The sequence below is a fragment of the Agrobacterium sp. GW821-FHT14E08 genome (assembly GCF_058803865.1).
Genome location: NZ_JBXAPJ010000001.1, coordinates 704,637 through 931,401 on the forward strand (window position 1 = coordinate 704,637; position 226,765 = coordinate 931,401).

The window sequence follows — 226,765 nt, forward strand, 5'->3', positions numbered from 1 at the left end:
CGGGTGTAGCTCAGTCGGTTAGAGTGCCGGCCTGTCACGCCGGAGGTCGCGGGTTCGAGCCCCGTCACTCGCGCCATCCTGTTCCTCGGAAAACACAGATGAATGTCTGTGGTGCGCGGGTGTAGCTCAGTCGGTTAGAGTGCCGGCCTGTCACGCCGGAGGTCGCGGGTTCGAGCCCCGTCACTCGCGCCATTTCTTCTTCCTGAAATGTCTCCTCAAAAATAGATCGACGCGCCGTCTGCGCGACTCCGTTTTTTTGACGATTCCGGCACCTGATTCCGGTCTTTTCAGATGCGATTTTTCCTGCTTTTTTTACTCAAGTTTCGGTCTCCCGATATCGTCACTTCGCCGCCATTTCGACGTAAAATTCGTGTGACTTTTTTGCGGTTGCGTCCTTCAATCGATTATTATTGTATTTGAGGGGCTTAGGTCGGAATTGTGGCCCAAATTTGCGTCAATTCCGGCAATATTGTTGCCAATCAATGCGGCAGGTGTCTTGAAATGGTGCCTAAACTCTTGCAGAGAGAGCGCGGCTGCGCTAACCACTTTGGCGTTGCAACATATTTGTGCGCCTTGAGACTTATCAGTCGCAAAGGCAGGTCCGGCACCCGGCCGGGCAGGGAAGAGACCATGACTGAACTCCTCAGTTCCTACATTCCGATCGCAATCTTCATCGGTATCGCTCTCGTCATTGGCCTGGCGCTTCTCATTGCGCCTTTCGCGGTTGCCTACAAGGCTCCGGACCCGGAAAAGCTTTCCGCTTTCGAGTGCGGTTTCAACGCCTTCGACGATGCCCGCATGAAGTTCGATATCCGTTTTTATCTGGTGTCGATCCTGTTCATCATCTTCGATCTGGAAGTCGCCTTCCTCTTCCCCTGGGCGGTGTCTTTTGGTGAGATGGGCTGGTTCGGTTTCTGGTCGATGATGGTATTCCTCCTCGTCCTCACCATCGGCTTTATCTATGAGTGGAAGAAGGGAGCGCTGGAATGGGCATGAGCCAGAACAACAGCACGCTCGTTGCGCCGCAGCCGAAGGGGATCATCGATCCCTCGACCGGCAAGCCGGTTGGCAGCAACGATGCCTACTTCACGGAAATCAACGACGAGCTGGCCGACAAGGGCTTTCTCGTCACCTCGACCGACGAGCTGATCACCTGGGCGCGCACCGGCTCCCTGATGTGGATGCAGTTTGGTCTCGCCTGCTGCGCCGTCGAAGGCCTGATGCAGGCGTCCGGTCCGCGTTATGACATGGAACGCTTCGGTGTCGCCCCTCGCGCTTCACCGCGCCAGTCGGACGTGATGATCGTCGCTGGCACGCTCACCAACAAGATGGCGCCCGCTCTGCGCAAGGTCTATGACCAGATGCCTGAGCCGCGTTACGTTATCTCCATGGGCTCCTGTGCCAATGGCGGCGGTTATTATCACTATTCCTACGCTGTCGTGCGCGGCTGCGACCGCGTCGTGCCGGTGGATATCTACGTTCCGGGCTGTCCCCCCACGGCGGAGGCGCTGCTTTATGGCGTGCTTCTGCTGCAGAAGAAGATTCGTCGTACCGGTACGATCGAGCGCTAAGGGCAAAGGACGGATTAAGAATGAGCGAAGCTCTCAACGATCTTGCTGCTTACGTTAAGGAAGCGCGCGGTTCCCTCGTGGTGTCGGCTGATATCGCCTATGGCGAACTGACGCTGAACACGACGCCTGAAAGTGTGATCGCGCTTTTGACCTTCCTGCGTGACGACGTGCAGTGCGGTTTTGTCAATATCATCGACATTTGCGGCGTTGACTGGCCGCAGCGCGAAAAGCGTTTCGATGTCGTCTATCACCTGCTGTCGCCGCGCCAGAACCTGCGCGTCCGCATCAAGCTGCAGGTAGCGGAAGATGAGGGCGTACCGTCTTCGACCTCCGTTTACATGGGTGCCGAATGGTTCGAGCGCGAAGCCTGGGACATGTATGGCATTCCGTTCGAGGGCCATAAGGACCTTCGCCGCATCCTCACGGATTACGGTTTCGAAGGCCATCCCCTGCGCAAGGATTTTCCGGTTACCGGCTTTGTGGAAGTACGTTACGATGACGTGCTGAAACGGGTTCTTTATGAACCGGTCGAACTGAAGCAGGAATTCCGCAACTTCGATTTCCTCTCCCCATGGGAAGGAACCGAATATGTTCTCCCGGGTGACGAAAAGGCCAAGCAATGAGCCAAGCCCCCGCGACAGAGCATGCGCAATGTCTTTGCGGCGCCGTCGGCTTCAACGCCGTCATCGGTGCCCGTGAATTTGGCGTTTGCCATTGCTCCATGTGCCGCCGCTGGTCCGGCGGTGCGTTTCTGGCTGTCGAATGCGCTGATATCTCCGTCGAAAACGAAGAGAACCTCGGCGTCTATTCCTCGTCGGAATGGGGTGAGCGCTGCTTCTGCAAGAACTGCGGCAGCACGCTGATGTGGCGTTCCAAGGACGGCAAGCATTTTGCCGTTTCGCTGCAGGCTTTCGATAACCCCTCCAGTTTCAAGTTCGCGTCGCAGATTTTCACGGATGAGAAGCCTTCGAGCTATTCTTTCGCTGAAACCACGCAGAACATGACCGGCCCCGAATTCATCGCCATGATCACCTCGGCGGAGCACTAGAATGACTGAGCATAACGTCCGCAATTTCACGATCAACTTCGGTCCGGAACACCCCTCCGCGCACGGCGTGCTGCGTCTGGTTCTGGAACTCGACGGCGAAATCGTCGAGCGCGTCGATCCGCATATCGGTCTTCTGCACCGCGGCACCGAAAAGCTGATCGAGACCAAGACCTATCTGCAGGCCGTTCCTTACTTCGACCGCCTCGACTACGTCGCGCCGATGAACCAGGAACATGCTTTCGCGCTCGCTGTCGAAAAGCTGCTCGGCCTCGAAATCCCGATGCGTGGCCAGCTGATCCGCGTGCTTTATTCGGAAATCGGCCGTATCCTGTCGCACATCATGAACGTCACGACGCAGGCCATGGACGTCGGCGCAATGACGCCGCCGGTCTGGGGTTTCGAAGAACGCGAAAAGCTGATGGTGTTCTATGAGCGCGCCTGCGGCGCCCGCATGCACTCGGCCTACGTTCGTCCGGGCGGCGTGCATCAGGACCTGCCCCCGGAACTGGTCGATGATATCGGCAAATGGTGCGATCCATTCCTCACCGTTCTCGACAATATCGAGGGCCTGCTGACCGATAACCGCATCTACAAGCAGCGTAACGTCGATATCGGCGTCGTCTCGCTTGAAGACGCCTTTGCCTGGGGTTTCACGGGCGTGATGGTGCGCGGTTCGGGCGCTGCCTGGGATTTGCGTCGCGCGCAGCCCTATGAGTGCTATTCCGATCTCGAATTCGACATTCCCGTTGGCAAGAATGGCGACTGCTATGATCGTTACCTGATCCGCATGCAGGAAATGCGCGAATCCGTAAAGATCATGAAGCAGTGCGTCGATCTTCTCTCCGGCAAGCATCGCATCGGCCCTGTGTCCTCGCTTGACGGCAAGGTGGTTCCGCCGAAGCGTGGCGAGATGAAGCGTTCGATGGAAGCGCTGATCCACCACTTCAAGCTCTACACCGAAGGTTACCACGTTCCGGCCGGCGAAGTTTACGCCGCCGTCGAAGCGCCGAAGGGCGAGTTCGGCGTTTACGTGGTCGCCGATGGTTCGAACAAGCCCTACCGTTGCAAGATCCGCGCGCCGGGTTACGCACACCTGCAGGCTATGGATTTCCTGTGCAAGGGCCATCAGCTTGCCGACGTTACAGCCGTTCTCGGCTCCCTCGACATCGTGTTCGGGGAGGTCGACCGCTGATGCGTCTGCCGCTCGCCATTCCGGCTTTTCTTGCTGCGATGTCGACCCCCGTTCTCGCCCAGACGGCGACGGACGAGGGCGGCGTATCGCTGTCGAGCGGCGGCGGTTCCACCATCAAGCAGCTTCTGTCTTCGGGCTTCGAGATCAAGGCCTCGGTTCCCAACGGCAGCAAGTTCATCGTGTTCATGCAGAAAGACAAGGCGGCTTACGCCTGCGAATTCGTCACGGTGGCGAGATCGCGTTGTGAGACGTTAAACTGAAAAGGCGTGAGGAAGTATGTCCGTTCGTCGACTAGCCGAAGATCAGTTCCAGCCCGTGGCATTTGCCTTCAACCAGGAAAACACTGCCTGGGCTGAGAAGACGATCAAGAAATATCCCGAGGGACGCCAGCAATCGGCGGTCATCCCGCTGCTCATGCGTGCGCAGGAGCAGGACGGCTGGGTTACCCGCGCCGCCATCGAAAAGATCGCCGACATGCTGGATATGGCCTATATCCGCGTCATGGAAGTGGCGACCTTCTACACCCAGTTCCAGCTGAAGCCGGTCGGCACGCGCGCCCACGTTCAGGTCTGCGGCACCACGCCCTGCATGCTGCGCGGCTCGGAAGCGCTGATGGATGTCTGCCGCAAGAAGATTCACCACGATCCGCTGCACACCAATGAGAGCGGCACGCTCTCCTGGGAAGAAGTGGAATGTCAGGGCGCCTGCGTCAACGCGCCGATGGTCATCATCTTCAAGGATGCCTATGAGGACCTGACGCCAGAGCGTCTGGAAGAGATCATCGACACGTTCGAAGCGGGCAAGGGCGACACCGTCAAGACCGGTCCGCAGATCGACCGTCACGAATCCGTGCCGGTCGGTGGACTGACGACGCTGACGGAAGAGATCAAGCCGGATCGTTCCAATCTCGACAAGCCGGCCGAAGTGCCTGCGGATGCCGCACCGGTTCCGCCGTCCAACGCCGCCAAGCCGAAGACCGATGCGCCGGAGACCGATCCGAAGCTGAAGACGCCGGCAAACGAGCCGAAGGCTGCGGAAGCCAACGTCAAGGCCGCCGAAAAGGAAGCTTCGGGATCTGCGAAGCCGTCGCTCGATTCCAAGGATCGTCCGGCCGGCATCGAGAAGCCTGCCACGCCCGACGACCTGAAGCTCATTTCCGGCGTCGGTCCGAAGATCGAAGGCACGCTGCATGAGCTCGGCATCTTCACCTTCGCGCAGGTCGCGGGCTGGAAGAAGGCCGAATGCGACTGGGTTGACGGTTATCTGAATTTCAAGGGCCGCATCGAACGCGACGAGTGGATCAAGCAGGCCGAGGCGCTCGCCAAGGGTGGCGAAGCCGAGTATATCAAGGTCTTCGGCAAGAAGCCGCGGTAAGAGGTGAAGCATGTTAAAAGATCAGGATCGCATCTTTACCAATCTCTACGGCCTCAAGGACAAGTCCCTGAAGGGCGTGAGAGCGCGCGGCCATTGGGACGGCACCAAGCAGATCATCGAAAAGGGCCGTGACTGGATCATCAACGAGATGAAGGCATCAGGCCTTCGCGGTCGCGGCGGCGCTGGCTTCCCGACGGGTCTCAAGTGGTCCTTCATGCCGAAGGAAAATGACGGCCGCCCGCATTATCTCGTCGTCAACGCCGACGAATCCGAGCCCGGCACCTGCAAGGACCGCGAAATCCTGCGCAACGATCCGCATACGCTGATCGAAGGCTGCGTTATCGCCGGTTTCGCCATGGGCGCGCATACCGCCTATATCTACGTTCGCGGCGAATATATGCGCGAGCGTGAGGCGCTGCAGGCGGCCATCGACGAATGCTACGATGCCGGCCTGCTCGGCAAGAACAACAAGAACGGCTGGGATTTCGACATCTACGTCCATCACGGCGCGGGTGCCTATATCTGCGGCGAAGAGACAGCTCTGCTCGAAAGCCTGGAAGGCAAGAAGGGCCAGCCGCGCCTGAAGCCGCCGTTCCCGGCCAATATGGGTCTTTACGGCTGCCCGACGACCGTTAACAACGTTGAATCGATCGCCGTTGCGCCGACCATCCTGCGCCGAGGTGCTGCATGGTTCTCGTCCATCGGCCGTCCGAACAATGTCGGCACCAAGCTGTTCATGGTCTCCGGCCATGTCGAGCGCCCGTGCACCTTCGAAGATGCGCTGGGCCTGTCCTTCCGTGAGCTGATCGAGCGCCATTGCGGTGGCATTCGCGGCGGCTGGGACAATCTGCTCGGCGTCATCCCCGGCGGCGCATCCTGCCCCATCGTTCGCGGTGAGGACATGAAGGACGCCATCATGGACTTTGACGGCATGCGCGAAGTGAAGTCTTCCTTCGGCACCGGCGGCATGATCGTCATGGACAAGTCCACCGACGTCATCAAGGCGATTGCCCGCATCGCGGCCTTCTTCAAGCATGAGAGCTGCGGCCAGTGCACGCCGTGCCGCGAAGGCACCGGCTGGATGTGGCGCGTGCTGGAGCGCATGGTCAAGGGTAACGCGCAGAAGCGCGAAATCGACATGCTGTTCGAAGTGACGAAGCAGATCGAAGGCCACACCATCTGTGCGCTCGGCGACGCCGCCGCATGGCCGGTACAGGCGCTGATCCGCAATTTCCGTCCGGAAATCGAAAAGCGCATCGACCAATATACCTACAGGGCCATGGATGATGGCGCTGTTCTGGAAGCCGCTGAATAAGCATTGAGGCTTCAGGCGGAGCCGGAATTTTCCGGCCTCGCGACACCATGAAGCGTCTGGCAGACGATACGAGTGCCGGGCGTGATTAAGGATTTGTTGCGGACCGTGTGAGACATGGGACGAACAGGCAACAGGACGTAAGTAGGACCATGGCAAAGCTCAAGGTTGACGGTAAAGAGATCGAGGTTCCGGATCATTTCACGCTGTTGCAGGCGTGCGAGGAGGCTGGTGCCGAAGTTCCGCGCTTTTGTTTTCATGAGCGCTTGTCGGTCGCGGGTAACTGCCGCATGTGTCTCATCGAGGTGAAGGGCGGACCGCCCAAGCCCGCCGCATCCTGCGCCATGGGCGTTCGCGACGTTCGCGGCGGCCCGAACGGCGAATTGCCTGAGGTTTTCACCAACACGCCGATGGTCAAGAAGGCCCGCGAAGGCGTGATGGAATTCCTGCTCATCAACCACCCGCTTGATTGCCCGATCTGCGACCAGGGCGGCGAATGCGACCTGCAGGACCAGGCCATGGCCTTCGGTATCGCCGGTTCGCGTTACGCGGAAAACAAGCGCGCGGTTGAAGACAAATATATCGGACCGCTGGTCAAGACGGTCATGAACCGCTGCATTCACTGCACGCGCTGCGTCCGTTTCACCACGGAAGTGGCCGGCATTGCCGAACTTGGCCTTATCGGCCGCGGCGAAGATGCCGAAATCACCACCTATCTCGAGCAGGCCATGACCTCGGAGCTGCAGGGCAACGTTGTTGACCTTTGCCCGGTCGGCGCGCTCACCTCCAAGCCTTTCGCCTTCACCGCCCGCCCGTGGGAGCTGAACAAGACCGAAACCATCGACGTGATGGACGCGCTCGGTTCGGCCATCCGCGTCGATACCCGTGGCCGCGAAGTCATGCGCGTCATGCCGCGTGTCAACGAGGCGATCAATGAAGAGTGGATTTCCGACAAGAGCCGTTTCATCTGGGACGGCCTGAAGACGCAGCGCCTTGACCGCCCTTACGTCCGCAAGGATGGCCGCCTGCAGCCTGCAAGCTGGGGTGAAGCCTTCGGTGCGATCAAGCAGGCGGTTGCCGCAACGTCCGGCAACAAGATTGGTGCGATCGCCGGCGATCTGTCGTCCGTGGAAGAAATGTTCGCGCTGAAGTCGCTTCTGGCGTCGCTCGGCTCGGCCAATGTCGATTGCCGTCAGGATGGCGCTGCACTTGATCCTTCGCTCGGCCGCGCCAGCTACCTGTTCAACTCCACCATCGAAGGTATCGAGCAGGCCGACGCCCTGCTGATCGTTGGTTCCAACCCGCGTTACGAAGCGGCCGTGCTCAACGCCCGCATCCGCAAGCGCTGGCGTCGCGGCGGTTTCCCGATCGGCGTGATCGGTGAAGCCGGTGAGCTTCGCTACAATTACGAATATCTCGGTTCCGGCGCTGAAACGCTGTCCGACTTGGCCAATGGTTCGCACAGCTTCGCTGGCAAGCTGAAGTCCGCCAAGAACCCGCTGATCATCATCGGCCAGGGTGCTCTGGCGCGCGCCGATGGTGCAGCCGTACTGGCTGCCGCCGCCAAGCTCGCTACCTCGGTAGGTGCTGTCACCGAAGAGTGGAACGGCTTCTCGGTTCTGCACACCGCCGCTGCCCGCGTCGGTGGTCTCGATATTGGCTTCGTGCCGGGCGAGGGCGGTGTTGCCGCCGCTGAAATGGTCGCGTCCATGGACGTTCTCTTCCTGCTCGGCGCCGATGAACTCGACCTCTCCAACAAGGGCGCCAAGTTCACCGTCTATATCGGTAGCCATGGCGACCAGGGCGCGATGAACGCCGACGTCATCCTTCCGGGTGCGGCCTATACCGAAAAATCCGGTATCTGGGTCAACACCGAAGGTCGCGTGCAGCTCGGCAACCGCGCCGGTTTCGCACCGGGCGAAGCCCGCGAAGACTGGGCGATCCTGCGTGCGCTTTCCGATGTTCTCGGCAAGAAGCTGCCGTTCGATTCGCTGTCTGCCCTGCGCGGCCAGCTCTATGTCGCGCATCCGCATCTTGCGGAAACCGACGAGATCGTCGCCGGCAAGGCCACGGATATCGAAGCGCTGGCTGCCAAGACCGGCTCACTCAACAAGTCGGCGTTTGCCTCGCCGGTTAAAGACTTTTATTTGACGAACCCGATTGCGCGCGCATCCGCCGTCATGGCCGAGTGCTCCGCATTGGCCCGCAACAATTTCCAGGCTGCGGCAGAGTAAGGGTAGGGGATTTATGGAACAGTTTTTCTGGAGCTACGTCTGGCCCGCGCTGATCATGGTCGGCCAGTCCCTGCTGCTTCTCGTTTGCCTTCTGGTGGCCATCGCCTTCCTGCTGCTCGCCGACCGCAAGGTCTGGGCAGCCGTGCAGCTGCGCCGTGGTCCGAACGTCGTTGGTCCCTTCGGTCTCTTCCAGTCCTTCGCCGACCTTTTGAAGTTCATCTTGAAGGAACCGGTCATTCCGGCCGGCGCCAACAAGGCCGTCTTCCTTCTGGCGCCGCTGGTTGCGGTGACGCTGGCGCTCGCCACCTATGCCGTCATTCCCTTCAACGAAGGCTGGGTCGTCGCCAATATCAATGTCGGCATTCTCTATATCTTCGCGATTTCTTCGCTTGAAGTATACGGCATCATCATGGGCGGCTGGGCTTCGAACTCGAAGTATCCGTTCCTTGGCGCGCTGCGTTCGGCAGCACAGATGGTGTCCTACGAAGTGTCGATCGGCCTTGTCATCGTCACCGTTCTGCTTTGCGTCGGTTCGCTGAACCTGACGGACATCGTTCTGGCCCAGAAGACTGGCCTCGGCACCATGCTTGGCCTGCCGGCCTCGTTCCTTGACTGGCACTGGCTGTCGCTGTTCCCGATGTTCATCGTGTTCTTCATTTCGGGCCTTGCCGAAACCAACCGTCCGCCCTTCGACCTTCCGGAAGCGGAATCGGAACTGGTCGCCGGTCACATGGTCGAATATGGCTCCACGCCTTACATGATGTTCATGCTCGGCGAATATGCTGCGATCGTCCTGATCTGCTGCCTGACGACGATCCTGTTCATGGGCGGCTGGCTGCCGATCGTGGATGTGTGGTTCCTCAACTGGGTTCCGGGTATTGTCTGGTTCGCGTTGAAGGGCTGCATGGTCTTCTTCATGATCGCTCTGACCAAGGCTTTCGTTCCGCGTTACCGTTATGACCAGCTCATGCGTCTCGGCTGGAAGGTGTTCCTGCCCCTGTCGCTCGCCATGGTCGTTATTGTTGCATTCGTATTGAAGCTGACGGGGTGGGCCGGTTGATGTCCGTACTCCTTGCTCAGAAATCTGGAGACTGAGATGGCAAGCCTCTCCCAAGCCGTCAATTCACTGTTCCTCAAGGAGTTCGTGGGCGCGATCCTGCTCACGATGCGCCACTTCTTCAAACAGAAGGCAACTGTGAACTATCCTTTCGAAAAGGGCCCGGTCTCTCCGCGTTTCCGCGGCGAACATGCGCTGCGCCGTTATCCGAACGGTGAAGAACGCTGCATCGCCTGCAAGCTGTGTGAAGCGATCTGTCCCGCTCAGGCGATCACCATCGAAGCCGGCCCGCGCCGCAATGACGGCACCCGCCGCACGGTGCGTTACGATATCGACATGGTGAAGTGCATCTATTGCGGTTTCTGCCAGGAAGCATGCCCGGTGGACGCCATCGTCGAAGGCCCGAACTTCGAATTCGCGACGGAAACCCGCGAGGAGCTTTATTTCGACAAGCAGAAGCTTCTCGACAATGGCGACCGCTGGGAGCGTGAAATCGCACGCAACCTCGCACTGGATGCGCCTTACCGTTAAGGCGCAACCGTCTTTCCGGGGGAAACCCCGGAAAACGATGAAAAGTAAAATGCCTGCGCGGTTTTCGCCGGCGGGGACGAAACGGGTGAGGGGCCTTCGAGCCATCTTTGCCCGATGAGGACAAGAAGGCACCAACATGGGTCTGCACGCTGTATTCTTTTATATATTCGCTTTCGTCGCCGTGGCGTCTGCGTTCATGGTCATCGCATCGAAGAACCCTGTTCATTCGGTGCTGTTTCTGATTTTGACCTTCTTCAACGCAGCCGCGCTGTTCCTGCTGACGGGCGCCGAGTTCCTCGGCATGATCCTGCTGGTGGTTTATGTCGGCGCCGTGGCGGTGCTCTTCCTCTTCGTCGTCATGATGCTGGATGTGGATTTCGCGGAGCTGCGCTCCGGCGTGCTGCAATATGCCCCGGTTGGCGCGCTGATCGGTGTGATCCTTGCGGCGGAACTGATTGTCGTTGTCGGCGGCAGCGTCTTGAACCCGCAGGCGGCGAAATCGATCACCATGCCGATCCCGCCGGTCACCGAGCGCACCAACACCGCAGCCCTCGGCGACGTGCTGTATACCAATTACATCTACTTCTTCCAGCTCGCCGGTCTCGTGCTGCTGGTGGCCATGATCGGCGCCATCGTGCTGACGCTGCGTCATCGCACCGACATCAAGCGGCAGGATATCTCCACCCAGGTCGGCCGTGACCCGAAGACTGCCGTTACCACGGTCAAGGTCAAGCCGGGCCAGGGCATCTGAGGCGCGAACGGATCCAAGGAAACAGAATATGGAAATCGGTCTTTCCCACTACCTGACGGTCAGCGCGATCCTCTTCACGATCGGCATCTTCGGCATCTTCCTCAACCGGAAGAACGTCATCGTCATCCTCATGTCGATCGAGCTTATCCTGCTGGCGGTCAACATCAACATGGTGGCCTTCTCGGCTTTCCTGAACGACATTGTCGGCCAGGTCTTCGCCTTGTTCATTCTGACCGTCGCAGCCGCCGAAGCGGCCATCGGTCTTGCAATACTCGTTGTCTTCTACCGCAACCGCGGATCGATCGCCGTCGAAGACGTCAATATGATGAAGGGCTGATAAGGCTATGATCTACAAGGCTATCGTCTTTCTTCCCCTGATCGGCTTCCTGATCGCCGGCCTGTTCGGCCGCTCGATCGGCGCCAAGGCTTCGGAATATGTCACCACCGGTCTGATGATCGTGGTCGCCATCCTGTCGTGGATCGTCTTCTTCACCGTCGCGCTCGCCCATGGTGAGCCGGGCGAGGTGATCAAGGTCACCGTGCTGCGCTGGATCCAGTCCGGCGGCATCGATGTCGAATGGGCCTTCCGCATCGACACGCTGACGGCTGTCATGTTCGTCGTGGTCAACACGGTCTCGACGCTCGTGCATCTCTATTCGATCGGATACATGCACCACGATCCGCATCGTCCGCGCTTCTTCGCCTATCTGTCGCTCTTCACCTTCGCCATGCTGATGCTGGTGACCTCCGACAACCTGCTGCAGATGTTCTTCGGCTGGGAAGGCGTGGGTCTGGCGTCCTATCTGCTGATCGGCTTCTGGTTCAAGAAGCCGTCCGCTTCGGCCGCAGCCATGAAGGCCTTCATCGTCAACCGCGTCGGTGACTTCGGCTTCATTCTCGGCATTGGCGGCGTGTTCGTGCTGTTCGGCTCGATCAATTTCGAAACGATCTTCGCTGCCGCTGCGACCTATCTGCCGGCTGAAGGTGCCGCCTCCACCGACACCGTCATCAACCTGTTCGGCATGCAGCTGGACAAGGCCAATGCGATGACGGGCGTCTGCCTGCTGCTCTTCATGGGCGCCATGGGTAAATCGGCGCAGTTCCTGCTGCACACCTGGCTGCCGGACGCGATGGAGGGCCCGACCCCGGTGTCTGCCCTCATTCACGCCGCAACCATGGTTACCGCCGGCGTCTTTCTCGTCGCCCGCATGTCGCCGCTTTTCGAACTGTCGCATGATGCGCTCACCGTCGTGACGCTGATCGGCGCGATCACCGCCTTCTTCGCGGCAACCGTCGGCCTCGTGCAGAACGACATCAAGCGCGTCATCGCCTATTCGACCTGCTCGCAGCTCGGTTACATGTTCGTGGCGCTTGGCGTCGGCGCTTATGGCGCTGCCGTGTTCCACCTCTTCACGCACGCCTTCTTCAAGGCCCTGCTGTTCTTGTGCGCCGGTTCGGTCATCCATGCCGTCGATGGCGAGCAGGACATGCGTTACATGGGCGGCCTGCGCAAGCATATCCCCATCACCTTCTGGACCATGACCGTTGGCACCCTGGCGCTGACCGGCGTTGGTATTCCGGGCACGATGATCGGTTTTGCCGGCTTTTTCTCGAAGGACGTCATCATCGAATCCGCTTACGCGTCCCATTCGGTTCTCTCGGGTGTCGCCTTCACGCTGCTGGTCATCGCGGCCCTGTTCACCAGCTTCTACTCCTGGCGTCTGGCTTTCATGACCTTCTTCGGCAAGCCGCGCGCTTCGGCCGATGTGATGCACCACGTGCATGAATCGCCGATGGTCATGCTGATCCCGCTTTTCATCCTCACCGTCGGTGCGATCTTCGCCGGTGTGGCCTTCGAAGGTTATTTCTTCGGTCACGAATATGCCGAATTCTGGAAGGGGGCTCTGTTTACGCTTCCGGAAAACGAGATCCTCGAAGAGTTCCACCACGTTCCGCTGTGGGTGAAGTGGAGCCCGTTCTTCGCCATGGCGCTTGGTTTCGTGACCGCCTGGTACATGTACATCAAGTCGCCCGAGACACCGAAGCGTCTGGCCGAGACCCATCGTGGCCTCTACCAGTTCCTTCTCAACAAGTGGTACTTCGACGAACTCTACGACTTCCTCTTCGTACGTTCCGCAAAAGCGCTCGGTCGCTTCCTGTGGAAGAAGGGCGACGTCGCCGTCATCGACCACTATGGACCGAACGGCATTGCAGCGCGTGTGGTTGACGTGACCAACCGCATGGTCCGCCTGCAATCCGGTTACCTCTATCATTATGCCTTTGCGATGCTGATCGGCATCGCGGCGCTTGTCACATGGATGATGCTCGGGAGTGCCCTCTGATGACCGATTGGCCCATTCTTTCAACGGTCACCTTTCTGCCGCTCGTCGGCGTGGTGCTCCTGCTTCTGACGAATGAGAACGGCCCTTATGGTCGCCGCAACATTCTCAATGTCTCGCTGCTGACGACCGTTTTCACCTTCCTGGTGTCGCTCTTCATCTGGATCGGTTTCGATAATTCGAATCCCGGTTTCCAGATGGTGGAAAAACACGCCTGGTTCGGCAACATCGCCGCCTACCATCTGGGTGTCGACGGCATCTCCATGCTGTTCGTCATCCTCACCACTTTCCTCATGCCCTTCTGCGTGCTGGCAAGCTGGGATTCGATCGAGAAGCGCGTCAAGGAATACATGATCGCCTTCCTGCTGCTGGAAGTCGTCATGATCGGCGTCTTCGTGGCGCTGGATACGGTTCTTTTCTACGTCTTCTTCGAAGCGACGCTGATCCCGATGTTCATCATCATCGGCGTCTGGGGCGGCAAGGATCGCGTTTACGCCTCCTACAAGTTCTTCCTCTACACGCTGCTCGGCTCGGTTCTGACCATGCTCGCCATCATGGCCATGTACTGGCAGGCCGGCACGACCGACATGACGGAACTCTTGAAATACGGCTTCCCGGCCGGCATGCAGACCTGGCTGTGGCTTGCCTGCTTCGCGGCCTTCTCGGTCAAGATGCCGATGTGGCCGGTGCATACCTGGCTGCCGGATGCCCACGTTCAGGCCCCGACCGCAGGCTCCGTCATTCTTGCCGGCGTCATGCTGAAGCTCGGCGGTTACGGTTTCATCCGCTTTTCGCTGTCGATGTTCCCGCTGGCCTCTGATTATTTCGCACCCTTCGTCTTCACGCTGTCGGTTCTCGCCATCATCTACACCTCACTGGTCGCGATGATGCAGGACGACATCAAGAAGCTGATCGCCTATTCTTCCGTTGCCCATATGGGTTACGTGACCATGGGCATCTTCGCCGCCAACGTTCAGGGCGTGCAGGGCGCGATCTTCCAGATGCTGTCGCACGGTATCGTCTCTGGCGCACTCTTCCTCTGCGTCGGCGTTGTCTATGACCGGCTGCATACCCGCGAGATTTCCGCCTATGGCGGCCTCGTCAACAACATGCCGAAATATGCGGTCGCCTTCATGGTCTTCACCATGGCCAATGTCGGTCTGCCCGGCACGTCTGGCTTTGTCGGTGAATTCCTGACGTTGATCGGCGTATTCCGCGCCAACACGCTGGTCGCGCTGTTTGCGGCAACCGGCGTCATCCTCTCGGCCGCTTATGCGCTGTGGCTTTACCGCCGCGTGATTTTCGGTGCGCTTGAGAAGGAAAGCCTGAAGGCGATGCTCGATCTGTCGACCCGCGAAAAGGTCATCCTTTATCCGCTTGTCGTCCTGACGATCTTCTTCGGCGTCTATCCGGCGCCGGTGTTCGATGCCACCGCCGCATCGGTCGATCTTCTGGTAAACAACTATACGGCTGCATTGCAGGCGGCGCAAAATGTTGCGCTCACTATGAATTGACGACAGGACCCGTTGGACATGACCGCTGAAATCCTTTTTGCCAGTCTGCACATCGCGACGCCCGAGCTGATCCTTGCGGTCGGCGCGCTGGCGCTGCTCATGATTGGCGTCTTCTCGGGCGACAAGTCGACAACGACGGTCACGGGCCTCTCCGTGGCCCTGCTGCTCGTCGTCGGTCTCTGGATCGTCTTTGCGCCCGCTTCGGGTGTGGCCTTCGGCGGCGTTTACGTCGCCGATGCCTTCGGTAACTTCATGAAGGTGCTGGCGCTGATCGGCTCGATCACCGCCATGATCCTTTCTGTTGGCCAGGGCCGTTTCGAGCCGGTCGGCCGGTTCGAATATCCCGTGCTGCTGGTTCTGGCGACCCTCGGCATCCTGCTGATGATCTCGGCCAACAACCTGATCTCGCTCTATATGGCGCTTGAATTGCAGTCGCTTGCACTTTACGTCGTCTGCGCCATCAACCGGGAAAGCCTGCGCTCCACGGAAGCGGGCCTGAAATATTTCGTGCTTGGCGCGCTGTCTTCCGGCATGCTGCTTTATGGCATGTCGCTGGTTTACGGCTTCACCGGCAATACCGGCTTTGCCGAAATCGCCCAGGTGCTGACGGCCGAGACCCGTTCGCTCGGCCTCGTTTTCGGCCTGGTCTTCGTTCTCGCCGGTCTGGCATTCAAGATTTCCGCCGTGCCGTTCCACATGTGGACGCCTGATGTCTATGAAGGCGCGCCGACCCCGGTCACCGCCTTCCTGTCCGCGGCTCCCAAGATTGGCGCCATGGCGATCTTCGTTCGCATCGTCATTGATGCGTTCCAGCCGGTTTTTGCCGACTGGCAGCAGATCGTCGTCTTCATCTCCATCGCTTCCATGCTGCTCGGCTCGTTTGCCGCTATCGGCCAGAAGAACATCAAGCGACTGATGGCCTATTCTTCCATCGGTCACATGGGTTACGCGCTTGTCGGTCTGGCGGCGGGTACAGAGGCTGGTGTTTCGGGCGTCATTCTCTACATGACCATCTACATGGTCATGACGCTTGGCACCTTCGCCTGCATTCTCTCCATGCGCCGTAAGGAAATCGGCAATGTCGAGACTGTCGAGGATCTGGCCGGGCTTTCCTCCACCAACCCCTTCATGGCGGTTGTGCTGACGATCCTGATGTTCTCGCTTGCCGGCATTCCGCCGCTCGCCGGCTTCTTCGGCAAGTATTACGTTTTCCTCGCAGCCATCGAAGCCAAGCTTTATCCGCTCGCCATCATCGGCGTGATCGGTTCGGTCGTCGGCGCTTATTATTATATCCGCGTCGTCAAGGTCATGTGGTTCGATGAAGCCAAGGGTAGCTTCGAACGTCCGGCCGGTGAACTGAAGGTCGTTTATGCGCTCTCCGGACTGTTCGTTGTCGCCTTCATCGTCTTTGGCGGTGCGCTCGGCAATGCGGTCACGGTCGCGGCAAAGACGTTCTTTTGACCAATACGCCCAAGCATACGGGCCGGGTGTCCATCGATGACTTCCGGCACGAGGCGATGGTGGAAACACCATCGACCAATATAGAATGTTTTGCCCGGGCGCGGGCGGGCGATGGCGGCAATCTGTGGATCACCGCCATCCGCCAGACCGGCGGGCGCGGTCGTCGCGGTCGGCCATGGGTTTCCGAACCCGGCAATCTCTACGCCTCGCTTCTTCTGATCGATCCCGCTCCGATGGATCGCATAGGCTCTCTGCCGTTGGCCTTCGCGCTCGCCGTCTATCGCGCCATCCGTGCGGTCCTGCCGACAGGCGGTGCCCCGCTTGAAATCAAATGGCCGAATGACGTGCTGATTGGTCGTCAGAAAACCTGCGGCATTTTGATGGAAGCGGAGCTTCTGCCGGACGGACGGCGCGCCATCGTCATCGGCATCGGCATCAATATCGCCCACAAGCCGGAAAACCCGCTTTATCCCGTTACCATGTTGTCCGAACACGGTGCTTCCTGTTCACCCGACGAACTCTTCGCCCATCTTTTCCGCGAAACGGCGGATGTGCTGACGGGCTGGGATGAGGGCAGGGGCGTGGCCGGTGTCATGGCCGGCTGGCGGGCGGCCGCCTGCGGTATCGGCGAACATATCACCGTCAACTTCCCCGATCGCTCGATCGGCGGGCGTTTCGTCGGAATTGATGATAATGGTTATCTGCTGCTGGACGAGGATGAGGGTACAAGACGCTCCATCGCCGCCGGCGACGTCTTTTTCGGATGAGGTGCGCGGTGTGGGCTGAAGGCCTGCGCCGAACCGGATCCCACAGGTTGGAGCTTTCCTGCAGCTCTTGAAAAGCAGGGTGGCAGACCGGCTCCGCATCGGCCCGGTCGATCAGATGATTTAACAGGTCCGATGCTGGTAACCGGCGCGGGGCACGGCAGATCGCCGTCGCTCGCGCGCTCTCGTGAATGGATAAGAAGAACAATGGCTAAACAGGACGAACTGGTATTTTTGCCGCTTGGCGGCGTCGGTGAAATCGGCATGAATCTGGCGCTTTACGGATACGGTCCGGCAAGCAAGCGCGAATGGATCATGGTGGATTGCGGCGTGACCTTTGCCGGTCTTGATCTGCCGGGTGTCGATCTGGTGTTGCCTGACATCACCTATATCGCCGAGCAGAAGAAAAACCTCAAAGGCATCATCATCACCCATGCCCACGAGGACCATTACGGCGCGCTGAACGATCTGTGGCCCGGCCTCAACGTGCCGGTTTATGCCTCGGGTTTCACGGCGGGCATGCTGGAGGCGAAACGCGCCTATGAGGGTACCCGCGCCGAAATTCCGGTGACGCCGTTCAAGGCGGGCGACCGCATCAATGTCGGCCCCTTTGAGATCGAGGCTGTCGGCGTCAACCACTCCATTCCCGAGCCAATGTCGCTGGTCATCCGCACGCCGCTCGGTAACGTCATTCACACCGGCGACTGGAAAATCGACGAGGCGCCGTCGCTCGGTCCGTTGACGGATGAAGCCCGCTTCCGCGCCATCGGCGAAGAGGGCGTGCTGGCGCTGATGTGCGACAGCACCAACTCGGTTCGTGACGGTGTCTCGCCTTCCGAACACGAGGTTTCCGAAGGCCTGCGGCAGATCATCGAAAATGCTGAAGGCCGAGTGGCCGTCACCACCTTCTCCTCCAATGTCGGGCGCATCCGCTCGATTGCGCAGGCTGCGGAGGCGGCAGGCCGTGAAGTTCTGCTGCTTGGTTCCTCGCTGAAACGCGTCGTCAACGTCTCGCAGGATCTCGGTATCATGGAGGGCATCAAGCCATTCCTCGCCGAAGACGAATATGGCTACATTCCACGCAACAAGGTGGTGCTGATCCTCACCGGTTCGCAGGGAGAACCGCGCGCAGCACTGGCCAAGCTTTCGCGTGACGAGATGCGCAATGTGGCGCTGGCTGCGGGAGACACCGTCGTGTTTTCCTCGCGCGCCATCCCCGGCAATGAGAAGGCGATCATCGATATCAAGAACGGCCTGATCGAGCAGGGTGTCCATATCATCACCGACAATGAGGCTCTGGTTCACGTTTCCGGCCATCCGCGCCGCAACGAACTTTTGAGAATGTATGAATGGACGAAGCCGCAGATCGTCGTGCCTGTTCATGGCGAGGCTGCGCATCTGGTGGCTCAGAAGGAACTGGCTGAGCAGGCCGGCATTTCGCAGGTGCCGAAGGTGCGTAACGGCAATATTCTGCGCCTGGCGCCCGGCCCGGCGGAAGTCATCGACGATGCACCGCATGGCCGCGTTTTCAAGGATGGCAACCTCATCGGCGACATGGATGAGATGGGCATCAGCAATCGCCGCAAGCTTTCCTTCGCCGGCCATGTCTCCGTTAATGTCGTGCTGGACAGCCGTTACGACTTCCTCGGCGATCCCGATGTCGTGCCTTTCGGCCTGCCGGAATTCGATGATGAGGGCGAGGACATGGAGGATACGCTTTATGACGCCGTTCTCGGCGCCGTGGAGAGCATCCCTCGCGCCCGTCGCAAGGATCTGGAACTGCTGCGCGAAGCGGTGCGCCGCGCCGTGCGCGCCGCAGCCAACCAGACCTGGGGCAAGAAGCCGATCGTGACGGTTTTCGTCACGAAGGTCTAAGCAGCCGGAAAGCCTGATGGCGGTCAGTTGCTGAGCAACGATCACCTTATTCGAGACAGGGCTTGCGCTGTAAAGCGCGGCCCTGTTTCCATTCATGGCTTTTTACGCTTGTGGCAGGGAAGTGATTCCGGTTTACGGATGAATGCGTTACAAAGGACGCATTATGCAGGGAGGATGTTATGCCGCTTCTTTCGGTCTTCGCCGTTTATTTCATCGTCTGGTGGACGGTTCTTTTCATCGTGCTGCCGATCGGACTTCGTACCCAGGCGGAAGAGGGCGATGTGGCGCTGGGCACGGTCGCAAGCGCACCGTCGCGGTTCAGAGGCGGTCGCATCGTCCTGTGGACGACGCTGATATCGGCGTTGATCTGCGGCATCTGGTATGGCGGCGGTTGGTGGTTCGGCATCAGCCTTGACGATCTGCCGAGAATTATTCCCGTTTACGACTGAAGTATCGTCCTTCTAGGCTCGGGCCGGAATTCACGCCGCCAAATGCCTGTCTTGGAAACAGTTTGCATCCTGCGAGACGCTGGGCGAAATGAATCTAGGATCAAGGCCGCAATGACGGGGGTATGGCGACACTCTGGCGGTGCTGTCCGCTTCTACACAGGGCGCAGGAGATTGTCATATGGATGTCATCTCCGTCGTGCACACAGCATGAGCGTGTCTGGCACCCGATTCACCGCCACAATTTTACCGGAATGGCGAGCCGGGTTGTAGTCGCGTCGATGAATCAAAAAAAAACAAGGCTTTTCAGCCTTGTTTTTCAGGTTTCGCGTGATCTGTAACCGTTGCCGGGGCTGCGAACGAGCGCGCCTAAGATCTGATCCTCCCAAGACTGACCGCGAAAACGGCAAGAATTTAGACTTCCTGCCTCTTTTGTAAGCTAAAGCTAGCTTAATCACCCATGCTTGTCATCTCATTTTTTGCATATTTGTTACAGTCGGCAAAAAATTCCCTGTGGTGCAATTTGTCGCACCGGAACAAGAATAATATTCCCATCAAAGCGTTTTGACGCGAATTAGCTATCGCGAAAATGCCATGAAATCGCCTTGCGGGCTCTTTTCATGGCGGGTTTTCTTCTTGGCGGGAAACGGCTATATCCGGCGCCAATATCCCTTTATTCGGGGCGATTCCCGCGCCTTTGCGCGCTCTCGTCCACATCAATGGAAGCCGTCATGCGTCTCAGCCGTTATTTCATGCCCATCCTGAAGGAAAACCCCAAGGAAGCGGAGATCGTCTCCCACCGCCTGATGCTGCGCGCGGGCATGATCCGGCAGCAGTCGGCTGGCATTTATTCCTGGCTGCCGCTCGGCAAGCGTGTGCTGGACAAGGTCAACAGGATCATCCGGCAGGAGCAGGATCGCTCGGGCGCCATCGAGCTTCTGATGCCGACGCTGCAATCGGCCGAGCTCTGGCAGGAAAGCGGTCGTTATGATGACTACGGCAAGGAAATGCTGCGCATCAAGGACCGTCAGGACCGCCAGATGCTTTATGGCCCCACAAACGAGGAGATGATCACCGACATCTTCCGTTCCTATGTGAAGTCCTACAAGAACCTGCCGCTGAACCTCTATCATATCCAGCTGAAGTTCCGCGACGAGGTTCGTCCGCGTTTCGGCACCATGCGCTCGCGTGAGTTCCTGATGAAGGACGCCTATTCCTTCGATCTGACCAAGGAAGACGCGATCCATTCCTATAACAAGATGTTCGTGGCTTACCTGCGCACCTTCGAGCGCCTTGGCCTGCGCGCCATTCCGATGCGTGCCGATACCGGCCCGATCGGCGGCAATCACAGCCATGAATTCATCATTCTGGCCGATACCGGCGAATCCGAAGTCTTCTGCCACAAGAGCTTCCTCGACCGCGCCATTCCCGCTGAAAATACCGATTTCGACGATGTCGCGGCGCTTCAAGGCGTTTTCGACGAATGGACGGCCGATTACGCCGCCACTTCCGAAATGCACGACGAAGCCGCCTATGACTCCATTCCCGATGGCGAGCGCCTTTCCGCACGCGGTATCGAAGTCGGCCATATCTTCTATTTCGGCACCAAATATTCCGAGCCGATGGGCGCGAAAGTGCAGGGCAAGGACGGCAAGGAACACCCTGTCCACATGGGTTCCTATGGCATTGGGCCGACACGCCTTGTTCCCGCCATCATTGAAGCATCGCATGACGAGAACGGAATCATCTGGCCTGCTTCGGTTGCTCCTTTCGATGTTGTCATCATCAACATGAAGGCTGGCGACGAGGCCTGCGATGCGGCTTGCGAAAAGCTGTATTACTCGCTGTCGAACGCCGGCAAGGATGTTCTTTACGACGACACAGACGATCGTGCCGGCCAGAAATTTGCCACCGCCGACCTCATCGGCGTGCCGTTGCAGATCATCGTCGGACCGCGTTCGGTCGCGAATGGCGAAGTCGAAGTGAAGGACCGCAAGACCGGCGAACGTGAAACCGTCACGATCGAGGCGGCAATGAACAGGGTGCTTGCCTAAGCACGAATGGAAAGATGGGAGCGGCCTTCACCCGAAGACCGCTCCAGTTTTAGAGCGGATGCCGCAGAGATTGGGACCGGTCTTTGAAAAGACCGATCTTGCAAGGTGAGATCAGGGAGACGAAATGGCAAAGGCCGAGGCTGACAAGGGTGCGGCTCCTTCCGTCCGGGAAAAGACCGCCCGGCCGTTTTCCGCTTTCGAGCGCATGGTGGCCTGGCGTTATCTGCGGTCACGGCGCAAGGAAGCGTTCATTTCCGTCATCGCCGGCTTCTCCTTTGTCGGCATCATGCTGGGTGTTGCGACGCTGATCATCGTCATGGCTGTGATGAACGGTTTCCGCACGGAGCTGATTTCGCGCATTCTTGGCATTAACGGCCACATGATCGTTCAGCCGATCGACCAGCCCTTCAATAATTATGATGAGCTGGCGAAGAAGTTCGCTGCCGTTCCGGGTGTCACCATGGCCTTGCCGCTGGTGGAAGGCCAGACCCTGGCCTCCGGTCGCGGCGGTGCAGGCTCCGGCGCGCTGGTGCGCGGTGTGCGTCAGGACGATATCGACAAGATCAAGGAAGTCTCCACCAACATCAAGACCGGCGACCTCGTTGGCTTCATGGCGGGAGACGGGGTTCTGGTGGGCTCGCGGCTCGCCGCCCAGCTTGGCGTGACGGCGGGCGACGACATCACCCTCATTTCGCCGGAAGGCGATGTGACGCCGATGGGTGTCAATCCACGCGTCAAATCCTACAAAATATCAGGTGTCTTCGAGATCGGCATGTCGGAATATGACGCCTCGATGATCTATATGCCCTTGTCGGAAGCCCAGCTTTATTTCAATGCCGACGGTATCGTGCAGTCCATCGAGCTTTATGTCAGCCGTCCCGACGATGTCGACGGAATCCGGCCTCTCGTGGAACAGGCCGCCGAACGGCAGATCTATATCACCGACTGGAGACAGCGAAACCAGACCTTCTTCTCCGCCCTGCAGGTGGAAAGAAACGTCATGTTCATGATCCTCACCCTCATCGTTCTGGTGGCGGCGCTCAACATCATTTCCGGCCTCATCATGCTGGTGAAGGACAAGGGTAGCGATATCGCCATTCTCCGCACCATGGGCGCCAGTTCCGGCGCCGTCATGCGCATCTTCTTCATGACCGGGGCGGCCATCGGCACGGTCGGCACCTTCGCCGGCGTGGCGCTCGGCGTCATCGTCTGCCTCAACGTGGAATCCATCCGGCAATTCTTCTCCTGGATATCAGGCACGGTATTGTTCGATCCGCAGCTCTATTTCCTGAGCCAGCTGCCGGCTGAAATGGATTTGAGCGAGACCATCACCGTCGTCATCATGGCGCTGACGCTTTCTTTCCTGGCAACGATCTTTCCGGCATGGCGGGCTTCCAAGCTCGATCCGGTGCAGGCCCTGCGTTACGAATAAGGACCGCTTCGCAATATGGCAAAAAAAACAGTGCTGCGGCTTACCGGCGTGGAACGGACTTACGGTCAGGGTGAAACGTCGCTTTCCATCCTGCGCAAGGCCGATTTTGAATTGAAGAGCGGTGAGATGGTGGCGCTCGTCGCCCCTTCGGGCACGGGTAAGTCTACGCTGCTGCATCTGGCAGGGCTTCTGGAACATCCCGATGCCGGCGAGGTCTTCATCAACGGTGCGCCCTGCAATGGGCTGGGCGACGAAACCCGCACGGCGATCCGTCGCAGCGATATCGGTTTCGTCTACCAGTTCCATCACCTGCTGCCGGAATTTTCAGCGGTGGAGAATGTGATGATGCCACAGCTCATCGCCGGTCTGACGCAGGCTGAGGCCCGCAAACGTGCCAGCGCGTTGCTCGACTATATGCGCGTCGGTCATCGCGGCGAACACCGCCCGGCCGAACTGTCCGGCGGTGAACAGCAGCGCGTGGCCATTGCGCGCGCAGTTGCCAATGCGCCGCTCCTGCTGCTCGCCGACGAGCCGACCGGCAACCTCGACCCGGAAACCGCGCATTATGTGTTCGATGCGCTGGAGGCGCTGGTGCGCCAGTCCGGTCTTGCAGCACTGATCGCCACCCATAATCACGAGCTCGCCAACCGCATGGATCGCCGTGTGACACTCGCCGACGGAAAGATCGTCGATTTCTGATCGTGACTGCACAGGGCGACCATTGTGACGCCCTGTCCGAACCGGTGAGTCTCCTCACCTGCGTCTCCCAGACGGCCGCTCGCCCTTCCACAACTGAATTTTTCCGAACCCGGATGCGTTTTTTGCCTCCGGGTTTTTTGCTTTGGAGTCAGGGGCTTGCCGACAACGCCGACGGAACCCCGGCTGATTCTGTTGCGTTAGCAAGGGGAACATCAGCAGAACCCTGTTGACAATCGAACAAAATGAGAACAAAGTTGGAACATAACGAGTAAGGAGAGACCAATGACTGATTTCATCCGTGACGTTGCCGCTTTCGCTTCCATCGCTGTCTTTGTTGCCAGCTTTTCGGTGATCCTCACCGCGCTGTGAAGGACGCACCGGCGCAGAAGCCTGTATAGAGGCCGCAAGGCTGTGGACTTTGAGCGCCGGAAATCGGAAAATCGCCCCCTCGATTCAGAATGACAGGACGACGATATGGGCGATACGGTTGTGCGTGGAGAAACCTCTGGCGGAACGCTGAAAACCCCTGGTTTTGTCCATTTGCGGGTACATTCCGCCTACTCCCTGCTTGAGGGGGCCTTGCCCCTCAAGAAAATCATGTCCAAGGCCGTTGCTGACGGTCAGCCGGCCATCGCCATTACCGACACCAACAATCTTTTCGTTGCGCTGGAGTTTTCCGAAAAGGCGCGCGATGAGGGCCTGCAGCCGATCATCGGCTGTCAGGTGTCGATTGACATGCAGGATGCGGCGGATGATCGCCGCAACCATAATAGCCACCTCACGAAGCTTCCCGCCATCGTGCTTCTGGCTGCCAATGCCGAAGGATACGAGCGGCTGGTGGATCTGATCAGCCGCGCCTATCTGGACGGTGAGGGCAGCGGTGGCCATTCAGTGCATATTACCCGTGCGTGGCTGGAGGAAGCCTCCAATGCCGGGCTGATCGCGTTGACGGGTGCCTCCAGCGGTCCCGTTGATATGGCCCTGAAGGAAGGGCATGCATCCCAGGCAAAAGAACGCCTGCTGACGCTGAAGTCGCTCTTCGGTGACAGTCTCTACATCGAATTGCAGCGCCAGTCCGGTTACGACCGCGCCCATGAGCGGCGGCTGATCGGACTTGCCTATGAACATGATATTCCGCTGGTTGCCACCAATGAGGCGTTTTTCCCTTCAAAGGCCGATTACGAGGCCCATGATGCGTTGATGGCGGTGGCGCACAATGCCATCGTTTCCGATGACAGCCGGTTTCGCCTGACCCCCGACCATTATCTGAAAAACCGCGACGAGATGACGGCGTTGTTTGCCGACCTTCCCGAGGCGCTGGAAAACACCATCGAGATCGCCCTGCGTTGCTCCTATGTGCTGAAGAAGCGCGGACCGATCCTGCCGCGCTTTACCGGCGCCAGCGACGATCCCGAGGCGGCGGAACGGGCCGAATCCGATGAGCTGCGCCGGCAGGCGGTGGAAGGGCTGGATCAGCGCCTTGCAGCGCTCGGCATGGCTGAGGGCTATACCGAGCAGGATTATCGCGAAAGGCTCGATTTCGAGCTCGGCGTTATCGAGCGCATGCGGTTTCCCGGCTACTTCCTCATCGTTGCCGACTTCATCAAATGGGCCAAGCAGCAGGATATTCCGGTGGGTCCCGGCCGCGGTTCAGGTGCCGGATCACTTGTCGCCTATGCGCTGACCATCACCGATGTCGACCCCCTTCGCTTCTCGCTGCTGTTCGAACGCTTCCTGAACCCTGAACGCGTGTCGATGCCCGACTTCGATATCGACTTCTGCCAGGATCGCCGTGAAGAGGTGATCCGCTACGTGCAGCGCAAATATGGCCGCGAGCAGGTGGCGCAGATCATCACCTTCGGTTCGCTGCAGGCGCGCGCGGCCTTGCGCGACGTCGGCCGCGTGCTGGAAATGCCCTATGGGCAGGTGGACAAGATCTGCAAGCTGGTGCCCAACAACCCGGCCAATCCGACGCCGCTGTCGAAAGCGATCGAGGAGGAGCCGCGCCTGCAGGAGGAGGCCGACAAGGAGCCGGTCGTCGCCCGTCTGCTGGATATAGCCCAGAAGATCGAGGGGCTTTACCGCCACGCTTCCACCCATGCCGCCGGTATCGTCATCGGCGACCGGCCGCTGTCGAAGCTGGTGCCGATGTATCGCGATCCGCGCTCGGACATGCCGGTCACCCAGTTCAACATGAAATGGGTCGAAAGCGCCGGCCTCGTCAAATTCGACTTCCTCGGTCTGAAGACGCTGACGGTGCTGAAGGTGGCCGTCGATTTCGTTGCCAAGCGTGGCATCAAGGTCGATCTTGCCGCCATTCCGCTGGATGACGCCAAAACCTACGAGATGCTCTCGCGCGGCGAAACCATCGGCGTGTTCCAGGTGGAAAGTGCCGGCATGCGCAAGGCGCTGATCGGCATGCGCCCGGACTGCATCGAGGATATCATCGCGCTGGTGGCGCTTTATCGTCCGGGACCGATGGAAAACATCCCGGTCTATAATGCCCGCAAACATGGCGAGGAGGAACTGGAGTCCATCCACCCCACCATCGACCATCTGCTCAAGGAAACGCAGGGCGTTATCGTCTACCAGGAACAGGTGATGCAGATCGCCCAGGTTCTCTCCGGTTACTCGCTTGGCGAGGCCGATCTTCTGCGCCGCGCCATGGGCAAGAAGATCAAGGAGGAGATGGACAAGCAGCGCGAGCGTTTCGTCGATGGCGCCATCAAGAACGGCGTGTCGAAACCGCAGGCCGATACCATCTTCGACCTCCTGGCGAAGTTCGCCAATTACGGCTTCAACAAGAGCCATGCCGCAGCCTACGCCATCGTGTCCTACCAGACCGCCTATATGAAGGCGCATTATCCGGTGGAGTTCCTGGCGGCCTCCATGACGCTCGATATGGCGAACACGGAAAAGCTCAACGATTTCCGCCAGGATGCCGGCCGCCTTGGTATCGAGGTCGTCGCACCTTCGGTGCAGACCTCCTTCCGGCAATTCGAGACGGGAGAAAACCGCATCTATTATTCGCTGGCCGCCATCAAGGGCGTGGGCGAGGGGGCGGTGGAGCACATCGTCTCCGTACGCGATGGCAAGCCCTTTACGAGCCTTGAGGATTTCTGCCTGCGCATCGACCCCAAGCAGATCAACCGGCGTGTGCTGGAAAGCCTTATCAATGCCGGCGGTTTTGATTGTTTCGGCCGCGACCGCGCTGAAATGATCGGCGGGCTGGACCGGATCATCGGTTATTCGCAGCGCGCTCAGGAAAGCCGTGTCACCGGCCAGTCTGACATGTTCGGCTCCGGCGGCGCGAATGGGCCGGAAAAGCTCGTGCTGCCTGCCTTCCAGCCCTGGCTTGCCTCGGAAAAACTGCTGCGCGAATATCAGGTGCTCGGTTTTTACCTGACCGCCCACCCTCTCGATACCTATCGCCCTGTGCTGGAGAAATTGCGGGTGCAGAATTTCGCCGATTTTTCAGCAGCGGTGAAACAGGGGGCGACCGCCGGGCGTCTGGCCGGGACGGTGACCGGCAAGCAGGAGCGCAAGACGCGCACCGGCAACAAGATGGGCATCGTCACTTTTTCGGATGCCTCAGGCCAATATGAGGCGGTGCTGTTTTCGGAAGGGCTCGGCCAGTTCCGCGATCTGCTCGAGGTCGGCAAATCGCTGGTCATCACTGTGCAGGCGGAAGAGCGTCCGGAAGGTATCGGCCTTCGCATCCAGACGGCGCAATCCTTGGAAGAGAAATCTGTGCAGATGCAGAAGGCATTGCGCGTTTACGTGCGCGATTCCGGCCCGTTGAAAACCGTGGCACGCCACCTCAACACCAAGGGTGACGGCTCGGTCTATTTCATCGTCATCAAGGATGAGGGCAGCCGCGAGATCGAGGTGGAACTGACGGAAAAATACCGTATCTCGCCGGAGATCGCCGCTGCGCTGCGGTCTGCACCAGGTGTCGTCGATGTGGAGCTGGTGTGAGGCTCAAGCCTCACTCATCACTCATACCGGCCCTTCTCTCGTCACGGTGATGAAGTCCGTGCCGGCGCCTGTCTCCATCTGGTGGCTGAGATCGGAAACCGTGATCGAACTGCCGCTTGTAAGCTCCTGCTCGATCCGACTGCGTATCTCCGTGGGAATTTCGAGTCGGCTAAGCACGGCGCTCAACTGATCGAAACCGCCCGGCGCTTCGGTAACGGAGATGCCGAGCCGCCTGCGGGCCGCCGCCGGTAGGTGGTTTTCCAGCGTCACGCCGTTCCATTCGGCGGTGCCTTTTGCGCGGTCCACCGAAACAGCCTCGAAGAAATGGGTTCCGAGCGCCACTTCAGGATCCTTGATGTCGATGGCGGCCTCGAACAGCGGCTTGAAATCCTGCCGCACCATGATCTGGCCGCTTGGGGGATGGTCTTCCCCGGCGGAAGCGTAGAGCGCTGTCACAAAAGCGTCGGTCAGAAGCGGGCCCGTGGTTTTCAGCCCTTTCCAGCGTTTGAAACCGTTGATGGCGCTGATCGTCATCTCTCCGGCATAACCGTCCGCAGAACCGGCATCGAAGCCGAGGCGGGTCAGCACGGTCTGAATATCCATCACCTTTTCCCGTTCGCCGCGCCGCGTAATGAGAATGCGCAGGGGGGAGGATTCCCTAGCCTTTGCGGTGGGTTTAAGGGAATTCGTCTTTTCATTGACGGCAACCTCGACCGTGCCCAATGCAGCATCGAAGGTCGCCGGGCGCAGCTCGACGTCGGATAGAAGCAGCTTGCCGTCATCGCCATCGTCGCGCGGCTCAAACAGCGCCGGATGCTGCACGAAGCGCAGCGAGACCGGCCGGTCGGTGATGATGACATGCACGCCGCGCTGGGTGTCTCCGAAGAGTGACTTTGCGAATTTGGAGGGCAGGCGCACGCAACCATGCGAGGCCGGATAATTCGGCACCTTGCCTTCGTGGAGTGCTATTCCGGACCATGTCAGCCGCTGCATGAACGGCATCGGCGCGGCGGAGTAAATATTCGATTCGTGGTATTTGCGCTTTTCTAGGATAGAAAATATGCCGCTCGGTGTCTCGTGACCGGCCTTGCCGGTTGAGACTTTCGATGTGGCGATGATCTCGCCATTTTCATATAGCGCCAGCGACTGATCGTTTTTCGAAACGAGGATTTGCAGCGACCTGCTGTCGGCGGCAAGTGCTGGAAAGGCAAGAATGCTGGCCGACAGCATGCCGGTCAGAAGACTGAGGCGAAGGGACATGACGCAATACACCACATGTACAAAACTTCCCTCACTCAACCATGTGAAGTTTAATGAAGTTTAAGGGTGGGGCAGCTGCAACATCACTAATTTGTGTAAAATCTAAAATAAGTAGGCCCGGCGATGGACGGCGCTTGCGCAGCTCCCGCATATCGGACCCCAGGCTGTTATTTGCGTGTGCCGAATGTATAGCCGGTCTCGACACTGCCCTTGCCGAATTTGTCGCGCAGCTTGTCCATGGCCGCTTCCGCCGCTGCTCGCCGCCCGGCCTGCCTGTCGACGAGATCGGGAGGATCGGCAAGGCCCGCATCGCGCAGATCGCTGACGCCGATGCCGAGCAATCGGAATTTGGTGCCGTCGGTCTCCTTTTCCAGCATTGAGAGGCCGGTGCGGAATATCCGGTCGGCAAGCTGGGTGGGGTCATCAAGCTTGCGGTTGCGGGTGCGGATCTTGAAGTCGGATGTCTTCATTTTCAACACCACCGTCTGGCCGGCAATGCCGTTCTTCTTCAGTCGCCAGGCCACTTTTTCGGAAAGCGAGCGCAGGATCGGGACGAGATCGTCGTGGCGGGAAATGTCGTTGAAGAAGGTGGTTTCGGAAGACACGCTTTTGACCGGGTCGTTGTCGTGCACATGCCGCTCGTCGATGCCGCGCGAAAGCCGGAAGAGCCTTTGTCCCATCACGCCGTAACGGCGCATCAGATCGCCTTCCTCCATCTCCTGCAACTGACCCACCAGCCGGATGCCATCCGCCTCCAGCGTTGCTGCAAATGCCTTGCCGACACCCCAGATTGTCGTCACCGGCCGAGTTGCGAGAAAGGAAAGCGCCTCCGCTTCCCCGATCACCGAAAAACCACGGGGTTTTTTGAGGTCGGATGCGACCTTGGCCAGAAACTTGCAGTAGGACAGCCCGGCCGACACGGTCACGCCGACCTCTTTTTCCACCCGCTTTGCGAATTTTGCCAGCACGCGGGCCGGTGGATCGTGGTGAAGCCTCTCGGTTCCGGAAAGGTCGAGAAACGCTTCGTCTATGGAAAGCGGCTGCACAAGCGGCGTCAATTCCTGCATCATGGCTCTGATTTCGCGCCCGACGCGGCTGTATTTTTCCATATCGGGCTTGATGACCACCGCATCCGGACAGGCTTCCAGCGCCTTGAACATCGGCATGGCGGAACGTACACCCTGAATACGGGCAATGTAACAGGCGGTGGAAACCACACCGCGCTTTCCACCGCCAACGATGACCGGCTTGTCGGCAAGCTCGGGATTGTCGCGTTTCTCGACGGAGGCGTAAAAGGCGTCGCAATCGATATGGGCGATGCTGAGATCATAGAGTTCGTCATGGTAGACGAGGCGCGGACTGCCGCAGCTACGGCAACGCCTCAGCCCGGCTGGCTGGCCGGCCAGACAGTCTCGGCAAAAACCGGGATCATAGTGGTGCGACGTAAGCATGAACCGAAAACAAAACCAGAACGTCGCCGACCATACTCCGGTGGTGTCCTTGGCTCAAGTGGCTGGCCTGTCAATACACGCCTGAATCCAGCCCCGGCCCGGAAAAATGGTGCCAGGCGGCGGTCACGGTTTCGGGGGATGTATCCGTCGCGGCGCAGAAGGCCATGAGATCGGGCTCGTGGCTCATCAGAAAATCGGTGAGGCCTGCCAGAAAGCCGGGATCGTTGACGGCCTGGCGCAGCATGTTGGCCTGCAATCCGCTCAGCGCCAGAAAACGCGCCAGCATGTCCGGCTCGTTTGCCAGCCAGCCAAGTATGGCGGCCGCCGTTTCTTGCGGATCTTTGTCGCCATTGCCTTTGTTTTTCGTATCGCGCAGCATTTCTTCCCCGAAGTTACCTATTTTGAAACCAAATCCCTCTAGCCTTGCGCAACAAATGGACGATGGAATCGGTTCTCTGACAACTTATATGTCTGGGTGAAGGTTTCAAAGTGAAACGGGGACTGCTCACCATGCCCAAGCAGGTCATGATAGTCGAAGACAACGAGCTGAACATGAAGCTCTTTCGCGACCTGATCGAGGCGTCTGGCTATACGACGATCCAGACCCGCAACGGCATGGAAGCGCTGGACCTTGCCCGCAAGCACCGCCCGGACCTCATTCTCATGGATATTCAGCTGCCGGAAGTGTCGGGGCTGGAAGTGACGAAGTGGCTGAAGGAGGATGACGAGCTGCATGTCATTCCGGTCATCGCCGTCACGGCATTTGCCATGAAGGGCGATGAGGAGCGCATTCGTCAGGGCGGATGTGAGGCCTATGTGTCGAAACCGATCTCCGTTCCGAAATTCATCGAAATCATCAAGACCTATCTTGGCGATGCATAAGGCGACTGGGGAACTGTTATGACGGCGAGAGTTCTGGTTGTTGACGACATACCCGCAAACGTCAAGCTTCTCGAGGCGCGGCTGCTGGCGGAGTATTTCGACGTTGTGACTGCCGAGGATGGCTTCAAGGCGCTGGCGATCTGCGATGAGGAACAGGTCGATATCATCCTGCTCGACATCATGATGCCGGGCATGGATGGGTTCGAAGTTTGCGAGCGCCTGAAGGCCAACCCCAAAACGGCGCATATTCCCGTTGTCATGGTCACCGCGCTGGATCAACCGTCCGACCGCGTGCGCGGCCTGAAGGCCGGCGCCGACGATTTTCTGACCAAGCCGGTCAACGACCTCCAGCTGATTGCCCGTGTTAAAAGCCTGGTGCGTCTGAAAGCCGTCAGTGACGAGTTGCGGGCGCGCGCCGAAACGGCAAGGCAGATCGGCATCGAAGAGATGCTGCGCAGCGACGGCCTCATGCAGACGCCCGGTCGCGTTCTTGTGGCGGATGGCCGCGCCAGCTCGCAGGAGCGCATCATACGGGCGTTGAAGCCGGTCGCCGAGGTCGATGCCGTCACCGAGCCGCAGGCGGCGCTGCTGAAGGCGGCGAGCAACCCCTTCGAGCTTGTCATCGTCAACTCCAATTTCGAAGATTACGATCCGCTGCGACTGTGCTCACAGCTCCGCTCGCTGGAGCGCACCCGTTTCCTGCCGCTGCTCCTGGTGGCGGAGCAGGGGGCGGACGATGTGGTAGCGCGGGCGCTCGATCTCGGCGTGAATGACTATATTCTCCGCCCGATCGATCCGAACGAGCTTGTCGCCCGCTCGCTCACGCAGATCAGGCGCAAGCGCTATAACGAGCATCTGCGGCTCAATCTCCAGCAAACGATGGAACTTGCCATTGTCGACGGGCTGACCGGCCTCAACAATCGCCGTTATCTCGACAATCATCTCAAGATACTTTTCGACCGTGCCGCCGTCCGTGGTCGACCGATTTCCATTTGCATGACCGACATAGACCGTTTCAAGCTGGTCAATGATACCTATGGCCACGATGTCGGTGACGAAGTCCTGCGGGAATTTGCGACGCGTATTCGCAGCACGGTGCGCGGTGCCGATCTTGCCTGCCGTTATGGCGGGGAAGAATTTGTGGTTGTCATGCCGGATACGCCAATCGAGCTTGCAGCAAGCGTTGCCGAGCGCCTGCGGGCAATCGTTGAGGACAAGCCCTTTTATGTGCGCTCCATCGACCGCGAACTGAGCATTACGGCGTCGCTCGGCATTGCCACCAGCAATGCTGCCTTCGGCACGCCGGACGAGCTTCTGAAACATGCCGACAGGGCTCTCTACGAGGCGAAACACGCCGGGCGCAACCGGGTCGTCGCGGCCGCCGCCTGAACATTCCGGACATGTGAGACGGAAAGTCTTGTCGTCTCTTTTGTGAGATCGCAGCCAACGAATTCAACAGGCTGCTCCGGACACCCAAATCCCTGATCTTGCCCGTATTTTATCTTCTTGCAATGAAGGGGTGAAATTCAGCGGGATTAATAGAGTTCAAGTTGAAAAATACATTGAATTCAATCTGCCGGGAAACTATAGTGTGCCAGCGTTGTATATTTAACCATGTTTTCCAGGTGATGTATCGCTGGCTTAAGAATTTCTTGATTTTTATTTTACTTCTGCGCAAACTCCCTGATGAGAGTAACAGTTCTTCCGGCGGTTTTTCCGTCTTGTGATGATGGGATAATGGCGGCCGACACCGCCGTGGTTTCGCTCGTCAGGGGCTGGTATTGCGTAGTTCGAATGCCCCATGATGCTCAGGTCCGCCGCATCTCCTGAATCGTGGGGTCGGTCGGCTGACGATGTCCGAATCGGTTCCTCGTGCCGTAATCACATCGTTGGCCGACCGCCTTACTCCCGAAATCCGGCTATGCGCTATTCCTGCCCAGAAATTTTCGCCGAAGAGCATCGGTAATGCATGGCAACAACGCCGTTGCTGAGTGGCTTCGCCGAAACCAGCTCGAGCTTTCGCGCGCTCCGTAAGCCGCTCTCATACAGGGTGGGGCCGTGGCCGACGATCCTGGGGTGAACGAGAAACTTGTATTCGTCGATCAAATCCAGCCGATCCAGCTCGGCTGCGAGCTTGCCGCTGCCCAGAAGCACGCCTGCCGGGGTCGCATCCTTGAGGTTCTTCACGCCTGTCCGCAGATCATCGGTGAGGTGGTGGCTATTATTCCATGGGAAGTCGTTTCGCGTTGAGGACACCACGTATTTCGGCTTGGCATCCAGCTTAACCGCCCAGTCACGCATCGGCGGCGGTACGTCCGCTTCGCCGCGAGCGACCGCTGGCCAGTAGCTCTCCATCATCTCGTAGGTGACGCGGCCCCACAGCATCGCTCCGCTATCGTCCATGAGACGAGTGAAGAAGGCGTGTGTCTCGTCGTCGGCGATACCTTCCTGATGGTCGATACAGCCGTCCAAGGTCACGTTGATGCTGAAGGTCAGTCGTCCCATGCAACAAGCATACAATCTTGCGATACCGTCGTCACGTGGTTCAGCTGTGGGTGTTGCGGGCAGCGGAACAACCACTCTGGTGTCAGTCACGGCGATACGTTTCAGATCGTTCCTGCGGCGTGATTGAGTGCTTGTGTTTGTCCGCACACCACGCCTCGCAAGGCGGTGCGAGCGATTGGATTCTTGTCTGCGGTTAAAGTTACTTCGGCTCTGAGTCGCGCCAGGTCGGTGCCATCCGAAAATCGGCAGAGATGCCCGATCCCCGCACAAACAAAAAACGCGCCCGTTGGGCGCGCTTTTGTCGGAGAACCCGATCAAGAATTACTTGATCTTGGTTTCCTTGAATTCGACGTGCTTGCGTACAACCGGGTCGTACTTCGTCTTCGTCATCTTGTCCGTGAACGTACGGCTGTTCTTGGTGGTGACGTAGAAGGTACCGGTGTCGGCTGTCGACAGCAGCTTGATCTTGATTGTTGTAGCTTTCGCCATGGTCGTCCTGCCTTTAAACAAAAGAGAAGCCGCAGGCGCTTCTCACCTCGGCTAAATCTGGCGCGAAACTACGTATCGCGCCTGAAAAGTCAAGTCTGTTTTGCCCGGAAAACAAAACGGAAGCCATAAAGCACCACGTAAAGCCCGAAAAATACGGCAAGCGCCCAGGCGAAACCATCGGTGCCTGCGACATCCATGGAAATGCCGACGGCTTGGGGGCCTGCGATCGTACCCATGGCGTAACAGAAGATGAAGGCGGCGTTGGCGGCAACCAGATCAGCGCCCTTGAGGCGCGATCCCAGGTGCGTAAGGCCGACGGTATACATGCCGGAGACAAGGCCGCCCCAGAACAGCAGCAGGGCTGCCACGAGGATCCAGCTGTCCACCAGCACGGGCAGCGCCAGCGTGCCGCAAACGCCCGCAAAGGCCATCAGCGCGAGCATGGTGCGCCGATCCTTCATCCGGTCCGATAGCAGGCCGATCGGTATCTGGAAGACCATGTTGCCAATGCCCATCACGGTCAGCAGAAGCGCTGCCTGCGATTCGTTGAAGCCCTCACGCGTCGCATAGATGGGGAACAGCGACAGACCGCCCGCCTGCACCGAACCGAACACGAAAGCCGCAGCCGAAGCCATCGGCACCAGCCAGACGTAGCGAACGAAATGGTGGTTGGGCCGCTCATCCAGTTCCGGGCTCTCGCCGCGGGCCATGAAGATGGGAATCGCCGCCAGGAGAATGATTGCCGCCCCGACGATAAAGGGCAGGATACCCTCGCTGCCGACAACGGAGAACAGCAATGGACCGACAGCGAAACCAACCGCAAGCCCTGTGGCATAGATGCCAAGAACCATGCCGCGTTTTTTGGGCGGTGCGGTCATGTTGATCCAGTATTCGGACAGGATGAACAGCGTTGTGGTTGCGCCATGGAAGACGATTCGCAGCGGAAACCACATCCAGAAGGCATCTGCGAAATAAAAACAGAGCGCGCTCAGCGCTGAAACGACGACGGCAAACAGCATGGTTCGGGCCACGCCGAAATCATGGGCGATCTTGGTCGTCACCGGCGCAGCCATCATCGCCGCGACGCCGGCCATGGCCGAATTGACGCCGATCATGGTGGAGGAGATGCCACGCTTCTCAAGGATGATCGACAGGAGCGGCAGGCCAAGACCGATGGCGACACCGACCGCACTGATGGCGGAAATCGCGGCGATCAGTGAGGGCCAGTGAATGGCATCCGCTTCGCATTTCATCTGTGACATAACGGCCTTTATACAAACTCTTGAATGAATCGGCCGTGGCGCGTGAAATAGAGCCGCGCGGGGCTGTCAAAGGGCAGTGAGGGATCACCTATCATGAGTTTTGTGACATCTTCGAGAACCGTGCGCGTGATTTTCGGCATGTTCAGACCGGAAAGGTCATTCATGTCAAGCCATTGCACATTGTGCAGCTCGTCGGAGTCCCGGGTTAGCCGGGTATCCAGCCGCAATTCGTCGGCATAGCAGCAAAAAAATCGGGTGTCGTAACGCCTGATATTGCCGGGCGGGGTAATGGCGCGTGCGACATACCGGAAACAGGAAAGGTCCGGGCCTTCTGCGGCAAGCCCGATATCCACGCCGGTTTCCTCGACAAGTTCACGTGCGGCTGCGAGCGCCAGCGCTCTCGCCCCGGCGATGCTCAGGCGGCGCGCGGCGGAAGCTGTGAGGCTGTCGAGGACGGCGGGATGAAGGTCGCCGGAGAAGGGCAGGGCGTGGTCACGCGGATCGCGTTTGCCGCCGGGAAACACGTAAGCACCTGGCATGAAGACGTGGGCACTGCTGCGCTGGCCCATCAGTACCCGCATCGCAGGCCCGGACCGGTCGAACAGGATGATGGAAGCGGCATCGCGCGGACGCATCGGCGTGCTCGCCGCTCCGGTGCTCATGGGACGCTGGGGCACGTGCAAGTTTCCGCCGGTCGTCAGTGGGAGGAACCGTCTATCTGAGCCTCTGGCTGCTTTCCGTCAAAGCCGTGCATCTTGAGCGCCCATTGCAGCCCGATGACGCCGCCCTTGATCGGTTGCAGCGTCAAAAGTGCGGCCAGAATAGTGATTGGCACCCAGATGGCGAAATGCACCCACATGGGAACGGAAAACACCATATCCGTCATCATGAAACCGCCGACGGCGATGTGGCCGATGATGACGATGGAGATGTAGGGCGGCAAATCATCGGAACGATGGTGATGCATTTCGGCGCCGCAGGCGGCGCAATTGTCCACCGGCTTCAGAAAGGCACGAAACAGGCGGCCGCCGCCGCAGGCGGGGCAGCGGTTCGCCATACCCCGCATGATGGAACGTCCAAGCGGCCGCTCCGCGCTGTTGTCGCCGAAGGTGACCGTTTCCGAGCTCTGATGTGCACTCATCCTGAAGTCCTTCTCCCGTTTCCTTAACCGCCTGTCGCGGTCTTGTTATTGCCGCCGTCCTAACGTCGCCTTCTGGGCGGCCGTGTTCCGGGCTTTGCGGCAGGACGCGATGTCCGCCGGCCCGTCTTGTGGAACGACCGCGTACCGACCGGCATCTTGCGCCCCGGGCTCAGCATATCGAAACGCAGCGCACCCGCCAGTGGCACCGCTTCCGCAAGCCGCACCTGAACCGTGTCACCAAGCTGATAACCGAGACCCGTCTTTTCCCCTGTCAGGGCCTGATGGGCCTCATCGTAGAGGAAATAGTCGGTTCCGAGTGTAGATATAGGAACAAAGCCATCAGCGCCAAACTGCGGAAGCGCGACAAAAAGTCCCGCCTTGGTGACACCGCCGACGCGGCCCTCGAATTCTTCACCCACCCGTTCGGAAAGATGATGTGCGATCAGCCGATTGACGGTGTCGCGCTCGGCCGCCATGGCGCGGCGCTCGAATGTCGAGATTTCGGCGGCGATGTCGTCCAGCGTCGCCTCTTCCTGCGGTGTGATACCGCCTTCGCCGAGGCCCAGAGAACCCACCAGCGCGCGATGCACGATGAGGTCGGCATAACGACGGATCGGTGAGGTGAAATGCGCATATTTCATCAGGTTGAGGCCGAAATGGCCGATATTTTCCGGGCTGTAGATCGCCTGGCTCTGGCTGCGCAGCACCATCTCGTTGACCATGATCTGGTGCGGCGTATCAATGGCGCGCGCCAGAATGCCGTTGAAGGAATTGGCGCGCATGGCCGCACCCTTGGCCATGGATATGCCGATGGTGCCGAGGAATTCGCGCAGCACCTCCTGCTTGGAAAGCGTGGGTGCATCGTGGACGCGATAGACCAGCGGCTGCTTCTTCTTTTCCAGCGTCTCGGCAGCGGCGACGTTGGCCTGGATCATCATTTCCTCGATCAGCTTATGCGCATCGAGACGTTCGGGAATGACGACCTTGTCCACCGTGCCATCGGGCCTGAGCTGAATCTTGCGCTCCGGCATGTCGAGTTCCAGCGGCTGGCGACGGTCGCGGCCGCGCTTCATCACGGCATAGGCATGCCACAGCGGCTTCAGGATCGGTTCCAGCAATGGACCGGTCTTGTCGTCGGGCCGCCCATCAATCGCGGCCTGCGCCTGCTGGTAAGAGAGCTTGGCTGCGCTCTTCATCATGATGCGATGGAAGGTGTGGCCCGCCTTGCGGCCTTCCTTCGAGAAGGTCATACGCACGGCGAGGGCAGGGCGGTCGACGCCTTCCTTCAGCGAGCAGAGATCGTTGGAGATACGCTCTGGCAGCATCGGCACGACACGGTCAGGGAAATAGACCGAGTTGCCGCGCTTCAGCGCCTCGCGGTCGAGCGGTGCGCCTGATCGCACATACCAGGACACATCGGCAATGGCGACCGTGACGATGACGCCATCAGGATTGTCGGGCGAGGTATCCGGTTCGGCATAGACCGCGTCGTCATGATCCTTGGCGTCAGCCGGATCGATGGTGATGAGCGGCAGGTCGCGCCAGTCCTCGCGGTGCGACATGGTTGCGGGCTTGGCAGCATCCGCTTCGGCCAGAACGTTAGACGGGAAGATGTGCGGGATGCCGTGGGCATGGATTGCGATCATCGAGATCGCCTTTTCCGAGGCGACCGAGCCGATGACCGACAAAACCTTTGCCCGCGTCAGCCCATAACGGCCGCTATTGCGCGAGGTTTCCACCTCGATCAGATCGCCGTCCTTGGCGTCGCCGACACCGTCGGGGTCGATCACCATCTCCTCGCCACGCCGGTCGATCGGCATCAGCCGTCCGCCGCCGCCTTCCGTCTGCTTGAACACCCCGAGCAGCGCGTTCTGGCGACGGTCGATCAGCTTTACGACGCGCGCCGTATAGGCCGGGCCGACGCTTTCCTTGGAGGGGAAGATCTTTGCCAGAATACGGTCGCCGAGACCGGCTGCCGGGGCTTTCTTGCCGCGATCCTGCGAAGACTGGCGGATGAGCACGGCAGGTGCCGCGCCCATATCTTCCGGCCATTCCGCCGGCCGGCCGATCAATTCGCCGTCCTTGTCGCGGGTGGTGATGTCGAGAACCGTAACCGGTGGCAGACCGCCCGGCCGTGTCAGCGACTTGCGGCTCTTGTGCACCATGCCATCGACTTCGAGTTCCTTCAGCAGCGCTTTCAGAACGATGCGGTTTTCACCTTTCAGCCCGAAAGCCTTGGCGATTTCGCGCTTGGAAGCCTGCTGCGGATGCTCGGCGATGAATTTCAGCAGCACTTCGCGGGAAGGCACCTCGCCATGGATGATGCCTTCACCTTCGCTCACACGCTTGCCGCGTCCGGTGCGTCCAAAGCCGTCGCTGGCGGAACCCTGTCTCTGACGCGGCGTCTTGCTCACTCTGCTGCCTTCTTGGGTTTGGCTGCTGCCTTCGGCTTGGCGGCCGTCTTGCTCTTGGTTGCTGCCTTGGCTTTCGTCGCCTTCGGTTTTGCGGCGGCATCACCATCAGCCTTCTTGGCGGCAGGCTTCTTGGCCTTGGCAGGCTTGCCGCCGGTGCCGGTCTTGGCAATGCGCTCGGCAATCAGCACCAGCGATTCCTCAAGTGTCACCGAAGCCGGGTCCTGCCCCTTGGGAATGGTGGCGTTGACCTTGCCCCAGTTGACGTAAGCGCCATAACGCCCGTCACGCACGGTGATCGGGCCGCCATCAGGGTGGTCGCCCAACTCCTTCAGCGCTGCCGGCGTGCCGCTGCGGCCGCGTCCCGGTCCCTTGCTCTGCTTTTCGGCAATGACGGTCACGGCGCGGTTGAGACCGATCGAGAACACGTCCTCGATGCTTTCAAGGTTCGCATAGGAACCGTCATGCAGAAGGAACGGCCCATAGCGGCCAAGCCCGGCCGATATCATCTTGCCGGTTTCCGGATGTTTGCCGATATCGCGCGGCAGGTTGATGAGCGCCAAAGCCTTCTCGTGGTCGATATCCTCAGGCTTCCAGCCCTTGGGCAGCGAAGAGCGCTTGGCTTCCTTGCCGTCGCCGCGCTGGATATAGGGTCCGAAACGGCCGGAGCGCAGCGTCAACTCTTCACCGGTCATCGGATCGGCGCCGAGCGCCTTCGGCTCGTTCGAGGCCGCAGCTTCGGCTTCCGAACCATCGGAGGTGAGCTGGCGGGTGTAGTTGCATTCCGGATAGTTGGAGCAACCGACGAAAGCGCCGTATTTGCCGAGCTTCAGCGAGAGATTGCCGGTGCCGCAAACCTGACAGATGCGCGGATCCGAACCATCCTCGCGCTTGGGGAACACCAGCGGAGCCAGAACCTCGTTCAGTGCATCCAGCACGTTGGTGACGCGCAATTCCTTGGTATCTTCGATCTGCGCGAAGAAATCCTTCCAGAAATCGCGCAGCACCTGCTTCCAGTCCAACTCACCAGCGGAAATACGGTCGAGCTTTTCTTCGAGAGCGGCGGTGAAGTCGTATTCGACATATTTCGAGAAGAAGCTTTCAAGGAAAGCCGTCACCAGTCGTCCGCGCGAATGCGGGATGAGCTTGCGCTTGTCGACGATAATATATTCGCGGTCGCTCAGCGTCTTCAACGTTGCCGCATAGGTGGAAGGGCGGCCGATGCCGAGTTCTTCCATCTTCTTGATGAGCGAGGCTTCCGAATAACGCGGCGGCGGTTCGGTGAAGTGCTGGCTGGCATTGATCTTCTGCTTGGCGAGGTTCTCGCGCGCATTGATCTGCGGCAGACGGCCTTCGTCGTCACCGTCGTCGCTCTGCTCGCCATCTTCCTTCTGGTCGGTATAGGCGGCGATGAAACCGTCGAAACGGATTACTGAACCAACGGCACGGAGACCGGCCTTCTCACCGTTCTTGTCCGCAAGGATTTCCACCGTGGTGCGCTCGATTTCGGCCGACGCCATCTGGCTGGCGATACCGCGCTTCCAGATCAGGTCGTAAAGACGCAACTGATCGGCATCGAGATAACGCTTCAGCTGATCCGGCGTACGGTTGAAATCGGTCGGGCGGATCGCCTCATGCGCTTCCTGGGCGTTCTTGGCCTTGGTGGAATAGAAACGCGCCTTTTCCGGCACATAGCGATCGCCGAACTGCTCGCCAATGGCCTGGCGGGCAGCATCGATGGCTTCCGGTGCCATCTGCACGCCGTCAGTACGCATATAGGTGATAAGGCCGACGGTTTCTCCGCCGATGTCGATACCTTCATAAAGCTTCTGTGCTACCTGCATCGTCCGCGAGGCACCAAAGCCCATGCGCGAAGACGCCGCCTGCTGCAAAGTCGAGGTGGTGAAGGGCGGGCCGGGATTGCGCTTGACGGGTTTTGCCTCGACGGAATCGACCACATAGGTCGCGCCTTCCAGCAACACCTTCAGCCGGTTCGCTTCCTCACCGGTCTTGATCCCGCGGCTCTGCAGCCGCTTGCCGTCGGCGGATACCAGCTTGGCCTCGAACTCGTCACCGCGCGGTGTCTTCAGAAGCGCGCTGATGTTCCAGTATTCCTCGGAGACGAAACGCTCGATCTCGGATTCGCGGTCGCAGACGAGGCGCAGCGCAACCGACTGCACGCGGCCGGCGGAACGCGCGCCGGGCAGCTTGCGCCACAGCACCGGCGAGAGGTTGAAGCCGACGAGATAATCCAGCGCGCGGCGGGCGAGATAGGCGTCGACCAGCGGCACGTCTATGTCGCGCGGGTTCGCCATGGCGTCCAGCACCGCCTTTTTGGTGATGGCGTTGAAGACCACGCGCTTCACCGGCTTGTCGCCGAGAACGCGCTTCTTCTTCAAAAGATCGAGAACGTGCCAGGAAATGGCTTCACCTTCGCGATCCGGGTCGGTTGCCAGAATGAGGCCGTCGGAGGCTTTTACCGCATCGGCAATATCCTTCATGCGCTTGGCGGATGCGCTGTCGACCTCCCAGGACATTTCGAAATCCTGGTCGGGCAGCACCGATCCGTCCTTGGCAGGAAGGTCTCTGACATGGCCAAAGGATGCAAGAACCTTATAGCCCGAGCCAAGATACTTGTTGATCGTCTTGGCTTTGGCAGGAGATTCTACGACGACGACATTCATATTGTTTTTCTCTGGAACTGGTCCGTTAACGTGGCCCGATTGCAGCGCAACGCCGCAATTCGCCTTCTTTATAATTCGACATGGACAGGTAATGCCCCCGGGTCAAGAGGCAAGCCCGATTTTATCGCTCCAAGATGATTGCAACCTATGGATAATCTATTGTTGTATTGCAATCTTTGGTAAATTGGTTATGATACCCAACATCATTTGAATCTACTTAATGCTTTTCGTTTCAGGCGGAATTTCCAGGATAAATATATGGTCCCGAACGCGACAGACAATAATGCCGATAATGATGGGACCCGGGAGAACTTGGCTTACATTCGCCAGATGCTGGCAGAACTGCGTCAGGTCGCCAGCCGCGAGGGAGCCGACATGCTGTGTTACCTGATCGAGATGGCCTATGTCGAAGTCGGCGACATCCAGAGCGGACGACGCAAGCTCTCAATCCGCGAGGAGCGAAACCCGACCCCCGGCATGCCGGTTTAACCGCCCGGCTATATCAAGCTCCAGCAGCACCAGATGAACGGTGGCAGCGGAAAAACCCGTGTGGCGGATGATATCGTCCGTATCCACGGGCGAGGGACCGAGAGCGGCGGCGATGATGTTACGCTCGTCGTCCCCTGGTGGTGACATCTCCATGTCGGATCTCGGTTCCTCGATCTTGCGCTCATAGGGCAATTGCGGTTCCATCAGCGGCCGCAGCGCCTCGAGAATATCTGAAGCGCCCGTCGTCAGCATCGCACCTTCCTTGATCAGCCGGTTGGTGCCTTCGCAGCGCGCATCGAGCGGCGAACCGGGCACGGCGAAAACGAGCCGGCCCGCTTCGCCGGCAAGCCGCGCCGTAATCAGCGAACCCGAACGTTCGGCCGCTTCCACGATGACAACGCCGAGGGAGACGCCGGCGATCAGCCGGTTGCGGCGGGGGAAATCCCGGGCGCGCGGTTCCCAGCCAAACGGCATTTCGCTGATCGTCGCGCCGCCCTGATCGTATATCTCCTGCAAAAGCCCGAAATTTTCCTGCGGATAGGGACGGTCAAGGCCGCCCGCCAGCATGGCCACGGTACCGGTTGCAAGGCTTGCCCGGTGTGCGGCCGCGTCTATGCCGCGCGCCAGGCCGGAAGCGATCGTATAACCGGCTCTGCCGCAGTCGCGCGCGAGCATCGCGGCGAATTTCGCGCCGTTGATGGAGGCGTTGCGCGAGCCGACAATACCGATGCATGGTCTTGTTGCGGTGGATGCCGATCCTTTCATGGCGATCAGCGGCGGCGCGCCGTCCAGATGCCGCAGGGCGGAGGGGTAATCCGGCTCGCCGATGCCGACGAAACGCGCCCCGAATTTTTCCGCGGTCTCGATTTCGCCTTCCGCTTCCGCCTGAGTGGCAATGCGGGGGCTGCGCAATGAACCGCCGCGCCTTGAAAGTTCCGGCAGGGCGTCGAGCGCCTTTTCGGCGCTGCCAAAATGATTGATGAGTTCGCGGAAGGTGACTGGGCCGATATTGTCGCTGCGGATCAGCCGCAGCCACGCGACCCGCTGCCGGGAAGAAAGCTCTATGCCCTGCCGTGTCGTTTCCTCATGCGGCATGACATATCCTTAAGACTGGCCTCAGCCCTTTTGTCCGATCCGGCTTTCGGTGCCGGCCAGAAGCCGTGCGATATTTTCGCGGTGCTTCCACCAGGAAATCACGCTCAGCAGCGTTACCAGCAGTGCCGTCTTCTCAGGTCCGAGCACCCAGAGGGCCACGGGAATGATCAGCATGGCCAAAAGCGCCGAGAGTGACGAGTAACGGGTGATGAAGGCGGTTGCGAGCCAGATGAGCGCAAAGGCCAGCATCATCAGGGGGGCGGCCCCCAAAAGCACGCCAATATAGGTGGCTACACCCTTGCCGCCCTTGAAGCCGAGCCACACCGGAAACAGGTGGCCGAGGAAGGCGAAGAAACCGGCGACCAGAGAAGCCTCATAACCCCAGAGCGCATTGGCGACCAGAACCGCCGCCGTGCCCTTCAGCGCGTCGAGCAGCAAAGTCGCTGCGGCGAGCTTCTTGTTGCCGGTGCGCAGCACATTGGTGGCACCAATATTGCCGGAGCCGATCTTGCGCACGTCGCCCAGTCCCGCCATGCGGGTGAGGATGAGGCCGAAGGGTATCGAACCGAACAGGTAACCGATAAGCGCCGCCAGCGCGAGAAGGGCAGGCGCCGTCTGCCAGTCAGTCAAAGCACTCATTCAAACGTCCCCTCTGTCGCGCTGGCCGCGTGATCTCTGTTGGTGATCTTATGCCAAGGAATGAACGGCTTTGCCAGCCACATAAGTGGCGACGGCACGGCCGCTGAAACGGGCATCCTCGAACGGCGTGTTCTTGGATTTGGACACCAGCTGTTCCCTGGTCACAAGCCATGGCTCGTCGAGATCGATGAGCGTGATATCGGCTTTCGCGCCCGCCTTCAGCGTTCCCGCATCCAGTCCGAAAATCTTTGCCGGACGGGTGGAAAGCGCATCGATCAGCCGCATCAGCGGAACCTCGCCGCTGTGGTGGAGGCGCAGCGCTGCCGCCAGCATGGTTTCCAGCCCTACCGCGCCGCTTGCGGCATCCGAAAAGGGCAGGCGCTTGGTGTCGACATCCTGCGGGTCGTGGGAGGAGACAATGATGTCGATGGTGCCGTCCTTCAGCGCCTCCACCATGGCCTTGCGGTCGTCTTCGGCGCGCAGCGGCGGGGAAAGCTTGAAGAAGGTGCGGTATTCGCCGATATCGTTCTCGTTGAGCGTCAGATGGTTGATCGAGATGCCGCAGGTGGCTTTGACGCCCCGCTGCCGCGCAACGCGGATCGCCTCTGCCGATTCCGGTACGGAAATCTTGGCGGCGTGGTAGATCGCCTGAGTCAGCCCGGCAATGCGCAGATCGCGTTCCAGCGGGATGATCTCGGCTTCCTTCGGAACGCCTGACAGCCCGAGCCAGCTTGCGAACAACCCCTCGTTCATGTCGCCGCCGCCGATATATTTGTCGCGGGTTTCGAGCGCGATGACAGCGCCCAGTTCGCGCGCATAGGTCATGGCGCGGCGCAGCACCAGCGTGTCGGAAAGCGCCTTGCGGCCATTGGTGAAGGCAACCGCACCGGCTTCCTTCAGCATGCCGAATTCGGTCATTTCCTCGCCATTGAGGCCCTTGGTCAGGGCCGCTGCCGGATGGACATTGACGATTGCCTTGTCGCGCGCTGTCTTCTTCACATATTCGACGAGTGCGATGTCATCGATAACGGGGTCGGTATCGGGCATCACGATGATGCTGGTGACACCGCCGGCCGCTGCCGCGCGCGCGGCGGATTCGATGGTTTCGCGGTGTTCGGCACCAGGTTCGCCGACGAAGACACGGGCATCCACCAGACCGGGAACGGCCACAAGCCCCTTGCAGTCACGCACGGTCGCGCCTTCCGGTGCGCCCTGATTATGCGCATCCTTGCCCGCGGCCAGAATGGTGCCGTCTGCGCCGATGATCACGCTGCCGGTCTCGTCGAGGTTACGGGACGGATCGACGATGCGGAGGTTCTTGAGAACGGTAACGGCACTCATACGCGCTCACCCTGATTTTGCGAGACAAGCAGGGTTTCCATGACCGCCATGCGCACGGCAACCCCCATTTCCACCTGGCTTTCGATCACGCTCTGCGGACCATCCGCCACGTCGGAGGCGATTTCCACGCCGCGGTTCATCGGGCCGGGATGCATGACCAGCGCATCCTCCTTCGCCGCTTTGAGCTTTTCGGCATCGAGACCGTAATAATGGAAATATTCGCGCACCGAAGGTACGAAGGAGCCGGACATGCGCTCGCGCTGCAGGCGCAGCATCATCACCACATCGGCGTTCTTCAGCCCTTCCTTCATGTCATGGAAAACCTCGACGCTCATGTCGCGGATACCGGAGGGCAAAAGCGTGGCGGGGGCGACGACGCGAACGCGCGCGCCCATCTGGTTGAGCAGGATGATGTTGGAGCGGGCAACGCGCGAATGCAGCACGTCGCCGCAGATCGCCACCGTGATGCCGGACAGTTCGCCCTTGGCGCGGCGGATGGTCAGTGCGTCGAGCAGCGCCTGGGTCGGGTGCTCATGCTGGCCGTCGCCGGCATTGACGACGGAGCAGGCGACCTTCTGCGCGAGGAGGGCTGCGGCGCCGGCGGAGGAGTGGCGAACCACCAGCACATCCGGGCGCATGGCGTTCAGCGTCATCGCCGTATCGATCAGCGTCTCGCCCTTCTTCACCGATGAATTGCCGACCGACATGTTCATCACGTCTGCGCCAAGGCGTTTTCCGGCCAGCTCGAAGGAGGACTGCGTGCGCGTCGAGGCTTCGAAGAACAGGTTGATCTGCGTCAGGCCCCGAAGCGTCGAGGTCTTTTTCTCGCGCTGGCGGCTGATTTTCACCGCCTCGTCGGCCTTGTCGAGAAGCAGGGTAATATCCTGATGGGAAAGCCCCTTGATGCCGAGGAGATGGCGATGGGGGAAGAAGACCATGCGGTTTGCCTCCTGACGGGCGCCGCATTTTCCCGTGAAAATGCCCGGAACGCCCGAATGCTGATCCGTGCGCTCCCATTCGCTGTGAACACGCCTCAGGAGTGCCGCGGAATTCGGTCCTGCGCTCTATAGAGATTGCTTGCCGCAGGGGCAAGCGCCTGCAACGCCTGAAATGAAAACACGGCCATGTTTCCCCAGTCCGCGAGAAGGAGGTGGGTTAGCCGAGGTTACAATCATTCCAGAAGACGCAAGGGTCCGGCAGAATTTCGGCGGGCAACGATGAAGCGAGTGAGCGTCAGATGATGCCATGCTTTTTCAAAAGCGTCTGCTCATCGCCTGAGGCCCAGCCGAAAACTTTCGGCTTCCCATCCAGCGCCTGGACGAAATAGTGAACATCGAAATCGATGGCGAGATCCGATTGGTCCTTGCCGGCAAAGGTTGCCGTCCAGGCGACGTGGGCGACGCAATGATGTTCATCGATGGGCGAAAGGTGGATATCGCGTATCCGCATCCTTTTCGTTCCTATGGCCCTATAGCGCTGATAACCCTTCGTCATGACCTGCTTCAGCTGCTCGTCGTTCTTCCCGGTCATCACCCCGGCAGGCGATGCGGCGATGAAGTCGGAGGCATAAAGGGATGAGACCTCTTCCATATCCATGTCGCCGTTGAGAGACTTGTTGAAAAAGCGCTCATATCGTTCAAAGAGTTTTCTGACGCTTGCCTCCATGGGGCCTTCTCCAAATCTAGCTTTGTTCCTTAAGGTCATGAGCCGAGAGGAGCACTTGAAGGCGCAGAATGCCCAGTGAAGATACCCCACGTGAAATCAACGCCTGCAATGCGCGTCTGTTCCGTCAGGCCGCCGCCGGCTCTCTCATTCGGCACGGGATGCAATCCGTGGCCGCGGCTTGTTTGCATCGCCGTATCTGGCCTGCGGTTGATGCAGTCCGAAAAATGCTCAATGCCCGGTTTTAATCGTCTCAATCGCTTCCTGTGGGCAGGATTTTGCAATATCACCCCACTATGCAATTCGAGTAAAAAGCAGCTAGAAGCAGTTGATGACCCAGAACTCCCGGACAGAAGAAACGCTCGCCGAACTGAACCAGCCAAGCCTCTGGTCCGGTATCAATGCCTATCGTTCCGATCCGCTGATCGTCGACCTCACCTCCGGCCTGTCACGCAATCTGAGAGAAGAGTTCGACCAGCTCGGGCGCTACGTCACCTCGCACGAGGCGCAGGAACTGGCGCGCATGGCCAATCAGGGCGTGCCGCAGCTGCACACCCACGGCCCGCGCGGGGAACGTCTCGATCAGGTGGAATTCCACCCTGCGTGGCACGCGCTGATGCGCCGCTCCATGTCATCGGGCCTTCATTCCAGCGTCTGGGAAAATCTGGCCGAAACACGCGGCAACGAACACAAGGCCCGCGCCACCAAATTCTATCTGACCTCGCAGCTCGAGGCCGGGCATCTCTGCCCGCTGACCATGACCAGCGCCTCCGTCGCCGCCATCATGGCCTCGCCGCGTGTGCAGAAGGAATGGGCGCCGAAGATTTTGTCGCGCAAATATGATTCCTCGCAAAAGCCGGCCCTGCAGAAAACCGCCGTCACCATCGGCATGGGCATGACGGAAAAGCAGGGCGGCACGGATGTGCGCGCCAACCGCACCACGGCCGAGCGCGTGGGTGAGGGCATCTATCGTCTCTCCGGTCACAAATGGTTCCTGTCCGCGCCGATGAGCGACGGTTTCGTCATGCTGGCCCAGATGGGCGACGGCATGGGCTGTTTCCTGGTGCCGCGTTATCTGGAGGATGGTTCAAAGAACGGCCTGCACTTCCAGCGCCTTAAGGACAAGCTCGGCAACCGCTCCAACGCGTCGGCCGAAGTCGAATTCACCGATGCTTTCGGTTATCTTCTCGGTGATCCCGGCAGCGGCATCCGCACCATCCTCGACATGGTGACGCTGACCCGGCTCGATTGCGCGCTGGCGTCGGCCGGCATGATGCGCGCCTCGCTTGCCGAAGCGGTACATTACGCCCGCGGGCGTTCGGTTTTCGGCAAGATGCTGGTCAGCCAGCCGATCATGACGCGCGTTCTCGCCGACATGGCGCTTGATGTGGCTGCCGCAACGGCGCTCTCCTTCCGGCTGGCATCGGCCTTCGACGCCGCGCGTAACAACCCGGCGGAAGCCGCCTATGCGCGGGTCATGACGCCGATCGTGAAATACTGGTGCTGCAAGATCGCGCCGGCGCTCATCTACGAAGCGATGGAATGCCTTGGCGGCAACGGTTACGTGGAAGAGCGGCCGATTGCCCGCCACTACCGTGAAGCACCCGTCAACGCCATCTGGGAAGGCTCCGGTAACGTCATGGCGCTGGATGTGCTGCGTGTTCTTCAGCGTGGCAAGGATCTGTTCGATCTCGTCTTCCAGACGCTGGAGCGGGATCTGGGCGCTGCCGGCAAAAAGACTACCGATGTTCTGCGCGCCGCAATTGCCCTTGCCGAGCGCGATGAAGGGGCGGCCCGCCTGCTGGTGGAGCAATTCGCGCTTGCGGCCGCTGCCGCCGAGCTTTGCCGTCTCGGTGCCGGCAAGATCGCCGATGCTTTCCTGGAAACCCGTCTTGCGGGCGGCTGGCGCCATACTTACGGCATGCTCGATTCCCGCTTCGATCCCAATTATATTATCGATCTTCTCTATCCGCCCGCGTCCTGAGTGACGAAGGGCTGATGGTTGTTGCATTCCCGGCGGGAGGGGGCTCGGATTTGAAAAAAAGCGGTGGCGTGGAGCGTGCATTTATCTGTCGTGGCGCGGTAATGGAAGGCGGCTGCAGATGCTGACCTTTCGTTCCGCCCGTCTGGAAGATGAGGACGCACTTTACGCCATAAGTCTTGCAACCGGTGACGCCGGCGAAGACGCGACGCCGCTTTATCGTGACGGCCGCATGGTGGGCCATATCTATTCCGTGCCTTACCTGCATATTTGGCCCGATGCCGTTTTTGTGGCGGAGGACGAGGAGGGTGTCTGCGGTTACATCGCCGGAGCGCTCGATACGGCCTTGCATGACGAGCGGCTGGAGCAGGAATGGTGGCCGCATCTGCGCGCCCTTTATCCCGACCCCGGCGGCGACCCGCAGACATGGGACGCCGACCAGCGCCGGGCCTATTTCATCCACCACCCACGTCGCTCGCCGACCTGGCTCACGGATCCGTTTCCGGCCCATATCCACATGAACCTTCTGCCGCGCACGCAGGGCAAGGGCGGCGGCACGCGGCTTTTGTCGCGCTGGCTGGATATGGCAAGGCAAAACAACGTCTACGGCATTCACCTCGGTGCCAGCGAACGCAACAATGCGGGTATGCGCTTTTGGGAAACACGCGGCTTCAAACGTCTTGAAAGCCACGAAACACCCGGCACCGTTTGGTTCGGCATGGCGCTGGAGTGATATCTCTGCCGTGAATTTCGGAGACAACAGCCTTCGATTTCCACTCATCCACAGGAACCTTCTCCCCAACTGCGCCGCCGCATTGTCCTTGTCTTCATGCTTTGTTAACCCCTTGAGTCAGGCCTTTTTAAAAGACGGGTAGGGAAGCATGCTGGCGACCGCAGAGGCAATTTCAGCCGACAGACCGGAAAAGCGCGTCAAGGATCGCGCCGCAACCGAGAAGGTGATTTTTAATGCGGCGCGATCGCTGCTGGCGGAAGAGGGTTTTCAGGGTTTCGGCATTAACGCGGTCGCCCGTCGCGCCGGCTGTGACAAGCAACTCATCTATCGTTATTTCGGCGGTCTGGACGGCCTGATCGAGGCGATCGGCGAGGACCTCGGCTCCTGGGTGAAGGACCGTATTCCCGAAGACACCGGCGGCATGTTTCTTCTCACCTATGGCGATCTCATGGAAAAGCTGGCGCTTTATTTCATGGATGCGCTGCGCAGCGATCCTCTCGTCTGCAAGATCATCGCCTGGGAAGTGTCGGATGGTTCGCCGCAGGTGAGGCAGCTTGCCGAAGCCCGCGCCAAATCGCTTGGCAAATGGCTGGAGCGCATGCGCGGTTCGCTGGCGGCGCCGAAGGGTGTGGACACTGCCGCCGTCAACGCCGTGTTGTTCGCCGCCATCCAGCACCTCGTCATTTCCGCAGCAACCAGCGGCCAGTTTGCCGGCGTGCCGCTTAAATCCGACCGCGACTGGGACAAGATCGTCACCGCCGTCAAAAGGCTGGTGCGCGGCGTTTACGGCTAAGCCGCTTCAGGAGGGCGGGAATATGTCCTGCACTTGAAGGCTGGCGTGGGACCAGGGGAAAATCAGCCGTGTTTTCACCGGCGGGCAACCGTTCGGCGGCGCTGTCCTTTGACTTGGCCGCACGCTTGTCCACAGACCATCCGTCCGTGTTAACCATAATCACAGCTTTTATTTGCGTCGTCACAGCAGCCGGTCCAGTGTGAATTAACGAAGTGTTAACCATGCGCAATGATTGCGCATAAGGGAGCCGCAAGTGAGCCGCTGGACAGCTTTGGGCGTCATGATGACGTTTTTTGTGATGCTGCCGTTGGATATCGACGCGCCGGCGTTGAACCTTTGCCTGATGGCTCTGGTGCGCTGGGCGGTGCTTGCCGGCGTCCCCGACACGATGTTTGCGCGGGGGCAGACGGCATGAAGTGGTTTCTGATCCTCTGGGCAGGCCCCGTCGCATTGCTGGGCAGCTGGTACTGGCTTTCCTACTACGACATGAGCTTCGGTTTTTATATGCTGACGCGCGAGACCCATGATCTGGTATTCCAGATCTACGGCAATATTCTCGGCCTGCCGCCGGAAAGCCTGCCGCCGCTCGTTGCGCGCGCCATAGCGGTCGATAGCCTCATCGTTTTTGCGATTGTCGCATTCCGCAGGAGAAAGCAGATCGCCAATTGGTGGCGGGGCCGTCAGTCGGCCGCGCGGGCAAGTGCCGAAAGCCTGTCGAGCGCGCCCTGAAGAATGAAACTCGCTGCCGCCGAATCGATGCGTTCGGCCCGTTTGGCGCGTGAGACATCCATTTCCAGGAGTGCACGCTCGGCCGCGACCGTAGAAAGCCGTTCATCCCAGAAAATGAAGGGCAGTGCAGTCTTCTCACCCATGGTGCGCACGAAAGCGCGTGTTGCCTGCACACGTGGCCCGGCTGAGCCGTCCATGTTCATTGGCAGGCCGATGATGAAGGCGGCGACCTTCTCCTTTTCGGCAAAGGCCAGCAGCACTTCGGCGTCCTGCGTGAATTTCACCCGCTTGATAACGGGACGCGGCGTTGCAAAGCGCCGCGACAGGTCCGACATGGCAAGCCCGATGGTTTTCGTGCCAAGGTCGAGACCGGCAATAGCCTGCGCGGGCTGAAGCGTTTCCGCAAGTTCCTCGATGGTGAGTATCGCCATGGCGCGCTGCCCTATCGTTTGCGGACGAATTCGGTGCGCAGCACCAGACCCTTGACGGCCTCATGCCTGCAATCGATCTCTTCCGGATTGTCGGTCAGACGGATGGATTTGATCACGGTGCCCTGCTTGATGACCGTGCTGGTGCCCTTGACCTTCAGATCCTTGATCAATGTCACGGAATCGCCATCTGCAAGGAGATTACCTGCGGCATCGCGGACTTCATTTGCGCGCGATGCTTCGGCGGCCAGTTCGGAAGCGGGCCGCCATTCGCCGGTCGCTTCGTCATACACGTATTCGTCATCATTCGCGGCCATTGTCGCCTCTCTGAAATACCGGTAGTGCGGTTGTAAGGCCGTCCTATGTCACACTATGTCGGCAACACGAAGGAGAAAGTTCATGAAAATCACCTGGCTCGGCCATTCCGCCTTCCGCCTCGAAAATGGTGGCGCGAAGATCCTCATCGATCCGTTTTTCACCGGCAATCCCGGTTTTGCCGGGCAGGACGGGAAGGCGGCTGCCGAAGGTATCACCCATATTCTCCTCACTCACGGCCATGGCGACCATGTGGGCGATACCGTCCAGCTTGCCCGCGAGACGGGCGCGACGGTTCTTGCCAATGCCGATCTCGCCGCCTGGCTTTCGACCAAGGGTGTGGCAAAGGTCGATATGGGCAATACTGGCGGCACAGTGCATTTCGACGGCTTTTCCGCCACCTTCACCAATGCGCTGCATTCCTCGGCGCAGATCACCGAGGATGGCGTCTCGCATTCGCTTGGCAACGCCAATGGCCTGATGCTGCATTTTGAAGATGGCCCGACCGTCTACCACATGGGCGATACGGACATCTTTTCCGACATGAAACTCATCAACGAATTGCATCAGCCGGATATCGGCCTGGTGCCGATCGGCGACCGTTTCACGATGGGTGGCGCCGTGGCGGCGCTGGCGTGTCAGCGTTTCTTCAAGTTCGAAAATGTAATCCCCTGCCACTATGGCACCTTCCCGATCATCGACCAGACCCCGGATAAGTTCGTGGCAGGCATGGAAGGATCGGAAGCGCGCGTCCACACGCCCAAGCCGGGCGATGCGCTGTCCTTCTGACCTTTCGCTTTTACGCATGTCGTGACGGCAAAACCGTTACACAGTTTGATGCGACATGCTTTCTACCGTTGCGAATGGCGGACATGGTGATTATAGCGGGTAGGAAAATTCTGACCGGAGTAGAACCATGTCCGTCGATCTCGCCACCGTAAAGCGCGTTGCGCGCCTTGCCCGTATCGCAGTCAGCGAAGAAGAAGCACAGAATATGCTCGGCCAGCTGAACGGCATTCTCGGTTTCGTCGAGCAGCTTTCGGAAGTGAATGTCGACGGCGTCGAGCCGATGACCTCGGTGACCCCGGTGGAGATGAAAAAGCGTGCCGACGTGGTGACTGACGGCAACAAGGCGGAAGACATTGTCGCCAATGCGCCTGCGACCGACCGGGACTTCTTCATGGTCCCGAAAGTGGTCGAATAAGCGACCGCCTCCGCCGCCCGATTTTTCCAAGATTTCGAAAGCCGTTGCCGACCATGACCGACCTGACGAGCCTGACCATTGCCGAAGCCCGCGAAAAGCTGAAGGCCAAAGAATTTTCCGCCCTCGAGCTGACCGACGCCTATCTCTCCGCCATCGATGCGGCGAACGGCGCGCTGAACGCCTATGTCGCCTTGACGCCTGAAAAGGCGCGCGACATGGCGAAAGCCTCCGACGACCGCATCGCCGCCGGCAAGGCTGGCGAGTTGGAAGGCGTTCCGCTTGGCGTGAAGGACCTATTCGCCACCCGTGACGTGCACACGCAGGCGTGTTCGCACGTTCTCGACGGCTTCAAGCCGAAATATGAATCCACCGTCACCCAGAACCTCTGGGATCAGGGCGCCGTCATGCTCGGCAAGCTCAACATGGACGAATTCGCCATGGGCTCGTCCAATGAAAGCTCCTGGTATGGCCCGGCCATCAACCCGTGGCGCGCCAATGGTTCCGACCAGAAGCTGGTGCCCGGTGGCTCCTCCGGCGGTTCGGCCGCAGCCGTGGCCGCGCATCTGTGCGCCGGCGCCACCGCGACCGACACCGGCGGCTCCATCCGCCAGCCGGCGGCCTTTACCGGCACCGTCGGCATCAAGCCCACCTATGGCCGCTGTTCGCGCTTCGGCATCGTCGCTTATGCTTCCTCGCTCGATCAGGCAGGCCCGATTGCCCGTGACGTGCGTGATGCCGCGATCCTGCTGAAGACCATGGCGAGCGTCGACGCCAAGGATACGACCTCCGTCGACCTGCCGGTGCCGGATTACGAAAAGGCCATCGGTCAGTCGCTCAAGGGCCTGAAGATCGGTATTCCGAAGGAATATCGCGTTGACGGCATGCCTGAAGAAATCGAAAAGCTCTGGGCCAAGGGCGTCGAGTGGCTGCGCGATGCCGGTGCTGAGGTCGTCGATATCTCGTTGCCGCACACCAAATACGCGCTGCCTGCTTACTACATCGTTGCGCCTGCGGAAGCCTCGTCCAACCTTGCCCGTTATGACGGCGTCCGTTACGGCCTGCGCGTCGACGGCAAGGACATTGCCGACATGTACGAAAAGAGCCGCGCCGCCGGTTTCGGCAAGGAAGTGCAGCGCCGCATCATGGTTGGCACCTATGTGCTGTCCGCCGGTTATTATGACGCCTATTACCTGAAGGCGCAGAAGGTCCGCACCCTCATCAAGCGCGATTTCGAAAACGTCTTCCACGAAGGCGTCGACGCCATTCTGGCGCCGATCACCCCGTCTTCCGCCTTCGCAGTCGGTGACGAGGAACTCGCTTCCGATCCGGTGAAAATGTACCTGCAGGACGTTTTCACCATCACCGTCAACATGGCCGGCCTTCCGGGCCTCTCGGTTCCGGCCGGCCTCGACGGCAAGGGTCTTCCGCTCGGCCTTCAGCTCATCGGTAAGCCCTTTGAGGAAGAAACGCTGTTCAAGACGGCGCATGCCATCGAGCAGGCAGCCGGCAAGTTCACGCCCACCAAGTGGTGGTGAGTGGATTCACCAAGCTCTCTACACGAACGGGCGGCATCAAATGCCGCCCGTTTGTTTTTCATCGATTGTCCAGCTCACCCCGCACCAGTTCCAGACCGCGCGTCGTGATGCGGTAAGGCTTGCCGCCGGAAGAAGCGATGGCTCTCTTCCGTTTCAGTTTGCGGAAGGTGAGGAGATCGAGGCCGCTGAAAATCCAGCCGTCACGCGTATAGAGCGCGAGTTTTTCGATTTTGTGGGCGTCGTCTCGTACGAGTTCAATTCTGCCGCCCTGGGCGAGCAGGTGCAGAATGCGCTGTTCGGCGCGGGAAATGTCCATTTTTTGGAAGTCCGGTCGGCGTCATATAGACGCGTGAAAGCAAATCCGGGTGCCGTTAAGGCATCCGGCTCGGTTTCAGCATGGCCCGGCGCGCAAGAAACTTGCGGGCAGGGCCTTTACCGGGACTCCGATTGAGCGAACATAAAAACTCCTGACTTGCGCCTTTTGGTTAGCGGGCGAAGCCGTTGCGGTCAAGTCCGGCGTTTTCGCATCCTCCGCCGCGCGGGCGGTCGCATGGATCGAGATTGCGTCTCAGGGCTGCACTGGCAGAATCGCGCTACCGGTGCTTTACTTCCTCCAGCCATGGAGGGCGCGGTTTGATCGTCATTCGCAATGCGTATGAACAGGAAGCGGAGGTTCTGGCGGCCATTGGCCTCAGGGCATGGCGACAGGCAACCGCGGCTCTCGGCATCACCCCGACCCTTTACGACAATGCAGCCAGCGCCTTTTCCAATTTTACCCGCTCGTCATGGTTGGCGATCAGGGTGGCGGTGTTTGGCGGCTCGGTTGCGGGTTGGGCGGCGCGGGAGCATTTCGACGAGACGATTTCCGATTTCTGGATCGATCCTGATTTTCATCGCAGAGGTGTCGGCAGCCACCTGCTGGGCGATGTCGAAAGGCTGATAGAGGACAGGGGTTTCGAGACCATCCGGCTTGAAACCCACGCCCAGAATGAGCCGGCCGTCGCCTTTTTCCGCCACCATGGCTACAGCGTCCGCTGGCTCTCCGTCTCCTATGCGCCGAAGCTCGATCGCGAGGTGCAATCGGTAGGCCTGCAGAAGCAATTGGCCGAGGTCGAGAGCGGTCTTTATGGGCCGGCTTTCTAAGATAGAGTTTGCAGAGCGCCCACCAGCCGCATCGGCCAGTCCGGCATGATGGCGAGCGATGCGACAAGGCCTAGCTGCAATATCACGATCGATATCAGAATGCTGCGGAAGGGCTCCTTGCGCGTTTTATGCCGCAGCAGCCGTTGTGCCGAGATTGCGCCCAGGCTGCCGCCAATCAGCGCAAGCGATAACAGCGTACTTTCCCGGATGCGCCATCCGCCATTCCTCGCCGCTTCCTTGTCCCGCCAATAGACAAGAAAGACGAAAAGATTGAAGGCAATATAGGTCGTGAAACAGAGAGCGATCGTCACCATGACGTGAATTGAAGCCGGGAAATGTAAAAAACGCGTATCCTGTATTGGCGAAAATCCCGGGCCTGGCGTGAGAGGGCGCAACATGTCTTGCGCCCGCGCGCCATTTGTTCTACCCACCAAGGCCAAAGAACCCGTATATCGTGAGCTTCAGATGACCCTTGTAGACGTGCGCACCCCCGACCCGAAACGCTTCATTCCCGGCGCCACCGGCGATTGGGAAATCGTGATCGGCATGGAGGTGCATGCGCAGGTTCTCTCCAATTCGAAGCTATTTTCCGGCGCTTCTACCACCTTCGGCAATGCGCCGAACTCCAACGTATCGCTGGTTGACGCGGCCATGCCCGGCATGTTGCCCGTCATCAACGAGGAATGCGTCCGGCAGGCGGTTCGCACCGGCCTTGGCCTGAAGGCGCAGATCAACAATCGTTCGATCTTTGATCGCAAGAACTACTTCTATCCGGATTTGCCGCAGGGCTACCAGATTTCGCAATTCAAGGACCCGATCGTCGGCGAGGGCACCATCACCATTTCGCTCGGTCCGGACCGCCAGGGCAATTTCGAGGATATCGAAATCGGCATCGAACGCCTGCATCTGGAACAGGACGCCGGCAAGTCCATGCATGACCAGCACCCGACCATGTCCTTCGTGGACCTCAACCGTTCGGGCGTGGCGCTGATGGAAATCGTCTCCAAGCCGGACATGCGCTCGTCGGATGAGGCCAAGGCCTATCTCACCAAGCTGCGTTCCATCGTGCGTTACCTCGGCACCTGCGACGGCAATATGGATGAAGGCTCGATGCGCGCCGACGTCAACGTCTCCGTGCGCCGTCCGGGCGAAGGTTTCGGCACGCGTTGCGAAATCAAGAACGTCAACTCCATCCGCTTCGTCGGCCAGGCCATCGAATATGAGGCTCGCCGCCAGATCGCCATTCTGGAAGATGGCGGCGTCATCGATCAGGAAACCCGCCTGTTCGATCCCGGCAAGGGCGAGACGCGGTCCATGCGCTCCAAGGAAGATGCGCATGATTACCGTTATTTCCCCGATCCGGACCTCTTGCCGCTCGAATTCGACGATGCCTTCGTGGAAGCACTGAAGGTCGATCTGCCGGAACTGCCTGACGACAAGAAGGCGCGTTTCGTGGCCGATCTTGGTCTGTCGGTCTATGACGCCTCGATCCTCGTGTCGGAAAAGGCGATTGCCGATTATTACGAAGCTGTGGCCGCCGGTCGCGATGCAAAGGCCGCCGCCAACTGGGTCATCAACGACCTGCTCGGCGCGCTCAACAAATTTGGCAAGGATATCGAGACGACGCCGGTTTCGCCCGAACAGCTCGGCGGTATCATCGATCTCATCAAGGCCGAGACCATTTCCGGCAAGATCGCCAAGGACCTGTTCGAAATCGTCTGGAACGAAGGCGGCAATCCTGCCGAAATCGTCGAGACGCGCGGCATGAAGCAGGTGACGGATACCGGCGCCATCGAAAAGGCCGTGGACGAGATCATCGCCGCCAACCCGGATCAGGTCGAGAAGGTGAAGGCAAAGCCGACGCTCGCCGGCTGGTTCGTCGGTCAGGTCATGAAGGCGACGGGCGGCAAGGCCAACCCGCAGGCGGTGCAGGCGCTGGTGAAGGCCAAGCTCGGTATCGAGGAAGAGTGATAAGGAAGCATGCCTCTTGCACGGCGTCATGGTCGGGCTTGACCCGACCATCCACGGCCTGCGGATGCATGGATCCTCGGCTCTTGGGCCGAGGATGACGTTGAGTATCGAAATTCGACATCACTTCTGCCGGGATCAACGCCCGGCATTTCTGTTTCAAGACGGAGCCAGATCATGTTTTTCATCCGCACGGCAAGCCAGCGCGATATCGAACCCGTCCGGGCGTTGCTCGCCACGACATGGCATGCGACCTATGACGCCATCTACGGCGCGGACAAGGTGAATGAGCTGATTGCCGCTTGGCATTCGCCACAGGCCATGAAGGACCGTATCGAAAAAAAGGGCGGCGAGTTTCTGGTGGCCGATGACGGCAAGCGGATTGGCGGCATGGCCTATGGCTCCATGTCCACCAAAATGGCGAAGACGGCCCTGCTACACCAGCTCTATGTCGCGCCCGACCTTCAGCGGCAGGGCGTCGGCCGCGATCTCTTCGCCGAACTCGAAACCTGCTTTCCGGATGCGGAAATCATGCGTCTTGAAGTCGAGCCTAAAAATACTGTCGCAATCGCCTTTTATGAAGGCGTCGGATTTGTCGAGGTTGACCGAATCGAGCGCATGGCGGGCATCGAGGGGTTGCCTGGCATTGTTATGGAAAAGAGCCTGACCCGATGAATGAGACATTGCAGAAGCTGATCATCCGCACGGCGCGCGAAGACGATCTTCCCGCACTCGCCGCCATTTTTGCCGCTGACGAGATCGGCGGCCACGGGGATACGGCGGAAGAATCGGCGCAGCCGGACTATCTCGCCGCTTTCCGTGCCATCGAAGCGTCGCCGAGCGAAACGCTCTATGTGGCGGAACTGGATGGCGAGGTGGTCGGCACCTTCCAGACGGCGATCCTGACCAAGCTCGTCGGGCGAGGGGCGAAGTCCATGCTGATCGAAGCGGTGCAGACCCGCGCCGACATGCGCGGTCGCGGCATCGGCGCGGTGATGATCAATCATTGCCTGGAAGAAGCCCGCCGTCAGGGCCTGAACGCTGCGCAACTGACGTCCAACATGGCCCGGCTGGATGCGCATCGCTTTTATGAGCGGCTGGGTTTCGAGAAGCGGCATTTAGGCTTCAGGATGAAGCTGAAATAGCGCGGATATATCTCGAAATGCTGGACAATTGCCGTGAGGGGCGGCATAAGCATGTCTTGTGCCGTGCACGGAAAATCGCTGCGGCGCATTCAAGCCCGAGGAACGTAGAATGAAGACTCTCCTGACGCAAATCTTCACCTGGTGGAACGGCCAGACGATCGGAACGCGGTTTCATACCTGGCGTTTCGGCAAGAAGGTAGGACAGGACGAGTTGGGCAATACCTATTACGAAGGCGGCACAACCTCCTGGGGCATGCCGCGCCGCTGGGTGATCTATAACGGTTATGCCGAAGCGTCGGCCATTCCGCCCGGCTGGCATGGCTGGATGCATTACCGCACCGACGTGCCGCCGAGCCAGGAAAGCTACGTTGCGCGCGACTGGCAGAAGCCGCATCAGCCGAACCTCACCGGTTCGTCCAAGGCCTACCGTCCTCAGGGATCGTTGGCCGTGGCTGGCGAGCGCCCGCGCGTGACCGGCGACTACGACGCCTGGACACCCGGCAACTAAGCATCTTGTGATGCGCGGTGTTGTGCAAAACACCGCGCTTGCATCCGGCCTCACCGGTTTTTGCCACATTCCGCCCTTAGGCGTTGATCCGGTCGGCAGTTCGACACAGGCAAATATTTGGAGACATATCGTATGAGGAAAATCACGCGGGATCGTTCTTTGCGTGCGCTGACAGTCTCGCTGTTTGCAGCGGTCTCTGCTGTCATCCTCATTTCGCCCGTCTCCGCCGCCCGTCTCGAAAACCGCGTGGCGGTGTTTTCCGGCATCGACAAGATCACCGGCCGCATCACTTCCTTCGATGTCTATATCGATGAGACCGTGCAGTTCGGCGCGCTTCAGGTGACGCCGAAAGTCTGTTATTCCCGAGACCAGACCGAAACCCAGAAGATCGACGCCTTCATCGAGGTGGATGAGATCACCCTGGATCGCAAGATTAAGCGGATTTTCACGGGCTGGATGTTCGCCGACAGCCCCGGCCTTAACGCCGTTGAACACCCGATCTACGACGTGTGGCTGACGGGCTGCAAGCAGGAATCGGACGTTCCTGCTCCCTCAACGGCAAGCAAATAACCTAACGTAAAGTCTTCAGAATTGCAGGCTGGGCCGGTTGACGGCAAGGTCGAGCATTTTCGCATAATCCTGCTTCGGCACGTCGATTGCGCCGAATGTCTTGAGATGCTCTGTCGTGAATTGCGTATCGAGCAGTACGAAGCCGCTCGCTCTCAGCCGCTCCACTAGATGCACGAGGCAGATCTTCGAGGCGTTGGTGCGGCGGGAAAACATGCTTTCGCCGAAGAAGGCGGCCCCGAGCGAGACACCGTAAAGACCGCCGACAAGCTCCTTGCCTTCCCAGGCCTCGACGCTGTGGGCATGGCCGATCTGGTGCAGTTCGGTATAAAGCCTGCGAATGGTGGTGTTGATCCAGGTGCTCGGCCTGTCCGGCGCTTCCGCTGCACATCCGGCCATGACAGCTTCGAAGGCGGTGTTGAAGCGTATCTCGAACGGCTTCTTGCGCATCGCCTTGGCGAGGCTTTTGGAAATGTGAAAATCATTGAGCGGGATGATGCCCCGCATTTCCGGCTCGACCCAGAAAAGCTCCGGATCATCGGCCGAATCGGCCATGGGAAACAGGCCGGCGGAATAGGCGCGCAGCAGAATATCGACCGTTATGCCGTTATTTCTGCTGCGCCGCCCAGCCATATCGTCTTAGTGAGACGCGTCACCGGCCAGATATTTTTCCAGCCAGTGAATGTCGTAATCGCCGTTCAGAATATCCTCATTCTGGAGAAGATCCTGGAAAAGCGGCAGCGTGGTCTTGATGCCGTCGACGACGAATTCGTCGAGCGCCCGACGCAGGCGGCGGATGCATTCGTCACGGTCGCGGCCGTGGACGATCAGCTTGCCGATCATGCTGTCGTAATAGGGCGGGATTTTGTAGCCCTGATAGGCGCCCGAATCGACGCGCACGCCAAGGCCGCCCGGCGTGTGGAAATAGGTCAGCGTGCCCGGGGAGGGAACGAAGGTGCGCGGGTCTTCGGCATTGATACGGCATTCGATGGCATGGCCATGGAATTCGATATCCGCCTGTGTGACCGACAGGCCCTGGCCCGAAGCGACCCTGATCTGTTCCTGCACGAGATCCATGCCGGTGATGGCTTCCGTCACCGGATGCTCCACCTGCAGACGGGTGTTCATTTCGATGAAATAGAACTCGCCGTTTTCATAGAGGAACTCGATGGTACCGGCGCCGCGATATTTCAGCTTGCGCATGGCGCTCGCGCAGATCTCGCCGATCTTCATGCGCTGTTCGACTGTCAGTGCCGGCGAATTGGCTTCTTCCAGCACCTTCTGGTGACGGCGCTGGAGCGAGCAATCGCGTTCGCCGAGGTGAACGGCATTGCCTTCGCCATCGCCGAAAACCTGCACTTCGATATGGCGCGGTTTACCGAGGTATTTTTCCATGTAGACGGCGTCGTTGCCGAAGGCTGCCGCCGCTTCGGAACGGGCAGTCGCTACTGCCTCTTCCAGATCGGCTTCGGTCTTGGCCACCTTCATGCCGCGGCCGCCACCGCCTGCCGTCGCCTTGATGAGGACCGGGAAGCCGATCGTCCGGGCGATTTCGAGCGCGTTTTCAGGCTTCACTTCGCCATCGGAGCCGGGAACCACGGGAATGCCGAGTTCCTGCGCCGTCTGCTTGGCGGTGATCTTGTCGCCCATGATGCGGATATGTTCGGCGGTCGGTCCGATGAAGGTGATGCCGTGCGCGTCGAGAATATCGGCGAACTTGGCATTTTCCGACAGGAAGCCGTAACCGGGGTGAACGGCGTCCGCACCGGTGATTTCGCAGGCCGCAACGATCTGGTGGATGTTGAGGTAGCTGTCACGCGAGGGCGGCGGGCCGATGCACACGCTTTCGTCGGCAAGGCGCACATGCATGGCGTCCGCGTCGGCCGTGGAATGCACGGCCACCGTCGGAATGCCAAGCTCCTTGGCGGCGCGCAGGACACGTAGCGCGATCTCGCCGCGGTTGGCTATGAGGATCTTCGAAACCATGCTGAACCGCCTTTATTCGATGACCACGAGGGCTTCGCCATACTCCACGGGCTGAGCGTCGTTGACGACGATTTCCACGACCTTGCCGGACTTGGGAGCCGGGATCTGGTTCATGGTCTTCATGGCTTCGACGATGAGGATGGTCTGGCCTTCCTTGACGGTTGCACCCACTTCGATGAAGGGACGTGCGCCCGGGGCAGGCGACAGATAGACCGTACCGACCATCGGCGAGGACACGGTATTGGCCGGGTTGCGGGCAGGCGCTGCGGAGGCAGCAGGCGCTGCGGGCGCGGCAACTGCGGGAGCAGCAGCGGGCGCTGCTGCCGGTACTGCGTAGGGGGCGGGCGCCGCGGCATAGACCGTGGCGGGCGGAGCGGCGCGGGAAACGCGGATGCGCAGGTCGTCCTGCTCCACTTCGATTTCCGAAAGGTCGGTATCATTGAGGATATTCGCGAGCTCGCGGATCAGTTCCTTGTCGATACCCTGTTTCTTTTCAGACATGACAAACCCTATTCTTTGTTTCTTTTTATGCCGTGATGTTCTTCAGCGCGTGAAGCGCCATGATGTATCCATATGGTCCGAAACCGCAGACCATGCCCTTCGCCGCCGGTGATACCATCGATTTGTGACGGAACTCCTCGCGGGCGTGGATGTTGGAAATGTGCACTTCCACGACCGGCGTGGAAATCGCGCGAATGGCGTCGTGCAGGGCGATGGACGTGTGGCTGTAGGCGCCGGGATTGATGACGACGCCCACCGCCCGTTCACCCGCCTCATGCAACCAGTCCACGAGCACACCTTCGTGGTTGGACTGGCGGAATTCCACTGCGAAACCGAGATCGGCACCGGCTTGAAGGCAATCATTCTCGATGTCCTTCAGCGTCTTGCCACCATAGATACCCGGTTCCCTTTTTCCCAGCATGTTGAGATTGGGGCCGTTGATGACGATGATGATGTTGCTCATTCAAGTTTCCATAAGAAAATCAGCGACAGCTATAGACTGCGCAGCCGCCAAGGAAAAGCCCCCGCAAGCCGGAAAGCGCCGGCTTGCCCGGCATCTCACAGGGAATGCAGTGGCTTTTTTGGAAATCAGGAGCAGGTGGCTTTGCCACAGCTGCGCATATTGGCGATTTTTTCCTTCAGCGGGTCCGCGCCGACGGCGCCGAAAACCGCCTCGTCGCCGACAATATAGGAGGGGGTGCCGGTGATGCCGAGGCTGGTTGCCAGCTTGTAAGTCTCCTGCACCTGCTCGTCATTGGGGTTCTCCGCCATTGATTTGCGGATATCGGCTTCCTTGAGGCCGAGCGAGGTCGCGACTTCCATGGCGCTGTCCTCATTCGCGCGTCCGCGGCCGCCGAGCAGGGTGCGCTGGAATTCGGGGTACTTGGCCGGTGCAAGCAGCTTCACGGCATTGGAAACGCGGTGAGCGGCAACCGATTCCGGTCCGAGGATCGGGAATTCCTTGAGGACGACGCGCACCTTCTTGTCGCTCTTGAGGATATTGTCCATGTCGCCCATGGCGCGTTTGCAATAACCGCAATTGTAATCGAAGAACTCGACCAGCGTGACGTCGCCATCCGGGTTGCCGAGCGCCAGATCGAATTTCGATTCGAAGATGGCCTTCTTGTTGTCGGCGACGGCTTCCGCCGCCTTGGCGTTGCGCGCCGCATATTGCTTGCGCTCAAGCGCATCCTGAACCTCGAGCATGATTTCCGGGTTCTCGATCAGATATTGCTTGATGAACTCGCCCATTTCCTTCTTCTGCTGCTCGTCGAGCGCATGGGCGGGCAGGGAGGCGAATACCGTCGAAAGGGCCGTCACGCTGGCGAGAAGGGTGGAACGGAGAAAATGCGCCATATCGGTCCTCATTCTGTTCGGCCGAAGCCTCTTGAAATCTTATGAAGGCAATTACCTTACTTTAAGCCAAATGCCATACGGCAAAAATACTTGTCCGCATTATGATCTCATGATTGTGAAGATTGTGATTCTGCGGCAAGTCTCTGAAATACGGTTCAGGAAAGAGCATGCCCTTGATTACGATGTCGAAGCGGAGCGCAGTCGAACCCTTTCACGCCATGGATATCCTGGCGGAAGCGAACAGGCGCAGGCAGGCGGGCCGCCCCGTCATTTCCATGGCGGTCGGCCAGCCCTCGCATCCCGCGCCGAAAGCCTCGCTTGCGGCGGCTGAGGCCGCGCTGAAACACGGGCGCATCGGTTACACAGATGCGCTGGGTCTGCGCGAGCTGCGCGAGGCGATTGCCGGCCATTACCGGCTGCGCCACCAGGTTGCCATCGATCCGGCCCGCATCGCCGTGACCACGGGCTCATCTGCCGCCTTTAATCTCGCTTTCCTCAGCCTTTTCGATGCGGGCGACCATGTTGCCATCGCAAGGCCCGGCTATCCGGCCTATCGCAATATTCTGAAGGCGCTCGGCCTCAATGTCGTGGAAGTGCCGGTCACCGCCGAAACCGGTTATACGCTGACGCCGGCAAGTCTCGAACGGGCGGAAACGAAAGCCGGCTGCAAGCTGAAGGGCGTGCTTCTGGCAAGCCCGGCCAATCCGACCGGCACGGTTACCGGCCGCGAGGCGCTGAAGCGGCTGGCAAGCTATTGCGAAAGCCGCGACATGGCTTTCATTTCCGATGAGATCTACCACGGCCTTACCTTTGTCGGCGAAGAGACAAGCGCGCTCGAAATCACCGACAATGCCGTGATCATCAATTCCTTCTCGAAATATTATTGCATGACCGGCTGGCGCATCGGCTGGATGGTCCTGCCCGAAAATCTGGTCAGGCCGGTCGAGTGCCTGGCGCAGAGCCTTTATATTTCACCGCCCGAGCTGTCACAGCTGGCGGCGACGGCGGCCTTCTCGGCTGCGGAGGAACTGGATGTTTACCGGGAAAGCTATCGCACCAACCGCGATTTCCTGATGGCGCGCCTGCCGGAGATCGGCCTGCCGCTTGCATCCCCGATGGATGGCGCTTTTTACGCCTATGTTGATACCAGCCGTTTTTCCAATGACAGCATGGATTTCGCCAAGCGCATGCTGGCGGAAATCGATGTGGCAGCGACGCCCGGCATGGATTTCGATCCCGAGGAAGGCCACAGGGCGCTGCGCATTTCCTATGCGGGTTCCGTGTCGGATATAGCCGAGGCTGTGGGACGTATCGCCGGCTGGCTGAAATAAGCCGCCGGCTCTCCTGTTCACATAAAAGATCAGGCGGGTGCGCAGCTGAAAGTGCTGTTAAACGCCTTTTCGCCCTTGGCAGTGAAGGTCAGCACACGGCCGTTTCCGCGCCGCAGCCAGTCGCGCTGCTGCATCGCCTCAAGCAGCGATGCGCCAAGCCCGCCGCCGAGATGATGGCGGCGTTCGCTCCAGTCCAGGCAATGCAGGCAGATCGGGCGTCGGGCTTTTTCGAGCGGCGAAAGGTCGATCCCGAAGCTTGAGAAGAAATCACGCCCGCTCTCCGTCAGTGCGGGATCGTCGCCTGACGTCACGAGCCCTTTTGCGGTGATGGCGGCAAGCAGCGCCACGCCGCTCTCCCCGGCCAGATGATCGTAGCAGATGCGCGCTTCCCGCAGCGCCTTGTCCTTCGGTCCCGTGCGGACGCGGACCGCGCCCGTGCGCTGGGCAAGACCCATAAGCGCTTCCAGAACATGCGCCACATCCTCGTCGGAAAGGCGGAAATAGCGGTGACGCCCCTGTTTTTCCGCTTTCAGGAGCTGCGCCTCGGAGAGCTTCGATAGATGCCCGCTGGCGGTCTGCAGGGTCACGCCAGCGGCTTCGGCAAGCTCGCTTGCGGTCAGCGCACGTCCGTCCATCAGCGCGGTCAGGATGTTGGCGCGGGCAGGGTCGCCGATCAGCGCGGCGACATTGGCGATCAGGGGGCCGTCTTTCATGCTTCGATGGTAGCCGAAGCATTGATGCAAGGCAATGGCGTAAAAGAAAGAGGTAAACCACGAGGAGACAAATGATGCTGACCTGTTTCATCCGCTACGAGATCGATCCTTTCAAGGTCGACGCCTTCGAACGATATGCCCGCACATGGGGTGAGGCGATACCGCGCTGCGGGGCCGATCTGATCGGTTATTATGCGCCGAAGGAGGGATCGAGCACGATTGCCTACGGTGTCTACAACATCGAAAATCTCGCCGCCTACGAAGCCTACAGGGCACGGCTCGCCGTCGATCCCGCCGGGCGGGACAACTACGAATTCGCCCGCCGTGAGCAGTTCATCCGCCGCGAGGACCGGCTTTTTCTGCGTCTCGCCTCCGCTCCGCATGCCGGAGGCGGACAATGATCGCCGTTATCTTCGAGGTCTGGCCGGCTGAAGGTGAGAAGCAGCATTATCTCGATATCGCGGCAGGCCTGCGTGCTGAACTGGAAACCATCGACGGTTTCCTGTCCGTCGAGCGATTTCAAAGCATCGGCAATCCGGACAAGATGCTGTCTCTGTCCTTTTTCCGGGATGAAGAGGCGGTGAGGGCATGGCGCAACACCCTGCCGCATCGCGCCGCACAGTCGCTGGGCCGGTCCGGTGTTTTTTCCGATTACCGGCTGCGTATCGCGCAGGTGATCCGCGACTATGGCCTGGAGGAACGGGAGGAAGCGCCAGTCGACAGCCGGAAAGCCCATCCGGCAGAGGGAACAGCTTAGGCTGATGTATCCAGCATCAGTTTTTCTGCATGCCGCTGCAAGGCTTTCTGGTTCGAACTCGCCTTTGAAACCCGTTATAGATGGGCCAATGTGGTGTGCGACACCCTTAGGATTGGACAAGGAGAAAAGCGATGTCGGCAGAAAAAGTAGCGATTGTAACGGCAGGCGGCAGCGGCATGGGGGCTGCCGTGGCGAAACGTCTGGCCGCGGATGGCTACAAACTCGCAATCCTGTCGTCATCGGGCAAGGGAGAAGCGCTGGCGCAGGAGCTTGGCGGCATCGGTGTCACCGGCTCCAACCAGTCCAATGACGATCTCCAGCGGCTCACGGATCTGACGCTCGAAAAATTCGGCCGCATCGATGTGCTGGTCAACAGTGCCGGCCATGGCCCGCGCGCCTCCATCCTCGATATCACCGACGAGCAATGGCATACGGGTCTTGACGTCTATCTGATGAACGTCATCCGCCCGACGCGGATCGTCGCCCCCGTCATGGTGAAGCAGAAGGCGGGCGCGATCGTCAACATCTCTACCGCCTGGGCTTTCGAGCCGAGCAGCATGTTCCCGACCTCGGCCGTGTTCCGCGCCGGCCTTGCCTCCTACACGAAGATTTTCGCCGATACCTATGCGGCCGATAATGTGCGCATGAACAATGTGCTACCCGGCTGGATCGACAGCCTGCCGGCAACGGAGGAACGCCGCGGGAGCGTGCCGATGCAGCGTTACGGCAAGAGCGAGGAAATTGCCGCCACCGTGGCATTCCTTGCATCAGAAGGTGCAGGTTACATTACCGGCCAGAACATCCGCGTCGATGGCGGCCTGACGCGGTCCGTTTGACGGGCGGGCATCCTCAAACCCTCATTCCTGTGACAGGTACAAGGATGAGGAAAGGAGAGCGACTACAAAAAAGGCCCCTCAACCGACGCAACTAGAGGCCCAAGCATAAAAAACGCTCGTTATTGCACCACCAAAAGCAAAACGCCCGCAACATTGTTGCGGGCGTTTTTTAATCCAGTTTCTATCAGAAGAAACCCTTGCGCTGCCACCAGCCGCCCTTGCGCGGCTTCGGCTCGTCACCATCGGGATTTGCCGTCGTACCGGAAGAGGTCACAACCGGCTCCGAACTGGAAACGTTGCTACCCCGGTTCGCACGGACTTTTTCTTCCGTTGCGGATGCTTCCGGTTGAGAAGCCAGATCGGCCGAGGCTGCACCGACTTCCTCGATAGCGACATCAACGACGGTCGCTTCGACGATTGCTGGCTCAACGACCACCGGTTCGACCGTTTCAACGGCTTCTGCCTTCGGTGCCTCTTCCGTTTCCGTCTTGGCCTTCGCCTTGCGGGTACGGCGCGGCTTTTTCGGCGCTTCTTCTTCAACGACGTCAGCGACAACGCCTTCCACCACGTCGGCAGCGACCGGCTCTTCGGTGACCGGAGTTACGGCGGAGGCCTCTTCGCCTTCACCTTCCGTCTCGCCTTCATCGCCAGCTTCGGTGCCTGCGGCATCGAGAGCCTCGTCTTCGGCGCGGTTGCGGCGGCCGCCGCGCTTGCCGCGACGACGGCGCTTGCGCTTGCCGTCCTCATCGGATGTTGCAGCTTCGCTTACGCCGTTTTCATCGGCTTCCGCTCCGGCCTCATCGGTTTCGACGCTATCGTCGTCGTCCGAATCGTCGCCTTCGTTTCCGGCTTCGGCATCAAGCGCACCGTTCTGTTCGTTTTGTCCGCCCTTGCCACGACGGCGGCGGCGACGCTTGCGCTTGCGCTTGCCGTCCTCGCCATTGTCGCTCTGCTGCGGTTGCTGGCGCGGCTCGGCGCTCTGGGCCTTGACGATTTCTTCCTCGTCTTCGTCCTCTTCCACCTCGGCGACGAAATCGTCTTCCTCTTCCACGAAGTTCGGAAGCATCTGGATGAGGCTTTCGATCTTCACCGGATTTTCAACGGCTTCACCGCGATCAATGGCGAAATGCTGCGCGCCGACGCTCGAATCGGCGGCGATGATGATCGACACGCCGAAGCGGCCTTCATAATCGACGATCGTGCCGCGCTTGTGGTTGAGCAGGTAAAGTGCCGTTTCCGGTGTGGTGCGAACGGTGATGTTATGCGTCGTGTTACGCAGCAGATATTCCTCGATACCGCGCAGGACATGCAGCGCGATAGAGGATTCCGAACGCACATGGCCCGTGCCGCCGCAATGCTGGCAGACCTGGGTGGTCGATTCCAGCACCGAAGCGCGGATGCGCTGGCGCGACATTTCCAGAAGGCCGAAATGCGAGATGCGGCCGACCTGGATGCGGGCGCGATCGTTCTTCAGGCAATCCTTGAGCTTCTTCTCGACGGCGCGGTTGTTGCGCTTTTCTTCCATGTCGATGAAGTCGATGACGACAAGACCGGCAAGGTCGCGCAGGCGCAATTGCCGCGCCACTTCTTCCGCCGCCTCGAGGTTGGTCGTCAGCGCGGTTTCCTCGATGGAATGCTCGCGGGTCGAACGGCCGGAGTTGACGTCGATGGAAACCAGAGCTTCCGTCTGGTTAATGATGAGGTAACCACCGGACTTCAACGTGACCTGCGGCTGCAGCATCCGGTCGAGCTGGGCTTCGATGCCGGAGCGCGAGAAGATCGGGTGAATGTCGCGGTAAGGCTGAACCACCTTGGCATGGCTCGGCATCAGCATCTTCATGAAGTCTTTGGCTTCACGATAGCCTTCTTCGCCGGAAACGATGATCTCGCCGATATCCTTGTTGTAGAGATCGCGGATCGAGCGCTTGATCAGCGAGCCTTCCTCGTAAACGAGGCAGGGTGCCGTGGAATTCAGCGTCAGCGTGCGGACATTTTCCCACAGGCGCATCAGATATTCGAAGTCGCGCTTGATTTCGACGCGGGTGCGGTTGGCGCCTGCGGTACGCAGAATGACGCCCATGCCCTGCGGAACCTCCAGATCGCGCGCGATTTCCTTCAGGCGCTTGCGGTCGGTCGGCTGGGTAATCTTGCGGGAAATGCCACCGCCACGCGCCGTATTCGGCATCAGCACGGAATAACGGCCGGCAAGCGACAGGTAGGTGGTGAGTGCCGCACCCTTGTTGCCGCGCTCTTCCTTGGCCACCTGCACCAGAAGAATCTGGCGGCGCTTGATGACTTCCTGAATGCGGTACTGCTTGCGCGGCTTGCGGGCGACGCGATCGGGAACCTCTTCCATGGCGTCTTCGGCGCCGACGGATTCGATCACTTCCTTTTCGTGATGATCGTCGTCATCGTCGTCATCATCATCGTCATTGCCGCGGCGAAGGCCATCGACTTCTTCGGAAATCGTATCGGTATCGACCATTGCGGCCATCTCGCCGCCGGTGCTGCCGTCTTCTTCGGCTGAGGCTTCAGCGGCTTCGGCTGCTGCTTCTTCCGCAGTCTTCTTCTTGGCGCGGGGGCGGCGGGTGCGCTTCTTCGGCTTTTCTTCCTCGGCAGGCGCTTCTTCTGCTACGGCCTCGACGGCTGCCTCTTCCGAAACCTCTTCCGCGACGGCTGTGGTTTCTTCCGTAACAACGGTTTCAATGGTTTCGCTCGCGGAAACGATACCAACGTCCGGCTGGTCCACCTGCGAAAGGTCGATCATCGGTGCTGCTGGTTCAGGGGCGTCAGCGGATTCGAAGTCGTCGCTGCGACGATGATCCTCGGCTTCCGCTTTCAGGAGGGCCTGACGGTCGGCAAGCGGAATCTGGTAGTAGTCCGGATGGATTTCCGCAAAAGCGAGAAAGCCGTGGCGGTTTCCACCGTAATCGACGAAGGCCGCCTGAAGCGAGGGTTCAACCCGCGTTACCTTGGCAAGGTAGATATTGCCGCGGATCTGCTTTTTGTGCTCCGATTCGAAATCGAATTCTTCGATCCGGTTCCCACGGACAACGACTACGCGTGTCTCCTCTTCGTGGGAGGCGTCGATAAGCATTTTGTCTGCCATGTAAGCTGTGCTCCTCGGCGCAGCCTTGTTTTATACGAGAACAGGCCCGCCACACGGACGAGCCTTTCATATGAGTGCAAGGATGTGCCGGAAATGAAGTCTCCGGCCGGGCCTCTGTAAACTGGCAGCATCCGGACCGACGGCGAGGCGCTTGGCCTGCTCCTGGTATCCGGTTCATGTGAAAACTGCTGCGACATCATTGGCCAGGCGGAACGACAATAATATATAGACCCCTTGGGATCCGATGAATTTGCTCTCCTCAGAGCGGCGGTGGCATTGCCACCGGGTAGGTCTCCGGCCACGGCCGGAATTGATCCAGTTTCAGGATAAATGTAACGACGGCAGATGATTGCCCGATTTGCAGCGCCAGCGTCTTTTTCGATTGGCAGCCGGCGGGCATCTATCCCGTCAACACTTTTAACCCTCGTCCTTGTTGTATGTTTTCTCTGTCATAATAGCAATAGGCTGGCTAAATATGCCATATTATTGGTGGAATTTCCGGGTTAATAATTGGTTCACCAAGGCCTGCGATTGTGGGGCGCAAACGCGCAAACAAACGTCCGGCGTGGTCGAAATCGTGCCGTTCCCGGTGCTTTTCCGCCCTATTTATCGAAAATGACTGAAATACGGAATTTCTTGAAGACCATGAATTTCACGCGCAGCGCAGCGATATTCGGTGGGGCAGGGCCGCTTGGTGCGCGAATCGCACGGATTGCGGGCGCCTTTTCGTTTCTTGTCGCCGCTTATGTTTCCGCGGTTCCGGCAGCGGCCCTGGCCGCCGAACCGCTTGTCGTCCATCAGGCCCGCATCATCGGCGATGAAGCGCGTACCCGCATCGTTCTCGATTTTGCCGAAGAGCCGGAATTCGACGTTCACTATCTCGATTCGCCCGCCCGCATCGTCGTGGATTTTCCGGCGGTGAATTTCGCTTTTCCCGCATCCGACCTCAAGCCGACGGGCCTGTTCTCGGACATACGCTTCGGCAGCATGGGGCAAAACAGCGCCCGCATCGTACTGACGGCGAAAAAACCGGTTCAGGTGGCGGTTGCCGAAACCAAAAAGGGCGATGATGGCGCGTCGTTTCGTTTCGTTCTCGATACGGAGATCACCACCAAGGGCAAATTCGCCGAGCTGGTGAAGGAGCAGCAATGGCAGGTGCCGGCGCCTGTCACCACCGCCGCAATCACCCCCGGCGACAAGACATCGCGTCAGGCGGAATTCGTCATTGCGGTCGATGCCGGCCATGGCGGCATCGATGCCGGTGCGACGGGCGGCGCGACCGGCACGGAAGAAAAGGTCATCACGCTGACCTTTGCGAAGGAGCTTGCGGAACGGCTGAACCGGGAGCCGGGCATCAGGGCCTTCCTGACCCGCGAATCCGACACGTTTCTTGCGCTGTCCGAACGGGTGACGATTGCCCGGCAGAATAATGCCAACCTGTTCATTTCAGTCCACGCCGACACCCTGAAGCAGAAGGGCATCCGGGGCGCCACCGTCTACACATTGTCCGATCGGGCATCGGACAGGCAGGCGCAGGAACTGGCGGAGCGCGAAAACAAGTCCGACCAGATCGCCGGTGTGGCCGCCTCCACCGAACCGCCTGAGGTCGCCGATATCCTTCTCGATTTCACCCGTCGTGAAACCCAGGCCTTTTCGGTAACGCTTGCTGAAAACATCGTGTCCTCTTTCGAAGGGCAGATCGGCCTGATTAATAATCCGCATCGTTACGCCGGTTTCATGGTGCTGCGTGCCCATGACGTGCCCTCGGTGCTGCTTGAACTCGGTTTTCTCTCCAATGCGGAAGACGAAAAGCTGCTTCTCGACGGCGAATGGCGCGGGAAGGTCGCCGACAGGCTGGCAACGGCGGTCGGACGGTACAGAGCCAAGGCCATGGCGAACGGTGGATGAAGCGCCACCCGGCGATGCAACGCTACTGTTGCCGCCGTGCCGCTTGCAGCCGAAAAGCTGTTCAATTCTTGGGCCTTGCGGACGATTAAGGACGCAAAGCCCTATTTTACTCACATTCGCCGCGTTACTCGGGAAGCGGATTCGGTGGCAATCCGCAAGGCGGCAGGTGTGCGATTGCGGCGGTTGGTCCGGTAACATATCGGAGAATGCTGCCCTATCCGGCTTGTCATCGAAGGTATGGTGTGCAAAACGGCACGCGATATGCAAGGATGCGCCCGTAAATCGTCGGGCGTTGATGGTTACGATTCGAATTATCGGTAGCTTGGTATGATCAGACTGATTGGATATTTTTTCGGCTTGGCCAGCGTGCTCTTCCTGTGCGCCGCCGCCGCCGGTGCAATTTATTTGCACGGCGTGACGAAAGACCTGCCGGATTACGCAGTTCTGAGCACGTATGAGCCGCCGGTAACGACCCGCGTGCATGCCGGCAACGGTGCGCTGATGGCGGAGTATGCCCATGAAAAGCGCCTGTTCCTGCCGATCCAGGCCATACCTGACCGGGTGAAGGCGGCCTTCCTTTCGGCGGAAGACAAGAATTTCTACAACCATCCGGGTGTCGACGTCTTCGGTCTCGGCCGCGCCATTCTCGTCAATATCCAGAATCTCGGCTCCGGCCGCCGTCCGGTCGGCGCCTCCACCATCACCCAGCAGGTGGCGAAGAACTTCCTTCTGACCAACGACCAGACCATCGACCGCAAGCTCAAGGAAGCCATTCTCTCCTTCCGCATCGAGCAGACCTATTCCAAGGACAAGATCCTCGAGCTTTATCTCAACGAGATTTTCTTCGGCCTGAATTCCTACGGCATTGCCGGTGCGGCGCTCACCTATTTCAATAAATCGGTGACGGAACTGACGATTGCCGAGACGGCCTATCTCGCATCGCTGCCGAAGGGTCCGGCCAACTATCACCCGATCCGTCGCGAAAAGGCGGCTCTCGAGCGCCGCGACTGGGTGATCGACCGCATGGCCGAAAACGGCTACATCACGGTCGCCGACGCCACGGATGCCAAAAAACAGCCGCTTGGCGTCAATCTGCGTCGCGGTGGCGCGCATATTTTCGCGTCCGATTATTTCGCCGAAGAAGTTCGCCGCCAGATTGTCGAGAAATACGGCGAGGAAGCGCTTCTTGAAGGTGGGCTCTCGGTCCGCACCTCTTTCGATCCGCAGATTCAGATGGAGGCGCGCAAGGCGCTTCAGGACGGTCTGGTGCAATATGACGAGCGTCGCGGTTTCCGCGGACCCATCGAAAAGATCGAAACGACCGGCGACTGGACGGCGGCGCTCGCCAAGGTCAAGGGCCTGCGTGATGTTCCCGAATGGAAAGTCGCAGTCGTGCTCGCCGTTGCTGCCGATGGCGTCGATATCGGCGTGCAGCCGGACACGGAAACGGAAGATGGCGACAAGCGCACTCGCGGCCATATCTCCGCTGAAAACATGCGCTGGGCCTATCGTGATGCGACCGGCAAAAAGGCAACTGCCAAGTCGCCGGTGGGTGTCGTTGCGGCAGGCGATGTGATCTATGCGCAGCCGCTTTCCAATTCCGGCAATGAATATCGTTTGCGCCAGCCGCCGAAAGTGCAGGGCGGCATGGTGGTGATGGATCCGCATACCGGCCGTGTTCTGGCCATGGTCGGCGGCTTCTCATATGCGCAGTCGGAATTCAACCGCTCCACGCAGGCGATGCGCCAGCCGGGCTCCTCCTTCAAGCCTTTCATCTACGCGGCAGCGCTGGACAATGGTTATACCCCGGCATCGGTCATTCTCGACGCGCCGATCGAAGTGGTTTCCGGCGGTCAGGTCTGGAAGCCGCAGAATTACGGCGGGGGTTCCGCCGGTCCTTCGACCCTGCGTCTCGGTATTGAAAAATCCCGTAACCTTATGACCGTGCGTCTCGCACAGGACATGGGCATGAATCTGGTGGCGGAATATGCCGAACGCTTCGGCATCTATGACAAGATGCCGCCGCTTCTGGCCATGTCGCTCGGTTCGGGTGAAACGACAGTCATGCGTATGGTCTCGGCCTATTCGGTCATTGCCAATGGCGGCAAGCAGATCAAGCCGACGCTGATCGACCGTATTCAGGACCGTTACGGCAAGACGATCTTCCGTCACGAAGAGCGTGCCTGCGAAGGCTGCAATGCCACCAGCTGGCAGAACCAGGACGAGCCCGTAATCGTCGATAATCGCGAACAGGTTCTCGACCCGATGACCGCCTACCAGACGACGTCCATGCTGGAGGGTGTCGTGCAGCGCGGTACGGCGGCTGGCAAGATCAAGGTCGATCTGCCGGTTGCCGGCAAGACGGGCACCACCAACGATGAAAAGGACGCCTGGTTCGTCGGTTATACGCCGGACATGGTCGCCGGCCTTTATATCGGTTTCGATTCGCCCGCGCCTCTCGGTCGCGGCGGCACGGGTGGCTCGCTGTCCGCGCCGATCTTCGGCGAGTTCATCTCCGATGCGGCCAAGCACATGGAGCCGAGCAAGTTCATCGTACCGAGCGGCATGAACTTCGTCGCCGTCAATCGCAAGACCGGCATGGCGGCAGTTGAAGGCGAACCGGACACCATCATGGAAGCCTTCAAGCCCGGCACCGGCCCGGCCGACAGCTTCTCGGTGATCGGCGCGGAAAACTACATGTCGCAGGAAGATATTCTGAAGACCTCGCCGCAGGCGCAGCAGGCCATTACCGGCGGCGGCGGCGGTCTTTATTGACCCCAGTTCAGGGATCATCGGGGGGCGCGGGTCTTTACATCCGCGCCCCCCGCATTTATTTGAGCAACGAGTTTCAATGAAGGCGAAGAACCAGCGAAATGCGCAATGAAATCGTGAACGTAGTCGACGAAATCAAGCAGGCCATAAGCCTGCTGAGGAGGCATCTTTGACTGGGACCAGGCGATAAGACGACTGGACTGGTTGAATAACAAGGCAGAGGACCCGACCCTCTGGAACGATGCCACCGAGGCCCAGAAGCTGATGCGCGAGCGCCAGCAGCTGGATGACAGCATCAGCGGCGTGAAGGCGCTTGAGCAGCAGCTCAAGGACAATATCGAGCTGATCGAACTCGGCGAGATGGAAGGCGACGACGAGATCGTCAAGGACGCCGAAGATGCGCTTAAGGCGCTGAAGAACGAGGCGAACCGCCGTCAGGTGGAAGCCATGCTCTCGGGCGAGGCGGACAGCAACGACACCTATCTCGAAGTGCACTCCGGCGCCGGCGGCACGGAAAGCCAGGACTGGGCGAACATGCTGCTGCGCATGTATACCCGCTGGGCGGACCGCGAAGGCTTCAAGGTCGAGGTGCTCGAAGTTCACGATGGCGAAGAAGCCGGCATCAAATCCGCGACGATCCTCGTCAAGGGCCACAATGCCTTTGGCTGGCTGAAGACGGAATCGGGCGTGCATCGTCTTGTTCGCATTTCGCCCTATGACAGCAATGCGCGTCGCCACACGTCGTTCTCCTCCGTCTGGGTCTACCCGGTGGTTGACGATTCGATCCAGATCGACGTCAACGAAAGCGATTGCCGTATCGATACCTATCGTTCGTCCGGCGCGGGCGGCCAGCACGTCAACACCACCGATTCGGCCGTGCGCATTACGCATATTCCGACCGGTATCGCGGTTGCCTGCCAGCAGGAGCGCTCGCAGCACAAGAACCGCGCCAAGGCGTGGGACATGCTGCGCGCCCGCCTTTACGAGGTGGAGTTGCAGAAGCGGGAAGAGGCAGCCAATGCACAGGCCGCTTCCAAAACCGATATCGGCTGGGGCCACCAGATCCGTTCCTACGTTCTGCAGCCTTACCAGCTGGTCAAGGACCTGCGCACCGGCGTGGAAAGCACCGCACCCGGCAACGTGCTGGACGGTGACCTGAACGAGTTCATGGAAGCCGCTCTCGCCCACCGCATCAGCGGCGGCGCGGATGTGGAAGTGGCGGATATCGACTGACGCGTCAAAGCGTTGATTGAAATGATCACCCCCTCGCAAACCCATTGCGAGGGGTTTTTCGTTGGAGGAGATGCATGAAACAGGCGCTTTATATCGTCGACGTCCAGCCAAGCTTCAATCCGCCGGCTTCGCTGGTGGCGGACATAACCGCGCTCGCCGCCACCATGCCAAGCGTCGCCAGCGTCGAGCGCCATGATGAGAGCGTGACACCTTTCGAGCGGCAACTGGGCTGGAAGCCGGGCAGGGATGACTGCTCGCTGGTTCAGGCGGATCGGATATTCATCAAGCACGGTTATGCGCCGCCAAGGGAAGCGATCGACCATCTCCTGTCCCTGAAGGTCGAGAGGGTGCTGGTCTGCGGTATTCAGGCAGATACCTGCGTGCTGGCGGCCGGGTTCGCGTTTTTCGACGCGGGACTTCACCCCACGCTTCTGCCGTGGCTGACGGTTGGTTCAAGCCTCGACCGCAGCGGCGAACTCGGCGCCAGATTATGGAAACATCATTTCGGCGCAGTTCTTTCCGGGCCGCATGAGCTTAAACCGGACGTGCTCTAGCCGTCAGTTCGAGGCTTTCTCGATCTTCATCTCGCCAAGCTCATCGATCAGGATCGTCCAGCTTTCCGCTTCCTTGGCCATCGGGTCGGTTTTCAGATAAACGGTCACGAACAGGCCGGGTGAGGCGGATGCGCCGTTCGAGCTTTCCGGACGAATATCCGTGACGTAGGATTTCATCTGGTTGAACTCTTCCAGCTCGACATTTTCGAGGAGATTGGGTCCGTCGGCGGTAAAGACGATGCGCTGCAGGTAGATCTTCGCGGTACCATCCCCCTGACGAATTGCAACCACCTTGTAATAACCGCGTGTCGGCGCTGCTGGCGGCGGCCGCAGCTGGCCGTCAGAGCCTTTCACCGGCTCCAGATTCTGCTCTTCCCACATGCCGCTGCTGACGACGAAGATCGCCGAGACCGGCAAGGCGTCGATCGCCTCCGTCTGCGCCCGTGCGGAAAGCACGGCTGTGGCGAGAAAGAGAGTGGCAAGGATCGGTGTTTTCAGATGCATGGCTATCGTCGGTCGTTGGCGTCAATTGTTGAATTGTTCGGCGAGAACCCGGTCGGACCATGAACGGTCCGGATCCGAGAGAATTCTGGCCGTCCTGTCCTGCGATTGCGCAATCCGCACATGGCGCACGGATTTCACCTCCGTATGGTCGGCCACGGCGTTCACCGGGCGCTTGTCACGCTCCAGAACATGAATGTCGACCGTCACCTTGTTCGGCAATAGAGCGCCGCGCCAGCGCCTTGGCCGGAACGCGCTGACGGGGGTAAGCGCCAGAAGCGGTGATTCGAGCGGCAGGATCGGCCCATGGGCGGAGAAATTATAGGCTGTCGACCCCGCAGGCGTCGCCACCATCATGCCGTCGCAGATCAACTCTTCCAGCCGAACCTTGCCATCCACCTCGACACGAAGCTTGGCGGCCTGATGTGACTGCCGGAAGAGGCTCACTTCATTCATGGCGAGTGCCGTAAATTCGTCGCCATCGGAATCCGTCGTCGTCATGCGCAGCGGATGAAAATCATTGCCCGTCGCCACCGCGATGCGCTCGCGCAGGCCTTCCACGCGGTAGTCATTCATCAAAAACCCGACCGATCCCCGGTTCATGCCGTAGACGCGTCTGCCGGAATTCATCGTCTCGTTGAGGATTTGCAGCATGAAGCCGTCGCCGCCCAGCGCCACAATCACCTCCGCTTCCTCGAAAGGCGCGTTGCCGTAAGCCGTTTTCAGCTCCTCCATCGCCATCTGTGCCTCCTCGGAGGCGGATGCAACGAAGGATAGTGAATAGGTAGAATGCGACATCCGCTTCCCTCGACAACGACGCAAACCGCAACCGGCTTGTGACAGATGCTGTAACCTGTTGAAGTGGCTCGTAATCTCTAAACCGGCAGGAGTACGGTCGCTTGCAAGCCACAAGACCCGTCCTTGGTACATGAAGACGGCGGCTGGCCACAAGGCCTTTCGGTCAGGCAGGCGTTCGCCTTCACAGGAAGCCGGTCCACAGCTTCTTGGTTTATGGCTTCGGACAAGGGTTGCGATGCGGGGCGGCGTAAGGCAGTTTGCGCAAGGCAGGCGGAATGACTGATGGCAGGAGACGTGTGTGGTGCTGAACTACAATATCTACGATGTCTTTACCGAGACCAAAATGGCGGGAAACCCGCTGGCGGTCATGTATGACGCGGATGATCTCGACAAGGCGACAATGCAGGCGATCGCGCGGGAAATGAATCTTTCCGAGACCGTTTTTGTCAATCGTTCGGGCAATCCCGCCCACGCAGCGTCAGTACGCATATTCACGCCTTCAGGTGAATTGCCTTTCGCCGGCCATCCCACCGTCGGTGCTGCTGTCGCTATCGCCGAGCGTAACCGCGGCGAGGGCGATGACGATATCGATATGGTCTGCGTGCTGGAGGAGCAGGTGGGCCCGGTGCGCTGCGCGGTCAAGATGCGCGCTGGCGCAGTCAGCTTCGCCGAATTCGACCTGCCGCGCAAATCTTCGCGCGTCGACCTGCCGCTCGATCATGCCGCGCTTGCCGATGCGCTGGGTGTGAGCGAAGGCCACCTCGGCTTTGAAAATCATGTGCCGTCGATCTGGACGGCCGGCGTGCCGTTCCTGTTCGTGCCGTTGCACAATATCGCTGCGATCAGGGACATGGATTTCGATGCCAATCTGTGGCTGCGCACCGCGCCGCTGGTGGAAGGACGCCTGGCGGCGGCCTACATCTACTGTCGAGGCGGCGTCAATCATGCGGCAAAGTTCCATGCCCGGATGTTTTCACCGGATATGGGGATTTCCGAAGACCCCGCCACCGGCTCTGCCGTCGCCGCCCTTTCCGGCGCGATCCATCATTTTGACGGCCTGACCGATGGGCACTACCCTATCCTCGTAGAGCAGGGCGTGGAGATGGAACGGCCTTCTCACATCCATCTGCGCATGGACATCAAGGATGGCGAAATCGCCCGCGCCCGCATCGGCGGCCACGCGGTGCGTGTTGCTTCGGGCACGTTCGAGCTTTGATTTAGCAACCGGCTGAACTCCAGTCTAAACCCGCCTGTCAGCCAAAATGAAAAACCCCGGTCATGACCGGGGTTTTCTTGTTTCTACTCGCACCAGAGATCAGTTGAACCGACCCGCTGCATGGGCAAGCATCGTATAGACCTTGCCGGTATCGGAGGTGAGGTAGGACTGGGTAACACTCCGGTCGCGATCGGTGCGCGCCACATCGGCGAGCAGCTTTTCGAAATCGGTGATGTAGCGGTCCACGGCGGTGCGGAATTCGGCTTCCCGCTCGTATTTGCGCTTGATCTCGTCGAAGGTCGTCTGGCCCTTCAGCGTGTAGAGGCGACGGGTGAAGACGTCGCGCTCACCGCGCTGGTAGCGGCGCCACAGCTCAACCGACGCATCGTGGTCGATGGCGCGGGCAATGTCGACGGACAGCGAGTTCAGCGATTCGACCATGTGGCGCGGATTGCGGGTGTCGGCCGCACGGGTCGGCTGCTGCTCAGTGCTGGCGCGGGGTGTGGACGCTGCTGGCGTCTCCTGTGACGCGCCGCGCAGCAGATCGCTTATCCAGCCGCCGCCTTCTTCGCGACGTCCGGCAGGCGCTGTTGCCGTCTGCGACGGGGCAGGTGCCTGACGGTTTTCGACCTGGCGGTTCTCAAGCGGCAGCGTACCGCGCAATGCAGGTGCGGCGGCAGTCTGCGGCTGCGCCGGGCGCTGCTGAACCGGAGCGGCTGCTGCCGGCTGCGGACGCGTCTCGACGCGGCGCTCGGCGGCTGGCTGGGTCGCTGCGATGGCGCGGGCAACGGGTTCGGAGACTTCCATCTGGTGGGTCGAACGACCGACGAGCTGCGAAATATCCTGCAGGGCCTTGATCTGTTCGGAAACGGCGCGGCGCATGGCGGCAGCGCTTTCCTTTGCCTCTTCCGGCAGGTCGAATGCGCCGCGCTTCAGTTCGGCGCGGGTTGCATCCAGCTCGCGGCGGATATCGTGGCTGGAGCGGCGAATTTCGTCCGTCGCGCCGGCAAAGCGGCTGACAGCTTCTTCGACAGCCTGACGCAGGGTTTCCTTGAGGTTGGCAGCCGCGGCATTGGATTTTTCCGAGGCGCTGCCAAGAAGATTGTCGACTTCCGAAAGCGAGGACTCGACGCCGCCGCGCAGGCGGTTGACCAGCTCGTCGGAATATTTCTGCGCGTCGGACAGCGTGCTTTCAATCGAGCGGCTGGCATCCTGACCGGCGGCGAGCAGGGCGCCCCGCATGGTCTGTGCCGCCGAGCGGGCGCGCTGCTCGGTTTCATCGAGCGAGCGGCCGATATCGGTAAAGGACGCCTGCAGATTGTCACGCAGATTGCCGGCGACGTTCTGCGAACGCTCCTCGGCGTCGTTGAGCGTGGTTTCCACGACGCCGACGACGTTGCGCATGGCGCTTTCGATTTCCTCGGAACGCTTGACGAGACCGACGGACAGGCTGCGAAGCGCATCCTGGCGTTCTTCCAGCGTGCCGACGAGGCTGGACTGCGCTGCATTCAGCAGTTCGGACGCCTGGCTCAGCACCTTCGAATGTTCCTCGAAGCGTCCGACGATGCCGGCAACCTGCGCCAGCGTCTGGCCGGAAATATTCGACAGACGGTCGATCTTTCCTTCGAGCAGACGACTGGAGCTGGACACCATGTCGGCGGCCTGCGAGGCGCTATCGGAGAAGCGGGTCGCCGATGCGTTCAGCGCTGCGTCGGCCGAGCCGAATTCCTGTGCGGCGCGCTCGACGGCGGAGTTGAAGTTGGTTGCCGACTGCTCGACGATTTCGGCCATGCTGTTATGGGTCTGCGACAGCATGTCGGTGCTCTGGCGGGTGGCGGCAACCAGCTTGTTGGCCGCATCGCTGCCCGAGCGTGCATATTTCTCAATGCCCTGTTCAACGGCATCCGCCATGGCGGTATGCGTCTGCGACAGCATATCCGTGCTCTGGCGGGTGGCCGCGACAAGCTTGCTCGCCGCATCCGTGCCGGCATTGGCATAATCGCTGATCGCCTGTTCCACCATGCCGACCATGCCGCTGTTGCTCTGCGACAGAAGCTCGGCGCTCTGCTGGGCGGCGGAAACGATCTTCTCGGCGGCTTCGCGGCCGATGGTGGCATATTCGTCGACGACAGGCTTGGCCTTCTCCTCGATCAGGCGCGACAGTTCGGCGGAACGGCTGGCCAGCATCGAGTTGAGTTCGCGGGTACGGTTGTCCAGCGCAGAACGGATGGATTCGCCGCGGGCGTCGAGGGCGGATTCGACGCCCGTGAGCGTCTCGGAGATAACGCCGACCTGCGAACGCACGACCGCCTCGGCCTCGGCGACCTTGTTGACGATGATGTTGCCAGCCTCGGAGAAGGTCTGGGCGACGGCGGCGGCCTGGCCGGACAAGCGCGTCTGCGCATCGGAGATGCGGCTGACGATCTCGCCGGAACGTTCCTCGATGGCCTTGGTGAAGGCCTCGTTCTGCGCCTGCACCTGCTCGGCGAATTCAGAGCCGGACTTGGCAAGCAGAGCGGAGGAGCGAACGGCTTCCTCATCAATGCTCTGGGTGGCGGAGACGACCGCGCCACGCAGGCTGACGGCGAGATCGCTTGCCTTGCCCTCGATGGTGCGGTTGACGTTTTCGAGGCCGATCGTCAGCGCCCGGTCCATGGTGCCGAGACGTTCATCGATGCGGGCGGTACCGGCATCGAAGGTTTCCGCCAGGCGGCTCGTGCGGCTTTCGAACGTGTCGGTTACACGTATGGCCTGCTCGTCCAGAATGCCGGTAATGCGCTGCGCGGCATCGTCGCTGGTGCGGGCAAAAGCGGCCGTCTTGTCTTCCAGCGCATCGGCAAAGCGACGGCCGGCATCCTCAATCGAGGTGTTGACGTTGGCCAGATCGCCACCGACGCGTGTCTGCAGGGCGTCGAGCGACGACTCGATACGAGCGCCGGTCTCGTCGAGACGGGTGGTGACATTGCCGATCGAGCTCTCGATTTTCGAGGACAGGGCGTCGGTCGCGCCGCCGATTTCCCGTGCGGCTTCGCCGATCTTAACGGCGATGTCGCCGGCGCTGTTGCGAAGGCGCTCTTCAAGCGTCGCCGCACTGCCGTCAATAGCCTTCTGCAGCGTTTCCTGCTGGGTCTCTAGTGACAGTTCGAGCATGCTGGCGCTGGAGGCGACCGTGGTGCCGATCATCATCGCCTGCTCGGAGAGCATGTCGCCCATCTGGGTCGTGGCCGAGCTCAGGGTCGCTGCCATATCGGCGTGGCGCTGGTCGAGCGCGGTGCGAATATCCTCATGCGATTGCGACAGATTGCTTTCGAGGCGGGATACGCCTTCTTCCACTGTCTGCGCAAAACGGCTGCTGCCATCTTCCACAACGGTTTCGATGCGGTTGGCCGCGCCGGAAACGCTCTGTTCGATCAGACCGCTATTGCGCTCCAGCGAGCCGGCAATGCGTTCCGCCTGCGAGCCGAGCATCGTTTCCAGCCGCTCGTGGCCGCTGGCAAGCGCGTTTTCAAGCGTGAAGGCGGTGGCTTCGAGACGTTGACCGACACCGGCCGCCGCAAGCGAAAGCGACGACGTTCTGGCATCCATGGCCTCGGCAATCCGCTCTTCCACGCCCGAAATCGTCATGTCGAGCGCCAGGGTGCGGCTGTCGAGCGCGTCGGCGATGCGCTCCTCTGCGCTGGAGACGATACCTGAAAGGGCGGAAGTACGGCTGTCCAGGGCGCTGGCAATACGGTCTTCGACACCGGAAACGGCACTGTGCAAGGCGGCGGTGCGGCCGTCGATGATATCGGCGATCTTTTCCTCTACACCGGAGAAGCTCATGTCGAGCGCCATGGTGCGGCTGTCGAGCACGTCCGTGATCCGCTCTTCCGCGCCGGAAACGACGTTTTTCAGCGAATCCGTGCGGCTGTCGAGTGCGCCGGCGATACGGCTCTCGGCCCCGGCCACCAGTTCGCCGAGGACTGCCGTGCGGGTGTCGAGCGCTTCGGTGATTTTTTCCTCGGCACCGGAGAATGCCATGTCGAGCGCCATGGTGCGGCTGTCGAGAGCATCGGCGATGCGTTCTTCGGCACCCGAGACCACGGCATTGAGGGCTGCGGTGCGGCCATCCAGCGTTTCCGCGATGCGGCTTTCGGCACCGGTGACAACGTCGCCGAAAGTGGCCGTGCGGCTGTCGAGTGCGCCGGCGATCTTCTCTTCAGCGCTGGCAACAATGCCGGTGAGAGCAGAGGTGCGGCTGTCGAGCGTTTCGGAAAGTCTTTCCTCGACATTGGCGAAGGTCATGTCGAGCGACAGGGTACGGCTGTCCATCGTGTCGGCAATGCGTTCCTCGACACCCGAAATCGCGCTGGAAAGGGCAGCGGTGCGGCCATCCAGCGTGTCGGCGATACGGCTCTCCGCACCGGATACAACGTCGTGCAGGGCAGCCGTGCGGCTTTCCAGCGTATCGGAAATGCGATCCTCGATGCCGGAAACGGCGCCGGTGATAGCGGCAGCCCGGGTTTCGAGCGTTTCCGAAAGGCGGCGCTCGACATCGGCGACGACACTGTTGATCGCGGCTGCACGTTCGTCGAGCATTGCGGCGAGGCGTTCGGCCGTACCGGAGACGGAGCCGGTAATGGCCAGCGAACGGCTGGCGAGCGCCTCGTCGAAACGGTCCTGGCTGGCCGAAAGCGCGCCGAACAGGGCGTTGCTGCGTTCCGCCAGCACGCTGTCGATCTTCTCGTGCGAGTTGGCGAAGGCATTGGTGATGTCGGCAGTGCGCTGGCCGATTGCGTCGCTGAATTCGCGGGTGCGGGTCTCAAGCGCGCTTTCGAGCATTTCCTGGCCCGTGCCCAGCGCGGTTGCGAGCGCCAGAGACTGATCGGTCATGGTCGTGCCGATGCGCTCAAGACCGCTCGACAGCATGGTATCGAGGGCTTCGGAGCCGCCGGCAACGGTTTCGTTAATCCGGGCGAGGCTTTCCATCAGCTTGCTGTCGAGGCTGCCGGCGCGCTGATCGAAGGCGCTGGCAAATTCCGCCACATGTTCGTCAAAGGCCGAATTGACCTGGCCGACCGTCGCCTGCAACCGTTCCTCATAGAGGCCGGAGCGAAGATCGAGGTCCATGATCGCATCGTCAGCCGTGCTCTGCAGGCTCTGGCGGAAGGAAAGACCTTTTTCCTCGAGCGTCGTGGAGAGCTTGTCGAGCACGGTATCCAGCGAACCGCCGATGATCTGCTGGCCGCGATCGATATTGCGGTTGAGTTCAAGGGTGCGGGTGGACAGGGTCTCGTTGAGCTGGCGGGTGCGTTCCTCCAGCGCGCTGTTGAGGCTTTCCACACCGCTGTCCAGCGTCGAAGCGTGGATCGCGAAACGCTCGAGCAGCACTTCACCGCGCTCATCCAGCGTCGAGGTGAGGTTGTGCAGGCGCATGTCGAACTCGTTGGAGATCGTCGTGCCGGAGGAATTCAGGGCCTGAAGCAGGTTTTCGGTCTTGGCGGCGATCAGGCTGCCCATCGCTTCGGTCGAGGCGCGCGATTTTTCCAAAAGCGCGGCCGAGCGGGTGTCGATCATCGAGGCGAAAGCCTCACCGGTCGTCGCGATCCGCATCGAAAGCTCTTCGCCGACGATGGAAAGCTCTTCCTTGATCTGTTCCTGCGCGCCGACGATGGAGGAGCGGATGCGCTCCGCATGGTTGACGATGGCGTCGCGCTCGGCGGTCAGTTCCTGCACGAGGCTGCGCACGCGCAGTTCATTGTCGGCATAGCTGCGTTCAAGCGCGTTGACCTCGGAGTGAACGAGGGTTTCGAGTTCCGTCGCGCGGGCAATGGTGCGCTCGATGCCGTCATTCATGGCCGAGACTTCGCGGCGAACCGCCTGTCCGACGGACATGATGCGGTCGGATGCGACCGTTTCGGGTTCCGCAAGGCGAAGGGCGACTTCGGCCATGGAGCGGGCGGCGTTCCGCAGGTCGCGGGCGCGTGCCATCATGATCGCAAAGGCGAAGAACAGCATAACAGGAACGAGGATGCCGACGACGATCGCCATCAGGCCGGGAATTGCGGTGAGATCGGCAAGCGAGCCGATGTTCCACAGCGCATTGCCGTAAAGAAGATGCGCGACACCGAGACCGCCAAGCGCCCAGATGACTGACATGATCGTCGCGTTGCGAAGCGCGCCGCCGATGGAGCCGCCTTCGAGCGACTTCAGGATCATGGCCGGGCTGCGTTTGGAGCCGTCATTGGCTGCCTCGAGATTGGGCGATTTGGGCGCCTGTTCGGCAGGCGCGCGTGCGGCCTCGGGAGCAGGGGTCTGTCTGCTTGCTTCCTTCAATCTGGCCTCCGGCTGCTTCGGCGCTGCAGTTTTCCGCGTCTCCGGCTTTTCTTCGAAAGCGCCAAGCTGCAAGGCGTCTTCCAACGCCTGAAATGCAGTCTCGTCGACAGAGTCGCTGATCTTGTTATTCGCCATGCGGTTACGCCTCGTTACACATACGCCCGGCTTCATGCCGTTGACCACTTGCGACCCGCAAGCGGACTGCCGCCATCATGCCAGCGGAACATTATCCCTTATGAGAGAACAATTCTGCCATTTACCAAATCCCGAATTGCTGGTGATCCAGCTTTCGGGCGAAATTACATCACTGTGCCGGAATAACAAAGCTTGAGCTCAAGCCCTGCAGGAACGGCAGTACCGTAGTGACACATTTAGGTGTTCGAAACAATTAATGCGGATTTGCGACGGCAGCGAAGTGTCGGCTTTTTAACAGTTTTTAAACCTCGGTTTCGCTCTGAACGCCTTGTTTCGCATAAGTTTAACATAAATTAACCATAGCAGAAGATTTTCGCCTGCGTCACGCCGTAATTTAAGCCGATAGCACCGGCTTCAATGCGTAAATACGACACAGATGTGACACGAAACAGGAAACGGCGAGACACAAGGAATTTCAGACATGGCAGCGGTCAGTATTGCTTTCGAAGCTCCGGATAATTGCGGCGGCGCGCCGGCCGCAGGCACAAGGCCCATCGATTTCGATCATCTTGCCCGGCAGACAATGGGCGACAAGGATCTCGAAATCGAGGTGCTGAAGCTGTTCAGCCGCAATGCACGCGCAGCCCTTCATGAAATGGCCGGTGCTGACGACAAGGCTGTCAGGGCAACCGCCCACCGTCTGAAAGGCGCCGCTCAGGCCATCGGCGCATCCGCCGTGTCCACGGCCGCAGCAGCGGTGGAGGACAAGGGCAACGACAGCGCGGCTATCGCAAGGCTCGCCGCTGCCATTGTTGAAGCGGAAAACTTCATCCTCAAGCTCTGCCGCTGAGGCGGTACCCATCAAATTAGCCGTTTTGTGAGGCCGGTTGGGTCTGGCGCCCTTGAAGCGGGTTGCCAAGGCGGACCGGCCTTTCTATGTGTTTAGAACAGTTCTTAGATCACATTTTGGATTTCCGGCATGACAAAACTGACCATCGTTGCCTTTGACGGCACGCCCCATGAACTCGACGTGAGCAACGGTTCCACCGTCATGGAGAATGCCGTGCGCAACTCCATTCCCGGCATCGATGCGGAATGCGGCGGCGCCTGTGCCTGTGCGACCTGTCATGTCTATGTCGACGATGCATGGGCGGAGCGCGTCGGCGGGCCTGAGCCGATGGAGGAGGACATGCTGGATTTCGCTTTCGATGTGCGTCCCACGTCGCGTCTTTCCTGTCAGATCAAGATGAATGACGAGTTTGACGGCCTTGTCGTTCACGTTCCCGAGCGCCAGGGCTGATCAACCCTCGGCATTACCTGACGCAGAAAAAGCCCCGCTCACCTGGTAGCGGGGAGCGGGGCGAGGCGGGTACGCAGCATGCAGGCGAGGGAGGAAACACCTGCGAGCCCTCAAGTGCGCACCGGGAGAACCGGAGACGGTTAAAACGCCCGACCCGCCGTAAGCTGCGACCGTTCCAAACCATGTGAACAAGCTACAATGAGTCTCGACGACCGCACCATGACGAGAATTCACGGGTGATATCGGACATGACGTTACGTCATGCCCGTTGCGCAGGGTGAGTTTTTGGCAGGTCGAGAGGTGAGGTCGCTTAGCGCCGGTTCTGGCCCTGTTCGAGCCGGTTTTTCAAAAGCCGCGTCATGCGGGCATCGAAATTTTTCGATTCCACCACATCGAAACGCATCTGGTCCTTGTCGTGCTCGTCCATTACCGTCTGGGTGATCTTGCCGACCATTTCCTGCAGCGTCTCGCAGTTTTTTTGCGGGCGAAGCGCCGTTAATTGCCTCTCGAGCGTGCGGGCATGGGTTCGGGCGATCTCCGCGTGGCGTTCCTCGTGGCGCTTGATATCGGCAAGCAGCGTGTCCCAGATAAAGGCCAGCTCCGCCGTGGTGCGCCGCCGGTTTTTCCATTGCGGCAGGAGGATGCGGGTATTCAGCACCACCTTTGCCGTTCCCACGCTGCAGAGGCCGTTCTTTTCGACATAGGTGAGCTCGCCGCCGAATTTGATCTCGGTCGCGCCCGGATGGCGTGCACCGGTGTTGCGGGTCAGCGGACCGTGCTTGGAAAGCTGCTGGTCCAGATCGGCGGCGGTTTTGCCGCTGATCGAAAAATAGGAATAGGTTTTGCGGACGATAGTTTCTGAAAAAGCCGATCCGGGCATGGAAAGGGCCAATGCACCCGCCAGAGCGGTGCAAAGAGCACGTGATGATTTGGTCATGACCCGGCCTTCCGGTTGAACTTGAAAAAGGTTTGCTGCATAGGCGGAGCGGAACTTATAAGAATTGGCATAACACTCCGTTATTCCCGAAAGGCGCGTGTTACGTGATAACAGCCGGCAGCAATGTGTGGCAAGCGGCCCATGGTCGCTCCCTGAAACTTGATGGGCGTGGCCGTATTATGGCCATCGTCAATGCCACGCCCGATTCCTTTTCCGATGGCGGCCGTTATCTCGCCGTCGATGCGGCTTTTTCCCATGCGCTGAGCTGTGTGGAGGAGGGCGCCGACATCATCGATATAGGCGGGGAATCCACCCGGCCGGGTGCGGCCGCAGTAACGGAAGCCGAGGAACAGGACCGGGTGTTGCCCGTCATCGAGAAATTGCGCCGCGAGACGGATGTGCTGATTTCGGTCGATACCTATCGCGCTTCGACAGCGCGGCTGGCGATCGGGACAGGTGCACATATCGTCAATGACGTCTTTGGCCTGCAGAAAGACGAGGAGATGGCTGATGTGGTCGCCGCCACCCGCGCAGGCGTCTGCATCATGCATACCGGCCGCGACCGGCAGAAGCTTGCCGATGTGATCGAGGATCAGTTCGAATTCCTCAATCGCTCGCTTGATATCGCCGAGGATGCGGGTATTGCCCGTGACGCCATCGCGCTCGATCCGGGTTTTGGTTTTGCGAAGGACGAGAGTGAAAATGTCGCGCTGATGGCGCGTTTCGGCGAACTGGCCGCTTTCGGACTGCCGGTTCTGGCCGGTACGTCGCGCAAGCGTTTCATCGGGTCGCTGACGGGCCGGGATGCGGCTGAGGAACGCGATATCGGAACGGCTGCGACCACCGCGATCCTGAGGCTGGCGGGCGCTTCGATTTTTCGCGTGCACAATGTTGCCGCGACACGTGATGCGCTGGCAATCGCCGATGCGGTTCTTGCCAAAACGTCGGCAAAGGCCGATGCGTAGATCAATGAGTGCCGGAATGCCGCGTCCCGAAAGTGGTGCGGCTTTCTGGCGAAACAGTCCTGCCATGGAGGCGATGCGATGAGCCGCTATACCATCATCCTGAAAAACTGTTCCTTTTTCGCCCGTCATGGCCTTCTCGAGCAGGAGGAGGTGCTGGGCCAGCGCTTTTTCGTCGATGCCGAGATGGAGGTTGAGGCGGGTGATGCGCTGGAAACCGACGAGATCGAAAATACCGTCGATTATGGCGTGGCCTTCGCCGTCATCGAAAAGATCGTCGTCGGCCAGCGCCGCTATCTCATCGAAGCTTTGGCGAATGACATCTGCAAGGCGCTGCGCGAGCGTTATCCGCAAATCGTCTGGCTGCGAATAACGGTGCGCAAACCCTCTGCCCCCGTTCCCGGCATTCTGGACTATGCGCAGGTGAGCGTTGAACACCGTGCCTGAAAAGACGACCGTCGCTGCCCTGGGACTCGGCGGCAATATCGGCAATCCCGCCGCCGCGATGGCGAGAGCCCTGCGCGAACTGGACAGGCATGGCGATTGCCGCCTGTTGGCCGTCTCCGGCCTTTACCGTACGCCACCGTGGGGAAAGACGGATCAGGCGGATTTTTTCAATTGCTGCGCCCTGGTGGAAACCTCGCTTGCGGCGCCTTCGCTGTTAAAATTATGCCTCGATATTGAAAAGGGCATGAAGCGGGTGCGCACGGAGCGCTGGGGTCCGCGCACCATCGATATCGATGTGCTGACCTATGGGAATGAATCTCTCGTAACGGAAAGCATCGAAGTGCCGCATCCGCGTATGACGGAGCGGGCTTTTGTGCTGATGCCGCTTGCCGACATCGCGCCCGATCTTGACGTCAAAGGCAAATCCGTTCTGGAATGGCTTCAGCAGGCAGACAGGACGGGCATCATCCGCGCAAACGAAAAGCGGGAGTGGTGGTCACTCCCGCTCGGTGATGAGTAACGAGGCTGCAGCGGTTACGGCTTGATCGAACCGACGGCCATCTGGTCGATGTCACGCGCCAGCGTCACGCCAATGACCGGGATCATCTGGTCGGCGACCTTGACGGAAATGGTGATATTCATCGAATTGTCGCTGGAGACACGGGCGACCATCGCACCATTGAGCTTGGCGCGGTTGATGCCGACAACGACCTTGTCGCCGCTGACCTGTCCGGAGGTGATGTCCAGCCCCTTGCCTTCGGCGCCGTCGAGGAACTTGCCCTCGTAAGAGTTGCCCTTCTGGCTGATGACGGCGGACATGGGCTGGCTGAAGACGCCGACGCGGCAGGTGCCGCCGAGTTTGATGCCGGTCTGCTTGTCATCAAGCGGTTCGCCGGTCAGATCGCAGGTGAATTTGGTGCCCTTGTATTTGCCGGCGACGATTTCGCCCGGGCCTTTCCAGCTGCCGGCCACGGAGCGGAAAAACACGTCGTCGCGGTCGCGCGATGCGGCATGGACGTCAGACAGGCCGAAACCGCCGCTGACGGACAATATGGCGGCAAGTCCGCCCACAAGCGAAAAGAAGCGCGAATACATGATACTTTCCCCGGCGAAGAAGCCTGTTCGATAGGCCGCAATCTACCGGCGGAATGGTTAATGCTTGGTTTATTTCGCTCTCATTTGCGGCTTCGTCCGTAACCTTTTGAACCGCTCATGTCTTGCCACTCAGGCTTTTTCACCGCTTTTTCCGCCGCTTAAATCGGGCGTCAGGTCGGACATGAAATCGCCGATCCCCGGACGCTTCACGGCCCTGAACGGCAACGGGCGGCACAGATCCATGGCCGCAATGCCGATTCGCGCCGTCATCAGGCCGTTGATGACACCTTCGCCGAGTCGCGCCGAGAGTTTAGAGGCAAGACCGTGACCGAGAACCTGCTGGGCAAGGCCGTCGCCGACGGCAATCGACCCCGTCACGGCGAGGTGGGCGACGACATCCTTCAGCAGCCGCAACATGCCAAGCGTGCCGGGACGGCCGCCGTAAAGCTCCGCCATGGCCCGCACCAGCCGTGTCACCTCAAACAACACGTAAGCGAGATCAACGATTGCACGCGGGCTGACGGCGGTGACGACGGAGACGCGTTTGGAGGAATTAAGGATCAGGGCGCGCGCCTGCCGGTCGAGCGGCACCAGCAATTCACGTTCGGCAAGCTCGATCAGATGTGGGCCGTCGATCACATCGTTTTCCGTTTCCTTCAGCGCCGCTCGTCCCTTGGCCGTTTCGGCCCGGTGGGAGAGGACGGCATTGAGGCGCGTGACGATGGCGCGGGCGGGTTTCGGGCTCTTGTCGAGGCTTGCCGTCTCCGCATCAGCCTTCAAGGATTGCACGGCATTGAGCCGCATGATTCCAAAGACTTCCCGCCCGACGAGGACGAGAACGGCCAGAAGCGCAACAATAAGCGCGATGGTCGCCGTGTAACCAAGCCAGTCGGAGCGGGAAAACAGGTTGCGGATGAGCTGATCCGCCCAGAGGCCGAAGGCAAGCGAGAACAACACGCCCAATGCGCCGAGTGCGAGTTTGCCGAAGGAGAATCGGCTTTTCTTCGGCGTGGCCACCGGCAAGGCGGCTGCATCGATTTCTTCCGGTGCGAGAAACGGATCGTCCTCGTCGGGCGTCAGTGAAATCTCGGCGCCGAAGCTGCGCGGGGCACGTTTCTGCGTCGCGGATGGCCGTGCCGTCTCTTCCGTCTCGAGCGTGAAAGCTGCCGGGCGGCGAGCCTGCGGATAGTTGGGTGTGGGAACCTTCATGCGAGCTTGTCTCCGAACAGGAACTGCATGGCGCGATCAAGCCTGATATGGGGCACGGAAAGCCTTATGCCGCCGCTGCCCGGCTCGTCGACATTGGGCGGCCGGAAACGCACGACATTGACGTCGGGCAATGTCGCCTTGTCGCCATCCCTGTCAATGCTGCGGAACAGCGGCTCGGGATCATCAGGCAGATCGCCGGGAAAGATCGCCGTCTTGCGGTTGCCGTCGAAGGTTTCGCCATTGATGGTCTCACCGGCCATTGGCGTGCCGACGATGACGGGCAGTTCGTGGCCATCCTGCCGCACGGTCGCTTCCCGCGTGGCACGCACGGAAGCCAGCGCCATGACCTCTATGCCGGCGCCATTCATGCCGATGGTGGTGATGGCGCGGTCCACCAGACGGCGGGTAAGTCGCTCCAGCCGGTCATGGCTTTCATGGTGCAGGTGGTCGGCCTTGGTGGCGGCAATCAGCACCTTGTCGATGCGCCGGCCGATGAGAGACGACAGGAGGCTATTGGTGCCGGGGCGGAAACAGGCGAGAACATCGCCCAGCGCCCGTTCCAGATCCTGCACGGCTTCCGGGCCGCGATTGACCGCCTGAAGCGTGTCGATCAGCACGATCTGCCGGTCGAGGCGGGCGAAATGCTCGCGGAAGAAGGGTTTCACCACGATCGATTTATAGGCGTCGTAGCGCCGCTCCATCATGGCGCGCAGCGAGCCCTTCGGTGCTTTCTCATCCGTCAGGCCCGGCAGGGGTGCGAAGGTCAGCGCCGGCGATCCTTCCAGATCTCCCGGCATCAAAAGACGCCCCGGCGGCAGGGTGGAGAGCGATCTTTCGTCGGATTTGCAGGCTTTCAGATAGGCTGCGAAACTTTCGGCCAGACGTCGCGCCGTCATCTCGTCGGCGGGGGCGTTGATATCGAGAGAGGAAGCGATCGCCAGCCATTCCTGCGCCAGCTCGGAACGGATGCCGGTCCCGGCGAGCGCGACGGTTGCGTCGCTGAATTGCCTGTAATCCTGCGACAGAAGCGGCAGGTCGAGCAGCCATTCGCCGGGATAGTCGACGATATCGATGGAGAGCTTGCCGGCCGAAAACCACCGGCCCCAGCCGCTGGCACTCTGGTAATCCAGCGTGATCCGCAGTTCGGATATTGCCCGCGTCGAATCGGGCCAGAGCCGGTCGCGCACCAGCGCCTGAATATGGTCCTCGTATTGAAAACGGGGAATGGCGTCGTCCGGCTGCGGTTCAAGGCGCACATTCGAGACCCGGCCCGACCGCATGGCTTCAAACAGCGGCAGGCGGCCACCATTCAGAAGATTGTGGACGAGGGAGGAAATGAAGACCGTCTTTCCCGCCCTCGAAAGACCGGTGACGCCGAGCCGCAATGTCGGGTGGGTGAGGCTGCTCGCACGGTCGGCCAGATTATCGAACGCGATGAGCGCACTGTCCGTCAGGGACGTAAGAGAAGGCGGCAATGGCAGTTTCCCGGCTGTGTTTCACGATCACGGCTGCAATATAGGAATGCGTGGCTGCCCAAAAAAGAAGCGACCCCGTGGATTTTCAACGACATCCCGTTTAGCACTCCCGCAGGCACGGCAGCCTTCGGCTATCTGCCTGGTGACAGGAAATCGACCAGCCGCCAGCGATTCCTGCCGTTTTCGGCGCCGTCGTCGTGATCGAGCACGGCAAGCCCCGATGTCGGAAAGCCGGAAGGCAGGGCGGCATGCAGCAGATCCTCGCCGATCATCGCCTCCAGCGTCGCCTCCATGGTGGGATTGTGTCCGACCAGCATCACGGATTGCACATCCGTTTGTGCGGCAATGAGGGAGAGATAGGTTTCGCTGCGCGCATTGTACATTTCATCGACATAGCCGATGTCAATGCCTTCGTTGAAGGCGCGTTGCCAGGCCTGCGTGGTCTGCCGGCAGCGCGCGGCCGTCGATGACAGAAGCATGTCAGGGCGGTAGTGCCGGTCGGCGGCAAGATCGGCGATGATCTCCGCCTCGGCGAAACCCGCCTCGTTCAATCCCCGGTCGAAATCGCGCTCTCCCGGCGCCGCCCAGGCGGCCTTGGCGTGGCGCAGAAGGTAAACTCGCTTCGGGTGATGATCTGTCAAGGGCAGGGACCGGCGTTCGAAACTCTAGGGCACGGTCCGAATGCTACAGGATAGGCTCACGGGACCGCAAGTCCTCTTTCCTGTTGGCAAGTCGCGTCTAAGTGATCGAAGAAGAGATCGCTTCCACGCCAATAAAGGATAAAAATTAGTCATTTAGATGATTTTTATGTCAGTTTTAAAAATGCCTGAAAACTGATCTGTAGACTTGAACCGGCCTATATCATTGGAGTATACACCGCCGCATTGAGATGTTCTTCGAGGAGAATCGCGTTGAGTGAGAAGATCGATCTTAGCAAATATGTACTCTCGGAAGACGACGAGTTCATGAATGCCAGCCAGCGTGCCTACTTCCGCGCGAAGCTGGTCGCCTGGAAAAATGACATCCTTAGAGAAGCGCGCGAGACCCTCGGACATCTCGCCGAAGAAAGCGCCAACCACCCCGATCTCGCGGATCGGGCATCTTCCGAAACAGACAGGGCGATCGAACTTCGCGCCCGGGACCGCCAGCGCAAGCTGATCTCAAAGATCGATGCGGCCCTTCAGCGGATCGAAGACGGCACCTACGGTTACTGTGAGGAAACGGGTGAGCCTATCGGCCTCAAGCGTCTTGACGCCCGCCCTATAGCGACCCTGTCCATTGAGGCGCAGGAGCGTCACGAGCGTCGCGAAAAAGTCTACCGCGACGAGTAAGACGGAGAGCTCTCCGGTTGCCACAGCGAACCGGTCGGTGAAAATTACACAAATGAAAAAGGGCGTGGAATTATTTCCGCGCCCTTTTTGCTTTCAAATCGATCCGTCTAACGGACCCCGGCCTGTCAGCGATCGCGGGTAACCGAAAGCTCACCGAAGATACGCGCCATTTCCTTCTGCATGTCACCATCCGGTGTCGCGCCGGTAACAGGCGGAGAGACGGGCTGGGTCTTGGGCTGCTTTTCCGTTGCCGCAGCAATTTCCGGCTCTTTCTCGGCATCCTTGCTCTTGGCTATTTCGGCTTCGAGAAAGCTCTCGAAATCGCTGGCAAGGTCATCGGAAAATCTGGGTTCGGCGTCAGCGGAGATGATGGCCGGATTTTCGGGCTGCGGCGGGAAGGGCGCTGGCGGCGTATTGTCTCCGGGTTTCAGCCCGGGCAGAACACGCTCGCGTGCGGCGTCCAGAAAATCGGCAGCATTCGACTGGTCGATGACAGGCTCACGCGCGGCAAAAACCTGCGGCGCGGGCACCGCTGGCCGTTCCTCTGGCGCCCTTGCCTGTAGGGTAACGGGAGGCGTGACCGGGGCCGGCGCAGGCGCGAAAGGCTCGGCTCGCCCCTGGTCGGTCCGTTCTGCGGCCATATCGAGCGAGACAGCGGCAACCGGCAGAACGGCGACTGCCGGTGTGGCCGCGGTAACCGGTGCCGGTGTTGGTACAGGTGCAGGTGCAGGTGCAGGTGCCGGTGAAGGGGCGGGGCGGGCGATCTCTCTCTCGGGCGCTGCCTGCCTTACAGGCGGCGCAGGCTCGCGGACAACCGAAGGCGCGGCGGAAACCGGTTGCTGCGGTATCGACGGGCGTGGCGGCAGCGGTGCCGCCGAGACCGGGGCAGGTGCGGGGCGGGGCGCCGGGGCCGGCTGCTCAGGCCGTTGCGGCTGTTTTACCGGTTCTTCGGTTGCGGTAGCGGGAGCGACCGTCGCTACAGGCTGTTGTTGCGGCAGGGCCGCGCGGCGCTCCTGCGGGATAGCCGGCTCGGCCTTTTTTACGTCGCTCTCCTGGCGCGGCAGCGCCTTCAGTTCCGGTTCCTGTACGTCCCGCACGATCGGGATCGCGCCGATGCCGCTTTCGATGACGATATCGGTCGGACCGCCGATCATCACCAGATGCTCGACATTGTCGCGTCGCACCAGCACGAGGCGGCGACGCGCATCCACGGCCGTCGCATCGAGAACCTGCAGGCGAGGCTGCCGGTTGCGTCCACCCCGGATAAAGGGGGCCGAACCGCTGCGCCTGCGCAGAAGCCACAAAGCAATCGCCAGCACCAGCAGCGCCACACCCACACCGACAACGGCGACGATGAGGTTGTTTCCATAGGTCCCGATAAAATCATCCATCATGGAGATCGTCCCTTCAGATTTTTTCGAGCAATTAATATTGCCGTGGTTCTTATAGTGTGAACGTTAAGCAGGAAAAGACGATTTTTTTAGGCGCGATACAAGGTTTATCCGCCTTTGCCCGTTTGAAACGCAAAACCGGTTGGCAGGGCTTTCGGTTCCCTCATCGCCGGAAAGCCTTGTCCATTGCGCCTTTCGGGTCGTTTCTCTGTGCGTTTTTAAGCCTTTGTGTCCCCGCGGAGCTTTTTGATGGTCAAGCGAGTTGCTACAAGAAATTCTGCTGCCCGATTCCGTCTGGGAAATGTGGCTGACCGAATGACGACCTGCACGACTGCGAGGCCAAGATGACACGGGTGCGCGAGACAAGCGACAACGACCTTCCGCTGGTGGACAGGCGTGCCCGTTCCGGCACGGTGTTGCGGATTCTGCTTCTGGCGCTGGTGCTGATCGCGGCTGCCGCCGCCTTCGTCTATTTCAAGGATTCGCTGGAAAACGAAATCGTGCTCGGCATTCTCGGCGTGCTGGCGATGATGGGAATTTTCTTTCTGGTCTCGTCGATCATCGGTTTCATCGAGGTCATGCCGCAGTCGCAGTCGGACGGGCTTGCCCGCCGTTTCCTGTCGGCCCACCCGGAAGGCACGCTGATCACCGATGCCAAGGGCCATATGGTCTACGCCAACGCCACCTATTGCCGTATGAGCGGCACCTCCAAGGCAAGCGATATACAGAGCCTGGAGACGCTGTTGTCGCGCAGCCGGGAATCGACGGAGGCCCTCTACCGGCTCATCAATGTGCTGCGGGAAGGCCGTGACGGTTACGAAGAGTTCCGGCTGCTGAAACCGCTCGGCGAGGATGCCGCTGCCGGGCCGCACTGGTACAGGCTGAAAGGGCGGGTGCTGAAGGATGCGGGCGGTGAGGGGCTGCACGTTTTCCAGATCGCCGATATCACGCCGGAGCGTGAGGATCAGGAGCGATTCTTCCGCGAATTGCAAAGCGCCATAGACTATCTCGACCATGCGCCGGCCGGTTTCTTCTCCGCCGGCCGCAAGGGCGAAATCGTTTATCTCAACGCCACCCTGTCCGAATGGCTTGGCATCGATCTGGCGCAATTTTCTCCCGGCTCGATGACGGTGTCCGACATCGTCGCCGGCGAGGGCATGGCGCTGATCGAATCCGTGCATCCGCAGGGAAGCACCAAGCGCACGGAAATCCTCGACCTCGACATGCGCCGGGTGAACGGCCAGAGCATGCCGGCCCGCCTCGTGCATCAGGTCACCTCCAAGGATGGTGCGCCGGGCGAGAGCCGGACCATCGTTCTGATGCGCCCCAAGGGCCAGGAGGACACGGAATCATCCTCCGCCATGCGCTTTACGCGCTTCTTCAACAATACGCCGATGGCGATTGCCTCGCTTGACGGAGAGGGCCGCATCCTGCGCATCAACGCGCCCTTCCTCAAGCTGTTCTCAGGTGTGGTCGGGCGTGACGATATCGATCGCGGCATTGCGCTCGAAACCATCATCCACGACAATGAAAAACCCCGTCTGGAACAGGCGCTGGCCGAAGCCAAGGACCGTCAGGGCGATATCGCCCCGTTCGATTCCCGCCATCCGAGCGACGAGGGCCGGCATTTCCGTTTCTACGTCAACGCCGTTATCGACCAGGACGACGAGGCGCCGGAAGAGGTGGCCATCGTTTATGCTATCGAAGTGACGGAGCAGAAGGCGCTCGAAACCCAGATGGCGCAGACGCAGAAGATGAATGCCGTCGGCACGCTGGCGGGTGGCATCGCCCACGACTTCAACAATGTGCTGACCGCCATCCTGCTCTCGTCCGATCATCTGCTTCTGCAGGCGCGGCCTGCCGACCCAAGCTTCGCCGACCTCATGGAGATCAAGCGCAACGCCAACCGCGCGGCCGTGCTGGTGCGCCAGCTTCTGGCGTTCTCGCGCAAGCAGACCATGCGCCCGGCAATCCTCAACCTGACCGACGTGATCGGCGATCTGCGCATGCTGGTGGATCGGCTGATCTCCGGCACCAACGTCAAGCTGGAGGTCGACTACGGCCGCGATCTGTGGCCGGTGAAGACGGATCTGTCGCAATTCGAGCAGGTGCTCATCAATCTCTGCGTCAATGCGCGTGATGCCATGCCCGACGGCGGCAAGATCAGCATCAGGACGCGGAACGTCGACGCCAAGGAAATCGCAGCCCTTGGCCGTCCCGAATTCCCGGCCGAAGACATGGTGATGGTGGAAGTTGCCGATAATGGCACGGGTATTCCGCCGGAAATCATGGACAAGATTTTCGAGCCCTTCTTCACCACCAAGGAAGTTGGCAAGGGCACGGGCCTTGGTCTGTCGATGGTCTACGGTATCGTCAAGCAGTCGGGCGGTTATATTTACCCCGAATCGGAAGTGGGCAAGGGAACCGCCTTCCGCATTTACCTGCCGCGCCATGTGGTTGAGGCCGTTCAGGCCAATGGGCAGCAGCACGGCGAGGCGGCGCTTGCGCCCGTGGCGGCGCCGGAACCGGTGAAGGAAGAGCCGCTTGACCTGACCGGCAATTCCGCCGTCGTCCTTCTGGTGGAGGACGAAGAGGCGGTGCGGCGCGGCGGCAAGCGCATGCTGGAAACACGCGGTTACACCGTGCACGAGGCGGGCTCCGGCACCGAGGCGCTGGAGGTGATGGAGGAGCTGGAAGGCAAGGTCGACATCGTCGTATCCGATGTGGTGATGCCGGAAATGGATGGTCCGTCGCTGCTGAGGGAGCTGCGCAAATCCTATCCCGACCTGAAATTCATCTTCGTTTCAGGTTATGCCGAGGATGCCTTCGCGAAAAACCTGCCGGCGGACGCCAAGTTCGGTTTCCTGCCGAAACCGTTCTCGCTGAAGCAGCTCGCCATCGCCGTTCGGGAAATGCTCGACGACAAGGATTAAGGCCGGCGGCGGTGAAGCGGATTTGGCTGCGCCGCGACCTGCCGCACCCGTTTGCATCCGGTCTGAAAAACGCGTCGCTGCCGTGGGCGCTTGTCTTCCTTGAGCCCTGGCTGCCTCCACATCCGCACTTTTCCCGAGGTTTGCCTCTTCGCAAACGCAATAGTGATTGCACCGTTTCGCAAGGGGCTTAAAATCGCGTCTTAACGACCTAGATATGAAGAGGCGAAGTTCTCCCTCCTGGCAAAGAACTGTCGGTTTGAGAACGGTTTGGAGAATGATGAAAGATGATCGCTAGGCCGATCTACATGCAGGGCGAGGGCGACGGGGAAGACGGCGGCACCAACCGCGGAACGTCCGTTATTACCCGCGTCAAGCCAAAGACGAAAAGACCGAATTTGTACCGTGTTCTTTTACTGAATGACGACTACACTCCCATGGAGTTCGTCATCCATATTCTGGAGCGTTTTTTCCAGAAGGATCGCGAAGCGGCGACCCGTATCATGCTGCACGTGCACCAGCACGGCGTGGGCGAATGCGGGGTGTTTACATATGAGGTCGCAGAGACGAAAGTAAGCCAGGTCATGGATTTCGCCCGACAGCACCAGCATCCGCTGCAATGCGTCATGGAAAAGAAATGAGGATCGCAACGTGCCAACTTTTTCCCCGAGTCTCGAGAAGGCGCTGCACCAGGCACTGACCTTTGCGAATGAGCGTCACCATGAATATGCGACGCTGGAACATCTACTTCTGGCGCTGATCGACGACGCGGATGCCGCCGCCGTGATGGGCGCCTGCAATGTCGATCTCGATGCGCTGCGCAAGACCGTCAGCGATTACGTCGACAACGAACTGACCAACCTCGTCACCGGTTACGACGAGGATTCCAAGCCCACATCCGGCTTCCAGCGGGTCATCCAGCGGGCTGTGATCCACGTGCAATCGTCCGGCCGCGAGGAAGTGACCGGCGCGAACGTGCTTGTGGCCATTTTCGCCGAGCGCGAAAGCCATGCCGCCTATTTCCTGCAGGAGCAGGAAATGACCCGTTACGACGCGGTCAACTACATCTCCCACGGCATCGGCAAGCGTCCGGGCACCTCGCAGACGCGCACGCCGCGCGGCGCCGATGAGCCCGAAAGCGAAAACAAGGCGAGCCGCAGCAATCCCGAGGAAGAGGGATCTTCCGCCAAGAAGCAGCAGGATGCGCTGAAGGCCTATTGCGTCAACCTCAACGACAAGGCGAGGAACGGCAAGATCGACCCGCTGATCGGCCGCCATGAGGAGGTCAACCGCACCATCCAGATCCTCTGCCGTCGCTCCAAGAACAACCCGCTTTATGTGGGTGACCCCGGCGTGGGCAAGACCGCCATCGCCGAAGGCCTCGCCAAGCGCATCGTCGAAGGCAAGGTGCCGGAGGCTCTCGCCAACGACACGATCTTCTCGCTCGACATGGGCACGCTGCTTGCCGGAACCCGTTATCGCGGTGATTTCGAAGAGCGTCTGAAGCAGGTCGTCAAGGAACTCGAGGAGTTTCCGGGCGCGGTTCTGTTCATCGACGAAATCCACACCGTCATCGGTGCGGGTGCCACCTCCGGCGGCGCGATGGATGCATCGAACCTGTTGAAGCCGGCCCTGTCGTCGGGCGCGATCCGCTGCATCGGTTCCACCACGTACAAGGAATATCGGCAGTTCTTCGAAAAGGACCGTGCGCTCGTGCGCCGTTTCCAGAAGATCGATGTCAACGAGCCTTCCATCGATGACGCCATTGCGATCATGAAGGGGCTGAAGCCTTACTTTGAGGATTATCATCACCTGAGATATTCCAACGAGGCGATCAAGGCTGCCGTGGAACTGTCGGCCCGCTATATTTCCGACCGCAAGCTGCCAGACAAGGCGATCGACGTGATCGACGAAACCGGTGCGGCGCAGATGTTGCTGCCGGCTTCCAAGCGCCGCAAGCTGATCACCGAACGGGAAATCGAGGCAACCATCGCGACGATGGCCCGTATTCCCCCGAAGACGGTGTCCAAGGATGACGAGATGGTTCTCGCCAACCTCGAAAAGGAGCTGCGCTCGGTCGTTTACGGTCAGGATATTGCCATCGAGGCGCTTGCCACCGCCATCAAGCTGGCACGCGCCGGCCTGCGCGAACCGAACAAGCCGATCGGCTCCTATGTCTTCTCCGGCCCGACGGGCGTCGGTAAGACAGAAGTGGCCAAGCAGCTTGCCGCCTCGCTCGGCGTCGAGATGCTGCGCTTCGACATGTCGGAATATATGGAACGTCATACCGTGTCGCGTCTTCTCGGCGCACCTCCCGGTTATGTCGGCTTCGATCAGGGCGGTCTGCTGACCGACGGCGTCGACCAGCATCCGCATTCCGTGGTGCTGCTGGACGAAATCGAAAAGGCGCATCCGGATATCTACAACATCCTGTTGCAGGTGATGGACCATGGCTCGCTGACCGACCATAACGGCAAGAAGATCGACTTCCGCAACGTCATCCTCATCATGACGACCAATGCGGGTGCTTCCGAAATGGCGAAATCCGCCATCGGTTTCGGTTCTTCGCGGCGCACGGGCGAGGATGAAGAGGCGATCAACCGTCTGTTCACCCCGGAATTCCGCAACCGTCTGGATGCGATCATTCCGTTCTCGCCGCTGTCGACTTCCGTCATCCACAAGGTGGTGCAGAAGTTCGTCATGCAGCTGGAAACCCAGCTCTCCGAGCGGAATGTCACCTTCGATCTGCATGAGGACGCGATTTCCTGGCTGGCGGAAAAGGGTTACGACGAGAAGATGGGCGCTCGCCCGCTGTCTCGCGTAATTCAGGAAAACATCAAGAAGCCGCTCGCCAACGAAATCCTCTTCGGCAAGCTCAAGAAGGGCGGTGTCGTCAGCGTCACCGTCGGCAAGAAGGACGACGGCTCCGACGGCCTCATACTTGAGGTTCTGCCGGAGACAGCGCCCGTGAAGCCGCAGCCGGAAGCCGAGCTGAAGGCGGCCAAATCGCCCGGCAAAGCGAAAGCCAAGGCGAAACCTGCCTCGAAGGCGGCAAAGGCCAATGAAGAAGCGGAGGTTCTTGTGGCCGAGACCGACAAGTCGGGCGAGGACAACAAGCCACGCCGCAAGGCCAATACGGTGCCGAAAGTGCCGAAGAAGAAGTGATCGCGGTCCTTGGAGCATTTCCGGTAAAAATGCGCGGCAGTTTTACGTTCGGAAAATGCGTGGAAATAAAGATATAAACCGATGCCGGGCGGAAGCCCGGCATTTTCATGCATAGTGGATCAGCAATGCAGACTGCCGAAAGCGATGCCATCCCTCTAAGCGGCTGGTTTTTCAGGGGAATGCGGGGCATATTCTCACTGCCCTCGCTCATTCTCATGACATCCTTTGTCGGTTTCAGCGCCTTCGCGCTGGAATCGGGTGTGGCGCGCGGCGAAGCGGTGTTCATGACGCTGACGATCTGGGCCTTGCCGGCCAAGATGATCCTGATCGGCTCCATGGTCGGCGGTGCCAATCTCGCCGCCTGTTTTCTGGCGGTAACGCTGTCATCGGTGCGGATGATGCCGATGGTCGCTTCCATCGTTCCGGAAATGCGCGGTGCGAAGACGCCGACATGGATTTTGCTGTTTCTTTCCCACTTCGTTGCAATCACGGCCTGGGTTTTCGCCACGCAGAACCTCTCGAAAGTGCCGCGTGAGGCGCGTGCTGCCTGGTTCGCCGGTTTCGGCATCACGCTTACCGTCGTTAATGCGATCATCGTCGGCCTTTGTTACGGCGTCGTCGCGGCCTTTCCGCCGCTGGTTGCCGGCGTCCTGTTCTTTCTCACACCGGTCTATTTCGTGGCGTCGATCTGGGCGTCGGCCCGCCATTCCGTCGTCAAGGTCGCCTTTGTCATCGGGGTGATCGCAGGCCCGGTCTTCGCGGTCATCGCGCCCGAATTCGACATTCTCTATGCCGGGATCGGCGGCGGAACCGCCGCCTATCTGATTGACCGCTTCGTCTTCCGCCGCAGGATCAAACCCGTTTCACCGGAGAGCGAGCCATGATGACCGAAAACTGGTGGGCGCCCTATCTCTTCATCGCCATTGCCGGCTGGCTGGCGACCGATCTGTGGCGCTGGCTCGGCGTTCTCGCCGGCAACCGGCTGAAGGAGGATTCGGAGGCGCTTCATTGGGTGAGGGCGGTCGCCACCGCACTCGTCATGGCCGTTACCGCCAAGCTGATCGTATTCCCAACCGGGTCGCTGGAAGCGTCACCTTTATGGCTGCGTATCGGAGCGGCGGCACTCGGCTTCGCCGCATTCCTGTTGGCCGGCCAGCGCGTCATCGTCGGCGTCGCCGTCCCGATCCTGCTTTTGGCCGGTGGATTGTTGGTGCTCGGTTTTTAATACTCTCCTTATCCGAATATTAAGCCCGTTGCCCTAGTTTGCCCCTGACTAAACAGGGGCCAAATCCATGCGGCTATTCGCGGCAGAGCGCTTTGTACTTGGCTTTATCGCCATATTATTCGCCATCGATGCGGCTTTGATCACCGTCAAAGGCATCAGGGTCGATTACGCCGGATATTTTTTATGCGCGCTGGCGGGCGCTGGCGTTTTCATCCTCGGTCAATTTTATCGCAAAAGCGGGCGTGATCTTCGCATCGCCGCTGCCCTGATTGCGGGCGGCCTGTTCATTCTCTTCACGCTTGTCGCCTCGGTGTTTAACTACATGTTCCTGCCCGTCGCTTTCCCGACGATTGATCATGTGCTCTTCAGCGTGGATGCGGCGTTTGGCTATAGCTGGGCGGGCATCGTCCTCTGGGCAGCAACACATCCGTGGATCGGGACAGTCCTGTTCGTGGTCTATGCAACGTCACTGCCGCAGCTTCTGGTGATCGTGATCACGCTCGGCTTTACCGGCAAGGAACAGAGGCTGCACCACTTCCTTGTCACGGGCGTGCTGGGTGCATTTGCAAGCATCGTCTTCTGGATATTTTTCCCGACATTCGGACCTTCGGCCTATGTGCAACTGCCACAATGGATATCGCAGGCCATTCCCCTGGCTGTTGATAATACCTACGGGCAGGAGTTGAACCGGCTTACATCGGAGGGCGTGGTCTATATTTCGCCTAAGAATGTGCTGGGGCTGATCGGTTTTCCGTCGTTTCACATGTTCATGGCAGCAATGTCCGCCTGGTTCGTGCCGCGTCACTGGGCGGTGATGGCGGTGATCCTACCGGTAAATATTTTGATGCCGCTGGCTGTTCTCGTTCAGGGCGGACATCATCTTTCGGATGTTTTCGGCGGTTTAATCGCTTTTGTCATCATCTGCGCGGTTTCTGCCCGCCTGCTGAATTGGCTTTCCGCAAGGGAGCGGGCAGGGCGGATGGTAGCCGCTCCTCAGATCGTGGCGGCGGAATAATTGCCGCGCGTTCCGCTCTCACGGGCCTCCGCAACAAGCCAGTCCGACAGGATGCGGGCCGGCGCGGTCATCTCTTCCGCCTCTATCAGCCAGTAATATTTGTCCGTATCGGCCGCCCGATCGGAAAGCACGCTTAATTGACCATCGGCGATCTCGTCGCCAAGAAGTGCGGTCGGGCAAAGGCCGATGCCCTGTCCGGCCTTGAGGGCCGTGACCAGCAGATTGAAATCCGCGAAGATGGGACCGGTGGTCTTGGGAAGGGACAGGCCAGCAGTTGCGAGCCAGTTCCGCCACGCCGTCTCGCTGTCGTCATGCAGCAATTCCACCTGCAGCAGGCTCGAGACGTCATCGAAGGGACCGGATTTCGCGAGATAGGCAGGCGCGCATGTCGGTCGTGTCTCGGCGCTGAAGAGCGCCACGGCCTTTTGTGCGGGCGTTGGCCCGTGTATTATGCTGAGGTCGGGGTGATCATTTCCTCCGATATAGCTGATCGACACCTGTATCTGGGGATGCAGCGCCCGGAAACGGGGAAGGCGCGGTGTCAGGAAATGGGCCACCACCGAAGGCAGGCTGGCGAGACGGACCGTCATGCCGTCGCTGCCCCGCCTGATCCTTTGCGCGCCGGAGGCGATCTGCCGCAAACTGTCCGAAACTGTGATGCCGAACTCCTGGCCCGCCGGGGTGAGCCTGACCCCGCGCGCGTGGCGCTCGAAAAGAGCCACGCCGAGCCACGCCTCCAGATTGCGCACATGTTGGCTGACGGCAGTTGCCGTCATGCCGAGTTCCTGCGCGGCCAGGGAAAAGCTTGTTCTTCTGGCGGCGGCTTCAAAGGCGCGGAGGGTGGCGAGCGGTGGCAGTTTCATATCGCCAAGGCTAAGTAAAACTTGGTCTGAGCGCAAGAAAAACCCGTCTTGCCAGCCGCCCATTCATGCCGCAGTTTCGCGCCGACATCTACATCGCTCCGAGGATTTCATGACCCCTATGCCTGTTGCCGCCGAGCCCGTTGACGCCGCCACGCGCCGCGCTGTCCGCCCCGTCGTCGTTTATCCGAACGGCACCCTTGAGGCGCCCGACCTTGCGCTTCTCGAGAAGGCAAAGAAGCATATGGAGAAGATCGACGAGGTCATCGTGCCCCCACGCGACGGCCGCAGCTTCAATGTGCCGAAGGGGCATTTTTTCCGCATCGTCAGCATTGAGGGGCCGCAGGTCGGCGATCTCAACCTCTGGAACGCCAATGATCTGACCGAACGGTTTTTCAGCGGCAAGACCCGCGCCCTGCACGCCACCCATGTTTCGGTCGGCAACCGGTTGTGGAGCAACCTGCCGTCCCTGCAGCCGATGGCGACCATCACCCACGATACCCTGTCATGGTACGGCTTCGACGAAGACGGCGGCGGCGTTCATGACGTGATCGGCACACGCTGCGATCCCTATACCAACAAGCTCCTGAGCGGCGGCGATTACCACCATTGCTGCCATTCCAATCTGACCAATGCGCTAGCCTCCGCCAAGGGCCTGTCGTTCCGGCAGGCGGAGCCGCATGTGCATGATGTGCTGAATGTCTTCATGTGCACGGGTTTCACCCACGACACACACCAATATTTCATGAAAGCAAGCCCGGTGCGGCCGGGTGACTATCTGGAATTCTTTGCGGAAATCGATCTCATCGGCGCTCTTTCCGCCTGCCCGGGCGGCGATTGCAGCGCTACCCATTCCAGCGATACGGCAGCCTGTTATCCGCTGAAGGTAGAAATATTCCGCCCGGATATGGCGGTGCTTGAAGGCTGGCCATGGCCGGAACGGAATGCTTACCGTTCTCCGGAATGATCAGTCCGAAAACCTCTCCTTCGTCATGCTCGGCCTGTCCCGAGCATCTGCAACCGATTGATTTCAGATACGTGGTTGGATCCTCGGCACAAGGCCGAGGATGACGTCACATGCGAGGCAGCTATCAGGAAGCAAGCGCCGCCTTTATCTTCTCCGCATGGGCTTTCAACACCTCGCCATCGGCCATCACGCCGGAATGCGGCTTCAGCGGCTCTCCTTCCTTGCGCGGAATGACGTGGAAATGCAGATGGAAAACGGTCTGCCCAGCGGCCGGTTCGTTGAACTGCGCGATGAAGACGCCATCCGCATCGAAGGCTTCCTTGGCCGCCACGGCCAGTTTCTGCACCACGGGAATGGTTCTCGCCAGCACTTCCGGGTCGGCATCGAGCAGGTTGCGGGAGCCGGTCTTGGGAACGACGAGCAGGTGGCCGGGGGCCTGTGGCATCACATCCATGAAGGCCAGCGTGTGCTCGTCTTCGTAAAGCTTGTGGCTCGGAATTTCGCCGCGCAGGATTTTCGCGAAGATATTGTTGTCGTCATAAGCGCTGGCCGTCATCGGTGATCTCCTCATCGCGGACTATGCGTCCGGTTCCTGTTCCTGTCTCTCGCCCTTGCGGAAGGGCGTGTGTTCATCAAGATAATCGCCGATATGCTCGACTTCCTCGCGCTCGCGCTGGAGATAATCGGCGATGGCGCGGCGCAGGCCCGGGTGGACGATGAAATGCGCCGAATGAGTGGTGACGGGCATGTAGCCACGCGCCAGCTTGTGTTCGCCCTGCGCGCCCGCTTCCACCCGTTTCAATCCCCTGGAAAGGGCGAAATCGATCGCCTGATGATAACAGACCTCGAAATGCAGGAAGGGATGATCCTCGATGCAGCCCCAGTGGCGGCCATAAAGCGCATCCGAGCCAATGAAATTGATCGCGCCGGCAATATAGCGCCCGTCGCGTTTCGCCATCACCAGCAGCACATCATCGGCCATACGCTCGCCGATCAGCGAATAAAACTCCCGCGTCAGATAGGGCCGGCCCCATTTGCGGCCGCCGGTATCCATATAGAAGGCGAAAAACTGGTCCCAGATATCCTCGGTCAGGTCGCTTCCGGTCAACCAGTCAATCTCGATGCCGTTTTCCAGTGCCGCACGGCGTTCTTTCTTAAGCCCCTTGCGCTTGCGCGAGGAAAGGGCGTCGAGAAAATCACCATGGTCGCGATAACCGTCATTGATGAAGTGGAACTGCTGGTCGGTCCTGTGCAGGAAATCGCGCGGCAGAAGGGCGGAAAGATCGCTTTCTTCCAGAAATGTGACATGTGCCGAGGAGACGCCGATCTTCTCAGTCACCTGCGCGAGACCGGAGGCCAGTAACGCCTTGAAGCGTGTCTCGTCTTCGTTTTCTGAAACGAGCAGCCGTGGCCCGGTTGCCGGTGTGAAGGGCACTGAACATTGCAGTTTCGGGTAATAGTGCCCACCCGCCCGCTCGAAGGCATCCGCCCAGCCATGGTCGAAGACATATTCGCCCTTGCTGTGGTTCTTCAGATAGGCAGGTATTGCCCCAACCAGCGCGCCGGACGCGTTTTCGAGAAGCAGATGGTGTCCAAGCCAACCGGTCTTGGCAGTCGCCGACCCGGAATCCTCCATTGAGGATAAAAATTCGTGGGAAATAAATGGGTTATAATATTTTCCTGATGTATTGCGCGACGTTCCGGAAAGCCGTTTCCAGCTTTCCGGATCGATATCCCCAAAGGATTGCGCGATACTGATGGAATAGTCTTCTGTCATGCCGTGGCGGACGGGTTCTCTCTCGGGTCGAAACCTTCGAATGTCATCTGGTCCGCATATTTATAGGTAGTCTCGCGCGCGTTTTCATCCCTGACCGTCCAGGTAATCACCGGAAGGCCAAGTTTTCTTTGCGCCTCGATGAAGCTGTTGGGCAGGTGACCCCAATGATAGGAGATGAAATCGAGACCCAGCTGCATCGCTTCGTCATGTTTGAAGAAGTCTTCCGGCTTGTTGCCTTCGGCGGTGAGGCCCAGTGGCCAGGGCGAGCCGGCCGCCTTCAGATCCTTCAGCAGATGGTGGTCGAAGCTCATCAGCGCCACATGGCCCTTGTAGCCCTCGAGGTCTTCCAGCACCGCCTCGGCAAAACCGTCGTCGACGCCTTCGCCTTCACGGCCTTTCAGCTCGATCACCAGCGGTACCTTGCCGCCGCAGAGCGCCAGAAGCTGTTTCAGCGTCGGAACGCGATCTTTGGTCTGGCCGACGGAAAGGAGCGACAGTTCACCGGAGGTACGTTCACGCACGTCACCCTTGATGCCTGTCAGCCGGGCCATGTCGTGGTCGTGAAAAATCACCGGCACACTGTCGGCCGCCAGCTGGACGTCGCATTCGATGGCGAAACCGGCCTCGATGGCGCGGGAAAATGCCGAAAGCGTATTTTCCCAGACGGCCTTGTTGAGGTCATGATAACCGCGATGGGCGACGGGTTCGGCCGTCAGCCAGGAGAGTTTAAGGGTCATGCTTCGATTTCCACGATGGCGTCGATCTCGACGGCGGCATTGAAGGGCAGGCAGGCCATGCCGACAGCGGCGCGGGCATGCTTGCCGGCATCGCCGAGAACATTGGCGAGAAGATTGGAAGCACCGTTGATGACAAGATGCTGTTCGACGAATTCCGGAACCGAGGCGACGAAGCCATTCAGCTTGATGACGCGGCGGACTTTCGAGAGGTCGCCATTCAACGCGGCCTTGACCTGTGCGAGAATGTTGACGGCGCAAAGTTCGGCGGCGCGTTGGGCGCCTGGCACGTCGACATCGCGGCCAACAAGACCCGTCACCGCAATCTTGCCCGATTCCATCGGCAGTTGACCCGATACATAAAGAAGATTGCCGCTGATGGTGAACGGAACGTAGTTTGCGGCTGGTGCTGCGGCTACGGGAAGCGTGAAGCCAAGTTCCTTGAGGCGGCCTTCGATGACGTCCGACATTTTCGTCTCCGGTTTTGTTGTAAATCCTTCAAGAATCCGGCATTCAGAAGATGTTGATCCAAAAGCCGGGCGGTTGCTTGTACAATATGAGCGGTGAGTCCAACAGGAGATATTGCATGTTTGTCAGGACGCTTGGTTTCGTTGCCGCAACAGGGCTTATGACCGGCCTGTCAAACGCTGCCAATGCCTTGCCCGTCACGGTTCCGGATCTCGTTGCACACCGCGCCGTCTACGATCTCGAACTCAAGGATGCGTCCGATCGCTCCGGCATCGAGGGCATGACGGGCCGCATGGTCTATGAGTTCACCGGCTCGGCCTGTCAGGGCTACAAGACGGATTTCCGGTTCGTGACGCAGATCAACACGGGCGATGCCGTGCGCATGACCGACCAGCAGACGACCACCTTCGAGGACCTTGCCGCCAAGAAGTTCACCTTCGAGACCAAGTCCTACACCGACGACAAGCTGGACAAGGAAGTGCAGGGGGCTGCAATCGACAGCAATGAGGGCGTGAAGGTCGATCTGACCCGTCCGGATGCCCGCCAGGTCAGTCTCGTCGCCAGCGAATTTCCGACAGAACACATGTTCCAGGTCATCGAACATGCCAAACAGGGAAAACGCATCTTCGAATCCCGCATTTTCGACGGTTCGGATGATGGCGATGAAAGCCTGATCACCTCCACGCTGGTCGGCAAGTCGCAGATGCCGAAGGCCGGCGATGCCGAGGCCGGCAAGGCGGGCGATTTCGCCAAGGCTGCATTCTGGCCGGTGACCATCGCCTATTACAACGACAAGACGGGTACGGACGCGCTGCCGATCTACCGCATGTCGTTCAAGCTTTATGAAAACGGAATCACCCGCGACCTGACGATGGATTACGGCGATTTCGTTCTGACGGGAAAGCTTGCGAAGCTCGATATTCTCAAGCCCGAAACCTGCGAAAACAAGCCTGTCCGCTGAAAGGCGGCGGTTTCTGCGGTTTTTTCGCATAAATGCTTGCATTTTCATGCGGGCGACTGTATGCGGCTCACCATTCCACACGCGAAGCTTGGGATGTTCCGGGAGAAATCCGGTCCGTTCCGCCCGGTGGTATCGATGAAAATCGGTGCTGTTCGCTTCGCGGGGGTTAAACCGGAAAAGGAGTAACAAGGCATGGCATTGCCCGATTTTTCTATGCGCCAGCTTCTGGAAGCTGGTGTTCACTTCGGCCACCAGACGCACCGCTGGAACCCGAAGATGAAGCCGTACATCTTCGGCGACCGTAACAACATCCACATCATCGACCTGGCTCAGACCGTTCCGATGCTGTCGCGCGCCCTTCAGGTCGTGTCCGACACCGTTGCCCGTGGCGGCCGCGTTCTGTTCGTCGGCACCAAGCGTCAGGCGTCCGAAATCATCGCTGACAGCGCAAAGCGTTCGGCCCAGTACTACGTCAACTCCCGCTGGCTCGGCGGCATGATGACCAACTGGAAGACCATCTCCAACTCGATCCAGCGTCTGCGCAAGGTCGACGAGATCCTGAACTCGGAAGCTTCCGGCTACTCCAAGAAGGAACGCCTGAACCTCGAGCGCGAACGCGAAAAGCTTGAAAAGGCTCTCGGCGGTATCCGCGATATGGGTGGCGTTCCGGACCTGATGTTCATCATCGACACCAACAAGGAAAAGATCGCGATCGAAGAAGCCAAGCGTCTTGGCATTCCGGTCGTTGCGATCATCGACAGCAACTGCGACCCGGACCACATCGACTTCCCGATCCCGGGTAACGACGATGCTTCGCGCGCCATCTCGCTCTATTGCGACCTGATCGCCCGCGCTGCCATCGACGGTATCGCACGTCAGCAGGGCGCTTCCGGCCGCGACATCGGCGCTGCCGAAGAAGCTCCGATCGAGCCCGCGCTCGAAGACGAGGCTGGCGCCTGATCTAGGCCCTGTCTGGCGGCGATTTCTTGATCGCCGTCTCCTCGACCAGGATATGACAAGGCCGTCAAAGACCTTCAATGGGTTGACGGCCTTGTTCGTTTCATACCGCTCCGCCAGGTTTTTTAGAGAAGCGTTGGCGTCCGATGTGGTTGAAACGGAAGGCAGTCTTCATAACGCTGTCACACTTCGGCGGCACCCATCATTTCGATGCATGGAGACGCCGCAGCACTTGGGAATGCGCATGCCCCTTTCCTGAAATCCTCTCCGGTTTCAAAGGGTGTGCGGCCGGGTACAGTCATCACCCAGAACTTCGGCACGGCAAATTCCGCCGGCTGACCGATCGAACCGATAAGAGGCAAACAATGACCGAAATCACAGCCGCAATGGTGAAGGAACTGCGCGAAAAGTCTGGCGCAGGCATGATGGACTGCAAGAAGGCTCTTGCTGAGACCAATGGCGACATGGAAGCGGCGATCGACTGGCTGCGCGCCAAGGGCATCGCAAAGGCCGACAAGAAGTCTGGCCGTACGGCTGCTGAAGGTCTGGTCGGCGTCGCCACCATGGGTCACAAGGCTGTTGTTGTCGAACTCAACTCCGAAACCGACTTCGTTGCCCGTAACGATGCGTTCCAGGACCTTATCCGCGGTATCGCCCAGGTTGCCCTCACCACCAACGGCACCGTTGACGCTGTTTCCGCTGCCACCTATCCGGCAACCGGTAAGTCCGTTGCGGACAGCATCAAGGACGCGATTGCCACCATCGGCGAAAACATGACGCTGCGCCGTTCGGCTGCGCTCGAAGTCGAGCACGGCGTTGTCGCGACCTACATCCACAATGCTGCCGGCGACGGCATCGGCAAGCTCGGTGTTCTCGTTGCCCTGAAGTCGGTTGGCGACAAGGCTGTCCTGAACTCGATCGGCCGCCAGGTTGCCATGCACATTGCTGCGACCAACCCGCTCGCCATCCGCGCTGAAGAAGTCGACGCCGCCGTTGCTGAGCGCGAGCGTAACGTCTTCATCGAACAGGCCCGCGAATCCGGTAAGCCGGAAGCCATCATCGAAAAGATGGTTGATGGCCGCATGCGCAAGTTCTTCGAAGAAGTTGCCCTTCTGTCGCAGGCTTTCGTCATCAACCCGGACCTGACCGTCGGCGCTGCCATCAAGGAAGCCGAAAAGGAAGCCGGCGCGGCGATCGAAGTGACGGGCATGGTTCGCCTGCTGCTCGGCGAAGGCGTCGAGAAGGAAGAAAGCGATTTCGCAGCAGAAGTCGCAGCCGTCGCCAAGGGCTGATTATATTTACCCAATCTTGGGAAAACGGGAGGGCATCGCGTGACAACGCGGTGCCCTTCGTGTATCCGCGTTTCGGTTACATTTCCGAGGAGTCATGATGTCTTCCAAGCCGATCTACAAACGTGTTCTTCTCAAGGCTTCCGGCGAAGCCCTCATGGGCGATCAGGGTTTCGGTATCGATGTGGCGGTGGCCGACCGGATCGCCTCCGATATCGCTGAAGCAAGGGCGATGGGCGTTGAAGTCGGCGTTGTCGTCGGCGGCGGTAATATTTTCCGCGGCGTCGCCGTTGCATCCAAGGGCGGCGACCGCGTCACCGGCGACCATATGGGCATGCTGGCGACCGTCATCAACGCGCTGGCGCTCGCAACGTCGCTGCGCAAGCTCAGCATCGATACCGTCGTTCTGTCCGCAATCGCCATGCCTGAAATCTGTGAGAGCTTCTCGCAGCGCGCAGCACTTCACCACCTCGCACAGGGTCGCGTGGTGATTTTTGCCGGCGGCACGGGCAATCCCTTCTTCACCACCGATTCCGCCGCAGCGCTGCGCGCCGCGGAAATGGGCGCCGAGGCCATCTTCAAGGGCACCCAGGTGGATGGCATCTATTCCGCCGATCCGAAGAAGGATCCGGCAGCCACCCGTTTCGACGAACTGACCCATAGCGAAGTGCTCGGCAAGGGTCTCGCGGTCATGGATATCGCGGCTGTGGCACTTGCCCGCGAAAACCATATCCCGATCATCGTTTTCTCGATCCATGAGAAGGGCGGTTTCGCGCAGATATTGACCGGCGGTGGCCGCAAGACCATCGTGCACGACAAGTAATCAAGAAAAGATGCCGTCCCCTGGGGCGAATTCCGGCCGGAAAGGCCGACAGAGATGGAGTATCTAGATGAGTGGTATTGACCTCAACGATATCAAGCGCCGCATGGATGGCGCCATCAATGCGTTCAAGAGCGATATCGCATCGCTGCGCACCGGCCGTGCTTCGGCCAACATTCTCGATCCGGTAACCATCGAGGCCTATGGCTCGCGCGTGCCGCTCAATCAGGTCGCGAACATCACCGTACCGGAGCCGCGCATGCTCGGCGTCAACATCTGGGACAAGTCGATGGTCAATGCCGTCGACCGTGCGATCCGCGAATCCAATCTCGGCCTCAACCCGATCGTTGATGGCCAGAACCTCAGAATTCCGCTGCCCGAGCTCAACGAGGAGCGCCGCAAATCGCTCGTCAAGGTAGCCCATGATTATGCCGAAAAGTCCAAGGTGGCGATTCGCCATGTGCGTCGTGATGGCATGGATGGTCTGAAAAAAGCCGAAAAGGACGGTGACATCGGTCAGGACGAAAGCCGTGGACAGTCCGAAAAGGTCCAGAAAATGACCGACGACACGATTTCGGAAATTGACCGCTTGCTTGGCGAGAAGGAAAAGGAAATCATGCAGGTCTGATATCGCTTGCGATAGACCTGTATTTTATTCGTTTTAATTCCGCACTGCCTGTTACTGGATCGATATGCCGACGACGACACGTTCCTCCATACCCGAGCACGTCGCCATCATCATGGATGGCAATGGACGCTGGGCAAAACAGCGCGGTCTTCCGCGCGTGATGGGGCATCGCCGCGGGGTGGAGGCGGTGCGAGAAACCGTGCGTGCAGCGGGTGAATGCGGTATCCGTTATCTCACCCTGTTCGCCTTTTCGTCGGAAAACTGGCGCAGGCCGGAATCCGAGGTAAGCGACCTGATGGGCCTGCTGAAGGCTTTCATCCGGCGCGACCTTGCCGAACTGCATCGCGAAAACGTCCGTGTTCGGATTATCGGCGACCGCGAGGGGGTGAGGAACGACATTCGCAGCCTTCTCGAAGAAGCCGAACAGATGACGGCTGATAACACCAAGCTGACGCTGGTGATTGCCTTCAACTATGGCAGCCGCGACGAGATTACCCGCGCGACAATGGCGATCGCCCGCGATGTCGCCGAAGGCCGGCTGGATGCGTCATCGATCACCTCGGAGATGATTTCGGCGAGACTGGATACGTCCGGAATACCGGATCCCGATCTGATCATCCGCACCAGCGGCGAGGAGCGTCTGTCGAACTTCCTGCTCTGGCAGGCGGCTTATTCCGAGTTCCTGTTCATTCCTGAATATTGGCCCGATTTCGACCGGCAGCTGTTCTTTTCCGCAATCGAGCAATATGCAACGCGTGACCGCCGCTTCGGCGCAATCGCCGAGCCGGTTGCCGTGGCAGGCGCCTGATGAGCCGTGAACTCAGACTGCGGATCGTGTCCGCAATTGTCATGGCGGCCGCCATATTGGTCGCGACCTGGTATGGCGGCATTCTGTTCCGCATCGTGGCGGGCCTCCTGGCGATTCTCATCTACTATGAATGGTCAAAGATCACCCGCCTGTCGGAAACCAATCCCACCGGCAATGCCTGGGGCTGGTTTGCGGTCGCGGTCATCGCCGGCAATACGATATTCGGCGAGCCGTCGCTTGATCTGCCGCTGCTATCAGGCTTTACCCTGACCGCGGCGCTTTTCCCCGTTCTGCGCGGCAGGAACTGGTGGCTGGTGGGCGGCATCGTTTACGCCGGTCTCAGTGGCATATCGCTTGCCGCGATTCGTGGTGACGAGCTGACCGGTTTCGTCTCCATCCTGTTTATTTTCGCTGTCGTCTGGTCGACGGATATCCTGGCTTATTTTGTCGGGCGCGCCATTGGCGGGCCTAAGCTCGCGCCGGCAATCTCGCCCGGCAAGACGTGGTCGGGCGCTGTCGGCGGCGCAGTGGCGGCACTGATCGGTGGCGGGGCGGTATCGCTCGCCTATCATGGCAGGATCAGCCTGCTTGTGCTGGGCCTCGCTCTCATCCTCTCCATATTCAGCCAGATCGGCGATCTTTTTGAATCCTTCGTGAAGCGGCGGTTTCAGGTCAAGGATTCCAGCCATCTCATTCCCGGCCATGGCGGTTTCATGGATCGGGTCGACGGTCTTGTTTTCGCCTGCTTTACGGTATTCCTCATCGCTTTCGTGCATGCAGCAGCAACCGGCGACGTACCCGGATCGGGTGGCGGTCTGTTACCGGGCTTTTAAGCGGCGCGAAAGGTCATGAAATAAAGGGCAGATTGTCATGAACACAGTAATGGCGGCAACCGGCTTTCTGACCGGCTATATCGTGCCCTTCATTCTGGTACTTTCCCTGCTCGTTTTTGTCCATGAAATGGGCCATTACCTCGTCGGCCGCTGGAGCGGCATACGCTCCACAGCTTTTTCCATCGGTTTCGGTCCGGAGTTGATCGGCTATACCGACCGGCGCGGTACGCGCTGGAAGATTTCCGCTATTCCGCTTGGCGGCTACGTGAAGTTCTTCGGCGACGAAGATGCAGCCAGCAAGCCGGATAGTTCCGGCCTGTCGCATATGTCGCTGGAGGAGAGGGCGCAGACGCTTTCCGGCGCCAAGCTCTGGAAGAGGGCTGCAACGGTTGCCGCCGGCCCGATTGCCAACTTCATTCTCGCCATCCTCATCTTCGCGGTCCTGTTCGGTGTTTATGGCCGGATGATCGCCGATCCGGTCGTGGCGGAGGTGCGTGAAAACAGTGCCGCTGCGACAGCGGGCGTGCGCGCCGGCGACCGGCTGCTCGCGATTGACGGTGAAAAGATGATGACCTTCGAGGATGTCCGCCGTTATGTCGGCATCCGGCCGGGCACGCCGATCACCGTAACGGTGGAAAGAGCGGGCGAAGAACTGAAGCTGCCGATGGTTCCGACCCGGACCGAAACCACCGACCAATTCGGCAACAAGCTGGAAATGGGCATTATCGGCATTGTCACCGATCAGAGCAGTGGCAATTTCCGCCACATCGAATATTCGCCGTCCCAGGCGCTCGTCGAGGGTGTTCGCGAAACGGGTCACGTCATTACCGGCACCTTCAACTATATCGGCAACCTTGTGACCGGCCGCATGAATGCCGATCAGCTCGGCGGCCCGGTCAGGGTAGCGCAGGCGTCCGGCCAGATGGCGACGCTTGGAATTTCGGCCGTTATCCAGCTTGCCGCCGTTCTTTCCGTGTCGATCGGTCTTCTCAATCTGATGCCTGTACCGGTTCTGGATGGTGGGCATCTGGTGTTTTACGCAATCGAGGCCATTCGCGGCAGGCCGCTTGGCGCCGCTGCGCAGGAAGTGGCTTTCCGTATTGGCATGATGATGATTTTGGGTCTTATGGTTTTTGCAACATGGAATGATATCAGCAGCTTGATCGGCTGAAGATAGTGTTTTAACGGTTTTGTTAGCAGCTTGTTTACCCTGTTTTTATGCCGAAGTGGCGAATGAGCCACTCTGGATCACGAAGTAAACAGAATTTAACGTTCTGACTTGCTTGTAGGGGAAAAGCAGGTAAAACGACGCACATGGCCGGAGTCGGGTTCCGCCCGCTGAGGGACAACGTAAAAAGGTAAGAATTGAAATGAAGGCTGGTTCAAGATTTTTGAACGCTGTGTCGGCGGTTGCGCTGTCTGCTGGTGTTTCTTCGGTTGCGGGCCTTGGCGTGCTTGCCTCTGCTGGTGCGGCAAATGCAGCTGTTATCAGCAAGATCGATGTTCGCGGGGCTGAGAGGTCCGGCGCGGACTCCGTGCGTTCCAACATCACCATTGCGCCGGGTAAGAACTTTTCCAATTCGGACATCGATGAATCGGTAAAGCGTCTTTACGCTACCGGTTACTTCTCGAATGTCTCCATGCGCGTTTCCGGCAGTACGCTGGTCGTGACCGTCAATGAAAACCAGCTCGTCAACCAGGTGGTTTTCAACGGCAACCGCAAGATCAAGGACGACAAGCTCGCCGGCATCGTGCAGACCCAGTCGCTCGGCCCGTTCAATCAGGCAATTGTGACCGCCGATATTGCGCGCATCAAGGAAGCCTATGCCGCGATCGGCCGCAGCGACGTTGAAGTCACCACCCAGACAGTGTCTGTCGGCCAGGGTCGCGTGAACATTGCTTTCGTTATCAACGAAGGTGAGCGCACGAAGATCGGTCGCATCGATTTCGTCGGCAACAATGCCTATAGCGATGGCCGTCTGGCTGCCGTCATCAATACCAAGAAGTCCAACATGCTGTCGTTCCTGACGCGTAAGGACGTCTACAACGAGGACAAGCTGCGCGCCGACGAAGAGGCGCTGCGCCAGTTCTATTACAACCGCGGTTATGCCGACTTCCGGGTCGTGTCGTCCGATGCTGTGCTGGACGAGTCCAAGAACGAATACACCATCTCCATCACGGTGGATGAAGGCAAGAAGTACGACTTCGGTAACGTTGCCGTCGAATCGACCGTTCCGGGTGTTGATGGTTCTGAATTGCAGGGTCTCGTTGAAACCCGCCAGGGCGCGAGCTACAGCGCCAAGGAAGTTCAGCAGAGCATGGAAGCGATTTCCAAGCGCGTTGCCGGCGAAGGTTATCCTTTCGCCCGCGTAACGCCGCGCGGCGACCGCGACATGGCCGGCAACACCATCGGCGTGACCTATATCGTCGATCAGGGCGAACGCGCCTATGTCGAGCGTATCGAAATCCGCGGCAACACCCGTACGCGTGACTATGTCATTCGTCGCGAATTTGATATTTCTGAAGGCGATGCTTTCAACCAGACCGTCATCACCGCGGCAAAGCGCCGCCTTGAGGCGCTCGGTTACTTCTCGAAGGTCAACATCTCGACCGCCGGCGGCAGCGCGCCTGACCGCGTCGTGATCGTTGTCGACGTTGAGGATCAGTCGACCGGTTCGTTCGGTATCGGTGCGGGTTACTCTCAGAACGACGGCGTGCTGCTCGAAGCATCCATCGAAGAGAAGAACTTCCTCGGTCGCGGCCAGTACATCCGTCTCGCCGCCGGTGCTGGCGAAGATGATGCGCGCAGCTACACGCTGTCCTTCACCGAGCCTTATTTCCTTGGCTACCGTCTGGCCGCAGGTTTCGACCTGTTCAAGAGCCAGAGCCGCAGCGAAGACTACTATGACTACGACGAGCAGGGCTTCGCGCTGCGTGTGACCGCGCCGATCACCGAAGACCTCTCGACGACGTTTAAGTACACCTACAAGCAGCTGAACTACGACGGTGAGGGCGATTGGGAAAGCGGCAGCAATCTTGCCGAGCCCTATAAGGCTCTGATCCGTGGTGGTGACTGGACACAGTCCATCATCTCGAACACGCTGAACTACAATACGCTCGACGACCGCAACATGCCGCGCGAAGGCTGGCAGGCGGCCCTGACGAACGAATTTGCAGGCCTCGGCGGCGATTCCGAATACTACAAGATCTACGCCAAGGCGCGCTTCTATTACACGCTGTCGGACGAGTACGATGTCATCGGCTCTATCACCGGCCAGGCGGGTCATGTGGTGCCCACCGGCGACAATCTGCTGGTGTTCGATCAGTTCAAGTTCGGCGGCCGTCAGGTTCGCGGCTTCAAGAATGATGGTATCGGTCCGCGCATTGGTAACGACTCCATCGGCGGCACGACCTACTTCGCTGCTTCCGCTGAAGTCACGGCCCCGATGCCTGGCGTTCCCGAAGATTTCGGTCTGCGTCTGGCTGGCTTCGTTGATGCCGGTACGCTGTATGGCAACAAGGTCGCCAACAGTGCAGGTGTGAAGGACGACAACTCCATCCGCGCATCCGCAGGTATCGGTGTGATGTGGGCGTCGCCTTTCGGACCGATCCGCGTCGACTACGCCGTTCCGATCGCCAAGGAAGACTACGACGAGGAACAGCGTTTCCGGTTTGGCATGTCCAACACTTTCTGATATCGGCAGTCCAGAACTGCAACTTTGAACGTTCTGGAGTTTCCGGCTGATGGAATACAACGCCTTTTTTCCGCCCCACGAGGGACTGCGATTGAAAGATATCGCAGACCGTTTTGGGGCGGAACTGTCTGAAGATGCGGCGGGAGAGCGGATCATCAGGTCCGTCGCGCCGGTCTATCGGGCAAAGCCCGACCAGCTCTGCTATATTCTCTCCCGCAAGAACCGCGACGAATTGCTGACTTGCGAGGCAGGCGCCGTGATTTGCGACGTGGCGCTGAAGAATATGCTTCCGCCCCATATACCGGCCCTGATATCGAAAAATCCGCATACGCTTTTTGCGCAGGTGGGTGCCTTGCTGCATCCCGCGGCCATGCGTCCGGCAACGATTGCGCCGATGGAAGGTGAAATTTCCAGTGCCGCGCATATCGATCCTTCCGCGAAGCTGGAAGCGGGCGTGATCGTCGAGCCGCTCGCGGTCATCGGCGCTGGCGCCCATATCGGTGCTGGCACCCGGATTGGTCCCGGTGTCATCATCGGGCCCGATGTGCAGGTCGGCCGCGATTGCACCATTGCCGGTGGCGCAAGCATCCTTGCTTCTCTCCTCGGCAACAACGTGATTATCCATAACGGCGCCCGTATCGGTCAGGACGGTTTCGGTTATGCGCCCGGTCCGCGCGGCATGCTGAAGATCGTCCAGATCGGCCGGGTCATCATTCAGGACAATGTCGAGATCGGCGCCAACACCACGATCGATCGCGGCACCATGGATGACACCGTTATCGGCGAAGGTACCAAGATCGACAACCAGGTCCAGATCGGCCACAACGTCCGCATCGGCCGCCATTGCGGCATCGTCAGCAAGGTTGGCATTGCGGGCAGCACCCGCATCGGCGACGGTGTGATGATTGGCGGCGCGGCAGGTATCAATGGCCATATCAACATCGGCGACGGCGTGCAGATCGCCGCGATGAGCGGTGTGGTCGCGGACGTGCCGGCAGGCGCGCGCTACGGCGGAACGCCCGCGCGTCCTATGAAATATTTCCTGCGCGACATGGCCGAAATTCTGGCGCGCGCTGAAGGGCGTGATAAAAAAACAGGAGAAAAAAACGATGACTGAAGAAACGAAGACGGCGCTGGGCGCGGCTGACATTCTGGAAGTCATGAAGCTTCTGCCGCATCGTTACCCATTCTTGCTGATCGACAAGATCATCGAGATCGATGGTAACAACTCGGCGATCGGCATCAAGAACGTCACGGTCAACGAGCCGCATTTCACCGGCCATTTCCCGGACCGGCCGATCATGCCAGGCGTTCTGATCGTCGAAGCCATGGCCCAGACGGCAGGCGCGATCTGCGCTCGCAGCCAGGGCGAGGGTGGTCACCTGGTTTACTTCATGACGATCGACAATGCGCGTTTCCGCAAGCCCGTGATCCCCGGCGATCGGCTGGAAATCCATGTCGTCAAGCAGCGCCAGCGCGGCAACGTCTTTAAATTCCATTGCGAGGCGAAGGTGGACGGCGCGCTGGTGGCGGAAGCCGATGTTGGCGCCATGATGATCCCCGAGGACCAGCAATGAGCACGATTGCCGCCTCGGCCAGAATTCACCCGACGGCTGTGATCGAAGACGGCGCGGTGATCGGTGAAAATGTCGTCATCGGTGCGCTGAGCTATGTCGGTGCGAAAGTCACGCTGCATGACGATGTCCGGCTGCACAATCACGCCGTTGTTTCCGGCCTGACCGTCATCGGCCGTGGTTCGGTCATCCATCCCATGGCGGTGATCGGCGGCACGCCGCAGGCTATTCGCCACGATGGCTCGGAAACGACGCTCGAGATCGGTGAGCGCTGCGTCATGCGCGAAGGCGTGACGATGAACGCCGGCAGTTCCGACGGCAGCAGCAAGACCATTATCGGCGACGATAATCTCTTCCTCGCCAATTCGCATGTGGCGCATGATTGCCGCCTTGGCAGCCATATCGTGCTGTCCAACAATGTCATGCTGGCGGGCCATGTCACCATCGAGGATCGCGCCATTCTGGGCGGCGGCTGCGCCGTGCATCAATTTACCCGTATTGGCCGCCAGGCCTTTATCGGCGGGCTTTCGGCGGTCAATTACGATGTCATTCCCTATGGCATGCTGAACGGCAATCCCGGTATTCTCGGCGGGCTCAATGTGGTCGGCATGACACGCGCTGGTATCGACCGTGCTGATATCCACAAGGTCAGGCGTGTCTACAAGGCGATTTTCGAGGCCGAAGGCACGATCCGAGGCAATGCGGCCGCCATCGACCGTAACGACTATCTGGATTGCCCGCAGGCGCTTGAAGTCATCGATTTCATCGGTGCGGATAGCGACCGCGCGATCTCTTCGCCCAACCGGGGCAAGTGAGCCGTGACACGCGGCGGGCGTCTCGCCATTGTGGCCGGCAGCGGCCAGCTGCCGCTCTATGTGGCGGCCGCTGCGCGCGAGATGGGCGAAAACCCTTTCATTGTGCGGTTGCGTGATGATTCCCGCTTTGACTGGACCGGTTTCGACAATGCCGTGATCAGTGTCGGGGACGTCGCCGGCCTTGGTCGTCTGCTGCGTGAAAATCGGGTGGACCGCGTTGTGCTGTCCGGCGCCGTGGCGCGGCGTCCGGAGTGGCGGGAAATCCGCCCCACGCTGGGCATAGTGCTGAAACTGCCGTCCATCGTTCGCACCCTGCTTTCCAGCGGGGATGATGCCGTTTTGCAGATGGTCATCAAGGTAATCGGTACGCTCGGCGCGAAGGTGATCGGTGCCCACGAGATCGCACCTGGCCTGCTGGCGACGATCGGTGCTTTCGGCGCACAAAAACCTTCCGAGGATGATCTGCGCGACATACGCAAGGCTGCTCAGGCGGCTCTCGCGCTTGGCTCGCTCGATGTCGGGCAGGGCGCGGTCTCCGTCGGTGGCCGCATCGTCGCACTGGAGGGCGTGGAAGGCACGGACGCCATGCTGGCGCGCGTTGCGGCATTGCGCACCGAGGGCCGCATCTCGCCCCGCCGCAAGGGTGTGCTGGTGAAGCTCTGCAAGCCGCAGCAGGATGTCCGTGCAGACCTGCCGACCATCGGCGTCGAAACGGTGGAGAACGCGCAGAAGGCCGGGCTGGCGGGCATCGCAGTCGAGGCGGGGCGGGCGCTGGTGCTCGACCGTGACGAGATGTTGAAAGCGGCCGATCAGGCGGGCATATTCGTCTGCGGCATCGATACGTCACTCGGTGAGGACATGCTGGGCGGAGATATGAAGCGATGACGGCAACGTTGAAAGTGGCGGTCATAGCCGGCGAGGTTTCTGGCGATCTTCTGGGTGCAGATCTGATCAGGTCGCTTAAAACCCGGTATGAGGGATCCATCGAGCTGATGGGCGTGGGCGGCGAGGCGCTGGAGGCGCAAGGTCTGGCATCGCTGTTCGATTATTCCGAACTCTCCATCATGGGCTTCACGCAGGTCCTCAAGAAACTGCCGAAACTCATTTCGCGGATCAACCAGACTGCCGAGGCGATCATCGCCGCAAGACCGGATGTTCTGCTGATTATCGACAGTCCCGATTTCACCCACCGCGTTGCGAAAAAAGTCCGCAAACAATTGCCGCATCTTCCGGTCGTCAATTATGTCTGCCCCAGCGTCTGGGCATGGAAGGAATATCGCGCCACCGCGATGTTATCCTATGTCGATCACGTTCTCGCCCTGCTTCCTTTTGAGCCGGAGGCGATGCGGCGTCTCGGCGGCCCCCCGACAACCTTTGTCGGCCATCGCCTCAGCGTCGATAAAGATGTGCTTTCCGTGCGGGCGAAGCGGGCGGAACGGTCGCTTCCTGCCCATGGCGAACGGAAAACCATTCTTCTCCTGCCGGGGTCGCGCTCCACTGAAACGACGCGGTTGATGGAGCCGTTTCAGGAGGCCGCAAAAGCTTTTGTGGAACGCAACGGCCCGACCCGGTTTCTGCTTCCCACCGTACCGCGCCAGGAAAGCCGCATCCGCGAATTGGCGGCGGCATGGCCGCAGGACATCAGGCCCGAGATCGGCAGCGATTCTGCTTTCAAGTGGAGTGCCTTTGCTGAGGCTGATGCGGCGGTTGCAGCGTCCGGCACCGTCATTCTCGAACTGGCACTTGCCGGTGTACCGACGATCTCGGTTTACAAGACCGACTGGATTTTCACGATGCTGAGCAAGCGGGTGAAAACCTGGACCGGGGCCTTGCCGAACCTGATTGCCGACTATGCCGTCGTGCCGGAATATTTCAACGAGGTTGTGCGTGCGGGCTCGATGCTGCGTTGGGCCGAGCGGCTGTCATCCGACACCACCGAGCGGCGGGCAATGCTTGAGGGTTATGCTCTGGTACAGGAACGTTTACGCACAGATGTGCCTCCGGGCGAAACCGGTGCGCGCATTCTTCTCGATGTCCTGAAGAGCAAAGCTCATCCCTCGGCATAATCATTTCAATTCTTTCTTACCGACAGGCTGCCGGCCTGCTGCCGATGCGGGCAGGCAAGGGGTCGATTTTACTGCATTTGATCGTTAGGACGGCAAGCCGCTGATAATCAGGCGGTTGGCAGCCCATGAATTTCCGTCTGGCACACCTCTTGCTTTCAATCTTGTATGCAAGATAGCCATACATCCGAAAGCGCCCAGAGCGCGGTAGAAGACGCCATCATCTCCGGCATTCTTTCTGCCCGCATCCGTCCGGGAACCCGCCTCAGCGAGAACCAACTCGCCAGCCTTTTCAGCGTGTCGCGCACGCGCATCCGTGAGGCGATGATGCGGCTGGAGACGCGCGGTATCGTCACCGTCAGCCCGCGCCGGGGCTGGTTCGTGGTGGAACCCTCCGCCGAAGAATCCATCAAGGTCTATGAAGCGCGGCGCATCATCGAATATGGGCTCTTGCGCAATCTTTCCGGCGTTAGCGCCGAAGGGATCGCCATTCTTGCCGATCATCTCGATGAGGAGAAGGCGGCGATTGCCAAAGGCGACCGCCAGCGCCTGACCTGCCTCATGGGCGACTTTCACATCCGCATCGCCGAAATCGCCGGCAACGACATCATCGTCGAAACGCTGCGCGACCTGACGGCCAGAACCATTCTCATCTCCATGCTCTATCAGTCGGATTTCCATGCGCAGCAATCGCATGACGGACATTGCCGCATCTTCGAGGCGATAAAGGCGGCCGATTTCTATGGCGCCGCCGAACTCGCCATCCGCCATCTCGACGAGGTCGAAACCGGTCTCGATCTCACTCGCAGGCCGGACCCGCTCTACGAGCTTCGCAATTCCCTTTCATTGCAGCCTCTTTCCCCAAGCCCCAAGGAGTAATTCCCAATGTTTTCCAGACGTTCGTTGCTTGCCATTGCCGCGATTTCCGCAACGCTTGGTTTTTCGCCCGCAGCCTTTGCCGATGCGCTCGGTGATATCACCTCCCGCGGCACGATCCGCGTTGCCGTCCCGCAGGATTTCCCGCCCTTCGGCAGCGTCGGCACGGATATGGCCCCGCAGGGCTATGATATCGACGTCGCCAATCTGATCGGCGAGAAGCTGGGCGTGAAGGTCGAACTCGTGCCGGTCACCAGCGCTAACCGCGTTCCCTATCTGCAAACCAACAAGGTCGATCTCGTCATTTCGAGCCTCGGCAAGAACCCGGACCGTGAAAAGGTCATCGACTTCTCCGCCGCCTATGCGCCTTTCTTCAATGGCGTGTTCGCTCCGGATTCGGTTGCCGTCACCAAGGCGGAAGATTTGTCCGGCAAGACCATCGGTGTCACCCGAGGCGCCGTCGAGGATCTGGAGCTGACGAAGGTGGCGCCTACCGATACGACCATCAAGCGTTATGAGGACAATAATGGCACGATCTCCGCCTTCCTCGCCGGCCAGGTGGAGGCCGTGGCCACGGGCAATGTCGTGGCCGCCGCCATTCTCGCCAAAAACCCGCCAAAGCGTCCCGAGCTGAAGTTCCTGATCAAGAATTCGCCCTGCTATATCGGCCTGAACAAGGAACAGCCGGCGCTGCTGGAGAAGGTCAACGCCATCATCGCCGCTGCAAAGACCGATGGTTCCTTGAACACGATCGCGCAGAAATGGCTGAAAACCGACCTGCCCAAGGATCTCTGAGCAACCCGGCAAAATGCATGCGCCGGCCTTGCCTTGAGGCGGGACCGGCGCATGGTTTGTCCTCGCCGAAAGGAAGCATCGGGTGAAATACACATTCGATTTTGGATGGCTTCTCGACTATTATCCGCAGATCGCCAAGGGCATCGCCGTTACGCTGGAGTTGATTGCCATTGGCGGCGTTCTCGGCATCGCCCTCGGCATCGTCTGCGCCTGGGTGCGCGCGCTCGGGCCCAAATGGCTGCGGCCGCCGGTCGCGACCTATGTGGAGCTCATTCGCAATACGCCATTCCTCATACAATTGTTTTTTATCTTTTTCGGCCTGCCGTCGCTTGGCCTGCAATTGTCGGAACTGACCGCCGCCAATATCGCCATGGTGGTCAATCTCGGGGCCTATAGCTGCGAAATCATCCGCGCCGGCATTCAGGCGACGCCGAAGGGACAGTTCGAGGCGGGGGCAAGCCTTGCCATGACCCGCTTCGAAACCTTCCGGCATGTGGTTCTGGTTCCCTCACTACAACGCATCTGGCCCGCTCTTTCATCGCAGGTGGTGATCGTCATGCTCGGCTCGTCGGTCGTCTCGCAGATCGCCGCCGAGGATTTAACCTTCGCCGCCAATTTCATCCAGTCGCGCACCTTCCGCGCCTTCGAAGCCTATATGGTCTCCACCGCCATTTATCTCGTGCTGGCCATCCTTCTCCGGCAGGTGCTTGTCTTGGGCGGCAACCTCATCTTTCCGCGCAGGAGTGTCCGATGATCGAATTCTCCACCTGGGATATTCTCAGAAACCTGCTGCTCGCCACGCGCTGGACCGTGCTGCTGTCGCTCGTCTCCTTCGTCGGCGGCGGCGTGGTGGCGCTGCTTCTGCTGTTCATGCGTATTTCCCGGAAAAAATCGATGCGGGTTTTTGCGCGCTATTATGTCGAGCTTTTTCAGGGCACGCCGCTTTTGATGCAGCTCTTCATCGCCTTTTTCGGCCTCGGCCTGTTCGGCATCGATGTGCCGGCCTGGCTGGCGGCGGGCCTGACGCTGATCCTGTGGGCAGCTGCCTTCCTCACCGAAATCTGGCGCGGCTGCGTGGAATCCGTCGCCAAGGGCCAATGGGAGGCATCGGCGAGCCTTGCCATGGGACGCCTGCAGCAGATGCGTTACGTCATCCTGCCGCAGGCCATGCGGGTCGCCATTCCCCCGACCGTCGGTTTCTTCGTGCAGGTCATCAAGGGAACGGCCGTGACCTCGATCATCGGTTTCGTGGAACTGTCCAAGGCCGGCACGGTCGTCACCAACGCCACCTTCCAGCCCTTCACCGTTTATGGCCTCGTCGCCCTCATCTATTTCGCGCTGTGCTGGCCTCTGTCGAAGAGCAGCCAGATCCTCGAAAGGAAGCTCAATGTCGCTCATCGAAATCACTGAAGTCCGCAAAAGCTATGGCAGCAACGAGGTTCTGAAGGGCATCAACCTCGATGTGGAGCCTGGTGAGGTCATCGCCATCATCGGCAAGAGCGGATCGGGAAAATCGACCCTGCTTCGCTGCATCAACGGGCTGGAGACGATTTCGGCCGGTTCCATATCGGTCGCCGGCGCGCAGCTTCTCGAAGACGATCTGCATCTGAAAGCCCTGCGGCTGAAGGTCGGCATGATCTTCCAGCAGTTCAATCTCTTCCCGCACCAGACCGTTGGCGGCAACGTCATGCTGTCGCAGACCGTGGTGAAGAAGACCCCAAAGCCGGAAGCGGAAGCCGTTGCCCGCAAGATGCTGGAACGGGTTGGGCTTGCACATAAATTCGATGCCTATCCCGATGAATTGTCCGGCGGCCAGCAACAACGCGTCGCCATTGCCCGGGCGCTCGCCATGCAGCCCATCGCGCTCCTGTGCGATGAGATCACCTCGGCGCTCGATCCCGAACTTGTCGCGGAAGTGCTTGCCGTGGTGCGTGAACTCGCGGCCGAAGGCATGACGCTCCTGATGGTGACGCATGAAATGAAATTTGCGCGCGACGTCTGCTCCCGCGTCGTCTTCATGCATGAGGGCAGGGTGCATGAAATAGGCCCGCCGGAAGAGGTGTTCTCCAATCCCTCGACACCCGAACTCAAGCAGTTCCTGGGCGTTGCTGCACGCCATTGAGGACCGTTCGGATGCCCAACAAAAAAGGCCGGCGGGTGAAAACCTGCCGGCCTTTGATCTTATAGGATTTCGCGGCTTAGCGCTTGGAAACCGGAACGTAGTCGCGCTTGCCGGCGCCCGTATAGAGCTGGCGCGGACGGCCGATGCGCTGCTGCGGATCTTCGATCATTTCGTTCCACTGTGCGATCCAGCCGACGGTGCGGGCAAGAGCGAAGAGAACGGTGAACATGGTCGTGGGGAAGCCGAGCGCCTTCAGCGTGATGCCGGAATAGAAGTCGACATTCGGGTAAAGCTTCTTTTCGACGAAGTAGGGGTCGGAAAGGGCGATCTTTTCCAGTTCCAGCGCGACCTGCATGATCGGATCGTCCGAGTTGCCGGTGGCTTCCAGCACTTCGTACATTGTCTTCTGCATGATCTTGGCGCGCGGGTCGTAGTTCTTGTAGACGCGGTGGCCAAAGCCCATCAGGCGGAACGGGTCGTTCTTGTCCTTGGCGCGGGCGATATATTCCGGAATACGGTCAACCGTGCCGATTTCGTTGAGCATGTTGAGCGCCGCTTCGTTGGCGCCGCCATGAGCCGGGCCCCAGAGGCAGGCGATGCCAGCCGCGATACAGGCGAACGGGTTCGCACCCGAAGAACCGGCAAGACGCACCGTGGAGGTGGAAGCGTTCTGCTCGTGATCGGCATGCAGGATGAAGATGCGGTCCATGGCGCGGGCCAGAACCGGATCGACCTTGTAATCCTCGCAGGGCACGGCAAAGCACATGTGCAGGAAGTTCGAGGCGTAATCGAGGTCGTTCTTCGGGTAAACGAAGGGCTGGCCGATATGGTACTTGTAAGCCATGGCGGCGATCGTCGGCATTTTCGCAATCATGCGCAGCGAGGCGACCATGCGCTGGTGCGGATCGGTAATGTCGGTCGAGTCGTGATAGAAGGCCGAGAGAGCGCCGACCGTGCCGCACATGACGGCCATCGGATGCGCATCGCGGCGGTAGCCGGTGAAGAAGCGGCTCATCTGCTCATGCACCATGGTGTGGCGCGTGACGCGGGTGTCGAAATCCTTCTTCTGAGCCGCGGTCGGCAGTTCGCCGTAAAGCAGCAGATAGCAGGTTTCCAGGAAGTCACCCTGTTCGGCGAGCTGCTCGATGGGGAAGCCACGATGCAGGAGAACGCCCTCGTCACCGTCGATATAGGTGATCTTGGATTCGCAGGAGGCCGTCGACGTGAAACCCGGGTCGTAGGTGAAAGAGCCCGTGTGCTTGTACAGCGTGGCGATATCGACGACGCTTGGTCCAATCGTGCCTTCCCTGACCGGGAGTTCGACCTGTTTTTCGCCAAGTGTCACTGTAGCGCTTTTTTCCGTCATACTGATCCTCCGAAAACATGCGGGTGGGGGCGTTGAGACACGCCCCGCGGTTAAGCGTCTACCGATTAGCTATATGATCCTTGCGCCGATGCCAAGCTATCCGAAGGTCAAATTGTGCATTGCGGCAAAAGCAATCCCGTTGCTTTGGGCTTTCGTGGCGATAGCAATTCAATCTCGGTCAACGCAGGGTTAAAGGAAAGGATTGCAATCCCTCACGCGTGCCTGCAAATCTGTTTCCGGTGCGGCAAGGGGCGGCGCAAATTGCTTGGTCAAGGGGAAAAACAGCATTTCCGGTATGCCGAAACGTTGCAGGGCGACTTGCCCGGCACGCGGGATATTCTGCTTCCCCTTCGTCGGACGAGCGACATTGCGACATATGGCACGCCCGCCATTATTCCCCGGCAAAATCTCAAAAACTCTGTCACTGGAAAAATTGCCATATGGGTCGCCGAAGAGCGCGCTTTTGGCCATGATTTTCTTTTTATTCCCGTTCTCATCGGCTGCGGCGCAGTTCTGTGGTTTTCTCTCGACGTCACGCCCGCGTCATCCGTTCTGGCGATTGCATTTTTGCTTGTCGCGGGCCTGGCGCTCCTCGTCAGATATACCCCCGGCTTCATGTCGACGGCTTGCGGTCTCTGCGCTTTTGTTTTGCTCGGCATGCTTCTGGCCGATTTTGAAACCCGGCGGGCCGGAACCGTGGTGCTGGATACGCCCGTCACCACCACCCTCACCGGCACGGTTGCGCGCCGGGAGGTTGATGCGCGCGGTTCCTGGCGATATGTGGTTCGGCTGACCGCGACGGCGGCGCCGGTTTTGTCTCGTCCGCCACAGATGATTTCCGTGCTATCGCGCGGCAGGGGTGAACCGGCGGCACTGGGCGCCACCATCAGCGGCAAAGTGCGCCTCTCGCCGCCGTCCGGCCCCGCCTTGCCGGGATTGAACGACTTTGCCTTCGCATCCTATTTCAAGGGAATAGGCGCCACCGGTTTCTTTTATAAGCCACCGCAGACGCTTCCGTCACCTGCAGGGGACATCAAGGCCGAGGCGGGCTGGCTCGAATGGGCGGATATGTGGCTCTACGGACTTCGCAGCGCCATTGCGGAACGTATCCGCTCCACCATCGGCGGTGATGCCGGCGCTTTCGCCGCCTCCATCGTCACCGATGAGAGACAGGCGATCTCGGCGGAAACGATGGAGGCTTTGCGGCTCTCCGGCCTTGCCCATATCGTTGCGATATCCGGGCTCAACATGGCGCTGGCGTCAGGCATTTTCTTCGTTGGCCTGAGATTGGCCTTCAGCCTGTTTCCGGGCTTTGCGCAGCGCTGGCCGGTCAAGAAGATCGCGGCCTTTGCAGCACTGCTGATGACACTCGCCTATTACCTCATTTCCGGTTTTGCCGTCTCCGCCGAACGCGCATGGTTGATGATGTCGGTGATGCTGATCGCAGTTCTTTTCGACCAGCCGTCTCTCAGCCTGAGAAATGTTGCCCTTTCCGCTCTGGTCATTCTGGCTTTCTCGCCATCGGAAATCATGGGGCCGAGTTTCCAGATGTCATTTGCGGCCACCATAGCGCTTGTTTCTGCCTATGCCGCCTGGAACCGCTGGCGGACCGAGCGGGATCGGTTGCTGGTCGGGCGCAGGCCCGGCTGGATGACGGTGCTGCAAATGGCAGGTGCCGTCATTGGCGGTGTTGTCACGACATCGCTGATCGGCGGACTTTCGACGGCGATCTATTCCGCCGAACATTTCCATCGTGTCACCACTTATGGACTTTTCGCCAATCTGGCTGCCATGCCGTTGATGTCGCTGATCGTCATGCCGTTCGGTCTTCTCGCGATGCTGCTGATGCCCTTCGGGCTCGATGCGCCTTTCCTGAAGATCATGGGTTATGGCATGGCTCTTGTCATCGAGGTCGCCAATGAGGTGGCGTCATGGGGTGGCAGCGCGGCGACGGGGCGGCCGCATGGGTGGTTTATCGGTCTCGCCACAGCGGGTTTCCTGCTGCTGACTTTGCTGCGCAGCCGGCTTGCCCTTCTCGGTATACCGGTCCTGATTTTCGCCTTCGGCCTGTCAGCTTTGCCCCCCCGTTATCCGCCTCATCTCCTGGTGCACGAGGACGGCCAGCTGGTGGCCATGCTGGAGGATGGCAAGGTCTTCACGACAAGAGCGCGGCCACCGGACTTTGTGTATGGCCAGTGGCAAAGGGCGCTGCTGCTGCCGGAAAAACCCGTGCCGCCAATAGTAGTGGAGCCGGAGGTTCGGGTAAGCACTGCCGGCTTGGCGCCGAAAACGAAACTCCCACCCAAAGAGATGGCGGCGGTGACGAAAGAGATGACGGCGGCGCTGAGGGATGCCAAGGCTGGGGTCTTCACCTGCAGAAAAGACATATGGTGCGTGGCCCGCGCCGGCAGCGGCGAGTGGATCATCGTTCTGGAGGATGGCCGCTTTGCCGGAACAGCCTGTGATATCGCCGATATTGTCATCGTTTCCCGCCGAACTTCGTTTTCACAGTGCCGCTCCGGGGCGCTGCTTCTCAATCGAGACATATTGCGACGTATCGGTTCAGTGGAAATAGATTTTGCCAATATGGATCAGGCAGGCGTGGTAAAACGGCTGCGCGCCGCAATATCTGGAACGGACAGGCCGTGGAGCGAACATCGTTATTACGACTGGAAAAGCGGCCGTTTCGATCATGAGGTGCCTGAGGCCGTCAACAGGCTGCTGGCGACGTCAGAGTGAGCCGCCAGCGTGGTTCATCATGCCCTGGCGCGCAGATCTTCGATCACGTCGCCGATCCCGCCAATTTCTTCTTCATGCGCCGTGTCACGCCAGGTTTCCTTCAAACCGGCCTCGTACCATTCACGCATCGCGGGCAGGGCGAGCAGCCTTTCGCAATAGCTCCTGGCCGCGGGTGAAAGATCGGCGCCATAGCTCTGGAAACGGAACGCCACCGGGCAGAAAAAGGCGTCGACCGCCGTGAATTTCGCGCCGGCGAGATATGGTCCACCGAATTTTTCAAGGCCTTCGCTCCACAGCGCATCAATGCGCTTGATATCGGCGGCAAGCCCGGCATCCCCGCCCTTCGGTCTTGCCCTGATGCCGACAGACATGGGATAGAGATTGCGCAGCGAAGAAAAGCCGGCATGCATTTCACTTGCCGCCGACCGTGACCAGGCCCGTGCCTGCTTGTCGCTCGCCCAGACACCCTGATGTCTTTCAGCAAGATATTCAGCGATCGAAAGCGTTTCCCACACCATGAAGCCGTCATCGACAAGGCACGGCACCTTGCCGGTTGGCGAAAAGGAGGAGAAGGAAATTCCTTCACCGAACGGAATGAGTTTTTCGGTGAACGCGATACCCAGCGTGCGCATCAACACCCACGGCCGCAACGACCATGAAGAATAGTTCTTATTCGCTATATAAAGATCGTACATGGCGTATCTCCCGGATATGACGCGCATTTTTATACCTGCCGGGCGTCCGTGGAATATCGAAAATAATCCATGGCTCCCATAAGCCGTATTGATGAATGATAAGGGGAGGGCATGGACGGCAACGCTTCGCAAATATCACCGTCCGGAGACAGCTGAAAAATCACCAATCGACCGACGATGCAATTCAACTTCGCGAAGGCTTGGTGAGAATTCAAGAGCTGAATGCGGCAGGCCAGACCTATGTCGTCATACTAGCAAAACGGAAAATCAGCATGAAACTGTAGCCAGTTTCGGAAGGCATCAGGCATCGCCCGCGTCAGTCACATACCACCGTGCGTATCCAAATTATGCCATGCTTCAGGCAGTCTTCACCTCTCATACAGGCGTCATCATCAAGACGACGCCTGTCGAAAACCGGATGACATCCCGTCCATCGGGTCAATGATAACGGCGGATCAACCCAACCAGCTTGCCCTGGATTTTCACCCGATCCGGTCCGAAGATGCGGGTCTCATAAGCGGGGTTTGCAGCCTCGAGCGCGATGGAGGCGCCCTTGCGGCGGAAGCGCTTCAGCGTCGCCTCCTCGTCATCCACCAATGCCACAACGATATCGCCCGGATTGGCTGTATTGCCGTTGCGGATAATGACGGTGTCGCCGTCAAAAATGCCGGCCTCGATCATCGAATCGCCCTTGACCTCAAGCGCGTAATGTTCGCCGGTGCCCAGCATATCCACCGGCACGGCAACGTCGTGGGTGTTGTTCTGGATGGCGGAAATCGGCACGCCGGCGGCGATACGGCCCATGACCGGCACGGTAACGGCGCCACCGAGATCATTGGCTGGTGCCTTGGGGGCAGGGGTCGGTTCCGGCGTCTTCGGCTTGCCGAGGCTGCCTTCGATGACGCTCGGCGAAAAGCCGCGCTGCGGCCTTGCGCCCGGCGCGTAGGCCTCGGGCAACTTGATGACTTCCAGCGCCCGTGCCCGGTTAGGTAGCCGGCGAATGAAACCGCGCTCTTCGAGGGCAGTGATCAGCCGGTGAATGCCGGATTTGGAGGCAAGATCGAGTGCGTCCTTCATTTCATCGAAGGAGGGCGGCACGCCGGACTCTTTCATTCTTTCATGAATGAAGAGAAGCAATTCCTGCTGTTTGCGCGTGAGCATGAGGAAAACACCCTTGAGAATCGTAGTGGAGATCGCGAAACAAATACAGAACGAACACTATATGTTCCATATGTGTTCCGCAATCCCCTAAAATTTCGTGAAGCTGCTATCTGTTGTTTTGATGATTTGCCTCATCGCACGAAATTGTGCTTTTCTTCGCCTCGAACCGGTGCAGCATGGCTTCCTGTCGCGCCGCCAGCAGGAATGACAATGACGAAACCCTATTGCATCGATCATCTCGTCTTGCCCGTGCAGGCTCTTGCCGTTGCGGAAAAGCGCTATGAAGACCTCGGCTTCACGGTTGCGCCGGAGGCTCTTCATCCCTTCGGCACGCAGAATGCATGCGTTTTTTTCACCGATGGGACCTATCTGGAGCCGTTGGCAATTGCTGATCCGGCTAAATATAATGCCTCCGTGAACCGTGGCGATGTGTTCACAGGCAGGGATCAAGCCTTCCGGCAGGGTCATGGCAGGGAGGGATTTTCCGCTCTGGTAGCCCGAACCGGGGATGCCTTTGCCGATCATGAGAGATTTGCGGTCTCCGGCCTTTCGGCGGGCGATATCTTTGAATTTTCGCGGCCTGTTCGAATGCCGGACGGTTCGCAAAGCGAGGCGGCATTCCGGCTTGCTTTTGCAGCAGCAAGCGGGACGGCTGCGGATTTCTTTTCGTTCAGCTGTCAGCGGCTTCAGGTGCTGCCGGGCGATCGCACGGCACTGGAGCGCCATGCCAATGGGGTTCTCGGCCTCAGCGAGATCGTTCTGTTTTCAGGAGCCGATCGAAATGCGGCGCGGCTGATCGAAACGGTTTTTCGCTGCAAGGGTGAAATGTCCCCGGATGGTGATATGGTTTTCGCAACCGGCAATGCGCGCATCCGATTGGCGGCAAAGCCGGTTTTTGGCGGGCATGGCATGGATGCCAGGGAGTGGGGCGACGGCGGATTGCGCGGCGCGGGCGTCATCTTTTTGTCACACGATCTTGCCGTGACAGAAGCTGTGCTTGCTGCTAATGGCGTGTCCTGCGCAAAAGCGGGCGGCCGCCTGGTGGTGGCAGCAGCACCCGGTCAGGGCGTAACATTCGCCTTCGAGGAAAAATGATGAGCGTTACGAACAATCTCAAAGTCACCGCCGGCGATGGCGCCAGCAAGGTTTCCTTTTCCAATACAGAGCGTTTTTCGCTGATTGCCGGCCCCTGCCAGATGGAGAGCCGCGAACATGCCTTCATGATCGCCGGTGTCCTGAAGGAGCTTTGCGACAAGCTGGGGATCGGGCTCGTTTATAAGTCGTCCTTCGACAAGGCGAACCGCACCTCGCTTTCCGGCAAGCGCGGCATCGGCCTTGAGAGCGCCATGCAGGTTTTCGCCGACCTCAAGAAGGAATTCGGCTTTCCTGTTCTGACTGACATTCACACCGAAGAACAATGCGCCATCGTGTCCGAAGTGGTGGATGTGCTGCAAATCCCGGCCTTTCTCAGCCGCCAGACAGATCTTCTCGTCGCCGCCGCGAAAACCGGCCGCGTCATCAACGTCAAGAAGGGCCAGTTCCTCGCCCCCTGGGACATGAAGAATGTGCTGGCCAAGCTGAATGAGAGCGGCAATCCGAATGTGCTTCTGTGCGAGCGTGGCGCCTCCTTCGGTTACAACACGCTCGTTTCCGACATGCGCTCGCTGCCGATCATGGCTTCGCTCGGCGCGCCTGTTGTCTTTGATGCCACCCATTCGGTGCAGCAGCCGGGCGGGCAGGGCGGCTCCACGGGCGGCCAGCGCGAATTCGTCGAGACTCTGGCGCGGGCGGCGGTTGCTGTCGGTGTCGCCGGGCTTTTCATCGAGACCCATGAGGACCCGGACAATGCGCCGTCCGACGGCCCCAACATGGTCCATCTGAAGGATATGCCGAAACTGCTGGAAAAGCTGCTCGCCTTCGACGCCATCACCAAGGCCTGAGCGGCGAGGCGGGCACTGTCTGTGCCAATCGATTTTAATGGCGGGCGGGCCGTTTCTGCCGCCCGTCGTCATTGTAATTTCTTCGCCATCGTCTAAGACAGGCGACGGAAAATATCTGTTCCATTCCCAAGGGAGAGACCATGACTGCCATTACCGATATCATCGCGCGCGAAATCCTCGACAGCCGCGGCAACCCGACCGTTGAAGTCGATGTTTACCTCGAAGACGGCTCCATGGGCCGCGCCGCCGTTCCTTCCGGCGCCTCCACCGGCGCGCATGAGGCGGTTGAGCTGCGCGATGGCGGCAAGCGTTATCTCGGCAAGGGCGTGGAAAAGGCGGTTGAAGCCGTCAATACCGAAATCTTCGACGCCATCGGCGGTTTCGATGCCGAAAACCAGATCCAGATCGACCAGACGATGATCGTTCTCGACGGCACACCGAACAAGTCGCGCATCGGCGCCAACGCCATCCTCGGCGTGTCGCTCGCTGTTGCCAAGGCTGCTGCTGAAGCCTCCGGCCTGCCGCTTTACCGTTATGTTGGCGGCCCGAACGCACATCTTCTGCCGGTTCCGATGATGAACATCATCAATGGCGGCGCGCATGCCGATAACCCGATCGATTTCCAGGAATTCATGATCCTGCCGGTTGGTGCGGAAAACATCCGCGAAGCCGTGCGCATGGGTTCTGAAGTGTTCCATACGCTGAAGAAAGAACTGTCTGCACAGGGCCACAACACCAATGTTGGCGACGAAGGCGGTTTTGCGCCGGGTCTGGAAAGCGCGCCGGCAGCACTCGATTTCATCATGAAGTCGATCGAAAAGGCTGGCTACCGTCCGGGCGACGACATGTTCATCGGTCTCGACTGTGCCGCAACCGAATTCTTCAAGAACGGCAACTACGTTTATGAAGGCGAAGGCAAGACCCGTTCGCCGATCGAGCAGGCCGAATATCTGGCTGAACTCGTCGCCAAGTATCCGATCATCTCCGTAGAAGACGGCATGGCTGAAGACGACTGGGACGGCTGGAAGGCTCTGACTGATCTTATTGGCAACAAGTGCCAACTGGTCGGCGACGATCTTTTCGTCACCAACTCCGCTCGCCTTCGTGATGGTATCAAGATGGGCGTTGCAAACTCCATCCTCGTCAAGGTCAACCAGATCGGCTCGCTCTCCGAGACCCTGGATGCGGTTGAGACCGCACACAAGGCTGGTTACACCGCCGTCATGTCACACCGTTCGGGTGAGACGGAAGATTCCACCATCGCCGATCTCGCTGTTGCGACGAACTGCGGTCAGATCAAGACCGGCTCGCTTGCCCGTTCCGACCGGCTCGCAAAGTACAACCAGCTGATCCGCATCGAGGAAATGCTGGGTCCGCAGGCCGCTTACGCCGGCCGTTCGATCCTGCGCGGGTAATTCCGGCGGTATTGGTTTGTGATGCGGCCCGCCGCCTCGGCGGGCTCATTCAGGGGCGAGCGGTAGCATCCGCATTCCGTCACCCCGGACTTGATCCGGGGTTCAGCGCGATCAAGTCCTTGATCGCGAAAGACTCTCCCCACAGCGCAGACGCGCTGTGGCTGGATGCCGGATCAAGTCCGGCATGACGAGGGTTCTTTTGACGTCGCTGCCATTCTTAGCCCGCCCTCCGGCGGGCTTTTTTGCGCCTATTTGCCAAAGACAATTTAAGGTCAACGGATAGTTAAACAATCAGCCTTAATCTCGAGATTCAAAGGTTATGCGTTTTAAGGCTTCTCTCCGGCATGTGGACCAGACATCATAAAAAGAGACGATTCGGCCGTTTGATCGTTCCGGCCATCACGATCGCTTTTCTTTCCTATTTCGGCTATCATTCCATTCATGGCGACTTCGGCCTTCAGGCAACGGAGCGGCTGGAGCGGCAGCGTATCACCCGTACTGCGGAGCTTGCCAAGCTGACGCAGGCCCGTGTGGCGCTGGAGCGGCAGGTGGAATTGCTGAGCGACGGCTCGCTTGAGCGGGACATGATCGACGAGATTTCCCGTTACCAGCTGAATATGTCCCGCACGGACGAAATCGTCATCATGAACACATATTTCTAATTAACCTAAATCAAGTTAATTTAACATTTCTGATTTATTCACAGCATCTTAGCGTGAATATGTGCCATGCGTTTAAAGCATTGCTGCATGGCATTTTCTTGCATATGGTACGCGCCACTCTATCCATTCAAACGGCAACTCAGGGAGGGATGAATGGCGCCGCGAAAACCAGCGACCGTATCCGGCCGCAAGACCACGGCAAAGGCCGCAACCGAATTCACCGGCAAGAACAGCCCGGACTTCTCGAAGGAAGAAGAGCTTCACGCTTATCGTGAAATGCTGCTCATCCGCCGTTTCGAGGAAAAGGCCGGCCAGCTCTATGGCATGGGCTTCATCGGTGGTTTCTGTCACCTCTATATCGGTCAGGAAGCTGTCGTCGTCGGCATGCAGATGTCGCAGAAGGAAGGCGATCAGGTTATCACCGCTTACCGCGACCACGGCCACATGCTGGCGCTCGGCATGAGCGCGCGTGGCGTCATGGCTGAGCTGACCGGGCGCAAGGGCGGCCTGTCGAAAGGCAAGGGCGGCTCGATGCACATGTTCTCCAAGGAGAAACATTTCTACGGCGGCCACGGCATCGTCGGTGCGCAGGTTTCACTCGGAACCGGTCTCGCTTTCGCCAACCGCTATCGCGGCAACGACAATGTCTCCGTAACCTATTTCGGTGACGGCGCCGCCAACCAGGGCCAGGTCTACGAGAGCTTCAACATGGCCGCTCTCTGGAAACTGCCGATCATCTATATCGTCGAGAACAACCGTTACGCCATGGGCACCTCGACCGCCCGCGCCACCGCCCAGTCGAACTATTCGCTGCGCGGCCAGTCCTTCGGCATTCCCGGCATCCAGGTGGATGGCATGGATGTGCGCGCCGTCAAGGCCGCCGCCGATCAGGCGCTGGAACATTGCCGTTCCGGCAAGGGGCCGATCATTCTGGAAATGCTGACCTACCGTTACCGTGGTCACTCCATGTCCGACCCGGCGAAATACCGTTCGAAAGACGAAGTGCAGAAGATGCGCTCCGAACATGACCCGATCGAGCAGGTCAAGGCACGGCTTCTGGAGCAGGGCTGGGCAAGCGAAGACGAACTCAAGGCCATCGACAAGGATGTCCGTGATATCGTCGCCGACAGCGCCGACTTCGCCCAGAACGACCCAGAGCCGGATGTATCCGAGCTCTACACCGACATTCTGCTCTGATCGGGAAAGGGAAACCCATGCCAGTAGAAATTCTTATGCCCGCCCTTTCCCCGACCATGGAGGAAGGCACGCTTTCCAAATGGCTTAAAAAGGAAGGCGACAAGGTCACCTCCGGCGACGTGATCGCCGAGATCGAGACCGACAAGGCGACCATGGAAGTGGAAGCCGTGGATGAGGGCGTCATCGGCAAGCTGCTGATCGATGCCGGCACCGAAGGCGTCAAGGTCAACACGGCAATTGCCGTTCTTCTTCAGGACGGCGAAAGCGCCGACGACATTTCTTCCTCCGCGAAGAAAGAAGAGCCGAAGGCAGAAGCCGCGAATTCCGATTCGGATGCGGCCGGCGGCAAGACCCGCGAAGCGACCGAAGAGCCGAGCGCTGCCAAGGAAGCCGCCAAGGTTCCGGCAGCACCCAAGATCGAAGTCGCTGCCGATCCGGACATTCCGGCAGGCACGGAAATGGTGATGACGACGGTGCGTGAAGCGCTGCGCGACGCCATGGCCGAAGAAATGCGCGCCGACGAAAAAGTCTTCGTCATGGGTGAGGAAGTCGCCGAATATCAGGGCGCTTACAAGATCACCCAGGGCCTGTTGCAGGAATTCGGTGAGCGTCGCGTCATCGATACCCCGATCACCGAGCACGGTTTTGCCGGTATCGGCGTCGGCGCTGCGATGACGGGCCTGCGCCCCATCGTCGAATTCATGACCTTCAACTTCGCCATGCAGGCGATCGACCAGATCGTCAACTCGGCGGCAAAGACGCTTTACATGTCGGGTGGCCAGATGGGCGCTCCGATGGTGTTCCGTGGTCCGTCCGGTGCGGCTGCCCGCGTCGGCGCCCAGCATTCGCAATGTTACGCCGCATGGTACAGCCATATTCCGGGCCTCAAGGTCGTCATGCCCTATACGGCTGCCGACGCCAAGGGTCTGCTCAAGGCCGCCATCCGCGATCCGAACCCGGTCATTTTCCTGGAAAATGAAATTCTCTACGGCCAGAGCTTCGAAGTGCCGAAGCTCGATGATTTCGTGCTGCCGATCGGCAAGGCGCGCATTCACCGCAAGGGCAAGGATGCGACCATTGTTTCCTTCGGCATCGGCATGACCTATGCCATCAAGGCGGTTGCGGAACTCGAGAAGCTCGGCATCGACGTCGAACTGATCGATCTGCGCACCATCCGCCCGATGGATCTGCCCACCGTCATCGAATCGGTCAAGAAGACCGGTCGTCTGGTCACGGTCGAGGAAGGTTTCCCGCAGTCATCGGTCGGTGACTTCATCGCCAACCAGGTCATGCGCGCCGCTTTCGATTATCTCGATGCGCCGATCCTGACGATCGCCGGCAAGGATGTTCCGATGCCTTACGCGGCAAACCTCGAAAAGCTGGCTCTGCCGAACGTCGATGAAGTCGTTCAGGCCGTCAAAACCGTCTGCTACAAGTAAGGGGAGGCGTTTCGATGCCGATAAACATCACCATGCCTGCCCTTTCTCCGACGATGGAAGAGGGCAATCTGGCCAAGTGGCTGGTCAAGGAAGGCGACAAGGTCGCACCCGGTGACGTGATCGCCGAGATCGAGACCGACAAGGCGACCATGGAAGTGGAAGCCGTTGACGAAGGCACGGTCGCCAAGCTGGTTGTTCCGGCAGGCACCGAAGCGGTCAAGGTCAACGCCCTGATCGCCATCCTCGCCGCTGATGGCGAGGATGTGGCCGAAGCGGCAAAGGGCGGCGCTGCTGCTCCCGCCAAGGCGGAAGCAAAGGCCGAGGCACCCAAACAGGAAGCCAAGGTAGAAGCTGCTGCCCCGGCAGTCGCTGGAAACGGTTTTGTCGGTAATGCAAGTCCAGCTTCGGCTGGAGGCGACCGTGTCGGCAATAGCGCTCCGGCGTCGGCGTCCGGCGAGCGCATCTTCGCTTCGCCGCTTGCCCGCCGTCTCGCCAAGGAAGCCGGTCTCGACCTCTCGGCCGTTTCCGGTTCCGGACCGCATGGCCGTATCGTCAAGACCGACGTGGAAAAGGCCGCCGCTTCCGGCGGTGCGAAGGCCGCACCGTCTGCTGCTGCATCCGCAGGCGCACCGGCTCCGGCCCTCGCCAAGGGCCAGTCGGACGAAGCCGTTCTCAAGCTGTTCGAACAGGGTTCTTACGAGCTGGTACCGCATGACGGCATGCGCAAGGTCATCGCCAAGCGTCTGGTCGAATCCAAGCAGACGGTTCCGCATTTCTACGTTTCCGTGGATTGCGAACTCGATACGCTTCTGGCGCTGCGCGCCCAGCTCAATGCGGCTGCCCCCGAAAAGGACGGCAAGCCGGCCTACAAGCTGTCGGTCAACGACATGGTCATCAAGGCGCTGGCTCTTGCCCTGCGCGATGTGCCTGATGCCAACGTCTCCTGGACGGAAAGCGCCATGGTCAAGCACAAGCATTCGGATGTCGGCGTCGCCGTTTCCATTCCGGGTGGCCTGATCACGCCGATCATCCGCAAGGCGGAAGAGAAGTCGCTCTCCACAATCTCCAACGAGATGAAGGACTACGGCAAGCGCGCCAAGGAGCGCAAGCTGAAGCCCGAGGAGTATCAGGGCGGCACGACCGCGGTGTCCAACATGGGCATGATGGGCGTCAAGAGCTTCTCGGCCGTCATCAACCCGCCGCATGCCACCATTCTGGCGGTCGGTGCGGGTGAAGAACGCGCTGTCGTGAAGAATGGCGAGATCAAGATCGCCAACGTCATGACGGTTACGCTCTCCACCGACCACCGCTGCGTCGATGGCGCGCTCGGAGCCGAACTGATCGGCGCCTTCAAGCGCTACATCGAAAACCCGATGGGCATGCTGGTTTGATCGGAGCGTGACATGGTGAAATCGGTCCTCTGCTTTGGCGATTCCCTGACCTGGGGATCAAATGCGGAAACGGGTGGCCGTCACAGCCATGACGATCTTTGGCCGAGCGTCTTGCAAAAGGCGCTCGGTTCCGACGTGCACGTGATCCACGAAGGTCTTGGTGGCCGTACTACCGCCTATGACGATCTGACGGCCGATTGTGACCGCAATGGCGCAAGGCTTCTGCCGACGCTGCTGCACAGCCATGCGCCGCTTGATCTCGTCATCATCATGCTCGGCACCAACGACATGAAACCGTCGATCCACGGATCGGCCATTGTCGCCATGAAGGGTATCGAGCGATTGGTGAAACTCACGCGCAATCACGTCTGGCAAGTGGCTGACTGGGAAGCGCCGGATGTTCTGATCGTCGCGCCGCCGCAGCTTTGCGAAACGGCAAACCCCGTGATGGGGGCGATCTATCGCGATGCGATCGATGAATCGGCCATGCTGGCTTCGGTTTACCGGGACCTTGCCGACGATCTCGATTGCGGTTTTTTCGATGCCGGCTCCGTTGCCCGCACGACGCCGGTGGACGGCGTTCATCTCGATGCTGAAAACACGCGGGCCATCGGCCGCGGGCTGGAGCCCGTCGTCCGCATGATGCTCGGACTTTGACACTCATTCTCGTTTCGGGGCGGTTTGCCGTTTTCCGAATAAGACAAGGCAGGATTTCCAATGGCTCAATCTTATGACGTCATCATCATCGGTTCGGGACCGGGCGGTTATATTGCCGCGATCCGCGCAGCCCAGCTCGGCATGAAGGTTGCCGTCGTGGAGCGCGAGCATCTGGCCGGCATCTGCTCCAACTGGGGCTGCATTCCCACCAAGGCCCTGCTGCGCACCGCCGATGTCATGCACACCGCCACCCATGCCAAGGATTACGGCCTGACGCTGGAAGGCTCGATCAAGCCGGACGTCAAGGCGATCGTGGCGCGCTCGCGCGGCATTGCTGCGCGCATGAACAATGGCGTCGGTTTCCTATTCAAGAAGAACAAGGTCGATATCATCTGGGGTGAAGCGAAAATCACCAAGCCGGGCGAGATCGTCGTCGGCAAATCCACCAAGCCGGTGGTTCAGCCGCAGGGTCCCGTGCCGAAGAACACGCTGGGTGAGGGCACCTATACCGCCAAGCACATCATCGTCGCCACAGGCGCCCGCCCGCGCGCGCTGCCCGGCATCGAGCCGGATGGCAAGCTGATCTGGACCTATTTCGAGGCGATGAAGCCGGAAGAACTGCCGAAGTCGCTGCTCGTCATGGGCTCGGGCGCTATCGGCATCGAATTCGCCAGCTTCTACCGTACCATGGGCGTCGACGTCACCGTCGTCGAGATCATGAGCCAGGTCATGCCGGTCGAGGATGCGGAAATCTCCACCTTCGCCAAGAAGCAGCTCGAAAAGCAGGGCATGAAAATTCACCTCGAGACCAAGGTTTCCAAGGTTGAGAAGGGCGCGAACTCCATCACTGCGACGCTGGAGAAGAAGGACGGTTCTTCCGAGAAGATCACCGCCGATCGGATGATTTCGGCCGTTGGCGTCGTCGCCAATATCGAAGGCATCGGCCTCGAGGCTGCCGGCGTGAAGACCGATCGCGGCTTTATCGTCATCGACGGTTACGGCAAGACCAACGTGCCGGGCATCTACGCCATCGGCGATGTTGCCGGCCCGCCGCTGCTCGCCCACAAGGCCGAGCATGAAGCAGTGATCTGCGTCGAAAAGATCGCCGGTCTGCCGAATGTGCACCCGATGGACAAGCTCAAGATTCCGGGCTGCACCTATTGCAACCCGCAGGTCGCTTCTGTCGGTCTCACCGAAGCCAAGGCCAAGGAACAGGGCCGCGACATCCGCGTTGGCCGCTTCTCCTTTGCGGCGAACGGCAAGGCCGTGGCGCTCGGCGAAGATCAGGGCATGGTCAAGACCATCTTCGACAAGAAGACCGGCGAGCTGCTCGGCGCGCATATGGTCGGTGCGGAAGTCACCGAACTCATTCAGGGCTTCGTTGTTGCGATGAACCTCGAGACCACTGAAGAAGACCTGATGCATACGATCTTCCCGCATCCGACCATTTCGGAATCGATGAAGGAAAGCGTGCTCGACGCCTATGGGCGTGTTCTGAACGCATAAGTGCTCCGTGATACCCGGCATTGTTTAACCATGCCGGGTGTCCCATATGTCTCGATGCAGGCTCCTTAAATGGGGCTGGTTCTTTCAGGGAGCGTGGGAATGGAAAGTGTAGGCTGGATTGCAGCGATCATCATCGGCGGTCTCGCCGGCTGGCTTGCGGGCAAGCTCATGGATATGCGCTTCGGCATTTTCATGAACATCATCCTCGGCATCGTCGGTTCGGTGGTTGCGGTTGCGATGCTTCGAACCTTCGATGTTTTCGTGCAGGACAGCAGGCTCGGCTATTTCGTCACGTCGTTCATCGGCGCCAGCCTTTTGCTGTTTCTGGCGAAGCTGGTACGGCGCTGAAAGGCTTCGTGACCGGAAGGGGCTTACGCTTTTTCTGGAATTGTTCTAAAGCATCGGACCAACAGATGTTTAGGTCGCCAGGGGCGATGGAAGCAGGTTTTTAATGGTCACTATTCTCGACAGGACGTCGTCCGACGAAAAGCGCATTCGCCACCCGGAAAAGGCGCATAAGCCCGATACCGAGGTCATGCGCAAGCCGGAATGGATCCGCGTCAAGGCGCCGACATCCAAGGGCTATCACGAGACGCGTGAACTGGTGCGTTCGCACAAGCTGGTGACGGTGTGCGAGGAAGCCGGCTGTCCGAATATCGGCGAGTGCTGGGACAAGAAACACGCGACCTTCATGATCATGGGTGAAATCTGCACCCGCGCCTGCGCTTTCTGCAATGTCGCGACCGGCAAGCCCAATCCGCTGGATATGGCCGAGCCCGAGAACGTCGCCAAGGCCGTCAAGCAGATGGGCCTTTCCCACGTCGTCATCACCTCGGTCGACCGCGACGATCTCGCCGATGGCGGCGCTGAACATTTCGAGAAGGTCATCTGGGCGATCCGTGCGGCATCGCCCAACACGACCATCGAAATCCTCACCCCCGACTTCCTGAAGAAGCCCGGCGCGCTGGAGCGGGTCGTCGCCGCCAAGCCCGATGTCTTCAACCACAATATGGAAACCGTCCCGGGCAATTACCTCACGGTTCGTCCCGGCGCGCGCTATTTCCACTCCGTGCGCCTTCTGCAGCGGGTGAAGGAACTCGATCCCACCATGTTCACCAAATCGGGCATCATGGTCGGCCTCGGCGAAGAGCGAAACGAAGTGCTGCAGCTGATGGACGATCTGCGCAGCGCCGATGTGGACTTCCTGACTATCGGTCAATATCTGCAGCCGACCCGCAAGCACCACAAGGTCGAGGCTTTCGTGACGCCGGAAGAGTTCAAGTCCTACGAGACCGTGGCTTATACCAAGGGCTTCCTGATGGTGTCTTCCAGCCCGCTGACCCGCTCCTCGCACCATGCCGGCGACGATTTCGAACGCCTGCGTGCGGCCCGCGAGAAGAAGCTGCTGGCGGCTGCGGAGTAAGCAGGGGTAGTAGGGCTGGATTGCCCACAAGGGGCGCAATCTCCCTCCTTCGTCATCCTCGCCCTTGAGGCGAGGATCCATTGGTCGCCGCCAATGGTAGATACTCGGGTCAAGCCCGAGGACGACGTCGAGTGGGGGGCTCGTCAGGAAAACGTTGACTGCCTTATTTTAGCTTGCCTCGCTCACACCACAACCTTCTCCGGCCTATGCGCCCGCATGCACAAGATCACGCTCAGCACCACCGAACAGATCGCCACGATCTCGACAATGGTCGGCCCGCGTCCTTCCCATAAAAATCCGTAAAGCAGCGCAAACAGCGTTTCGAACAGGATCATCTGCCCGACCATGGTGAGCGGCAGAAGGCGGCTCATGCGGTTCCATAAGGCATTGCCGAGAATGGAGGCGGTGAAACCCAGTCCGGCTGCAACGGCCACAAAATGCAGCCAGTCGCTCGAATTATGGCTTTCGCCGCCAAAGCCAAAGGCCGGAATGGCGAGCGCCAGCGCAAGCCCACCGGTCACCACACCGGTCATCATGTTCCAGTCATCGGCGCTGACATCGTGAAGGCGGGAGAGCCACCGGGCATTGCCAACCGCAAAGGCCGTCCATGACGCTAGCGCACCGAGCGCACAGGCAAGCCCGATGACGCGAGAGACATCGAGCCCCGCATCGTTTTCCGTCAGCGACTGCCAGGAAATGCCGATAATCCCCATTGCGCCGAAGGCCAGCGACGGCCACAGCCGCTTCAGCGACACCGCGCCATGATCACGGCTGCCGATGATGGTGACGGCGACCGGCAGGAAACCGATGATGATCGAGGTGAAGGCGACACCGCTCAATTTCACCGCCGTCGATATGAAGACATAATAAGCGATGTTGCCGATCATGCTCAGCCAGCCGAGTGCTATCCACTCCTGCGCGCCAAAATGGGCCGACACGCGTTTCAGGCGCGGCCCGATGATGATGAGGGAAATCAGCCCATAGGTGAGATAACGCGCCGTCGACAGTTGCAGGGCCGAAAAATCCGGCACGAGTTTCGGGGCGAGAAAAATCCCACCCCAGAGCGCACCCGCCAGCATGCCGTAAAAAACACCGAGACCTGTTCTGTTCATGTCATGTCACATCCGCATTCACATTTGCCTGCGATGTGCCACAGCGCTTTGCGGCTGTCTTGACAAAAACTCCTGACGGATGTGCTGGCGGTTTTAATGAATCCCGTAGATCCGACGGTAAGCTGCGGGCGTTTCACCCACTGCATTGCGCATGGCGCGTGTCAGTGCAGTCTGGTCGGAAAAACCGGCCCGCAAGGCGATCTCAGCAATTGGCAGGGTGGAATTGCTGAGCAATGCGCAGACCTTGTCCATGCGCAGCCCGGCCAGCCAGCGGTGAGGCGGGAGGCCGAATTCCTCGAGAAACAGCGCATGCAGGCGGCTGTCGCTGATCGTCACGCAGGAGGCCAGCATCTCGATGGTCCAGGGGAAGAACGGTTCCGCCCTGATGAGTGCAACGAGCCTGTGCAGGCGTTGGCGGATGTCGGCTTTCTCATTGGCAAGGCTGTCGACCAGGAGCGGCGCCCACAGGTCCGCAATATCGTCGCGTCGCCCCTCTGTTCCGATGACGCCGCGCATATAGGCGATCAATTGCCGCGTATCCTGCGCTATGTCGAGAAACGGCGAATGGGCGAATTTCTCGAGCGTTTGCTCGGGAAGGGCGCCTTCATCGATATCCACCACCAGCGAGCGGTTGCTTGCCGTCGCTTCCTGCGTATGCGGCGCATCGCGATGGATGAACACGCCGCGTCCGGTCGACAATTCGTCCTGCCATCCAGCCACATCGATCAGCAGACGCCCGGAGACAGGAAGAACGATCTGCACGAAGCCATGCCGTTCCTTCGGTCTTTCTTCCCTGTAGGTTCTGATATTTGCGGATGCGGCCATCATGACGCTGTCGTTTCCATTGTGCAAAGAAATGGCCGCCTCGAAAAAGCGGCCAGTTTCATTGTTTGATTATGACATCGTCTTGAAGATTGGGCCAGTCGGCTTTATCGGTCGGCTCTGCGCGCCGGCAATTAACAGTCTTCTTTGGCGGTCGATTCGCCGCGTTTGCGCTTGCGCAGAACCGGCTTGTTCTCTCTCGCCTCGCATTTTGCAACGTCAATGAGATAGGCAAGCACCGGCATGCCATTCATCGATGCGAGTTGCTTGGCGGATTCGAGAAGGTTGATGATGTTGGAAAAATCGTCCATCGGCTCACTCAGTGGCTCAAAGCGGTTATGTCGGGTCTGAACCCAAGGGTGAATACGCGTGGGGAAATCGGGAGTGCCCGGCGCGTTTGCATCCAGTGGGTGTAATATTAGTGGCAAATAAATAGCAATCCCTGCGAGGGGGTTGCAATAGTCAATTTTCCGTAACTGCCATGCGCAACGACGATATCGTTCTAGAACGCTATATCGGGTTGGCAGCACGGTGTTCCAGCGGTCCTGACGAGGCTTACGCGATGCCGCACTATCTGGATAGAGCCGAAGACGCAGCAAAAATCATTGCGGGCGCAAAACGTATCATGGTCGTTGGCTGCTCTGGTGGCGGCAAGTCGACACTGTCACATAAGCTCTCGGCTGCCTTCGGGCTTCGCTACATTTCCATGGATCGCGAGATTTTCTGGTTGCCGGGCTGGCAGGCGCGTCCGCGCGAGGAACAACGGCAGAAGATCGCCGCCATCGTCGCAGAGGAGAAGTGGCTGATGGATGGCAGCAACCCGTCATCTTTCGACATGCGCCTGCCGAGATCCCACATCGTCCTGTGGGTGCGCATGCCGCGCTGGCTTTGCCTGTGGGGCGCGGTCAGCCGAATCATCAAGGGTTATGGCAAGGCGAGGCCCGAAATGGCGGAGGGTTGCCCTGAAAGGATCGATCTCGATTTCCTGCGCTATATCTGGAATTTCGAGCGGCGCCATACGCCGATCTTCGAGCAGAATTTCGCGCTTTATGGTCCTGATGTGCCGGTATTCCAGCTGAAAAGCCGAAAACAGTTTCGCCGCCTTCTTGATCTTCTGCGTATCGAGGATTAACTGCCGCTCATGCCACAGTTCGAAACGCATCGCCACGTCAAACACTCGCCCGACCGCATGTACGACCTTGTCGCCGATGTGGAGAAATATCCGCAGTTTCTGCCCCTTTGCGAGGCGCTCACCGTCCGCTCGCGCAAGGAGCGCGATGGCAAGGTATTGCTGGTGGCGGATATGACGGTGGGCTACAAGGCCATTCGCGAAACCTTCACCACGCAGGTGCTGCTGAACCCGGCCGAACGCGCCATCGACGTGAAATATATCGACGGCCCGTTCAAATATCTCGACAATCGCTGGCGTTTCGAGGCCTCGGACGAGGGCGGCTCAGCCATTCATTTCTTCATCGATTACGAATTCAAGAACCGTCTGCTCGGCGCAGTCATGGGGTCGATGTTCGACAGGGCCTTCCGCATGTTCGCCGAAGCCTTCGAAACGCGTGCCGATAAAATTTATACGGACCCGGCCTGATTGAGGGCAATCAGCATCTCAAGCGCGGTCCTCACCGTCGCAAGCCGGATTTCGGTGCGGCCGATCTCGCCGTAACGCATTTCCCGATGCAGGCTGCCGCCATCGCGCGCCTTGGCGGCCAGATGCACCAGCCCGACCGGCTTGTCGGCGGAACCACCACCCGGACCGGCAATACCGGTAACGGCGACCGCAAAATCCGCCCGTGAACGAAACAGGGCGCCATGCGCCATCTGCAGCGCCGTCTGTCGGGAAACCGCGCCGAAATTCGCCAGCGTCTCGACACCAACCCCCAGCATGTCCATCTTGGCTTCATTGGTATAGGTGACAAAACCACGATCGACGACAGCGGAGGAGCCGGCAATCTCCGTCAGGGCACCGGCGATCAGGCCGCCGGTGCAGCTTTCCGCGGTCGAGACCATGAGGCCATGCGCGGTGAAATCGACAATGATCTGCCGCGCCAGCTCTTCTATGTCAGCGGGAAAAAGGCTCATAAAGGTCTGCCCCTGTAGACAACGGTAGCGGTGGCGATTGCAGCAATGCCTTCCCGGCGGCCGACGAAACCGATGGTCTCATTGGTCGTCGCCTTCACCGAGCAGCGCTCCAGCGCGATGCCCAGCATGTCCGAGAGTGCTTCGCGCATGGCCTGGCGGTGCGGGCCGATACGCGGCGCTTCCGCAATCAGCGAGACATCGGCATTCATGATCGTGCCGCCATTGTCGCGCACCACTTTCGCCGCATGTTCGAGGAAGATGCGTGAGGCGGCACCCTTCCATTGAGGCTCGGAAGGCGGGAAGTGATCGCCGATATCGCCAGCACCGCAGGTGGCGAGCAGCGCATCCGTCAGCGCATGCAAGGCCACATCCGCATCCGAATGACCTTTGAGTTTCTGGTCGTGTTCGATTAAGACGCCGCACAGCGTCACACCGTCGCCGGCCTCCAGCTGGTGCACGTCGTAACCATTGCCGGTGCGCACGTCCGGCAATCCGTGGGTGAGCTTTTCATCGGCCATGGCGATATCCCGCTTGAGAGTGAGTTTTACATTGTCGACCGAACCTTCGGTCAGCGTTACCGTCAGTCCCGCCCATTCGGCAATCGAAGCATCATCGGTAAAATCGGACTTTCCGGAGGCGGCAGCGGCGCGGTGCGCGGCGAGAATATCGCCATAGCCGAAACTCTGCGGTGTCTGCGCCGCATAAAGCCCCTGCCGGGAAACCGTTTCCACGACGCGACCATCCGAACCGCGCTTCAGCGTGTCGGTGACGGGCAGGGCAGGCAGAACGCCGCTAGCACCGGCCCGGTGCAGGGCGATAATGCGTTCCAGCATGTCCACGGCGACGAAAGGCCGCACGGCATCATGGATCATCACATGCGTCAGCTCTTCCGAGGAGAGCGCTTCCAGACCGGCAAGCACCGATTGCTGGCGTGTCGCGCCGCCCGTGACGGTGACGATCCGCTTTCCGGCATTCAGCCGTTCAAGGATCGGCGACAGCAGTGCTGCATCGTCTGCATGGCTGACGACAACGATCGGAGAGGCGTGATCCCAATCCAGAAAGGTCGACAATGTATGCTCGATCACGGCCCTGCCGCCGATCGGGCGATATTGTTTCGGCCCTTCCTCGGGGGAGCCTGCCCTTTCGCCGCGTCCTGCGGCGACGATGACGATGCCGAGTTTCATAGTACTTTCCTGCATTGGTCTTATGCTTTGCGCGCAACCCTTAGCGGTTGACAGTCCTGCTCTAGCGTTTCAAAACCCGGATGGCCAGCCCGATAAGACGCGCATCCGCCCCTGCACCTCGCAGGATCCGCAATCCTTGCGTGTTCGAACCTGCACAAATTGCTGCCGACAGCAAAACAGGCAGGCAGTCGCCCAGCAAATAAAAGGTGCAACCCTCTAAAAGTGCTTGGCAACTGCACAAACACTGTCTAAAAATAATGCAAATAACCCTTCTGCATGAAAGATCATCAGTTGCCCTTTCCGGAGTTGTCAGAACCGTTCAGCATCGGCTCAGTTGCGATCCGTAATCGCGCCGTGCTGGCGCCCATGTCGGGCGTGACGGATCTGCCGTTCCGGCAGCTCGCCTGGCGTTACGGTGCGGGCCTTGTTGTCACGGAAATGGTGGCAAGCCGCGAACTTGTCGCCAATCGCGGGGAATCCTGGGCGCGGCTGAAAAATGCCGGCATGGTTCCGCATATGGTGCAGCTCGCCGGGCGCGAAGCGCATTTCATGGCCGAGGCGGCGAAGATCGCTGCCGATAACGGCGCCGGAATCATCGATATCAATATGGGCTGTCCAGCCAAGAAGGTAACGGGCGGCTATTCCGGCTCGGCTTTGATGCGCGATCCCGATCATGCACTCTCGCTGATCGAGGCAACGGTCAATGCGGTCGACGTGCCTGTGACGCTGAAGATGCGGCTCGGCTGGGATCAGAACACCATCAATGCGCCGGAGATCGCCCGCCGTGCCGAAGCCGCAGGCGTTCAGCTGATCACCATTCACGGCCGCACCCGTATGCAGTTTTACGAGGGGCGTGCGGATTGGGACGCCATCCGCGCCGTGCGCGAGGTGATTTCCGTGCCTCTGATCGCCAATGGCGATGTGGAAACAGCCGAAGATGCGCGGGAAATCCTGCGTCGCTCGGGTGCTGATGCCGTCATGGTCGGTCGCGGCGCACAGGGTCAGCCCTGGCTGCCGGCGGCGCTCGCCGGACATTCAGCGCCGCACCGCGACGATATTCCCGCCATCGCCATCGAACATTACGAGATGATGCTGGAATTCTACGGAAGGGAAGCCGGTCTCCGGCATGCCCGCAAACATCTTGGCTGGTATCTCGACCGTTTCGCGCCAGAGATCGCCACGACTGACAAGGCTGAAATCATGACATCGCGTGACACGGCGGAAGTGGCGGATCTGCTGCGCTCCGCCCTTAGCGAAAATGCGGGCGAAGAAGCCGCAAGGAAGGCCGCATGAGCGCTGACAAACACAGCCCGGCAGATGCAAACCCGCTCGCCATGGCGGTTCTGAACGCGGTGCAGAACCCCGTCATTCTGGTGGATGCCGAAGGTTTCATCGCCTTCGCCAATTGGGAAGCCGAAGCCTTTTTCGGGGCGAGCGCCTCCCATCTCGCCCGCTACCGCGTTTCCACCTTCATTCCCTTCGGCAGCCCGTTGCTCGCCCTGATCGATCAGGTGCGGGAGCGCCGCGCGCCGGTCAATGAATATCGCGTCGACCTGAGTTCACCGCGTCTCGGCCAGGACAAGCTGGTTGATCTCTACGTTGCACCCGTTGTCAGCGAACCGGGATCGGTTGTCGTCGTCTTCCAGGAAAGGTCGATGGCCGACAAGATCGACCGGCAATTGACCCACCGGGCGGCAGCGCGCTCCGTTACCGGCCTTGCCTCCATGCTCGCGCATGAAATCAAGAATCCGCTGTCCGGCATTCGCGGCGCTGCCCAGCTGCTTGAGACGTCGGTTGCCGATGAAGACAGGGCGCTGACACGGCTGATCTGCGACGAGACCGACCGCATCGTCTCGCTGGTCGACCGTATGGAGGTGTTTTCCGACGAGCGGCCGGTAGACCGCGTGCCGGTCAATATCCATTCCGTGCTCGATCATGTGAAGGCCATCGCCAAGGCCGGTTTTGCCCGCAATATCAAGATTTCGGAGAATTACGACCCGTCGCTGCCGCCTGTTTATGCCAATCGCGACCAGCTGGTGCAGGTCTTTCTCAATCTGGTGAAGAATGCGGCGGAAGCCGTGGGCAATCAGCCGGATGGCGAGATCATCCTCACCACCGCCTATCGCCCCGGCATGCGGCTTTCGGTTGCCGGCAGCCGCGAGCGTATCTCTCTGCCGCTCGAATTCTGCGTGCATGACAATGGCCCGGGCGTTCCGGCCGATCTTTTGCCGCATCTTTTCGATCCTTTCATCACCACCAAGACGAATGGTTCTGGCCTCGGGCTGGCGCTTGTCGCCAAGCTGATCGGCGCCCATGGCGGCATTGTCGAATGCGACAGCCAGAACCACCGCACGACTTTCCGCGTATTGATGCCCGTCTCGCCGGAAGTGGCGTTCGACGACCGCACTTTGCCGAACACGACAGGAAATGACCTATGACAGCTACGATCCTCGTCGCCGATGATGATGCCGCAATCCGCACGGTGCTGAACCAGGCGCTGAGCCGCGCCGGTTACGACGTGCGCATCACCTCCAATGCCGCAACGCTCTGGCGCTGGGTTTCGGCGGGTGAGGGCGATCTTGTCGTGACCGATGTCGTGATGCCGGATGAAAACGCCTTTGACCTTCTGCCGCGTATCAAGAAGGCTCGCCCGGACCTGCCGGTTCTGGTCATGAGTGCGCAGAACACCTTCATGACGGCCATCAAAGCCTCGGAAAAAGGCGCTTACGATTACCTGCCGAAGCCCTTCGACCTGACGGAACTGATCGCCATCATCGGCCGCGCCCTGTCAGAACCGAAGCGCAAGCCGGCCAAGCTCGATGACGACATGCAGGACGGTATGCCGCTCGTTGGCCGTTCGGCGGCGATGCAGGAAATCTACCGCGTTCTAGCGCGCCTGATGCAGACCGACCTGACGCTGATGATCACTGGTGAATCCGGTACGGGTAAGGAACTGGTGGCGCGTGCGCTGCATGATTACGGCAAGCGCCGCAACGGTCCCTTCGTCGCCATCAACATGGCGGCAATCCCGCGCGACCTGATTGAATCGGAACTCTTCGGCCATGAGAAGGGCGCCTTCACCGGCGCGCAGAACCGCTCCACCGGCCGTTTCGAACAGGCCGAGGGCGGCACGCTGTTCCTCGATGAAATCGGCGACATGCCGATGGACGCCCAGACGCGCCTGCTGCGCGTGTTGCAGCAGGGCGAATATACGACGGTGGGCGGCCGCACGCCGATCCGCACCGATGTCCGCATCGTTGCTGCCACCAACAAGGACCTGAAACAGTCGATCAATCAGGGTCTGTTCCGCGAAGACCTTTATTACCGCCTGAACGTCGTGCCGCTGCGCCTGCCGCCGCTGCGTGACCGCGCCGAGGATATTCCCGATCTGGTGCGCCATTTCATTCAGCAGGGTGAGAAGGAAGGTCTGGAAGGCAAGCGTTTCGAGAGCGAGGCGCTGGAGGTTATGAAGGCCTATGCCTGGCCAGGCAACGTGCGTGAGCTGGAAAACCTGATCCGCCGCCTGATGGCGCTTTATCCTCAGGAAGTCATCACCCGCGAGATCATCGAGCAGGAATTGCAATCGGATGTTCCCGACAGCCCGCTCGACAAGATGGCGGTCCGCACCGGTTCGCTCACCATTTCGCAGGCGGTCGAGGAGAATATGCGCGATTATTTCGCCAGCTTCGGCGATGGCCTGCCGCCGCCCGGCCTTTATGACCGCGTTCTGCGCGAACTGGAATATCCGCTGATTCTCGCCGCCCTGACGGCGACGCGCGGTAACCAGATCAAGGCCGCCGATCTTCTTGGCTTGAACCGCAATACGCTGCGCAAGAAAATCCGCGAGCTTGGCGTTTCGGTCTATCGTAGCTCCCGCCCAAGCTGAGAATGTTGACAAGGCCGCATTTGTCGTTGCACTTTCGCCACATTGTGTTGCTTGAAAAACACTAGAAGGAAAGAGATTCGCCAGTCTGAGGCGCGTCTCGCCTGACTTCAGAAATGTGGTGCTGGCTGGCCAGCGATTGGGAGTAGTGCATGCGGAAACCCGCCGCCGAAAAAGCCGTTGCCGACGACGCAGCGGGAATGGTGGTTGCCGATCGCAGGATGTCTTTCGCTTTGCCGGGGCTGGTGCTCGCCGGCGTCGCCCTTGTCTGCGCTATCCTCACTCTCTTCGTGCTTCTGGGTGTCACCCCCATTGCGCCGACATCGAACGTCGTCATCGCCTCGGTGGTGATCAATTCGATCTTCGTGATCGGACTGATCTTCCTCATCGGGCGCGAAATCAACCGGCTGCTGAAAGCCCGCAAAAAGGGCAGGGCCGCCGCTCGCCTGCACGTGCGCATCGTCGTGCTTTTCTCCATCGTGGCGATCACACCGGCCGTTCTCGTCGCCATTTTCGCCAGCCTGACGCTGAATGTTGGCCTCGACCGCTGGTTTTCGCTGCGCACGCAATCGATCGTCGATTCATCGAGCAATATTGCCCAGGCCTATATGATGGAGAATGCCGGCTATCTTCAGGGCCAGACCCTGTCGATGGCGACCGACCTCGATCGTAACCGCGCCCTTTTTTATCTCGACCGCACCGGCTTCATTGATCTCATGACCCGCCAGGCCAAGGGCCGCGGCCTGCTCGGCGCGTTTCTGGTGCAGGAGGATGGTGACGCCGTCGCTCAGGCCGATATCAAGACGGAAAAGCCGCTTCCGGCCATTCCGCATGACGCGCTCGAAAAAGCGGCCGCCGGCCAGCCGACGCTGATCCCACCTGGCATCACCAACCTCGTCGGTGCCATCATCAAGCTTGAAGGCATCGGCGGTACCTTCCTTTACACGGTCCGCGCCGTCGATCCCAAGGTGATGGGCGCGATGCGGCTGATGGAAGAGAACCGCGCCGAATACAAGGCGATGGAAGCGGGCCGCGCGCCGTTGCAGATCGCCTTCGCAATCCTTTATCTCGGCTTTGCGTTGATCGTGCTTCTCGCCGCCATCTGGACGGCCATTGCGGTCGCCGACCGTATCGTGCGGCCGATCCGCCTTCTCATCGGTGCCGCCGATAGTGTCGCCACCGGCAACATGCATGTGCTGGTGCCCGTGCGCGCCGTCGATGGTGACGTTGGCCGCCTGTCGCGCACCTTCAACAAGATGGTCTCGGAACTGCGCAGCCAGCAGGAACAGATCATCGAGGCCAAGGACGATATCGATGATCGCCGCCGCTTCATTGAAGCCGTGCTGTCAGGCGTCACCGCCGCCGTCATCGGTGTCGATGAGAACCGCAGGATCACCATCGTCAATCCGTCAGGCGAGGAATTCCTGGCGCAGACCTCCGAGCAGCTTATCGGCGCGCAACTCTCGGAGATTGCGCCTGAAATCGAGCAGGTCGTGACCGAGGCGAATACCTGGTCGCGCGGCAATTTCCGCAAGCAGATCAATATCATGCGACGCGGCAAGGAGCGCACGCTCAATGTCCAGGTGACCCGCGAGGATGCCCGCGACAGCCGCGACAGCTACGTCATCACCCTTGATGATATTACCGATCTCGTCATCGCCCAGCGCTCGACGGCATGGTCGGATGTGGCGCGCCGTATTGCGCATGAAATCAAGAACCCGCTGACGCCGATCCAGCTTTCCGCCGAGCGCATCAAGCGCCGTTTCGGCAAGCAGATCGACGAGAGCGACCGCGCCGTCTTCGACCAGTGTACGGACACCATCGTCCGGCAGGTCGGTGATATCGGCCGGATGGTGGATGAATTCTCGGCCTTTGCGCGCATGCCGAAGCCGACAAAGGAAAAGTCGGATCTGCGGGCAATCCTGAAGGATGCCGCATTCCTGCGCGAAATCAGCGCCGCCGATACGAAATTCTCAACCGAACTGGGCGACATCCCGCTGGAGGGCATGTTCGATGCCCGCATGCTGGGTCAGGCCTTCGGCAATCTCATCAAGAATGCGACGGAAGCCATCGAGGCGGTGGAAGGCGAAAAGCGGCCTGGAAAAATCCTGGTGCGTGCCTCCTTCGACGAGAGCAATTCCCGTTTTGTGGCAGACATCATCGACAATGGCCGCGGCCTGCCCGTCGAGAACCGTCACCGCATTCTCGAACCCTATATGACGATGCGGGACAAGGGCACGGGCCTCGGCCTCGCCATCGTCAAGAAAATCATCGAAGAGCATGGCGGGTATCTGGAGCTCCATGATGCCCCGCCGGAGTTCGACCATGGCCATGGCGCCATGATCAGAGTGCTGCTGCCCTATATCGAGGCGGTCGGCGGCGAAAATAACAAGGAAGCAGCATATGGCGTCTGATATTCTGGTCGTGGATGACGAGGCGGACATTCGCGAAATCGTAGCGGGCATTCTGTCCGACGAGGGCCACGAGACCCGCATGGCGTTCGACAGCGACAGCGCGCTGGCCGCCATTTCGGAGCGCGTACCGCGCCTGATCTTTCTCGATATCTGGATGCAGGGCTCGAAGCTCGACGGTCTGGCGCTGCTGGATGAGATCAAGAGCCGCCATCCCGAAATTCCGGTTGTCATGATTTCCGGTCACGGCAACATCGAAACCGCCGTCAACGCCATCAAGCGCGGCGCCTTCGACTTTATCGAGAAGCCGTTCAAGGCCGATCGCCTGATCCTGATCGCCGAGCGGGCACTGGAGAACTCCAAGCTGAAACGCGAGGTTCAGGAACTCAAGAAGCGCACGGGTGACGCGGTTGAACTCGTCGGCGCGTCGCTTGCGGTTTCGCAACTGCGCCAGACCATCGACAGGGTAGCACCCACCAACAGCCGCATCATGATCCTCGGGCCCTCCGGTTCCGGCAAGGAACTGGTGGCGCGCATGGTGCACAAGAAATCCTCACGCGCCACCGGACCTTTCGTGGCGCTGAATGCCGCAACGATCACGCCGGACCGTATGGAAATTGCGCTCTTCGGCACCGAGGGCCTGCCCGGACAGCCACGCAAGGTGGGCGCTCTGGAAGAGGCCCATCGCGGCGTTCTTTATCTCGACGAAGTCGGCGAGATGCCGCGCGAAACCCAGAACAAGATCCTGCGTGTGCTGGTTGACCAGCAGTTCGAGCGTGTCGGTGGCGGCAAGCGGGTGAAGGTGGATGTGCGCATCATTTCCTCGACCGCCCATCACCTTGAAAGCCTGATCGCTGAAGGCCAGTTCCGCGAGGATCTTTACCATCGCCTTGCCGTCGTGCCCGTGAAGGTGCCGGCGCTTTCCGAGCGGCGCGAGGATATTCCCTTCCTTGTCGACATGTTCATGCGCCAGATTTCCGAGCAGGCCGGCATACGCCCGCGCAAGATCGGTGACGACGCCATGGCCGTTCTTCAGACGCATGACTGGCCGGGCAATATCCGCCAGCTGCGCAACAATATCGAGCGGCTGATGATCCTTGCCCGTCCCGAAGGCGGCGAAGCGCCGATCTCGGCCGACATGCTGCCATCGGATATTGGTGACATGCTGCCGAAGATTTCGGCGCAGGGCGACCAGCACATCATGACCCTGCCGCTGCGCGAAGCCCGCGAAATGTTCGAACGGGACTATCTGGTCGCCCAGATCAACCGCTTCGGTGGCAATATTTCGCGAACGGCGGAATTTGTCGGCATGGAACGGTCTGCACTGCATCGCAAACTGAAATCTCTCGGCGTATAAGGAGCGAAGGCCAAGTCGCCGCAACCGATTATTCCGTCAGAGAGACAGCATGAAAGTCATCATTTGCGGCGCAGGGCAGGTGGGTTACGGCATCGCCGAACAATTGTCGCGGGAGGATAATGAAGTATCGGTGATCGATACGGCCGCGCCGCTCATCACTGCCATCACCGAGACGCTGGATGTGCGCGGTTATGTCGGCCATGGCGCGCATCCCGATATGCTGGCGAAGGCGGGTGCCGACCAGGCGGACATGATCATCGCCGTGACGCTTCATGACGAGATCAATATCGTCGCCTGCGAGGTGGCGCATGCGCTCTTCAGCGTTCCGACCAAGATTGCCCGTATTCGCGACCAGAGCTATCTGAAACCGGAATATGCCGATCTCTTCAGCCGCGAGAACATGTCGATCGACGTGACGATTTCGCCGGAAGTCGAGGTCGGCAAAATGGTGCTCCGACGCATCGCTTTTCCGGGCGCGACCGATGTCGTGCGTTTTGCCGATGATACGATCTTCATGCTGGCGATTGAATGCATGGAGGACTGCCCTGTCATCAACACGCCATTGCAGCAGCTGTCCAACCTTTTCCCGGACCTGATCGCGACGGTGGTGGGTGTTTACCGGAACGGCATCCTCAAGGTCGCGCATTCCTCGGAACAGCTGCGGGTCGGAGACCTCGCCTATGTGATCTGTCAGCGCCTGCACGCCCGCCGCACCTTAAGCCTTTTCGGTCATGAGGAGCAGGAGGCGCAGCGCATCGTTATCGCCGGCGCTGGCAATATCGGCTACTTCGTCGCCCGCAAGATTGAGGAGATGCAGCCGAAAACACGGGTGAAGATCATCGAGTCGGATCGCGACAGGGCTATTGCCGCGTCGGAACAGCTCAGCAACACCATCGTCATGCATGGATCGGCGCTTGACCATAAGATCTTGATGCAGGCCGACATTCAGGATTCGGATCTCATCGTTACCCTGACCAATAACGACCAGACCAATATTCTGGCGGCCGTGATGGCCAAGCAGCTCGGCTGCAAGTCTAACCTCGCGCTGCTAAACAGCTCGTCTTTCCATGAGGTCGCCGGTTCGCTCGGTCTGGATGCCTATATCAACCCGCGGGCCGTCACCATTTCCCGCGTTCTCCAGCATGTGCGCAAGGGCCGCATCCGCTCGGTCTATGCCGTGCAGCGCGGGTCGGCGGAGGTGATCGAGGCGGAGGCGCTGGAAACGTCGCCGCTGGTCGGACAGTCGTTCCGCGACATCGATATGCCTGACGGCGTGCGCATTGGCGCGATCTATCGCGACGGCGTGGTGATCCGCCCGGACGGCAGTACAAAAATCAAGGCGAAGGACCGTGTCGTGCTGTTTGCATCCGCCGATGCGGTGCGCGACGTGGAACAACTTTTCCGTGTTTCAATACAATATTTCTGACTGTCCCGAATCGAAAAAGCGGGTCAATACTCGTACTCATTCGGCTGTTTTGACCGTTGCGGAACGGAACACGATTTGATACCAGAGTTTGAGGTCGACCAAGCGGGGGACAAGACTTGGCCGGCTTATTATTGATTGATTATTTTCCGGTATCCCTGCCGGCAAAAAAGAAAGAAGCGGCGCCATGGCGGAACGTTCTCAAAACCTTCAGGATCTCTTCCTCAATACCGTTCGTAAGCAAAAGATTTCGCTCACGATTTTCTTGATCAACGGCGTCAAGCTGACGGGCGTTGTCACCTCCTTCGACAATTTCTGCGTGCTTCTGCGCCGTGATGGTCATTCGCAGCTTGTCTACAAGCATGCAATCTCCACCATCATGCCCGGCCAGCCGATGCAGATGTTCGAGAGCGAAGAAGGCGCAGCCTGATCCGGCTCCCTCGACGGTATCTTTCGACATAGGCTGACGTGAAGAGGGAACATTTCCGGTTCCGTCAGGTTATTCTAAGGGCCGCCCGCGCGGACGCGGTCGGCCGCAATGTTCTTTCTGGATAAGGCTGAGCCCATTTCGACGCGAGACACCTCGAACGAATCGATCATTCCGGAGCAGGAGAAGCGCCGCGACGACATGCGCGCCGTGGTTCTCGTGCCGGTTCTCAAGCAGCAACGCGAAGGCCGCGATGCGGCGTCGGCACCTCCTTCCCCCGGTCGCTCCGTTGAAGCCAAGCTTGAGGAAGCCAAGGGTCTGGCGCTCGCCATCGATCTCGACGTGACGCAGGGTCTTGTCGTTCCGGTCAATCAGCCGCGTCCCGCCACCTTGTTCGGAACCGGCAAGATCGAGGAAATCGGCCATCTTCTGGATGAGACCAATTCCGGCCTCGTGATCGTCGATCACCCGCTCACCCCGGTGCAGCAGCGCAATCTCGAAAAACAGTGGAATGCCAAGGTCATCGACCGCACCGGTCTGATCCTTGAAATCTTCGGCCGCCGCGCCTCCACCAAGGAAGGGACGCTGCAGGTCGATCTTGCGCATCTGAACTACCAGAAGGGCCGCCTCGTCAGAAGCTGGACCCACCTTGAACGCCAGCGCGGTGGCGCCGGTTTCATGGGCGGTCCGGGTGAAACCCAGATCGAGGCCGACAGACGCCTGCTGCAGGATCGCATCGTCAAGCTGGAGAAGGAATTGGAGCAGGTGGTGCGTACCCGCCAGCTTCACCGCGCCAAGCGCCGCAAGGTGCCGCATCCGATCGTCGCGCTGGTGGGCTACACCAACGCAGGCAAATCCACGCTGTTCAACCGCATCACGGGTGCTGGTGTTCTGGCGGAGGATATGCTGTTCGCCACACTCGATCCGACATTGCGTCGCATGAAGTTGCCGCATGGCCGAACCGTCATCCTGTCCGACACGGTCGGCTTCATCTCCGACCTGCCGACGCATCTCGTCGCCGCTTTCCGCGCGACGCTAGAAGAAGTGCTGGAAGCCGATCTCGTTCTGCATGTGCGCGACATGTCCGATCCCGACAATGCCGCGCAATCGGCTGACGTGCTGCGCATTCTCGGCGATCTCGGCATTGACGAGAAGGAAGCCGAAAAGCGCATCATCGAGGTCTGGAACAAGGTCGACCGTCTGGAACCCGAGGCGCATGACGCCATCATGCAGCGTGCAGAAGGCCGCTCGGATATCCGCGCCGTTTCGGCAATCACGGGCGAGGGCGTCGATGCCCTCATGGACGAGATTTCAAAACGCCTGTCCGGTGTTTTGACGGAAACAACCGTTCTCCTGTCCGTTGAACAATTGCCGCTCATATCATGGGTTTACAGCAACTCCATCGTCGATAGCCGCGAAGACCATGAGGATGGCTCGGTTGCGCTTGATGTGCGCCTTTCGGAAACGCAGGCGGCTGAACTCGAACGGAAGCTTGGAAAGGCGACCATTCGCGAGCGGGAAGACTGGGAGCGCTAAGCGCTCCTTAGCGGAATATCAGAACAATCAGGACGAAACCGTATCGAGCGACCGTTCGATGCGTTTCGCCGCCTGCCACAGGTCTTCCATTCTCTCAAGGCTCGCTTCCTGAAGCGTCTCGCCACTGTCAGAGAGTGATGTTTCGATATGGTTGAAACGCCTGCGGAACTTCGTGTTGGTGCCACGCAGCGCATTTTCCGGATCGGTCTTGACGTGGCGGCCGATATTGACGAGCGCGAAAATCAGGTCGCCGAGTTCGTCCGAAACCTTTTCCGGTTTTCCTTCCGCCAGCGCCTCGCGCAGCTCGGCGATTTCCTCTTCGATCTTGTCGAGAATGGGAGCCGGATCCGACCAGTCGAAACCGACGCGGGCCGCCTGTTCCTGTAGTTTCAAGGCCTCCGTCAGCGCCGGCTGGCTACGTTGTATCCCACCCAGAAAGCCCGCCTTGAAATCCTCCGTAATGCCCCGGCGCACGCGGCGCTCCGCCCGCTCGCGTTTTTCCTCGGCCTTGATCCGGTCCCATTGCAGCTTGACACTGTCAGGCGTATCGGCGTCCGATGCGGCAAAGACATGCGGATGGCGGCGGATCATCTTCGAGGTGACGGCCTCAACCACGTCACCAAAGGCGAATTCGCCCTTTTCCTCGGCGATGCGGGCATGGAAGACCACCTGCAGCAACAGGTCGCCCAGCTCCTCGCAGAGATCGTCCATATCCTCGCGCTCGATGGCATCGGCGACTTCATAGGCCTCTTCGATCGTATAGGGCTTGATGGTCTCGAAGGTCTGGACGACATCCCACGGGCAGCCGGTCTCCGGTTCGCGCAGGGCCTGCATGATCTCGATCAGGCGGGAAATATCCTTCGAGGCTTCCATATGTCTCAAACCTTCGTTCTTGCGGGGAGTATGGGTGGAAACGGGATCACCCGCAAATGCCCTGTCTTTTCGTTTTTACTCTTTGTTCGGATGCAAAACCGCGTCAGTTGAGCGGAATGTCATTGTCACCCTTTGAGGACTGGTAGCTGGTGGAAAGATCGTCATAGACGGCCTTGATCCGGGCCGTCTGCGCCTTCAGCGTGGTCTTCAGCGGATCGTCTTCGCCCTCCACCAGATCGGCGATGAAATAGGAATTCCAGAAGGCATTGTTGCGGCGATATCCGCCGGGCTCCAGCCCGAAAACCTCCTTGAGGATTTTCAGATCATGCGGGATTGCGAAAGCGTCGCGGGAATCCTCGTGACTGAAGAAGGAGTAGAAATTGTCGAAGCCGGCCCAGGTGATGGCGGACATGCACATGGTGCAGGGTTCGTGGGTCGAAAGGAAAATCAGTTCCTTGGTATTCGGCTTTTCACCCAGTTCGTAAAACCGTTTCAGCGTGTGCACTTCGCCATGCCAGAGCGGATTTTCCAGCTCATTATTCGTCTCGGCCACGACCAGCGACAGGTCGGATTTGCGCAGGATCGCCGCACCGAAAACCTTGTTGCCGAGGCTGACCCCGCGCGCTGTCAGCGGCAGGATATCGTGTTCGATGACATCGAGAAGGCGGGCGGCGAGGGTGTGGCTGGTCAAGGGGCTGGTCCTTCGTGCCGCCTGCAGAAAAGCGGTCTTCGCATGGAGAAATCGACAGGAAACGGTCGCTCCTTGTTCGGCGCGAGGACCCGGTTTGTCAAGGGATTCTGAAGGGATTCTGAGGCCCGAAAAGGGACTGCCGGTTTGTTTTCCTCCAAAACAGGGGTCTTCGAGAAATAAAAATCCAGGTGCTGGAAAGGCTTGAATTTCTGTTTCTTCAATCTTGCACCGCAATGCGGGATATATGTCCAATGCACAACGAACATGATTTTTCCGCTGCTGGCGACCGCCTTTCAACCTTCCCTGCCTTCTTCCGGGTTGAGGGACGGCCGGTCGCTGTTTTCGGAAATGGAGACGAGGCTTTCGCCAAGGTAAGGCTTCTCGCCAACACTGATGCGCATATCGTCGCCTATGCCGATCAGCCGGAAGCGGATTTTAGACGTTATCTCCAGGAAAACAGCATTGATCATCGGGCATTGGGTTTCGAAAGCCGTCTGATCGATGGTGCAACGCTGGTTTTTGCCGCAACTGGTGACGAGGCGCTGGACCGTGAGATCGTTTCTGCGGCGCGTGCAAAGAAAATCCCTGCCAATGCGGTGGATCAGCCGGAATTCTGCGATTTCTTCACGCCGGCGCTGGTCGCCCGCGCGCCTGTCGCCATTGCCATCGGCACGGAAGGGGCGGGGCCTGTTCTTGCCCAGATGATCCGCGCGCGCATCGATCAGATGTTGTCGCCGTCGCTCGGCAAGCTTGCGCGTCTTGCCGTGCAATATCGCGACGCAGCCGAAGAAAACGTGCCGAAGGGCGCCTTGCGGCGCAATTTCTGGCGGCGGTTCTTTTCCGGTGCGGTCGCGGATGCCGTGGCTCTTGGCGATACGTCTTCAGCACGTGAAGCCGCTGACCGTCTGCTGCAATCGCCTGAGCGCAGCGAAGGCCGCGTCTGGCTGGTTGGTGCCGGTCCGGGGGCGGAAGATTTGCTGACATTGCGCGCCCAGCGCGTGTTGATGGAAGCCGATGTGATCGTCTATGACGCGCTTGTGCCGCAGGCGATTGTCGATATGGGGCGCCGCGATGCCGAGCGTCTCTCCGTCGGCAAGCGCAAGGGTTGCCACACGAAATCGCAGGAGGAAATCAACCGCCTGCTGGTGCGCCTCGGCAAGGATGGCAAGCGTGTCGTGCGCCTCAAATCCGGTGATCCTCTGGTCTATGGCCGGGCGGGCGAGGAAATGGCGGCGCTGCGTAATGCCGGTATCGGTTATGAGATCGTGCCCGGTATCACTTCCGCCTTCGCCGCCGCTGCGGATTTCGAATTGCCGCTGACGCTGCGCGGTGTCGCCTCGTCGCTGATTTTCACCACCGGCCATGACCTGACCGGCGATGTCCTGCCCGACTGGGCCCGTCTTGCCGTCTCCGGCGCGACCATTGCCGTCTATATGGGCCGCAGCGTCGCCGCTTCGGTTGCGACAAGGCTGATCGAGGCGGGGCTTGGCGTGGAAACGACGGTCGCCGTCATCGAAAACGCCAGCCGCGCGGATCGCCGCCTGCTGCATGGCACATTGAACGATCTGCCCGACCTCGAACATCGCGATGAGCTGACCGGCCCGGTCATGGTCATCATCGGCGATGCCGTGGCGGGTGCTAATTTCGACAGGTCCGAGGCGCTTGCGCTTGCCGCAAGGCCGGCGAACCTCAAACGGGAGTATGCAAATGGCTGACAAGGTTTTGACCGCCAACCGCCTGAGCGACGGTATCGCCGTCTGGCTCGACGCCAATGGCGAATGGACGGAGAACCTGCAGGGGGCGATCGTGGCCCGCCATGCGGAGGCCGTCGCCTCGTTCGAGGAAATCGGCAAGCGGGATTTCTCCGCCAACAAGGTCGTGGATGTGGCCGTCATCGATGTTGTCGAGGAGAACGGCAAGCTCTGGCCGACCCGTCTTCGCGAACGCATTCGCGCCGCTGGCCCAACCGTGCACTATGCCACCGGCTTCAAGCCGGCCGATGCAGCATTCATCGCAGTCTGAGGAAGAATATGTACCGTTACGACGAGTTCGATCACGCATTTGTTGAAGGCCGCGTGGCACAGTTTCGCGATCAGGTCGAGCGCCGCCTTTCCGGCGAACTGGCCGAGGATGCGTTCAAGCCGCTGCGCCTGATGAACGGTGTCTATCTCCAGCTGCATGCCTATATGCTGCGCGTCGCCATTCCCTACGGTACGCTGAATTCCAAGCAGATGCGGATGCTGGCCCATATCGCCCGCAAATATGACCGGGGTTACGGCCACTTCACCACCCGCCAGAACATCCAGTACAACTGGCCGCGTCTGTCCGATACGCCGGATATTCTGTCCGAACTGGCAAGTGTCGAAATGCATGCGCTGCAGACGTCCGGCAACTGCATTCGCAACGTCACCGCCGACCATTTCGCCGGTGCGGCCGCCGATGAGGTCGCCGATCCGCGTCCCTATGCGGAAATCCTGCGTCAGTGGTCTTCCGTCCACCCGGAATTCTCCTTCCTGCCGCGCAAGTTCAAGATCGCGGTGACGGGCGCCGAGCGCGACCGTGCCGCCATTCAGGTTCACGATATCGGCCTGCATCTGAAAAAGAACGACAAGGGTGAGATCGGTTTTGCCGTTTATGTCGGCGGCGGGCAGGGCCGCACGCCGATGATCGCCAAGAAAATCCGCGACTTCCTGCCGGAAGAGGATCTCTTGTCCTACACCACGGCGATCATGCGCGTTTATAATCTGCACGGCCGTCGCGACAACAAATACAAGGCGCGCATCAAGATCCTCGTGCACGAAACCGGTGCGGAAGAACTGGCCCGCCAGGTCGAGGTGGAATTCGCGGAACTCAAGAACACCGAGCTGAAACTGCCGGATGCCGATATCGCGGCAATCACCGCTTATTTCGCGCCGCCGGAACTGAAGGACCGCCCCGAAGGCTGGGAAAGCCTGGCGCGCTGGAAGCGGGCCGATGAAGGCTTTGCCCGTTTTGTCGAGCAGAACGTCGCACCGCACAAGCATCCCGACTACGGCATGGTGACGATTTCGCTGAAGCCGATTGGCGGCATTCCGGGCGATGCGACCGACGAGCAGATGGAACTTGTCGCCGATATCGCCGCAGAATATGCCTTCGACGAAATCCGCATCAGCCATGAGCAGAATATCATCCTGCCGCATCTGGCGCTGGCTGATCTCGAACCGGTCTATCGCGCGCTTGTCGGCGCGGGGCTGGCCACCGCCAATGCCGGGCTGATCACCGATATCATTGCCTGTCCCGGGCTGGACTATTGCGCGCTCGCCAATGCGCGCTCTATTCCGCTGGCGCAGGAAATCTCCACCCGCTTTGGTGCGCATGAGCGTCAGGCGGAAATTGGCGAGCTGAAGATCAAGATTTCCGGCTGCATCAATGCCTGTGGTCACCACCATGTCGGCCATATCGGCCTTCTGGGCGTGGAGAAAAAAGGTGCGGAACTCTACCAGATCACGCTTGGCGGATCGGGCGATGAAAACACCTCGATCGGCGAGATCATCGGCCGTGGCTTCGAGCCGGAAAAAGTGACCGATGCGGTGGAAACCATCGTCGACACCTATCTTGGTCTTCGCCTTTCGAAGGAAGAGAACTTCCTTGAAGCCTATCGCCGCGTCGGACCGCAGCCTTTCAAGGATGCGCTCTACGGTTCCGCAGCCGAAGCCGCCTGAGGAGATTGCAATGACGAAAATCTGGAACCGCGACGGTTTCGTGGAAAACGATCCCTGGGTGATTGAAACGGAAGAAGTGAAGGCGACAGCCGAGCAGAGGCCCTTGCTGCCGCTTGCCGATTTCCTAGTCCGCGCTGCCGAGAGCAACGATATCGGCCTTGGTGTTCTCATCGCGCCTGCCGACGATGTCACCCGGCTTGAACCTTATCTCGACCGTATCGAGCTTGTTGCCGTGAGCTTCCCGGCCTTCAATGACGGCCGTGGTTTCAGCCATGCTTCGCTGCTGCGCAGCCGTCTTGGCTTTACAGGCGAGGTGAGGGCTGTCGGCGATGTGCTGATCGATCAGGTGCCGCTGATGCTGCGCACGGGCTTTACCAGCTTTGCGGTGACGAACGGCACGGCGATCCGCCGCCTGTCCGAAAATCGCCTGCCGGAAATTCCGGTCTATTACCAGCCGACGGCCAGACAGGCCGCTGGCGGAGAGACCTATAGCTGGCGCCGCCGTGCGGCCGGTTGACGCATGATGCGGGAAATATGAGTTTTTGATACATATTTCCTGCGCACATGGCAGTATTGACATTCTCATGCCTTCAAACCGGAGCAAAAATGGTATAATTGCCCGGTCGGAGAATGTCGCTTATCGAATAAGAATGGACGGAACCTGAAATGAACGCGCCAGCCAAGACGGAAGATTTCGCGATCAAGATACCTGATGGTGTTTACGCCGAGACGGTTTTATCGGTGGAGCACTATACGGACCACCTGTTCCGTTTCCGCATGACGCGTCCGGCCGGTTTCCGTTTCCGCTCCGGCGAATTCGCCATGATCGGCCTGATGGTCGGTGAAAAGCCGATCTATCGCGCCTATTCCATTGCCAGCCCCGCCTGGGATGAGGAACTGGAATTCTTCTCGATCAAGGTTCCGGATGGCCCGCTGACCTCGCATCTTCAGGCGATCAAGCCCGGCGATACCGTGCTGATGCGCAAGAAGCCGACAGGCACGCTGGTTCTGGATGCGCTGACGCCCGGCAGGCGGCTTTACATGTTCTCCACCGGCACCGGCATCGCGCCTTTCGCGAGCCTGATCCGTGACCCGGAGACCTATGAGAAGTTCGAGGAAGTCATCCTCACCCATACCTGCCGCGACGTGGCCGAGCTGAAATACGGCTTCGATCTGGTCGAGGAAATCCGCAACCACGAATTCCTGAACGAGATCGTCGGCGACAAGCTGAAGCATTATGCAACGGTCACCCGCGAGGACTACCCCTTCAAGGGCCGCATCACCACGCTTATCGAGAACGGCAAGCTGTTTGCGGATCTCGGTGTTCCGGCACTCGATCCCGAAATCGATCGCGGCATGATCTGCGGTTCTTCCGCGATGCTCAAGGACACCAAGGAACTGCTTGAAAAGGCGGGGCTCAACGAAGGCGCCAACAACAAGCCAGCCGAGTTCGTGATCGAGCGTGCTTTTGTCGGCTGAGGAAATATCCGTAGAGACGTTTTAAAAGGGGGCCGAAAGGCCTCCTTTTTATTTGGCGGCGACCTCGTCATTCTGCCTTGGCGCGATCTCATTCCTGTAGACAAGGAACAGGGCGATGGCGATGGCCGCAATGCCGCCGCCAACCAGATGTGACAGGGCATAACCGCCTTTCGTCACCAGCCAGCCCGCAACGACATTGCTGAACGAAGCGCCGATACCCTGCACCATCATCACGCTGGCGAGACCGACGTTGAAACGCCCTGTGCCTTTCAGGATTCGCTCCACAGCCACCGGCGTCACAATCCCCAAAAGGCCCGCACCGATACCGTCGAGAAACTGCACGGGGAAAATAACCCAGAAATCCGTGAAGGCGGACGCAAGAAACCCACGGATCGGTAATGCTGCGAGCGCAATGAGAAAGACCGTGGCAAGGCCGAAGCGGCGTATGAGAAAAGGCGCCATGGCAGCCACAAAGATCATGGCAAACTGCGCAACGCCGGTGATGATGGCGGTGGTGCGGAACGGCGTTTGTAATTCGATTGCGAAATCCTGGGCCAGAAGCCGCCCCATCGGCGCATTGCCGAAATGGAAGATGAGCAGGATGACGGCGAGCAGGATCAATCCGCGTTCGTGAAACAGCACATTGATGCCGGAGGGGCCCGGTTCGCCCTTGTCTTCACCCAGACCGCGCGCAACCTTGTGATCGATCCTGTCAGGGTCGATTGCGGCTGCGGCAACGAGTGCTCCCGCCGCTGTCAACAGCATGAGACCGATGACGCCATGCAGGCCGAAGAAGGAAACGGCAACATAGGTGGCGAAGAGCGAGGCAAAGTTGCCGCCGTGGTTCCAGAACTCGTTTCGCGAAATCTGCCGGGAAAACAGGCGTTCGCCCACAAGGCCGAGTGTCAGCCCGGCGAGGGCGGGACCAACCACCGCGCCAACCACTGCGGTCATGATCTGGCCGGTCCAGACAATCCAGACATCGGGAAAGATGAGCGTAATGAGCGCCCCGATGGTCACCAGAACGACAGGCACCGCGATCAGCGTCCGTTTCCACACCGTGCCATCGACAAGGGCGCCGCACAGGGGTGTCGCCAGAAGGCCGACCAGTCCGCCGACCGTCGCAATCAAACCAAGCGAAAGCGATGACCAACCCTTGGTGGCCAGAAAGGCATCCAGAAACGGCCCAAGCCCGTCACGCGCATCGGCAAGAAAGAAGTTCAGCGCCGCCAGCGCAAAGAGCGTGCGGTCGGACAAACCGCTGCGCGGCAGCCCCCCGAAAGGGATATTGGCCTTCGATGCCGAAATGCCGATAGTCGTCATGGAACAAGCTCCGAAATATGCCCGATATTGGCACAGGGTCACCGTGGCTCGCCAAGAACATGCCTGCCGGCATTTGGTTGCATCGACGCGGACGAAACTTTCGCTGCCGTTTTTTCAGTTGCCTGAAAAATGGCATCAGGAACATTTTCGGCGATCCGCGAGTTACCTTTCATCAAATAGTATCGGATGATCGCCATGAAAACGAAGGCAGCCCTGATCTTTTCTTTCGCAAGCCTCATTGCCGCAAGCCCGACGCGCGCAGATGAAAGCGGGTTCCTGTCGTCGCTGGAAGGCACATGGACAGGCAAGGGAACGGTGATCACCCGCATCGGCATGCCGCCGATCAATGTCAATTGCACCTTGAGTTCCGACGCAAAGGCGACGGCGCTGCGCATGTCGGGCACATGCCGTGGCCTTGTCGTGGTAAAGCGCGCGATCGCCGCTGACCTAGCCGCCAGCGGTGCGCGTTACAGCGGCACCTATACCGGTCCCTCCGGCCGTCCTTCGGCATTGGCCGGCAACCGTCAGGGAAATGCAATCAATCTCACGGTCCGCTGGAACCGTGAAATCAACGGCGACCGCGTCGCGGCCATGACCATTGAAAAAGTCGGTGACAATGGCCTGCGGCTGCGCACGACCGACAAGGACGGCAAGACCGGTAAGACGGTGGTGACGAGCGACATCCGGCTGGTGCGCTGATTGCTTTCGGCTCGCTGCTGGCGAGAGTCTGACACTGAGTTCAGATTTTCAGCTGAACTCAAGAAGCAGCGGGCAATGGTCCGAGACTTCCGGCTGCATCACGACATGGAAGTGATCGACCTTCACGGCGGGATTGACCAGCATGTAGTCCGCATAACGATTTTGTTTCGTGTAGTGCGATGTCCGCGTGTCGGTAAAGCCGCGTGTCGTAACGAGCTCGACAAGGTCCAGCGTCTTCAGCACGGCGAATGTCTCACTATCAGGCAGAACATTAAAATCGCCACAGACGATGACCCGGTCGCCATCCTCGGCGATGTTTCTGACGAGCTGGACGAGTCGTTCTGCCTGCGCCAGACGGGCAGGTGTATCCTGTTTGCCATCGAGTTCCCGCAGGCCATGCATATGGGCGATGACGACCGGTTTACGGGTCGTGAAATCAAAGACACGAATGGCATGACCGGTGCGCGAGCGAGGATGATCGCCATATCCGTCCGCGGAAAAGGCGCCATGCACGAAACCCTGCGCCTGCGCGACGATGGCAATGGATTTGCGCACGAAGGTCGCCAGCCCCCACTGGGAAGGATACCGCATCTCACCATCCCACAGATCGCCCTGCGCTGCCGGGCAGAACACCGCCAGATGATCGGGCAGGGACTTTGCGACATCCTGCAGGAAATTCGCCCTCTGCAGCAGGTCAATACCGTGATCACGATAGATCAGCCACTCCTGCGTGGCCGCCGGAGTATGAATGACTTCCTGGAGACACAGAATATCGGGATCGGACGCGGCAATATAGGAAACGAGCTCGTCATGGAGCTTTCCGCCCCAACCGTTCAGGCAGATCAGACGCATTCACACTCCATCGCCGCTGGTTTGCATGGTCCGGTTTAACATGGATCGACGGGCGATCAATCGTGTCAGCGCGGTTCCGGGAACGTTTCCGTCGCAGCAACGAAAAAAGGCCCGGATCTGTCCGGGCCTTTTTATTATTCGAAACGAGTGCCTTATTCGGCGGCTTCGGCATAAGCCTCCATCGGCGGGCAGGTGCAGATGAGGTTGCGGTCGCCATAGACATTGTCGATGCGGTTGACCGGCGACCAGTATTTGTCGATGCGGAAGGCGCCAGGCGGGAAGCAGCCCTTTTCGCGGCTATAGGGACGATCCCATTCGCCGACGAGGTCTTCCACCGTATGCGGCGCGTTCTTCAGCGGGTTGTTGGTCTTGTCCGCACGACCTTCCTCGATGTCGCGGGCTTCCTCACGGATCGCCAGCATGGCATCGCAGAAACGGTCGATTTCCGCCTTGGTTTCGGATTCCGTCGGCTCGATCATCAGCGTGCCGGCAACCGGCCAGCTCATGGTCGGCGCATGGAAACCGCAGTCGATGAGGCGTTTTGCGACATCGTCCACCGTCACGCCGCAGCTGTCAGCCAGCGGGCGGGTATCGATGATGCATTCATGCGCCACACGTCCCGTTTCGGACTTGTAGAGCACGTCATAAGCGCCCTTCAGCCGTTCGGCGATGTAATTGGCATTGAGGATCGCCACCTTGGTCGCCTGCGTCAGCCCTTCGCCGCCCATCATCAGGCAATAGCTCCAGGAAATCGGCAGGATCGACGGCGAACCAAACGGGGCAGCAGACACCGCACCCTCACGGCCGTCCGTCGCCGGATGGCCGGGAAGGTAAGGAGCAAGATGCGCCTTGACACCGATCGGACCCATACCGGGGCCACCGCCGCCATGCGGAATGCAGAAGGTCTTGTGCAGGTTGAGATGCGAAACGTCGGAACCGATATCGCCGGGACGGGCAAGGCCGACCATGGCGTTCATGTTGGCGCCGTCGAGATAGACCTGTCCACCATGCTTGTGGGTGATCTCGCAGATCTCGCGAACCGTCTCCTCGAACACGCCGTGGGTGGACGGGTAAGTGATCATGCAGCACGAGAGGTTTTCCATATACTGCTCTGCTTTTGCTCGGAAATCATCGATATCGATGTCGCCGTTATCCCGCACTTTCACCGGCACCACCTTCATGCCGACCATCTGCGCCGAGGCAGGGTTGGTGCCATGCGCGGAAGTCGGAATGAGGCAGACGTCACGATGTGTGTCGCCATTGGCGAGGTGATAGTTGCGGATGGTCAGAAGTCCGGCATATTCCCCCTGCGCGCCGGAATTCGGCTGCATGGAGAAGGCGTCGTAACCGGTGACCGAGCACAGCTTTTCGGAGAGATCGTCGATCATCTCCTTGTAACCGAGCGCCTGATCTGCCGGCACGAAGGGGTGGATGTCGGAAAATTCCGGCCAGGTGATCGGCAGCATTTCCGCTGTCGCATTCAGTTTCATGGTGCAGGAACCGAGCGGGATCATCGAGCGGTCGAGCGCCAGATCGCGGTCCGAAAGGCGGCGGATGTAACGGGTCATCTCGCTTTCGGCACGGTTCATGTGGAAGATCGGATGCGTCATATACTGGCTGGTGCGCAGCAATTCCTTCGGCAGGCGATATTCCGGCTCAAAATCCGAGATCGAGAAATTGCCGCCGAAAGCACGCCAGACGGCCTCAAGCGTTGCCGGGCGCGTACGCTCGTCAAGGCTCATGCCGATCTTGGTCGCGCCGACCTTGCGCAGGTTCACGCCTTCCGCCACGGCCGAACGCAGGATGACGCCCTGCATATGGCCGACTTCAACGGTGATGGTGTCAAAGAAGGTTTCCGGCTCGATGGTGTAGCCGAGCTTTTCCAGCCCCTTGGCCATCAGCACCGCCTTCTGGTGGGTCTGCTGGGCAATGGCCTTGATACCCTGCGGGCCATGGAAGACGCCATACATGGAGGCCATGACGGCGAGCAGCACCTGCGCGGTGCAGATGTTCGACGTCGCCTTTTCGCGGCGGATATGCTGCTCGCGGGTCTGCAGCGACAGGCGATAGGCGCGGTTGCCGCGCGCATCGACCGAAACGCCGACCAGACGGCCGGGCATGGAACGCTTATGCGCATCCTTGACGGCCATGTAGGCCGCATGCGGACCGCCGTAACCAACCGGAACGCCGAAGCGCTGCGAGGTACCGATGGCGATGTCGGCTCCCATTTCGCCGGGAGATTTCAGGAGCGTCAGCGCCAGAAGATCGGCGGCGACGGCGGCAATCGCGCCCGTCTGGTGCAGGCGGGAAATCAGACCGGAGAAATCGCTGACATGGCCATGCGTGCCCGGATACTGGAAGATCGCGCCGAACACATCGACCGGATCGAGATCGGTAAAGGGGTTGCCGACAATCACCTTCCAGCCGAGCGGGGCCGCACGGGTCTCGATCAGCGCGATGGTCTGCGGATGGCAATTGGCGTCAACGAAGAAGGCGGTCGCCTTGGATTTCGCGACGCGCTGGCACATCGCCATGGCTTCGGCAGCCGCCGTCGCTTCATCGAGCAGCGATGCGTTGGCAACATCGAGACCGGTCAGATCGCAGACCATGGTCTGGTAGTTCAGCAGCGCCTCAAGACGGCCCTGGCTGATTTCCGGCTGGTAGGGCGTATAGGCCGTATACCAGGCCGGGTTCTCCAGAATATTGCGCTGGATGACCGGCGGCGTGATGGTGCCATAATAGCCCTGGCCGATCAGCGAGGTCAGAACCTGGTTCTTGTTGGCCGTTTCACGAAGACGGTCGAGCGCCTCGCGTTCGGTCAACGCGGCACCCCAGGTCAGCGGCACCTTCTGGCGGATGGAAGAGGGAACGGTGGCGTCGATCAGGGCGTCGAGGCTCTTATAGCCAACGACCTTCAGCATCTCGGCCATTTCCGACGGCGACGGCCCGATATGACGCCGGTTGGCGAAATCATAGGGCTGATAGTCGGTGAAATGGAATTCGGTGGGCGTCGTCATTACGCGATCAGCTCCTTGTAGGCTGCCTCGTCAAGCAGCGTATCGGCATCTGCGGCGTTGGAAAGCTTGAGCTTGAAGAACCAGCCGGCGCCCTGCGGGTCGGAATTGACCAGCGAAGGATCGTCGACGATGGCCTGGTTGATTTCCACCACTTCGCCATCCAGCGGACAATAGACGTCGGAAGCCGCCTTGACGGATTCAACGGTCGCCGCGTCGCCATCCTTGGAGAAGGTGGCGCCCACTTCCGGCAATTCGACGAAAACGAGATCGCCAAGCTGTTCAGCGGCGTGGCTGGTGATGCCAACGGTGGCGATATCGCCTTCGAACTTCAGCCATTCGTGTTCTGCGGTAAATTTCAGCATCGTATTCTCTCCGGAGATGGGATGAAGATTATCGTTTATAGGTGGGTTTGATGAAGGGCAGGGCGGCGACGGTGACGGGCAGATATTTGCCGCGCACTTCCGCAAAGACAGCCGTGCCGGGAGCAGCGTGGGAAACAGGCACGTAACCCATGGCGACGGGACCTTCGACCGAAGGACCGAAACCGCCCGAGGTCACTTCACCGATCTCTGTCTTGCCTTCGGCATCCGCAAACAGCTTCGAATGGCCGCGCACCGGCGCCTTGCCTTCCGGCTTCAGGCCGACGCGGCGGCGCGATGTGCCATCTTTCAGTTCGCCGAGAATGCGCTCTGCGCCGGGAAAACCGCCCTCGCGGTCGCCACCGGCGCGGCGCGCTTTCTGGATCGCCCATTCGAGCGAGGCTTCGATGGGGGAGGTTGTCGTGTCGATATCGTTGCCATAAAGACAAAGGCCAGCTTCCAGACGCAGGCTGTCACGCGCACCAAGTCCGATCGGATCGCAATCGGGATGTTCGAGCAGGGCTTTGGCAATCTCCTCGGCCTTGTCGGCGGGTACGGAGATTTCAAAGCCGTCTTCACCGGAATAACCGGAACGGGAGACGATGCAGGGCACGTCATGCAGCGGCACTTCCTGCACATCCATGAATTTCATTTCCGAGACGCCGGCCCAGAGTTCAGCCAGAACGGCCTCAGCGCGCGGTCCCTGAAGCGCGATGAGCGCCCGGTCATCGAGAAGGGTGATCTCGCAGCTGTCTGAAAGATGCGCCTTCATATGGGCGACGTCGGCATCCTTGCAGGCAGCGTTGACGACGACAAACAGGTGATCGCCGCGATTGGTGATCATCAGGTCATCGAGAATGCCGCCATTTTCATCGGTGAAGAAACCGTAACGTTGGCGGCCTTCCTTCAGGCCGAGAATATCCACCGGCACCAGCTTTTCCAGCGCGAGTGCGGCATCTTCATTTCTGCCGGACTTCGCCTTCAGGATCACCTGACCCATATGCGACACGTCGAACAGACCGGCGGAGGTGCGGGTCTGAAGATGTTCCTTCAGAACACCGGCCGGATATTGCACCGGCATGTCATAACCGGCGAAAGGCACCATGCGGGCGCCAAGCGATAGATGCAGGGAATTGAGCGGCGTGATTTGAAGCTCGGCGGTATCGTCCAAGGACGCCTCCAGGGTTGCGCGAAAGATCGCGCGGGCTCAGGTCATGACGCTAAAAACGCGCCGGGTTCAAGAGCCCCCTCTGTCCTTGTCGCCTGAGATTGTTATCCCTTCGGCGAGCCGTCCTAATGAAAGGTGGCTTCTCTCCAGAGTTCCGTCGTCACCGCTGGTCCTTTTGCCTGAGAGTTTCCGGGGCGGTTGCTCCTTCGGCACCGCAGTGAAGCGGCTTCTCCCAACGATGATGCGACGCTCATTATCTTCGAAGACCCGTTATTGGCAAGGACCAAATGACGCATCTGAACAGATTCTTGCTCCATCTGCGCCATCGTCGGCGTAAGATGCAGTCAATAGCCTGAGTGCCGGACAATATCAGTCGGATTTTTTCTCCGGCAAACCCTTGCGTTTTGTCGATGCCAATTCATCAAGTTCCTTTTCTGTCATGGACTTCTCCATGCTTTTTGAAGCACCTTGTAAACTGGATTTCTTGATGTCGCCGCGTTTAGCGGCCAGCGCCGCGCCCGCCGCTTTCTGCTGGGCTTTCGATTTGGCCGGCATGTCGGATACTCCTTCCGCAACAGTTTATCGGAGGGAAAATGCCGCGCTCCGACGATTGTTCCGGTTCAGAGCCTGGGGCTGCGGCAAATTTCCCCTTTGAAATCGGTGAGAAAGAAAGGTATCGCCAGAATATGGACGCAAATCGAAAGCGACGGCTGACAGGGATGGAGAAAATGCTTCGCATTTTCTGCGCGACCTTGATGTTGTCGCTCGGCTTTGCCCACAAGCCCGTACTTGCCGCTGCCTCGCAAGTCGTGCTTGATGAGAGTTACCGGCTGCCGGATGGCACCTTTGCAGAGATTTGCCTCGGCCACGGCGGCGGGGTGAATGCCTCGCACGCCAAAGACGGTCCGACCCATTCCAGCGATGCGATCCTGTTTTGCGAGGCCTGCCTGCTGGCCTCGTCCATTCTCCTGCCCGTGCCCGATGCGGACGGCTGGCTGAGGACCGAATTCGCCTGGCTCGACAATCGTTTATCCGCGGAGTGGAGTTTCCGCTCGGTCCTGACGATCCTTAAACAGGCTGCGCGCGGCCCGCCATTGCTGTCCGCCTGATCTCTTCGTTTCACAGGATCATCGCCGCCGGCTGGCGGCACGCAATGGCTGCACTGCCCGTGGGGCGCAGTCGCAAGGACAAGACACAATGAAAACCACCAGGATCATCACCTGCACCCTGTTTGCCGCTTCGGTCTCCAGCGTCCAGGCATTTGCCCATACCAGCTTCGTTGACGCTTCGGCCGAACAGGAAAGCACCGTCGTCGCCGCTCTTCAGGTGCCGCATGGCTGCGAAGGCGGTCTTGCCACGACCGAAGTTCAGGTCAAGCTGCCGGAAGGTTTCATTTCCGCCAAGCCGCAGCCCAAGGCCGGCTGGGAACTGGAAATCATCAAGGGCGACTATCAGAAGGCCTACAAGAACCACGGCCAGGAGATCAAAAGCGGCCCGGTCGAGATTCGCTGGAAAGGCGGCAACCTGCCGGACGAGTTCTACGACACCTTTGCGATACAGGGAAAAATCTCCGGTATAGAGGCAGGGCAGGACCTGCCCTTCAAGGTCACGCAGCTTTGCGGCGACAAGGGCAAGGTTTCCTGGGACGAGGTGGCAGCGGCGGGCGTCGATCCGCATTCGCTGAAAAACCCGGCCCCGGCCATCCGCGTTACTGCCAAGACCCATGCCGGCGGGCATGACCATTCCGCCATGGCCATGGATATGGATGTAGTGAAGGCTGGCAGCCTTGAGGTTTCCGGCGCCACGACCAAGGCCATGCTGCCGGGCCAGCCCGTCGGCGGCGGTTATGTGACGATCAAGAATGCCGGTGATAGCGATGACAAGCTGATCGGCGTCGAATCCGCCGCCGCTGGTCGCGCTGAAATTCATGAAATGGCCATGGTCAACGACGTCATGAAAATGCGCAAGCTGGATGACGGCATCGTCATTCCCGCCGGCCAGACGGTGGAATTGAAGTCGGGCGGCCTGCACATGATGTTCTTCAACGTGAAGAAGCCCTTTGCCGAAGGTGACAAGGTGCCGGTGACGCTGATCTTCGAAAAAGCCGGCAAGGTCGAAATCGTGCTGTCCGCAGGCTCGGCCAAGGGTGACGAACACCAGCATAATTGATGGCTGAAAAAAAACGGCTACCGGAACGCGTGACATGTCCGGTAGCCGCAAGCTTTTTCGGTTATTTCCTTGCTTTCAGCGCCGTGACGGAAAAGGCGTGATGGCCATCGCCTCCGTGATTTTTCCGGCATTCGATGGGTGATATCTAGAAAATCAGCCTGACATCAGCCTGAATGGGAAGGCCGAATTTAAATCGGCCAAACCTAAACTGTAAAATTAGAATATTAACACATCTATTTGATATAAATTTATTTTTTATGATCTGAAGGAGAGTTGTTTTCCTCATAGGCCTCCACGGCCTGATCGAGCGTTGTCTGCGGTTCGTGACGCTGGCTGGCATTGGTCAGGAAATAAAGGGTAAGTGCGGGCGGCTTGATGGCCGTCATCAGGGCTCTGAGTTGAAAGTCGTCTCCGTTTTCCGCCTTGCGCGCCAGTTCATGAATGGCCTCTTCGACCTCGCTCCTGCGCGGCACGCGCGGCGACGGCTTCACCGCCTCCAGTGCATAGGCGGCCGTATTTGCTGAAACGGAAAGAACCTGTGTCATCCAACCTCCGGCCATCTTCGCCGACCCGTAAAAACAGGAGACTAACACCGCCGTCTTGTTGGAAGGCTAAATCGCGGACCTGCAATTTAATCGTATTTTAATGGACGAAAGCGCGGGGTAGTGGACTTTCGCGCGGGATTGCCATGGTCTAGAAATGCCTCGGACAGATCGTCCGGCAATTTCCTCCGGAGACATAATCCCCATGATCAATATCGCCCTTGTCGCCACAGGCGGCGCAATCGGTTCCGTGTTTCGTTATCTGGTCGGTGTCTGGAGCATGCGATTGGCTGGTCCGAATTTTCCCTGGGGAACATTGGCCGTCAACGTGGTTGGGTCCTTCCTGATCGGTTTACTGGTCGAGCTTGTGGCGCGCCGGCTGAACGCCTCGATGGAAATGCGCCTGTTTCTCGTTACCGGCGTGCTCGGCGGATTCACCACCTTTTCGTCCTTCTCGCTCGATGCGGTTGCACTGTTTGAGCGCGGCGCACTCGGTCTTTCAGCCGTTTACGTCATTGCAAGTCTTGTGGTTTCCATCGCTGCGGTTTTTGCCGGGCTGGCCTTGGGCCGCAGTTTGTTCTAAAGGCTTGGTTCAAACGGCGCGCCAGAGATATGGGCGTGCGATCAAGACAGAGAGACTGGAAATTTCATGGCAGGTATCGAGCATATCAAGGTCGAGGCCGACGAGGCCGGTATGCGGCTCGATCGCTGGTTCAAGATTCACTATCCGGGCCTAGGTTTCGGGCAATTGCAGAAGCTGCTGCGCTCCGGACAGGTGCGCGTGGATGGCGGCCGTGTAAAAACCGATGCGAGGGTGCAGCCGGGGCAGATGGTTCGCGTACCGCCGGTCGATTCCGACCTCAAGGTCAAGAGCGGCCCGATCGGATCAAGGGACCTCAAGCATTCGGAAGATACCGAGCTTCTGGCCCGTATGCTGCTGCATGAGGACGACAAGGTTTTTGTTTTCAACAAGCCGGCCGGCATTGCCGTGCAGGGCGGTTCCGGCGTCAACCGTCATATTGACGGGCTCCTCGAAGCATGGACCAACCAGAAGGGCGAAAAGCCGCGTCTGGTCCACCGCCTCGACCGCGATACGTCTGGCGTGCTGGTCGTCGCCCGCACCCGTGGCGCTGCCCAGAAACTGACCGCCGCCTTCCGCGAGCGCGATACCAAGAAGACCTATTGGGCGCTGGTCAAGGGCGTGCCGCGCAAGCATCAGGACAAGATTTCCACCTGGCTCGTCAAGGAACAGACGGCCGATGGTGACCGCATGCGCATCGCCAAGCATGGCGAGGAGGGGGCCGACCACGCCATTTCCTATTACCGTGTCATCGATACCGCCGCGCAGAACCTTGCCTGGCTGGAAATGGAACCCTATACCGGCCGCACCCACCAGCTTCGCGTCCATGCACTGCATATGGGACACCCGATCATCGGCGATCCCAAATATTACATCGATGATCCAAACTGGGATTTTCCGGGCGGCATCCAGAAACGCCTGCATCTCCACGCGCGCCATATCGACATTCCGCATCCGAATGGCGGCCGGCTTCGGGTCAGCGCACCCCTGCCGCCGCATATGGTCCAGACCTGGAACCTGCTCGGCCTCGACGTGGCCGATGGCGACAGGGAAGGCTGACAGCCCATGAAACTCGTTCTTTTCGATTGCGACGGCACGCTGGTGGATAGCGCCGGCCTCATCCATGCCGTCATGTCCGATACATTCGCCGATTTCGGAAAACCGCGTCCGGATATCTCGCAGACCAAGGCCATTATCGGCCTGACGCTGGATATCGCCATCGCCCGCATGCTCGACAAGCCGCATGTGGATGACGAGGCGCTGGCGATGACGCAGCGCTATAAGGAAATCTATCATCCGGTCCGCGCCCGCCCGGGAATGATCGAGCCGCTTTTCGATGGCGTTGCGGCGCTGATCGACGAGTTGGCGAAACGCGACGATGTCCTGATCGGCGCCGTCACCGGCAAAGGTCGTCGCGGGCTGACCCATATTCTCGAAACGCATGGCTTTGCCGACCATTTCATCGTGTCGCGCACGGCGGATGATTGCCCCTCCAAGCCGCATCCGGCCATGGTGATGGAATGCTGCCATGAAACCGGCATGGTTCCGGCCGACACTGTCGTTATCGGCGATGCGATCTACGACATGCAGATGGCCAAGGCTGCGGGCGCGAAAGCAATCGGCGTCGCCTGGGGGTATGCCTCGGTCGACGATCTCTGGAAGGCGGGCGCCGATGCGGTCGTCAGCCACCCGCGCGAAATATCGGCCTATGTTCCGGCCGATATTCTTGAATAATCTTTTTATCCGACTGACGAGGACGTGCCATGCGTGATCTCCTGAATGACCTTTCGGAGGGCCTGAGCCATCCCGATCCGATCCTGCGCGCGCAGATCCAGATGCAGAAACCTCTGCCGAAGCGGTTCTACAAGGATGTCACCGTCGGTGAGACGGAAGAGGGCGGCTTTACCATCCTTCTCGATGGCAAGCCGCTGCGCACCCCCGCCAAGAAGCCGCTGACCGTCCCGACACGTGCGCTGGCGGAACTGCTTCGCGATGAATGGGATGCCCAGAAAGAAGTGGTCAATCCGGTGGTCATGCCCGTCTCTCGGCATGTGAACACGGCCATTGATGGCGTTGCCAACGATACCCAGGCGGTTTTTGAAGACATACTTCGTTTTTCCTCTTCCGATCTCCTCTGCTATCGCGCCGGCGATCCGCAAGCGCTGGTCGCGCGGCAGACGGACCATTGGGATCCAGTTCTGGACTGGGCGGCCAATGTGCTGGGAGCGCGCTTCATTCTCGTTGAAGGCGTGATGCATCAGGACCAGCCGCGCGAAGCCATCGCGGCCTTTGCGGTAACGCTGAAGAAATACGATACGCCGATTGCGCTTGCCGCTCTTCACACCATGACGTCGCTGACCGGCTCCGCCATTTTGGCCCTTGCACTGGCGGAAGCGGAGCTGACGCTGGAGGAAGCCTGGGCGCTTGCCCATCTGGACGAGGACTGGACGGCCGAGCAATGGGGCGAGGACGAGGAGGCGCTGGAGCGCCGCGCCGTCAGGCTTGTCGATATGCGCGCCGCACTCAATGTTCTGGAGTCCCTGAAGAGCGCGCCTTAACGCTTTTCTAACCCTGATGGTCGAATATGCGGTTACCTCACGTTAGGGGAGCCGCTGATCATGATCACCACGCTGAAACGCCTTGGCATTCTTGTGCTGGCGTGTTTCACGCTCATGTCTTTCAGGCTGGAACCGGAAGCGACCAATACCGACCGGCTGCTTTACGATGTGCGCGGCGCATTCGTCGCCGCACGCCCGGATGTCGCTCCGGCGCTGATGCAGTCCATTCATGCGCAGGTGCAGAATGCGATCAAGACGACGGCACGCGGCGAAATCAGACCACGCGTGGTACTGACCATTCGCCTCGCATCCGTCACACGCGGTCCCTTTCTTTTCGGTGAAAGGGCGTCAGCCAGGGTCATCGTCCGCGCCGCCGCCGTCGCGACGGGAGAGGTGATCGCAGAGGCCAAATTCACCGCCACCGTCGTCAGCTTCGACAATCAGTCGATAGAGCAGGAACTTGCCTATGGCGTCGCCGAACGCGTGATCCGCGAGTTCAGGCTCAGCCGCCCCGGCCCGACAACGCTTGCGACGGCTCTATTTCCATAAGCAGGACACAAAGGCGAGGGCGTGACGACTATTCGTCCGCACTTCAGCTTCAAAAATATCTCAAGCTTCAATCAGGCGCATCTTCGGTGCCCTTAATTTCGCATACGTCGCGTATATGGAATTGACATGCGGCGCGTATGTGACTATTTGACATACGTAACGTATGTAAATGGGCGTCCGAAGCATCTTTTAAAAAGAGCAACGCTTTTCGCGTCCATGACCACTCAGCCATAAGAGAGATGCACAATGACCGCACGCGAAGCAATTTTCCCCGCTAACAGGCATGCGCTTTACGAGGAGCATGGCTATTCCGCAGCGATCCGATCCGGTGACCTTCTTTTCGTTTCCGGTCAGGTCGGCAGCCGTGCCGATGGAACGCCTGAACCCGATTTTGAACGTCAGGTCCGGCTGGCCTTTGAAAACCTCAAGGCCACGCTTGTGGCGGCGGGCTGCACCTTCGATGATATTGTGGATGTGACGACGTTCCACACGGATCCGGAAAACCAGTTCGGAACGATCATGACCGTCAAGCAGGAGATTTTCAGCCAAAAGCCTTACCCGAACTGGACGGCCGTCGGCGTCAACTGGCTTGCCGGCTTCGATTTCGAGATCAAGGTCATTGCCCGCATCCCGTAATGTCAGGTTAAATCTGCAGCGGCCGCGCTTACAGGGCGCCGCCGGCCTGCTTCTCCATCCTTATCCCAGCCGCTCCGCATGCCACTTCAAATGGTCATCCATGAAGGTGGAAATGAAATAATAGGAGTGGTCGTAGCGCTCATGCATGCGCAGCGTCAGGCCGATATCCGTGCCCTTGACCGCTTCTTCGAACAGCCAGGGGCGCAGGCCCTTTTCAAGAAAACTATCGGCCTTGCCCTGATCGATCAGGAACTCGGGAAAACGCGCGCCGTCCTCGACCAGCGCACAGGCGTCGTATTGACGCCATGCGGCCTTATCCGCACCGAGATATTTTTCCAGCGCCGGCTCGGACCAGTCGGCCGAAGAGGGAGCCACGATCGGTGCAAAGGCGGAGCAGCTCTTGAAACGCTCGGGGTTCTTGAGCGCAATGGTCATCGCGCCATGGCCGCCCATCGAATGGCCGAAAATGCCCTGGCGGCTCATATCCGCACGGAAATGCTGGCCGATGAGGGCAGGCAGTTCTTCCGTCACATAGCTGTACATCCGGTAGTGCTCGGACCAGGGCTCCTCTGTGGCATCGAGATAAAATCCGGCGCCCTTACCCATCTGCCAGTTGGTCAGCTCGTCCGGCACATCATTGCCACGCGGGCTGGTATCCGGGCAGACGACGATCAGCCCGAGTTCGGAGGCCATGCGGCGATATTCGCCTTTTTCCATGACATTGGCATGGGTGCAGGTGAGGCCGGAAAGATACCACAGGACAGGGCAGGGCTCGTGGATCGCCTTCGGCGGCACATAAACCGCAAAGCTCATCTCAGATTTCAGGGTTTCCGATGTGTGCGAAAATACGCCCTGCATGCCGCCAAAGGCCGTATTTTGCGAAATAATGTTCATGAAGCCATTCCTTGTGAAATTTCCCGGTTCAGCCCGCAAGCGAGACGGCTGCATTGACCGCCGCCGCCACCAGAACCGTATTGAAGAAGAAAGAAACGATGGAGTGCAGCAGCGTGACCTTGCGCATGGCGGTCGTGGTTATCCCCACATCCGACGTCTGCGCCGTCATGCCGATCACCACGGCAAAATAGAGAAAGTCGTAACCGCAGGGTTCCTTCGTGCCCGGAAAATCCATGCCGCCCCGATGCTGGCGTTTGCCGTCCACCATAGCGGGCCGCCAGTAAAGATGGGCGTAATGCAGGGCGGTCATGGTGTGGATGGTCAGCCAGCCGAAGATCACCGAGGCGAAGGCGATGAGCAGCGCCCAGACTGTTTCGCCCGTATGGTTGAGGGCCTGAAACAGCGATACCACCGCGACGGCAACGGCAAGCAGCGTGACGGCGATGATGGCGACCGCAGGCAGATCGTCGCTATCGGCATGGGCCTTCAGATGCTGCGCCGTCAGGCCCGACAGGCGAAAGGCAATCAGGGTGAGATAGGTCAGGAAAAACAGAACGGCCGCGATCTCGATCGCCAGTGGCGGCGCAAAAACCAGCGCCAGGCCAAGGCTCACGGCACCGACCAAAAAAGCAATGACGAAAGGTTGATGGCGGCGATAGCTGTTGCTTTTCATATTGGCCGGGGTCATGGGCGGCACCTTTCTGTTGGCGCCGTCATTTTTTGACACGGCGGCAGAAGCGGTCAAGCGTCTCCAGAAAGGCGGAGCGGTCACGCGGTGAAAAAGCCGCATTATATCCTTTGCTTTCACCGGTTTCACGCAGATGCGCGCCAAGATCGCGCATCGCCGTCGCCATCCCGATATTCGACTGGTCAAAAACGCGACCCGTCGGCCCGGTCACCAACGCACCCTTGGCGACGCAGCGCCCGGCCAGCGGCACATCGGCGGTGATGACGATATCGTTCTCACCGGCATGATCGGCGATCCAGTCATCCGCCGCGTCGAAACCGGCGGATACGATGACGTTTTTCACCATGGGATCGCGGGACGGGCGCAGACCGGAATTGGCAACAAAGGTCACTTCCAGCCCATGCCGCTCCGCCACCTTGAGAATCTCCGGCTTCACGGGGCAGGCATCGGCATCGACATAGATTTGCGGGTTTTGCGGCATGGACACTCTTTTCGGATAATTCCTGCCACGCTTCTAAGCGCAAACGCCGCGATTACCAACCCCGCCATTGCTGAAATGCGGGTTCGATGCCGGGCAGGGACCGCACTTGCGACCACCCCAAAAATCGCCTATGTTCACTTTATGTTCTTATCCCGAAAGGTTTCCCATGCTGGAAGAGTTCATCGTGCAGGCCAAGTCCGCCACTTATGTCGGCGGCGGCAACAAATCCGCTACGCCCACGCGCAAGGGATCGCACGATCTCGGTTATCAGAGCGGCGACTGGCACTATATCGACAGCTATTTCGGGGGAACCGATTTCATCGGCCAGGAGGTCGTCTGGCATGAGGGGACGGCGGTGTGGGCGATGAGTTATTACGGCCGCATCCTCCGGCCAGACATGATCGATGGCGCCACGGCTGGCATGGTCATTCAGCGGTCGCTTTCCACGCTCTATCGGGAGGGCCGGTTCCTTGGCGGTTTCACCAACCCGGTGGAAAATCTGGTCTATGTCGATACGAATGAAGGCGAATTCCGGTCCTTCACCGGCATCGAGCGCATTTACCGGGGCCATGTCGAAACGTACCGGCTTGACTATCATGGCGGGATCATAAAGCCATAACGCACAGAAAATGCCATTGACGGGATTTGTAATGGCAAATGGCGACACTCTATTTTTCAAGGCGACACTCTATTTCGACAGCGAACCCACGATCTCTGATTCAACGCTGACAGAAGCGTGGGGCGAGGAGGGATATGAATGTGAGCGGCTGAGCGAAAAGGGCGTGTTTGACGGCCTGCGCGGTTCGACCAGGGTCTTTGTCGGCACTCCCGAGCCGGTCGCAGTGGCACCGGTTGCGCCGGCCCAATATCCGGCAGTCGCAGAGGCCGGGGTTGACTGGTCAAAGACCTTTTGCGTTGACGCCAAGGCGGCATATGACGATTTCAGCCGCGCGAAACATCAGTGCGAGTTCAGATTCCTCATCATGGCGGATGAGGACGATCCTGAAATCGCCCATAACGAGATTGCCTCAGCCCTGCTCGGCATTCATCAGGTCGCTCCCATGCAGGCCGTTGCATTGCATTATCTCGACATGATCGTCGGCCACGCCAATCTCGATGACTATCTGAATTATGCAAACAGCCATCTGGACCAACCGCAGCAAATGGCAACGATGCTGGCCTTCGGAACCTTCGTGATGGAGGAGGGGGAAAAGATCAGGGCCTGGACAACGGGTCTGGAACATTTCGGCCAGACGAATCTGCTTTTCGAGACCCCGGCCGGAGATGCGACGGAAGCGCTTCTCACGCTATTCGGCCTCGGGCATCTCGTCGTCAACGGGCGACGCTTCGCTGCCGGCGAAGCCATAACATCTTTCGACCTTCTTGCGCGTTTTACGCCCGCCGAACTCGATGCCCGGCCCATGCTGCGCGTCGTCAGGCAGGACGCCGGCTAGAGCCTGCTGTCATACCTAAGGGAGAATGGGACGATGATGTTTCACCGCCCCATCTCAGGTTTCAAATCAGCCGGGCTGCTTGGTCTTGCGCAGATAGGGAAGAACCGTGTCGTAGGAACCGAAACGGGCGATCGCATCCTCGTTGGAGACGGCGGCCGTGATGATGACATCCTCGCCCTGCTTCCAGTTGGCCGGTGTCGCCACCTGATGTTTGGAGGTGAGCTGGATGGAATCGATCGCGCGAAGAATTTCCTCGAAATTGCGGCCGGTGGTCATGGGGTAGGTGAGGACCAGCTTGATCTTCTTGTCTGGACCGATGACGAAGACGGAGCGCACGGTGGCGTTATCGGCAGGCGTGCGGCCTTCGGAACTGTCGCCAGCGCCGGCGGGCAGCATGTCGTAAAGCTTGGCGACCTTCAGGTCCTTGTCGCCGATCAGCGGATAATCGACATTGAAACCGGTCGCGGTGCGAATATCGTTCTTCCATTTTTCATGGCTTTCGACCGGATCGACCGAAATACCGATGATCTTGACGCCACGCTTTTCGAACTCCGGCTGCAGGCCGCCCATCGCGCCGAGTTCCGTCGTGCAGACTGGCGTGAAGTTCTTCGGATGCGAAAACAGGACCGCCCAGCCGTCGCCGATCCAGTCATGGAAGCTCACCGGACCATGGGTGGTCTCGGCGGTGAAGTCGGGTGCTATGTCGTTGATACGCAGGCTCATCTGATGTTTTCTCCCTAATGATTTGAACTGAAAACTGATGGTTCTCGGCAATCCGTGTCCGGCGCCGGAGCTTAGAGTTTTTGCGTGAAATGGCCAGCCCTTTCATCGGGCTTCGGCGGTATTTGCTTCAGCCCCACAGAGATTTGATGACCCCGATTTTCCTCGTTTGTCGCGGTTGCACGATATCCGCCCGGTTGATTGTTTCAGGAGGACATGATTATTCCAGAGACGATCGGGGGGGCATCATGACGACTTCTTCTGCGCCTGTTTCCGCGACGGGTCGGGCACGCATTCCAGCCACGGTCTGGGTGCTGGGCATCGTTAACCTTCTGATGGATGGGTATCCCGTCGAAAGCGCACCGCCGCCTAGGATATGCCGAAAATACGACGACGTTGTTTTCGCTCATCCCAGCGCATAGTGTGACGCGACGTCAGGCGACAGCATTCCGGGGATGGGGAGTGATGGAGAACAGCAATGACAATCACCATTACCGCTTTTGAACGCTCGCCCGATGGCGGCAAAGGTCTCGCCCGCGACATGCGTGTCCGCTGGGCCCTCGAAGAAGTAGGCCAGCCCTATGACGTTCGCCTCCTTTCCTTCAAGGCGATGCGGGAACCGGCGCATCTGGCGCTTCAACCCTTCGGGCAGATCCCGACCTATGAGGAGGGCGATCTCGTCCTGTTCGAATCCGGTGCGATCATATTCCATATAGCCGAAGGCCATGCCGGCCTGTTGCCAGAGGATGCGAATGCGCGGGCGCGCGCGATCATGTGGATGTTCGCTGCGCTCAGCACCATGGAACCGCCCATTGTCGAGCATTTTGTCACCGGCTTTCTTGAAAGGGACAAAAGCTGGCACGGCGAGCGCCTGCAGATCGTCGATGAACGTATTCGCAAGCGGCTCGGCGAATTGTCCAGTCGACTGGGGAAGGCCGAGTGGCTCGACGGCGCATTCAGCGCCGGTGATCTGTTGATGATATCGGTGCTGCAGCGGATAAAGAGTTCGGGAATTCTCGATGAATACGCGAATCTCGCGGCCTATGTCGCCCGGGGCGAGGCGCGTCCCGCTTATAAACGCGCATTTGCCGATCAGTTGGCGATTTTCAAAGCCGCATCGAACGGCTGAACCGCATCGACCGGAGAGACCCTCGCTGCAGACCGCCAGCGGTCAAGCCGAGGTGCTGACGCGATAGGCCATTCCGAGCGACCTCGGCGCGGTCTCCCTGAAGCCGAATTTTTCGTATAGCCTGTTTGCCGGCACATCGGCGATCAGGCTGACATAGGCCGAAGCCGGAAGCTCGCTCTTCACATGGCTCATCAGCGCCTCCATGACCGCCTTGCCCAAGCCCCGACCCTGATGGGCGGGATCGACGGCAATGTCCACGACCTGAAAAAAGCAGCCGCCATCGCCGATCAGCCGGCCCATGCCGATGGCGGAACCTGCATGCAGAACCAGCACGGAGAAGATCGTGCCCCGCAAACCCCTCTCCGCCGCCTCCCGTGAAAAGGGGCTTAGCCCCGCCACGGCGCGAAGGCGCAGATAGTCCTCGACAGACGGGGTTTTCGCGACAATGGAATAGTCGGGGGAATAATCGGGGTGGTTCATTCGACTCTCCTCTTGGCCGCGCTTTGAAAGCGCCGCCCAATATGTGGAGAAGAGTTCTACAGGAGCTTTACCGATTCTGAGGCGCAATTTTCAGCGCCTGAAGATCGTGCTGCGCGCAGACGCCCGTGAAGGCGGCCATTTCTGCCTGTTAGCGGCGACCTTCCACGGCGGAACGGATATGCGAGCGGCTGACGCCGATGTCGGAAAGGCTTCTGTCATCGAGCGCGCTCAGTTCGGCCACGGCGCGACGGTTGCGGAAATAGTTTCGAACGGTTTCGTGAAGTTTCATTTTCATGGTTTCCAGTGATGAGATTGCATAAAATATGCCCATTCTGACGCGAAAAATACAGGCATTTGCCTGCATGGAAGACATGCAAAAATCGAAACCCGACGTCTGGATAGGGGGGAACAACTGCCGGCATAAGGAAACGCTATAGCGGCAGAAAGGACTTGTGTTGGCAAAATATCCGGCGATGAACCTACTCTGCCTGAAAGATTAGCATGACGTTAATCGACAAGAACCGCAAAAGCGGCAAAAGCTCGCCCGGCCAAAGCCGGAACAGATAATCCGAAAAGGAGTGGGAACATGAAAAACGGTATTACTCGCAGACTTCTACTGGTTTCCGCAGCGGTCGCTCCGATCCTGAGCCTGTCGCCGGCGCTCTCCGCCACCGCTTATGCGGCAGAGACGATAAGGCTCGGCCTCGTCGCGCCGATGAGCGGCCCGAATGCGCGCTACGGCGCCTTCTCCATGCACGGCGCGGAACTCGCGGTAAAGGACATCAACGCGGCCGGCGGTATCAACGGCCAGCAGATCGAACTTTTCAATGCCGATAGCCAGGGCACGCCGGTCGAAGGCGTTTCGGCCACCCGCCGCCTGATCGATCAGGACGAGGTGGATTTCGTCATCGGCGACGTCTCCAGCTCCGTGACGCTTGCGATGCAGCCTGTCGCCGAAGACGCCGAGGTTCTGCTGCTGAACGCCGCGTCTTCCAACCCGAAGATCACCTATCAGGCGGGCGTCGGCGGTTTCAAATGGACATTCCGCAATTATCCGACGGATGAGAACCGTGCGCTCGTCGTGGCGAAATACGCCGCCGAACAGCGTGGTTTCACGAAGTTCGCCGTCCTTTCGGTCGATAGCGACTACGGCCGCTCCGCCATCACCTTCACCAAGAAATACCTGCCGGACTTTAAGGGCGAAATTCTCAGCGAGGATTATTACAAGGAGGGCGAGGTCGACTTCCGCAGTGTGCTGGCAAAGATCCGTGATAACGGCGCGCAGGCAATCATCATGTACGGTCTCGCCGATACCACGCCCATTGTTGCCCGCCAGATGCTGGAACTCGGCCTTGCCGGCAAGGTCGTGCTGATCGGCAATGGTGAATTCAACACCGAAAAGACGATCAAATCCGCGCCGAAAGCCATGGAAGGCGCCGTGGAAGCCGCCGCCTGGCTGCCGCAGTTCGATAGTCCGGCCAGCAAGGCCTTCGTCGAGAAATTCACCGACACATACAAGGAAGCGCCGAACAATCACGCCTATGTGCATTGGGATACCGTCAACCTGCTCGCCCAGGCGATCAGGCAAGCCGGCAGCGCTGATCGCAATGCGGTCCGCGAAGCGCTCTCCAAGATCAAGTACAAGAGCCCGGTCGGCGAAGTGACCTTCGACGATCACAATCAGGCGCGCCTTCCGATGATCCTTCTCCAGATCGAGAACGGCAAGCCCAGCATCAAGGGCGCTTATACGGCGGAAATCCAGTACCCTGCGAACTGATAGACCGGGAGGGGTACAGCCATGTTCTCGACAATTCTCGAGCAAGTCGTAAACGGGATCGTCACCGGTTCCGTCTACGCGATCGTCGCCGTCGGCATGACCATGATTTTCGGGGTGCTGAGAGCCATCAACTTCGCTCATGGCGAATATTACATGCTCGGAACCTTCGGGGCGTGGTTCGCCATCGACTATCTCGGCCTTTCCTATGAGGCTTCGATCGTCGTCGGCGTTCTTTCCACCGTGGTCGTGGCCTATGTGGTCGGCCAGCTGGTGATGCGCAGAATGGTGGGAGCGCCGGCGGAGTCCGGCGTTCTCGCCACCCTCGGCATCGCGCTGATCCTGCAGAACACGATCATTTTCGTCTTCGGCGGCGGCTATAAGTTCTTCGCCGGCGGTTATATCGAGCCGATTTCCATTCTCGGCTTCACGCTGGCGCAGCAGCGCGTGCTCATTCTGGTCGTCTGCCTCATCGTCTTCGTCGGTCTGGAACTGATGGTGACCTATAGCCGTCTCGGCATGGCGATGCGGGCGGTCTCGCAGAATGTCGAATGTTGCGGTGTGGTTGGCATCGATGTCTCGCAGGTCGTGTTGCGCACCTTCATCCTCGGCGCCGCGCTTGCAGCACTTTCGGGTGTTCTCACCGCGCCGGTCAATGTCAGCGTCTATGGCGGTATGGGGGAGCTCATCACCTTCAAGACCCTGCCGATCATCATCATGGGCGGCCTTGGCAACGTGCGGGGAACCTTCTTCGCGGCCATGATCCTCGGCATCGCCGAAAGCCTCGTCGCCACCTATGTCGGGCTGCAATTCCGCGACACGGTGGGCTTCGCAACGCTGATCCTGATGCTGATGTGGCGTCCGCACGGCCTGTTTTCGACGCAGGCGCGCTTCTAGAAGCCGCGCCCGCCGAATTTACTCGAATTTTGAGGACTAGACATGTCTCTCACAGACACCGTTCCCCAGACACGCCGCCGCGATCTGCGCATTCCGCTCGCCGCAGTCCTGATCGTCGTCGCGCTGGCCGCGCCCTTCATCGGCACGCGTTACGTTACCCACTCGCTGATCATCGCGCTCATCTTCATGCTGCCGGCCCACGGGCTCAATCTGCTCGTCGGCTATACCGGTCTGCTATCACTAGCGCAGGCGGCATTCTTCGGCATCGGGGCCTATACTGCGGGCCTGCTGGCCGTGCATTTCGAGACGCCGTTTTACGTGAACCTCATCGCCTCCGGCCTCGTTACCGGCGCGATTGCCCTGCCGCTCGGCATTCCGGCGCTGCGTCTGCGTTCAACGTCCTTCGTCATGTGTACGCTCGGTTTCGTCATCATCGGCCAGGCAATTGCCAAGAACTGGATTTCGCTGACCCGCGGCGACATGGGCCTCTCCGGCATCCCGAAACCCTATTTCGAGCTTGGCCCGCTCTCCTTCACGGTCAGTGGAACCACCAGTTTCTATTATCTGGCTCTGGCCATCTGCGTGCTGGGAACGCTTGCCGCATGGGCAATCGTCCGCTCGCCGGCGGGTCGCAACATGGTCGCCATTCGCGAAAACGAAACGCTGGCGGAATCCCTCGGCGTTCCGACCTGGCGCTACAAGCTGATCGTTTTCATGCTGAGCGCCGTCTTTGCCGGGGTGGGGGGCAGCCTCTATGCCCATTACCTCACGGTGGTCAGCCCGCTGACCTTCCAGATGTATTATTCCACGACGATGCTGATCATCGTTCTTGGCGGCGGTGCTGGCATGATTTCGGGAACCGTGTTCGGCAGCCTGCTCTTCGTCGGACTGACGGAGGCGCTGCGCGTCGCTCCTGAAGTGCGGATGATTGCCTACGGCTTCTGCCTTCTCATTCTCGTCTTCTGGTTCAAAAAAGGCTTTGCTCCCCTGATCAATCGCTTCTGGAACGCGATCGGAGGCTCGAAATGACGGCTCATCTTCCCATCCTCGAGATAAAGAACCTCAGCAAGTCCTATGGCGCGGTGAAGGCGGTCAACGATGTCAGCATGCACATCAATCGCGGCGAAATCGCCGGACTGATAGGGCCTAACGGCTCGGGAAAGTCCACCTTCTTCGATTGCAGCACCGGGCTTGCCCGGCCGGACACCGGCAAGGTGATCCTTGACGGGCAGGACATCACCGGCTGGTCGCTCAACCGCATCGCCCGTGAAGGCCGCATGCTGCGATCGTTCCAGAAGACAGTCACCTTCAAGGCGCTCGATGTGGAGGAGAACCTCGTCATCGCCGGCCAGATGTTCACCTTTCCCTCGCTCCTGTCGACATTCGGCCTTGGCGGCATGTCGCGCCGCCGCGTGGCCGGGTTGAGAGAGCGGGCGCGCGAGCTGATCAAGATGGCGGGGCTGTGGGACGTTCGCCACCAGCCCGCCGGCAATCTGTCCGGTGGTCAGCAGAAACTCATCCAGTTCGCCTCCATGCTGATGCCGGAGCCGAAGCTTATCCTGCTCGACGAGCCGATGGCGGGCATCAACCCGAAGATCATCGAGCGCGTGGTGGAGACGATCCAATATGCGAATAAATCGCTCGGCGTGAGCTTCCTCGTCATCGAACATAATATCGATGTCGTCACCAGCATCTGCCAGCGCGTGGTCGTGCTCGATCAGGGAACGAAACTGGTCGAGGGACTGCCGCATGACATCATCAAGGACCAGCGTGTGAGGGAGGCCTATCTTGGCGGCTGACAGCAATCTTTCCATCAAGGGCCTGCGCGCGGGTTACGGCAATCTCGATATCCTGAACGGCGTCGATCTGGATGTGCCGGCCGGCCAATTCGTTGCCCTCATGGGGCCGAACGGTGCGGGAAAATCCACCCTACTCAAGACGCTCTATGGCATGACCACCATCAAGGAAGGCGGCATCGACTGGCGCGGCAGGAATATCGCCGGATTGTCGTCGCGCGCCATTCTGGGCGAGGGCATATCCTTCGTGCCGCAGGGCCGTTGCAACTTCCCGGTCATGACCGTCGATGAAAACCTGCAAATGGCCGCCTATATCATCCGCGATGTAAAGGTGAAGGCGGACCGGGATTACGTCTACGATCTTTTCCCGATCCTGAAGACGCGGCGCTCGACGCTCGCAGGCAATATGTCGGGCGGCGAGCAGCAATTGCTCGAAGTGGCGATGGCGGTTTTGCAGCGGCCGAAGGTGCTGCTGGTGGATGAGCCCTCGGTCGGCCTGTCGCCGGCCGCAATCGGCATCGTATTCGACGAACTCCTGCGCCTTCATGCAAATGGCATGACCATCCTGCTGGTCGAGCAGAACACCAAAAAGGCCATGGAGGTGGCGCAGCGCGCCGTCGTCCTCCGTCTCGGCAAGGTGATCTGGGACGGCACGCCGGCGGAAATCACCCATGACGAACTTGGCGAATTGTTCCTGACCGGAAAGATGCGCGGCGAACTCGAAGCCGCGCACTGACTGGTCCAAAGCTTTAGATTGAGACGAGGAAAGACCATGAGCACTTTCGTGCCAGCATCACGCGTGTCGAAAATTAGGGTTTCGCCAAGCACGGCGGCGGCGGCCCGCGCCCGCGAATTGAAGGCCGCCGGCCGCGATATCGCTGACCTGACGGTGGGCGAGCCGGATTTCGATACGCCGGAAGCCGTCAAGGCGGCAGCGCATGCCGCCATCGATCGGGGAGAGACCAAATATACCGCTGTCAACGGCACGCCGGCGCTGCGCAAGGCAATCATCGGCGACTTCCAGAAGCGTCTCGGCATCACCTATGGCGATAGCGAAATCTGCGTCGGCGGCGGCGCCAAGCAGATCCTGTTTCTGGCGCTGATGGCCAGCGTGGAAAACGGTGCGGAAGTCATCATCCCGGCTCCCTACTGGGTATCTTATCCCGATATGGTCATCGCCAATGACGGCACGCCCGTCATCGTCGCATGCCCGGAGGAAACAGGGTTCAAACTGACGGCCGAAGCGCTGGAAGCGGCGATCACCCCGAAGACGCTGTGGCTGATCCTCAACGCCCCTTCGAACCCGACGGGTGCCGCCTATAGCGAAGCGGAACTGAAGGCGCTGGGCGACGTATTGCTGCGCCATCCGCATGTAATGGTCCTCTCCGACGATATATACGATCAGGTCTGGTTCAGAAACGAGCCGATGAAAACCCTCGTTGCCGTCGTTCCGGAATTGAAGGACCGCGTGCTGCTGACCAACGGCGTTTCAAAATCCTATGCCATGACGGGATGGCGGATCGGTTACGGGGCAGGGCCAGCAGCACTCGTCGCCGCCATCAACAAGTTGCAATCGCAAATGTCATCCTGCCCGTCTTCCGTCAGCCAGGCCGCCGCCGCCCATGCGCTTTCCGGCGACCAGACATTCGTGACGGAAAGCGTTGCGGTCTATAAACAGCGGCGTGACTACGCCTCATCGCGCCTGAACGCGATCCCCGGCCTTTCCTGCATGGTTCCGGATGGGGCTTTCTACCTCTATCCAAGCTGCGCCGGGGTGGTCGGCAAGACGACGGCGGATGGCAAGGTGATCGAAAACGATCTCGATTTCGTCCTCTATCTCCTCGACAGCGTCGGCGTGGCGGCTCTTCAGGGCGCTGCCTACGGGCTTTCGCCCTATTTCCGCATTTCCTTCGCCACCTCCATGGAGGTGCTGGAGGATGCATGTGACCGCATCGAACGGGCGGTGGCGGCGCTAAGGTAGGGCAAATCGCAACCGTAAACAGGCTCCCCTTTACAACGGTTTGTACAGCTTTTCACCTTCCGTCATTCCGGCCTTGAGCCGGAATCCAGCCAGCCCAAGTCCTTGGGCTGAAAAGACTCATCTCGCCGCGCAGACGCGCGTCGACTGGATTCCGGCTCAAGGCCGGAATGACGGAGGTGGGGATGTACTCGCACAGCTGTGTCGTGCACCCTCACATATACCGAAAAACACCTATCCCATTGAAATTACGCGCCGTCCTCGCAGAAATCCATTCCTGTTTCCGCCCTGATGCGCTAGGATTTCCCCAAAAAGTGGGGACCGATGAGCGTCGATTTCAAAAAACTCAAGAGCTTCGTCAAGATCGTCGATACCGGCAGCGTTTCGCGTGCCGCCGGCATTCTTCGTGTGGCGCAGCCGGCGCTGTCGCAGCAGATCGCGTCGCTGGAACAGCATTTCAAACACCAGCTTCTTTTACGAAGCAATGTCGGCATCGCACCGACTGAGGCCGGACTGATCCTCTATCGCCATGCCCAGATCATGCTGAAGCAGATCGAGCAGGCGCAGACCGATATCGACCGCTCAGCCCGCTCGGTCTCCGGCCGCGTCTCCATCGGGCTTGCCACCTATTCATCGTCCAGCGCACTGTCCCTGCCGCTTATCAAGGAGATGAGGGCGCGGTTCCCCGCCATTACGGTCCATATCAACGACAGTTTCGGCCATATCCTCAGCGAGCTGATCATGACCGGCAAGATGGATATGGCGCTGATCTACACCTCCGATCCGATCAAGGGCGTAACGCTGGAACCTTTGTTCCGGGAAGAAATGTTCCTCGTCTCGCCCGCCGATATGAAGCTGCCGGCCGAACCCGGTCAGCCGCTTCCGCTCTCGGCGCTGGATGGCCACGCGATGTTACTGCCAAGCAAGGCGCATTTCCTTCGCCGGCTCATCGATGAAGGTCTTGCCCGGGCCAGGGCGCGACCGGAGGTCATTTCAGAACTGGAATCCGTGCCTGCTTTGGGCGCTGCGGTGCTGGACGGCCTCGGCTCGACGATCCTTCCGGCCTCGGTGGTTTTGGAAACCCCGAGCTTCAGCGGCGCCCAACTGCACCCGCTCACAACCCCCGTCATCGACGCCACGGTTTCGCTCTGCGTCTCCGATCATATGCCGCTTTCCGAGCCGGCTCTGGCGGCGCGTTCCGTGCTTCTCGAGATCGTCACCAAGCTCAAGAGCGGTCACCACCCCGGCATTCGCGGCATCTGAATTCGCTATAAGCAAACCCTATGGCGGCAGACCGAGGTTGTGTTGGTAAAGGCCCGCCGAACGTTTCAAATTTTCCATCAGTGAACGGATTCAAATTTGGGTCCACAAGGCAGCCAAAGAGGCTGCATGGTCGCTCGAGGGAAACAATGGCAAAACTGGCTTTCGATACTGGCGGTACCTTTACCGATTTCGCGCTTCTGGACGACAGCGGCGAACTTCACCTCCATAAAGTCCTGAGCACGCCGAAAAATCCGGCCGAAGCCGTTGTTCAGGGCGTGTCAGAGCTGCTCGAAAAGCATGCGGACGTGATTGCCATCGAGAACCTGCAGGTGCTTGGCGCAACCACCGTCGTCACCAACGCGGTACTGGAGCGCAAGGGCGTGGAGACTGGTTTCGTCACCACGGATGGCTTTCAGGACATGCTGCGCATCCGCAACGAGGGGCGTTACGATCTCTATGACCTGAACATCAAATATCCCGATCCGCTGGTCACCCGCGCTAACAGTTTCGGCGCCGAAGAACGCATCGCCGCCGACGGCGAGGTGATGACGGAACTCAAGGAAGAGACCGTTCGCGAGATTGCCGGACGGCTGAAGGAAAAGGGTATTCGCTCTGTGGCGGTCTGCCTGCTGCACGCTTACAAATATCCGCAGCACGAGCAGCGCGTCGCCGCCCTTCTGCGCGAGGAAGACCCGGATATCTTCGTGTCCTTGTCTTCCGAGGTCTGCCCGGAAATGCGTGAATTCGACCGCGCCTCGACAACGGTGGTCAATGCCTATACCCGCCCGCAAATGTCGGGCCACGTCGCCCATCTGCAACGCGAATTTGCTGAGAAAGGCATCGACCGGCAGGTGCTGTGGATGACCTCTTCGGGCGGTCTTGTGCCGAGCCGTCGCGCCGCCGAACTTCCCGTTCGCTTGATCGAATCCGGACCCGCAGCAGGTGCTGTCGCCGCCGCCGAATTCGGCCGCACGGCGGGCGAAGCAAGCGTTCTTTCCTTCGACATGGGCGGCACCACCGCCAAGCTCTGCCTCATTCCCGATGGCGAACCGAATGTCGGCACCGATCTCGAAGTCGCGCATTACCAGCGTTTCCGCAAGGGATCCGGTTTTCCTCTGAAAATCCAGTCGATCCAGATGATCGAGATCGGCGCTGGCGGCGGTTCCATCGCCGCGAAGAACCCACTCGGTCTTCTCGATGTCGGCCCGCATTCCGCCGGCGCCATGCCGGGTCCGGCCGCTTATCAGCGAGGCGGAACCGAACCGACGGTGACTGATGCCGATATTCTGCTCGGTTACATGGGAACGGAATCCTTCGTCGGCGGCTCGTTCAAGGTGTCGAAGGACGCCGCCCACGGGGCGATGTCGAAACTGGCCACTTCTCTCGATGTATCCGTCGAGCGCTGCGCCTGGGGCATCCACGATCTCGTCAATGAATCCATGAGCAAGGCGGCCGCCATGCACGCGACCGATCTCGGTGTCGATCCGCGCTCGCTGCCGATGGTGGCCTTCGGCGGGGCCGGCCCGGTCCACGCCTATGGCATCGCCCGCAAGCTCGGCATTTCGCGCATCATCTGCCCGACCGGCGCCGGCGTCAGCTCCGCCATCGGCCTTTTGATCGCGCCGGTCGCCGTCGATCTCTCCGCAAGCCATCCGATGGCGCTCGACGCCTGGGATATCGAGGCGATGAACCGCCTGCTCGATGATCTTTCCGCTCAGGGTGCGGAAGTCGTTTCGGCCGCCGGCGTTCCGAAGGAAACGATCAGTAATCGCTATACCGTAGATATGCGCCATGTGGGGCAGGGACACGAGATCACGGTGGTACTGCCCGACCGTAACATGTCTGAAGACCTTTTCCTCGAAGAATTGCGTAGCAGCTTCTACAAGCTCTATCGCGAATTGTTCGGCCGCACGGTGGCCGCACCGCTGGAAGTCATCACCTGGCGTCTGCGCGCCAGCGGCGAAAAGGATCAGGTCACCCGGCCGCATGAAACCGTCGTTGCCGAAGCCCGAAAGGGTAGCCGGCAGGTCTATTTTCAGGAGGCAGGCGGCTATGTCGAGACCTCGGTCTACGACCACTACAAGCTGCCGGTCGGCCACGAGGTAAAGGGGCCTGCCATTGTGGAACAGCGTGAATCGACGGCCGTTGTCGGGCCGAGCGGCGCCTTCCACGTCGATGCCCACGGCAATCTCGTGATCAATATTCTCTAAGGGGGCATTCAGATGTCGAAACCCGCAACCGATTTCAACGATCCGATCAACCTTCAGGTCATGTGGAACCGCCTGATCTTCATCGCCGATCAGGCCGATAACGTGCTCGGCAAGACGGCTTTTTCGCCGATCGTGCGTGAGAACCATGATTACGTTACCGTACTTCTCGACAGTAAGGGCAGGGCGCTGGCGCAATGCACCTGGTCGATCCCGGTTTTCATCACCTCGCTGCCCGCAGCCGCGCAGAAATATTTCCTGCCGAAGTTTCCGGTTGAGATGCTGGAAGAGGGCGATGTTCTCGCCACCAACGATCCGGAAATCGGAACCGGCCATCTGCCTGACGTGACGATGATCACGCCGATCTTCAAGAACGGCAAGGTTGTCGCTTATGCGGGGTCCATCGCCCATCTCCCCGATATCGGCGGCGCGCCGCTGCATTCGGAAGCCAGCGACATTTTCGCGGAAGGCATCCGTTTCCCCATCGTCAAGCTGCTCAAGGCCGGCGTGCCGAACGAGGACGTGTTCGATATCATCGCAGCCTCCGTCCGCCTTCCCACGGAAGTGCGCGGTGACCTGGAATCGATGATCGCCGCCAACAATGTCATGGGCCGCGAACTGGTGAAATTCCTCGATGAATACGGGCTGGACGATGTCGACGGGCTGGCGGACGCCATCCACACCCGCTCCGAGGCGCAAACGCGCAAGGCAATCCGCGAATGGCCGAACGGTACCTATTCCGCCGAAGTCCTGCTCGATGGTTACGATGTCGACGTCACACTGAAAGCCTCGGTGATCGTCAGGGACGATTCCATTCACGTGGATTATACCGGCACGTCGGATCAGGTCCTGCACTCGATCAACTGCCGCACGAACTACCGTTACGCCCATTCGGTCTACGCACTGAAATGCCTGCTCGATGCCGAAACGCCCAATAATGAGGGCTGCATCGTCCCGATCACCGACGAGGCGCCGCTCGGCTGCATTCTCAATCCGCAGGAATGGACGGCGGGCAATTCGCGCAACCTGATCGGTCACGTCATTCCTTCGCTGATCTTCAAGGCGCTGGAAGGCATCGTGCCGGAGAAGGTTCTGGGCGATAGCGGCGGCGCGCCGATCTGGGCGGCCAATTGCGTCGGCCAGCGTAACGATGGCACGCAATATGGTTCCGTGCAGAATTTTCATGGCGGGCAGGGCGCACGCGCCGAATTCGACGGGCTGGATACGCTGAGCTTCCCGTCCAACTGCAAGGTCACGGCCATCGAAATGTTCGAGGTCGCCGTTCCGGTGTTGACGGAACGCAAGGAACTCATCGCCGATTCCGGCGGCGCCGGCAAACATCGCGGCGGCCTTGGCCAGCGCGTCGTTCTGCGCAATCTCGGCAAGAACCCGATGAACATCTATCTGGCATCGGAACGCGTCCGCCATCCCTGCTTCGGCGTGGTGGAAGGCCAGAGCGGGTCCTCCGGCAAGGTAATGAAGCAGGGCAAATCGCATTTCCCCAAGGGCAAGGTCGTTCTTCAGACCGGCGAACGTCTGGAAGTTCAGACACCCGGCGGTGGCGGCTGGGGTAGGGCCAGCGAGCGTCCGCGCGCACTGATCGAACAGGATATTTCCGAAGGTCTGGTAACCGCGAAGGCGGCGAAAGAAATCTTCGGCTATTCTGGCGCCATTGCTGCCGCAGCCGAATAGGAGATGAGAATGGGACTGCTGAACGGAAAAATTGCGCTGGTAACCGGCGCCGGTTCAGGCATCGGTCGCGAAACCGCAATCCTGCTGGCGAAAGAAGGGGCGACGGTCGTTCTGACCGGACGCCGCCTCGATCCGCTGCGCGAGGTCGTGGAACTGATCGAGAAGAAGAAGGGCAAGGCGATTGCCCGCATGCTCGACATCGCTTCGCGCGAGGCGATCTTCGACACGGTGAAGTCGATCGGCGAGGCCGTCGGTCCCATTGATATTCTGGTGAACAATGCGGGTTCCGCCAGCAAGGTGCTCAACGCCCGCTTCATCGGCGAGGAGGAGTGGAACGCCACCATCAATGTCAATCTGACGGCAGTGTTCAACCTGACACAGGCGGTGCTGCCGGAAATGATCGCAAAGGGTGAGGGGACCGTCATCACCGTCTCTTCGCTCGCCGCCCTTAATCCCAATCTTCTGGGCGGCGTGGCATATGGTGCTGCCAAGGCGGGCGTGAAGAACTTCATGACCTTCCTGCACAATACCTATCGCAACCAGGGTATCCGCGCGACAACCATCCTGCCGGGCGAGACGGATACACCGATCATGAACAACCGCGCGCGTCCGCCTCTGAAGGAAGAACGCGCCGTGATGATGGATCCGCATGATGTTGCCCGCGCCATCCTGCTCTGCGCCAGCCTGAACAAAAGCGCAGTCATTCCGGAACTGCACATCTGCCCGACCCATATGCGTGACACATCGAAGGATATCGAAGTCGCGCGCTGGGTGGGCGCGCCGGACGATACGCCGGACATGCCGAAAAAGAACTAGGGAGAGACGTCCATGAATGGAGCAAAGCTGCGCGCCCGTCTTGCGGCGGGTGAAGCCATCAGTATGTTCACGCCGCACCATACGTCGTCCGGCCTTTCCGCCCGACTGGTGGAACTGGGCGCGGACGCGGTCTTCCTCGATTGCGAGCACGGCACATGGAGCTTCGAGGATGTGCGGGCGACCGGGCAGGTGGTGCGCTCCGTTGGTGGCGCTGCCATCGTGCGCCCGCATTCGCACGAGCGGCCGCTCATCATCCGCTACCTGAACGCCGGCGCGGACGGGATCATGGTGCCCATGGTCGGCAATGCCGAGGAGGCCCGCGCGATTGTCGATGCGGTGCGTTACGCCCTGCCGTCGGATTATGAAAAGCGGCTGGTCGTCGCCATGATCGAGACCGTCGATGCGATCGATGTTCTGGACGAGATGTTGACGGTCGAGGGTATCGACGTCTTCTTCATCGGCCCCGGCGATCTTTCGCAGGATATGGGCTATCCGCCCGCGCCGCCATTCGGCGAGCCACGCCCGGATGTGGTGATGGAGAAGGTCGCCATTGCTGTCGACAAGATACGCGCAGCCGGAAAAATCGCGGGAACGCTCGCGACGCTGGATGAAATGCCGCACTGGCGGGAGCGTGGCGTGCAATTCTTCTACGTCCATTCCGATCCGTTCCTGCGCCGCGGTCTCGCTGCGGTGAAGAAGGCGCTCGCCTGAGGCGGAGCAGGGGTTTTCCGGCTGAACGATGCTGCAAGCGAGGGCCCGAACCTTCAGGCCCTCGCCGTGCCGCTAGAAATCCGCCGTGACGGGTTTCCACAAATGCTCCGGATCGAAGCCGCCGCAACGCGCGATCACGATCCGGGTGCCGTTTTTAACGCGCCGCCGCAAAAGATCGGAACGGTCGGACAGCGCCCGAAGCGAACCGTCACCCTGAAGCTTCTGCAGCATCGACCGCGAAAGCCCGAGTTCAGACGCCAGCAGACGGTCAAGGCGTATGCCGGCCTGAAACGGAACCGTGAGATCAATCTCTGCCATGGCCCAGTCGGGAGGTTCATCCCTTATCTGTTTCACGATATCGAATTCGGGAAACTCGTCGACGCGCTGCGATTTACGTCTCAAGGCTTCGAGGTTGAATGTCTCCGCCCTTATCCAGTGCGGATCGTTGGACTGCAGCGCTTCGAGAACGGCAGGGCTGATGTCCCGGACATTCTGCCGCTCGAAAATCGGCCTGTTCCAGCTCTTGTCGCAGATCATGCATCTATAGATAAGCCAGGCATCCAGCTTGCGGCCATTGGCATTGAGCCGGATCTTGCCGCTGGCCTGAAATGCCCTCAGGCCACCGCATCCGCTGCATGCAAGCCAGGGCTGGGGCGCCGTTCGTGGCGTAATGGTCCATTGGACCCGAAGTAAGTTGCACATAGTCTCTTGGTCTTCCATTCGGAAGTCCACCAAGATGGTGCAGGAGAAAACCCTTACGGGAACGGCATGGCGGTGTTTTTGGGTGGTGAAGAGCTGAGACAGCGGCGCTGCGCAGGGCACATTGTAACAATGCCAGACCGGTCTCTTGCCACCACCCGATGAACATGATCATACGCCGACAGCCTGTGGCTATCCGCAATACGGGTGAAACTGGATTGAGACCGGTATTTACTTAGGCAAAGTCTACCTCGATGCGCCAATGCTCTTCGGCGGCGACAATAACAAATGATCGCTCCGAAACAGAGTCATCCAGTGCGGCGAAAAGGCGGAAAGCCGCTGCGATGCGACTTTTATGCAACGTTAGGTGACCCACCCGCTCTTCCCGGTTAAAACGAGGCCACCGGCCGGATTTTATCTCTCATAAAAAATAATTGAAACATATACTTACACAACAACGGCTTGTGCGTTTATTTCCGGGTGGCGGCGGTTTTACGCCTGTTATCTGCGGCTGTCGGAAACGGAAGCATACGCCGGAGAATCGAATCCCTGCGGATGAAATGGTGCCACAACGCCGCCGCTACATGAAGAAATACGATGGCCGCAGCAAGGTAGGCGAGGGTGGCGTGAACCTCGCTCCAGAAGGCCTCCGCCCGGTCGGAAATCATCAGAGGTAATCCCGGCACGACCACGAGGTCGAAGACGTAACTGGGGATTTGCAAAGGCGAAGTCGACGCAATTGCCCAGCCGGCGAGGGGAACGGCGAGCGTCAGGAACAGCAACGCGGCGTGAGCAGCCCGCGCAGCACACCTCGCTGCCAGCCCTTCACCTTCTAGAACCTGCGGCTTTCTACTGAAAACCGACCACAGGAAACGCGGCACGGCGAGGGCCAGCACCAGAAATCCTATCGACTTGTGATATTGGAACAGGTCGAACTGAAGAACCGGGTCGATATTGTCGCGGCTCATCAGATATCCCAGCGCAAGCTGCGCCAGGAAAAGCACCGCGATTGTCCAGTGGAACGCGATTGCCAGCAGTCCGTAGGATATGGACGTATTACGCCACACCCGTTCCCGCGTCGTTGCGCTATCGGAATGATCCTCGAAATATCTCATCGGCTAGCTCAATTGTTGATAGGTATCTTTCGCGATGGCGTCCATACGGTCGGATGGCAGGTTGCCAACCAAAGCACAGCGGATGGTTTCGTCGTCCCAGGAGATGGCCTCCAGCGAACCGAAGCTGGAACGCCGCATGGCGGTGTCGCTCGAATCGGCCGCAGCCACGATATAAAGAGTGACGCGCTGCCCGCTTTTATCCTCATACATCAGCTGGGCGGCGGCGCCCTCGGAACTGGGAAGAACCCGGCCGCCGACAAGGGACAGACCGTGGCGGGTGAGGTCGGGAATGTTCAGTTTGCGGTCCAGCCGCTTCGAAAGCCATTTCGGCAGGCTGGAAGCATTCTCCGCATCGGCCCGGATTTCCACCGGATGCAGAACTTCGCTCGCAAAAAGCTTATGCGCCTGCGTTGCATCCGCCACGATGGAGTGGGCCGGTTCCGCGACCTGGGACACCAGCCCGCGCCCGAACCAGCCGCCCGTCAAGCCAACGGCCAGAATGAGGATGGATGCCGCCGCCATGTTACGCCAATCCGCGCGCTGCGACCGCAGACGCCGCTCGATGCGGTAAACATCGAGGCGCTCGGGAAGGGCGTCGGTATCAAGAGGGCCGTAGAGAGCCGTCAGCGTCGCATTCTGCTGTTGCCACATCGCAACCTTACGCGCGTCGGCCGGATTGGAGGCGAGGTGGGCACGAACGGCGTCACGCTGCCTGTCTTCGAGCTGCCCGTCGACATAAGAGATGAGATCGGCTTCGGTTATCTGCGGTTCGCTGCCGGTCATTTTATCACCTTGAGATTTGGCTGGTTCTCCTGGGTCATCCGGGCGAGAGCCGTTCGGGCCCGCCCCAGACGGGACATCAGCGTGCCCAGCGGAATTTCAAGAACATCTGCCGCTTCCGCATAACTGAGGCCCTCAACGACGACGAGGAGCAGCGCCTCGCGATGTTCGCCGGACAGTTTTTCGATGGCGCGGGCCATTTCGGCAAGCGCAATCCGGCCCGTCTGCGCCGCCGGCACAAACAGTTGCTCCGCAACATCGTCAATCGGGATTTGCGAGGGCCGGCGATTGCGGCCGCGCATATTGTTGCGGTAAACGTTGACGAGCACCCGGTACAACCACGGACGCAACGGTCCCTGCGGTTTCCACAGCGCCTTTTTACGGATGGCTCTTTCCAGACAGTCCTGGACGAGATCGTCAGCCGTGTCGCGATCATGCGTGAGCGCATTCGCGTAGCGGCGAAGCGCTGGTATGCAACTCGTCATCTCGTCCAGAAAATCCGGCATGGATACTATTCCTTGGCAATGTGCCAGACGCCGCCGACGCCATCGCCCGTGACATCGCCGGGCTTCTTGTCCATTTGCCAGCGATAGAGTGGTTTTCCGTCATGCGACCATTGCATCGTACCATCTTTGCGGGAGATTGGTTTATAGTCGCCATCCGCCTTGTCGGTTTTCGAGGCGGCGAGGGGCGGCCATTTCTTTGCGCAGCCGTCGTAGCAGACCGATGCGCCATTGGTATCATTGTCGAATGTATAGAGGGTCATGCCCTTGGCGTCGGTCAGGATCGTACCTTTGGCCGTTGCCTTTTCAACCAGGGCGCCACCGGCATAGGGTTCGGCGAGGGCAGCCGAGGCGGCAAGCGCGACAACGCCGGCCAGAATGAAATGATGTTCACGCATCACGATGGTCCTTTGAAGGGTAACGGATCGGACGATATGCCCGATATTAGACAAACACCCGCCCGCGGCTTTTAATCCCATCGCCGCTCGATTTTTTGCTGCCCCAGCGCCTTTATCTGACGCCCTTCAAATCAATGTCGAATGCAACCGTATTCGAATAGAGCGGTACTCCGACACCCATGCCATAGGGCAGGCGTGCAACATTGCCGGTGACATGGAAGGTGACGGATCCCTTCTGTTGTTCAACGAATGTCGCGTGAAACGTTTCGGGTCTGGATATGCCTCTGGCTGTCAATGTGCCTTCAACCACGGCGCTGCGCGGTCCGTCCTGCGTAACGCGGCTGGAGCGAAACACGATCTGCGGATAAACGGCAATATTAAAAACCGCACTGGATCGCAGGAAATTTTCCACCCGTTCTTGCCCGGTCTGGACGCTGGAAGGATTGAGACTGATTTCCACGTAAGATCTGGCCGGCTGGTCCGGGTCGATATCAAAGCGGCCGGAAATATCAGGAATTGTGCCCTTGATCCCAGGGCCGGCAACCTGCGCAATTGAAAAGCGGATGTGAGAGGCAGGATCGATACGATAGCGTCCGGCCGCCGACGAGAATGGACTGGCAGACACCGGCGTGCAAATCAATGTCAGGATAAGGAGAGTGATGGAGTGGGAATATTTCACGGCGCAAGCTCCTTCATGAGTAGTCGCACTCAGGAGAACACCACAGGACGAGGTTTAATCCGCACCACGCCGGCAGATCGTCAAAATCCCTCCTATAGGGGAATACCGCCTTTGACTGTGCGTCGGGCAAAACATCCGTGAGGGAGATGCCTTCTATCAACAAATAATAATCGCATAAGATAGATTATGGAACTTAATTGTCATTTGGGATACGTGCTTTTAATCCCAATGACCTTTCAGGCAACCTAGGCAATCGTCTTGATGCGGGCCAAACGATCCGCGAGATCGTTCCCGGCTATGCCGGAATGTCCCTTGCACCACGCTATTTCTACGTTCGGCTTACGAAGCAGTAAGCGATCCACATTCCGCCACAGAGCTCCATCCGGTATCTGTCGCTTCCGCGCTCGTGAATTCGGGTTGACGCGTTCCACCCGTTGGTCCGCCAAATTTCGCGCCAGCGATGGCACCCCTCAACGACATGAACGGAGTCCGGCCAACGGTTGGCTGTCCGGCCTGGCGCATTTGTATCCAGCCTGACACTCTCACCGCGGCATTCGTGCAAAACCTTTCGCCAGAATCGGTCCGGTCGGTCTGCCCGTTGGTGATCCGCCTGCCTGCTCGAGCGTGATCTCGTAAAGCTGCTCGCTTTTTGGTGTCGGCAAAGCCGGTCCTGCGAGATGTGCTGATCGAACGCCTTCGATCAGGCCGAGTGAGACTGGCCCAACCTCTTTGGAAGGCAAGGTCCATAGCTGGATCGTCTTGTCCTGCGGTACGGCAAAATCAGCCAGCATCCGCACAGTCGCCTTTTCATTTCCGAAATCCTCGACCACGGCCTGAACTTCGCCAGCCTCGTTGACGAGGACTGCAATCACCAGCGGCTCCATTGTCCGTGTCAGGCTAAAAGTGAGGCCGGCGGCAAGAACGACGGTTGCGGCAATCGCGGAAATGGCAATCGATCGCCACCCGTTTCCTTGATTGTCGTTTGCGGTGCGGATCGGTTTATTGGCCGCGGATTTCTCCTGAAGCGGCAAACGGGATTGGATATTGTTCCATAACTCACCGTTGACAGCTGCGGGCTCAACGCTGGTATCGAGCGGCAGGAAGCGCTCCCGGCTTGCCGCGACTGCCGCCCGCAATTCGCCGTCCCTTTCCATTGCCGTCTCGATAGCCGCAGCCTCCGACGTTTCGAGCAGCCCCAATACATAGTCATCGGCAATAGCGGGAATGTCTTTGCGATCAAACGTCATGCCATGCACTCCCGAAGCGCCGAAAGTCCGCGCCTTATCCAGGATTTCGTCGTGCCAAGCGGAGCCCGCAGCCGGCCGGCGATTTCGCCATGGGAATATCCGGCGACGTAAGCCATCAGAATGCCCTGCCTTTTGGTCTCGTCGAGCGCACCGAGACATTCATAAAGGCGCGAATTCCTGTCGAGCTTCTGCCAGGCGGCGATCACTTCATCGGCCTGTTCGCTATCGCGCAGCGTCTCGACATCCTGGACCGCGATTTCACGCCTGCCGTCCCGCAGAAGGTTCAGTGCCCGGTTTCTGACGATGGCGTAAATCCAGCCCCGCGCCGAACCTTGGTCCCTCCTATATTGGTGAGCATGCGTCCAGATACGCACGAAACTTTCCTGCACCACCTCTTCCGCCAGTTCCCGGCGCTTGACGATACGCTCGGCCACCGCGATCAACCGCCCCGCTTCACGGTCGAAAATAGCGCGCAATGCGTTTCGGTCACCTCTGGCGCAGGCAGCGAGCGCCCTGTCGAGATCGTCCGGCACGGAGCCCATACGCATGCGAAACCTTTCGAGTTCTGACCGCAGGAACGGCCGATCCTGGCATAATACCCATAGAGCGGCGATATGGATGCATGCGGCAGATATTTTTTTACCGGCTGCATCCAAACGGCCTGCCCCGCGTGTCTTCATTGCTGGAAGCGTTAAATGCCAAAGCTTGAGCGGCTTCCAAACGGATCAACGCACGGGAGAAAGACATGACTACTATCCGCTTCACTCTGATTGCCTCCGTTGCTTTCGCAGCGACCGCAGGCGTCGCCGTTTCAGCGCCGGTACTTGGACTGACCGGAGACAGGACGCTGGTGATGTTCGACAGCGAAAAGCCGGCCGTTACCAAGACGATGGATGTCACCGGTGTCGACAAGCTTGTCGGCATAGATTTTCGCCCCGGCAGCAAGACCGTTATCGGTGTAACGCCGGATCATCGCATCGTCTCCATCAATCTTGAGACAGGCGCGGCAACCGAAGTGGCCAAGATGGACAAGATGCTGACCCTCACGGAGGCGCCGGTGGTGGTCGATTTCAACCCGATGGCGGATCGTCTGCGCTTCATGACAGGAACGACCAATCACCGCGTCCACCCCGATACCGGCGCCGTGACGGTGGATGGCGCACTCGCCTTCGAAGACGGCGACATGCACAAGGGCGAAACGCCCAACATCGTTGCCGCCGCCTATACCAACTCGATAGGCAAGCCGGAAAAAACGGCGATGTACAATATCGATGCCACCATCGGCGCATTGATACAGCAGACGAAACCGAATGACGGCACGCTGAAAGCGATCGGCAAGCTTGGCCTCAAGGAGAAGCCGGCTACTTATGCGTTTGACATTCACGGTGAGGAAGGCGGCAAGAACACCGCCTATCTGGCCGCGGGCAATACTCTCTACACCGTCAACCTCGAAACCGGCGCGGCCACCGAAGTCGGTGCAATCACCGGCGCGGAGAACGGCCTGCGTGATATCACGGTCCTTCCAGCGATGTGATTTGCGATCACGGGCTCCGAACAAAAAAGAAGGCTGGTCCGTTTGGGGCCAGCCTTTTCCATGACGCCGGTTATTCGCCGGTCACATCTTCGGAAGCAGAACCTTGTCGATGACGTGAATGACGCCGTTCGACTGCTTGACGTCGGCGATGGTGACATGCGCCACGCCGCCGGTCTCGTCGGTCAGCGTGATCTTGCCCATGCTTTCCTTCGCTTTCAGAATGCAGCCGCCAACGGTCTTGACGTCATGCGTACCCTTGTCGTCCTTGATCATCTTTTCGATGGTTTTCGACATGGCATCGGCGGCCACCACATGGCAGGTGAGAACCTTGGTAAGCTGCGCCTTGTTTTCCGGCTTCAGCAGGGTTTCCACAGTGCCCTTGGGCAGCGCGGCAAAAGCTTCGTTGGTGGGTGCGAAGACCGTGAAAGGCCCCTTCCCCTGAAGTGTCTCAACCAGGCCGGCGGCCTTGACGGCTGCGACCAAGGTCGTGTGATCCTTTGAGTTCATCGCATTTTCAACGATGTTCTTGTTTTCGTACATGGCAGCGCCGCCGACCTTCGGATTGGCGGCGAATGCGCTGACGGAGATGGCGGACACGATTGTTGCGACTGCAAGCGTGCCTATCGTGGACCTGATCATCGTAATTTCCTCTTGTTCGATTGCCCCGACGCTCGCTACGCGCCTCCTCGGGCTGACACTCCACAATCGGAGCAAGGGAAGATACGAGCCGGACGGGAAAAGAGTTTCAGCCGATCCAGATTCGTTGAAAACTTATCCTTATAAGACGAGGAGTGACGCCCCTCACCCGTCAGATTGAGCCTAGCGAAACGCGCTTCTCCAACGCGGACGCCTCTTCTTTCCGTTCGCTGTAACGGTCGGTCAGATAGGCTGAGGCGTCACGCGTCAGCAGGGTGAATTTCACCAGCTCTTCGCAGACATCCACCACCCGGTCGTAATAGGACGACGGCTTCATCCGGCCATCGGCGTCGAATTCCTGATAGGCTCTCGCGACCGATGACTGGTTGGGAATGGTGATCATCCGCATCCATCGTCCGAGGATCCGCATCTGGTTCACGGCATTGAACGATTGGCTGCCACCGGAAACCTCCATCACGGCAAGCGTCTTGCCCTGCGTCGGGCGCACGGATCCGACAGAAAGAGGAATCCAGTCGATCTGCGACTTCATGATGCCGGTCATCGCGCCGTGGCGCTCGGGACTTACCCATAGCTGACCTTCAGACCACAGCGACAGCTCGCGCAGTTCCCGCACCTTCGGGTGGCTGACGGGCGCTTCATCGGGCAAAGGCAGGCCTTTCGGATCGAATATCCGCACCTCGCATCCGAGCCTTTCGAGGAGCCGCGCCGCTTCGAACGCGAGCAAACGGCTGTAGGACACCTCGCGGAGCGAGCCATAAAGGATCAGGATGCGGGGCTTGTGGGTTGCGAAGGATGGACGGAGCGCATCGAGATCGATCGACTGCAGATGCTCGCCATTCAGTGCCGGGAATGTATCAGGCAATTCGCTTTCCTTTCTGATCCAGTATCTGTTCGCCATCCTCCTTGAAGAATGGTCCCTTGAAGCTGTCCGGCAATATATCCAGCACAACCTCGGAAGGACGTGCGAGCCTGGTGCCAAGCGGTGTCACCACAAAGGGACGGTTGATGAGGATCGGTGTGCCGATCATGGCGTCAAGCAATTCGTCTTCGCTCAGGTCCGGATTGTCGAGACCGAGTTCGGCATAGGGTGTGCCCTTTTCGCGGATGGCCTCACGGACGGTAAGTCCTGCATCCGAGATCATCGTCGCGAGTTCTTCGCGCGTCGGCGGCTCCTGCAGATATTCGATTACCTTCGGTTCGATCCCGGCGGCGCGGATCAGCGCCAGCGTGTTGCGCGATGTCCCGCAGGACGGATTGTGATAGATTGTGATGTCCATACTCATTGCCTTTCGGTGACTATTGTTCGGGAAACAGCGGGGGCGGCCTCATACCAGTCTTTTGAGCGGTTCACGATCCAGACGACCGAGAGCATGACCGGTACTTCGATGAGGACGCCGACGACGGTTGCGAGTGCCGCGCCTGACTGAAAGCCGAACAGGCTGATGGCGGCCGCGACCGCGAGTTCGAAGAAGTTGCTGGCGCCGATCAGGGCGGACGGTCCGGCAACGCAATGCCGTTCGCCAGCCATGCGGTTCAGAAGATAGGCGAGCCCGGAATTAAGATAGACCTGGATCAGGATCGGGATGGCGAGCAAGCCGATGACGGCTGGCTGTGCGATAATCTGTTCCCCCTGAAAGGCGAAGAGAAGAACCAGGGTTGCGAGCAGCGCCAACAGCGACATCGGCTGCAGCCTGGCAAGCACGCGATCCAGCACCCGTGATGTACCGTCGGCCGTGAGTTTCCGCCGGATGAGCTGCGCAAGGATGACAGGCACGACGATATAGAGCGCAACGGACAGGATCAGCGTGTCCCATGGAACCGTGATGGCCGACAGGCCAAGCAGCAGGCCGACAATCGGAGCAAATGCAACAACCATGATCGCATCATTGAGCGCGACCTGCGAGAGGGTGAACAGCGGCTCTCCGCGTGTCAGGTTGCTCCAGACGAAAACCATGGCCGTGCAGGGCGCGGTGGCGAGAATGATCAGCCCGGCAATGTAGGAATCGATCTGGTCGCCGGGGAGATAGGAGCGAAACAGCCAGCCGATGAAGAGCCAGCCCAGCAGCGCCATGGAAAACGGCTTGACGGCCCAGTTGATGAACAACGTCACGCCGATGCCCCGCCAGTAGGTGCCGACCTGCACAAGAGACCGGAAATCGATCTTCAGCAGCATCGGAATGATCATCAGCCAGATCAATATTGCAACGGGCATGTTCACCCTGGCGATCTCGGCCGCACCGACAAGCTGGAAGACGCCGGGCATCAGGTGGCCGAGGGCGACACCGACAATGATGCACAGGAACACCCAGACCGTGAGATAACGTTCGAACCTGGACATTATACGGACTTTCCCTGCGTCATCGTCGGGGAAGGATAATGCGACCGTTGGCCGGCCCCCCGCCCTTCACGATGGGAGAAAATTGAGCGCGCGTGATTATTCATGCGCGGGCTGCGCACGTCATGGACGTTATCTGTCATGGTCTCTTGATCCGTGGTTAGGTCGACGGCCTGGCAGACCTCACGAGGGCTTCGCCTCCGGGCTGCAGCAGGGTGTAAGTTCGGCAAGGAGCGGAGCACAGAGTTCGGTCGCACCGCCGCAACAATCCTTCAACAGGAACAGGATCAGCTCACGCAGACCATCGAGATCCGCGCGGTAGATGATCGACCGGCTTTGCCGCTCGCTTTTGACAAGCCCTGCCCTCGACAATGTGGCAAGATGTGCGGACATCGTGTTCTGCGGAATATCGATGAGACGCGCAAGTTCACCCGCCGCAATACCCTCGGGCTCGTGGCGTACGAGAAGCCGGAAAGTCTCCAGTCGGGTGGATTGGGCGAGCGCGCCGAGCGCCGTTATCGCAATGCTGCTATCCATATATCTAGAATAACGGATATATTGCCGCTGTCAACAGCGATGACTTCATTATCTCGCTCACGGGCGGCGGCACGTCAGTATGAAACGTCGGTAGACATAGGTGCGCAGCCTGTTGCGCAGGTTGGCGTTTTTACGCTGCGCTTGCGCTATAGGGTCGTGGGAGTGCAGTTCGATGCCGGCAAAGCCTGCGGACGTCAGAAGCGGCATCAGCATGTCGGGCCTCAGCCCCTGCCCGAACGGAAGAGCTTTCATGATCGCGGCGTGGTGAACACTCTGGGCCCCATCGTAGCTCTTGTCGGCGCCCACCAGCCGGTCGATGAGCCAGATCAGCTGGCTTGCGAAGCGCCCTGTCGGCTTTGGCCTTGCCCAGTCACCATCGAAGAACAGCAGGCGACCACCCGGACGAAGCAGCCTGAACCATTCCCGAAAGGCCTTCTCGGGCTCAGTCAATGTCCAGACCAGATGCCGGCAGATGATTGCATCATAGGACTGGTCCGGTTCCATGGTGTTTTCAGCATCCGCCATGATGAAACGTAGCCTCGGCTTTCCGGCATGTTTCGCCCGCGCCACGGACAGCATCGCCTCTGAAAAATCCAGTGCCGTGACCTCATGACCGAGGTCGTGAATCAGTCGCGTCACCTCGCCCGTGCCGCAGGCCAGTTCAAGGATGCGCTTTGGCTCTGTACCCAGCAAGTCCCTGATCGGCTTCTGCCATGCATCCGCCTCCGGACCGGCAGCAATCCTGTGTCCAAAGGCAAGATCGAAAGTTTCGGATCTTTTCGACCAGTAGTCCCGGATTTCTTCCTTAAGGTCGAAATTGCCGCCATCCATCGTTTCATCCTTTATGTATTGCACGTTGTTTCCACCTTGGCGAAATGTCAGTCAGCGGTGTCGAACAGCGCATTGAGCGTTCCGACCGTCATGGCAATCGCAACACCCGGCCAGATCATCAGGCTCGGATGGTCGAAGATAAAAACGCGATATTCGAAGAGCATGGAGCCCCAGTCCGGCTTTGATGGATCCGCGCCAAGGCCGATAAAGGCGAGCGAGGCATAGGCGGTGACCGCAAAACCCGCCTGGTTGCCGGTATGGGTCACCATCAGCGGCAGAATGTTCGGCAAAAGATGGCGGATGATCATCCGGAACGGCGGCACACCCAGGGCCTCCGCCGCATGAACAAAGGTTTGTCCAAGCACGCGCTGGCTGAGGGAATGGGCAAACAGGGCCGTCGGCCCAATGCCGGCAAGGCCAAGCGCCAGTCCCGCCGTCATGGGCGTCAGACCGAAAACCGCCGCTGTCGTGAGCGCGATGATCAGCGTCGGGACGGTGATGAAGAATTCGCAGCAGCGCAGCAATGCGCGCTCCTTCCAGCCACCCAGTACGGCAGCCGCTGTTCCGAGCAATGTCCCGCCGGTAAATGCAATGAAGCCAACCGAAAAAACCACCAGCGCCGTGCGCCACCCGCCCGCCATGATGCGGGACAGAAGATCGCGGCCGAGGTGATCGGTTCCCAGCAGGTGGCTCGCTGTCATGCCCGAATGACGGGCAAGAATATCCACCGCATCCGGATCATAGGGCTGCCAGAAGGTGCTCAGGAGCAGGAAAAGAAGCAATACGGCAAGTGCGGAATACCGGATCATCGCCCAAGCCGCGGATCGAGAAAACGTTGAAGTATCTGAACGATCAGGTTCATGAGGAGCAGCCACAGCGCAATGACCATGACATAGGCCTGCAAGACCATCTGGTCGCGAACCGCAATGCTCTGCACGAGAAACTGGCTGAGACCCGGAAGATTGAAGAGAATTTCCATGGTTGCGGTCGAACCGATCACCCAGCCAGCCTCCGAGCGAACCGCTGAAAGCAGCGCATAAAAAGCACCGCGATGCGCGTGACGCCAGAGAGCCTGCCGGCGCGAAAGCCCCTTGGCGAGAGCGGTGCGGAAATAGGGCTGCCGCATGGTTTCCATCATGTCTCGCCGATAGACGCGCGCAAAGACGGCGGTTGAATGCGAGGCTATCAGCATGACGGGCAGCACGATCGCGGTGGCGTCGGTCGCGAAAGGACGTATCCATCGCAGCTGGACACCGAGAACCCAGAGCAGAACCAGCCCGAGCCAGAAACCTGGAACGGCCTGAACGAAGACTGAAAATGCGCGGCTTGCGCGGTCGGTAACTCCACCTGGCCGTGCCGCTGCGAAAAATCCGATCGGCACTGCGACGGCGATGGCGAGGAGCATGCCCGCAAGGCCGAGCATGAGCGAAACCGGAAGACGCTCGCTAAACTCCGCGAAAACGGGTTCACCGGTGCGGAAGGACCGCCCCCAGTCACCGGTGACGAAATCCGCAAGCCATTGCAGATAACGCAGAAGAAGGGGCCGATCGAGGCCCCATTCTTCCCTCAGCGCGGCGACGGTTTCACTCGTTGCCGTCAGGTTCCATACCCTGATGGCGATTTGCACGGGATCGGCGGGCATAAGGGCAATAAGCGTGAAGGATGCAAGCGAAAGCGCAAGCATTGCCAAAGCCGAACGCATGCCGAACCGGAACAATTGCATCAGAACTACCTGGTCTCGCCGATATCGGCGCGAAGGACATAATAGTCCGAACCCCAGGGTTCATAATTCTGAAGCCGCTTCGAAAGGCCCACATACCAGACCGGCGAGACCAGAAAGGAAGCCGGAACGTCAGTGAACAATTTTGCCTGGGCATCAAGGGCAATCGCGGCCCGTTCGCCGGCCCCACCCGCCGTAGCGAAGCGGTCGAGGATCGCATCGAATTCCGCAGAGGAATATTTCGAATAGTTGAGCGAAGCACCGCTGCGCAGCATCGAATTGAGGAAAAAGGCCGGATCGCCGTTGGGCGCGGTGTGCTGCGCCCAGAGCGCGATATCGAATTCGCCCGCGGCCGCCACATCCTGAATGTTTTCCACGACCTTGGTGTCAAGCGCGATACCGACCCTGGCAAGCTGCGCCTTCACGACAGGCAGCATGGTAACAAGGTCCGGGCGCTGCGGATAGGTGATGGCGAGAAGCCGCAACGGCAAGCCGTCCTTTGTGCGGTTCCCTGCCCCGTCCTTGACCCATCCGGCGTCATCAAGAAGCGCTTCGGCCTTCTTGATGTCGGTCGGCCGCGGCTGCTTTCCAGCGAAGGGGAAATAGGCGGCATAAGCGCCGGTGGCCGGCTCACCGCCATTGATCGCGGCAGCCAGCTCCTTGCGATCGAAAGTCAGGTCCAGCGCCTCCCGCACTTTGATGTCGGTGGTAATCGGCCGCTTCGTATTGAGGAAGGCGAGATATTGATAACCGACCGGGAAGGACTTGATCGTCAGGGCCGGATTGGTTTCCAGCCGTTTCACGACTTCCGAGGGCAGTCCGAAGGCGAGGTCCAATTCGCCAGCCTCCAGCGCAAGTGTCATGCTTTGCGCGTCACCGAACCTGCGGAAATCGACCGGGGAGCGGGAAGCCGCATCGGCGAAATTGGCATTCGGCGCGAGTTTCAGCGATGTATCTGCCTTGAAATCCGCAATCTGATACGGCCCGGTGAAGAGAGCGCTTCCATCGGCGGCCGGCGTATAGGCGACGAGCGGCCACTCCGCAAATAGCGCCTGCAGGAAGGACACCGGTTTCTCCGTCGTGATATCGAGCGTCAGTGCATCGACTGCCTTGAAGCCAAGCTTTCCACCTGTCGCAAGCGCCGCCTTGTTGGTTGCGAAAGTATGCTCAAATCCGGCCGCAAGGGCTGCTGCCGTTACGGCAGAACCATCGGAGAAGGTCCGGTCCGGTTTCAGCGTCACTGTCCAGGTCAAATCGCCGGTACGTTCCGCTTTCTCGGCAAGGTCCGGCACAAGCCGGCCCTCTTTGTCGACGGTAAAGAGGTTCTGGCCCACTCCATGACTGACAAGAGCCCAGCCATTGGAGCCCTTTGCGGGATCAAGGCCACTTGTGATGTAGGTGGCGCCGACGCGCAAGGGTTCGGTGGCAAGCGCATCGGCCGCCACGCCTGTGATGAAAGCCGCGAGCCCGGCTGCTGCCAGACGCGAAAAGCTCTTTATCGGCATTTTGTTTCCTCTCATGCTATTCGGAAAGATTGCGCAGCCGCTGTTTGCGGCCGGTCGGGTGATAGGCGAAGTCCTCGACGATACGACCACCAAGCAGGTGTTCGGCAACGATACGATCGACGGCCTCTTCGGTGACGCCGCCATAATAGGTACCCTCAGGAAAGACCTGCATGACCGGCGCAAGGTTACAGGGGCCGAGACAGGTCGATTTGGCCGTCATGGTGCCGTCGCCCGTGACCCTGAGTTTCAGCCGTTCCTGCTGGTTGCGCAGATGCCCCCAGATGGCGTCCGCACCGGCTGAATTGCACGGGGCACCCTGACAGACGAGCACACGGCGCTTTTGCGCAGGCACCAGCGACCCCTCGCCTGCCGGGCGCACCGACGGTGAAAGATCGAGTTCCTTCGCCGTTTCGGCAAGGTCTTCGATAAGAAGCGTCATCAGGCTGCTTGCGGTCGGGCTCGCAGTTATCGACAGCGAGGGCCAGGGGCGTGGGTCCGCTGCCCGCCATCGTTTCAGGGTCTTGGTCAGCCAGTTTTGAAAGCTCGGCTCCAATGGCAACATGAGCGGCACGAGAAGGAGATTGCCGAAACCCTCATCGATGAGCGCGCCGAGCGCTTCGCGCAAGGACGGCGTGCCCTGCTCGGTGAATGCGATGCGAACGGTTCTCGCGCCGCACAGCTGCCCCGCCAGCGCCGCAAGACGCTGCATGTCCTGATGCGGCGCCGCCGCGAAAGCCGATTTGGCGACAAGCAGCACGGCGTCGGGCTGAGAGGGCTCTCGATAGGTTGGTTGGATCTCGGTTGTCACAATGCCTCATTCACGAGGCGGCGACGAAAATGACGGGCCTCCGGCATCAATGCCGGAAACAGCCATCATTCCCATGGCACCCCCCGACCACGGAATTACAATATGTCAGGCAGGTCTCCTGGCTTGCGGGTCAAAGCCACCTCACCCGTCTTCCCGGCATTTCTGCCAGTGACATCGTGGGCGATTGGCTCACCGCTTACAGTTGCGGGACAGCTCCGGGTCTTCACCGGATTCCCTCTTAGCTTCCACCGGGTGACGGAAGAACCATGACGGAGCGAACCTACACTGCCGCAGGCCGCTGTCAACCGCCTGCGCCGCAAGTGAACACGCTACGCAAGTCTCCTTCGTCCAATCGATTGTTACGTTATAAAGTTACATAAACGCAGTTTTATTTGCTGGTCAACCCCATGTTTTACGATGTGGTACCGAATTGGCTCACCCACAGCCGTCACTGCGCGGAAACCAAAAATAAAACGGAAGATATAATCAATAAAATATATAATTATATCAATACTTAAAACAAAAAACATAAAGTAATTTATAATTCACCGGAGGCCTCGCGGCGTCGCAATTCAAGCTCTTCACTGTAGCGCCTGAGCGTGTGGCTCTCCGTCAGCAGGCCAACCGGGCGGTTTTCTATCTTGTCGTTGACGACAACCAGCGCTTCGCTTTCCGTGGCATCGAAAGCGGCTGCCGCCTGCCGCGCATTCATCGTCGGCAGCAGCACGTCATTCTTGTAGTGCAGATAGGTTTCGAGGCTGATCTTGCTCGGGTCGCGATCCATCGGGTCGGCGTAGATTTCCGGCACGAGGACGATGCCGGCATAGCGCCCGTCATCATGCGTCATGATCACACGCTGCGTCGAACCCAGTGGAAACTTCTCCTTGAAGGCCGGAAGCCCCATGCTGACATTGGCCTTGCGAATATCGGCGCGCATCATCTTGCCCACGGTCAGGTCGCGGATCCAGCCAATGTCATGGGCGCTGCGAATGCTTTCGCCTCTGAGGTGAAAGCGCCAGGTGGCGAAGGAGTAACCGAAGGTCGTGCGCACCACGAGCGAGGTGGTGATGACGGCGGCAAGCACCAGAGCCGTGATCTGGAAGTCTCCGGTCAGTTCCAGCGCCAGAAACGTCATCGTCAGCGGACCGCCGATGATGGCGGCGGCAAAGGCGCTCATGCCGATCACGGCATAGACGATGGGCGCTGTCGCCCCATAACCGATATAGGGGGCGCAGAGCGCGAAAATCTTGCCGAGCAGCGATCCCATGAACAACGAGGCGAAGAACAGGCCACCGCGGAAATTCGAACCGATGGAAACGGCGCTGGCCGCCGCTTTCAGCAGAAACAGCCCCGCCAGCCCGTAGATCGTCAGTTCGGCATCGATGTTGAGATGCAGCGCCCCATGTCCGCTCGAAAGCACCTGCGGTGATATCAACGCAAGGGCGCCCACAGCCACGCCGCCAATGGCTGGACGAAGCCAGCCTGGAATAGCACTTTTGCGCGCAGTCTCCTCGATGAAGGACACTGTTTGCATGAGCGCGATGCCAATCGCCGCGCATACGACGCCAAGAAAGATGGCGGGTACGTAGTCGGCGGGCGTCACGCGGCTGGCATCGACGATATCGATTGAGAGGCCATGGCCGCCTATAACCCCTATGACGGTCGTCGCCACCAGCGCCGAGACGATGAGCGGGGCAAGCGTCACGACCGTATAGGTGCCGATGATGAGTTCGATGGCGTAGAATGCCCCGGTCAAAGGTGCGTTGAAGGCCGCCGCTATCGCCCCCGCTGCACCGCAGCCGACGAGGATTCGCATGTCCCCTCGCCGCAGCTTCAGCTTGATGCCGATCTTGGAGGCGACACCGCTGGCAATCTGCGTATAACCGGCCTCAAGCCCCACGGACGCGCCGAAACCGTTGGACACAATGTTCTGCACGCAGACGATGATGCTGTCCGTGAGCGACAGGCGGCCGCCATGCAGCGCATTCGCCTCGATCGGGTCGACCATGGGTTTCTTGCGGGTCTTTGACAGAATGAAAATGATGAGGCCGAGCACGATGCCGCCGATGATTGGCCCCACAAGCACGATCCACCCGGACAGATCGCTGCTGCTCAGCCGCTCGACACCGAAGACCAGCACATGCAGCGCGGTGCTCAGGGCGCCGATCAGCGCCACCAGTAACCCCGCTGCGATGCCGATGAGAACGGAAAGAGCCACCAGCCCCAGTTCGCCGCGCCGGAACATCGCCCGCAGGCGGCTGGCGCGCAGATTGTCGAAAAAGCTCGCCATACTGGGTGCACGGAAAGGCCGGGTCGACATGCTGTTCCTTTTCAGGCGGTACTAGGGCGCTTCAATCTCGATCTCGACTTCGAAACGCATCTGATCGTAAGCCGGTTCAACATGATCAGGCGTTTCACGCATCACCGTGTCATAATCGAGCGGAATATGCATATGGGTCAAGATCGCCCTTTTGGGGGCAAATCTTTCGATCCAGCCGAGCGCCTGTTCCAGCGAAAGATGGCTGGGATGATAGCGGTGCTGCAGCGCGTCGATGACGAGAATATCGAGACCGGCGAGTTTTGGCAGGGTCTCAGTCGGAAAATCGCTGACATCGGTGCAATAGGCGATATCGCCGATGCGGAAGCCGAGCGAATGCACGTCGCCATGCTGCTGCATATGCACGTTGAAAGGTATCGGCCCACCTGCCCCCTCGACGATCAAGGGCGCATCGATATCGGCGATGATCCGCGGTTCGACGATGGGCGGATAGCTGCTGCCCGGCGGTGTTTCCAGGCAATAGGCGAACCCGTCCCAGATGCGCGCCATGGTGACGGGATCGGCATAGATCGGAATGCGGTTTTGCTGAATGGCGAAATAGATGCGCAGATCGTCGATGCCGTGCAGATGGTCGGCATGGGCATGGGTATAAAGCACCGCATCGACCGCCTCTACCTTCGCGGCGATCATCTGTTCGCGAAAATCCGGGCCGGTATCGATGACGACCGTCGTTTTGCCGCCATCGGGTCCGATCTGCTCCACCATGAAGGCCGTGCGCGTGCGCCGATTCCTGGGGTTTTCAGGGTCGCAGGCGCCCCAGTCGCCGTTGATGCGCGGCACGCCGGGCGACGACGCGCATCCGAGAACCGTGAAGCGGCGACGGTATATTGCCACGCCTACACCCTTGTCATCTTCGAAAAGCAGCGAAAGGCATTCTCGGTGGTGATGTCAGCCATCCGCTCGAAGGAAATGCCATGCACCTCGGCCAGAACCTCCGCCGTGTTGACGACATAGGACGGCTCGTTGCGCTTTCCCCGCCAGCGCTTCGGCGCAAGATAGGGCGCGTCCGTTTCCACCAGCAGCCGGTCCAGCGGCACGGTGGCGGCAATATCGCGGATGTCCTGCGATTTAGGGAAAGTCAGAATGCCGGAAAAGGACACATAACCGCCAAGCTCGACACCGGTCTTCGCCAGCTCCGGGCCGGCGGAAAAGCAGTGCAGGATGAACGGGAAGGCACCGTTGTCGCTTTCCTCGCGCAAAATCGCGGCCATATCGTCATCGGCGCTGCGGCTGTGAATGACGAGCGGCAGCATCGTCCGTCTTGCCGCCTCGATATGGCGAAGGAGACCGGTCTTCTGGTCCTCTGGCTTCTGCGTGTCGTAGAAATAATCCAGACCCGCCTCGCCGATCGCCACGATCTTGTCATGGCTTTCCGCCAGCCGCACCAGATCGTCGGCGGAAATATCCAGCTCCTCGGCGGCGCTGTTGGGATGCGTACCGACCGAGCAGAAGACCGACGGATATTTCTCCGTGATCTTCAAAAGCTCGGGCAGACGGCGTACCCGCGTCGAGATCGTCACCATCTGGCTCACGCCCGAAGCGTGGGCGCGGGCGACGATATCGTCGCGCTCAGCCTCGAAATCGGGAAAATCCAGATGGCAATGGGTATCGATCAGCATGGTCGTCGCCTTCACGCTTCCGGAGCGACGTAACGCGGGAAGACCGGCTTCGGTGCCTCAAGCGGCGTGCCCGGAACCAGACGTCCCGCTCCGCCGAGCGCTGCAAAATCACGTTTATCGGCAGGGGCAGCAACGAGATCGAGCAGCTTCTCGCAGGATTCCGGCATGAAGGGCTGCAAGAGAATGCCAATCTGGCGCACGACTTCCGCCGTAACGTAAAGCACGGTGCCCATGCGCTCGGGATCGGTCTTCTTCAGCGCCCACGGCTCCTGCGACGCGAAATAGCGGTCGGTTTCGGACACCACGGCAATGATGGCCGCAAGCGCACGGTGGATGAGTTGCTTGCCCATCTCCTCGCGGCAAATCTCAAGCAGCCCGTCGGCGGAGGTAAGCATCGCCTTGTCTTCATCGGTGAACTCGCCGGGCGTCGGAATCTGGCCGTCGCAATTCTTGACGATCATCGACAGCGAACGGCTGGCGAGATTGCCGATACCGTTGGCAAGATCGGCATTGATGCGGGTGGCAATGCCCTCTTCGCTATAGCTGCCGTCCTGGCCGAAAGAGACTTCGCGCAGGAAGAAATAGCGGACCTGATCGAGACCGAAATGGTTGACTAGATTGACCGGATCAACGACGTTGCCGAGCGACTTCGACATCTTCTCGCCCTTGTTGAGCAGGAAGCCGTGCGCATAGACGCGCTTGGGCAGCGGCAGCTTCGCGCTCATCAGGAAAGCCGGCCAGTAGACCGCGTGGAAACGGATGATGTCCTTGCCGATGATATGCACATCGGCTGGCCAGTATTTTGCGCGCGGGCCGTTCTTGTCCTCAATGTAACCGGTCGCGGTGATGTAGTTGGTCAGCGCATCGACCCAGACATACATGACGTGCTTCGGGTCGTTCGGAACCTTGATACCCCAATCGAAGGTGGTGCGGGAAATCGACAGGTCCTTGAGGCCGGATTTGACGAAAGAGATGATTTCATTGCGCCGTTCCGCCGGACCAATGAAATCCGGGTTATCCTCGTAGAGCTTCAGCAGCTTCTCCTGATATTCGGAGAGCTTGAAGAAATAACTTGCCTCTTCTACCCACTCGACGGGCGTGCCCTGCGGCCCGTAACGAACGCCGTCGGCGCGCACTTCCGTCTCGTCCTCGCCGTAATAGGCCTCGTCGCGCACGGAATACCAGCCGGCATAGCTATCCTTGTAGATGTCGCCGCTATCGGCCATCAGGTTCCAGATATTGCGCGAGGTCTCGTGGTGACGCTCCTCCGTGGTGCGGATGAAATCGTCGTTCGAGGCGTTGAGCAACTTGCCCATCTCGCGAAACTGGTCGGAGTTGCGCTGCGCCAGTTCTTCGGGCGAAATGCCTTCCGCCCGCGCCGTCTGCTGCATCTTCTGGCCGTGTTCGTCGGTGCCGGTCAGGAAGAACACATCCATTCCATCCAGGCGCTGAAAGCGTGCCATGGCGTCCGTCGCGATCAGTTCATAGGCATGGCCGATATGCGGCTTGCCATTGGGATAGGAGATCGCGGTGGTGATGTAGAATGGTGTCTTGTCTGTCATGACGGTCTATCGACTTTACAGGCTGTTTTTTGGATAGACCGCTCTTAAACCATTGTTCGCAGCAGCGAAACAACAACTTCCCCATTTCGGGTATGAATCCTGGCCGCGGCGCTTAAACCGAACGAATATCCTCCAGAATGGAAAGCACCATCTGCTTCTTGTCGAGATTATAGGCCTGCGCCACGGTAATCCGTTCCGAGAGTGTCGAGGAAAGCCGCGCGTGTTTTTCCGCCGCAGCGATATCGCCCGCCATCGCCGCCGCCCGTGCGCGCTCCATCAACTCTTCCGTCACATGCTCCATGAAGAAGCCGAGAACGATGTCGCCATCCTTCTGTGCCAGAACCTCGGCAAGCTTGTGCATCTGCTTGCGCGCGCCGGGCCCTTCAGCCGCCATGACTTCCGCAAAGGCCTCGACAATGTCGGAGCCGCCGTAATTCATCAGCTTCAACGCCTGCGCCACACTGCCCTTTGAGGCGGCAAGCAGGGCGTCGCGCTTTTCGCCGGATGGGCTGATGCCGAGATGATCGAGGGATTGCACCATGGCAGCATCGGAAAGCGGCAGGAGCCTCAGCGGCATGCAGCGCGAACGGATGGTCGGCAGCAATTTTCCCGGTGCATGTGACAGGACAAGGAACATCGCACGCTTGGGCGGCTCTTCCAGTATTTTCAGGATCGCATTTGCAGCATTGCGGTTGAGATCGTCGGCGGGATCGATGATGACGATACGCCAGTTGCCGGTGCCGGATGTCTGGGAAAAGAAGTGCCCTGCCCGCCGCACCTCGTCCACAGTGGTGGCGGATTTCACACGGCCGGTTTTTTCGTCCACGGGACGGGTGAGGTGCAGCAGATTGTGCGAGGCGCCGGCGGTAATCTGCCGACTGACCAGCGATTGAGGATCGGGATCGGCAAGGAAATCCGGCGCCAGCGACGGATCGGGATGGCTGAGCACATGATTGGCGAAACGGAAGGCGAGCGTCGCCTTGCCGATACCCTCCGGCCCTTCGATCAGAATGGCATGATGCCCTTTGCCGGAGCGATAGGACTGCGCAAGAAACGCCTCCGCTTCGGCATGACCGAAAAGCTTCGTGTTCTGCTGCGGCGCTATTGCGCCGTCGAGAACGCCCTGAACGTCACTCATGCTCCGCGCCCGCCGCAGTCTTCAGCCGCTCGAGTAACGGCTCGACAAAGGACATGACGTCCTCCGTGACCTTTTCCTCCGGCTGATCGGCATTGACGATCCGGCAGCGCCGCGGCTCGGCAAGCGCGATATCCAGATAGGCCTCCCGCCGCTTCTCGTGCGTCTCGATTTCCTCTTTTTCGAACCGATCCGGCGTGGCGCCCTCATCTGCGCGTTTTCTGGCGCGGGCAAGGCCCTTTTCGGCGGCGATATCGAAGATCAGCGTCAGTTCCGGCACAACGCCGTCGATCGCGACCCGTTGCAGCGTTTCGATGAAATCTGGCTCCAGATTGCCGGTCGTGCCCTGATAGACGCGGGAAGAATCGAGGAACCGGTCGCAGAGAACGATTGCGCCCTTCTCCAGTGCCGGGCGAATGACTTCCTCGACATGATCGTTGCGCGCCGCCGCAAACAGGATGGCTTCCATGCGCACCCCAAAGGATTCGGCCGCACCTGAGAGGAGAACATGCCGAACGGCCTCCGCACCCGGCGAGCCGCCCGGCTCACGCGTCACGACCACCTCGAAACCACGGCCGCGAAGCGCCTCGGCAAGCGTGCGAATCTGCGTCGACTTGCCGGCGCCCTCGCCGCCTTCGAAGCTGATGAACAATCCGGTCTTTTCGGCCAATGTCATTTCCTGCAGGGGATTTCTCAAAATTCGAAATGCCTGTTTACAGCATCGAACCGAAAAGTGTGAAGCGCTTTTGCGAAAATCCGCTGACTGAACAAAAGCATGGAGAAAGCTGTCATCTGCGCAAAAGGCGTCAGAGCCAGAACAGCAGCAATTCCTTGAGCGCGCCTGTCGCATTCTGGGTCAGCGTGCCCTTGCCCACGGCAGCCTTCGTATAAAGCGGCACTTCCCGCAGCAGCCGTTCGCCTGAAAAAACCTTGAGCGTTGCGACATTCGCGCCGCTGTCGAGCGGCGCGTTGAGTGGCCAGCGATAAACGATCCGCCCGGAAATACGCTCGGGATTATTGACCGGCACCAGCACGCTGACGTCTTCTCTCGGCGAAAGATCGATATGCGAAACATTGCCGCCATAGACGCTGACGGAACCAACCGCCTCGTCCCTGGCAAAAAGGTGGCGTTTCTCGAAGGCCGTCAGCCCCCAGTCCACCACCCGCCTGGCCTCTTCCTGCCGTGTCTTGTCGTCGACGATGCCGGCAAGCGCCAGATAGACCCGGCGCCCTTCACGCTCCGCGGAAACCACGGCCGCAAAACCGCTACCTTCGGCAAAACCAAGTCCGAGACCGTCTATGCCGTTACCCAGAAGCGTATTCTTGTTGCGCTGGAAAATCCGGTTCCATTCGAAATCCGGCCGGGTGAAAAGCCCGTAGCGATCCGGATAGGTATCGTGCAGATGCTGGGCGAGACGGACCATGTCCTTCGCACTCGTCTGGTTGCCCGGATCGGGCAGTCCTGTCGAATTGGCAAAGGTGCTGCGGTTCATGCCAAGTTCGCCCGCCCGCACCGTCATGCGCTTGGCAAACGCCGGGTCGGAACCCGCCATGCCCTCGGCGATGATGATGCAGCCGTCATTGGCGTTCTGCACGATAATCCCGGTCAGGAGATCATTGATGCTGACGGCGGATTTCAGCGCCGCGAACATGGTCGAGGTTCGCGATGGCGCACCACCCGTGCGCCAGGCATATTCCGATACGGGATAAGGCGTCTCGGGCGTCACCTGCCCTTTCGACAGCGCATCCAGAACCACCTCCACCGTCATCAGCTTGGCAAGCGAGGCGGGCGGAAAGGACTGGTTCTCATTCTGGGAAAGAAGCACCGTGCCGGTCTCGGCATCGATCATATAGGCCTGCTCGGCCTTGGCGATGAAGGGCGCCGTTTGCGACTGCGCCGGATTGCCGCCGAGAAACGCAAATGCCGCCGCCCCGGCGAACGAAATAATAGAACGATGTATGGCCTTGCGCATGAAACCGCCCAGCTTTCCCTGCCGCAACCCGCCGCTCGCGACGAAAACGCAAGTCAGCCATAAATTTTTCAATTGGTCAGCGCGTCTTCGCCTGCTGACGCTTCACATGGGCGAGTATGGAATCCTCATTCAGCGTTCCACGATCGACGAGCACGCTGTCAAACGCACGCGACGTTCTGGAGACCGTAGCAGATTCCTCGGAATAAGCGGCTGCATATTTGGAGGACGGCGTCGGCACGCGCAGATAATTGCCGCCGGGTGCCGCCGGCTCACGCATGAAATTGCCTTCCGGGCGCTCGGCCAGGAACGGACCGATTTCCGGCAAAATCGCAAATTGTTCGAAGACCGGCGCCGGGCCATTGACCAGCGGCATGGCCTGCAGCGCTGCATTCTTCTTGGACCCCACCAGCGCCGTCTGCGTGGAAGCGCCGTAATTGGGGTTTGATGTTGGAGCCGGCACGAAATTCGGAGAAGCCGAAGCCACCATGACGCCGGTTGCGATCTGCCCTTCCGGCGCAACACCCGGCGAACGTGAGCCCTTCGGAATATAGGACGCCATCAGATAAGGCATGTCGTGACCGTCAAGCGGTGCACGGCCGGCATATTGCACCCGCACATTCGCCGTACCGGTCGCCTTCATGTCGAGAAGGTCGGCCGTCTTGCTGGAAACGTCGATCAGGCGGCCCTCATGGAAGGGGCCGCGATCATTGACGCGCACCAGAACCGAAGCGCCGTTCTCCATATTGGTGATGCGCGCATAGCTCGGCAGGGGAAATGTCGGATGTGCGGCGGAAAGATGTTCCTTGTCGTAGACTTCGCCATTCGCCGTCAGGCGGCCATGGAAGGCGGAGCCATACCAGGAAGCAAGGCCGGTCTTGTTGTAACCCGGCTCTTCTTTCGGAAAATAACGGCGACCCTTGACCGTATAGGCATTGCCGACAAGCTCGCGCCCGCCGCCTTTGGGAATGATTTTTCCGTCCGCCACACGCGGGCTGGCTTTGACGCCATATTCGGATTCGGAAAAATATTCCTTGCTGCGCTTTGGCTTGGGCTTGGTATCGGAGGTGGTTGAACACGACGCTGTCGCGGCGCAAAGCACGGAAATTGCAAGCCACTTCGCACCCGATCTGGTGCTGATGCCGAGTTTCTTGACCGTAGAATTCAAATCGTCTGCCCCACGCTGCTTACAGGCTCGGAGAACCGCACCCTCTTCCGCTTCGATTGCTTTGCCCCTGCCATCGAA

General features: G+C 59.6%; 223 protein-coding genes, 1 tRNA gene and 2 riboswitches. Of the genes, 133 read left to right on the plus strand and 91 right to left on the minus strand.

The features are described from left to right. Positions 1-115: 115 nt before the first annotated feature. From AC1ROR_RS03445 to dnaE, 24 genes are all read left to right on the plus strand, one after another. A tRNA-Asp gene (locus AC1ROR_RS03445) sits at positions 116-192 on the plus strand. A 438-nt stretch (positions 193-630) separates the two neighbouring features. Continuing rightward, complete coding sequence (locus AC1ROR_RS03450; protein WP_003496469.1) at positions 631-996, plus strand: NADH-quinone oxidoreductase subunit A; 366 nt, start codon at positions 631-633, stop codon at positions 994-996. Next, positions 987-1,571: a NuoB/complex I 20 kDa subunit family protein gene (locus AC1ROR_RS03455; RefSeq protein WP_003496467.1), complete on the plus strand. Its 585-nt coding sequence runs from the start codon at positions 987-989 to the stop codon at positions 1,569-1,571. Before AC1ROR_RS03450 ends, AC1ROR_RS03455 begins: the two co-directional genes overlap by 10 nt. A gap of 20 nt (positions 1,572-1,591) precedes the next feature. Beyond that, entirely contained in the window at positions 1,592-2,194 is a 603-nt protein-coding gene (locus AC1ROR_RS03460) for an NADH-quinone oxidoreductase subunit C (protein WP_035217676.1), read from the plus strand. After that, positions 2,191-2,619, plus strand: a complete 429-nt coding sequence (locus tag AC1ROR_RS03465; protein ID WP_035217672.1) for a GFA family protein — start codon at positions 2,191-2,193, stop codon at positions 2,617-2,619. Before AC1ROR_RS03460 ends, AC1ROR_RS03465 begins: the two co-directional genes overlap by 4 nt. 1 nt (position 2,620) lies before the next feature. After that, positions 2,621-3,811 carry an NADH-quinone oxidoreductase subunit D gene (locus AC1ROR_RS03470; RefSeq protein ID WP_003496461.1) on the plus strand — a complete coding sequence of 397 codons (1,191 nt, stop codon included), beginning with the start codon at positions 2,621-2,623 and terminating at the stop codon, positions 3,809-3,811. Further along, positions 3,811-4,071 (plus strand): hypothetical protein, encoded by a 261-nt coding sequence (locus AC1ROR_RS03475; RefSeq protein WP_003496459.1) that lies wholly within the window; start codon positions 3,811-3,813, stop codon positions 4,069-4,071. The genes AC1ROR_RS03470 and AC1ROR_RS03475 overlap by 1 nt, the downstream gene beginning before the upstream one ends. Before the next feature lie 16 nt (positions 4,072-4,087). After that, positions 4,088-5,185: an NADH-quinone oxidoreductase subunit E gene (locus AC1ROR_RS03480; protein WP_035217669.1), complete on the plus strand. Its 1,098-nt coding sequence runs from the start codon at positions 4,088-4,090 to the stop codon at positions 5,183-5,185. Positions 5,186-5,195: 10 nt separating this feature from the next. Further along, positions 5,196-6,500: an NADH-quinone oxidoreductase subunit NuoF gene (gene nuoF / locus AC1ROR_RS03485; protein ID WP_003496455.1), complete on the plus strand. Its 1,305-nt coding sequence runs from the start codon at positions 5,196-5,198 to the stop codon at positions 6,498-6,500. Positions 6,501-6,649: 149 nt separating this feature from the next. Continuing rightward, on the plus strand, positions 6,650-8,731 hold the full coding sequence (nuoG, locus tag AC1ROR_RS03490; protein WP_498588605.1) for an NADH-quinone oxidoreductase subunit NuoG: 2,082 nt from the start codon (positions 6,650-6,652) through the stop codon (positions 8,729-8,731). Positions 8,732-8,744: 13 nt separating this feature from the next. Continuing rightward, entirely contained in the window at positions 8,745-9,791 is a 1,047-nt protein-coding gene (nuoH, locus tag AC1ROR_RS03495) for an NADH-quinone oxidoreductase subunit NuoH (protein ID WP_003496451.1), read from the plus strand. Positions 9,792-9,827: 36 nt separating this feature from the next. After that, entirely contained in the window at positions 9,828-10,319 is a 492-nt protein-coding gene (gene nuoI / locus AC1ROR_RS03500) for an NADH-quinone oxidoreductase subunit NuoI (protein ID WP_003496449.1), read from the plus strand. Positions 10,320-10,455: 136 nt separating this feature from the next. Continuing rightward, positions 10,456-11,070, plus strand: a complete 615-nt coding sequence (locus AC1ROR_RS03505; RefSeq protein WP_035217664.1) for an NADH-quinone oxidoreductase subunit J — start codon at positions 10,456-10,458, stop codon at positions 11,068-11,070. Between the two features lie 28 nt (positions 11,071-11,098). After that, positions 11,099-11,407 carry an NADH-quinone oxidoreductase subunit NuoK gene (gene nuoK / locus AC1ROR_RS03510; RefSeq protein WP_003496445.1) on the plus strand — a complete coding sequence of 103 codons (309 nt, stop codon included), beginning with the start codon at positions 11,099-11,101 and terminating at the stop codon, positions 11,405-11,407. Positions 11,408-11,414: 7 nt separating this feature from the next. After that, positions 11,415-13,412, plus strand: a complete 1,998-nt coding sequence (nuoL, locus tag AC1ROR_RS03515) for an NADH-quinone oxidoreductase subunit L (RefSeq protein WP_003496443.1) — start codon at positions 11,415-11,417, stop codon at positions 13,410-13,412. Further along, a complete protein-coding gene (locus AC1ROR_RS03520; RefSeq protein WP_003496441.1) occupies positions 13,412-14,923 on the plus strand; it encodes an NADH-quinone oxidoreductase subunit M in 1,512 nt (503 codons plus the stop codon). Before nuoL ends, AC1ROR_RS03520 begins: the two co-directional genes overlap by 1 nt. Before the next feature lie 18 nt (positions 14,924-14,941). After that, positions 14,942-16,384, plus strand: coding sequence for an NADH-quinone oxidoreductase subunit NuoN (nuoN, locus tag AC1ROR_RS03525; protein ID WP_035218873.1), 1,443 nt, complete (start codon positions 14,942-14,944; stop codon positions 16,382-16,384). Positions 16,385-16,440: 56 nt separating this feature from the next. Beyond that, positions 16,441-17,151, plus strand: coding sequence for a biotin--[acetyl-CoA-carboxylase] ligase (locus tag AC1ROR_RS03530; protein ID WP_167377520.1), 711 nt, complete (start codon positions 16,441-16,443; stop codon positions 17,149-17,151). A 204-nt stretch (positions 17,152-17,355) separates the two neighbouring features. Continuing rightward, positions 17,356-19,023 (plus strand): ribonuclease J, encoded by a 1,668-nt coding sequence (locus AC1ROR_RS03535; protein ID WP_035217657.1) that lies wholly within the window; start codon positions 17,356-17,358, stop codon positions 19,021-19,023. 179 nt (positions 19,024-19,202) lie between these two features. After that, positions 19,203-19,472: a DUF1467 family protein gene (locus AC1ROR_RS03540; RefSeq protein WP_035217654.1), complete on the plus strand. Its 270-nt coding sequence runs from the start codon at positions 19,203-19,205 to the stop codon at positions 19,470-19,472. Positions 19,473-20,200: 728 nt separating this feature from the next. Continuing rightward, positions 20,201-21,523 (plus strand): proline--tRNA ligase, encoded by a 1,323-nt coding sequence (proS, locus tag AC1ROR_RS03545; protein WP_498588606.1) that lies wholly within the window; start codon positions 20,201-20,203, stop codon positions 21,521-21,523. A 124-nt stretch (positions 21,524-21,647) separates the two neighbouring features. Then, on the plus strand, positions 21,648-22,955 hold the full coding sequence (locus AC1ROR_RS03550) for a lipoprotein-releasing ABC transporter permease subunit (protein WP_035217652.1): 1,308 nt from the start codon (positions 21,648-21,650) through the stop codon (positions 22,953-22,955). 15 nt (positions 22,956-22,970) lie between these two features. Continuing rightward, positions 22,971-23,654 carry an ABC transporter ATP-binding protein gene (locus AC1ROR_RS03555; protein ID WP_035217649.1) on the plus strand — a complete coding sequence of 228 codons (684 nt, stop codon included), beginning with the start codon at positions 22,971-22,973 and terminating at the stop codon, positions 23,652-23,654. Positions 23,655-24,128: 474 nt separating this feature from the next. Further along, a complete protein-coding gene (dnaE, locus tag AC1ROR_RS03560) occupies positions 24,129-27,632 on the plus strand; it encodes a DNA polymerase III subunit alpha (RefSeq protein ID WP_498588607.1) in 3,504 nt (1,167 codons plus the stop codon). A 21-nt stretch (positions 27,633-27,653) separates the two neighbouring features. Here the strand turns inward: dnaE and AC1ROR_RS03565 are convergent, their stop codons facing one another. The 3 genes from AC1ROR_RS03565 to AC1ROR_RS03575 all read right to left on the minus strand — a co-directional run bounded on the left by AC1ROR_RS03565 (position 27,654) and on the right by AC1ROR_RS03575 (position 30,722). Beyond that, positions 27,654-28,892 (minus strand): L,D-transpeptidase family protein, encoded by a 1,239-nt coding sequence (locus AC1ROR_RS03565; RefSeq protein ID WP_498588608.1) that lies wholly within the window; start codon positions 28,890-28,892, stop codon positions 27,654-27,656. A 167-nt stretch (positions 28,893-29,059) separates the two neighbouring features. After that, positions 29,060-30,343, minus strand: a complete 1,284-nt coding sequence (locus AC1ROR_RS03570) for a DNA polymerase IV (RefSeq protein WP_498588609.1) — start codon at positions 30,341-30,343, stop codon at positions 29,060-29,062. A gap of 70 nt (positions 30,344-30,413) precedes the next feature. Continuing rightward, positions 30,414-30,722: a DUF3572 domain-containing protein gene (locus AC1ROR_RS03575; protein ID WP_498588610.1), complete on the minus strand. Its 309-nt coding sequence runs from the start codon at positions 30,720-30,722 to the stop codon at positions 30,414-30,416. A 131-nt stretch (positions 30,723-30,853) separates the two neighbouring features. Here AC1ROR_RS03575 and AC1ROR_RS03580 point away from each other — a divergent pair, with 131 nt between their 5' ends. Together AC1ROR_RS03580 and AC1ROR_RS03585 are read left to right on the plus strand one after the other, a co-directional pair. Next, a complete protein-coding gene (locus AC1ROR_RS03580) occupies positions 30,854-31,225 on the plus strand; it encodes a response regulator (protein WP_003496409.1) in 372 nt (123 codons plus the stop codon). Positions 31,226-31,243: 18 nt separating this feature from the next. Beyond that, positions 31,244-32,614, plus strand: a complete 1,371-nt coding sequence (locus tag AC1ROR_RS03585) for a PleD family two-component system response regulator (protein WP_498588611.1) — start codon at positions 31,244-31,246, stop codon at positions 32,612-32,614. Between the two features lie 537 nt (positions 32,615-33,151). On the opposite strand, the gene AC1ROR_RS03590 is transcribed toward AC1ROR_RS03585, so the two are convergent. From AC1ROR_RS03590 to topA, 7 genes are all read right to left on the minus strand, one after another. Further along, positions 33,152-33,730 carry a dihydrofolate reductase family protein gene (locus tag AC1ROR_RS03590; protein ID WP_498588612.1) on the minus strand — a complete coding sequence of 193 codons (579 nt, stop codon included), beginning with the start codon at positions 33,728-33,730 and terminating at the stop codon, positions 33,152-33,154. 321 nt (positions 33,731-34,051) lie between these two features. Then, positions 34,052-34,219 (minus strand): 50S ribosomal protein L33, encoded by a 168-nt coding sequence (rpmG, locus tag AC1ROR_RS03595; protein ID WP_003496403.1) that lies wholly within the window; start codon positions 34,217-34,219, stop codon positions 34,052-34,054. A gap of 89 nt (positions 34,220-34,308) precedes the next feature. After that, complete coding sequence (locus AC1ROR_RS03600; protein WP_167377521.1) at positions 34,309-35,472, minus strand: MFS transporter; 1,164 nt, start codon at positions 35,470-35,472, stop codon at positions 34,309-34,311. Between the two features lie 17 nt (positions 35,473-35,489). Beyond that, positions 35,490-36,116: an NUDIX hydrolase gene (locus AC1ROR_RS03605; RefSeq protein ID WP_498589165.1), complete on the minus strand. Its 627-nt coding sequence runs from the start codon at positions 36,114-36,116 to the stop codon at positions 35,490-35,492. A gap of 62 nt (positions 36,117-36,178) precedes the next feature. Beyond that, positions 36,179-36,622 (minus strand): DUF983 domain-containing protein, encoded by a 444-nt coding sequence (locus AC1ROR_RS03610; protein ID WP_498588613.1) that lies wholly within the window; start codon positions 36,620-36,622, stop codon positions 36,179-36,181. A 59-nt stretch (positions 36,623-36,681) separates the two neighbouring features. Further along, on the minus strand, positions 36,682-39,036 hold the full coding sequence (rnr, locus tag AC1ROR_RS03615) for a ribonuclease R (RefSeq protein ID WP_498588614.1): 2,355 nt from the start codon (positions 39,034-39,036) through the stop codon (positions 36,682-36,684). Further along, on the minus strand, positions 39,033-41,717 hold the full coding sequence (gene topA / locus AC1ROR_RS03620) for a type I DNA topoisomerase (RefSeq protein ID WP_498588615.1): 2,685 nt from the start codon (positions 41,715-41,717) through the stop codon (positions 39,033-39,035). The genes rnr and topA overlap by 4 nt, the downstream gene beginning before the upstream one ends. A gap of 258 nt (positions 41,718-41,975) precedes the next feature. Here topA and AC1ROR_RS03625 point away from each other — a divergent pair, with 258 nt between their 5' ends. Further along, positions 41,976-42,206 (plus strand): hypothetical protein, encoded by a 231-nt coding sequence (locus AC1ROR_RS03625; protein WP_080722814.1) that lies wholly within the window; start codon positions 41,976-41,978, stop codon positions 42,204-42,206. Here the strand turns inward: AC1ROR_RS03625 and dprA are convergent. From dprA to AC1ROR_RS03650, 5 genes are all read right to left on the minus strand, one after another. Then, positions 42,162-43,301 (minus strand): DNA-processing protein DprA, encoded by a 1,140-nt coding sequence (gene dprA, locus AC1ROR_RS03630; protein WP_498588616.1) that lies wholly within the window; start codon positions 43,299-43,301, stop codon positions 42,162-42,164. The two genes, AC1ROR_RS03625 and dprA, sit on opposite strands and share 45 nt — an antisense overlap. Positions 43,302-43,322: 21 nt before the next feature. Beyond that, positions 43,323-43,940 carry a glycerol-3-phosphate 1-O-acyltransferase PlsY gene (gene plsY, locus AC1ROR_RS03635; protein WP_167377421.1) on the minus strand — a complete coding sequence of 206 codons (618 nt, stop codon included), beginning with the start codon at positions 43,938-43,940 and terminating at the stop codon, positions 43,323-43,325. 48 nt (positions 43,941-43,988) lie between these two features. Further along, complete coding sequence (locus tag AC1ROR_RS03640) at positions 43,989-45,281, minus strand: dihydroorotase (RefSeq protein WP_498588617.1); 1,293 nt, start codon at positions 45,279-45,281, stop codon at positions 43,989-43,991. Then, a complete protein-coding gene (locus AC1ROR_RS03645; RefSeq protein WP_003521487.1) occupies positions 45,278-46,219 on the minus strand; it encodes an aspartate carbamoyltransferase catalytic subunit in 942 nt (313 codons plus the stop codon). Before AC1ROR_RS03645 ends, AC1ROR_RS03640 begins: the two co-directional genes overlap by 4 nt. 295 nt (positions 46,220-46,514) lie before the next feature. Further along, complete coding sequence (locus AC1ROR_RS03650; RefSeq protein WP_080834208.1) at positions 46,515-46,946, minus strand: DUF6841 family protein; 432 nt, start codon at positions 46,944-46,946, stop codon at positions 46,515-46,517. 328 nt (positions 46,947-47,274) lie between these two features. Here AC1ROR_RS03650 and AC1ROR_RS03655 point away from each other — a divergent pair, with 328 nt between their 5' ends. From AC1ROR_RS03655 to AC1ROR_RS03675, 5 genes are all read left to right on the plus strand, one after another. Beyond that, positions 47,275-48,927: an acyl-CoA dehydrogenase family protein gene (locus tag AC1ROR_RS03655; protein ID WP_035217610.1), complete on the plus strand. Its 1,653-nt coding sequence runs from the start codon at positions 47,275-47,277 to the stop codon at positions 48,925-48,927. Positions 48,928-49,045: 118 nt separating this feature from the next. Beyond that, entirely contained in the window at positions 49,046-49,657 is a 612-nt protein-coding gene (locus AC1ROR_RS03660) for a GNAT family N-acetyltransferase (protein WP_498588618.1), read from the plus strand. A 148-nt stretch (positions 49,658-49,805) separates the two neighbouring features. Beyond that, the gene (locus tag AC1ROR_RS03665) at positions 49,806-50,450 is read left to right on the plus strand and encodes a TetR/AcrR family transcriptional regulator (protein ID WP_498588619.1); all 645 of its coding nucleotides are present in this window, start codon (positions 49,806-49,808) and stop codon (positions 50,448-50,450) included. Positions 50,451-50,703: 253 nt separating this feature from the next. After that, entirely contained in the window at positions 50,704-50,865 is a 162-nt protein-coding gene (locus AC1ROR_RS03670) for a hypothetical protein (RefSeq protein ID WP_498589191.1), read from the plus strand. Then, entirely contained in the window at positions 50,862-51,179 is a 318-nt protein-coding gene (locus AC1ROR_RS03675) for a DUF6105 family protein (RefSeq protein WP_498588620.1), read from the plus strand. The genes AC1ROR_RS03670 and AC1ROR_RS03675 overlap by 4 nt, the downstream gene beginning before the upstream one ends. On the opposite strand, the gene ruvX is transcribed toward AC1ROR_RS03675, so the two are convergent. Both ruvX and AC1ROR_RS03685 read right to left on the minus strand, forming a co-directional pair. Next, positions 51,131-51,610 carry a Holliday junction resolvase RuvX gene (ruvX, locus tag AC1ROR_RS03680; RefSeq protein ID WP_080834213.1) on the minus strand — a complete coding sequence of 160 codons (480 nt, stop codon included), beginning with the start codon at positions 51,608-51,610 and terminating at the stop codon, positions 51,131-51,133. The two genes, AC1ROR_RS03675 and ruvX, sit on opposite strands and share 49 nt — an antisense overlap. 11 nt (positions 51,611-51,621) lie before the next feature. Beyond that, complete coding sequence (locus AC1ROR_RS03685) at positions 51,622-51,924, minus strand: zinc ribbon domain-containing protein YjdM (protein WP_035217595.1); 303 nt, start codon at positions 51,922-51,924, stop codon at positions 51,622-51,624. A gap of 82 nt (positions 51,925-52,006) precedes the next feature. On the opposite strand from AC1ROR_RS03685, the gene AC1ROR_RS03690 reads away from it, so the two are divergent. The 3 genes from AC1ROR_RS03690 (at position 52,007) to gatA (ending at position 54,661) form a co-directional block, all read left to right on the plus strand. Beyond that, on the plus strand, positions 52,007-52,711 hold the full coding sequence (locus tag AC1ROR_RS03690) for a metal-dependent hydrolase (protein ID WP_035217592.1): 705 nt from the start codon (positions 52,007-52,009) through the stop codon (positions 52,709-52,711). 127 nt (positions 52,712-52,838) lie between these two features. Next, on the plus strand, positions 52,839-53,126 hold the full coding sequence (gene gatC, locus AC1ROR_RS03695) for an Asp-tRNA(Asn)/Glu-tRNA(Gln) amidotransferase subunit GatC (RefSeq protein WP_003496362.1): 288 nt from the start codon (positions 52,839-52,841) through the stop codon (positions 53,124-53,126). 53 nt (positions 53,127-53,179) lie between these two features. After that, entirely contained in the window at positions 53,180-54,661 is a 1,482-nt protein-coding gene (gene gatA, locus AC1ROR_RS03700; protein WP_080834215.1) for an Asp-tRNA(Asn)/Glu-tRNA(Gln) amidotransferase subunit GatA, read from the plus strand. Between the two features lie 58 nt (positions 54,662-54,719). Here the strand turns inward: gatA and AC1ROR_RS03705 are convergent, their stop codons facing one another. Further along, a complete protein-coding gene (locus tag AC1ROR_RS03705; RefSeq protein WP_003521470.1) occupies positions 54,720-54,977 on the minus strand; it encodes a YjhX family toxin in 258 nt (85 codons plus the stop codon). A 317-nt stretch (positions 54,978-55,294) separates the two neighbouring features. Here AC1ROR_RS03705 and AC1ROR_RS03710 point away from each other — a divergent pair, with 317 nt between their 5' ends. Continuing rightward, positions 55,295-55,804: a GNAT family N-acetyltransferase gene (locus AC1ROR_RS03710; protein WP_498588621.1), complete on the plus strand. Its 510-nt coding sequence runs from the start codon at positions 55,295-55,297 to the stop codon at positions 55,802-55,804. Here the strand turns inward: AC1ROR_RS03710 and AC1ROR_RS03715 are convergent. Next, positions 55,801-56,118: a DUF1294 domain-containing protein gene (locus tag AC1ROR_RS03715; protein WP_498588622.1), complete on the minus strand. Its 318-nt coding sequence runs from the start codon at positions 56,116-56,118 to the stop codon at positions 55,801-55,803. The two genes, AC1ROR_RS03710 and AC1ROR_RS03715, sit on opposite strands and share 4 nt — an antisense overlap. 151 nt (positions 56,119-56,269) lie before the next feature. Between AC1ROR_RS03715 and gatB the strand changes: the two genes are divergently transcribed. The 5 genes from gatB to AC1ROR_RS03740 all read left to right on the plus strand — a co-directional run bounded on the left by gatB (position 56,270) and on the right by AC1ROR_RS03740 (position 59,995). Continuing rightward, positions 56,270-57,775, plus strand: a complete 1,506-nt coding sequence (gene gatB, locus AC1ROR_RS03720) for an Asp-tRNA(Asn)/Glu-tRNA(Gln) amidotransferase subunit GatB (RefSeq protein ID WP_080834218.1) — start codon at positions 56,270-56,272, stop codon at positions 57,773-57,775. A gap of 174 nt (positions 57,776-57,949) precedes the next feature. Further along, the gene (locus AC1ROR_RS03725; RefSeq protein WP_035217585.1) at positions 57,950-58,447 is read left to right on the plus strand and encodes a GNAT family N-acetyltransferase; all 498 of its coding nucleotides are present in this window, start codon (positions 57,950-57,952) and stop codon (positions 58,445-58,447) included. Continuing rightward, on the plus strand, positions 58,444-58,917 hold the full coding sequence (locus AC1ROR_RS03730; RefSeq protein WP_080834220.1) for a GNAT family N-acetyltransferase: 474 nt from the start codon (positions 58,444-58,446) through the stop codon (positions 58,915-58,917). Before AC1ROR_RS03725 ends, AC1ROR_RS03730 begins: the two co-directional genes overlap by 4 nt. 109 nt (positions 58,918-59,026) lie before the next feature. Further along, complete coding sequence (locus AC1ROR_RS03735; RefSeq protein ID WP_003521463.1) at positions 59,027-59,425, plus strand: NADH:ubiquinone oxidoreductase subunit NDUFA12; 399 nt, start codon at positions 59,027-59,029, stop codon at positions 59,423-59,425. A 132-nt stretch (positions 59,426-59,557) separates the two neighbouring features. Next, positions 59,558-59,995, plus strand: coding sequence for a DUF2155 domain-containing protein (locus AC1ROR_RS03740; protein ID WP_082184171.1), 438 nt, complete (start codon positions 59,558-59,560; stop codon positions 59,993-59,995). Between the two features lie 15 nt (positions 59,996-60,010). Here the strand turns inward: AC1ROR_RS03740 and aat are convergent, their stop codons facing one another. From aat to AC1ROR_RS03765, 5 genes are all read right to left on the minus strand, one after another. Continuing rightward, complete coding sequence (aat, locus tag AC1ROR_RS03745) at positions 60,011-60,625, minus strand: leucyl/phenylalanyl-tRNA--protein transferase (RefSeq protein WP_142172023.1); 615 nt, start codon at positions 60,623-60,625, stop codon at positions 60,011-60,013. 6 nt (positions 60,626-60,631) lie between these two features. Further along, entirely contained in the window at positions 60,632-61,978 is a 1,347-nt protein-coding gene (gene accC, locus AC1ROR_RS03750; RefSeq protein ID WP_059752741.1) for an acetyl-CoA carboxylase biotin carboxylase subunit, read from the minus strand. 12 nt (positions 61,979-61,990) lie between these two features. Beyond that, the gene (gene accB / locus AC1ROR_RS03755; RefSeq protein ID WP_082184173.1) at positions 61,991-62,479 is read right to left on the minus strand and encodes an acetyl-CoA carboxylase biotin carboxyl carrier protein; all 489 of its coding nucleotides are present in this window, start codon (positions 62,477-62,479) and stop codon (positions 61,991-61,993) included. Positions 62,480-62,504: 25 nt separating this feature from the next. Next, on the minus strand, positions 62,505-62,942 hold the full coding sequence (gene aroQ, locus AC1ROR_RS03760; protein WP_035217571.1) for a type II 3-dehydroquinate dehydratase: 438 nt from the start codon (positions 62,940-62,942) through the stop codon (positions 62,505-62,507). 125 nt (positions 62,943-63,067) lie between these two features. Continuing rightward, on the minus strand, positions 63,068-63,835 hold the full coding sequence (locus AC1ROR_RS03765; protein WP_003521455.1) for a DsbA family protein: 768 nt from the start codon (positions 63,833-63,835) through the stop codon (positions 63,068-63,070). Between the two features lie 173 nt (positions 63,836-64,008). Between AC1ROR_RS03765 and AC1ROR_RS03770 the strand changes: the two genes are divergently transcribed. Next, on the plus strand, positions 64,009-65,166 hold the full coding sequence (locus tag AC1ROR_RS03770; protein ID WP_035218860.1) for a pyridoxal phosphate-dependent aminotransferase: 1,158 nt from the start codon (positions 64,009-64,011) through the stop codon (positions 65,164-65,166). Between the two features lie 29 nt (positions 65,167-65,195). On the opposite strand, the gene AC1ROR_RS03775 is transcribed toward AC1ROR_RS03770, so the two are convergent. Further along, positions 65,196-65,879: an ArsR/SmtB family transcription factor gene (locus tag AC1ROR_RS03775; RefSeq protein ID WP_498588623.1), complete on the minus strand. Its 684-nt coding sequence runs from the start codon at positions 65,877-65,879 to the stop codon at positions 65,196-65,198. 74 nt (positions 65,880-65,953) lie between these two features. Between AC1ROR_RS03775 and AC1ROR_RS03780 the strand changes: the two genes are divergently transcribed. From AC1ROR_RS03780 to AC1ROR_RS03790, 3 genes are all read left to right on the plus strand, one after another. Next, entirely contained in the window at positions 65,954-66,280 is a 327-nt protein-coding gene (locus tag AC1ROR_RS03780; RefSeq protein WP_498588624.1) for an NIPSNAP family protein, read from the plus strand. Further along, complete coding sequence (locus AC1ROR_RS03785) at positions 66,277-66,636, plus strand: antibiotic biosynthesis monooxygenase family protein (RefSeq protein ID WP_279655303.1); 360 nt, start codon at positions 66,277-66,279, stop codon at positions 66,634-66,636. The genes AC1ROR_RS03780 and AC1ROR_RS03785 overlap by 4 nt, the downstream gene beginning before the upstream one ends. Positions 66,637-66,767: 131 nt before the next feature. Continuing rightward, positions 66,768-67,472, plus strand: a complete 705-nt coding sequence (locus AC1ROR_RS03790) for an SDR family oxidoreductase (protein ID WP_498588625.1) — start codon at positions 66,768-66,770, stop codon at positions 67,470-67,472. A 184-nt stretch (positions 67,473-67,656) separates the two neighbouring features. Here the strand turns inward: AC1ROR_RS03790 and AC1ROR_RS03795 are convergent, their stop codons facing one another. Then, positions 67,657-70,581: an Rne/Rng family ribonuclease gene (locus tag AC1ROR_RS03795; protein WP_498588626.1), complete on the minus strand. Its 2,925-nt coding sequence runs from the start codon at positions 70,579-70,581 to the stop codon at positions 67,657-67,659. A gap of 645 nt (positions 70,582-71,226) precedes the next feature. Here AC1ROR_RS03795 and AC1ROR_RS03800 point away from each other — a divergent pair. The 4 genes from AC1ROR_RS03800 (at position 71,227) to AC1ROR_RS03815 (ending at position 77,048) form a co-directional block, all read left to right on the plus strand. After that, positions 71,227-72,489, plus strand: a complete 1,263-nt coding sequence (locus AC1ROR_RS03800) for an N-acetylmuramoyl-L-alanine amidase (RefSeq protein ID WP_498589166.1) — start codon at positions 71,227-71,229, stop codon at positions 72,487-72,489. Positions 72,490-72,816: 327 nt separating this feature from the next. Then, on the plus strand, positions 72,817-75,264 hold the full coding sequence (locus AC1ROR_RS03805; RefSeq protein ID WP_498588627.1) for a penicillin-binding protein 1A: 2,448 nt from the start codon (positions 72,817-72,819) through the stop codon (positions 75,262-75,264). A 98-nt stretch (positions 75,265-75,362) separates the two neighbouring features. Beyond that, a protein-coding gene (gene prfB / locus AC1ROR_RS03810; RefSeq protein ID WP_162180471.1) for a peptide chain release factor 2 occupies positions 75,363-76,494 on the plus strand; the annotation gives its coding sequence in 2 pieces (ribosomal slippage) (positions 75,363-75,431 and positions 75,433-76,494; 1,131 coding nt in all). Between the two features lie 74 nt (positions 76,495-76,568). Continuing rightward, positions 76,569-77,048: a hydrolase gene (locus tag AC1ROR_RS03815; protein WP_498588628.1), complete on the plus strand. Its 480-nt coding sequence runs from the start codon at positions 76,569-76,571 to the stop codon at positions 77,046-77,048. A 3-nt stretch (positions 77,049-77,051) separates the two neighbouring features. Here the strand turns inward: AC1ROR_RS03815 and AC1ROR_RS03820 are convergent, their stop codons facing one another. Together AC1ROR_RS03820 and AC1ROR_RS03825 are read right to left on the minus strand one after the other, a co-directional pair. Next, positions 77,052-77,552 (minus strand): hypothetical protein, encoded by a 501-nt coding sequence (locus AC1ROR_RS03820; protein WP_080834241.1) that lies wholly within the window; start codon positions 77,550-77,552, stop codon positions 77,052-77,054. Between the two features lie 21 nt (positions 77,553-77,573). Next, the gene (locus AC1ROR_RS03825) at positions 77,574-78,347 is read right to left on the minus strand and encodes an NAD kinase (protein WP_035217554.1); all 774 of its coding nucleotides are present in this window, start codon (positions 78,345-78,347) and stop codon (positions 77,574-77,576) included. 298 nt (positions 78,348-78,645) lie between these two features. Between AC1ROR_RS03825 and AC1ROR_RS03830 the strand changes: the two genes are divergently transcribed. Next, complete coding sequence (locus tag AC1ROR_RS03830) at positions 78,646-79,563, plus strand: PhzF family phenazine biosynthesis protein (protein ID WP_498588629.1); 918 nt, start codon at positions 78,646-78,648, stop codon at positions 79,561-79,563. 99 nt (positions 79,564-79,662) lie between these two features. Here AC1ROR_RS03830 and AC1ROR_RS03835 read toward each other — a convergent pair whose 3' ends face one another. Next, on the minus strand, positions 79,663-86,013 hold the full coding sequence (locus AC1ROR_RS03835) for an apolipoprotein A-IV repeat region-like domain-containing protein (RefSeq protein ID WP_498588630.1): 6,351 nt from the start codon (positions 86,011-86,013) through the stop codon (positions 79,663-79,665). A 481-nt stretch (positions 86,014-86,494) separates the two neighbouring features. Here AC1ROR_RS03835 and AC1ROR_RS03840 point away from each other — a divergent pair, with 481 nt between their 5' ends. Both AC1ROR_RS03840 and AC1ROR_RS03845 read left to right on the plus strand, forming a co-directional pair. After that, complete coding sequence (locus AC1ROR_RS03840; RefSeq protein ID WP_035217551.1) at positions 86,495-86,863, plus strand: Hpt domain-containing protein; 369 nt, start codon at positions 86,495-86,497, stop codon at positions 86,861-86,863. Between the two features lie 129 nt (positions 86,864-86,992). After that, a complete protein-coding gene (locus AC1ROR_RS03845; protein WP_035217549.1) occupies positions 86,993-87,313 on the plus strand; it encodes a 2Fe-2S iron-sulfur cluster-binding protein in 321 nt (106 codons plus the stop codon). Positions 87,314-87,623: 310 nt separating this feature from the next. Here the strand turns inward: AC1ROR_RS03845 and AC1ROR_RS03850 are convergent, their stop codons facing one another. Then, a complete protein-coding gene (locus AC1ROR_RS03850; RefSeq protein WP_035217546.1) occupies positions 87,624-88,250 on the minus strand; it encodes a DUF922 domain-containing Zn-dependent protease in 627 nt (208 codons plus the stop codon). Between the two features lie 179 nt (positions 88,251-88,429). On the opposite strand from AC1ROR_RS03850, the gene folP reads away from it, so the two are divergent. From folP to folK, 3 genes are all read left to right on the plus strand, one after another. Further along, entirely contained in the window at positions 88,430-89,215 is a 786-nt protein-coding gene (gene folP / locus AC1ROR_RS03855) for a dihydropteroate synthase (protein ID WP_498588631.1), read from the plus strand. A 78-nt stretch (positions 89,216-89,293) separates the two neighbouring features. Then, complete coding sequence (gene folB, locus AC1ROR_RS03860; RefSeq protein WP_035217542.1) at positions 89,294-89,659, plus strand: dihydroneopterin aldolase; 366 nt, start codon at positions 89,294-89,296, stop codon at positions 89,657-89,659. Next, positions 89,643-90,179: a 2-amino-4-hydroxy-6-hydroxymethyldihydropteridine diphosphokinase gene (folK, locus tag AC1ROR_RS03865; RefSeq protein WP_498588632.1), complete on the plus strand. Its 537-nt coding sequence runs from the start codon at positions 89,643-89,645 to the stop codon at positions 90,177-90,179. The genes folB and folK overlap by 17 nt, the downstream gene beginning before the upstream one ends. Before the next feature lie 14 nt (positions 90,180-90,193). Here the strand turns inward: folK and AC1ROR_RS03870 are convergent, their stop codons facing one another. The 4 genes from AC1ROR_RS03870 to AC1ROR_RS03885 all read right to left on the minus strand — a co-directional run bounded on the left by AC1ROR_RS03870 (position 90,194) and on the right by AC1ROR_RS03885 (position 94,046). After that, complete coding sequence (locus AC1ROR_RS03870) at positions 90,194-90,754, minus strand: hypothetical protein (RefSeq protein ID WP_035217538.1); 561 nt, start codon at positions 90,752-90,754, stop codon at positions 90,194-90,196. 129 nt (positions 90,755-90,883) lie between these two features. Further along, a complete protein-coding gene (locus AC1ROR_RS03875) occupies positions 90,884-91,963 on the minus strand; it encodes a TIGR01620 family protein (RefSeq protein WP_498588633.1) in 1,080 nt (359 codons plus the stop codon). Beyond that, the gene (locus tag AC1ROR_RS03880) at positions 91,960-93,438 is read right to left on the minus strand and encodes a YcjX family GTP-binding protein (protein ID WP_498588634.1); all 1,479 of its coding nucleotides are present in this window, start codon (positions 93,436-93,438) and stop codon (positions 91,960-91,962) included. The genes AC1ROR_RS03875 and AC1ROR_RS03880 overlap by 4 nt, the downstream gene beginning before the upstream one ends. Positions 93,439-93,569: 131 nt before the next feature. Beyond that, positions 93,570-94,046, minus strand: a complete 477-nt coding sequence (locus AC1ROR_RS03885) for a SixA phosphatase family protein (protein WP_498589167.1) — start codon at positions 94,044-94,046, stop codon at positions 93,570-93,572. Between the two features lie 303 nt (positions 94,047-94,349). Between AC1ROR_RS03885 and dksA the strand changes: the two genes are divergently transcribed. Next, the gene (gene dksA / locus AC1ROR_RS03890) at positions 94,350-94,769 is read left to right on the plus strand and encodes an RNA polymerase-binding protein DksA (protein WP_003496274.1); all 420 of its coding nucleotides are present in this window, start codon (positions 94,350-94,352) and stop codon (positions 94,767-94,769) included. A 125-nt stretch (positions 94,770-94,894) separates the two neighbouring features. Here the strand turns inward: dksA and AC1ROR_RS03895 are convergent, their stop codons facing one another. Beyond that, entirely contained in the window at positions 94,895-96,163 is a 1,269-nt protein-coding gene (locus AC1ROR_RS03895) for a flagellar biosynthetic protein FliO (RefSeq protein WP_498588635.1), read from the minus strand. Positions 96,164-96,504: 341 nt separating this feature from the next. Between AC1ROR_RS03895 and cckA the strand changes: the two genes are divergently transcribed. The 6 genes from cckA (at position 96,505) to AC1ROR_RS03925 (ending at position 104,495) form a co-directional block, all read left to right on the plus strand. After that, positions 96,505-99,093: a cell cycle histidine kinase CckA gene (gene cckA / locus AC1ROR_RS03900; RefSeq protein ID WP_080834252.1), complete on the plus strand. Its 2,589-nt coding sequence runs from the start codon at positions 96,505-96,507 to the stop codon at positions 99,091-99,093. Between the two features lie 284 nt (positions 99,094-99,377). Next, positions 99,378-99,731 (plus strand): ATP-dependent Clp protease adapter ClpS, encoded by a 354-nt coding sequence (gene clpS / locus AC1ROR_RS03905; protein WP_046800247.1) that lies wholly within the window; start codon positions 99,378-99,380, stop codon positions 99,729-99,731. Between the two features lie 10 nt (positions 99,732-99,741). Beyond that, positions 99,742-102,255 carry an ATP-dependent Clp protease ATP-binding subunit ClpA gene (clpA, locus tag AC1ROR_RS03910; RefSeq protein WP_498588636.1) on the plus strand — a complete coding sequence of 838 codons (2,514 nt, stop codon included), beginning with the start codon at positions 99,742-99,744 and terminating at the stop codon, positions 102,253-102,255. Positions 102,256-102,380: 125 nt separating this feature from the next. Then, positions 102,381-103,139, plus strand: coding sequence for an AzlC family ABC transporter permease (locus tag AC1ROR_RS03915; protein ID WP_498588637.1), 759 nt, complete (start codon positions 102,381-102,383; stop codon positions 103,137-103,139). Continuing rightward, entirely contained in the window at positions 103,136-103,480 is a 345-nt protein-coding gene (locus tag AC1ROR_RS03920; RefSeq protein WP_035217523.1) for an AzlD domain-containing protein, read from the plus strand. The genes AC1ROR_RS03915 and AC1ROR_RS03920 overlap by 4 nt, the downstream gene beginning before the upstream one ends. Before the next feature lie 67 nt (positions 103,481-103,547). Further along, a complete protein-coding gene (locus AC1ROR_RS03925; protein WP_498588638.1) occupies positions 103,548-104,495 on the plus strand; it encodes a phosphatase PAP2 family protein in 948 nt (315 codons plus the stop codon). Here the strand turns inward: AC1ROR_RS03925 and AC1ROR_RS03930 are convergent. Beyond that, on the minus strand, positions 104,474-105,358 hold the full coding sequence (locus tag AC1ROR_RS03930; protein ID WP_498588639.1) for a LysR family transcriptional regulator: 885 nt from the start codon (positions 105,356-105,358) through the stop codon (positions 104,474-104,476). The two genes, AC1ROR_RS03925 and AC1ROR_RS03930, sit on opposite strands and share 22 nt — an antisense overlap. Before the next feature lie 109 nt (positions 105,359-105,467). On the opposite strand from AC1ROR_RS03930, the gene AC1ROR_RS03935 reads away from it, so the two are divergent. Then, positions 105,468-106,322: an urea carboxylase-associated family protein gene (locus AC1ROR_RS03935; protein WP_498588640.1), complete on the plus strand. Its 855-nt coding sequence runs from the start codon at positions 105,468-105,470 to the stop codon at positions 106,320-106,322. Between the two features lie 124 nt (positions 106,323-106,446). On the opposite strand, the gene AC1ROR_RS03940 is transcribed toward AC1ROR_RS03935, so the two are convergent. Genes AC1ROR_RS03940 through AC1ROR_RS03955 form a run of 4 tightly spaced genes read right to left on the minus strand, consistent with a single transcriptional unit; the run spans position 106,447 to position 109,303 of the window. After that, on the minus strand, positions 106,447-106,878 hold the full coding sequence (locus AC1ROR_RS03940) for an HIT family protein (RefSeq protein ID WP_003496252.1): 432 nt from the start codon (positions 106,876-106,878) through the stop codon (positions 106,447-106,449). Positions 106,879-106,899: 21 nt separating this feature from the next. Beyond that, positions 106,900-108,099: a GNAT family N-acetyltransferase gene (locus AC1ROR_RS03945; protein WP_498588641.1), complete on the minus strand. Its 1,200-nt coding sequence runs from the start codon at positions 108,097-108,099 to the stop codon at positions 106,900-106,902. Next, positions 108,096-108,836 (minus strand): glycerophosphodiester phosphodiesterase, encoded by a 741-nt coding sequence (locus tag AC1ROR_RS03950; protein ID WP_498588642.1) that lies wholly within the window; start codon positions 108,834-108,836, stop codon positions 108,096-108,098. The genes AC1ROR_RS03945 and AC1ROR_RS03950 overlap by 4 nt, the downstream gene beginning before the upstream one ends. Then, positions 108,833-109,303 (minus strand): RidA family protein, encoded by a 471-nt coding sequence (locus tag AC1ROR_RS03955; protein ID WP_498588643.1) that lies wholly within the window; start codon positions 109,301-109,303, stop codon positions 108,833-108,835. The genes AC1ROR_RS03950 and AC1ROR_RS03955 overlap by 4 nt, the downstream gene beginning before the upstream one ends. Before the next feature lie 116 nt (positions 109,304-109,419). Between AC1ROR_RS03955 and AC1ROR_RS03960 the strand changes: the two genes are divergently transcribed. From AC1ROR_RS03960 to AC1ROR_RS04050, 19 genes are all read left to right on the plus strand, one after another. Next, complete coding sequence (locus tag AC1ROR_RS03960; RefSeq protein WP_498588644.1) at positions 109,420-110,262, plus strand: cell envelope integrity EipB family protein; 843 nt, start codon at positions 109,420-109,422, stop codon at positions 110,260-110,262. 192 nt (positions 110,263-110,454) lie between these two features. Next, the gene (rpsB, locus tag AC1ROR_RS03965; protein ID WP_035217513.1) at positions 110,455-111,222 is read left to right on the plus strand and encodes a 30S ribosomal protein S2; all 768 of its coding nucleotides are present in this window, start codon (positions 110,455-110,457) and stop codon (positions 111,220-111,222) included. 362 nt (positions 111,223-111,584) lie between these two features. Beyond that, positions 111,585-112,511: a translation elongation factor Ts gene (gene tsf / locus AC1ROR_RS03970; protein WP_035217511.1), complete on the plus strand. Its 927-nt coding sequence runs from the start codon at positions 111,585-111,587 to the stop codon at positions 112,509-112,511. Between the two features lie 97 nt (positions 112,512-112,608). Beyond that, positions 112,609-113,331, plus strand: coding sequence for a UMP kinase (pyrH, locus tag AC1ROR_RS03975; protein ID WP_035218853.1), 723 nt, complete (start codon positions 112,609-112,611; stop codon positions 113,329-113,331). Between the two features lie 67 nt (positions 113,332-113,398). Next, the gene (gene frr, locus AC1ROR_RS03980; RefSeq protein ID WP_003496224.1) at positions 113,399-113,956 is read left to right on the plus strand and encodes a ribosome recycling factor; all 558 of its coding nucleotides are present in this window, start codon (positions 113,399-113,401) and stop codon (positions 113,954-113,956) included. 64 nt (positions 113,957-114,020) lie between these two features. Continuing rightward, positions 114,021-114,764 carry an isoprenyl transferase gene (locus AC1ROR_RS03985; RefSeq protein ID WP_498588645.1) on the plus strand — a complete coding sequence of 248 codons (744 nt, stop codon included), beginning with the start codon at positions 114,021-114,023 and terminating at the stop codon, positions 114,762-114,764. Further along, a complete protein-coding gene (locus AC1ROR_RS03990; protein ID WP_035217507.1) occupies positions 114,764-115,597 on the plus strand; it encodes a phosphatidate cytidylyltransferase in 834 nt (277 codons plus the stop codon). The genes AC1ROR_RS03985 and AC1ROR_RS03990 overlap by 1 nt, the downstream gene beginning before the upstream one ends. A gap of 49 nt (positions 115,598-115,646) precedes the next feature. Continuing rightward, positions 115,647-116,768, plus strand: a complete 1,122-nt coding sequence (rseP, locus tag AC1ROR_RS03995) for an RIP metalloprotease RseP (protein ID WP_167377525.1) — start codon at positions 115,647-115,649, stop codon at positions 116,766-116,768. A 199-nt stretch (positions 116,769-116,967) separates the two neighbouring features. Continuing rightward, on the plus strand, positions 116,968-119,292 hold the full coding sequence (gene bamA, locus AC1ROR_RS04000; RefSeq protein ID WP_035217504.1) for an outer membrane protein assembly factor BamA: 2,325 nt from the start codon (positions 116,968-116,970) through the stop codon (positions 119,290-119,292). Between the two features lie 49 nt (positions 119,293-119,341). Next, the gene (gene lpxD, locus AC1ROR_RS04005; RefSeq protein WP_498588646.1) at positions 119,342-120,409 is read left to right on the plus strand and encodes a UDP-3-O-(3-hydroxymyristoyl)glucosamine N-acyltransferase; all 1,068 of its coding nucleotides are present in this window, start codon (positions 119,342-119,344) and stop codon (positions 120,407-120,409) included. Next, entirely contained in the window at positions 120,402-120,869 is a 468-nt protein-coding gene (gene fabZ / locus AC1ROR_RS04010; RefSeq protein WP_003521400.1) for a 3-hydroxyacyl-ACP dehydratase FabZ, read from the plus strand. Before lpxD ends, fabZ begins: the two co-directional genes overlap by 8 nt. Then, positions 120,866-121,681, plus strand: a complete 816-nt coding sequence (lpxA, locus tag AC1ROR_RS04015; RefSeq protein WP_142171979.1) for an acyl-ACP--UDP-N-acetylglucosamine O-acyltransferase — start codon at positions 120,866-120,868, stop codon at positions 121,679-121,681. Before fabZ ends, lpxA begins: the two co-directional genes overlap by 4 nt. A 3-nt stretch (positions 121,682-121,684) precedes the next feature. Further along, complete coding sequence (locus AC1ROR_RS04020) at positions 121,685-122,566, plus strand: LpxI family protein (RefSeq protein WP_498588647.1); 882 nt, start codon at positions 121,685-121,687, stop codon at positions 122,564-122,566. Further along, positions 122,563-123,747 (plus strand): lipid-A-disaccharide synthase, encoded by a 1,185-nt coding sequence (gene lpxB / locus AC1ROR_RS04025; protein ID WP_498588648.1) that lies wholly within the window; start codon positions 122,563-122,565, stop codon positions 123,745-123,747. Before AC1ROR_RS04020 ends, lpxB begins: the two co-directional genes overlap by 4 nt. Before the next feature lie 165 nt (positions 123,748-123,912). Further along, complete coding sequence (locus AC1ROR_RS04030; protein WP_498588649.1) at positions 123,913-124,623, plus strand: GntR family transcriptional regulator; 711 nt, start codon at positions 123,913-123,915, stop codon at positions 124,621-124,623. A 6-nt stretch (positions 124,624-124,629) separates the two neighbouring features. Then, positions 124,630-125,415 carry a transporter substrate-binding domain-containing protein gene (locus AC1ROR_RS04035; RefSeq protein WP_498588650.1) on the plus strand — a complete coding sequence of 262 codons (786 nt, stop codon included), beginning with the start codon at positions 124,630-124,632 and terminating at the stop codon, positions 125,413-125,415. A gap of 82 nt (positions 125,416-125,497) precedes the next feature. Further along, the gene (locus tag AC1ROR_RS04040) at positions 125,498-126,169 is read left to right on the plus strand and encodes an amino acid ABC transporter permease (protein WP_498588651.1); all 672 of its coding nucleotides are present in this window, start codon (positions 125,498-125,500) and stop codon (positions 126,167-126,169) included. Continuing rightward, positions 126,166-126,825, plus strand: coding sequence for an amino acid ABC transporter permease (locus AC1ROR_RS04045; RefSeq protein WP_498588652.1), 660 nt, complete (start codon positions 126,166-126,168; stop codon positions 126,823-126,825). The genes AC1ROR_RS04040 and AC1ROR_RS04045 overlap by 4 nt, the downstream gene beginning before the upstream one ends. Continuing rightward, positions 126,803-127,537 (plus strand): amino acid ABC transporter ATP-binding protein, encoded by a 735-nt coding sequence (locus AC1ROR_RS04050; RefSeq protein WP_498588653.1) that lies wholly within the window; start codon positions 126,803-126,805, stop codon positions 127,535-127,537. Before AC1ROR_RS04045 ends, AC1ROR_RS04050 begins: the two co-directional genes overlap by 23 nt. A 76-nt stretch (positions 127,538-127,613) precedes the next feature. Here AC1ROR_RS04050 and gltA read toward each other — a convergent pair whose 3' ends face one another. Further along, positions 127,614-128,903: a citrate synthase gene (gene gltA, locus AC1ROR_RS04055; RefSeq protein ID WP_003502585.1), complete on the minus strand. Its 1,290-nt coding sequence runs from the start codon at positions 128,901-128,903 to the stop codon at positions 127,614-127,616. Positions 128,904-129,092: 189 nt separating this feature from the next. Further along, entirely contained in the window at positions 129,093-129,374 is a 282-nt protein-coding gene (locus tag AC1ROR_RS04060; protein WP_498589192.1) for a hypothetical protein, read from the minus strand. Here AC1ROR_RS04060 and AC1ROR_RS04065 point away from each other — a divergent pair. Continuing rightward, positions 129,270-131,642, plus strand: a complete 2,373-nt coding sequence (locus AC1ROR_RS04065) for a ComEC/Rec2 family competence protein (RefSeq protein WP_498589168.1) — start codon at positions 129,270-129,272, stop codon at positions 131,640-131,642. The two genes, AC1ROR_RS04060 and AC1ROR_RS04065, sit on opposite strands and share 105 nt — an antisense overlap. 17 nt (positions 131,643-131,659) lie before the next feature. Here AC1ROR_RS04065 and AC1ROR_RS04070 read toward each other — a convergent pair whose 3' ends face one another. Next, positions 131,660-132,337 carry a glutathione S-transferase family protein gene (locus tag AC1ROR_RS04070; RefSeq protein ID WP_498588654.1) on the minus strand — a complete coding sequence of 226 codons (678 nt, stop codon included), beginning with the start codon at positions 132,335-132,337 and terminating at the stop codon, positions 131,660-131,662. A 438-nt stretch (positions 132,338-132,775) separates the two neighbouring features. Beyond that, positions 132,776-133,498, minus strand: coding sequence for a transcriptional repressor LexA (lexA, locus tag AC1ROR_RS04075; protein ID WP_035217477.1), 723 nt, complete (start codon positions 133,496-133,498; stop codon positions 132,776-132,778). A gap of 210 nt (positions 133,499-133,708) precedes the next feature. On the opposite strand from lexA, the gene AC1ROR_RS04080 reads away from it, so the two are divergent. From AC1ROR_RS04080 to lipA, 11 genes are all read left to right on the plus strand, one after another. After that, complete coding sequence (locus AC1ROR_RS04080) at positions 133,709-134,593, plus strand: VOC family protein (protein ID WP_498589169.1); 885 nt, start codon at positions 133,709-133,711, stop codon at positions 134,591-134,593. Continuing rightward, positions 134,593-135,438: a 3-deoxy-8-phosphooctulonate synthase gene (gene kdsA / locus AC1ROR_RS04085; protein WP_035217472.1), complete on the plus strand. Its 846-nt coding sequence runs from the start codon at positions 134,593-134,595 to the stop codon at positions 135,436-135,438. The genes AC1ROR_RS04080 and kdsA overlap by 1 nt, the downstream gene beginning before the upstream one ends. A 140-nt stretch (positions 135,439-135,578) precedes the next feature. Further along, positions 135,579-136,853, plus strand: coding sequence for a phosphopyruvate hydratase (gene eno / locus AC1ROR_RS04090; protein ID WP_035217470.1), 1,275 nt, complete (start codon positions 135,579-135,581; stop codon positions 136,851-136,853). 344 nt (positions 136,854-137,197) lie between these two features. Continuing rightward, a complete protein-coding gene (locus AC1ROR_RS04095; protein WP_004441601.1) occupies positions 137,198-137,515 on the plus strand; it encodes an FtsB family cell division protein in 318 nt (105 codons plus the stop codon). A gap of 153 nt (positions 137,516-137,668) precedes the next feature. After that, the gene (pdhA, locus tag AC1ROR_RS04100; protein ID WP_035262411.1) at positions 137,669-138,712 is read left to right on the plus strand and encodes a pyruvate dehydrogenase (acetyl-transferring) E1 component subunit alpha; all 1,044 of its coding nucleotides are present in this window, start codon (positions 137,669-137,671) and stop codon (positions 138,710-138,712) included. Positions 138,713-138,729: 17 nt separating this feature from the next. Continuing rightward, entirely contained in the window at positions 138,730-140,151 is a 1,422-nt protein-coding gene (locus tag AC1ROR_RS04105) for a pyruvate dehydrogenase complex E1 component subunit beta (RefSeq protein WP_035217464.1), read from the plus strand. Positions 140,152-140,165: 14 nt separating this feature from the next. Beyond that, positions 140,166-141,542, plus strand: coding sequence for a pyruvate dehydrogenase complex dihydrolipoamide acetyltransferase (locus AC1ROR_RS04110; RefSeq protein ID WP_498588655.1), 1,377 nt, complete (start codon positions 140,166-140,168; stop codon positions 141,540-141,542). 12 nt (positions 141,543-141,554) lie between these two features. Next, on the plus strand, positions 141,555-142,199 hold the full coding sequence (locus tag AC1ROR_RS04115) for an SGNH/GDSL hydrolase family protein (protein ID WP_498588656.1): 645 nt from the start codon (positions 141,555-141,557) through the stop codon (positions 142,197-142,199). A 60-nt stretch (positions 142,200-142,259) separates the two neighbouring features. After that, on the plus strand, positions 142,260-143,705 hold the full coding sequence (lpdA, locus tag AC1ROR_RS04120; protein WP_003502607.1) for a dihydrolipoyl dehydrogenase: 1,446 nt from the start codon (positions 142,260-142,262) through the stop codon (positions 143,703-143,705). 99 nt (positions 143,706-143,804) lie between these two features. Further along, entirely contained in the window at positions 143,805-144,053 is a 249-nt protein-coding gene (locus tag AC1ROR_RS04125; RefSeq protein ID WP_035217455.1) for a GlsB/YeaQ/YmgE family stress response membrane protein, read from the plus strand. A gap of 103 nt (positions 144,054-144,156) precedes the next feature. Next, the gene (lipA, locus tag AC1ROR_RS04130) at positions 144,157-145,128 is read left to right on the plus strand and encodes a lipoyl synthase (protein ID WP_035217452.1); all 972 of its coding nucleotides are present in this window, start codon (positions 144,157-144,159) and stop codon (positions 145,126-145,128) included. A gap of 182 nt (positions 145,129-145,310) precedes the next feature. On the opposite strand, the gene AC1ROR_RS04135 is transcribed toward lipA, so the two are convergent. The 3 genes from AC1ROR_RS04135 to AC1ROR_RS04145 all read right to left on the minus strand — a co-directional run bounded on the left by AC1ROR_RS04135 (position 145,311) and on the right by AC1ROR_RS04145 (position 147,373). Further along, positions 145,311-146,240, minus strand: a complete 930-nt coding sequence (locus AC1ROR_RS04135) for a DMT family transporter (RefSeq protein WP_498588657.1) — start codon at positions 146,238-146,240, stop codon at positions 145,311-145,313. A gap of 93 nt (positions 146,241-146,333) precedes the next feature. Further along, the gene (locus tag AC1ROR_RS04140) at positions 146,334-147,068 is read right to left on the minus strand and encodes a helix-turn-helix transcriptional regulator (protein ID WP_498588658.1); all 735 of its coding nucleotides are present in this window, start codon (positions 147,066-147,068) and stop codon (positions 146,334-146,336) included. Between the two features lie 128 nt (positions 147,069-147,196). Continuing rightward, positions 147,197-147,373 (minus strand): hypothetical protein, encoded by a 177-nt coding sequence (locus tag AC1ROR_RS04145; protein WP_003496171.1) that lies wholly within the window; start codon positions 147,371-147,373, stop codon positions 147,197-147,199. 251 nt (positions 147,374-147,624) lie between these two features. Here AC1ROR_RS04145 and AC1ROR_RS04150 point away from each other — a divergent pair, with 251 nt between their 5' ends. Together AC1ROR_RS04150 and AC1ROR_RS04155 are read left to right on the plus strand one after the other, a co-directional pair. Further along, positions 147,625-148,194, plus strand: a complete 570-nt coding sequence (locus tag AC1ROR_RS04150; protein WP_498589170.1) for a P-loop NTPase family protein — start codon at positions 147,625-147,627, stop codon at positions 148,192-148,194. A 9-nt stretch (positions 148,195-148,203) separates the two neighbouring features. Next, positions 148,204-148,659, plus strand: coding sequence for a type II toxin-antitoxin system RatA family toxin (locus AC1ROR_RS04155; RefSeq protein WP_035217445.1), 456 nt, complete (start codon positions 148,204-148,206; stop codon positions 148,657-148,659). Here the strand turns inward: AC1ROR_RS04155 and AC1ROR_RS04160 are convergent. Next, entirely contained in the window at positions 148,641-149,150 is a 510-nt protein-coding gene (locus tag AC1ROR_RS04160; protein ID WP_498588659.1) for a CinA family protein, read from the minus strand. The genes AC1ROR_RS04155 and AC1ROR_RS04160 overlap by 19 nt on opposite strands. Beyond that, positions 149,147-150,334, minus strand: coding sequence for a bifunctional 2-C-methyl-D-erythritol 4-phosphate cytidylyltransferase/2-C-methyl-D-erythritol 2,4-cyclodiphosphate synthase (locus tag AC1ROR_RS04165; RefSeq protein WP_498588660.1), 1,188 nt, complete (start codon positions 150,332-150,334; stop codon positions 149,147-149,149). Before AC1ROR_RS04165 ends, AC1ROR_RS04160 begins: the two co-directional genes overlap by 4 nt. Positions 150,335-150,610: 276 nt before the next feature. Here AC1ROR_RS04165 and dusB point away from each other — a divergent pair, with 276 nt between their 5' ends. The 8 genes from dusB to hflX all read left to right on the plus strand — a co-directional run bounded on the left by dusB (position 150,611) and on the right by hflX (position 161,371). After that, on the plus strand, positions 150,611-151,627 hold the full coding sequence (gene dusB, locus AC1ROR_RS04170; RefSeq protein WP_498588661.1) for a tRNA dihydrouridine synthase DusB: 1,017 nt from the start codon (positions 150,611-150,613) through the stop codon (positions 151,625-151,627). Continuing rightward, positions 151,624-152,772, plus strand: coding sequence for a two-component system sensor histidine kinase NtrB (locus tag AC1ROR_RS04175; RefSeq protein ID WP_035217435.1), 1,149 nt, complete (start codon positions 151,624-151,626; stop codon positions 152,770-152,772). The genes dusB and AC1ROR_RS04175 overlap by 4 nt, the downstream gene beginning before the upstream one ends. Further along, positions 152,769-154,220 carry a nitrogen regulation protein NR(I) gene (gene ntrC / locus AC1ROR_RS04180; protein ID WP_035217434.1) on the plus strand — a complete coding sequence of 484 codons (1,452 nt, stop codon included), beginning with the start codon at positions 152,769-152,771 and terminating at the stop codon, positions 154,218-154,220. Before AC1ROR_RS04175 ends, ntrC begins: the two co-directional genes overlap by 4 nt. A 149-nt stretch (positions 154,221-154,369) precedes the next feature. Next, positions 154,370-156,631, plus strand: coding sequence for a sensor histidine kinase NtrY-like (locus tag AC1ROR_RS04185; protein WP_035217432.1), 2,262 nt, complete (start codon positions 154,370-154,372; stop codon positions 156,629-156,631). Beyond that, positions 156,621-157,985, plus strand: a complete 1,365-nt coding sequence (ntrX, locus tag AC1ROR_RS04190; protein WP_035217431.1) for a nitrogen assimilation response regulator NtrX — start codon at positions 156,621-156,623, stop codon at positions 157,983-157,985. Before AC1ROR_RS04185 ends, ntrX begins: the two co-directional genes overlap by 11 nt. A 49-nt stretch (positions 157,986-158,034) precedes the next feature. Then, entirely contained in the window at positions 158,035-159,411 is a 1,377-nt protein-coding gene (gene trkA, locus AC1ROR_RS04195) for a Trk system potassium transporter TrkA (RefSeq protein ID WP_498588662.1), read from the plus strand. Positions 159,412-159,595: 184 nt separating this feature from the next. Then, positions 159,596-159,838, plus strand: a complete 243-nt coding sequence (hfq, locus tag AC1ROR_RS04200) for an RNA chaperone Hfq (RefSeq protein WP_003496145.1) — start codon at positions 159,596-159,598, stop codon at positions 159,836-159,838. 108 nt (positions 159,839-159,946) lie between these two features. After that, a complete protein-coding gene (gene hflX, locus AC1ROR_RS04205; RefSeq protein ID WP_191856209.1) occupies positions 159,947-161,371 on the plus strand; it encodes a GTPase HflX in 1,425 nt (474 codons plus the stop codon). Positions 161,372-161,398: 27 nt separating this feature from the next. Here the strand turns inward: hflX and mazG are convergent, their stop codons facing one another. Then, positions 161,399-162,244: a nucleoside triphosphate pyrophosphohydrolase gene (mazG, locus tag AC1ROR_RS04210; protein ID WP_080834317.1), complete on the minus strand. Its 846-nt coding sequence runs from the start codon at positions 162,242-162,244 to the stop codon at positions 161,399-161,401. A 103-nt stretch (positions 162,245-162,347) separates the two neighbouring features. Then, positions 162,348-162,935, minus strand: a complete 588-nt coding sequence (locus tag AC1ROR_RS04215) for a deaminase (protein WP_498588663.1) — start codon at positions 162,933-162,935, stop codon at positions 162,348-162,350. A gap of 251 nt (positions 162,936-163,186) precedes the next feature. Between AC1ROR_RS04215 and cysG the strand changes: the two genes are divergently transcribed. The 5 genes from cysG (at position 163,187) to AC1ROR_RS04240 (ending at position 168,115) form a co-directional block, all read left to right on the plus strand. After that, positions 163,187-164,650 carry a siroheme synthase CysG gene (gene cysG / locus AC1ROR_RS04220; RefSeq protein WP_498588664.1) on the plus strand — a complete coding sequence of 488 codons (1,464 nt, stop codon included), beginning with the start codon at positions 163,187-163,189 and terminating at the stop codon, positions 164,648-164,650. Continuing rightward, positions 164,643-164,957 (plus strand): DUF2849 domain-containing protein, encoded by a 315-nt coding sequence (locus AC1ROR_RS04225; protein ID WP_035217422.1) that lies wholly within the window; start codon positions 164,643-164,645, stop codon positions 164,955-164,957. The genes cysG and AC1ROR_RS04225 overlap by 8 nt, the downstream gene beginning before the upstream one ends. An 8-nt stretch (positions 164,958-164,965) precedes the next feature. Continuing rightward, a complete protein-coding gene (locus AC1ROR_RS04230) occupies positions 164,966-166,636 on the plus strand; it encodes a nitrite/sulfite reductase (RefSeq protein ID WP_498588665.1) in 1,671 nt (556 codons plus the stop codon). 10 nt (positions 166,637-166,646) lie between these two features. Then, the gene (locus tag AC1ROR_RS04235) at positions 166,647-167,153 is read left to right on the plus strand and encodes a DUF934 domain-containing protein (RefSeq protein WP_142171950.1); all 507 of its coding nucleotides are present in this window, start codon (positions 166,647-166,649) and stop codon (positions 167,151-167,153) included. A gap of 149 nt (positions 167,154-167,302) precedes the next feature. Continuing rightward, positions 167,303-168,115 (plus strand): ferredoxin--NADP reductase, encoded by an 813-nt coding sequence (locus AC1ROR_RS04240; protein ID WP_035217416.1) that lies wholly within the window; start codon positions 167,303-167,305, stop codon positions 168,113-168,115. Positions 168,116-168,163: 48 nt separating this feature from the next. Here the strand turns inward: AC1ROR_RS04240 and AC1ROR_RS04245 are convergent, their stop codons facing one another. Then, positions 168,164-169,438, minus strand: coding sequence for an MFS transporter (locus AC1ROR_RS04245; RefSeq protein ID WP_498588666.1), 1,275 nt, complete (start codon positions 169,436-169,438; stop codon positions 168,164-168,166). Between the two features lie 195 nt (positions 169,439-169,633). Here AC1ROR_RS04245 and AC1ROR_RS04250 point away from each other — a divergent pair, with 195 nt between their 5' ends. Continuing rightward, a complete protein-coding gene (locus tag AC1ROR_RS04250) occupies positions 169,634-170,137 on the plus strand; it encodes a hypothetical protein (RefSeq protein ID WP_498588667.1) in 504 nt (167 codons plus the stop codon). 48 nt (positions 170,138-170,185) lie between these two features. On the opposite strand, the gene AC1ROR_RS04255 is transcribed toward AC1ROR_RS04250, so the two are convergent. The 5 genes from AC1ROR_RS04255 to AC1ROR_RS04275 form a co-directional block, all read right to left on the minus strand. After that, positions 170,186-170,989, minus strand: coding sequence for an endonuclease/exonuclease/phosphatase family protein (locus tag AC1ROR_RS04255; protein WP_035217414.1), 804 nt, complete (start codon positions 170,987-170,989; stop codon positions 170,186-170,188). 152 nt (positions 170,990-171,141) lie between these two features. Next, positions 171,142-174,006, minus strand: a complete 2,865-nt coding sequence (gene gcvP, locus AC1ROR_RS04260) for an aminomethyl-transferring glycine dehydrogenase (protein WP_498588668.1) — start codon at positions 174,004-174,006, stop codon at positions 171,142-171,144. Beyond that, positions 174,006-174,368 carry a glycine cleavage system protein GcvH gene (gene gcvH, locus AC1ROR_RS04265; protein WP_003502678.1) on the minus strand — a complete coding sequence of 121 codons (363 nt, stop codon included), beginning with the start codon at positions 174,366-174,368 and terminating at the stop codon, positions 174,006-174,008. The genes gcvP and gcvH overlap by 1 nt, the downstream gene beginning before the upstream one ends. 28 nt (positions 174,369-174,396) lie before the next feature. Further along, positions 174,397-175,536 (minus strand): glycine cleavage system aminomethyltransferase GcvT, encoded by a 1,140-nt coding sequence (gcvT, locus tag AC1ROR_RS04270; protein ID WP_498588669.1) that lies wholly within the window; start codon positions 175,534-175,536, stop codon positions 174,397-174,399. A gap of 154 nt (positions 175,537-175,690) precedes the next feature. Beyond that, a riboswitch (glycine riboswitch) is annotated at positions 175,691-175,778 on the minus strand. Between the two features lie 124 nt (positions 175,779-175,902). Next, entirely contained in the window at positions 175,903-176,088 is a 186-nt protein-coding gene (locus tag AC1ROR_RS04275) for a DUF3008 family protein (RefSeq protein ID WP_035217408.1), read from the minus strand. Between the two features lie 173 nt (positions 176,089-176,261). On the opposite strand from AC1ROR_RS04275, the gene AC1ROR_RS04280 reads away from it, so the two are divergent. Both AC1ROR_RS04280 and AC1ROR_RS04285 read left to right on the plus strand, forming a co-directional pair. Further along, positions 176,262-176,642, plus strand: a complete 381-nt coding sequence (locus AC1ROR_RS04280; protein ID WP_498588670.1) for a hypothetical protein — start codon at positions 176,262-176,264, stop codon at positions 176,640-176,642. An 88-nt stretch (positions 176,643-176,730) separates the two neighbouring features. Beyond that, positions 176,731-177,702: a copper chaperone PCu(A)C domain-containing protein gene (locus AC1ROR_RS04285; protein ID WP_498588671.1), complete on the plus strand. Its 972-nt coding sequence runs from the start codon at positions 176,731-176,733 to the stop codon at positions 177,700-177,702. Positions 177,703-177,950: 248 nt separating this feature from the next. Here the strand turns inward: AC1ROR_RS04285 and AC1ROR_RS04290 are convergent, their stop codons facing one another. Then, a complete protein-coding gene (locus AC1ROR_RS04290; protein WP_498588672.1) occupies positions 177,951-178,247 on the minus strand; it encodes a hypothetical protein in 297 nt (98 codons plus the stop codon). 202 nt (positions 178,248-178,449) lie between these two features. Here AC1ROR_RS04290 and crcB point away from each other — a divergent pair, with 202 nt between their 5' ends. From crcB to AC1ROR_RS04320, 6 genes are all read left to right on the plus strand, one after another. Continuing rightward, positions 178,450-178,827, plus strand: coding sequence for a fluoride efflux transporter CrcB (gene crcB / locus AC1ROR_RS04295; protein WP_035217397.1), 378 nt, complete (start codon positions 178,450-178,452; stop codon positions 178,825-178,827). Positions 178,828-178,893: 66 nt separating this feature from the next. Continuing rightward, entirely contained in the window at positions 178,894-179,883 is a 990-nt protein-coding gene (locus AC1ROR_RS04300) for an RluA family pseudouridine synthase (protein ID WP_035217394.1), read from the plus strand. A gap of 6 nt (positions 179,884-179,889) precedes the next feature. After that, the gene (locus AC1ROR_RS04305) at positions 179,890-180,558 is read left to right on the plus strand and encodes an HAD family hydrolase (RefSeq protein ID WP_498588673.1); all 669 of its coding nucleotides are present in this window, start codon (positions 179,890-179,892) and stop codon (positions 180,556-180,558) included. A gap of 29 nt (positions 180,559-180,587) precedes the next feature. Beyond that, the gene (locus AC1ROR_RS04310; protein WP_498588674.1) at positions 180,588-181,382 is read left to right on the plus strand and encodes an ATP12 family chaperone protein; all 795 of its coding nucleotides are present in this window, start codon (positions 180,588-180,590) and stop codon (positions 181,380-181,382) included. Positions 181,383-181,442: 60 nt separating this feature from the next. Then, positions 181,443-181,931, plus strand: coding sequence for a hypothetical protein (locus tag AC1ROR_RS04315; RefSeq protein ID WP_498588675.1), 489 nt, complete (start codon positions 181,443-181,445; stop codon positions 181,929-181,931). A 246-nt stretch (positions 181,932-182,177) separates the two neighbouring features. Then, on the plus strand, positions 182,178-182,567 hold the full coding sequence (locus AC1ROR_RS04320; protein ID WP_498588676.1) for a RidA family protein: 390 nt from the start codon (positions 182,178-182,180) through the stop codon (positions 182,565-182,567). Positions 182,568-182,627: 60 nt separating this feature from the next. On the opposite strand, the gene fghA is transcribed toward AC1ROR_RS04320, so the two are convergent. From fghA to AC1ROR_RS04335, 3 genes are read right to left on the minus strand one after another with little or no spacing between them, the layout of a single operon-like run. Next, positions 182,628-183,461, minus strand: coding sequence for an S-formylglutathione hydrolase (gene fghA, locus AC1ROR_RS04325; protein ID WP_142845492.1), 834 nt, complete (start codon positions 183,459-183,461; stop codon positions 182,628-182,630). Between the two features lie 28 nt (positions 183,462-183,489). Then, positions 183,490-184,149, minus strand: a complete 660-nt coding sequence (locus AC1ROR_RS04330; RefSeq protein WP_448739950.1) for a DUF1345 domain-containing protein — start codon at positions 184,147-184,149, stop codon at positions 183,490-183,492. A gap of 25 nt (positions 184,150-184,174) precedes the next feature. Continuing rightward, positions 184,175-184,630: a YaiI/YqxD family protein gene (locus AC1ROR_RS04335; protein WP_003502698.1), complete on the minus strand. Its 456-nt coding sequence runs from the start codon at positions 184,628-184,630 to the stop codon at positions 184,175-184,177. Positions 184,631-184,796: 166 nt separating this feature from the next. Here AC1ROR_RS04335 and AC1ROR_RS04340 point away from each other — a divergent pair, with 166 nt between their 5' ends. Together AC1ROR_RS04340 and AC1ROR_RS04345 are read left to right on the plus strand one after the other, a co-directional pair. After that, a complete protein-coding gene (locus AC1ROR_RS04340) occupies positions 184,797-185,249 on the plus strand; it encodes a DUF5680 domain-containing protein (RefSeq protein WP_498588677.1) in 453 nt (150 codons plus the stop codon). 31 nt (positions 185,250-185,280) lie between these two features. Then, a complete protein-coding gene (locus AC1ROR_RS04345) occupies positions 185,281-186,084 on the plus strand; it encodes a hypothetical protein (protein WP_498588678.1) in 804 nt (267 codons plus the stop codon). Between the two features lie 66 nt (positions 186,085-186,150). Here the strand turns inward: AC1ROR_RS04345 and AC1ROR_RS04350 are convergent, their stop codons facing one another. Continuing rightward, positions 186,151-186,807 carry a peroxiredoxin gene (locus AC1ROR_RS04350; RefSeq protein ID WP_035217366.1) on the minus strand — a complete coding sequence of 219 codons (657 nt, stop codon included), beginning with the start codon at positions 186,805-186,807 and terminating at the stop codon, positions 186,151-186,153. A 475-nt stretch (positions 186,808-187,282) separates the two neighbouring features. On the opposite strand from AC1ROR_RS04350, the gene AC1ROR_RS04355 reads away from it, so the two are divergent. Next, on the plus strand, positions 187,283-187,933 hold the full coding sequence (locus AC1ROR_RS04355; RefSeq protein ID WP_498588679.1) for a glutathione S-transferase family protein: 651 nt from the start codon (positions 187,283-187,285) through the stop codon (positions 187,931-187,933). A 42-nt stretch (positions 187,934-187,975) separates the two neighbouring features. Here the strand turns inward: AC1ROR_RS04355 and AC1ROR_RS04360 are convergent, their stop codons facing one another. Together AC1ROR_RS04360 and AC1ROR_RS04365 are read right to left on the minus strand one after the other, a co-directional pair. Next, positions 187,976-188,413 (minus strand): GNAT family N-acetyltransferase, encoded by a 438-nt coding sequence (locus AC1ROR_RS04360; RefSeq protein ID WP_142171913.1) that lies wholly within the window; start codon positions 188,411-188,413, stop codon positions 187,976-187,978. 148 nt (positions 188,414-188,561) lie between these two features. Further along, entirely contained in the window at positions 188,562-188,702 is a 141-nt protein-coding gene (locus tag AC1ROR_RS04365) for a DUF1127 domain-containing protein (RefSeq protein ID WP_080853169.1), read from the minus strand. Between the two features lie 297 nt (positions 188,703-188,999). Between AC1ROR_RS04365 and AC1ROR_RS04370 the strand changes: the two genes are divergently transcribed. From AC1ROR_RS04370 to AC1ROR_RS04420, 11 genes are all read left to right on the plus strand, one after another. Beyond that, positions 189,000-190,190 carry an ABC transporter substrate-binding protein gene (locus AC1ROR_RS04370; protein ID WP_498588680.1) on the plus strand — a complete coding sequence of 397 codons (1,191 nt, stop codon included), beginning with the start codon at positions 189,000-189,002 and terminating at the stop codon, positions 190,188-190,190. A 21-nt stretch (positions 190,191-190,211) separates the two neighbouring features. After that, entirely contained in the window at positions 190,212-191,084 is an 873-nt protein-coding gene (locus AC1ROR_RS04375) for a branched-chain amino acid ABC transporter permease (protein WP_035217353.1), read from the plus strand. Between the two features lie 42 nt (positions 191,085-191,126). Beyond that, the gene (locus tag AC1ROR_RS04380; protein ID WP_498588681.1) at positions 191,127-192,113 is read left to right on the plus strand and encodes a branched-chain amino acid ABC transporter permease; all 987 of its coding nucleotides are present in this window, start codon (positions 191,127-191,129) and stop codon (positions 192,111-192,113) included. Beyond that, positions 192,110-192,883: an ABC transporter ATP-binding protein gene (locus AC1ROR_RS04385; RefSeq protein ID WP_035217348.1), complete on the plus strand. Its 774-nt coding sequence runs from the start codon at positions 192,110-192,112 to the stop codon at positions 192,881-192,883. Before AC1ROR_RS04380 ends, AC1ROR_RS04385 begins: the two co-directional genes overlap by 4 nt. After that, positions 192,873-193,616: a branched-chain amino acid ABC transporter ATP-binding protein gene (locus AC1ROR_RS04390; RefSeq protein ID WP_498588682.1), complete on the plus strand. Its 744-nt coding sequence runs from the start codon at positions 192,873-192,875 to the stop codon at positions 193,614-193,616. Before AC1ROR_RS04385 ends, AC1ROR_RS04390 begins: the two co-directional genes overlap by 11 nt. A 36-nt stretch (positions 193,617-193,652) precedes the next feature. Then, positions 193,653-194,861, plus strand: coding sequence for an aspartate transaminase (locus tag AC1ROR_RS04395; protein ID WP_498588683.1), 1,209 nt, complete (start codon positions 193,653-193,655; stop codon positions 194,859-194,861). Positions 194,862-195,182: 321 nt separating this feature from the next. Next, a complete protein-coding gene (nac, locus tag AC1ROR_RS04400; protein WP_498588684.1) occupies positions 195,183-196,121 on the plus strand; it encodes a nitrogen assimilation transcriptional regulator NAC in 939 nt (312 codons plus the stop codon). A gap of 146 nt (positions 196,122-196,267) precedes the next feature. Beyond that, positions 196,268-198,331 carry a hydantoinase/oxoprolinase family protein gene (locus tag AC1ROR_RS04405; protein ID WP_498588685.1) on the plus strand — a complete coding sequence of 688 codons (2,064 nt, stop codon included), beginning with the start codon at positions 196,268-196,270 and terminating at the stop codon, positions 198,329-198,331. Between the two features lie 12 nt (positions 198,332-198,343). Beyond that, positions 198,344-200,020 carry a hydantoinase B/oxoprolinase family protein gene (locus tag AC1ROR_RS04410; protein ID WP_498588686.1) on the plus strand — a complete coding sequence of 559 codons (1,677 nt, stop codon included), beginning with the start codon at positions 198,344-198,346 and terminating at the stop codon, positions 200,018-200,020. Positions 200,021-200,029: 9 nt separating this feature from the next. Continuing rightward, positions 200,030-200,836: an SDR family oxidoreductase gene (locus AC1ROR_RS04415; protein ID WP_035217329.1), complete on the plus strand. Its 807-nt coding sequence runs from the start codon at positions 200,030-200,032 to the stop codon at positions 200,834-200,836. Between the two features lie 12 nt (positions 200,837-200,848). Continuing rightward, positions 200,849-201,547: an HpcH/HpaI aldolase family protein gene (locus AC1ROR_RS04420; protein WP_498588687.1), complete on the plus strand. Its 699-nt coding sequence runs from the start codon at positions 200,849-200,851 to the stop codon at positions 201,545-201,547. A 72-nt stretch (positions 201,548-201,619) separates the two neighbouring features. Here the strand turns inward: AC1ROR_RS04420 and AC1ROR_RS04425 are convergent, their stop codons facing one another. The 9 genes from AC1ROR_RS04425 to AC1ROR_RS04465 all read right to left on the minus strand — a co-directional run bounded on the left by AC1ROR_RS04425 (position 201,620) and on the right by AC1ROR_RS04465 (position 207,510). Continuing rightward, positions 201,620-202,249 carry a DUF1062 domain-containing protein gene (locus tag AC1ROR_RS04425; RefSeq protein WP_498588688.1) on the minus strand — a complete coding sequence of 210 codons (630 nt, stop codon included), beginning with the start codon at positions 202,247-202,249 and terminating at the stop codon, positions 201,620-201,622. Between the two features lie 467 nt (positions 202,250-202,716). Then, entirely contained in the window at positions 202,717-203,361 is a 645-nt protein-coding gene (locus tag AC1ROR_RS04430; protein WP_498588689.1) for a cytochrome b, read from the minus strand. A gap of 3 nt (positions 203,362-203,364) precedes the next feature. Next, complete coding sequence (locus tag AC1ROR_RS04435; protein WP_498588690.1) at positions 203,365-204,144, minus strand: anti-sigma factor family protein; 780 nt, start codon at positions 204,142-204,144, stop codon at positions 203,365-203,367. Next, the gene (locus AC1ROR_RS04440; RefSeq protein ID WP_498588691.1) at positions 204,141-204,647 is read right to left on the minus strand and encodes a sigma-70 family RNA polymerase sigma factor; all 507 of its coding nucleotides are present in this window, start codon (positions 204,645-204,647) and stop codon (positions 204,141-204,143) included. Before AC1ROR_RS04440 ends, AC1ROR_RS04435 begins: the two co-directional genes overlap by 4 nt. A 5-nt stretch (positions 204,648-204,652) precedes the next feature. Further along, a complete protein-coding gene (locus tag AC1ROR_RS04445; protein ID WP_035217311.1) occupies positions 204,653-205,042 on the minus strand; it encodes a COG4315 family predicted lipoprotein in 390 nt (129 codons plus the stop codon). A 112-nt stretch (positions 205,043-205,154) separates the two neighbouring features. Continuing rightward, positions 205,155-205,721, minus strand: coding sequence for a YceI family protein (locus AC1ROR_RS04450; protein WP_498588692.1), 567 nt, complete (start codon positions 205,719-205,721; stop codon positions 205,155-205,157). 245 nt (positions 205,722-205,966) lie between these two features. Further along, the gene (locus AC1ROR_RS04455) at positions 205,967-206,188 is read right to left on the minus strand and encodes an RNase H family protein (protein WP_498588693.1); all 222 of its coding nucleotides are present in this window, start codon (positions 206,186-206,188) and stop codon (positions 205,967-205,969) included. Between the two features lie 75 nt (positions 206,189-206,263). After that, positions 206,264-206,968 (minus strand): anti-sigma factor, encoded by a 705-nt coding sequence (locus AC1ROR_RS04460; protein ID WP_498588694.1) that lies wholly within the window; start codon positions 206,966-206,968, stop codon positions 206,264-206,266. Further along, a complete protein-coding gene (locus AC1ROR_RS04465; RefSeq protein ID WP_498589171.1) occupies positions 206,965-207,510 on the minus strand; it encodes a sigma-70 family RNA polymerase sigma factor in 546 nt (181 codons plus the stop codon). Before AC1ROR_RS04465 ends, AC1ROR_RS04460 begins: the two co-directional genes overlap by 4 nt. 203 nt (positions 207,511-207,713) lie before the next feature. Between AC1ROR_RS04465 and AC1ROR_RS04470 the strand changes: the two genes are divergently transcribed. Next, a complete protein-coding gene (locus tag AC1ROR_RS04470; RefSeq protein ID WP_498588695.1) occupies positions 207,714-208,502 on the plus strand; it encodes a DUF4394 domain-containing protein in 789 nt (262 codons plus the stop codon). 81 nt (positions 208,503-208,583) lie between these two features. On the opposite strand, the gene AC1ROR_RS04475 is transcribed toward AC1ROR_RS04470, so the two are convergent. The 18 genes from AC1ROR_RS04475 to AC1ROR_RS04560 form a co-directional block, all read right to left on the minus strand. Next, a complete protein-coding gene (locus AC1ROR_RS04475; protein ID WP_080834413.1) occupies positions 208,584-209,141 on the minus strand; it encodes a fasciclin domain-containing protein in 558 nt (185 codons plus the stop codon). Between the two features lie 169 nt (positions 209,142-209,310). Further along, the gene (arsH, locus tag AC1ROR_RS04480; protein ID WP_498588696.1) at positions 209,311-210,057 is read right to left on the minus strand and encodes an arsenical resistance protein ArsH; all 747 of its coding nucleotides are present in this window, start codon (positions 210,055-210,057) and stop codon (positions 209,311-209,313) included. Next, the gene (gene arsC / locus AC1ROR_RS04485) at positions 210,014-210,436 is read right to left on the minus strand and encodes an arsenate reductase (glutaredoxin) (protein WP_498588697.1); all 423 of its coding nucleotides are present in this window, start codon (positions 210,434-210,436) and stop codon (positions 210,014-210,016) included. The genes arsH and arsC overlap by 44 nt, the downstream gene beginning before the upstream one ends. A 2-nt stretch (positions 210,437-210,438) precedes the next feature. Next, complete coding sequence (gene arsB, locus AC1ROR_RS04490) at positions 210,439-211,497, minus strand: ACR3 family arsenite efflux transporter (RefSeq protein WP_498588698.1); 1,059 nt, start codon at positions 211,495-211,497, stop codon at positions 210,439-210,441. Between the two features lie 180 nt (positions 211,498-211,677). Next, positions 211,678-212,031 (minus strand): ArsR/SmtB family transcription factor, encoded by a 354-nt coding sequence (locus tag AC1ROR_RS04495; protein WP_498588699.1) that lies wholly within the window; start codon positions 212,029-212,031, stop codon positions 211,678-211,680. A 57-nt stretch (positions 212,032-212,088) separates the two neighbouring features. Continuing rightward, on the minus strand, positions 212,089-212,862 hold the full coding sequence (locus tag AC1ROR_RS04500) for a class I SAM-dependent methyltransferase (protein ID WP_498589172.1): 774 nt from the start codon (positions 212,860-212,862) through the stop codon (positions 212,089-212,091). A gap of 47 nt (positions 212,863-212,909) precedes the next feature. Next, positions 212,910-213,671, minus strand: coding sequence for an ABC transporter permease (locus AC1ROR_RS04505; protein ID WP_498588700.1), 762 nt, complete (start codon positions 213,669-213,671; stop codon positions 212,910-212,912). Then, positions 213,668-214,585: an ABC transporter permease gene (locus AC1ROR_RS04510; RefSeq protein ID WP_498588701.1), complete on the minus strand. Its 918-nt coding sequence runs from the start codon at positions 214,583-214,585 to the stop codon at positions 213,668-213,670. The genes AC1ROR_RS04505 and AC1ROR_RS04510 overlap by 4 nt, the downstream gene beginning before the upstream one ends. Positions 214,586-214,590: 5 nt before the next feature. After that, positions 214,591-216,087, minus strand: coding sequence for an ABC transporter substrate-binding protein (locus AC1ROR_RS04515; RefSeq protein ID WP_498588702.1), 1,497 nt, complete (start codon positions 216,085-216,087; stop codon positions 214,591-214,593). A 16-nt stretch (positions 216,088-216,103) separates the two neighbouring features. After that, entirely contained in the window at positions 216,104-216,895 is a 792-nt protein-coding gene (locus AC1ROR_RS04520) for a (2Fe-2S) ferredoxin domain-containing protein (RefSeq protein ID WP_498588703.1), read from the minus strand. 91 nt (positions 216,896-216,986) lie between these two features. Beyond that, a riboswitch (cobalamin riboswitch) is annotated at positions 216,987-217,180 on the minus strand. A gap of 253 nt (positions 217,181-217,433) precedes the next feature. Next, a complete protein-coding gene (locus tag AC1ROR_RS04525; protein ID WP_080834425.1) occupies positions 217,434-219,215 on the minus strand; it encodes a chloride channel protein in 1,782 nt (593 codons plus the stop codon). A gap of 21 nt (positions 219,216-219,236) precedes the next feature. After that, the gene (locus AC1ROR_RS04530) at positions 219,237-220,067 is read right to left on the minus strand and encodes an MBL fold metallo-hydrolase (protein ID WP_080834427.1); all 831 of its coding nucleotides are present in this window, start codon (positions 220,065-220,067) and stop codon (positions 219,237-219,239) included. A gap of 2 nt (positions 220,068-220,069) precedes the next feature. After that, complete coding sequence (locus AC1ROR_RS04535; protein WP_498588704.1) at positions 220,070-220,852, minus strand: TatD family hydrolase; 783 nt, start codon at positions 220,850-220,852, stop codon at positions 220,070-220,072. Between the two features lie 11 nt (positions 220,853-220,863). Then, on the minus strand, positions 220,864-222,414 hold the full coding sequence (metG, locus tag AC1ROR_RS04540) for a methionine--tRNA ligase (protein WP_498588705.1): 1,551 nt from the start codon (positions 222,412-222,414) through the stop codon (positions 220,864-220,866). Positions 222,415-222,526: 112 nt separating this feature from the next. Beyond that, positions 222,527-223,552 carry a DNA polymerase III subunit delta' gene (locus AC1ROR_RS04545; protein WP_498588706.1) on the minus strand — a complete coding sequence of 342 codons (1,026 nt, stop codon included), beginning with the start codon at positions 223,550-223,552 and terminating at the stop codon, positions 222,527-222,529. After that, the gene (tmk, locus tag AC1ROR_RS04550; protein WP_498589173.1) at positions 223,545-224,225 is read right to left on the minus strand and encodes a dTMP kinase; all 681 of its coding nucleotides are present in this window, start codon (positions 224,223-224,225) and stop codon (positions 223,545-223,547) included. The genes AC1ROR_RS04545 and tmk overlap by 8 nt, the downstream gene beginning before the upstream one ends. 130 nt (positions 224,226-224,355) lie before the next feature. After that, positions 224,356-225,522, minus strand: a complete 1,167-nt coding sequence (locus tag AC1ROR_RS04555; RefSeq protein WP_498588707.1) for a D-alanyl-D-alanine carboxypeptidase family protein — start codon at positions 225,520-225,522, stop codon at positions 224,356-224,358. Positions 225,523-225,598: 76 nt separating this feature from the next. Continuing rightward, positions 225,599-226,687 carry a septal ring lytic transglycosylase RlpA family protein gene (locus AC1ROR_RS04560; RefSeq protein ID WP_080834437.1) on the minus strand — a complete coding sequence of 363 codons (1,089 nt, stop codon included), beginning with the start codon at positions 226,685-226,687 and terminating at the stop codon, positions 225,599-225,601. Positions 226,688-226,765 lie beyond the last annotated feature (78 nt).

Coding starts and splice junctions, on each gene's coding strand:
- AC1ROR_RS04425 (WP_498588688.1), bottom strand. CDS start 202,249: ATGTGCAACTTACTTCGGGTCCAATGGACCATTACGCCACGAACGGCG.
- AC1ROR_RS04030 (WP_498588649.1), top strand. CDS start 123,913: ATGCAAGATAGCCATACATCCGAAAGCGCCCAGAGCGCGGTAGAAGAC.
- arsC (WP_498588697.1), bottom strand. CDS start 210,436: ATGGACATCACAATCTATCACAATCCGTCCTGCGGGACATCGCGCAAC.
- AC1ROR_RS03555 (WP_035217649.1), top strand. CDS start 22,971: ATGGCAAAAAAAACAGTGCTGCGGCTTACCGGCGTGGAACGGACTTAC.
- pyrH (WP_035218853.1), top strand. CDS start 112,609: ATGTCTTCCAAGCCGATCTACAAACGTGTTCTTCTCAAGGCTTCCGGC.
- AC1ROR_RS03985 (WP_498588645.1), top strand. CDS start 114,021: ATGCCGACGACGACACGTTCCTCCATACCCGAGCACGTCGCCATCATC.
- accB (WP_082184173.1), bottom strand. CDS start 62,479: ATGTCTGAAAAGAAACAGGGTATCGACAAGGAACTGATCCGCGAGCTC.
- rpsB (WP_035217513.1), top strand. CDS start 110,455: ATGGCATTGCCCGATTTTTCTATGCGCCAGCTTCTGGAAGCTGGTGTT.
- dnaE (WP_498588607.1), top strand. CDS start 24,129: ATGGGCGATACGGTTGTGCGTGGAGAAACCTCTGGCGGAACGCTGAAA.
- AC1ROR_RS03450 (WP_003496469.1), top strand. CDS start 631: ATGACTGAACTCCTCAGTTCCTACATTCCGATCGCAATCTTCATCGGT.
- nac (WP_498588684.1), top strand. CDS start 195,183: ATGAGCGTCGATTTCAAAAAACTCAAGAGCTTCGTCAAGATCGTCGAT.
- AC1ROR_RS03660 (WP_498588618.1), top strand. CDS start 49,046: ATGCTGACCTTTCGTTCCGCCCGTCTGGAAGATGAGGACGCACTTTAC.
- metG (WP_498588705.1), bottom strand. CDS start 222,414: ATGACAGACAAGACACCATTCTACATCACCACCGCGATCTCCTATCCC.
- AC1ROR_RS03625 (WP_080722814.1), top strand. CDS start 41,976: ATGGTCCCGAACGCGACAGACAATAATGCCGATAATGATGGGACCCGG.
- AC1ROR_RS03675 (WP_498588620.1), top strand. CDS start 50,862: ATGAAGTGGTTTCTGATCCTCTGGGCAGGCCCCGTCGCATTGCTGGGC.
- AC1ROR_RS04365 (WP_080853169.1), bottom strand. CDS start 188,702: ATGAAACTTCACGAAACCGTTCGAAACTATTTCCGCAACCGTCGCGCC.
- AC1ROR_RS03780 (WP_498588624.1), top strand. CDS start 65,954: ATGCTGACCTGTTTCATCCGCTACGAGATCGATCCTTTCAAGGTCGAC.
- bamA (WP_035217504.1), top strand. CDS start 116,968: ATGAAGGCTGGTTCAAGATTTTTGAACGCTGTGTCGGCGGTTGCGCTG.
- tmk (WP_498589173.1), bottom strand. CDS start 224,225: ATGACATTGGCCGAAAAGACCGGATTGTTCATCAGCTTCGAAGGCGGC.
- rseP (WP_167377525.1), top strand. CDS start 115,647: ATGGCGGCAACCGGCTTTCTGACCGGCTATATCGTGCCCTTCATTCTG.
- AC1ROR_RS04500 (WP_498589172.1), bottom strand. CDS start 212,862: ATGGATGGCGGCAATTTCGACCTTAAGGAAGAAATCCGGGACTACTGG.
- AC1ROR_RS04050 (WP_498588653.1), top strand. CDS start 126,803: ATGTCGCTCATCGAAATCACTGAAGTCCGCAAAAGCTATGGCAGCAAC.
- cysG (WP_498588664.1), top strand. CDS start 163,187: ATGCACAACGAACATGATTTTTCCGCTGCTGGCGACCGCCTTTCAACC.
- AC1ROR_RS04280 (WP_498588670.1), top strand. CDS start 176,262: ATGCTTCGCATTTTCTGCGCGACCTTGATGTTGTCGCTCGGCTTTGCC.
- AC1ROR_RS04095 (WP_004441601.1), top strand. CDS start 137,198: ATGTGGACCAGACATCATAAAAAGAGACGATTCGGCCGTTTGATCGTT.
- AC1ROR_RS04350 (WP_035217366.1), bottom strand. CDS start 186,807: ATGAGCCTGCGTATCAACGACATAGCACCCGACTTCACCGCCGAGACC.
- AC1ROR_RS04385 (WP_035217348.1), top strand. CDS start 192,110: ATGACGGCTCATCTTCCCATCCTCGAGATAAAGAACCTCAGCAAGTCC.
- AC1ROR_RS04140 (WP_498588658.1), bottom strand. CDS start 147,068: ATGATGGCCGCATCCGCAAATATCAGAACCTACAGGGAAGAAAGACCG.
- AC1ROR_RS03715 (WP_498588622.1), bottom strand. CDS start 56,118: ATGGTGACGATCGCTCTCTGTTTCACGACCTATATTGCCTTCAATCTT.
- frr (WP_003496224.1), top strand. CDS start 113,399: ATGAGTGGTATTGACCTCAACGATATCAAGCGCCGCATGGATGGCGCC.
- arsB (WP_498588698.1), bottom strand. CDS start 211,497: ATGTCCAGGTTCGAACGTTATCTCACGGTCTGGGTGTTCCTGTGCATC.
- AC1ROR_RS03775 (WP_498588623.1), bottom strand. CDS start 65,879: ATGAAAGACGGCCCCCTGATCGCCAATGTCGCCGCGCTGATCGGCGAC.
- gatC (WP_003496362.1), top strand. CDS start 52,839: ATGTCCGTCGATCTCGCCACCGTAAAGCGCGTTGCGCGCCTTGCCCGT.
- AC1ROR_RS03535 (WP_035217657.1), top strand. CDS start 17,356: ATGGCTAAACAGGACGAACTGGTATTTTTGCCGCTTGGCGGCGTCGGT.
- kdsA (WP_035217472.1), top strand. CDS start 134,593: ATGAGCGTTACGAACAATCTCAAAGTCACCGCCGGCGATGGCGCCAGC.
- fghA (WP_142845492.1), bottom strand. CDS start 183,461: ATGAACATTATTTCGCAAAATACGGCCTTTGGCGGCATGCAGGGCGTA.
- AC1ROR_RS03650 (WP_080834208.1), bottom strand. CDS start 46,946: ATGGAGGCAAGCGTCAGAAAACTCTTTGAACGATATGAGCGCTTTTTC.
- pdhA (WP_035262411.1), top strand. CDS start 137,669: ATGGCGCCGCGAAAACCAGCGACCGTATCCGGCCGCAAGACCACGGCA.
- folB (WP_035217542.1), top strand. CDS start 89,294: ATGAGCCGCTATACCATCATCCTGAAAAACTGTTCCTTTTTCGCCCGT.
- ntrC (WP_035217434.1), top strand. CDS start 152,769: ATGACAGCTACGATCCTCGTCGCCGATGATGATGCCGCAATCCGCACG.
- AC1ROR_RS04510 (WP_498588701.1), bottom strand. CDS start 214,585: ATGCAATTGTTCCGGTTCGGCATGCGTTCGGCTTTGGCAATGCTTGCG.
- AC1ROR_RS03460 (WP_035217676.1), top strand. CDS start 1,592: ATGAGCGAAGCTCTCAACGATCTTGCTGCTTACGTTAAGGAAGCGCGC.
- nuoN (WP_035218873.1), top strand. CDS start 14,942: ATGACCGCTGAAATCCTTTTTGCCAGTCTGCACATCGCGACGCCCGAG.
- AC1ROR_RS04555 (WP_498588707.1), bottom strand. CDS start 225,522: ATGCGCAAGGCCATACATCGTTCTATTATTTCGTTCGCCGGGGCGGCG.
- AC1ROR_RS04305 (WP_498588673.1), top strand. CDS start 179,890: ATGAAACTCGTTCTTTTCGATTGCGACGGCACGCTGGTGGATAGCGCC.
- AC1ROR_RS04465 (WP_498589171.1), bottom strand. CDS start 207,510: ATGGGCTCCGTGCCGGACGATCTCGACAGGGCGCTCGCTGCCTGCGCC.
- AC1ROR_RS03605 (WP_498589165.1), bottom strand. CDS start 36,116: ATGCGTCCGCGCGATGCCGCTTCCATCATCCTGTTCGACCGGTCCGGG.
- hflX (WP_191856209.1), top strand. CDS start 159,947: ATGTTCTTTCTGGATAAGGCTGAGCCCATTTCGACGCGAGACACCTCG.
- AC1ROR_RS04445 (WP_035217311.1), bottom strand. CDS start 205,042: ATGCGTGAACATCATTTCATTCTGGCCGGCGTTGTCGCGCTTGCCGCC.
- AC1ROR_RS04345 (WP_498588678.1), top strand. CDS start 185,281: ATGGCAAATGGCGACACTCTATTTTTCAAGGCGACACTCTATTTCGAC.
- AC1ROR_RS03530 (WP_167377520.1), top strand. CDS start 16,441: ATGGTGGAAACACCATCGACCAATATAGAATGTTTTGCCCGGGCGCGG.
- lpxD (WP_498588646.1), top strand. CDS start 119,342: ATGGAATACAACGCCTTTTTTCCGCCCCACGAGGGACTGCGATTGAAA.
- AC1ROR_RS03465 (WP_035217672.1), top strand. CDS start 2,191: ATGAGCCAAGCCCCCGCGACAGAGCATGCGCAATGTCTTTGCGGCGCC.
- AC1ROR_RS03730 (WP_080834220.1), top strand. CDS start 58,444: ATGAATGAGACATTGCAGAAGCTGATCATCCGCACGGCGCGCGAAGAC.
- AC1ROR_RS04235 (WP_142171950.1), top strand. CDS start 166,647: ATGACGAAAATCTGGAACCGCGACGGTTTCGTGGAAAACGATCCCTGG.
- AC1ROR_RS04155 (WP_035217445.1), top strand. CDS start 148,204: ATGCCACAGTTCGAAACGCATCGCCACGTCAAACACTCGCCCGACCGC.
- AC1ROR_RS03740 (WP_082184171.1), top strand. CDS start 59,558: ATGAGGAAAATCACGCGGGATCGTTCTTTGCGTGCGCTGACAGTCTCG.
- AC1ROR_RS03540 (WP_035217654.1), top strand. CDS start 19,203: ATGCCGCTTCTTTCGGTCTTCGCCGTTTATTTCATCGTCTGGTGGACG.
- AC1ROR_RS03925 (WP_498588638.1), top strand. CDS start 103,548: ATGCGGCTATTCGCGGCAGAGCGCTTTGTACTTGGCTTTATCGCCATA.
- gatB (WP_080834218.1), top strand. CDS start 56,270: ATGACCCTTGTAGACGTGCGCACCCCCGACCCGAAACGCTTCATTCCC.
- ntrX (WP_035217431.1), top strand. CDS start 156,621: ATGGCGTCTGATATTCTGGTCGTGGATGACGAGGCGGACATTCGCGAA.
- AC1ROR_RS03920 (WP_035217523.1), top strand. CDS start 103,136: ATGATGACCGAAAACTGGTGGGCGCCCTATCTCTTCATCGCCATTGCC.
- dprA (WP_498588616.1), bottom strand. CDS start 43,301: ATGCCGCATGAGGAAACGACACGGCAGGGCATAGAGCTTTCTTCCCGG.
- dusB (WP_498588661.1), top strand. CDS start 150,611: ATGAAAGATCATCAGTTGCCCTTTCCGGAGTTGTCAGAACCGTTCAGC.
- AC1ROR_RS04150 (WP_498589170.1), top strand. CDS start 147,625: ATGCCGCACTATCTGGATAGAGCCGAAGACGCAGCAAAAATCATTGCG.
- ruvX (WP_080834213.1), bottom strand. CDS start 51,610: ATGGCGATACTCACCATCGAGGAACTTGCGGAAACGCTTCAGCCCGCG.
- AC1ROR_RS03725 (WP_035217585.1), top strand. CDS start 57,950: ATGTTTTTCATCCGCACGGCAAGCCAGCGCGATATCGAACCCGTCCGG.
- AC1ROR_RS04105 (WP_035217464.1), top strand. CDS start 138,730: ATGCCAGTAGAAATTCTTATGCCCGCCCTTTCCCCGACCATGGAGGAA.
- AC1ROR_RS03815 (WP_498588628.1), top strand. CDS start 76,569: ATGAAACAGGCGCTTTATATCGTCGACGTCCAGCCAAGCTTCAATCCG.
- AC1ROR_RS03805 (WP_498588627.1), top strand. CDS start 72,817: ATGATCAGACTGATTGGATATTTTTTCGGCTTGGCCAGCGTGCTCTTC.
- AC1ROR_RS03870 (WP_035217538.1), bottom strand. CDS start 90,754: ATGTATTCGCGCTTCTTTTCGCTTGTGGGCGGACTTGCCGCCATATTG.
- AC1ROR_RS03590 (WP_498588612.1), bottom strand. CDS start 33,730: ATGGGACGACTGACCTTCAGCATCAACGTGACCTTGGACGGCTGTATC.
- AC1ROR_RS04045 (WP_498588652.1), top strand. CDS start 126,166: ATGATCGAATTCTCCACCTGGGATATTCTCAGAAACCTGCTGCTCGCC.
- nuoF (WP_003496455.1), top strand. CDS start 5,196: ATGTTAAAAGATCAGGATCGCATCTTTACCAATCTCTACGGCCTCAAG.
- crcB (WP_035217397.1), top strand. CDS start 178,450: ATGATCAATATCGCCCTTGTCGCCACAGGCGGCGCAATCGGTTCCGTG.
- AC1ROR_RS04080 (WP_498589169.1), top strand. CDS start 133,709: ATGACGAAACCCTATTGCATCGATCATCTCGTCTTGCCCGTGCAGGCT.
- AC1ROR_RS03840 (WP_035217551.1), top strand. CDS start 86,495: ATGGCAGCGGTCAGTATTGCTTTCGAAGCTCCGGATAATTGCGGCGGC.
- AC1ROR_RS04360 (WP_142171913.1), bottom strand. CDS start 188,413: ATGAACCACCCCGATTATTCCCCCGACTATTCCATTGTCGCGAAAACC.
- clpS (WP_046800247.1), top strand. CDS start 99,378: ATGATCGCTAGGCCGATCTACATGCAGGGCGAGGGCGACGGGGAAGAC.
- accC (WP_059752741.1), bottom strand. CDS start 61,978: ATGGTTTCGAAGATCCTCATAGCCAACCGCGGCGAGATCGCGCTACGT.
- AC1ROR_RS04335 (WP_003502698.1), bottom strand. CDS start 184,630: ATGCCGCAAAACCCGCAAATCTATGTCGATGCCGATGCCTGCCCCGTG.
- gltA (WP_003502585.1), bottom strand. CDS start 128,903: ATGACGGAAAAAAGCGCTACAGTGACACTTGGCGAAAAACAGGTCGAA.
- hfq (WP_003496145.1), top strand. CDS start 159,596: ATGGCGGAACGTTCTCAAAACCTTCAGGATCTCTTCCTCAATACCGTT.
- AC1ROR_RS03570 (WP_498588609.1), bottom strand. CDS start 30,343: ATGCTTACGTCGCACCACTATGATCCCGGTTTTTGCCGAGACTGTCTG.
- AC1ROR_RS04255 (WP_035217414.1), bottom strand. CDS start 170,989: ATGCGTCTGATCTGCCTGAACGGTTGGGGCGGAAAGCTCCATGACGAG.
- AC1ROR_RS03825 (WP_035217554.1), bottom strand. CDS start 78,347: ATGTCGCATTCTACCTATTCACTATCCTTCGTTGCATCCGCCTCCGAG.
- AC1ROR_RS03645 (WP_003521487.1), bottom strand. CDS start 46,219: ATGGTCTTCTTCCCCCATCGCCATCTCCTCGGCATCAAGGGGCTTTCC.
- AC1ROR_RS04420 (WP_498588687.1), top strand. CDS start 200,849: ATGAATGGAGCAAAGCTGCGCGCCCGTCTTGCGGCGGGTGAAGCCATC.
- aat (WP_142172023.1), bottom strand. CDS start 60,625: ATGGCTGGGCGGCGCAGCAGAAATAACGGCATAACGGTCGATATTCTG.
- AC1ROR_RS03665 (WP_498588619.1), top strand. CDS start 49,806: ATGCTGGCGACCGCAGAGGCAATTTCAGCCGACAGACCGGAAAAGCGC.
- AC1ROR_RS04470 (WP_498588695.1), top strand. CDS start 207,714: ATGACTACTATCCGCTTCACTCTGATTGCCTCCGTTGCTTTCGCAGCG.
- AC1ROR_RS03820 (WP_080834241.1), bottom strand. CDS start 77,552: ATGCATCTGAAAACACCGATCCTTGCCACTCTCTTTCTCGCCACAGCC.
- AC1ROR_RS04135 (WP_498588657.1), bottom strand. CDS start 146,240: ATGAACAGAACAGGTCTCGGTGTTTTTTACGGCATGCTGGCGGGTGCG.
- AC1ROR_RS03785 (WP_279655303.1), top strand. CDS start 66,277: ATGATCGCCGTTATCTTCGAGGTCTGGCCGGCTGAAGGTGAGAAGCAG.
- AC1ROR_RS04110 (WP_498588655.1), top strand. CDS start 140,166: ATGCCGATAAACATCACCATGCCTGCCCTTTCTCCGACGATGGAAGAG.
- AC1ROR_RS03685 (WP_035217595.1), bottom strand. CDS start 51,924: ATGGCCGCGAATGATGACGAATACGTGTATGACGAAGCGACCGGCGAA.
- nuoL (WP_003496443.1), top strand. CDS start 11,415: ATGATCTACAAGGCTATCGTCTTTCTTCCCCTGATCGGCTTCCTGATC.
- AC1ROR_RS03850 (WP_035217546.1), bottom strand. CDS start 88,250: ATGACCAAATCATCACGTGCTCTTTGCACCGCTCTGGCGGGTGCATTG.
- aroQ (WP_035217571.1), bottom strand. CDS start 62,942: ATGAGCAACATCATCATCGTCATCAACGGCCCCAATCTCAACATGCTG.
- trkA (WP_498588662.1), top strand. CDS start 158,035: ATGAAAGTCATCATTTGCGGCGCAGGGCAGGTGGGTTACGGCATCGCC.
- AC1ROR_RS03945 (WP_498588641.1), bottom strand. CDS start 108,099: ATGACAGAAGACTATTCCATCAGTATCGCGCAATCCTTTGGGGATATC.
- topA (WP_498588615.1), bottom strand. CDS start 41,717: ATGAATGTCGTCGTCGTAGAATCTCCTGCCAAAGCCAAGACGATCAAC.
- lpdA (WP_003502607.1), top strand. CDS start 142,260: ATGGCTCAATCTTATGACGTCATCATCATCGGTTCGGGACCGGGCGGT.
- AC1ROR_RS04115 (WP_498588656.1), top strand. CDS start 141,555: ATGGTGAAATCGGTCCTCTGCTTTGGCGATTCCCTGACCTGGGGATCA.
- AC1ROR_RS03600 (WP_167377521.1), bottom strand. CDS start 35,472: ATGAAATGCGAAGCGGATGCCATTCACTGGCCCTCACTGATCGCCGCG.
- AC1ROR_RS03735 (WP_003521463.1), top strand. CDS start 59,027: ATGAAGACTCTCCTGACGCAAATCTTCACCTGGTGGAACGGCCAGACG.
- AC1ROR_RS04290 (WP_498588672.1), bottom strand. CDS start 178,247: ATGACACAGGTTCTTTCCGTTTCAGCAAATACGGCCGCCTATGCACTG.
- AC1ROR_RS04380 (WP_498588681.1), top strand. CDS start 191,127: ATGTCTCTCACAGACACCGTTCCCCAGACACGCCGCCGCGATCTGCGC.
- proS (WP_498588606.1), top strand. CDS start 20,201: ATGCGTCTCAGCCGTTATTTCATGCCCATCCTGAAGGAAAACCCCAAG.
- AC1ROR_RS04060 (WP_498589192.1), bottom strand. CDS start 129,374: ATGGCCAAAAGCGCGCTCTTCGGCGACCCATATGGCAATTTTTCCAGT.
- AC1ROR_RS03580 (WP_003496409.1), top strand. CDS start 30,854: ATGCCCAAGCAGGTCATGATAGTCGAAGACAACGAGCTGAACATGAAG.
- fabZ (WP_003521400.1), top strand. CDS start 120,402: ATGACTGAAGAAACGAAGACGGCGCTGGGCGCGGCTGACATTCTGGAA.
- AC1ROR_RS04165 (WP_498588660.1), bottom strand. CDS start 150,334: ATGAAACTCGGCATCGTCATCGTCGCCGCAGGACGCGGCGAAAGGGCA.
- AC1ROR_RS04160 (WP_498588659.1), bottom strand. CDS start 149,150: ATGAGCCTTTTTCCCGCTGACATAGAAGAGCTGGCGCGGCAGATCATT.
- AC1ROR_RS03935 (WP_498588640.1), top strand. CDS start 105,468: ATGACCCCTATGCCTGTTGCCGCCGAGCCCGTTGACGCCGCCACGCGC.
- AC1ROR_RS03655 (WP_035217610.1), top strand. CDS start 47,275: ATGACCCAGAACTCCCGGACAGAAGAAACGCTCGCCGAACTGAACCAG.
- AC1ROR_RS03550 (WP_035217652.1), top strand. CDS start 21,648: ATGGCAAAGGCCGAGGCTGACAAGGGTGCGGCTCCTTCCGTCCGGGAA.
- eno (WP_035217470.1), top strand. CDS start 135,579: ATGACTGCCATTACCGATATCATCGCGCGCGAAATCCTCGACAGCCGC.
- AC1ROR_RS03800 (WP_498589166.1), top strand. CDS start 71,227: ATGAATTTCACGCGCAGCGCAGCGATATTCGGTGGGGCAGGGCCGCTT.
- AC1ROR_RS03930 (WP_498588639.1), bottom strand. CDS start 105,358: ATGAAACTGCCACCGCTCGCCACCCTCCGCGCCTTTGAAGCCGCCGCC.
- AC1ROR_RS03790 (WP_498588625.1), top strand. CDS start 66,768: ATGTCGGCAGAAAAAGTAGCGATTGTAACGGCAGGCGGCAGCGGCATG.
- AC1ROR_RS04230 (WP_498588665.1), top strand. CDS start 164,966: ATGTACCGTTACGACGAGTTCGATCACGCATTTGTTGAAGGCCGCGTG.
- AC1ROR_RS03990 (WP_035217507.1), top strand. CDS start 114,764: ATGAGCCGTGAACTCAGACTGCGGATCGTGTCCGCAATTGTCATGGCG.
- AC1ROR_RS03470 (WP_003496461.1), top strand. CDS start 2,621: ATGACTGAGCATAACGTCCGCAATTTCACGATCAACTTCGGTCCGGAA.
- rpmG (WP_003496403.1), bottom strand. CDS start 34,219: ATGGCGAAAGCTACAACAATCAAGATCAAGCTGCTGTCGACAGCCGAC.
- AC1ROR_RS04070 (WP_498588654.1), bottom strand. CDS start 132,337: ATGTACGATCTTTATATAGCGAATAAGAACTATTCTTCATGGTCGTTG.
- AC1ROR_RS04355 (WP_498588679.1), top strand. CDS start 187,283: ATGACAATCACCATTACCGCTTTTGAACGCTCGCCCGATGGCGGCAAA.
- AC1ROR_RS03690 (WP_035217592.1), top strand. CDS start 52,007: ATGAAAATCACCTGGCTCGGCCATTCCGCCTTCCGCCTCGAAAATGGT.
- AC1ROR_RS03585 (WP_498588611.1), top strand. CDS start 31,244: ATGACGGCGAGAGTTCTGGTTGTTGACGACATACCCGCAAACGTCAAG.
- AC1ROR_RS03845 (WP_035217549.1), top strand. CDS start 86,993: ATGACAAAACTGACCATCGTTGCCTTTGACGGCACGCCCCATGAACTC.
- AC1ROR_RS03940 (WP_003496252.1), bottom strand. CDS start 106,878: ATGACGGCCAGCGCTTATGACGACAACAATATCTTCGCGAAAATCCTG.
- AC1ROR_RS03765 (WP_003521455.1), bottom strand. CDS start 63,835: ATGGCGCATTTTCTCCGTTCCACCCTTCTCGCCAGCGTGACGGCCCTT.
- AC1ROR_RS04475 (WP_080834413.1), bottom strand. CDS start 209,141: ATGATCAGGTCCACGATAGGCACGCTTGCAGTCGCAACAATCGTGTCC.
- AC1ROR_RS03480 (WP_035217669.1), top strand. CDS start 4,088: ATGTCCGTTCGTCGACTAGCCGAAGATCAGTTCCAGCCCGTGGCATTT.
- AC1ROR_RS04435 (WP_498588690.1), bottom strand. CDS start 204,144: ATGACCGGCAGCGAACCGCAGATAACCGAAGCCGATCTCATCTCTTAT.
- AC1ROR_RS04430 (WP_498588689.1), bottom strand. CDS start 203,361: ATGAGATATTTCGAGGATCATTCCGATAGCGCAACGACGCGGGAACGG.
- AC1ROR_RS03640 (WP_498588617.1), bottom strand. CDS start 45,281: ATGAGTGCCGTTACCGTTCTCAAGAACCTCCGCATCGTCGATCCGTCC.
- tsf (WP_035217511.1), top strand. CDS start 111,585: ATGACCGAAATCACAGCCGCAATGGTGAAGGAACTGCGCGAAAAGTCT.
- AC1ROR_RS03520 (WP_003496441.1), top strand. CDS start 13,412: ATGACCGATTGGCCCATTCTTTCAACGGTCACCTTTCTGCCGCTCGTC.
- AC1ROR_RS03915 (WP_498588637.1), top strand. CDS start 102,381: ATGCAGACTGCCGAAAGCGATGCCATCCCTCTAAGCGGCTGGTTTTTC.
- AC1ROR_RS04125 (WP_035217455.1), top strand. CDS start 143,805: ATGGAAAGTGTAGGCTGGATTGCAGCGATCATCATCGGCGGTCTCGCC.
- AC1ROR_RS04375 (WP_035217353.1), top strand. CDS start 190,212: ATGTTCTCGACAATTCTCGAGCAAGTCGTAAACGGGATCGTCACCGGT.
- AC1ROR_RS03795 (WP_498588626.1), bottom strand. CDS start 70,581: ATGGCAGACAAAATGCTTATCGACGCCTCCCACGAAGAGGAGACACGC.
- mazG (WP_080834317.1), bottom strand. CDS start 162,244: ATGGAAGCCTCGAAGGATATTTCCCGCCTGATCGAGATCATGCAGGCC.
- lpxB (WP_498588648.1), top strand. CDS start 122,563: ATGACGGCAACGTTGAAAGTGGCGGTCATAGCCGGCGAGGTTTCTGGC.
- cckA (WP_080834252.1), top strand. CDS start 96,505: ATGACACGGGTGCGCGAGACAAGCGACAACGACCTTCCGCTGGTGGAC.
- AC1ROR_RS03610 (WP_498588613.1), bottom strand. CDS start 36,622: ATGAGTGCACATCAGAGCTCGGAAACGGTCACCTTCGGCGACAACAGC.
- AC1ROR_RS04175 (WP_035217435.1), top strand. CDS start 151,624: ATGAGCGCTGACAAACACAGCCCGGCAGATGCAAACCCGCTCGCCATG.
- AC1ROR_RS04440 (WP_498588691.1), bottom strand. CDS start 204,647: ATGCCGGATTTTCTGGACGAGATGACGAGTTGCATACCAGCGCTTCGC.
- AC1ROR_RS03475 (WP_003496459.1), top strand. CDS start 3,811: ATGCGTCTGCCGCTCGCCATTCCGGCTTTTCTTGCTGCGATGTCGACC.
- AC1ROR_RS03505 (WP_035217664.1), top strand. CDS start 10,456: ATGGGTCTGCACGCTGTATTCTTTTATATATTCGCTTTCGTCGCCGTG.
- nuoG (WP_498588605.1), top strand. CDS start 6,650: ATGGCAAAGCTCAAGGTTGACGGTAAAGAGATCGAGGTTCCGGATCAT.
- gatA (WP_080834215.1), top strand. CDS start 53,180: ATGACCGACCTGACGAGCCTGACCATTGCCGAAGCCCGCGAAAAGCTG.
- AC1ROR_RS04320 (WP_498588676.1), top strand. CDS start 182,178: ATGACCGCACGCGAAGCAATTTTCCCCGCTAACAGGCATGCGCTTTAC.
- AC1ROR_RS04395 (WP_498588683.1), top strand. CDS start 193,653: ATGAGCACTTTCGTGCCAGCATCACGCGTGTCGAAAATTAGGGTTTCG.
- AC1ROR_RS04495 (WP_498588699.1), bottom strand. CDS start 212,031: ATGGATAGCAGCATTGCGATAACGGCGCTCGGCGCGCTCGCCCAATCC.
- AC1ROR_RS03895 (WP_498588635.1), bottom strand. CDS start 96,163: ATGATGGATGATTTTATCGGGACCTATGGAAACAACCTCATCGTCGCC.
- AC1ROR_RS03955 (WP_498588643.1), bottom strand. CDS start 109,303: ATGTCGGACGTCATCGAAGGCCGCCTCAAGGAACTTGGCTTCACGCTT.
- nuoK (WP_003496445.1), top strand. CDS start 11,099: ATGGAAATCGGTCTTTCCCACTACCTGACGGTCAGCGCGATCCTCTTC.
- AC1ROR_RS04330 (WP_448739950.1), bottom strand. CDS start 184,149: ATGACCCCGGCCAATATGAAAAGCAACAGCTATCGCCGCCATCAACCT.
- AC1ROR_RS03705 (WP_003521470.1), bottom strand. CDS start 54,977: ATGGACATTTCCCGCGCCGAACAGCGCATTCTGCACCTGCTCGCCCAG.
- AC1ROR_RS04535 (WP_498588704.1), bottom strand. CDS start 220,852: ATGCTGATCGATACCCATTGCCATCTGGATTTTCCCGATTTCGAGGCT.
- AC1ROR_RS03455 (WP_003496467.1), top strand. CDS start 987: ATGGGCATGAGCCAGAACAACAGCACGCTCGTTGCGCCGCAGCCGAAG.
- AC1ROR_RS04410 (WP_498588686.1), top strand. CDS start 198,344: ATGTCGAAACCCGCAACCGATTTCAACGATCCGATCAACCTTCAGGTC.
- AC1ROR_RS04340 (WP_498588677.1), top strand. CDS start 184,797: ATGCTGGAAGAGTTCATCGTGCAGGCCAAGTCCGCCACTTATGTCGGC.
- AC1ROR_RS04505 (WP_498588700.1), bottom strand. CDS start 213,671: ATGATCCGGTATTCCGCACTTGCCGTATTGCTTCTTTTCCTGCTCCTG.
- AC1ROR_RS04415 (WP_035217329.1), top strand. CDS start 200,030: ATGGGACTGCTGAACGGAAAAATTGCGCTGGTAACCGGCGCCGGTTCA.
- AC1ROR_RS04525 (WP_080834425.1), bottom strand. CDS start 219,215: ATGTCGACCCGGCCTTTCCGTGCACCCAGTATGGCGAGCTTTTTCGAC.
- nuoH (WP_003496451.1), top strand. CDS start 8,745: ATGGAACAGTTTTTCTGGAGCTACGTCTGGCCCGCGCTGATCATGGTC.
- plsY (WP_167377421.1), bottom strand. CDS start 43,940: ATGAGTGCTTTGACTGACTGGCAGACGGCGCCTGCCCTTCTCGCGCTG.
- nuoI (WP_003496449.1), top strand. CDS start 9,828: ATGGCAAGCCTCTCCCAAGCCGTCAATTCACTGTTCCTCAAGGAGTTC.
- lexA (WP_035217477.1), bottom strand. CDS start 133,498: ATGCTCACGCGCAAACAGCAGGAATTGCTTCTCTTCATTCATGAAAGA.
- arsH (WP_498588696.1), bottom strand. CDS start 210,057: ATGGCGAACAGATACTGGATCAGAAAGGAAAGCGAATTGCCTGATACA.
- gcvH (WP_003502678.1), bottom strand. CDS start 174,368: ATGCTGAAATTTACCGCAGAACACGAATGGCTGAAGTTCGAAGGCGAT.
- AC1ROR_RS04285 (WP_498588671.1), top strand. CDS start 176,731: ATGAAAACCACCAGGATCATCACCTGCACCCTGTTTGCCGCTTCGGTC.
- AC1ROR_RS04405 (WP_498588685.1), top strand. CDS start 196,268: ATGGCAAAACTGGCTTTCGATACTGGCGGTACCTTTACCGATTTCGCG.
- AC1ROR_RS04245 (WP_498588666.1), bottom strand. CDS start 169,438: ATGACGACTATCGGCATTTCGGCATCGAAGGCCAATATCCCTTTCGGG.
- AC1ROR_RS04185 (WP_035217432.1), top strand. CDS start 154,370: ATGCGGAAACCCGCCGCCGAAAAAGCCGTTGCCGACGACGCAGCGGGA.
- lipA (WP_035217452.1), top strand. CDS start 144,157: ATGGTCACTATTCTCGACAGGACGTCGTCCGACGAAAAGCGCATTCGC.
- AC1ROR_RS04545 (WP_498588706.1), bottom strand. CDS start 223,552: ATGAGTGACGTTCAGGGCGTTCTCGACGGCGCAATAGCGCCGCAGCAG.
- AC1ROR_RS03835 (WP_498588630.1), bottom strand. CDS start 86,013: ATGGCGAATAACAAGATCAGCGACTCTGTCGACGAGACTGCATTTCAG.
- AC1ROR_RS04035 (WP_498588650.1), top strand. CDS start 124,630: ATGTTTTCCAGACGTTCGTTGCTTGCCATTGCCGCGATTTCCGCAACG.
- AC1ROR_RS03875 (WP_498588633.1), bottom strand. CDS start 91,963: ATGAAGGTTCCCACACCCAACTATCCGCAGGCTCGCCGCCCGGCAGCT.
- folP (WP_498588631.1), top strand. CDS start 88,430: ATGGCCATCGTCAATGCCACGCCCGATTCCTTTTCCGATGGCGGCCGT.
- AC1ROR_RS04240 (WP_035217416.1), top strand. CDS start 167,303: ATGAACGCGCCAGCCAAGACGGAAGATTTCGCGATCAAGATACCTGAT.
- AC1ROR_RS03575 (WP_498588610.1), bottom strand. CDS start 30,722: ATGCTGCGCGATACGAAAAACAAAGGCAATGGCGACAAAGATCCGCAA.
- AC1ROR_RS04370 (WP_498588680.1), top strand. CDS start 189,000: ATGAAAAACGGTATTACTCGCAGACTTCTACTGGTTTCCGCAGCGGTC.
- AC1ROR_RS04460 (WP_498588694.1), bottom strand. CDS start 206,968: ATGACGTTTGATCGCAAAGACATTCCCGCTATTGCCGATGACTATGTA.
- AC1ROR_RS04315 (WP_498588675.1), top strand. CDS start 181,443: ATGATCACCACGCTGAAACGCCTTGGCATTCTTGTGCTGGCGTGTTTC.
- AC1ROR_RS03565 (WP_498588608.1), bottom strand. CDS start 28,892: ATGTCCCTTCGCCTCAGTCTTCTGACCGGCATGCTGTCGGCCAGCATT.
- AC1ROR_RS04250 (WP_498588667.1), top strand. CDS start 169,634: ATGAAAACGAAGGCAGCCCTGATCTTTTCTTTCGCAAGCCTCATTGCC.
- AC1ROR_RS04145 (WP_003496171.1), bottom strand. CDS start 147,373: ATGGACGATTTTTCCAACATCATCAACCTTCTCGAATCCGCCAAGCAA.
- AC1ROR_RS04300 (WP_035217394.1), top strand. CDS start 178,894: ATGGCAGGTATCGAGCATATCAAGGTCGAGGCCGACGAGGCCGGTATG.
- AC1ROR_RS04310 (WP_498588674.1), top strand. CDS start 180,588: ATGCGTGATCTCCTGAATGACCTTTCGGAGGGCCTGAGCCATCCCGAT.
- AC1ROR_RS04515 (WP_498588702.1), bottom strand. CDS start 216,087: ATGCCGATAAAGAGCTTTTCGCGTCTGGCAGCAGCCGGGCTCGCGGCT.
- AC1ROR_RS03960 (WP_498588644.1), top strand. CDS start 109,420: ATGTTTGTCAGGACGCTTGGTTTCGTTGCCGCAACAGGGCTTATGACC.
- AC1ROR_RS04275 (WP_035217408.1), bottom strand. CDS start 176,088: ATGCCGGCCAAATCGAAAGCCCAGCAGAAAGCGGCGGGCGCGGCGCTG.
- AC1ROR_RS03950 (WP_498588642.1), bottom strand. CDS start 108,836: ATGACCCTTAAACTCTCCTGGCTGACGGCCGAACCCGTCGCCCATCGC.
- gcvP (WP_498588668.1), bottom strand. CDS start 174,006: ATGACGACGCCCACCGAATTCCATTTCACCGACTATCAGCCCTATGAT.
- lpxA (WP_142171979.1), top strand. CDS start 120,866: ATGAGCACGATTGCCGCCTCGGCCAGAATTCACCCGACGGCTGTGATC.
- AC1ROR_RS04225 (WP_035217422.1), top strand. CDS start 164,643: ATGGCTGACAAGGTTTTGACCGCCAACCGCCTGAGCGACGGTATCGCC.